This window comes from Neomesorhizobium albiziae, from assembly GCF_900114255.1.
Lineage (GTDB): Bacteria > Pseudomonadota > Alphaproteobacteria > Rhizobiales > Rhizobiaceae > Neomesorhizobium > Neomesorhizobium albiziae.
This window is the reverse complement of the sequence record NZ_FOSL01000001.1, coordinates 335,965-563,872: the sequence shown is the minus strand read 5'-3', so window position 1 is coordinate 563,872 and position 227,908 is coordinate 335,965. Positions and strand designations below refer to the sequence as shown.

Below are 227,908 nucleotides of genomic sequence, written 5' to 3'. Positions count from 1 at the left end.
GGAACCCAGGTACGGAACGGAACATAGGTGCCGAACACTTCGCTTTCGTCGGCGACCAGCACCACGTCGTGATCGGGCAGGTCCTGCATGAAAACCGGCAGCTGACGCTGGATCTGGACAACGCCGGAATCGGTGCGCCGTGCCGTGCCTGTGTCCTTGAACTCCTTTTCGGCGATGATTTGGCCGCCGAAACGGGTTGCCGCGCGCCGCAACGCATCGGCAAAAAGCTGATCCTTCTCGTGCGAGCCGTAGATCAGCACCCAGCGCGGCCACTGCTTCCAGATCAGATATTGCGCCAGCCCGTCCGCCAGCATGGTGCGGGTCGGCATGGTGTGGAACACGTTGGCCCGGCACTCCTCCTCGCGCAGGATGTCGTCGGTGGAGCCGACATTGAAGATCAGGACACCGTTGTCGCGGGCAATGTCGGCGATCGACAGCAACTGCTTGGCCGAAATGTCGGCAAGCACGTAGCGGTCGCCCTTGGCCACCATCTCCCGAAATGTGGCGACGACGTCGGCGTCGGGCTTCACTTCGGTGACGTCGAGCGAGAATTTCTGGCCGAGAAAGCTGCCGGTCGTGTTGTTGTCGGCAATAGCGACATTGCCGCCAGCCACACCTTCATCGCGCGGCGGCACGTCGAGCACCGACAGCGCAAGCTGCGGCGCGTACGCTCTGAGATAGCCGATTTTCACCTCGACGATCTGTTTTTCCGGCTTTGCCGGCTGGTTTTTGGGGGGCTGGGCAGCTTCCTGGGCATATGAGGCGCTGGCGTTGACGCTCGCCAGAAAAAGTCCGATGAAAGCCGCAAGAGTGTTAGGCACCACGCTCTTCATGTCGATTTTTCTAACGCATGCGCCGTCGTCCGGCCGGGGCCGTGACGGTGCAGGATTCAGGTGCCACTATGAAACTAACGCAGCTTCTTTCTGCACGCAAACCTCTAACATTACTTTTTGCGTCAGCTTTGCCTTGGCCTTTAGCATGGGGCCGCGTCGGTGCGGGCTTTGCGCGGAAATCCTCTGCCGATATGATCTCGTCGAGGCTGGAGGGCTGACAAAATGACCAAGATGCTGGCCAGCGTCACGGGCGGGGAGGAGGCGGAGATCGCGATTTCCGCTGGCGCCGACATCATCGACCTGAAGGATCCGAAGGCCGGCGCGCTGGGCGCGGTGGCGACCGAAACGGTGCGGCACACAGTGGCGGCGGTCGCCGGCCGCCGCCTGACCAGCGCTGTCTGCGGCGACCTGCCGATGCAGCCCGAAACGATCCGCGCCAGGGTCGAAGAGATAGCGGCGACCGGCGTAGACTACGTCAAGATAGGCTTCTTCCCTTCGGAAAATGTGGCGGCGTGTTCCGAAATCCTGCAGCCGATCTCGAAGAAGAAAAGGCTGATTGCGGTGCTCTTCGCCGATCTGGCGCCCGATTTCGAACTTCTGTCCAGGTTCGCCGCCGACGGTTTTCACGGCGTCATGGTCGACACCGCCGACAAGGCAAAGGGGCGCTTGCTCGACCATCTGCCGCCGGCGCGCATCCCGGCTTTCGTCGATCGAGCCAGGGGGCTCGGCCTGGCGGTCGGCCTGAGCGGCTCGCTGGAGGCCCCAGACATTCCGCGGCTGTTGCCGTTTGCGCCGGATTTCCTGGGTTTCCGCGGCGCACTGTGCGGCGAGGGTAGCCGCACCCGGTCGATCGACGCCGAGGCCGTGAAGCAGATCCGCGCGCTCATCCCGGAAGAACAGCGGGCCGGTCGCGCTTCGAGCGTCGACTACCGGCTGCTCGCGGCGCGCGGTTATGCGCCGGGAGGTGCGGATTCAGCGCTCGGCACCGACAAGATCTTCGTGCGCGAATTCGTGCTGCCGGTCGAAATCGGCGCCTACAGTTTCGAGCATGGCCACACCCAGAAGGTGCGCTTTGACGTCACCGCCGAGGTTTTGAGGGTTACCAGCCACCCGGAGGACATGCGCCACATCGTCTCCTACGATCTCATCATGGACGGCATCCGCATGATCGTGGCGCGCGGTCATGTGCAATTGAGCGAGGCGCTGGCCGAGCAGGTGGCGGCGCATGTGCTGGAAGACCCGCGCGTGGTGCGGGTCACGGTGCGGGTCGAGAAGCTGGAACTCGGGCCGGCCGGCGTCGGCGTCGAAATCGAACGCAAGCGGGCCAAACAGCAACCTTCCGCGCTGCATGCCAGACACGATCACGGCAAGAAGGGCGTGATCTCGTGAAGCCGGCTGTCGTCAAGCTTGGCGGCAGCACGGCCTTTGACGGCGAAATGGATGTGTGGATCGCGGCGCTTGCCGGTTCGGCGCTGCCGCTGGTCATCGTGCCGGGCGGCGGGCCTTTCGCCGACCAGGTGCGTGAAGCGCAGAAGCGGCTCGGCTTTTCGGAGGCCGCCGCGCACGCCATGGCGATCCTCGCCATGGACCAGTTCGGCCTTGTCATTCTCGACCGCGACGACCGGCTGGCGCCGGCGCGTTCCCTGGAAGACCTCGAACATGTGCTATCCGCCGGAAAGGTCGCGGTCTGGCTGCCCTCGGCGCTGGCCACGGCCGCGCCGGACATCCGCGCCTCCTGGGACATCACGTCGGATTCGCTTGGCGCATGGCTCGCCGGCAAGATCGGCGCCGAAGTGCTGTTGCTGATCAAGCAGAGCTCCGACTTTTCAGCGCAAGACAGCATTGCCGATCTAGTGGCCAGGGGCGTCCTCGACGCCGGCTTTGCCGCGATGCTGCCTGCCGGCGTCGATCCTTATCTTGCCGGTCCGAGCGATGCAGCCACCGCGAGTGCGCTGCTTGCGGCTGGAGCCTTGCCGGGGACGAAAGTGCAGCTTGCGGGTAGGGCGGTGCGCAAAGCAGGATAGGCCATGGCCACACTGCATACCCCGCGCTGGGCTTGGGTCCTTACCGGCTCCGGACACTTCTTCACGGAAAGCTTTGCGCTCATCCACGAGCTTGAACATTGCGATGTCTTTGTCTCCAAGGCCGCGAATGAAGTGCTGCGCATGTACAAGCTGAAGCTCGATTTCCCGGATTCGACGCGCGTGCTGCACGACAAGACGGCGAGCTCTATCCCGGTCGGCGAGTTCTATCATGGCGTCTACCACACGGTGGTGGTGGCGCCGGCCTCGTCCAACACGGTCGCGAAATGCGTGCTGGGCATCTCCGACACCATCGCCACCAATGTCTTCGCACAGGCCGGCAAGTGCCGGGTGCCGGCGATCGTCTTCGCCTGCGACACCGCACCGGAACTCGAAACCATGGCGCCGCACGGTCTGGTCAAGGTCTATCCGCGCCGGATCGATCTTGAAAACACCGAGCGGCTGAAGAGCTTCGAGCGCACCACCGTGGTGGAATCGCTTGCCGAACTCGACGCCGCGATCCGCGCCCGCCGCGACGAACTCGCCGCCGCCCATGGCTGAGCGTCTCGTCTTCCTGACCGGCCATCTGGCGCGGGCGCGGCTGGAAAAGGTGCTTTCGGCGCTCGGGAAGACAGAACTCTCCTGGGAAATCGTCGACGTCGGCGTCAAGGTGGCCGCGCTGATGACAGAAGACATCATCCGGCGGCGGCTGAAGCTTCCCGATGGCGTCGGCCGTGTCGTCCTGCCCGGACGTTACCGAGGCAACCTCGACCAGCTTTCGACGCATTTCGGGGTGCCGTTCGTGCGCGGCCCTGACGAGGTCGCCGACCTGCCGCCCTATCTCGGCCGGGCGGGCGAGCCACCGGACCTTTCCCGTCACGACATCCGCATCTTTGCCGAAATCGTTGATGCGCCGATGCTTTCGGTCGATGCGCTGTTGGCGCGGGCGCGCGTGCTGAAACAGGCAGGGGCCGATATCATCGATCTCGGCTGCCTTCCGGAAACGCCGTTTCCGCTGCTTGCCGAGGCGGTGCGGGCGCTGAAAGCCGAAGGTTTCGCCGTCAGCGTCGATTCCGCCAGTCTGGACGAACTGCGTTGCGGTGTGCGGGCCGGGGCCGACTATGTGCTCAGTCTCACCGAGGAGACATTGCCGTTGGCTTTCGAGCATGCCGTGGCACCGGTGCTCATCCCCTCGCAGCCAGGTGATCTGGATTCGCTTGGTCGCGCCATCGAGGCCGCTCAGAAGGCCGGCATTACCTTCATCGCCGATCCGGTGCTCGACCCCATCCATTTCGGCTTCGCCGCATCGCTAGGGCGTTTTCTCGAGGCGCGCCGCCGCTGGCCCGACATCGAAATCCTGATGGGCACCGGCAATCTCACCGAACTCACCGACGCCGACAGTTCCGGCGTCACGGCCATATTGTCCGGCCTCTGCTCCGAGCTTGCGATCCGCAACGTTCTGGTCGTGCATGTCAGTCCGCACACAGTGCGCACCGTCGAGGAGCACGACATCGCGCGCCGCATCCTGTTTGCCGCCAGAAACGACGGCGCGCTGCCACGTAGCTATCATCCCGGCCTGCTACAAGTGCATGACCGCAAGCCCTATCCGGCCTCGGTCGAGGATATTGCGGCACTTGCGGGCGACATACGAGACGCCAATTTCCGCATCCTCACCGCTGCCGACGGCATCCACATCTTCAACGGCAAAGGGCATCACATCGCCACCGACGCCTTTGAACTCTTCGCCCGGCTGGGCGTTGAGGAGGACGGCGCCCATGCCTTCTATCTCGGTGCCGAGCTAATGAAGGCCGAGATCGCCTGGCGTCTCGGCAAGCGCTACGTGCAGGACGAACCGCTCGCCTGGGGTGTCGCGGCGCCGGAGCCAGAGGCCGACCGGACGCGGCTCGCGGAAGCCGGCCACACGCTCAAAGCCCGAAAAGGCAGGGACTGACAATGCCTTACATCCGCGAATGCATCGTCACCACCGCCGACAAGACAGGCAAGGTGCATATCGCGCCGCTCGGCATCATCGCCGAAAACGATGGCTGGATCATCGCGCCGTTCCGCCCGTCGGCAACGCTCGACAATCTGGCGCAGACGCCGGTAGCGGTCGCCAATTATGTTGACGATGTCCGCATCTTCGCCGGTTGCCTGACCGGCCGCAAGGAATGGCCGCTGGTCCCGGTTGCCGGCTGCCAGGTGCCGCGCCTGAAAGCTGCGCTCGCGCATTCGGTACTGGAGGTGGTGAGCCTCGACGACGATGGCGTCCGGCCGCGACATTTCTGCCGTGTCGCTGCCGAGGCTACCCACGCGCCTTTCACCGGTCTCAACCGTGCAAAGGCGGCGGTGCTGGAACTCGCGATCCTGGTCAGCCGGCTCGGCATGCTGCCGCGTGAGAAGATCGAGATGGAGATCGAATACCTCACTATCTCCATCGAAAAAACCGCAGGCCCGGACGAGAAGGAGGCCTGGGGCTGGCTGATGGAGCGTGTCACAGAGCATTTCGCCGGCAAGGACGCCAGTGGCGAAGAGGTGAGAGCCTAGCCGCCTTTGAGGAACTCAACGATTGTCTTTCGCTGTGCGGCGTCTGTGATACCGCCATAGGGCTTCATGGTGTTGCCGCTTACCACCTGGTCTGGATTGGCGATGAATTGGTCGAGGTTGGATTCGTCCCAGGTAATGCCCGACTGCTTCATCGAATCCGAAAAATTATAGCCCGGCAGCGTCCCCGCCTTGCGGCCGATGATGCCGGCCAGGCTCGGGCCTTGCCGGTTATCGCCTTCCTTCAGCGTATGGCAGGTGCGACAACTGTTGTTGAATGCAGTTTGACCGTCATCCTGGGCAAACACGGGAGCGGAAGTAAGCCCGCCGGCGAGAAGCAATGCGAAAACGCGCCTGTTCATGCCGTCCTCCTTTTGGGTGTCGAAGGAGGAACGTCCGTCGCTTAAAGCTGTTCCCCCATCGTTACCGTGCATTTCCCGCCAGCAGCGCTACGGCGGTCGCCGGCGCGGCACTGCTCGCTTCGCCGCGCGCGGCATCGTCTGCGGGGATGAGATCGGCGAAGTCGACGAAACGCCGCTCCATGCGCTCGGCCAGCCGCCGAAGCTGCCAGCGGCCGGTGCCGGCGCCGACGATCGGGGCGTCGTCCGCGAGGCCGCCGGCGGCGCGGAACGCTGCGTCGTGCACCAGCCGCAACTGCTTTTCGCTGAACCAGCGCGCTATCGTTTGCCACTCCGCCGGTTCCAGGTCAGCCGCATCGCGGCCGACCATGCGGGCGAGCCGCGCCATCGAGCCGGTAACCGTCTTCGCCTGGCCATCGGCGGAGGCATGCTTGTCGTCGCTTTCGTCGAGCACGCCGAGCATGCGGTGGGCATCGGCCATCGAGGCGAAATACTCGTTCATCAGCGGCGTGATCTGGCCCCGCACCGGCGCTGACGACGCCACGCCGAACAGGAAGGTGCGGGTGAAGCCGGTATAGACCAGTTCGCCGGAAAGCAGCCGCTCGGCGTCGCTGTAGCCGCGATTGGCGACGGCGCCTCCACGCACCGGGATCAGGTCGGTGGTCGTCGAGCCCATGTCGACGAACAGCGCTTCGCCCACCAGTCTGGCCACCAGTGCCGCGGTCGCATGCCAGTTGGCGGACGCGATGTCGTTGGCGAGGCCTGCCGCCTCATTCATCCCGACGAAGCCGGAGCGGCCGGCATAGATCAGCTTTTCGCCGCCTGGGAATTGTGCGGAAATGCGCTCCAGAAGCCCTGCGACGCCCGCTTCGCGCGAGGGAAAAACGTCGGCGAGCTCGCCAGTCATGGTGAAGGCGCGGACGTCGGCGCCGGAATAAACGGGTTCTGCTTCGCGCAGCCCTGCGGTCAGCGTGTCGAGACCTTGCCAGAGCGGCGTGGCGATGGTGACCGCATCAACGATGCGGCCGCTTTCGGCCCGTGTCACCTTCAGATGCGCGCCCCCGATGTCGAAGCCGGCGACGATAGTCTTTCTTTTTTCCACGCTTCAAGCTCTCATGACGGTGACGGATAAGTATGGGAAAGACGGTGCGTATCATCCCCGTTCTCGACTTGAAAGGCGGCCAGGTGGTGCGTGCCCAAAGCGGTGATCGCGCCAGCTATAGGCCGATCGTGACGCCGCTCGCGGAAAGCTCCGACCCGGTGGATGTTGCCCGCGGACTGCGCACACTCTACCCATTCCCGGAATTCTATATCGCCGATCTCGATGCCATCGCCGGCGGTGTACCCAACCATGAAGCGTTCTCCCGCCTGCGCGGCATGGAGAGCTCGCCGGAGCTTTGGGTGGATGCAGGATTTGCCGAGGCGAAAGCTCTCGAAACCACGCTGGATGTGCCGGGTGTTTCGCCTGTTCTTGGCTCGGAATCGCAGGACGATGATCGTTTGCTCCGGCGTTTTGGCGCCCATCCCCGTCTCATCCTGTCACTCGATTTTTTTGGCGATGGTTTGTACCGGGGCCCGAAATCGGTGCTCGATCAAACGGATCTCTGGCCGCGGCGGGTCATCGTGATGACTCTGGCCAAGGTCGGCTCGGGTTCAGGCCCGGATTTTGACCGGCTGGCCGAGATCAAGGCGAAAGCCGGCGATCGCGATATCGTTGCCGCCGGCGGCGTGCGCGATGAGGACGATATCCGCGCTTTGACTGCGCTGGGCGTTTCCGCGGCGCTGGTGGCGACGTCATTGCACAATGGAACCCTCACCGCGGCGCATCTGGCGGCGCTATAATGGCTGCGTGCTAAGGCCGTGCATCGCGGCAATTCCCGAAGGGAAAACCCTTCGGGAATTCTCAGAAGCCCAGGAGCTTTTGCAACCGGCGCAACAGACCATCCGGCTCGGCAGAGGGTTTTGCCTGTGCGGGGCTGTTCCTTGTCTAGGAAGCGGCGGCGCTGAACGGATGCTTCACCGAATCCCGCTGCGCGGTCGCCTCGGCGGCACTCGGTTTGCCCTCGACGGCGCGCTGAATGGCTTCCTTGGTCGCCTGGTAGTTGTATTGCTGGATCTTGGCGTCGTCCTCCGCTTCCCAGTGGATGAAGACACCGACGCAGATGAACAGGTCGTCGGCCTCATTGGCCGGAATGATCCCGTCGGCGACGCTGTCCTGTACCGCCTTCGCCACGGCGAACTGCGCCGGTCCAAACATCTGCACGGCCTGCTTAGCGCCCTTGATGGTGACCTTGTTGAACATCACAGTGTTGGGCTTGCAGGGCAGATTGGGCGCGATCACGGCCAGAAGGCTGGTGAAACCGTCCTTGTTGTTGGTGAGCGCATTGCAGAATGCTGTTTCGACCGGGCTCCCCCGCGGTCCAATCAGAAGGTCGATGTGGGCGACTTCGTTGCCATCCCCGACGAGCGATTCACCGACCATAACTTTCGAGATCTTTGCCATGCCAATTTCCTCCAAGACACGAATTATAGCGTGTCCAAAGACGCCGCAACCGAGCGGACGCTCGATGGACGACTATCCTTGTTGGCAGCGCCCGGTTTGCCCGGGCCGGTTGGCTAGATAGCCGCGGAAGGATTTCTTCCGCTGCGGAAATTCAAGCACCATGCTTATCCGCATGCAAGTTCGCTGCGGAGACTATGGACTAAAAGACAAGCCACGGTGAGATCGGCCGAGGTGCCGGGGTTGATGTGACGCGCCTTAAGTTCGGCATCGAACGCCAGCAGTTGGCTGATGCGTGCCTCCTCGCCTGCGGTCTGGTCGAGCCTGGTTTTGACGGCGCTGGCCTGCTGCCGCACCGCGTCGGCTATTGCGATGCCGTGCTTGCGCGCCACATGGCTGTCGGGAAAGGCGGTGAGGAAGGCCATATAGGCTGCCACCACCGGCCACATGTCGGTTTCGCCGCGCGCAACGGCGGCCTCGTACGCATCCAGACCGGTACCGAAAACATCGGCGAAATCAGTGACATATTGGCGGGCAATCATGTCGCGTTGCGAGGCTTCCCGCATTGCCTCCAGCAGCGGTACGGCAGGAGCCTCTCGAACGTCATGGGTCTCGGCCGACCCAAGTCCTCCCGGCGATGCGAGCACGATCGCCGCGAACACCGCCCCGGCGTCGTCCATGGTCATCGCGCGCAGCACCTTGCCCAGGTTTTCGCGAAGGTCACCATCCGCCTCCGCGGCCGCGACCAGCGGAGCCGACAAAAGGAGAATACCGAGATTGGTGTTGACGCCCACGGTTTCGCGGGTTGCCTGCACCGCCTCCAGTATGCGCCGCCCAACCGGCAATGCCGTATCGGTCAGAGGCCTGGAGGAAGCCTGGGCGCTGTCGAGGAATTGTTGCGCAGACATGCGGTGGCCGTCGGCGAAGACATGTACATTGCCGGGTTTGAGAGCCTCGATCTCCGCCCGGCAGGCCGATTGGTAGGCTGCGGCCAATTTCTGGCGTGGAAGTCCCATTCAGCGATTGGCCGGCGCGGCGAAGCGATAGGGTTTGCCCAAGGAAACCGTCGCCCGGCGCTCCGCAAGACAGGCCAGCAAAGCTTCCGCGATGGCGTCGGCGATGTTTACCGCGGCCACCGATTGCAGGCCTGACCAGGCAGGCATGCTGTTGACCTCGAGCACCATAAGGCCTCCGCCCTCCGCCGCCACGATGTCGACGCCGGCGAAATCTGCGCCCACCGCGGCCGCCGCGGCGACGGCAAGTTCTGAGAGTTCGTCCTCGTCATGGCCCGAAACCGGCTCCGGCACGGCGCCACGATTGACATTGGTGATCCAGTCATCGCCGCGGCGGCTCATCATCGCGATCGGGCGTCCCGCGCAGACGAAGACCCGGCAGTCGCGGAATGGTGGGCCAGGCCTCCGCACATAATGCTGGAGATAAAACACGCCGCTCACGTCGTCCTCCGCCGGCAGGTCGTCGAGGCTTTGGATCAGGCGAATTCCGCGACCCTGCGCGCCGAACAGCGGCTTCAGCACCAGGGGTGCGGCCGGAAGTTCCCGCGCGGCGATTTGTCGTGCAGCCTCCATACCCTCGACGGCGAAGGTCGGCGGCGTCGGCAGTCCGGCATTGGCAAGCAGGAACGTCGTCATCGACTTGTCAACGCAACGCTCGATCGCCTGCGCCGAATTCCATACCGGCACGCCGAGCCTGCCCAGCGCATGCAGGACGCCGAGGCGACGGGTGATCGCCTCGAACGAGCCGGCGGCGATGGAGCGCACCAGCACCGCATCGGGCAGCGCGCCGTCGAAACCGGGGATCGAAATTCCCGACGGGCTGCCGGTGTCGAAGGCGAGCGTGGCCAGCGAGGCGTTGATCGCCACCGCGCCGCGCCGCCGGAAACCCGCGGCCAGACCACGCGTGCGCTTCTCGGAATTGTCGTTGAGGACCAGGATGCGGGGGATCACGCGATAATTTTTCCTGCTGTCATAGCCGCTTCAGCCCAGGCTCTCCTCGAGCATCTTCTGGTCGCGGCTGCCGGCACGGAATGTATCGCCGCTTTCGATCGCCGTCACGATCACTTCCGCCGGGCTGAACAGCAATGGATCGATCGCGTAGAAATCGCCCTTGAACTTCTTGAAGATGGCCGCGAACGGCTGCCCATAGTCGCGCGAGGCGCGGCTTGGCAGTCTTTCGGCCAGTTCTTGAGCATCTCTCGGGCTGCCCTTGACGAAAAGCTGTGCGCCGCCGCCATAGATGATGGCGTCGTTGGTGCGGCCCATCGCGGTCAGGAAATCCGGGTGAGGGGCGGGAATGGGTGCGGCCGCGATGCCGTCGACAATGTTTTCCAGCGGGAATTTCAGGTCGTTTGCCTTGTGCAGGGCGACTTCCAGAACCCGCGCCACGATCTGGACGGTGCCGGCGATGCTCTGCGTCGGCGCATAGAGGAAAGTGAGCTTTTCCGCTGGCAGCTTTACTGCCTTGGCGACTTTTTCGACGACGGCAGCCGGCGGTGGATCGGCGGTCTCCAGCACCAGCACCGCCGACTTCGCTTGGTCCTTGTAGGACAAAGTCTCGAACAGCGGTTCGACACGCGCGAGAGCCCGCGCCGGCCCCGAACCCATGGCGAAATAGCTGCCGTTCGAAAGGTTCCAGCCGGCATACTGGCTGCCGAGGCAGGCGAGCACCGGCTGCGAGGAACGCACCTCGATGCAGAAAGGCCACTTTTCCGAAGCGCGGTCCATTCTCAGCGAAACTGTGCCCAGCCCGCCCATCGCCGCTTCGGCGATACGCAGGCCGGCTTCGATGCCACCGGTTACCTTCGCGCCGGCGTCGATGAGGGTCTCGCCGAGGGAACCCTTAGTGACGGAAACACGCAGACGTTCGGCCTCGCCGATCACGCTGTCGGCAATCTTCTGCGCATTGTCGTTGAGGAATGCGGTGCCGTCCTTCATGTCCGGCCTCCTTCCCAGGCCGCCTGAAGCATTCGGGCCTGCGCCTTCACGGCGCGCTGCGTTGTCGCTGCGTTCGGCCCGGTCGCGAACACGGTGCAGACAGGATCCCCAGACGACAATCGTGTGCCGGCCGATTGGTGGTCGGCGGTCCAGTCCGGCCAGGTGATCGCCGGAAACCGCGCCACGGGTTTTGCTGTATAAGCGATCAATTGCGCCATACTGTCGGCAAAATGGGGAAAGCGGTACGTTTCCCTGCGCGATGCCCGGATATGCGCTTCCATCAGCGGCGCGTCGAAGCTGTCGAAAATGTCCAGCGTCGCGCCGGGGCGCGGGTTGATCTCGATCAGACGGTACCCGTCGCCGGTCTTGATGAAGTCGGCGCTGCACAGTCCCTTCAGTCCGGTTCGCGCCGTGAAAGCGGACAGCCAGCCGCCGATCGTGGCGCTATCCTTCCGGTCGAAGCGCCGCAGGCGCACAGCGCCGCCGTAACGGTACGGCTGGCCAGGAGCCGGCGACGCCCATTGTCGGCTGAACCCGACGATACTGGCCTTCCGTCCGTCGCCAGCAAACAGGGCCGACACACTCTGCCCGGAAACGAAACGCTGGAAATACCGGCCCTCGGAGGCGTCTTCGCCGTTGGCGCGCCTGATATGCGCGCCGCCTGCGGCGCCGGCTGTCTTGACCACCCAGTTTTCCACATCTGCCGGACGGTCCCGCCTCAATTCCGGATGTGGAATGCCTAGTGCTGCGCAGTCGGCCGAAAGCTTTTCCGGGTCCTTTACCCGACGGATCGTCGCGCCGCTGCACCCGGCCAGCGGAAATTTGCGCGCGATCGAGTTCACCAACTCCGGCTTGCGCTCAAAGCCAGAGCCCAGCACCACGGCGACCGGCGTCTCGCCGGCGGCAAGTTTTCGCAGCGTTTCGATGGCGCGCGCGCTGTCGATGCCATTCCTCAGGTCGCCGGGCAACGGGATCGCCTTCGACGCCAGAGCCACTGTATCCGTATCGCAGAAAAAATCCGCCACCAGCGGCCGATAACCGGCGCGCCTGGCCGCCGCGGCAAGCGCGCGGCCCGAAATCGCGGCGATCAAAAGCGTCGCGGTGTTATTTGGCGATTTCGCGTGCAAGGGCGAACGCATCCTGGAAATCGAAGGCGACTGTTTTTTCGGCTTCTATCATTTTTTTGAACAGGCCGAATTCAGTCTTGTATTTCACATTGCCGATGGCGAGCGGGCCAATGCCGACAGCCTTTGTCGCTTCGAGCGGGTCGGAATTGGCGTGAACCGTCAGCCCTTCGATGCCTGCGGGCGGCACCGCGTTGACGTCGGCCGCAATCAGCAGGCCGTCGGCGCCGGCGAGTTCAGCCTTGGAGATCACCTGCACGCCGGCCCTGGCGGCGGCGAGAATCACCTCGCTTGCCGCGACGAGCTTTTTCTTGCGCGCGTCGGTCGAGCCGTCGACCGCTTCGACGCTCACGCCGAACCGGTCCTTGATCTCGGAGGCGACCTTCTTGACCCGCTCGGCGCCGTCATGCCCGGCGACGGTGACGGCGGCGCCTTCCTGCGCGGCGATCACAGCCGTGCAGAAACCAACCACGCCCGTCGCACCGAAAATGACGATCCGTGTATCCTTCAGGCCGCGTTCGAACTTTTTCTCCAGCGCCTTTTCCACTTTGGCGACCATTGCAGCGGCTGTGGTGAAGGAGCCCGCGGGGTCGGCGAATACCGACACCTGGAATGGCGGCACCATCGCCTTCTTTGCCAGGTCGAACATGTCGAGCGCCAGTGACACGTCCTTGCCGGCAATGAAGATTCCAGTGTCGACGCCGGCGTCCGGCGGCCGCGAGAAGATCGCGTCCTGCACGAGCCCTGTCAGTTCGCCGAGTTCAACGCCGATATAAGGCACCACCGCGTCGAAACCGGCGTCGAGCGCCATGTTCACGTCGAACGGGCTCATGTGCTTCAGCGGTGTAAGCATGTGGAGGATATGTTTGCGGGGCATGCTTCGCCTTCCTGCTGTCTAGCTGCCGACCAGTCCCAGCCCCGTCGCGCTGATCTCCGCACCGGCGTTCCTACCCCGCACGATCCTGATCTCGGTTCCCGGCCCCGCCGCCTGTTGCGCGGCGGCGACCATCTCCCGCGCCGCTTCTTCCGAGGGCGCGAAGCCGAAACCGGTCGGTCCCCATGAACTTTGTCCGATGCCGGTAGCGCCCGCCTCGGCCAGCCGTTTCGCCAGTCTCTCGACACGTCTGGAGGTGAACAGGCCGCCTTGCGCCGGCGCGAAATAGCTGCCGACCAGGTGCTGGATCGCCGAGATCGCGGCGCCGAAAGCGGCGAGGTCGCGCTCGACGAGCGCCGGCATGGCGCCCATCAGAACATGCCTGCAAATCTCGCCGACGCCGCTTTCGGGGAAAGTCGGCAGATCGCGGAACGCCGCCACCTCGTCCTCTCCATGCAGCCCGTCCAAATCATGATCGAGGATCAGGAGAACCCGCCATGCCTCCGGAAAGGGGAAACGTGCGATGACCGGCGGCGGCCGGCCACTGTCGTCCTTGCCGGCGTCGAGGATGACACCGCCCTTGTCGAAACTTGCAATACCGATGCCGGAACGGTTGCCACGCGCCAGCATGGTTGCGTCGCCGCTGGTGTCAAGCGGCAGTTGGTGCAGCGTGCGCAGCGCTGCCGCGACCGCAAGCGCGATCTGTGTGCCGGAACCCAGCCCGGCATGGCGCGGGATCGCCTCCTCGATGACCAGGCGATGGTGCGAGCGGATGCCGAGATGCCGGCAGAGGTTTGCGAGATGCGCTGCGGCGCGTTCGCTCTCCGGTCCCTCGATCACGGTTTCCTGGCAACGCGACAGCCGGACCGTTGTCTCCGGCTCGCTCAGCGGCAATCCGAGACTGCCGAAACGGCGGCCCGAAACACCGTTCGGGTCGAGAAAGCCGAGATGAAGGCGGGACGGCACCTTGATAGTAACGGAATTCGACATCTGCCCCCGAGTGGGTGCATCATAATGCATCACTGAAGTTTAGGTGCCGTGGTCCATGATAACGGCTTTCAGTGACGGGGCAAGCCGGACAGGCCGAAACTGTACTTCCTACTTTGGTGCCGGACACTGGACGCGAGGAGCAGCGGAGAACCGAGATGAGCGAGAGAGCCAAGGAAAAAACCTATTCGGAAGACGAGATCGCCGAGCGGCTGGCGAAGGATCTGCCGAAATGGCGCTATGAGAACGGCTGGATCCGCCGCAAATACAAGACCAACAGCTGGAAGGGCACGCTGATGGTGATCAATACGGTCGGCCATCTGGCCGAGGCGGCCTGGCATCATCCCGACATCGCCGCCTCCTACGCGTGGGTCGAGGTCAAGCTGATGAACCATGCGGCCAAGGGCGTCACCGACAAGGATTTCGAGCTGGCGAAGAAGATCGAGGATGTCATCCAATGGCAGCCCGGAGCCGAAGGCGGCGCGCTGGAAGGTACCCCGCATGCCGACCAGCGCTTCGCCTACATAAAATATGATTGAGGTAAGCTCGCGCATTTTCAGGTCGTTCATCAGTCATCTCGTCTCGGGTTCGACGGCTCGGGAAGGTGCGGCGCTGACGTCGTGACAGGCATTCGCGATTTTTGACCGCCAGGCGGGTTCACTGCCAAAATAGTTTCGTCTAGAGTTGAGCCGGCACCAGAAAGTTGGACAGTGCATGGCGGTTGCATGGATCGGCAACCGGGAAACGCTGGTTGAACGCGCGGCCGAACATGCCGCGAGGCTTCTGGAATCAAGCCGGTGCCCGGTATTCAGCTTCGACACGGATATTCATGGGACGCGCGCGGCGATCGCGCTCGCCGAAAAAGTCGGCGGCGCCTATGATCATGTGGACGGCGCCGGGTTGGCGCGCGAGACGGAATTCTTCACCGGCAGGGGTGGCATGACAGTGGCTCCCGGCGAGGCTCGCCGGCGTGCCGATGTCGTCGCAATCGTCGGCGAACTGCCCTCCGAGCATCATGATCTGGTTCGGGAGCTCGCCCGGACCGCTCCCGATCTTTCGGCGACCGAAGCGCGTCATCTCTTCCTTATAGGCGACGGCAAGCCCGGCGCCTCAGGTCTTCCGGCTGCCAGCAAGGCCACCCGCCTCAGTTGCGACCAGGCGGGGCTTGCAGCAACGCTCGCCGCCTTGCGGGCCGCAGTAGCGGGTCGGCAAGTGGCGAAGTCGGTGTCGAATTTCCAGCGTTTCGCCAAGGCGCTGGAAATTGCGCGCTTTCCAGTCTTCCTGTTCTCCGGCCACGGTGCGGACGGCCTGGCGCTGGAGATGCTGCAAGGGCTGGTTGCCGACCTCAACCGGAAATCGCGTGCCTCCTCGGTGCATCTGCCTGCAAGCGAAAGCGGCTGGGGCTCCTCGCTCGCTTCCGCCTGGATGACCGGTTTCCCGATGCGCTGCGGCTTTGCGCGGGGCGTTCCCGAATTCGACCCCTGGCGCCTCGATGTTGCCCGCATGTTGGGAGCGGGCGAAGCCGACCTCCATGTGCGGATCGCGGCCTCGGCCGACCGACTGCCGCCCCGGCGCAGCGGCACCAGGCTGGTGGCTCTTGTGAAAACCGCCACGCCGGTCGGCGGTGCGGCAATCACCATCGCGGTCGGCGTTCCGGGCATCGACCATGACAGCGTCGCCTATTGCGCGCGCACGGGAACGCTGAGGGCTGCTGCGGCAACCGCAGCCTCGGAGATGCCTTCGGCCGCCTTGGCGCTTGGCATGATCGCCAGCCATCTCGGCGGGGTACGCACGCCATGCTGACCCGCATAACCGGCGGCGACATCATCGATCCCGCCAGCAGCCGCCGTGGCGTGGGCGATCTGTGGATCGCGGATGGCAGGATCGTCGACCCACCGGCCGGCGGACATGCGGACACCACCGTTGACGCCTCGGGCTGTATCGTCATGGCCGGCGCCATCGACATCCATTCCCATATCGGCGGCGGCAACGTGAACACGGCGCGCCTGCTTTTGCCCGAACAGCATGCAGCCCATGCGCCGCGCCCCACTGCAACCCCGCTCTCCAATGCCGGCTGGTCGACCTTCGAGACCGGCTGCCTCTACGCCAAAATGGGTTTCACCACGGTCGTCGAACCGGCGATGTCGCCGGGAAGCGCGCTGCATACACATCTCGAACTCGCGGATATCCCGATCATCGACAAGGCGACGCTGGCGATTCTTGGCAATGACGACTTTTTGCTCTCGATGATCCGCGACGGTGCCTCAGAAGCGATGATCGACGATTATGTCGGCTGGACCGTCGGCGCGACGCGGGCGCTCGGCGTCAAGGTCATCAATGCCGGGGCGGCCGCGGCGTTCAAGGAAAACGTCCGCACTTTTTCGCTCGACGATGTCGTGCCCTGGTACGGCGTAAGCTCGCGCAAGATCGTCAAGACCTTACAGGCTTCCGTCGAGCGGCTCGGCATCCCGCATCCACTGCATGTTCACTGCAACAATCTCGGCGCAGCCGGGGCGGCCGATACCGCCGCTGCAACGATTGCGGCGGCCGAAGGCGTGCCGCTGCACCTCGCCCATCTGCAATTCTACGGTTATGGCACCGAGGGTAAACGCAAATTCTCCTCTGCCGCCGCCCGTCTCGCCGAGGTCGTCAACTCAACGCCGGAAGTGACCATCGACATCGGCCAGGTGATGTTTGGCCAAACCGTTACCGTTTCTTCCGACGTGATGCGACAATTCACGGCGCGCGGCACCGCAAGCCCGAAAAAATTCGTTATTCACGATGGCGACGGCAATGGTGGCGGCATCGTACCTTACCGCTATCGCGGCGATTTCTACGGCGCTGTGCAATGGGCGGTCGGTCTGGAGCTTTTCCTTTTGATATCAGATCCATGGCGCGTGTTCTTTACAACGGATCATCCGAATGGCGCACCCTTCACCGCCTATCCCCAGCTGTTCCAGCTCTTGATGGATCGTGAAGCGCGCAACGAAGCGGCCGCAAGCCTGCCGAAATCGGCACTGGCGACCTCGGCGCTGATGTCGATCGACCGCGAATACACATTCGAGGAAATCGCTGTGATGACGCGGGCCGCACCGGCCAGGCTGCTCGGCCTTTCCGACCGCGGCCACCTCGGCGCCGGCGCCATCGCCGATGTCGCTGTCTATCGCAAGGACGCCGACGTCGCGAAAATGTTCGGCCGGGCAGCCTATGTGTTCAAGGACGGCGACCTTGTGGTGAAGGACGGCGAGATCACCCATTACCGCTGGGGCAGGGCGCTCAGGCTCAACCCCGCGCCAGACAAGGCGATGGTGCGGCGGCTGGAAGATTATCACCAGCAGCATTATGGCCTGTCGCTCGATTGGTTCACTTTTCCCGACTCCGCGATCCAGCGCGAAAATCCGTTCGGCGAGGTCGCATGCCGGAGTTGAATGTCAACGGCGTGGCGATCGACGACACCTATGCCGAAGCCTTCGGGATGCGCGCCACCGCAATAGTCATCACCGGGCCGAACCGCAAATGGATGCGCCAGGCCGCGGCCTCGATGACCGGCTTTGCCACCTCGGTGATCGGTTGCGGCTGCGAGGCTGCGGTCGATGCCGAGATACCGCCATCGGAAACCCCTGACGGCCGTCCCGGCTGCAGGGTGATGGTTTTTGCCGTGAGTTCCGACGAACTGCAGAAACAGTTGCTGAACCGCGTCGGGCAATGCGTGCTGACCACGCCGGGCAGCGCCTGTTTCGCCGGTCTCGAAGGTCCGACGCAATTGAAGCTCGGTTCGGCGCTGCGCTATTTCGGAGATGGCTGGCAGGTTTCCAAAAAGCTCGGTGGTCGGCATTTCTGGCGCATTCCGGTCATGGACGGCGAATTCGTCTGCGAGGCGACGACGGGCATGACCAAGGAAGCCGTCGGCGGTGGCAATCTTTTGTTGCTCGCCCAATCGAGCGGCAAGGCGATGGCCGCGGCGGAAGCCGCCGTCGCGGCCATCCACCATGTACCCGGCGCCATCATGCCGTTTCCCGGCGGCGTCGTGCGCTCGGGCTCGAAAATTGGCGGCAAGTACAAAGGCGTGATCGCCTCCACCAACGAAGCCTTCGCGCCGACCTTGCGCGGCGTCGCCAAAAGTCAGCTCGGCCCCGACATCAACGCCGTGCTCGAAATCGTCATTGACGGAGAAACAAGCGATGCGGTGGCGGCCGCGATGAAAGCCGGTCTTGAGGCAGTGACCGATCTCGGCCCGGGACGGGGCGCAACGCGCATCAGCGCCGGCAACTACGGCGGCAAGCTTGGCAAGTTCCTCTATCATCTGAAGGACCTCCTGCCGTGAAAGCGCTGACCTTCACGCTCATAGCCGAACCGCCGGAACGGCTCGACCTGTCACCGCTGACGCCCGAGCGCCTTGCCGGCCTGGCGAAGCCGGACATTGCACAAATCCGTATAGGCCTCTCGAAGCGGGCCTCCACTGTCGCCGATGTTTTCCGTTTCGCCGGAAACGACACGCAAGACATTGTTTTCGACGGTGGCAGCACCCGCTTCGATCGCCTCGGCGAAGGCATGACAGGGGGCAAGATCCGTGTCATCGGCGACGTGGGCGCGCAGCTTGGCCGTTTGATGCGCGGCGGAGCTATCGTCGTTGAAGGCAAGGCAGGTCCACATGCCGGTTCCGGCATGCGCGGCGGCCGCATCGAAATCGCCAGCAATGCCGGCGACCATCTTGGCGGACCGCTTGCCGGCGAACTTGCCGGCATGAATGGCGGCGTGCTCATCGTACGCGGCAAGGCCGGCGCCTTTGCCGGCGACCGCATGCGGCGCGGCATGATCGCCGTGCTGCGTGGCGCCGGCGATCATGCGGGTTGCCGGATGATCGCCGGCACCATCGTCATTGCCGGCGAAACCGGCGACATGCCAGGCTATCTGATGCGGCGCGGCTCGATCCTGCTCGACCGCAAGCCGGCGAAGCTTTCTCCGAGCTTTGTCGAATCGGGGGCACCCGACAGCGTGTTCACCGCCGTCCTCGACCGCCACCTGATCGCCGAGGGGATTCTAAAGCGGCCGCTGCTCGGCAAGGCACAACACCGCTTCAGCGGCGACAATGCCGTTTTGGGGCTCGGAGAAATAATCTTTCCACGCTGATTGTCGGTGCAGGGCCCGGAAACAGCAGGCTTGCACGTCAAAAGAGGACAGGTTGTCCCAACGTCAATTTGTCGCAGGCGGCTTGTGGAAAGCGCCCCTGCGGCGGTTTGACAAAGGCGGGTGGCCGATGTGATCATGACGATGCTTTAAGACCTGCTTCCATGATGTTGCAGGCCGGGCTTAATTCCGTGACCGCTCATGGCGGCACAGGAGGCACGGACATGGCGGGTTTCGGACCGGCCGTCGTCGCGAGCATACCGCTGCTCCCCCCGCTCGAATGCGGGCCGAGCCGAAGCGCTTCCTGCGCCTTTGACACAGCAGCAGTGCCTTTCCTGCCAGAAACCGACATGACCAGAACATTTTGCAGCCAGGTCCATTCGCCAGGCGCGCCCGAACATGTTCAGATCCAGAGCTTTGGGGCGTCCTTTGTGCGTCGCAAGGACTCGCGGCGCTCCGGTCTTCTCTGGCATCCGCAGTTTCGTGTGCAAGAGAGATCGTTGGAGTTGGTGAAGCAATAGGACGAATTGCCTTTCAATTCGCGCCTTCCAGGGCAGGGATGAAACGGGAATGGTTGTCGCGCTTTTACTGGTCGCAGTTGTAGTCGGGTCGGTGGTTTTCCACTTCCTCAGTCCATGGTGGTGGACGCCGATCGCCTCGAACTGGGCTTACATCGACAACACCATCATCGTGACGTTCTGGATCACCGGCGTGGTGTTCGCGGCTGTCGTGCTGTTCATGGCCTACTGCGTCTTTCGCTTTCGCCATCGCGAGGGAAATACCGCCCACTACGAACCTGAAAACAAGCGGCTCGAGACATGGCTGACGGTGGCCACCGGCATCGGTGTTGCCGCCATGCTGGCGCCGGGCCTTTTCGTCTGGCATCAATTCGTCACCGTTCCTGCCGATGCTACCGAAGTCGAAGTTGTCGCGCAGCAATGGCAATGGAGCTACCGTCTGCCCGGCCAGGATGGCAAGCTTGGCCTGTCCGACACGCGGCTGGTCACCCCGGAAAATCCCCTCGGCCTCAAGCCCGACGATCCGAACGGCCAGGACGATCTGATCGTCGAGGCCGCCGACCTGCACCTGCCGATCGACAAGCCGGTGAAGATGCTGTTGCGCTCGCTAGACGTGCTGCACGATTTCTACGTGCCGGAATTCCGCGCCAAGATGGACATGGTGCCTGGATCGGTGACCTATTTCTGGTTCACGCCCACCCGGACCGGCAGTTTCGAAGTGCTCTGCGCGGAACTCTGCGGCCAGGGCCATGCGTTCATGCGCGGCATCGTCATGGTCGACACGCCAGAAGATTATCTCGCATGGGTCGGCGAACAGCAGACCTTCGCCCAGCTGACGGGCACCCAACAGACCAGCGCTGCGGAACCAACCGCGCCTTGACAGGGAGATGCGCCGCGAGGCGCGGAGAGACGTGCATGGCGAGGCGCTGACCCGTCAGGCCTCGCCCAGGGAACCAAGGAGGCGTTCCGATGGTCGACGTAACCCCAGGCTCGGTCGAAGCGATCCCGCCCGCCGAAGTGCCGGAGGTCGAGCTTTACCATCCGCACAGCTGGTGGACGACCTATGTCTTTTCGCAGGACGCCAAGGTGATCGCCATCCAGTATTCCTGTACCGCGATCGCCATCGGCATGGTGGCGCTGGTGCTGTCGTGGCTGATGCGCCTGCAACTCGGCTTTCCCGGAACCTTCGATTTCATCACGCCCGAAGCCTATTATCAATTCATCACCATGCACGGCATGATCATGGTGATCTACCTCCTGACCGCGCTGTTCCTGGGTGGTTTCGGCAACTATCTGATCCCGCTGATGGTGGGGGCCCGCGACATGGTGTTCCCCTATGTCAACATGCTCTCCTACTGGATCTACCTCTTGGCGGTGCTGGTGCTGGTGGCGAGTTTCTTCGCGCCGGGCGGCCCGACCGGCGCCGGTTGGACGCTCTATCCGCCGCAGGCGATCATGCAGGGGACGCCGGGCGGCCAGCAGGCCGGCATCATTCTGATGCTGGTTTCGCTGATCCTGTTCATCATCGGCTTCACCATGGGTGGCCTGAATTACGTGGTGACGGTGCTGCAAGGCCGCACCCGCGGCATGACGCTGATGCGCATGCCACTCACCGTGTGGGGCATTTTCACCGCCACGGTGATGGCGCTGCTTGCCTTCCCGGCGCTGTTCGTCGCCTGCGTGATGATGCTGTTCGACCGGCTGCTCGGCACCTCGTTCTTCATGCCGGCCATCGTCGAGATGGGCGAGCAACTGCAACACGCTGGGGGCAGCCCGATCCTGTTCCAACACTTGTTCTGGTTCTTCGGCCATCCGGAGGTCTACATCGTGGCCCTGCCTGCATTCGGCATCGTGTCCGACCTGATCTCGACGCATGCGCGCAAGAACATCTTCGGCTACCGCATGATGGTGTGGGCGATCGTCGGCATCGGCGCTCTCTCCTTCATCGTCTGGGCGCACCATATGTATGTCTCGGGCATGCATCCCTATTTCGGCTTCTTCTTCGCCACCACGACGCTGATCATCGCCATCCCCACAGCCATCAAGGTCTACAACTGGGTCCTCACCTTGTGGCGGGGCGACATCCACCTCACCATCCCGATGTTGTTTGCGCTGGCCTTCATCGTCACCTTCGTCAATGGCGGCCTGACCGGCCTGTTCCTCGGCAATGTGGTGGTCGACGTGCCTCTTTCCGACACCATGTTCGTGGTCGCGCATTTCCACATGGTCATGGGCGTGGCGCCGATCCTTGTCATCTTCGGCGCCATCTACCACTGGTACCCGAAGATCACGGGGCGCATGCTCAACGAGGCGCTCGGCCAGTTCCATTTCTGGGCCACCTTCCTCGGCGCCTACCTCATCTTCTTCCCGATGCACTATCTCGGCCTGATGGGTGTACCGCGCCGCTACAACGAGCTTGGCGACATGGGGCTGATCTCGGATTCGGCGCACCATCTCAACGCCTTCATCTCGGTGATGGCCTTCATTGTCGGCTTCGCCCAGCTTGTGTTCCTGTTCAATCTCATCTGGAGCATCCGCCATGGCCGCGAGGCCGGCGGCAATCCCTGGCGGGCAACCTCGCTCGAATGGCAGACGCCCGAGACGCCGCCGGCGCACGGCAATTTCGGCAAGGAACTGCCGATCGTCTACCGCTGGGCCTACGATTACAACGTGCCCGGCGCCAGCCAGGATTTCCTGCCGCAGAACGACCCTGGCGACTATGCGGGGGCGAAAGGCCACTGATGAGCGTCATCATCGTCTTCTTGGCTGTCATTGCCGGCATTTCCGGCTGGTGGCTGTCGCAGCAGCGGCTGATGTCGAAGCCGTGGCTGGAGCAGGGGGTGATCGACGAGCATGGCGGTTCGCTCGGCCCTGCTATGCCGACTGCCAAGGTTGGGCTTGGCGTCTTCCTCGCCGTCGTCGGCTGCCTGTTTGCGCTGTTCACCTCGGCCTATTTCATGCGCATGGCGCTGTCGGATTGGCAGCCTCTGCCGATGCCGGGCCTGTTGTGGTTCAACACACTGGTGCTGGTGCTTTCCAGCGTGGCGCTGCAGGTGGCGCTCATGGCGGCGCGGCGCGGCCAGCTCGACACGGTGCGGCTGGGACTTGCCACCGGTGGCCTGACGGCGGTCGCCTTCCTTGTCGGCCAGCTCTTCGCCTGGCGCGAACTTGCCGGCGAGGGCTACCTGCTCGCCAGCAACCCGGCCAACAGCTTCTTCTACCTGATCACCGGCCTGCACGGGCTGCACATCGTCGGCGGCCTCATCGGGCTGGCGCGGACGAGCTTCAGGGCGTGGACCGGCACGCCTGCCCGAAAGCTCGCGCTCGGGGTCGAACTGTGCGCCATGTACTGGCATTTCCTGCTGTTCGTCTGGCTGGCGCTGTTCGTGCTGTTTGCCGGCTGGGCTGCCAGCTTCATCGAAATTTGCCGCCAATTGCTGACCTAGGAGGGCCAGGCGGATGACCGAGACGACCATGACCAACACAAGCCCGCCGGCGCGGCCCGAGGGGCTGCAAGGCATCGCCGCCGACTGGGCCTCCGATCAGCGGGCGTTCAAGAACGTCTCCTGGGGGAAGGCCATGATGTGGATCTTCCTCCTGTCCGACACCTTCATCTTCGGCTGCTTCCTGCTCTCCTACATGACGGCGCGCATGTCGACGCGGGTGCCGTGGCCCAATCCGAGCGAGGTCTTCGCGCTGCATATGTTCGGCCGCGACATCCCGCTGATCCTCATCGCCATCATGACCTTCGTCCTGATCTCGTCGTCAGGCACGATGGCGCTGGCGGTCAACTACGGCTACCGGCGCGACCGCAGGAAGACGGTTATCCTGATGCTGCTGACGGCAGCGCTCGGCGCCACCTTCGTCGGCATGCAGGCCTTCGAATGGACCAAGCTGATCAGTGAGGGGGTCAGGCCATGGGGCAATCCCTGGGGCGCGGCGCAGTTCGGCTCAACCTTCTTCATGATCACCGGCTTCCACGGCACCCACGTCACCATAGGCGTGATCTTCCTGGTCATCGTGGCGCGCAAAGTCTGGCGCGGCGACTACGACACTGGCGCGCGCGGCTTCTTCACGAGCCGGCGGGGCAACTACGAAAGCGTCGAGGTGATGGGCCTCTACTGGCACTTCGTCGATCTGGTCTGGGTGTTCATCTTCGCATTCTTCTATCTCTGGTGAGGTCTGACATGACTGAAGCAACCGCAAACGGACACCAGGCGCTGCACGCGGCTAACGATGCGGCCCCGGTCTCCCACGACACCCACCAGGAGCACCCGCTCAAAACCTATTTCATCGTCTGGGGCTGGCTTTTCGTGCTCAGCGCCTGCTCCTACGCGGTCGACTACATCGGCATCCAGGGTTACCCGCGCTGGGCGCTGATCCTCATCTTCATGGTGCTCAAGGCCGGGCTGATCGTGGCCGTTTTCATGCACATGGCCTGGGAAAGACTGGCGCTCGCCTACGCCATCATCGTGCCTCCGGTGTTCATCCTGGTGTTCGTGGCGATGATGGTGCTGGAATCCGAATACACGCTTTGGAGCCGGCTGACTTTCTTCGGCGCCGGGCCGTAAGAAGCGCGCCGTAGCGTCCCGTGGCGCCGCGCGATGCCTGCTTACTCGTTGACATCGACAATGATCGGAGGAGAATGATCTTTTCGTTCCGGGGCAGCCTGACATTGCCTGCTCCAGCGTCGCCACTCCAACAGAAGGGACGCCTACGATGACGATCTCAAATCGACTTCGCGCCTATATCGACGGCGAGGGAATCTCCTACGACACCGTGCCCCACCATCGTACAGCAACCAGCAGCCAGTCCGCGCAGGCGGCGCATATTCCAGGCAGCAGGATGGCCAAGACCGTGGTTGTCCATCACGAGATGGGATACGCGCTCGCCGTGGTTCCGAGCACGCATCGGGTCGAACTCGGTACCTTGCAGGATGTCATGGACAAGCGCCTCGGCCTGGCGTCGGAAGGCGAGGTCGGCGTCCTGTTCGACGATTGCGACATCGGCGCAATCCCGCCGATCGGCGCCGCCTATGAAGTGCCGGTCATTCTCGACGAGAGCCTCGATGATGCCGCTGACGTCTATTTCGAGGGCGGCGACCACAAGACGCTCGTCCATGTCAGCGGCAGCGACTTCCGCAATCTGATGAGAGGCGCGCAGGTCGCACGTTTCAGCCATCCGGCCTGAACCGGACGGATAGAGCCTGTTCCATTCCGGATGCATTGAAATCAGGTTCTATCTGATTGACTTATAATGATCCTTAGCCGAAAGCCGCGACGCTTTCGGGATGGAGGTTCTGTCAGTCCAGCGAGCGCTTCGGTTGGCCTTTATAGGCCCACAGCCATTCGCGCGGCAGCGGTCCCTTGTTGCGGTCGGGCTGCTGTGATTGCTCCCAGGCGTGCGCCAGGATGCCGACCGAACGCGACAGCACGAACAGGCCCCGCGTCAGCGGAGGCGGGAAGCCGAGTTCGCCGTAGATGACCGCGGTGGCGCCATCGATGTTAAGCGGGATCTTTTTGCCTTTGAGCCGCGCGACTTCGGCTTCGACCGCGTCGGCAATCGCCGCGAAACGCCCGTCAATGACTCCGCGCGCCGCGAATTCGCGAACCAGTTCCAGCAGGCGCGGGGCGCGCGGATCGATAGGGTGGAACCGGTGGCCGAGGCCAGGCACATAACCCTTCTCCTCGGCGAAGAATTTTTCCAGCCGCGCGCGCACAGCTTCTTCCAGGGAGCGCCCCCCGTCCATAGCCGCGGCGATGTCGCCGAAGAACGCCAGCGCCTGTTCGCCGGCGCCGCCATGGACATCGCCCAGTACGTTGATTGCCGAGGCCATGGCGCTGTTGATGCCGACGCCGCAGGTGGCGGCCATGCGGGCGATGGCGATGGACGGCGCCTGCGGGCCATGGTCGACGGCGGCGCCCAGCGCGATGCCCAAAAGCTCGGCCTGCTCATCGCTCGGCAGTTCGCCGCGCAGCATCAGCCAGATCGTCGCCGGAAAGGAGATGCGGCCGATCAGGTCCCGGATGTCGTAGCCGCGTAGCCGGATCATGCCGGGACGCATCTCGATGATCTCTGTCGACCACCATTCCTCGCCGCGTTCGCGGCCGGTCTTTTTCTCCTGATCGCTCATGCGTCAGCCCTGGCCTTGGCGCGTGCGGGCAGAGTGGAAAACACATCGTCCATATGTTCGCCGAGTGCGGGCGGCGGCGTTTTGGGCAGCGGTGCGGCGCCGTCGACGAGGAAGCCGCCACGCACCACGGTCAGCGGTTCGTCGCGTCCGGCGATACCATCGAAGCGCGCTGTCACGCGGCGTTCGCGCACCTGCGGTTCCTCCAGCACCTGCGGGATGGTGAGCACGCGGCCTGCCGGCACCCCGGCGCGGTTGAACTTTTCTTCCCATACAGCGGCAGGCGCAGCCGACAGCGCCTGATCGATCAGATGCTTGAGCTCGGCGCGGTTCTTCTTGCGGGTTTCCCGGTCGGCAAAGCGCTCGTCGGTTGCAAGCTCCGGCCTGCCGACCAGGTTACACAACGCCACGAACTGTTCCTGCTTGTTGGCGGCGATGTTGAGCAGGCCGTCGCCGGTACGGAACGTACCGGAGGGGGCGGCGGTCATGTTTTCGTTGCCCATGGGCTTGGGATCGATACCGGCGGTCAAATAGTTCGAGACCGGCCAGCCAAGCGCCGACAGCGTGCATTCGAGCATGGAGACATCGAGGAACGTGCCTTCGCCGCTGGTCTTCTGGCGCACGATGGCGGCCGCCACCGCGAAGGCGCCGACCAGACCGCCGAGCGTGTCGGCAACGGGATAGCCAACGCGCAGGGGCGCCGTTTCCGGTGTGCCCGTGATGCTCATGATGCCGGAAAGGCCCTGGATGATCTGGTCGTAGGCCGGGTTGTCGCGCATCGGGCCGGTCTGGCCGAAGCCCGAGATGGCGCAATAGACGAGATCGGGCCGTACTTCCTTCAGCCGTTCGTAGCCGAGGCCAAGCCGGTCCATGACGCCCGGCCGGAAATTCTCGACCAGCGCGTCGGCGGTGGCGACGAGATCGAGGAATTTTTCACGGTCGGCTTCCTTCTTCAGGTCAAGCACGACCGAACGCTTGCCGGCGTTCTGGGCCAGGAACGACGCTCCCATGCCGGCCTTGTTCAATTCCGCCGAGGCGCCGAGCTGGCGGGCAAGGTCGCCACCTGCCGGCGTCTCCACCTTGATCACGTCGGCGCCAAGCAGCGCCAGCTGGTATGCGCAATAGGGGCCTGCCAGCACGTTGGTCAGGTCGAGGACACGAATGCCCGAAAGGAGTTCAGCCATTTGTGTTCTCCAGGGCATGACACTGAAAAGTTGCGGACTTTTCCGCAAGGGTCATGCGGCAAAAAGAGTTGGAGCGAGACGCCGATTTGACGAAGGCGTCTCGCGTCCAAGGTATCAGGCGTCGCCGGGCACGTGTTCGGGCCCGCGAACGCGGCGATGCTGGATATAGCTGTAGATGCGCGGAGCGAGCAGCCCAAGCAGCGCCAACGACAGCAGCGTCAGCGACAGCGGGTGGGTGTAGAACACCGACCAGTCGCCATTGGAGATGGTCATGGCGCGTCGGAACTGCGTTTCCGCCATCGGCCCGAGGATCATGCCAATGATGATCGGCGCAGTCGGGAAATCGAAACGCCGCATCAGGAAGCCCGCGGCGCCGAGCAGATAGAGGATGACGAGATCCATCGGCGATTGCGAAATGCCGTAAGTGCCGACGGTAGCGAAGACCAGGATGCCGGCATAAAGCTGTGGCGCCGGGATCTTCAGAAGCCGCACCCAGAGCCCGATGAGCGGCAGGTTGAGAATGACCAGGATGACGTTGGCGATGAAAAGGCTGGCGATCAGGCCCCAGACAAGGCTCGCCTGCGTGGTGAGCAACAGCGGGCCGGGGTTGATGCCGTAGCTCTGGAAGGCCGACAGCATGATCGCGGCGGTGGCCGAAGTCGGCAGGCCGAGCGTCAGCATGGGCACCAGAACGCCGGCGGCGGAGGCATTGTTGGCGGCTTCGGGGCCGGCTACGCCTTCGATGGCGCCGGTGGTGCCGAACTCTTCCTTGTGCTTCGAAAGCTTCTTTTCGATCGCGTAGGAAAGGAACGTCGGTATCTCGGCGCCGCCGGCCGGCAATGCGCCGATCGGGAAGCCGATGAAGGCGCCGCGGATCCAGGCCTTCCACGAGCGGCCCCATTCGGCGGCAGTCATGTAGAGCGAGCCTTTCAGCGGCACGATCTCGTCCTTGCCGGCATAACGCCGCGAGGCGACGTAGAGCGTTTCGCCGACTGCGAACAGGCCGACGGCGGCGATGATGACATCGACGCCGTCGAGCAATTCCGGCGTGCCGAAGGTGAAGCGCGGCTGGCCGGTCTGCAGGTCGACGCCAATCATGCCGAGGAAGAAACCGACGAAAAGTGAGGTCAAGCCACGCACCGACGACGAGCCGAGCACGGCCGAGACCATGATGAAGGCCAGAACCATCAGCGAGAAATATTCGGCCGGACCGAAGGCAAGCGCGAAGCCCACCACCACTGGCGCCAGGAAGGCGATGCCCGCCGTGCCGATGATGCCGGCGACGAAGGAGCCGATCGCCGAGGTGGCAAGGGCAGCGCCGCCGCGGCCCGAGCGGGCCATCTTGTTGCCTTCCAGCGCGGTGACGATGGTGGCGCTTTCGCCCGGCGTGTTGAGCAGGATCGAGGTGGTGGAACCGCCATACATGGCGCCGTAGTAGATGCCGGCAAAGAGGATGAACGAAGCTTCCGGCGCGACCTGATAGGTGATCGGCAGCAGGAGCGCGATCGTCAGCGCAGGTCCGAGGCCCGGCAGCACGCCGATAGCGGTGCCGAGCGTGGTGCCGACCAAGCACCACATCAGGTTGATCGGCGTGAAGGCGACAGCGAAACCGTTGCCGAGCTGGCTGAGGGTGTCCATGGCGTCAGGCTCCGAGCATGGTTTCGATGAAGCCGGCACCGATGTTGACGCCGAGCGCCTTGGCGAAGCCGAAATAGGCTGCCAGCGCCAGGACGAGGCCGATCAACGCATCGCGGAGCGGATGCTTGCTGCCGAAGCCGTAGCAGATGAGGACGAACATCACGACGGATGCCGCCGTGAAGCCCAGCGGCTTGATCAGCACGAGGTTGGCGATCAGGCCGGCGACCACGAACGCCATCGACTTCCAGTCGACTGGCGTTTCCTTTTCGTCTTGCGGCTGCCAGCCGCCGCGCAATGCCGCGACGATGAGGAGCAGGGAAAGGACCGCAAGGCCGATCGCGGTCATGTAAGGGAAAACAGTTGGCCCGACCTTCGAGTAAAGCGGCGAAACGGGAATGGCCAGCGTCTGCCAGAGCACCACCGCGGCACACGCCAAAAGGCCGATGCCGATCAAGAACTCGGGCAACGCAAAGCGCGTCGCCGCCTGGTCGTCTCTGGTGTTCATTTTATCCTCCCGAGATAGCCGGCGCCGCTCCACCGGCCTTCGCCGTATTGTGACCGCGCAGGAACTGCCTGTCCATGCGCAGCCACGCTCCCGTCAGGCAACGGGGCGGTCTTGCGGCCGCCCCGCCTTTCAGCCTCAGGCGAGGCCGAGATCCTTCAGGATGCCCTCGATACGGGCGGTGTCCTCGGCCAGGAACTTGGCATAGTCGTCGCCGGTGAGCAGGATCTGCGTCCAGTTGCGGTTCTTGCACTCCGTGGCCCAGGCTTCGCTCTTGGCCATGGTCTCGATGAGGGTGATCATCGCAGCTTTGTCGGCGTCAGAAACCGCCGGCGGAGCGAAGACGCCACGCCAGTTGAACAGTTCGACGTCGATGCCGGCTTCCTTCATGGTCGGGGCATCAATGCCTTCCTGGCGCTTGTCGGCCGAGATGGCCAGCAGGCGCAGCGCGCCCGCTTTCACCTGCTCGGAAAACTCGCCATAGCCCGAAATGCCGGCCGCCACCTGGTTGCCGAGAAGGGCGGCGAGCGCTTCGCCGCCGCCGGCGAACGGCACATAGGAGAGCTTGGTCGCTTCGACGCCGACGGTCTTGGCGATGAGGCCGAAGAGGATGTGGTCGGAACCGCCGGCCGAGCCGCCGGCTACCGGAACCTTGGTCGGATCGGCCTTCAGCGCGGCGACGAAATCGCCCGCCGTCTGGAACGGCGAAGATGCCGGCACCACCAGCGCCTCGAACTCGCCGGTGAGGCGCGCGATCGGGGTTACTTCGGAGAGGTTGTTGGCCGACTTGTTGGCGATGATCGCGCCGACCATGACCATGCCGGCCACCATCAGCGAATTGCCCTTGCCGTTCCACTGGCTGATGAACTGCGGCAGGCCGACAGTGCCGCCGGCGCCGCCGACATTGGTGATCTGCGCACCGCTGATCAGCTTCTCGCTGCGCAGCACCTGGTCGATGGTGCGCGCCGTCTGGTCCCATCCGCCGCCGGGGGCGGCTGGCACGAAAATCTGGATCTGCTCCTGCGCCGAAGCCGCGCCAATCGGCAGGCCGGCCATCGCAACGCCGCCTGCGGCAACGGTGCTCATCAAGAATTCGCGTCTGCTCAGCATGTCATTCCTCCCAAGTCGCGGCGCTCTTGCGCGCCTTCCAGACGAGCCTGGCTCCCAGGCAACGTTCAATCAAACTCATGGCGTCTTGTCGTAATTCTGTCAAGCAAAACGGCATTCCGCTAGACAGAACGTTTCCGTTGCGACAAAATGCCCCTGCTTCGCCAACATTGCAGGGATTTGCCAGCGTGTCACCCGCAATAGACCATTCTGGAACTGCGAGTCAGCCGGCGGACGGCGTGGCTGCACTGGATCGAGCGATCTTAATTCTGAATGCGTTCACGACCGCCGACCGCTCGCTCAGCCTCGCCGAAATCGCCGCCCGCACCGGGCTCTACAAGAGCACGATCCTGCGCCTTGCCGGCTCGCTTATTCGTGGTCAGTTGCTCGAGCGGCTGGACGACGGCCGCTACCGGGTAGGCCCGGCTGCATTCCGGCTGGGCGCTATCTACCAGCGCTCCTTTGCCAGTATCGATGTGTTGCTGCCGGTGATGCGCGATCTCTCCGAACAGAGCAACGAGAGCGTTACCTTCTATGTGCGCGCCGGCGAGATGCGCACCTGCCTTTACCGAATCGAATCGAAGCACCCTATCCGTTACATGGTGCGGGAAGGCGATGTGCTGCCCTTGCGTGTGGGCTCCGGGGGGCGGGTGCTGGCGGCGTTTTCAGGCACCGAAGGCGAGCCGTACGAAACCATTCGACGGACCTATCACTTCGTGTCGATCGGCGACCGCGATCCCGAGACGGCCGGTGTTTCGGCGCCGGTGTTCGGGCCGGGCAGGGCGCTGATCGGGGTGCTGACGCTCGCCGGGCCGCGCCCGCGCGTCGATCTCGCCTTCCTCGATCGCATGAAGCGGCCGCTGCTGGAAGCTGCGGCGCGGGCGACGCGCGGTTTCGGCGAGGATGCTTCCGCAATCGAGGATGCGGCGCGCCTGGCAGCCGGGGCGGACTGACGCCCCGGCTCAACGGTAAAAAGGTCAGGCTGCGGAGCGGGTTGCGCCGCGAGCGTCGGCGACGATGGCGCGGGCCATCGCATCGGCAACGAAGTTGGGGCCTTCGCCGGTCTTTTCAGCGGCGTCGAACACAGCGGCAAGACGTTCGGGAATGCGGCGCACGCGCTCGTCGACGGCAGCCGTGGACTCGTTCATGTGTTCGGCCACGACGTTGATGATGCCGCCAGCGTTCACCAGGTAGTCGGGCGCGTAGAGAATGTCGCGCGCCGCAAGCCTGCGGCCGTCTTCCGGCGTCGCAAGCTGGTTGTTGGCGCCGCCGCAGACCACTTTTGCCTTGATGCCGGCGATCGAACGTTCGTCAAGGACGGCGCCGAGCGCGCAGGGCGCCACGATGTCGACATCGGCCGAAAGCAGTTCGTCGGGAGAGACCACCATCGCGCCGTAGAGATGCGCGGCCTTGGCGGCGCGTTCGGCAGAACCGTCGGCGACGACGAGGTTGGCGCCGTCCTGGTGCAGCAGGTGGCAGAGTTCCATGCCGACATTGCCGACGCCCTGTATGGCGACCGTCTTGCCGGCGAGGCGTCCGCCAAGGCGGCGCTCCGCTGCATGCCGCATCGACAGGAATACGCCGAGCGCGGTCCACGGCGATGGGTCGCCGCCGGCGCTTGGGCCTTCCGTGGGCAGGCCGGCAACATGCCGCGTCACCTTGCGGATCGCCTGCATGTCGGAAACCAGCGTGCCGACGTCCTCGGCGGTGATGTAGCTGCCGCCGAGGCTGTCGACCGCCTTGCCGAAGGCCTCGAACAGCACGGTCCGATCGAAATCTCCGGCGGGGCGCAGGATGACCGCCTTGCCGCCACCAAAGGGCAGGCCGGCGAGCGCGTTCTTGTAGGTCATGCCGGCGGCAAGCCGCATGGCGTCGGTTGTCGCATGGTTGCGGTCGGCGTAGGACCAGAACCGGCAGCCGCCCGCCGCAGGCCCGAGTGCGGTCGAATGCAGCACCACTATGGCTTCGAGCCCGGTGGCCGGATCCTCGAAGAAACTTACCTTCTCAGGTGGGGTGATGCTGGAAACAACGGCCATCGGTAACCTCCCAATGATGAGCGCAATTTTGATGATGGGGATTGTACTTGCTCGATGCGGAAAATTCCTGCCTATTATATTGCCATTGGTGGCCTTCTTCGCATAAATAGACCCGAACGGTGTCTCGTTGGGAATAATCAATGCCGGAGGAGCTTGATCAGTTCGACCGCCGCATCATGGCTTTGATGCAGGAGGATGCTTCACGCTCGACGGCGGAAATCGCCGAGCTGGTCGGCATGTCCCAGTCGCCGTGCTGGCGCCGCATCCAGCGGCTCAAGGACGAGGGCTATATCTGCCGTCAGGTCGCCATCGTCGATCGCCGCAAGGTGGGGCTCAATGCTCAGGTCTTCGCGCTGGTGAAGTTGACGATGCATGGCCGCCAGAACCTCGAAGAATTCGCCGGCACGATCCGCACCTATCCGGAGGTGCTGGAATGCCATGTGCTGATGGGCGCGTTCGACTTCCTGATCCGGGTCGTTGCCGCCGACATCGACGCCTACCACTCGTTTTTCTTCGAAAAGCTCAGCCGATTGCCGGGCGTCCAGGAAGTGAATTCGGTCATCTCTCTGTCGGAAATAAAGTCGACCACGGCGCTGCCTTTGTGAGTGCCAGGTGGCGAACCGGGGAGGTGCTTGACCATGACTTGTGAATGTAATTGGCTCCAGGGGCTGCCCGACAGGCAGCCAAAAAATGATGTCGGGAAGGGAAGCGCATGACCGAGAGCACTTCGTTGCGGTTTCACGTGCCCGAACCTGAAGTTCGCCCGGGTGGCACGCCGGACTTTTCCAAGGTACCGATTCCCAAGGCCGGTTCTGTCGAGCGGCCGCCCGTCGATGTCGATCCGCGCGCCATCCGCGACATGGCCTATTCGATCATCCGCGTGCTCAACAAGGAGGGCGAGGCGGTCGGCCCCTGGGCTGGCACGCTGAGCGACGAGGAACTTGCCGAGGGCCTGCGCCACATGATGACGCTGCGCAGCTTCGACGCGCGCATGCAGATGGCGCAGCGGCAGGGCAAGACCTCGTTCTACATGCAGCACATGGGCGAGGAGGCGGTGAGCTGCGCGTTCCGCCGCGCGCTCGAGCCGGGCGACATGAATTTCCCGACCTACCGCCAGGCTGGCCTGCTGATCGCCGGCGGCTACCCGCTGGTCGAGATGATGAACCAGATCTACTCCAACGAGGCCGATCCGCTGAAGGGTCGCCAGTTGCCCATCATGTATTCGTCGAAAGAACACGGGTTCTTCTCGATCTCGGGTAATCTCGGCACCCAGTTCGTGCAGGCGGTCGGCTGGGCGATGGCCTCGGCGATCAAGAACGACGCCAAGATCGCCGCAGGCTGGATCGGCGACGGCTCGACGGCCGAAAGCGACTTCCACGCGGCCCTGGTCTTCGCCTCGACCTACCGGGCGCCTGTCGTGCTCAACATCGTCAACAACCAGTGGGCGATCTCGACCTTCCAAGGCATTGCGCGTGGCGGCTCCGGCACGTTCGCGGCGCGGGGGCTCGGCTTCGGCATTCCGGCGCTGCGGGTCGACGGCAACGATTACCTGGCGGTGCATGCGGTGGCGAAGTGGGCGGTGGAGCGGGCGCGCAAGAACCTCGGGCCGACGCTGGTTGAATATGTGACCTACCGCGTCGGTGCGCATTCGACGTCCGACGACCCGTCAGCCTACCGGCCCAAGACCGAGTCGGAGGCGTGGCCGCTCGGCGACCCGGTGATCCGGCTGAAGAACCATCTGATCGTCCGCGGCCTTTGGTCGGAGGAACGCCACAAGCAGACGGAGGCCGAAATCCTCGACACCGTGATCTCGGCGCAGAAGGAGGCCGAAAAACACGGCACGCTGCATGCCGGCGGCAAGCCGTCGGCGCGCGACATGTTCGAAGGCGTCTATGCGGAGATGCCGCCGCATCTCAGGCGCCAGCGCCAGCAGGCGGGGGTGTAGACCATGCCACGCATGACCATGATCGAGGCCATTCGCGGCGCCATGGATGTTTCCATGGAGCGCGACGACAACGTCGTCGTCTTCGGCGAGGACGTCGGCTATTTCGGCGGTGTCTTCCGCTGCACGCAAGGCCTGCAGCAGAAATACGGCAAGAGCCGCTGCTTCGATGCGCCGATCAACGAACTCGGCATTGTCGGTACGGCAATCGGCATGGCTGCCTACGGCCTCAAGCCCTGCGTGGAAATCCAGTTCGCCGATTATGTCTATCCCGCTTACGACCAGATCGTCTCGGAAGCCGCGCGGCTGCGCTATCGCTCCAATGGCGGGTTCACCTGCCCGATCGTCATCCGCATGCCGACCGGCGGCGGCATTTTCGGCGGCCAGACCCATAGCCAGAGCCCGGAAGCGTTGTTCACTCACGTATCGGGACTGAAAGTGGTGGTGCCGTCCAATCCGCACGACGCCAAGGGCCTGCTGATTTCGGCGATCGAGGATCCTGACCCAGTGATTTTCCTGGAGCCCAAACGGCTCTACAACGGTCCGTTCGACGGCCATCATGACCGGCCGGTGACGGCGTGGTCGAAACATGAGCTCGGTGAAGTCCCGGAAGGCCATTTCACGGTGCCGCTCGGCAAGGCCGTGGTGCGCAAACCCGGCGCCGACCTTACCATCCTGGCTTACGGAACCATGGTCTACGTCGCGGAAGCGGCGGCCGCGGAAACCGGCATCGATGCGGAGATCATCGACCTCAGGACTTTGCTGCCGCTCGATCTCGACACCATCGTCGCTTCGGTGAAAAAGACCGGCCGCTGCGTGGTCGTCCACGAGGCGACGCTGACCTCGGGTTTTGGCGCCGAACTTGCCGCACTTGTGCAGGAAAACTGCTTCTTCCACCTCGAGGCGCCGGTGGCGCGAGTCGCCGGTTGGGACACGCCCTATCCGCATGCACAGGAATGGGATTATTTCCCGGGGCCGGCCCGCGTCGGTCGCGCCCTCACCGAAACGATGGAGGCCTGATCATGGGCGAACATGTGATCAAGCTTCCCGATGTCGGCGAAGGCGTGGCGGAGGCAGAACTCGTCGAATGGCACGTCAAGGTCGGCGACCTGGTGCGCGAAGACACGGTGCTGGCCGCCGTCATGACCGACAAGGCGACCGTCGAAATCCCGTCGCCGGTGGACGGCGAAATTCTCTGGCTGGGCGCTGAGATCGGCGACACGGTGGCGGTCGGCTCGCCGCTGATCCGGCTGAAGGTCGAAGGCGAGGGCACGGCTCCATCCGCTTCGACGGAGCCCCAGAAGCAGGCCGCCGCCCCTGCTGAAACAGGCGAAAAGGCTACGCCTCCTCCGGCAGCGGCTGCGCCAGCGGCGAAGTCCCCTGCCAAAGCTGCGGTTCCGGCAGCACCCGAATCCGCGCGTGTCGCCAAAACAACGTTCGGTGCGCCGCGCCCCGAGGGCGAAAAACCGCTGGCTTCGCCGGCGGTGCGGCTCAGGGCAAAAGAAGCCGGCATCGACCTTCGCCAGGTCGTCGGCAGCGGTCCTGCCGGGCGCATCGGCCATGAGGATGTCGAGGCCTTCATAGCGCGCGGCCCGCAGGTTGCGCGGCGGGCCGGCCTTGCCGAGAACAATTCCGTCGAGGACATCAAGGTCATCGGCCTGCGCCGCAAGATCGCCGAGAAGATGGCGCTGTCGAAGTCGCGCATCCCGCACATAACCTACGTGGAGGAGATCGACGTCACCGCGCTCGAAGAGCTGCGCGCCGCGCTCAACAAGGAAAAGCGCGCCGACCGGCCCAAGCTGACGATGCTGCCGTTCCTGATGCGGGCAATGGTCAAGGCGATCGGCGAGCAGCCGAATCTCAATTCGCTCCATGACGACGATGCCGGCGTCATCCACCAGCACGGCGGCATCCATATCGGCATAGCCGCGCAGACGCCGACCGGGCTGGTCGTGCCGGTGGTCAAGCATGCCGAGGCGCGCGACCTCTGGGATTGCGGCGCCGAGGTCAACCGGCTGGCCGAGGCCGCCAAGACAGGCACGGCGACGCGCGAGGAACTGTCCGGCTCGACCATCACCATCACGTCGCTCGGTGCGATGGGCGGCATCGCCACGACGCCGGTCATCAACTATCCCGAAGTGGCGATCGTCGGCGTCAACAAGATGGTGGTGCGGCCGGTGTGGGACGGCGTCCAGTTCATCCCGAGGAAGATGATGAACCTCTCCTCCAGCTTCGACCACCGCGTCATCGACGGCTGGGATGCGGCAGTGTTCGTGCAGCGCATCAAGGCGCTGCTTGAAACGCCTGCGCTGATTTTTGTCGAGGGCTGAGCCGATGAAAGAGATCTCCTGCAAGCTTCTCGTCATCGGCGCCGGCCCCGGCGGCTATATCTGCGCGATCCGCGCCGGCCAGCTTGGCGTCGACACTGTGATCGTCGAGAAGGGCAAACCCGGTGGCACCTGCCTCAATGTCGGCTGCATTCCGTCCAAGGCGCTGATCCATGCGGCAGAGGAATATGAGCAGGCCGTGCACATGGCTGCCGGAAAAAGTCCGCTCGGCATTTCAGTTGAGAAGCCGTTGCTCGATCTCGGCAAGACCGTCGCCTGGAAGGATGGCATTGTCGGCCGCCTTAACAGCGGCGTTTCCGGCCTGCTGAAGAAGGCCAAGGTGAAAATCGTTGAGGGCACGGCGAAATTCCGAGACGGCAAGACCGTCGAGGTTGAGACCGAAACCGGCCTGCAGGTCATCCGCGCCGAGACGGTCGTCATCGCCACCGGTTCGGCGCCGGTCGAACTGCCGTTCCTGCCGTTCGGCGGCCCGGTCATTTCGTCGACCGAAGCGCTGGCGCTGCCAAAGGTGCCGGAAAAGCTTACCGTGGTCGGCGGCGGCTACATCGGCCTCGAACTCGGCATCGCGCTGGCGAAGATGGGATCGGCGGTGACGGTGGTCGAGGCCGAAGCCCGCATCCTGCCGCAATACGATGCCGAACTCACCCGCCCGGTCGCCAAACGGCTTGCCGAACTCGGCATCGAGGCGCTGACCGGAGCAAAGGCCAAGGGGCTCGCATCGAAAGGCGGCGCGCTGCTCGTCGAAACGGCCGATGGCGCGGAGAAGAAGATCGCCGCCGACAAGATTTTGGTCACGGTCGGACGAAAGCCCGTCATGGAGGGCTGGGGCCGCGAGGAGATCGGCCTCGACATGGCCGGCAAATTTATCCGCATCGATGACCAGTGTCGCACCTCGATGCGCGGCATCTTTGCCATTGGCGACGTCACCGGCGAGCCGATGCTGGCGCATCGTGCCATGGCGCAGGGTGAGATGGTTGCCGAAATCGTCGCCGGCAACAAACGCAATTGGGACAAGCGCGCCATTCCGGCGGTCTGCTTCACCGATCCCGAAATCGTCACCGCCGGCCTGTCGCCCGACGAGGCGCGGGCGCAGGGGCGCGAGGTCAAGATCGGGATTTTCCCGTTCTCTGCCAATGGACGCGCCATGACCATGCTCGGAGAAGCCGGTTTTGTTCGTGTGGTTGCCCGCGCGGACAACCATCTTGTCCTAGGCATCCAGGCGGTCGGTCGCGGGGTGTCGGAGCTTTCGACCGCGTTCGGCCTGGCGCTGGAGATGGGGGCAAGACTGGAAGATATCGCCGGCACCATCCACGCGCATCCGACGCAGGGCGAAGGGTTCCAGGAAGCGGCGCTCAAAACGCTCGGCCACGCCCTCCATATCTAGATTTCGGCGAGGTCAGATCTCGTCGAAGCGGCTGCCTTCGCGGGAGGGATACCGGCTGATCGCCGCTTCCTCCTCGTCGTCGGGCAGGGCGGCGTCGCTCTCCTGGTAAGGATTGTCGTCGTTGTCGACGTCCTTCTCGGCCTCGTCCTCCTCGATCTCCTCGACATGGGCGAGGACATCCTCGTTGACGATGTCGGTGTCGACGTCGCTGTCGGTCACGCGGTTCCAGTCTTCGCGGTCTTCGCGCTCCGGTGCGGGATCGCGATCGGTTCCATAGGGTCTGCGATTGTCGTTCATGGCTTTGCACCTCCAATTTTCCGTTGGAATAACGGTCGGGCTGGCCGCGGGTTGCAATCTGGAACGGTAGATAAGCCTCTGTGGCGCTGCCGCCGGCGACGGTTTGGGCGAAGGCTGCTGCCAACTGGAACGATCTTGAACAGGACTGCGGCAGATGCCGACCTTGCATCCTTCGAAACGCGTGCCTGCCGCCGCCGACCGCTATATCGACGGCCGGTATTCCTGGATGCGCCTGCTCATCTCCATCGTGCTGGCCACCATCGGCGGCGCTGGCATGTGGGCGGTGGTCGTCGTGCTGCCCGCGGTGCAGGCCGAATACGGCGTCGACCGTGCCGACGCCTCGCTTCCCTACACGATGACCATGCTTGGGTTCGCGCTCGGCAACGTGATCATTGGCCGCATGATCGACCGGATGGGTTTCGTCGTACCTGCGCTCTTCGCGGCAGTCATGCTCGGCGCCGGTTTCATCCTGGCCGCGATGGCGGGCTCGATCACCCAGTTCTCGATCATCCAGGGCTTGTTGATCGGCATAGGATCATCCGCGACGTTCGGCCCGCTGATCGCCGACATCTCGCACTGGTTCGTCAAGCGGCGCGGCATCGCGGTGGCCACCGCCGCCTCAGGCAACTATCTCGCCGGGGCGCTGTGGCCGATGGTGATGCCGCCCTTCATCCTGTCGGAAGGCTGGCGCACCACCTATATCGGAATCGGCGTCTTCTGCCTCGCCACCATGCTGCCGCTGATCCTGATGCTGCAGCGCAAGCTGCCACGCGAACTCATTGGCGGCGGTGCCGCGAAAGCCATCCTGACCCAGCCGATCGGCGTGTCGCCGCGCCTGCTGCAGGCGATGCTGGTGGTGGCTGGCCTTGGCTGCTGCGTCGCCATGTCGATGCCGCAGGTGCACATCGTCGCCTATTGCCTTGATCTCGGCTACGGCGTCGCCCGCGGCGCCGAGATGCTGTCGGTCATGCTTGCCGCCGGCGTCGTAAGCCGGCTAGCCTCCGGCTTTCTGGCCGACCGCATCGGCGGCATCCGCACCGTCCTTATCGGCTCGGTCTTGCAATGCCTGTCGCTGTTTTTCTACATTCCCTTCGACGGCCTGGCGTCGCTCTACATCGTCTCGCTGGTGTTCGGCCTTTCGCAGGGCGGCATCGTGCCATGCTATGCCATCATCGTCCGGGAGTATATGCCGGCCTCCGAGGCCGGCCGGCGCGTCGGCATCGTGGTCATGGCGACCATTCTGGGCATGGCGCTGGGCGGATGGATGTCGGGATGGATCTACGATCTCACGGGTTCTTACGCCATGGCGTTCCTCAACGGCATCGCCTGGAACGTTCTCAACATCGCGGTGATGGCCTACCTGTTGTGGCGGTCGAACCGGGCGCTCGCAGCGCACCGCGGCGGGCTGGCCGTGCAAGGCTGAACCGTCGTGGCATCAGCGATAGGCGTTAACTGCGCCAGAAGCTTGCTACGGTCCGCAAACACACCGGCTTTACAAAATGCCCCGGCAATCACAGTATCGCGGCTTCGCCCGGCAAACCTGCCGGGTAAAAATACGCTGCAACTTGCAGGGGTTATAGGGAGGTTTTCATATGCGTAGCGTCAAACACAAACTCTTTGCCGCATCGGTCGCCGGCATCGCCATGCTGGCGGCATCGGCCGCCGCACAGGCGGCCGATGTCAAGCTCGGCTTCCTCGGCGGTTTCACCGGGCCGATCGAAAGCCTGGTGCCGCCGATCCACGCCGGAGCCGAACTCGCCGTCAAACATGTCAATGAACAGGGCGGCATCCTGGGCGGCGGCAAGCTGACCATGGTACAGGGCGATTCGACCTGCGCCGACGCCACCGCCGCCTCGAACGCCGCTGACCGTATGGTCAACGCGGAAAAGGTGGTGGCGCTGGTCGGCCCGCTCTGCTCGGGCGAAACGATTGCCGCCGCCAACAGCGCGGCGATTCCGGGCGGCGTGGTGATCGTGTCGCCGGCCGCGACCTCGCCGGCGCTGACGTCCATCGAGGACAAGGACCTTCTGTTCCGCACCACCCCGTCCGACGCCTACAGCGGCGACGTGCTGGCCAAGATCCTGAAGGGCAAGGGCGTCAACAGCATCGCCATTACTTATGTCAACAACGACTACGGCAAGGGCTTTGCCGAGGCGCTCGATGCGGCCTTCAAGAAGGAAGGCGGCACTGTCGCGGCCAAGGAAGCGCACGAGGACGGCAAGGCGGATTATCGCGCCGAGCTCGGCTCGCTGGCTTCGGCCGGCGCCGACATGCTGGTGGTGCTGGCCTATGCCGACGGTTCCGGCCAGACGGTCATCCGGCAGGCGCTCGAAGGCGGCGACTTCTCCAAGTTCGCCGGCGGCGACGGCATGATCAGCGATTCGCTGGTCAAGAACATCGGCGAAGGCAAGCTCGACGGTTTCGTCGGCACCAAGATCGGCCGTTCTGAAACCCCGGGCACGGCGAAATACGCCGAACTGGCCAAGGCCGGCGGGCTCGACCCGGCAGCATCGTTCGGCCCGCAGGCCTATGACGCGGCCTTCCTTCTGGCGCTCGCCATCCAGAAGAACGGCAGCGACAGCCGTGAAGGCATCAACAAGGCGCTGCGCGAAGTCTCCTCCGCCCCGGGCGAGGCGATCTATCCCGGCGAATGGGAAAAGGCCGCGAAGCTGATCGCCGAAGGCAAGGACATCAACTATGAAGGCGCTTCCGGCGCCCAGGAGTTCGATGCCGCCGGCGACGTGCCGGGTGTCGTGATCGAAGTCGTCATCGAAGGTGCGGGCTTCAAGGAAGTCGGCCAGGTCAATTAAGCCGATCAAGTCGGTAAGTGAACGAAAGCCCGGCGGGGAACCGTCGGGCTTTTTCGTATCGACGTACTACCCATGGCCAGCGATCTTGACGATGTAATGAATATTCCTTACCTTCTGTAAGGGAGATATTCCGATGACCACCATCCTTGAAGAAATCAGCACCATTACTGCGAAGGGGCAGACTACTGTGCCGAAGGCGGTCCGGCAGGCTCTGGGCGTCGATACGGGAGACCGCATCGCATTCAGGGTCGACGAGCACGGAGTCAGTGTCCATCGCGCAACCGGCGACGATGAGGATCCGGCGATCGAACGCTTTCTTGCGTTCCTGGCAGAGGATATCGAACGCCGCCCCGAAGCGGTGAATGCGTTGACACCGCAATTGGCGGAGCGCATCGCAGCCTTGACGAAGGGCGTCGATGTCAGTGCCGACCAGCCCATTCACGGCGACGTCGATCTCTGACGATGCTGGCGATCAACGGGTGGCAGCTCTTTGCGCATCCTCTCTTTCTGGATCAGTTGGAAAGGCTGATCGCGGCGGTGGAGCGCGCTAAAGCAAAGGATCCCGAAGGCTACCGCAGCACGGCGAACGCCAAGCTGCTTGGTGCGATCGAAAGACTGATTTTCGAACAGATACCCGACGATCCAGCGCTGCCTGAGTATCGGCAGGGCACGACATTGGGCGGCGGCCGAAAGCACTGGTTTCGCGCAAAATTCGGGGGAGGACGGTTCCGCCTGTTCTTCCGCTACAGCAGCGAAGCGAGGATTATCATCATCGCATGGGTCAACGATGAAACTACATTGCGGACATATGGGGCGAAAAACGATGCCTATGCGGTATTCCGCACTATGCTGGACAAAGGCAATCCGCCCGATGACTGGGCTTCGTTGCTTGCCAGCGCCTCAAATAAGGCCGCGACCTCGCGGCTGAAGGCGATCAGCGGGATCTGATCACTCGTACTTCACCACCTTTTCCGGCAGCAGGCCCTGCGGCGCGAAGCGCAGCACCAGCGTGATCACCAGGCCGATGACGAACACGCGCATCTGCAGCGCGCGCGTGGCGAGGTCGGCGGGTGCTTCCCAGCCGAACAGCTGGTTGGCGAGCGTGGCGCCATGGTCGAACAGGAAGAGGGCTGCCGGTTCCGACATGATCCAGACGATGTAGACCAGCAGCGCGCCCAGAATGGTGCCGAGATTGTTGCCGGCGCCGCCAAGGATCACCATCACCCAGATCAGGAAAGTGTGGTTGAGCGGCTGGAAGCTGGCCGGGTCGAAGATCGTCGAGAAGGTGACGAGCGCGGCGCCGCCGATGCCGATGATGAAGTTGCCGAGCACCATCATTTCGAGGCGGCGGCGGTTGACGTCCTTGCCCATAGCGGCGGCCGACAGTTCGTTGTCGCGAATGGCGCGCATCATGCGGCCCCATGGCGAAGCCCAGGCGCGTTCGAGCAGCACGTAGAAGACGACGATGAGGGTCGCGGTCACCGCAAGATAGGAAGCGCGCGACATCACGAAGCCGAGTTCGGTGGGTGTCGGCACCGGCCAAGGCAGTGGAGAAACCGTCAGCGTGCCCTTGGTCAGCCAGTCGGCGTTTTTGAGGAACGCCTTGACGATTTCGGAAATGCCGAGCGTGGCGATCGCCATGTAGTCGGCGCGCAGGCCGAGCGTGATGCGCCCCATCGCCCAGCCGAGGCCGCCGGCCGCGATGCCGCCGAGCAGCCAGCCCAGCCAGACGGGCATGCCGAACCCGCCGACGAAACGGGCTTGCGCCTCGATGAGGGAGGCTGCGGGGTCGAGTGCGCTGGTCACCGCCAGGTAGGTGGCTGCGCCGACGATCAGGGTCAGCAGCGTGCGGTATTTCTTCGGCAGGCCAAGGCGATGCGTCTGGCTCGCCGCAAAGGTGAGGGCGACGCCGATAAGCAGATAGAGGCCGACCCGGCCAAGCATCGCCGGTCCGGCCGAATTCCAGAACAGGCCATTGACGGGGTAGGAAACCAGCATCGACACGAACGCCGCCGTGGCGATGAAGCCCATGACGCCGACATTGAAAAGGCCGGCAAAACCCCACTGGATGGTCAGGCCGAGCGCGATCAGCGCAAAGCAGCTTGCCTCGACCAGCATGCGCACGCCGTAGGCGGCGCCGAGCCAGGCGAATACCAGCGCAACAAGGACGGCGGTGCCCGAAATCATCAGCAGGGCACGGGTGCGATAGGTGATCATTTCACCAGGCTCCCTTTGAAGATGCCGGTCGGTCGCCAGATCAGCACCGCGATAAGGATGAAGAAGGGAACGACGATCTTGTATTCGGTCGGCACGAAGGCGAGCTTTTGCGGCAGTTCGAGCCATTCGGGCATGAAAGGCTGCAGCGGCCTGAGCAGGACGCCCCAGTTGAACACCGCGAGCGTCTCGGTGAAGCCGACCAGCAGGCCACCGGCGATGGCGCCGAAGGGCTTGCCGATGCCGCCGACGATCGCCGCGGCGAAGATCGGCAGCAGCGCGTTGAAGGAAAGATCCGGTTTCAGCGAAACGTCGAGCGCCAGAAGCGTGCCGGCGGCCGCGGCAAGCGCGCCTGCGATGATCCAGGTTGTGCGCACCACGTGATCGGTGCTGATGCCCGAAATGCGGGCGAGATCTGCATTGTCTGCCATCGCCCGCATCGCCTTGCCCATGCGCGAGCGCGTCAGGAAGAAATGCAGCGCCACGACTACCGCCGCGGTGAACAGGATCAGCAGAAGCTGCGGTTCGGTCAGAACGATGTCTCGGCCGCCGAATGGAATTTTGTAGATGTCCTTCGAGCCGGCTTCCATCTGGCGCGCCTCGGTTCCGGCGAACAGCCGGATCAGGCCCTGCATCATCAGCATGACGCCGATCGAGGCCATGACGATGACGATGGGTTTCACATTGGCGGTTCTGAGCGGCTTGTAGAAGACACGGTCGATGCCGATGGCAAACAACGCGGTGATGGCCATGGCGATCGGCATCAGCACGAACGGGGTTGGCAGGCCGATCAATGCGCCGGCAGTCGGGAAGATCGCGGTCAGGATCAGCGCGAAGAAGGCGCCGGCGGTCATCATGTCGCCATGCGGGAAATGCGAAAACCTGAGGATGCCGGCAATCAGCGTCACGCCGACCGCGCCCAGTGCGTAGATCGAGCCGATGATCAGGCCGGCCAGCAGCCCCTTGTTGATGAAGAATACGAATTCGTTCATCGGCAGCGCGGCGAGAATTCCGGTTTCGCCCATGGTTATTCTCCGCCGCCGAGGAAGCTTTTGGCAACGTCCGGGTCGGCCAGGAGTTCGGCGCCGGTTCCGGTGAACCGGTTCCTGCCGGTCGCCAGCACGAAACCGCGATGCGCGATGGCCAGCGCCTGCCTGGCGTTCTGCTCGACCATCAGGATGCCGACGCCGGATTTGTTGATGGCGATGATGCGGTCGAAGATCTCGTCCATGTAGAGCGGCGACAGGCCGGCCGTCGGCTCGTCGAGCAGAAGCAGGCTGGGCTCGGTCATCAGTGCGCGGCCGATCGCCACCATCTGGCGCTGGCCGCCGGAAAGCTCGCCTGCCGGCTGCTTGCGCTTGTCTTTCAGCGGCGGGAAGAAACCGTAGACCTGGTCGAGCAGGTTGCGGAAATCGTCGCGCCTTATGTAGGCGCCCATTTCCAGGTTCTCGTGCACCGACATTGTGGGGAAGACATTGAATTCCTGCGGCACGAAGGACAGTCCCTCGCGCACCAGTTTTTCCGGCGCGAAATTGGTAATCGGCCTGCCGTTGAAAACGATGCTTCCTTGCGAAACGCGCAGCAGGCCGAACAGGGCTTTCAACGTCGTCGACTTGCCGGCGCCGTTCGGCCCGACGATGACGCCGATCTCGTCGGCCTCGATGCTGATGTTGACGCCATTAAGGATATTGGCGCCGCCATAGCCGCCGTGGATATCCGCCATTTCGAGGAGGCTCATGCCCGCTTTTCCACCTTGCCGCCGCCGAAATAGGCTTCGATGACGCCTTCGTGGCGGCGGATTTCCTCCATCGGCCCCTGCATCATCACCGAACCGGCGGCCATCACGATCACCGGGTCGCACAGCCTGGCGATCAGGTCCATGTCATGCTCGATGACGAAGAAGGTGAGGCCTTTTTCCTTGTTGAGGCGCTCGACCGCGGCGGCCAGGTCGTTCAACAAGGTGCGGTTGACGCCGGCGGCGATCTCATCGAGCAGCACGACGCGCGGCTCGGTCATCATCACTCGGCCAAGTTCCAGCAGCTTCTTCTGGCCACCGGAAAGATTGCCGGCGCGCTCGTTCTTCACATGCGTCAGCCGCAGCAACTGCATGACCTCTTCGGCCTGGCCGCGCGTGCCGCGTTCCTCGTGCATCACCCGCCCGCGCCTGAAGAAGGCGTTGATGACGTTTTCGCCCGACTGGTTGGCGGGCACCATCATCAGGTTCTCCAGCGCCGTCATGTTGGAGAATTCCTGGGCGATCTGGAAAGTGCGCAGCAGTCCGCGCGAGAATAGCTCATGCGCCGGCAGGCCGGTCACGTCCTTGCCGTCGAGCAGGATCTTGCCGGATGTCGGCGCAAATGCTCCGGCGACCATGTTGAACATTGTCGTCTTGCCGGCGCCGTTCGGGCCGATCAGCCCGGTGATCGAGCCTTTTTCCACCTTGAGCGAACAGCGGTCCACGGCCAGCAAATTGCCGAAGCGTTTGCTTACATTCTCAACGTCGATGATTGTCGTCATGGTTCCCGCAGCGTGTTCCAGAGGTGCGCACGTGCCGGTCGGAACCTCCGCCCGCATCTCGTCACCTCTCCCCATGCCGGTCATAACCACGCGGCGCGGGGTTTGACAAGCACGGCAGGCTTGTATCCGGAGTTTCAGGCGCCGCGGTTGGAAAGTTTTATGTGGCAGCAACCCGAACCGTGGCCGGGCGTCCACGTGACGTTCTCGAAGCGCACGCCGGTCACTTCGAACAGGCCGCGGTCGAAGGCGCCGGCGATGCGGCACAGCGTTGCGAGCTTTTCCTCGCCGACACCAGCCTCGACCCAGGCGTCCTTCAGCGGGCAGCGCTTCACCTTGAAGCTGATTGCTGTGGCGCTGCGTTCGACATCGGTCGGGTACATGCGTCCGCCGTCGGGACTGATTGCCAGGAATGCCTCGCCGATCTCGCGTGCGTCGGTCGGGCCGAATTGGGAGAAGGCAAGTTCGGCGACTTCCTGGCCGCGCTTCTCCACCACCCTCACCATGATCGCTTCGGCCTTGTCCGGACCGTATTCGCCGGCCAATTCGTCATAGAAGAGCCGGTAGAGATCGGCGCGGTTGCGGAAAGCGAAATCGAGTTCCCGGCTCAGCGTCTCGGCTCTCGAAGCGGCGTCGGTCATTCAGGCATTCTCCGTCGAAATTCCGCAGCGCAATCGCGGCACGGCAGCGACCAGCGCTTTGCCAGTGGCCGATTGGGGATCGGCGATCACCTGCCGCGCTTCACCCATCTCGACAACTCTGCCGGCGTCCATGATCGCCACCCGGTGAGCCACGGCACGCACAACGCCGAGATCGTGCGAAATGAAGAGGTAGGCGATGTTTTCCTCGCGCTGCAGGTCGGCCAGCAGTGTGAGGATGTCGCCGCGCACCGAAACGTCAAGGGCCGAAACCGCTTCGTCAAGCACAACCAGCGACGGTCTGGTGGCGATGGCGCGGGCAATCGCCACGCGCTGGCGCTGGCCGCCGGAGATTTCGTGCACGGCACGCTCGCCGAGGTCCGGCGAAAGGCCGACGCGTTCGAGCAATTTGCGGATCAACCCGGGCCGCTCGCCACGGCTGCCGATGCCGTGAATGCGCAGCGGGTCGTCGATCACCCCGGCCACCGTGGCGCGTGGGTTGAAGGCGGCTTGCGGATCCTGGAAAACCATCTGCAGGCGGGCCCGGGCGGCGCGCAATCGCCCGCCGCTCAAAGCAAGCAGATCCTGCCCTTCGAACGAAATACCGCCGCTGTCGGGCTCGATCAGGCGCAGGATGGCGTGGCCGAGCGTCGATTTGCCAGAACCCGAAGGCCCGACCAGCGCGAGCGTCTCGCAGTGGGCGACGTTGAGGCTCACGCCGTTGAGTGCGGCGACAGGCCTGCCATTGCGCGAAAAACGCTTGCCAAGACCGCGCACTTCGAGCAGCGGCGCACTCACCGGACTGTCTCCTCGAGGCCGAGATGCGCCTGAAGCAACAAGCGGGTGTAGGCTTGTTGCGGCGAGGCGACCAGCGCTTCGGTTGCACCGGCCTCGACCAACTGCCCGTTGCGGAACACCGCGATACGATTGGCGATTTCAGAGGCGAGCGCGATGTCGTGGGTGATGAACAGCAACGACGTGCCGTCCTCATCGACCAGTTGCCGGATCAGCGCCACGATGTCCCGTTGCACGATGGTGTCGAGCGCGCTGGTCGCCTCGTCGGCGATCAGCAGTCCTGGTCTGCCGGCGATTGCCGCGGCGATCGCCACGCGCTGCTTCTGGCCGCCGGAAAGCTGGTGCGGGTAGGCTTTGCGCAATGCCGCCGGCTCCGGCAGCTTGACGCGCGCCAGCAATTCCTCGGCCAGCGCGTAGGCCTGCCGCCAGTTCATGCCGCGATGCGCCCGCGCCACCTCGGCGATCTGCTCCCCGACCGCCATGACGGGATCGAGGCTGGCTGAAGGATCCTGGAATACGAAACCGATATCGCGACCGTTGACTGGTGGGCGGCCGAGCGAGGGCCATTCGATCCTGCCGGCGATCTTCGCCGAAGCCGGAAGCAACCCGGCAATCGCGAGCGCCAGCGTGCTCTTGCCTGAGCCGCTCTCGCCGATGATGGCCAGTTTTTCGCCGGCGCCGACATCGAGATCGACGCCGCTCAACGCTTCGACCTCCTGCCTGTCGCGGCGATAGGTAACGCTGAGCCTGTGGATATTCAGCGCCGGCGTCATGCGAGGCTCCGCCGCTTCGCCGCCGTCTCGACCGCGCCTTCGCCGGCGAGGTAGACGCCGAGCACCGTCAGCACCAGGGCGATGCCGGGGACGATCGACAGGAACGGCGCGGAGCGTAGCACCGTGCGGCCTTCGGCGATCATGCCGCCCCAGGTGACGCGGTTGGGGTCGCCGAGCCCGAGGAAGGAGAGTGCGGCCTCGACCAGGATCGCCTGCGCGACGATCACCGATGCCAGCGCCAGAACCGGCGGCAGAGCGTTGGGCAGAACCTCGCGGAAGGCGATTTCCAACGGGTGCATGCCGGCGACACGCGCCGAGGCGACGTAGTCGCGCTCGCGGATCGACAGCACCTCGGCGCGCGCAATACGCGCCGGTCCGGTCCAGGCGCTGAGCGCGATCGCCGCAACGACGACACCGAGCGAGGGACCGACAACGCTGACGAAAGCCAGCGCCAGCAGGAAGCCCGGCACGGTCTGGAAAGCATCGGTGATGCGCATCAGCACTTCGTCGGTCCAGCCACCGCCGAAGCCTGCCAGCGTGCCGACGATGGCGCCGACGGCGATCGAGGCTGCCGCTGCCGCCAAGCTGACCGCCAGCGAGGTGCGCGCGCCGTGAAAGATGCCGGCCAGCACGTCGCGACCCAGCCGGTCTGTACCGAGCGGCAGCGACCAGTCCTGGAAAGGCCGCAGCAACGCCGGCCCGGCAATCGACAGCGGGTCGCGCGGGAAGAAGAAGGGTGCCGCCAGCGCCACCAGAACGAAAGCGGCGAGCAGCAGGGCGCCTGCCAGCCCTTCCGGCGTTTTCAGGAAGCGGTGGATGATGGTCACGCAGTCGCCTCGCTGGCGCCAACGCGCGGATCGAGGAAGGCGTAGAGGATGTCGACGATCAGGTTGATGGCGATGACCAGCACTGCGCTGACCAGGATGATGCCGAGAAGCAGCGGCGTGTCGCGCGAGGCGACCGCCTCCTGCGCCAGCCGCCCGAGGCCCGGCACGGAAAACACCGTCTCTATCACCACCGAGCCGCCCAGCATCTGCGCCGATTGCAGGCCGAGCATGGTGACAAGCGGCAACAGCGCGTTGCGGGCGACGTGGCGGATGACGATGCGCCGGAGCGAAATGCCACGCGCCTTGGCCGCCAGCACGAAATCCTGTCGCCAGGCTTCCGCCATGCCGGTCCGCATCATGCGCAGATAAAGCGCCAGATAGATGAACCCGAGCGCAGCCACCGGCAGCACCAGATGGCGGCCGATGTCGAGCGCCCGGCCGAGACCGGTTTTTCCCGAGGCGATGGTCTCGATGCCGCTGATCGGAAACCAGCGCAGCTGCACAGAAAACAGCACCGTCAACACAAGCCCCAGCCAGAAGCCCGGCACGGCATAAAGCGCCAGCGAACCGATCGACAGGAAGCGGTCGCGAAAACTGCCGGGCTTCGCACCGGCGACGATGCCGAGGGCGGAGCCGAGGCCGAAGGAGAGGGCGGTGGCGCTGCCCATCAGAAGCAGCGTGTTCGGCAGCCGCTCGAGAATGACGTCGAGGATCGGCCGCGAAAAGGTGACCGAGTGGCCGAGATCGAGATGCGAGAGCGACCACAAATAGGTGGCGAGCCGCGTCATCGGCGATTGGTCGAGCCCCCAACGCTGGCGCAGCGCTTCGATCAGGCCGGCGTCGCCGCCGGTCGACACGATATAGGCATCGACGGCGTCACCGGGTGCGGTTTCGAGCAAGAGAAATGTGCCGACAATGACGATCAGCAGCACCGGAATGGCGCCGATCAGGCGGCGGCGGATGAGGCGAAGCGCGCGGTTCATGGGGTGTGCCGTCGAGTGCTCACCCGAGCGAGTTCAGCATTATCGCAATCGTGCGGCAAGCAACTGATGGTCCGCCGCTACGCCTCCACCCAGGTATCTGCCCAGTTCGACACCGCCCAGCGCGGATTGTTGGAGACGTTCTTCACCGTATCGCGCGCCACGGTGATGAAGCCCCATTCGGCGACGTTGATCAGCGGCAGGTCTTCCGCCACCTTCTCCTGGAAGTCGCGGTAGAGCGCGATGCGCGCATCCGGGTCGAGCGTCTCGGCAGCCTTGGCGATGATGCCGTCGAGTTCGTCGTTCCTGTAGCCGCCCTGGTTGGAGAACGGCACGCCGTCGGGAATGCCGCTCTGCACCAGTATGGTCGTCGAGATCGCCGGGTCGCCACGGAACACCGGCGGCCCCACCGCCAGATCGAAGGCATGGTCGGTGTAGACGGCCTTCTGGTGCGCGGCAGCATCGTTGTTGACCAGTTCGGCATCGATGCCGATTTCGGCCAGCGCTTGGCGAAGATATGAGCCGAACTGCTTGGTTTCGTTGAAATAAGGAGCCGGCAGCAATTTCAGTGCAAAGCGCGTCCCGTTGTCGGCGCGGGGGTAGCCCGCCTCGTCGAGCAGTGCGTTCGCCTTGGCGACGTCGAAGGCATATTGCGGCACGTCGGTGGTGTAGAACTGCTTGTCATTGACAGGCACGATGCCGGTCGAAGGCGTCGCGTAGCCGAGGAAGACCGTCTTCACGACGAATTCCTTGTCGATCGCGTGGGCGATCGCCTGCCGTACTTTCAGGTCGGCCAATTCCTTGCGGCGGTGGTTGATCTCAACCACGAGCTGGTAGGTCAATGCCTCATAGCCCTTCGAGATCACCGAAATGCCCGGCACTTTCGAGATGCGCTCGAGGTCGGCGAGCGGCACCGCCGAGAAAGCGGCGAGGTGGATTTCTTCCGCTTCCAACGCGCCGGCCGCCGCCGCGCGGTCGGGCAGCACGCGATAGACGATCTCGTCGAGATGCGGCAGGTCCTTGCCCCAATAGGAGGCGTTTTTCTCCAGCCGGTAATATTCGCCGGCCTTATGTTCGGCGAACTTGAAGGGCCCGGTGCCGACAGGCGCGTTGTTAGCCGGATTCTCGGCGATGTCGCCGGTTTCGTAGAGATGTTTCGGCACCACGGCGGTCAGCGGCGGCAGTGCGTTGCGGATCAGCTGGAACGGCGTCGGCTTGGAGAATTTGAACACCGCGGTGTGCTCGTCCGGCGTGTCGACGGCTTCAAGGTCCTTGAAGACGACGCGGCCAAGGTTCTGCAGCGGCTTCCAAATCTGCAGCGCCGAGAAGGCGACGTCGGCGGAAGTGAACGGCTTGCCGTCATGCCAGGTCACGCCTTCGCGCAGCTTGAATGTCACCGACAGGCCGTCGGCGGACCCTTCCCAGCTGGTGGCGAGGCGCGGCGCCAGTCCGTCCTTGCCGTCGAACGAGGCTTCGGCCAGCGGTTCGACCACCTTGCTGGAGATGAAGAAAACGCCATTGGATGCGACGATCGCGGGGTTAAGGTTGCGCGGCTCGGAGTCGGCAGCGACGATCAGCCGCCCGCCCTTCTTGGGTTCCTGCGCCTCGGCGATGCGCGGCAGCGCGGTCGATGCCAGCAGCACGGCGGAGCCGGCAAGCACCCCGCGCCGTGAAATCCTGAAATCCAACATCATGTCACCCCTGATTACCGCCCGCGATCATGCGCAGCCGGGCCGATTATGGATAGAGGCGAGCATTATGCCAGAGAAGGATTTTCCCGCCACAGGTCGGATGACGAAAAACTCCGTTTCAATTCCGCAGCGTTTGCGGCGCCACTTCGCGACTGTGATAGCGTTCGGTGAGCAGCGTGACGCTCGCATCTTCGCAACATGAATCCACTGACGGCTCCAACGCGTTGATTTTCGGCCCAAATCAATGCCGCAAGCATTTGGAGCTGCGGCGTGAAAACTACTCGACAAACACTTTGACGCTTGCCGCCCGTCCGGCGGCGTCGACGACGGTCAGCGTCGAATAGCCGGTTCCATCGGGAAGCCAGTTGGCGATGCGTTTGCGCTGGATTTCGGCGAGCGGCTTGCCGTTGGCCAACCAGCGGAAGGGCGGCCGCCCGCCCTGCAGCTTCAGAACCAGCGGCGATCCGCCCTGGCTGGTCAGGTCGATGTGGGCCCCCTGCGGCGGAAAGACGATCTGAGGCGCCGGTTCGGTGGGGGAGGCCGGCGAGGCCGACAGCCCGTCCTCGCCCGGGGCGAAACGCACCAGCGTCACCGGCAGGTCCTCGTTCTTGGGCCGGAACGTACCGGCTGGCGGGCGGGCCAGCGGTACCGCAGCGACGCCGGATCGCGTAAAACCTTCAAACAGGATTGGCGCCGCCGAGACATAACCGGCAAGTCCCGCTACTGCGCCGGCATCCGGCCTGCCGACCCAGACGCCCAGCACATGGCGGCCGTCGAAGCCGACCGACCAGGCGTCGCGATAGCCGTAGCTGGTGCCGGTCTTGTAGGCGATGCCGCGCTCGGCCGAGCCTTCCGGCGGCTTCACGCCGGAAAGCATGTCGGCGATCTGCCATGTCGCCTGCGGCTCGAGGATTTCTATGCCGGCGGTCGCCGGCGGTACCTTCTCCGAGCCGTCCCGTAAAAGGTGCGCCTGGCCGCCATTGGCAAGCCCGGTGTAGAGCTGCACGAGGTCGCGCAGGGTCAGGCCGACGCCGCCGAGGCCGATCGCCAGCCCCGGCGCCTCGCCGGGCGGCAATTCCGGCTGCACGCCGGCGCGGCGGAAACGGGCGATCAGCCGCGTCGGGCCGACCGCGTCGAGCAGCCTTATCGCCGGCACGTTGAGCGACATCTGCAGCGCCTGGCGCACGCTGACGTCGCCCTGGTATCGCATGTCGAAATTACGCGGCCGGTAGCCGGAAAAGTTCGCCGGCCGGTCCTCGATCAGCGTTTCCTGCGCCACCAGCCCTTGTTCGACGGCAAGGCCGTAGATGAAAGGCTTCAGCGTCGAACCGGGCGAGCGCACGATGCGCGTCATGTCGATCCAGCCCGAGCGGCTGGGGTCGAAGAAATCCGCCGAGCCGACCGCGCCGAGGATATCGCCGGTGCGCGCGTCGGCCATGACCATGGCGACTGACAGCCGGGGGCCGAGTTTCACCGCAGCGTCGCGCGCAACCTGTTCCAGGCCGTCCTGCACGCTCTTCTTGATCGTCAGCCTGTGAGCGGGTTCGGATGGCGCGTTGCGCAAAGCCTGGTCGGCAAGATGCGGTGCGTGCGCGGGCAGGGCGCGCCGCGTTTCGGGCACCGCTTCTGCGGCGGCGCGCTGCGCTTCGCTTTCGCCGAGCAGCCCGGCGCTTACCATGCGGTTCAGCACACGGTCGCGGGCAGCTTGCGCGATGGCGAGGTTGCGGTCGGGCCGCCGCCGTTCGGGAAGTTGCGGCAATGCCACGAGCAGCGCTGCCTCGGCGACGGTCAGCCGCCGCGGCTCCTTGCCGAAATAGGCGAGCGAAGCGGCGCGTACGCCTTCCAGATTGCCGCCATAAGGCGCCAGCGTGAGATAGCGCTCGAGAATTTCGCGCTTGGTCAGCCGCCGCTCAATCTGGATGGCGCGGAACGCCTGCCGGACCTTGGCGCCGAGCGAGCGGCTGGTGCGTGGCTCCATCAGCCGGGCAAGCTGCATCGACAGGGTCGAGCCGCCCGAAACGATGCGTCTATTTGTGACCAGCTGCTTCGCGGCCCGCAGGATCGCCAGCGGGTCGACACCGGAGTGGTCGCGGAAACGCTTGTCCTCATAGGCGATCAGCATGTCCACCAGCTTCTGGTCGACCGTGCTGAGGTCGGTCGCCAGCCGCCAGCGGCCGTCGATGGTGGCAAAGGCCCGCAGCAGCGCGCCGTCGCGGTCGAGCACCTCGGTGGATACGGTGAGTTTTTCGGGCAGCGGCGGCGGGAAGTTTTTGTCGGCCCAGAGGAACCCGACGGTGGCGATGCCGGCCAGGGCCGCGACTACCGCGATCGCGGCGGCTGTCTTTCGCAAAAGCGAGGCAATCTGTTCCGGGGTCATGCGTAGGCGGCTAAGTTCTCCTCCCTCCCCTCGATGGGGAGGGTGGCCGCGTAGCGGCCGGGTGGGGTGATACGGCAGATATTTCACCCCCTCCGCCTCGCTTCGCTCGGCACCTCCCCCATCGAGGGGGAGGAGGGAATCGGGTTCTTCCGCCTGGACGCCCATTATTGTGCCGCCTTGACCTCCATCATGCCGGTCGCGGTGCGGGCCGAATATTGCGGCCGGTACATGTCCTCCACCACGGCGGCGGGATGCGTGTAGACGCCGGGCGTCACCGCCCGCACCACATAGGCGACGGTGGCAGATCGGCTGCCGCCCTGCGTGTGGTCGAAGGCGGCGACAAAGCGATCGTTGCGGAATTCGAGGTGGGCGGCTTCCGTCTTCGCCAGCCAGCCGAAGTTCGACAGTTCCGCACTCGACACCAGGCCCGGATTGTCGATCTCGAATCCGGCCGGCAACAAGTCCGTCACCAGCACCCGCGAGGGCCAGTCGTTCACCTCGTCGATCTTAAGCACCACTACATAACGTTCGTTCTGCTTCGCCTCCGTCACATTGGCCTCGGTGCCGTCGAGCGTGTAGTAGGTGCGCTCGATGGTGAAACCGTCGCCGCCCGCCGGCAGGGGCTGCGTCGGTGCGGCAACCGTCGTCACCACAGCGTCGACCGGGTTGGCGCCCGGATTGACGATGGTGATTGGATTGTCGAGCAGTTCCTGCCCGCTTACCCGTGTGGCGTAGCTGCCGGTATGGGCAGCGCCGTTCACCTGCAAGGCGATCGCCGCACTTCCCGCCTGGATGGCGCGGGCGGCGAGCAGCATCCAGGCCTCGTCCTGTGTGCTGGTATAGGTCGCCTTCTTGCGCGCCGCCGAAACGAGCTGCACCATGGCCGGCACCGTCGACGGCATCGGCTTCACCTCGGCCGCGAGCGACAGCATGGCCGCGCCGTCGCGCAGCTGCGAGCCATAGTCGGAGCGGTAGTAGTCATACTCCTTGCTGGTCCGGGCGAGTTGCAGCGCCACCCCGAAGGTCGCCTCGGCGCGCTGGTTGTCGCCGTAAAGCGCCAGCGACGCGGCAAGCTGAGCCACCGCCATGGGGCTGGAGAACGCCTCGATCTGCGTGTCGGCATAATAACGCATATCGCCGACCGAGGCTTTCTTGTTACGGGCCAGCACGTAAAGCGCGTAGGCGATTTCGTTGCCGCGGTCGGTGAGGTCGATGTCGTAGCCCAGCGCGTTCTGCAGATTGTCGAGTGCCTGCAGCATCGCCTGCTGCGGCACGTCGTAACCTTGTTCGCGCGCCCGGGTCAGGAAGTCGCTGACATAAGCGTCCAGCCACAGATCGCCGGAACCCGGCGACCAGAGGCCGAAACTGCCCGACGAAGCCTGATAATTGAGCACCCGGTAGATCGCCTGCTGGACGCGTTCGCGCAATGCGGGGTCTTCCGCCATGCCCGCCGCCTTCGCCAGTTCGCTGACATAGAGCAGCGGCATGGCGCGGCTCGTCGTCTGCTCGGCGCAGCCATAGGGATAGCGGTCGAGCGTCATCAGCAGCGACGGGATGTCGAAGGCAGAAGACGGCGACACGCCGACGCTGACGGTGGCGCCGTCGAGCAGGCTCGCCGCCAAAAGCTCGCGGTCGACCCGCAGGCTGCCGCCATTGGCCGCAAGGCTGACCACATTGCGCGTGGTGACCGGCATTGCGCCAGGCCGCACAGGCACGGACAGCGCCTCTTCGACGACAAGCCCGCTTGCATGCGACAGCGTCACGGTGACCGAGGCGTCGCCAGTGGCGTCCGCCGCGATCGGCACGAACAAGGTGTCGCGCTTGCCCTGGTCGAGCGTCACTTTCTCCGGCACGGGCGCGCCGCCGCCGGCCTGTATCTTGCCGTCGGTTTCGATCATCAGATTGTAGTCGCCGGCGGGGCCGTCGGTGTTGGCGATATCGAGCCGCAACTGCGCGGTGTCGCCCGGCGCCATGAAGCGCGGCAGGCCGGCCGTCACCACCACCGGCTCGCGCACGATCACGTCGGTCGAAGCATGACCGACCGCTTCCTTCGTCCACGCCACGCTCATCACGCGCACGGTGCCGTTGAACTGTGGAATGTCGAAATCGACGGTCGCCTTGCCAGCGGCGTCGAGCTTCACCGGTCCTGAGAAAAAGGCGACCAGCTTTTCGGTCGGCGGGCTGCCTTGCGCCGACATCGCCGCGCCGTCGCCGCCGGTGCGCAGCCTGCCGGTTGCGCCCAGCGAGCCATCGATCAGGCGGCCGTAGAGATCGCGCAGTTCGAGGCCGAGCTGGCGCTGGCCGAAGAACCAGGCCTCCGGATCCGGCGCCTTGTAGCCGGTGAGGTTGAGGATGCCGACATCGACGGCGGCCACCATCACATAGGCGTCGCTCGCCGGCTGCACGCCGGTGACGCTGATGGGAATGGACAGGGTCTGGTGCGGCAGCGTCTTTTCGGGCGGTGTCATCGCCACGCCGAGCTTGCGCGCGCCGGGATCGACCTTCAGCCATTTAACGCCGATGGCGCGGGCCGGCATGCGCGTCTCCTGCGCGTCGCCGGGCCGGTAAAGCGTCGCGGTCACATACGCGCCGGCGCCCCAGTTGGCATCAACGGGAATGTCGATGATGGCGCCGCCTTCCGGCACGCTGGCAGTCTGCGTGGCAAGCAGGCTCTCGGCCCCGATGGTGATCAGCAGTTCGCCGGCGAAACGCGGCGATACTTTCAGCTTGGCCACGTCGCCGGCCGCATAGGTATCCTTGTCGAGCGCGATCTCCAGCCCATCCGGCGTCTCGGTGGACGAGGCCTCGACATACCAGCCGGACTCGAACTCGAAGCTCGATGCCGGTCCAGCCGGGTCGTCGGTCTCGATCTCCAGCCGGTAGCGGCCCCAGTCGGTGGCGACGGTGATTTCGGCTTCCTTGTCGGCGCTCGCGTCGACCTTGCCATTGGCGACGGCCTTGGTGAAGGTCACCGGTTCGTAGTTCCAGGAATTGCCGTTGCGATACCACTGGTAGTTCCGCTCGATCTTGACCAGCGACCAGTTCAGCCCGTTGAGCGACTGGCGCGCGCCGTCCGGGTTGACGGCGATGATCTTGAAGCTTGCATTCGATGCCTGCGGCACCGCATCTCCGGAGAATTGCGGCGCGATGCCGATCAGCGCGCCTCGCGGCTTGATCTCGATGTCGAGCTTGCGCTCGACGGCGCGGCCGCCGCCTTCGCGCATGCGCACCGCCACCTCGGCGTTCAGCATGCGGGTGGTCGATGGCAGCTGGTCGAGCTCAACGGTGAAGGTCGCCTTGCCGTCGTCGCCCACCACCGGCAGGTCGGTCAGTGGCATGCGGGTGTCGTCGCCTTCCTCCTCGTCGGCGAGGCCGAAATGGTAGCCGTTGAAGCGTTCCCATTCCGTCATCGTCGACAGGTTGATCTCGCCTTCGAGCGACAGCCCGGCGGCCGGCGCTCCGTAAAGGAAGCGGCCGTCGACGGTCACCTCCGCCGCTTCACCCTGGGCGATCTCGTCCTTGTCGGCGGTCATGTCGAACTCGATGCGGTCGGGAACGAAATCCTCGACCAGGAACATCGACTGCGCGATCGCCGGCTGCTTGGGATCGGTGTAAATGCCCACCTGCCAGGTGCCGCGCATCGCGTTGACGGCGAGCGGCAGGTCGACGGCGTGGCCGCCGAGGGCGCCGCCATCGCTGACGATGCGGCGTTCCTCGACGCCGTCAGGCCGCGTGAAGATGAAGGTCAGTGGCAGGTTCTCGACCGCCTTGGCCGAAGCGTCGCGGGCCAGCGCCGCCACATGGACGTCCTCGCCGACGCGGTAGATGCCGCGTTCGGTATAGGCATAGACGTCGAGCGCCCCGGGTGCGGCGCGTCCTTCGACGCCACGATCCGTGAGGTCGAAGCCGGCGCGGGTCATGTCGAGGAACACGAAGTCGGCATCGCCCTGGCTTGCCATCACGACCGCCGGCACCTGGCCGCCGACGCCGCGCGTCAGGCCCGGCGTGAAGGTAGCGCGGCCTTCGGCGTCGGTCATAGCTGTGCCCAGGATCTCGTTGTTCCTTGCAAGCAGCGTCAACTCAATGCCGGCCAGCGGCTTGGCGCTGGCGAGCGAGCGGGCAAAGACGTTGAGCCCATCCTGGCCGGTATAGGTGGCCAGCCCGATATCGGAGACGACGAACCACTGGGTGGCCAGCGTCTCGTAGGAATCGCTGTTGTCGCCGACCGGCGCGGCGGTCAGCACATAGACGCCCGGCTTGCGCTGCGGCAACGCCTCGTCGATCGGGAAGCTGGTCGTCACTTCCTTGTTCAGCGCGTTGGCGATCGCCAGTTGGCCCTTCCAGACGGGCGCGCCCATCTGGTCTGAGATCGAGGTGAGGTCGTAAGTGTCGAGCTGGCGCAGGAACTGGTAGCCGGAGAGAAGCTGCGCCAGCGAGCGGTCGCCGATCCGGTAGAGCTTCACCTCGGCGGCGTCCATGTTGACGGTGACCACCGGGATGCCGCGCCGCGCCGTCGACGGCAGCACGAAGCTGTCACCGGTGAAGCGGGCCGACGGCGCCCGGTCGCGGACGTAGACCGAGAGCTGCACCGGCGCTTCCAGCACCTCGCCGATCGCCGCGGGCAGTCCGGCGCGGAACGCGACGCGGTAGCGCTTGCCATGCTCCAGGCCTTCGACGCAGATCTGCTTATCCTTGGCCTCGATGCCTTTCGGGGCCTGGTCGTCGACGGTGACGAAGGGCGCGTAGTCGACGCCAGACTTGACCAGTTCCTCCGAGAACTGTGCGCAGACACGCGGCGCGCTGCTGTCGGCGTCGATCGAATGGTCGACGACGCGGAAGCCCTTGCGCGCCTTCAGGTCCCGGTATTCGGCGGTGACGGCGGCGGAGTTCACCAGAGCGAGGCTCGCCTCATAGGCCGACAGCGCGGGCCGGTTGAGGTCGCGCCGGTCGAGCGTGGCGGCAAGCACGGCCAGTGCCTCGGCGCGTCCCTCGGCGGTGCGCAGGATCTGATAAGCGTTGAGGGCGGCGGACGTAGCGTCGCGCTGCAGCGTGGCGGCCTCATCGCCATTGGCTGGCTGCCCCGCCAGGATGGCGCGCGCCAGCTTGGTCCAGGTCTCGCCATCGTCGGGCGACAGCCGTATCGCTCCGGTAAAATTCTGAATGGCGCTGCGCGGATCGTTGGTCAGCGTGGCGTATTCGCCGGCCTCGATCAGGCCGGTAAGGCCGGTGTCTCCCGCCTCCGCGGAACCGTCGGTGAGCGTGGCGCGATAGGTGCGAGCATCATCTGCGAGGCCAGCGGGCAAGAAGGTCAGCGCCGGTGGGGCGCCGATGTCCGGTGCTCCGGATATCGCGACGATCTTGCCGCCGATGGCGCCGGGGAAGGGGTTGGCGCGGTTGAAGTCGGACTTCAGGAAGCACCATTTCGCCCTGGTGTTGTAGGTGAAGGCGCGGCATTGGGTATCGCCGAGGCAGGCCGACTTGCACTGGTCGAGCGTTACATTCTGTTCCGAGCGCAGGTCGAAGCCGAAATAATCGATATTGTCGCTGGTCACCACGGTGCGCGCCTCGCCGGCGGCGAAGGCGGGATTGAGCAAAGCCAGCAGTGCGACAAGGAAAACGGAGAAAACACTGAGCGCGCGCAGTGACATGTTGTCCTCCAAGACGTTGTCTGCCGGGCTGCAAATCAAAATTCTACAGCGACACTTTGCGCGTCTGAAGAGACGCGCCGCGCTGTAGTGAGCAAGCTTCCCCCGGGCTTGTCAACAACAGGAGCGGGCAGTCGACGGGCTGCCGCGGGTCGATTCGGACAACCTCGCAAGGAGGTCTAGGCCGGACGCGCGACCCCAGTGTGACCGATCGGCGGCCTCTCATGAAAACGGCGTACCCACCCGCCTATTTCTGGCTATTCGATTGTGGCGCCATTGCGGGCGGTTTAGCGGCAGTCAAGAAATTTGCGCGGACGAGGGAAGCGGTCCCACAGCAGTCGTAAAGCATCGTGGCACAGCCCGAAAGACCTGCTGGTGCTAGTCAATTCGGCGTTAAGGTCTCATTGCAATCTACATTAAAAGATTCCGCTGAATCGCTGGCGCACTAGCAATTTTGCGCCAAGTTTGTCGTTATCGCGCGAACTGCTCCAATTTCAAAGATGCACATTCCCTGATGCGTTCCGCATCCCGTCCGCTTTGACATCGCGGACTGGATGCGGAATGTTAAACGGCAGAAAGCCAAAAAAATGGGAGTTGGTGTTATGACCTTCTACAAGAGTAATGGGGATCGTGTTCCAGACCATATCGTCGAGATGGCGGAACAAGCCAAAGCCGGTAACATGGACCGCCGCGAATTTCTGGCTCTCGCGAGTGTGTTCGGTGCCTCGACGGCCATGGCCTACGGCATGCTCGGGCTGGCGGCGCCGACCGAAGCCCTGGCGCAGGAACCCAAGAAAGGCGGCGTGCTCAAGGTCGCCATGTGGGTGAAGGATCCCAAGGATCCGCGGACGGCCGACTGGTCGGAGATCGCCAACGCGCAGCGTCAGACGCTTGAGCCCCTGGTCAAATATACCCGCGAATTCACCTTCCAGCCCTACCTCCTGGAAAGCTGGGACGTGAACGACGATGCCACCGAGTACACGCTGCACATCCGTCCCGGCGTCACCTGGAATAATGGCGATACCTTCAACGCGGACGATGTGATCTTCAATTTCACCCGCTGGTGCGACAAATCAGCGGAAGGCAATTCAATGCCGGGCCGCATGGGCACCTTGGTTGACGAGGCCTCGGGCAAGCTGCGCGAAGGCGCGATCACCAAGGTCGACGACGCGACGGTTAAGCTCACTCTGACCAAGTCCGACATCGGTCTCATTCCCAACCTCTGCGACTATCCGGCGCTGGTGGTTCATCGCTCATTCGACGAGACGGGCAAGGATTTCGTCAAGAACCCGATCGGCACCGGGCCGTTCGAACTGGTCTCCTACGATGTCGGCCAGAAGGTCGTCTACAAGCGCCGCGAGAACGGCAAGTGGTGGGACGGCGAGGCCTATCTCGACGGCGTCGAATTCATCGACTACGGCACCGATCCGTCGGCCATGGTCAGCGCTTTCGAAGCCGGCGAAGTCCACACCAACCACGAGACCTCGGCCGACTATGTGTCGATCCTCGAAGGTGTCGGTGCGGTCACTTCGGAAGTCATCACGGCTGCGACGATCGTGGCGCGCACCAACGTCACCAACAAGCCCTATGACGACCAGAAGGTCCGCCAGGCGCTTCAACTCGCAGTCGACAATGCGGTCGTTCTTCAGCTCGGCTATGGCAATGCCGGTACGACGGCGGAAAACCATCATGTCTGCCCGATCCATCCGGAATATGTGGAATTGCCAAAGATCGCCCGCGATCCGGCCAAGGCAAAGGCGCTGATGGCGGAAGCCGGCCAGGCCGATTTCGAGCACGACCTGATCACCGTCGAAGAGGATTGGCACAAGAACACCGGCGACGCCATCGCCGCGCAGCTTCGCGAAGCGGGCATCAAGGTGAAGCGCACCGTGCTGCCAGGCTCGACCTTCTGGAACGACTGGACGAAATATCCGTACTCGATGACCAACTGGAACATGCGCCCGCTGGGCATCCAGGTGGTGTCGATCGCCTACCGCACTGGCGAGGCGTGGAACGAGGCAGCCTACTCCAACCCGGATCTAGACGCCAAGATCGGTGAGGCGCTCTCTATCTCCGATGCCGAGAAACGCAAGACGATCATGGGCGATATCCAGAAGATCCTCCAGGATTCCGGCATCATTATCCAGCCTTACTGGCGCAAGCTCTACAACAGCTCGGTGCCGGCCGTTAAGAACCACGGCATGCACCCGACCTTCGAACATGACTACGGCAAGGTCTGGCTGGACGAAGCCTGATCATCTGATGAAAACGGGAAGGGGCATCCGTTCCTTCCCGTTCCTTAAAGGGTTGCCGGGCAAGAGGCCTGGACGCTGACCCCAACCCGAATGGCAGGGGGTGCAATGTTCGCATTCATCATCAGACGGCTTGGAACCATGGCATTGACGATGCTGTGCCTGACCCTTGTCGTGTTTTTCATGATCAACCTCGAGCCCAACCTCAAGAAGCTCGCCATCAGTCAGCTAGACATGCGCAGCCCGCCCGAGCAGATCGAGAGCTGGCTGGTCAAGAACGGCTACCGGCAGAACTTCTTCGTCCGTTACGGCCAGTGGCTCGGCGTCGTTCAGAAACAGCCCAACATCGACCCTGCCACCGGCAAGGCGGTGCAGCGTTTCAGCTTCTGCAACGAACCGGCGGAACCTTATTACGGCGGCATCCTGCAGGGTGATTTCGGCTGCTCGACCAAGTTCAAGACCAGGGTCTCGGCCAAGCTGTTCCCGGCGCTGGGCGCCACCGGCAAGCTGATGTTCTGGGTGATGGTCACCATGGTGCCGATCTCGCTTCTGGTCGGCATTCTGGCCGGCATGCGCGAGGGATCGCGGACCGACCGGTCGCTCTCCGTGGCGTCGATCACCACAACGGCCACGCCGGAATATGTTTCGGGCGTCATCTTCACCGTCGTCTTCGCCACCTGGCTGGGCTGGCTCAACGGCTCGGCGGCCAGCGCCACCGGACAGGGCATCACCTTCTACAATTTCACGCTGCCGGTGATGACCATGGCGATCTACGGCATCGGATACATCGCCCGCATGACGCGCGCCTCGATGGTCGAGGTGATGACGCAGCAATATATCCGCACCGCGCGCCTCAAGGGGCTGAGCTTCGGCAATGTCGTCGTCAAGCACGCGCTGCGCAACGCGCTGATCGCGCCGTTCACCGTCATCATGCTGCAGTTCCCGTGGCTTCTCACCGGCGTCGTCATCGTCGAGACGATGTTCCGCTACCAGGGTTTCGGCTTCACGCTGGTCGAGGCCGCCAGCAACAACGACATCGACCTTTTGCTCGGCTGCTCGCTGGTCTCGGTGTTCGTGGTGCTGTCGACGCAGCTCATTTCGGACATCGGCTACGCATATCTCAATCCACGCATCAGGGTTCAGTAGGGGAAATGCCGGATGCAGCTTGAATTCATCGGTCCGTTTCAGATCATCATCGGCGTTCTCGTCCGTTTCTGGCCTGTCTGGCTTGGGTTGGCGATCGTTCTCGGTGCAAGCTTCTTCTACCGCAAGCAACTTGGCCTCTACGGTCACCTGTTCGACAGCGGCGTCGGCATCGCCGGCGTGGCGATCTGTTTTTTCTGGCTGTTCACGGCGATCTTCTCCTCGACGATCGCACCGTTTGACCCACTCGCCCAGATTCCGGTCATGAAGGATGCGCTTCCGGGCGCCGTTGCGCCGGATGGTGCTGGCGTCTATCTGTTCGGCGGAGACAAGCTGTCGCGCGACGTGTTCAGCCGCATGGTGTTCGGCAGCCAGATCGTGCTGATCATCGCACCCGCGGCGACCGCGTTTGCGCTGATGGTCGGCATCACGCTCGGTCTTCCGGCCGGCTACTACGGCGGCCGCGTCGACACCATCCTGTCGTTCCTGGCCAATCTGGTGCTGGCCTTCCCGGTCATCCTTTTGTTCTACCTGCTGGTGACGCCGGGCATCATGGATACCCCAATCCCTTACGGGCTCGCCGGCCTGTTCTTCCTGTTTCCGATCATCTTCTTCGCGACGCTGTTCTACACCCGCTACAAGAACCGGCCGGAACGTCTCTACCCGCTTATGGCGATCACGCTGATCGTCGGCGGCTGGATCTATGCCGGCCTCGTCTTCGATGCCGATCCGCTCGGCATCGTCCACATCGATCCCAACCAGCTCAACATCTTCGTGGCTGTCGTCTTCGCGTCGTCGCCTGGCGTGTTCCGCATCGTGCGGGGCCTCGTCATGGACATCAAGACACGCGACTACGTGGCGGCGGCGCAGACCCGTGGCGAGACGCCGTGGTACATCATGCTGTGGGAAATCCTGCCCAACGCGCGCGGTCCGCTCATCGTCGATGCCTGCCTGCGCATCGGCTACACCACCATCCTGCTCGGCACTCTCGGCTATTTCGGCCTGGGTCTCGCGCCGGAAAGCCCCGATTGGGGCACAGCGATCAAGGACGCCAGCCGCCTGCTGCGTTCCTTCATCCACCCGGCATTGCCGCCGACCATCGCGCTGATGTCTTTCGTGCTCGGCCTCAACCTTCTGGCCGACGCGCTTCGCGAACAATCGATGAAAGACTAGAATAATCCCGGAAGGCGAACCGATGAACGAAGCCGTCAAAGCCACGAACATCAGCACCGGCGCTCAACCGATCCTCGAAATCGAGAACCTGTCGATTTCCTTCTTCACAAGGCGCGGCGAGATCCCGGCGGTGATGGATTTTTCCTGCACCGTCATGCCGGGCGAGGCGATGGGCATCGTCGGTGAAAGCGGCTGCGGCAAGTCGACCGTGTCGCTCGGCATCATGCGCGACCTGTCGAATGTCGGAAAGATCGTCGGTGGCCGGATAAAGTTCCAGGGCAAGGACATGGGCGACATGTCCGAAGAGGAGCTTCGCCAGATCCGCGGCAACAAGATCGCAATGATCTATCAGGAGCCGATGGCCAGCCTCAATCCGGCGCTGAAGATCGGCCAGCAACTGATGGAAGTGCCGCTTATCCACGAAAAGGTCTCCAAGGAAGAGGCCTACAAGCGCTCGCTGGAGATGGTGCGCGCTGTGAAGCTGCCAGACCCCGAGCGCATGATGCGTTCCTATCCGCACCAGCTTTCCGGCGGCCAGCAGCAGCGTATCGTCATTGCCATGGCGCTTCTGTCGAAGCCGGCGCTGCTTCTGCTCGACGAGCCGACCACCGCGCTCGACGTTACCGTCGAGGCCGGTATCGTCGAACTGGTCAAGGGACTGGGGAAACAGTTCGGCACCTCGATGATCTTCGTTTCGCATAATCTCGGCCTGATCCTCGAGACCTGCGACCGCATCACGGTGATGTATTCCGGCGAGGCGGTTGAGACCGGCACCGTCAAGGACGTCTTCGACCGCATGCGCCATCCCTATACGCAAGGGTTGTTTCGCTCGATCCCGCTGCCGGGGGCCGACAAGAACTCGCGGCCGCTGATCTCGATCCCTGGCCAGTTGCCGCTGCCGCACGAGCGGCCGAAGGGCTGCAATTTCGGGCCCCGTTGTCAGCATTTCGTCAAGGGCGTCTGCGATGCCGACGAAATCCCGATGATCCCGGTGGTCGGGCATGACAATCATGCAAGCCGCTGCGTGCGTTTCGATGAGGTCGACTGGGCCGCATTGCCGGAAGGCGCCAAGAAGAAAAAGCCGCCGATCACGCCCGGTGCGCCGGTGCTGAAGATCGACGACCTCAGGAAATACTACAAGGTTTCGGCCAACGAGATTTTCGGCGGCAGCGAAGGCCGCGTCGTCAAGGCCAACGAGACGATCAGTTTCGAGGCCCGCGAATCCGAGACGGTGGCGATCGTCGGCGAATCCGGCTGCGGCAAGTCCACGCTCGCCAAGGTGCTGCTCGGCCTCGAAACGGCGTCCGCCGGCACGGTGACGCTCGGCAATTCCGAGATCCAGTCGACGCCGATCGAAAAGCGCGACGTCGACACCATCTCGTCGATCCAGATGGTGTTCCAGAACCCGTTCGACACCCTCAATCCGAGCCACACCGTCGGCTCGCAGATCATCCGCACGCTGGAGAAATTCAAGGTCGGCAACACGCCGGCGGAACGACAGCAGAAGATGCTGGAACTGCTCGACCTGGTGAAGCTGCCGCGCGCATTTGCGATCCGCAAGCCGCGCCAGCTGTCAGGCGGCCAGAAGCAGCGCATCGGCGTGGCGCGCGCCTTCGCCGGCCACGCCAAGGTGGTGGTGGCCGACGAGCCGGTTTCGGCACTCGACGTTTCGGTTCAGGCGGCGGTGACCGAGCTGCTGATGGATATCCAGCGCGAATCCAAGATGACGATGCTGTTCATCAGCCATGATCTCTCGGTGGTGCGCTACATCGCCGACCGCGTCGTCGTCATGTATCTCGGCTACATCGTCGAGCAGGGCACGACCGACCAGATATTCTCGCCGCCCTATCACCCCTATACCGAGGCGCTTCTGTCGGCGATCCCCATCGCTGATACGTCGGTGGTCAAGAAACACATCGTGCTGGAAGGCGACATTCCTTCGGCGATGAACCCGCCGAGCGGCTGCCCGTTCCAGACCCGCTGCCGTTGGAAGAAGTTTGTGCCCGGCAACAAATGCGAAACCCAGGTGCCGCCGCTGAAGGATCTGGGCAACGGGCACAGGAGCCTGTGCTGGCTGGATGACGAACAGTTGGCGACGATGGAGCCGGTGATTTCCTTCGACAAGGAACACGCAGCCCACGAAGGCATGCCCGAGGATGCACCGCGCGGATCGGGTCCGGGTTTTGTCGGCAAGTCGCCCGAGCGGCCGCACGGCAAGACAGGTTCTGTCGATCTCTCCGACGACGCGGACGAGCCGGAAGAGGCTGACGGCCAGGCGCGTCTCGGCCGCAGCGAGGGCGCTGCCCGCAAGCCGAAGAGCAGGCAGGTTCAGGTGGGCTGGGGCAGCCAGTCCGACGACGCCAAGGCGCCGTCGCCTTTCGGTAAAGGCAAAGGCAAGAAGCCGAAAAGCTGACGCGGGGTCTTGTTTTTATTCATGACGGGCGACAACGAGAAGATGTAAGGGCGCTTGTTGCTGCGCTCGGCGCAGAAATCCCGTGCCCTACGATCCGCATTGCCTGAGCTGCGCGGCATACCTGCGCGCCATCTGGTCGGTGTCGCGCGCATAACCCTGTACGCTGGCGCTCCAGTTGCCGCGCTTGAAACCGGTCCAGCCGAGATAATAGGCCATATAAAGCCGGTAGGTATCGTTCTTCGCCACCCCATAGGTATCGGCGGTCTTGGCGTGGTACCAGCCGACGAAATCCACGGCGTCCGCAAAGTTGCTGCGCCTTGCGCCAAACGCTCCGGCCTCGCGCTGGTATTGCGCCCAGGTTCCGTCCAGCGCCTGCGAATAACCATAGGCGCTCGACTGGCGCTTCCACGGGATGAAACCGAACAGCTTGGTGCGCGGCGGTTTGGCGTGCGCCTTGAAGCCCGATTCCTTGCGCACCGTCGCCATCAGCACCGGAACCGGCACGCCATGGCGCCGCTCGGCCTTTTTCGCAGCACTTTGCCAGTTGTTCAGCCAGCCGTCGTTCTGGTCGAAAACAGCGCAGATATCGTTGATGCGGCTTGGCGGTGTCGCACAGGCAGACAATGCCAGAAGTCCCGCAACCGGTATAATTTTATTAAAACTTGCCCCACGCATCCGGTGAGCATTAGGCGAAAATCATAAAAGGAATCTTGCCTGCACCCTTAACCAATCGGGCGCGATTGAGGCGATGCGGCGAAGTAACAATAATTCGACCCGAGATGTCGTTTTATTGGCATCTACTGCATCGAAAATGCCGCTTCAGCTAAAATCCCGCCCGCAGATGACGGATTTCCGACAGCCTGGCGTGCCGGCGCGGGCTTTGATGCCAACCATGAGCGAGCCAAGAAGAAGACGCGGCGCCGAGCGGACCAGCCACCGAGGCCCGGCCGCCATCCCGCAATTGCCGCTGCGGTGCGTCGAAAATCCCTATCCGCCCATGCAGCTTCTGTCCGCCGACCAGGTGGAGGCGATCCACGAAGCCTCCATGCATATCCTCGAAAACTTCGGCATCGAGGTGATGAGCCCGCGCGCGCTTTCGCTGTTCGAGAAGGCCGGCGCTGAGGTCGACCATGCGACCCAGAACGTCCGCATCGACCGCGGTCTCGTTGCCGAGGCGCTGAAGACCACGCCGTCTTCCTACACGCTGACCCCGCGCAATCCGGCAAGAACAATCCATCTCGGCGGCAACCGGATCAACTTCACCCTGGTCGCCGGACCGCCCAACGTGCACGACATGGAGCGCGGCCGCCGCGCCGGCAATCTGCGGGACTATGCCGATCTCGTGCGCCTGGCGCAGCATTTCAACTGCATCCACATGATCGGCAACCAGGTCTGCGCGCCGATCGAGCTGCCGGCCAACTCGCGTCATCTCGACACCTATTTCGCCAACCTGACACTCACAGACAAGGCATTCCACGTTTCGGCCATCGGCCGGGGCAGGGCGCTCGACGGAATTTCCATGATGGCCATTTCCCGCGGGCTGACGCTCGATCAGCTTGCCGAAGATCCCGGTGTCACCACCATCATCTCGGTCAACTCGCCGCGCCGTTTCGACGACATGATGGCGGAGGGCCTGATGACCATGGCGGAGTTCGGCCAGTCGGTTGCCGTCACGCCGTTCACCCTGATGGGCGCGATGAGCCCGGTGACGCTCGCCGGCGCGCTCGCCCAGCAGAATGCAGAGGCGCTGTTCGGGGTGGTGCTGACGCAGCTGGTGCGGCCGGGCGCGCCGGTGATGTATGGCGCCTTCACCTCCAATGTCGATATGAAGTCGGGCGCGCCCGCCTTCGGCACGCCGGAAAACACCAAGGCCAATGTCGCTTCGGGCCAGTTGGCGCGGCGCTATTCTCTTCCCTACCGCACCACGCCTGGTTCCGCCTCCAACGCCGCCGACGCACAAGGGGCATGGGAGACCATGATGGCTCTGTGGGGCGCCATCCTCGGCCACGGCAATCTCGTCTACCACGCCGCCGGGTGGCAGGAGGGCGGGCTCACCGCCTCGTTCGAAAAATTCATCATCGATGTCGAGATGATCCAGCACATGATGGAGTTTTTGCGCCCCATTGATGTCAACGAAGGGGAACTCGCGCTCGACGCGCTCGGCCGGGTGCCGACAGGCGGTCATTTCTTCGGCGAGCCGCACACGCTGGAGCGTTATGCGACCGCCTTCTACCAGCCGCTGCTCTCCAACTGGCAGAATTACGAAGCTTGGGCTGAAGCCGGCGGTCTCGACGCCACGGCGCGCGCGACGCGCCTCTGGAAGAAGGCGCTGGAGGAATATGTCGAGCCCGCGATGGACCTGGCGGTCCGCGAGGAACTCGAAGCCTACATGGCAAAGCGTCGCGAAGAGATAGGGCAGGGCGAGCCGTGATTTTTTTGCCTGCAGCCGCGATGCCGCGCCTCCACACGGAAGATGTGCTAACGATGGGCGAGCGGGCTGGCTCTTGCCGGTGGGGGGATTTGCCTGATGGAATTGATCGTGCGCTTTTCTGGATGGATCATGATCGCAAGTGGCTTGATCACGGCGTCGATGGTTCAGGCGGTGTTTGCGCCAAGGGCCGCCCTGCAGTCCATGTTCGGAGAGGCCATCGAGGGGCCGTTGGCCGAGATCGTGGTCCGCAATTGGGGTGTGCTGATCACGCTCGTCGGCATCGCGCTGATCTATGGCGGAATTTCTTCCTCGCACACGGTGCCCATCCTGCTGTTTGCCGGCGCCAGCAAACTTGCCTTCATCGCGCTCGTCCTGGCGCAAGGTCGCCGTTACCTTTCGCAAAGAGCCGGCGTGGCCATCGCAATCGACGCAGTCTTTGTCCTGCTCTTCGGCCTGATCCTGTTCTCGATCTGATGCTCGACCAGCAATTCCAGGTTCACAAATTGCGCTTGCTCGCCGGGCAACGGCTGAGGATCTGATTCAACGCCCTCCCGCAAAGATTCCCGAAACCTCTCCAATCCATTGAAACCGTAGAGAAAATCATGAAGTCGCATGCAAAGGTCGTGGTCATCGGTGGCGGTGTGGTCGGCGCCTCTGTGCTGTTTCATCTGGCGCGCGCCGGCTGGAGCGATGTGGTGCTTCTGGAGCGCGACGAGTTGACCTCTGGCTCGACCTGGCATGCAGCCGGCGGTATGCACACCATCAACGGCGACCCCAACGTTGCCAAGCTGCAGAAATACACTATCGAGCTTTACAAGGAGATCGAGGAGCTTTCCGGCCAAGCGACCGGGGTGCATGTCACTGGCGGCGTGCTTCTCGCGGCGACTGAAGCCCGCATGGACTGGCTGCGCGGCGTCGTCGCCAAGGGCCGATATCTCGGCCTGGACCTTGAAGAGATCTCAGCGAAGGAAGCGGCCGAGCTGATGCCGCTCATCGACCCGAAGCAGTTTGTCGGCGCTGTCCGCAATTCCGAGGACGGCCATCTCGATCCTTCCGGCGTCACCCATGCCTATGCCAAGGCGGCGCGTAAACTGGGAGCGCAGGTCGAGCGCTTCACCAAGGTCGAGGACATTGTGCGGCGGCCCGACGGCCTCTGGCGCGTCATCACCAACAAGGGCGACGTGATTGCCGAGCACGTCGTCAACGCCGGTGGCCTGTGGGCGCGCGAGGTCGGCCGCATGGTCGGGCTGGAGCTGCCGGTGCTCGCCATGGAGCATATGTACCTGATCACCGAGGATATGCCGGAGGTCGCCGACTGGAACAGGAAGACCGGCACCGAGATCATCCACGCCGTCGATTTTGATGGCGAGCTCTACTTGCGCCAGGAGCGCGGCGGCATGCTGATGGGCACCTACGAAAAGGCCAACAAGCCGTGGTCCGAATTCGAGACGCCGTGGAACTTCGGCCATGAATTGCTGGAGCCCGACATCGACCGCATCGCACCTTCGCTGGAGGTCGGCTTCCGCCATTTCCCGGCATTCCAGAACACCGGCATCAAGCAGATCATCAATGGCCCCTTCACCTTCGCGCCCGACGGCAATCCGCTGGTCGGGCCGGTGCGCGGCCTTCCCGGCTTCTGGGTGGCCTGCGGTGTCATGGCCGGCTTCAGCCAGGGCGGCGGCGTCGGGCTGGCGCTGTCCAATTGGATGTTGCATGGCGATCCCGGCGCCGACATCTGGGCCATGGACGTGTCGCGTTACGGCGACTGGGCTTCGATGGCCTACACCAACGCCAAGGTCCGCGAAAACTATTCGCGCCGGTTCTCCATCCGCTTCCCCAATGAGGAGTTGCCGGCTGGGCGGCCGCTTAAGACCACGCCGGTCTACGACCTGCTCGCCGCCAAGGGCGCGCAATGGGGCGTTTCCTATGGTTTGGAGGTGCCGCTGTGGTTTGCGCCGGACGGTGTCAAGGACGAGTTCTCCTGGCGCCGTTCCACAGATTTTTCCTCGGTCGCCGCCGAGGTAAAAACCGTGCGCCAGCGCGTCGGCCTGTCGGAAATCTCCAACTTCGCCAAATACAAGGTGACCGGCGCCGGCGCCGAGGCATGGCTGGACCGGATGCTCGCCTGCAAGCTGCCGCAGCCTGGCCGCATGACGCTCGCGCCGATGTTGAAGGAAGATGGAAAACTGATCGGCGATTTTTCACTCGCCAACCTCGGCAGCGAAGGCTGGTTCATCGCCGGATCCGGCGTCGCCGAGCAGTATCACATGCGCTGGTTCGAACAACACCTGCCAGCCGACGGCTCGGTCAAGGTCGAAGCACTCGGCCAGAGGCTGACCGGCCTCTCCATTGCCGGGCCCGAGGCGCGAAAACTGCTGGAAAAAGTTACCCGCACCGATGTCTCGGCCGCCGCTTTCAAATTCATGGACGTCAGGAAACTCGACATCGGCATGGCGCCATGCCTGGTCGGCCGCGTGAGCTATACCGGCGATCTCGGCTACGAAATGTGGATTGCTCCCGAATACCAGCGCTCGGTCTTCCACGCCCTGATGGAGGTAGGCAGGGAATTCGGCATCGGCCTGTTCGGAACACGCGCCCTCAACGCGCTCAGGCTCGAAAAGAACTATGGCTCCTGGGCGCGCGAATACCGGCCGATCTACGGGCCGCTGGAAGCCGGGCTCGACCGCTTCGTCGCCTATGGCAAGCCGGCGGATTTCATCGGCAAGAAAGCCGCGCTAGCGGAGCGCTCATCCGGCGGCAAACTGCGCCTGCGCGCCTTCATCGTCGAGGCAGAGGATGCCGATGTGATCGGCGACGAGCCGATCTGGTTCGATGGCGCAGTCCGCGGCTGGGTCACCTCCGGCGGCTACGCGCATCACGCCAGGGCCTCGGTCGCCATGGGCTACGTGCCAAAAGACATCGCCGACGAGAGCGACGGGTTCGAGATCGAGCTTCTGGGCAAGCGCCACGCCGCGCGCATGCAGCCTGCGCCGCTGTTCGACGGCAACCAGCAGCGCCTGCGGGGGTGAAGCCTCGTCGGCTGGTCAGACGGTAAAAGGCGGCGGGCGGCGCCTTATCGGCTGCGCCTTGACGATCGACGTGTTGGTCTCGGCCTTGTCGGCGATGCGGTCGATGATGACGTCGAGGTCGTCGATCGAGCGCAAGAACAACCGCGCGACATAACAGTCCTCGCCCGTCACCTTGTCGCATTCGCAGAATTCCGGCGTATCCTCCAGCAGCTTCTGCACGATGTGCAGCTTGCCGGGCAGTGGCCTGATGCGGACGATCGCCTGCAGGGTATAGCCGAGCGCTGCCGGATCGATCTCGACAGTGAAGGCGCGGATGACGCCGCGCTCCTCCAGTCGCCGCAGCCGCTCCGAAACTGCTGGCGAGGAGAGGGCCACCTGCTGGCCAAGGTCCTTCAGCGAAATCCGCGAATCCCGGGCAAGGATTCCGAGGATGCTTTGGTCGATTTCGTCCAGCACTTCACTTTCTCCAAAATTCTACGCCAACAACCTTACATAATTAAGTCATTTTCGCAATCTGCCTTCTCGTATCGCTGTAATTTCCCACCGCAATGGTGGATTCTCAGGGCCATCCGCAGCGCAGGGGTTTTTCATGTCCGACATAAATCGCGGTACCGTCGAGATGACCGCTGCAATGGTGATTTCGGGAACCATCGGCTGGTTCGTGGTGATGTCCGGGCAGCCGGTCATGGACGTGGTGTTCTGGCGCTGCGTTTTCGGCGCGGCGACGCTGCTGGTCGTCTGCGCATCGCTCGGGCTGCTGCGCGGTCTCCTGTCGCCGCGGGTTCTCGCCTTTGCCGCGCTTGGCGGTGTGGCAATCGTCGTCAACTGGCTGCTGCTTTTTGGCGCCTACGGCCGTGCATCCATTTCCATCGCCACCGCCGTCTACAACACCCAGCCCTTCATCCTCGTCGGCTTCGGTGCGCTGTTCTTCTCCGAGCGGCTGACGGTGCGAAAGCTGACATGGCTGGCCATCGCGTTTGCCGGCATGCTGCTGATCGTCCAGGGCAAGCCGAGCACGGGGGCGGTCGGCACGGATTATTTCGGCGGCATCTTGATGGCGCTGGGCGCCGCCTTCTTCTGGGCGGTCGCGGCGATTGTCGCCAAGAAACTCGCCGGCACCCCGCCGCACCTCATCGCGCTCATCCAGGTTTCGGTCGGCATCCTGATGCTGGCGCCGTTCGCCAATCTCTCGCACCTGCCGACCGAGGCCCGCACCTGGGCGATGCTTGCCATCATCGGGATCGTCCATACCGGGGTGATGTATATCCTGATGTATGGCGCGATCCACAAACTGCCGACGCACCTGCAAGGCTCGCTGTCGTTCATCTATCCCGTCGTCGCCATCCTGGTCGACTTCGTGGCCTTCGGCCACCGGCTGCAGCCGGCCCAACTGGTCGGCGCGGCAGCCATCCTGATCGCCGCCGCCGGCATGAATCTCGGCTGGTCGTTGTGGCGCACGAAGGCCGTCGCGTAAGTAAGATGGCTCCCTGTCGGTCGCGCTTCAGGCCGGGGCGATGAACGGCTGGCTGATCTCATGGAACACCGGCATCGCCTCCAGCCGTGCGGCATGGTCGCGAAGGGCGGGAAATGCGTCCATCGAAACCAGCCCGGCGTGGACCTCGCCGATGAAGCGCAACGCCGCCGCCACCGCGATGTCGGCATGGCCGATGCGGTCGCCGAACCAATAGTCGCCGGGCCGCCCGGCGCGGTCGGCTTCAAGTGCTGCGAGAACCTCGGAAATCTGCGTCCGGCAGCGCTGGACCCAGAGATCCGACACCGTCTGGTGCAGCCGTTTTTCGTAAAACAGGATCACCGCCTTGTCGGCCAGGCCCGTGGCAAGCGCTGCAACCTTCAGCGCCCGATACCGCGCCGGTTCGTCCTTCGGGAACATGGCGCGCTCGGCCGGCACCAGGCTGTCGAGATAATCGAGAATGGCATGGCTCTCGATCAGCACGTCGCCATTGTCCAGCACCAGGGTCGGCACCCGCGTCAACGGATTATACGCGCGCAGTTTTTCGGCGTCGCCGAATGACGACCATGGCCGCTGTTCAAACGGCAGGCCGTAAAGCGTCAGCGCGACGCCGACGCGGCGCACGAATGGCGAGTCATATTGGCCGATCAGGATCATGAGATGTGCTCCAGCGAGGGGAGATTGTCACGGCGGGTGCAAGCCAGGCAACCTCAAGCCGTTTGTCCAGCCTTGCAGTTGGCCAACCGGCAGGCGGAGGGGCGCCTACAGTTCTTCGAGCGCATCGCCGAACCGCTCTATGCCGCGCAGGCGCGTGCGGCCGGCAGCACCTGCCCGCTCAATAGCGCGGGTCGTGATCAGGTGGCAGATCGCCATCACCGAGACGTGGTTGAACAGCGGGCCGGGCGCCAGCGTCTGGCAGCGGAAGTGCCAGGTCGCCGTCGATCGGTGGGGGACGCCTTCGTCTGTGAGATAAAGAAGTTTCGCGCCGATCTTCTCGATGGCCGAGAGGATCGTTTCCATCTGCGCGACCCGCCGGCGCAGGCCGAAGACGATCGCCACGTCGCGGTCGGTTACGCTCGCCAGATGTTCGCCCAGCGTCTGTCCCGCACCGGGAATGGCGACGATGTTTTCCGTGACCTGCGTCATCTGCCATTGCAGGTAGTCGGCAAGGGGGTGGCTGCTGCGAAAGCCGAGTACCCAGGTCTTGCGCGCTTCGAGGACCGCATCGGCGATCGCGTCCACCTGGGCGTCGGTTATCGTCGCAAAAGTGCCTTCGAGATTGGCGATGCCCTGGGCGACGTGGGCTGCGACCGACTGGGCGCCGGCCGCATCGGTGGAGGTCGCCAGGAACAGGCGGGAACCGGTCTGCCTTTCGTCGCGCGCGTGCCGGCGCGCCTCCTCGTAGCTCTCGTAGCCGAGCCGCCGCACAAACCGAGTGACCGTGGCGTTCGATACCTGGGCGAGCTTGGCCAATTCCGAGGCGGAATAGCTCGCCAGCTCGCCCGGAAAATCGCAGACGAATTCACCAAGCCGCCGCTCGGCAGGGTGCAGGTCGTCGAGGGCATCCCTGACCCGGAACAAGAACGAACGATCCGTAGGCCCCATCTGACCCTCCCTCACGAACCAAGCTTGTAGCGGACTTGCCGGACTTCGCAAGAATGCGGCAAAGCAAAACAACTAAAGCGGAATACCCGTTTCAATCTGAATTGTATTCCGCTGCGGGCTGTTTGAAGTTTCGCTTGAAAACAGCATTTCATGAATGTATCATAAGAAAATTGATTTTCACACTGATGCCAAGAGGAGGAGACTATGGCAGCAGAAGGAATGGTTCAGTCCGGCAGGTCATCTCCGGTCATCAGGCAATTGGAATCTGCGCTCACCCGCATCGGAGTGACCGGGGCGCACAAGCAGATCATCGCGCTCGTGCTGATCGGCTGCCTGTTCGACAGTTTCGAGCAGAACACGATCGGCGTGTCGGGGCCGCTCCTGAAGGAGCATTGGGGCCTGACCGGCACGGATATCGGCTTCTTGAATACGATCACCTTCGGCAGCGCGGCCATCGGCCGGCTGCTTTCGGGCATTCTGGGCGACCGCTACGGCCGCCGCGTCATGCTCAGCGTCAACCTGCTTCTGTTCTCCCTCGGTTCGGCGGCATGTGCGCTTGCACCCGACTTTATGTTCCTGTGCATTGCGCGGGCGATCGTCGGCTTCGGCGTCGGCGGCGAGATTTCCACGGCCGTCACCATGCTGTCGGAATTCTGCTCGCCGAAATTCCGCGGCACGGCCGCGGGCCTCGTCAATGTCGGCGCGGGCGGCTTCGGCAACTTCCTGGCGCCGGTCTACGGCTTGATGATCTTCAGCCTGTTTCCGGGCGAAGATAGCTGGCGCTGGCTGTTCGCCTCGCTGGCCCTGCCGGCCCTTCTCGTTGTCTTCTACCGCCGCTTTGTGCCGGAGACGCCGCGGTTCCTCGCCTCGCAAGGTCGTATCGACGAGGCGAACAAGGTGCTGTCGGTGCTGGAAGCCGGTTCGCTCCGGCCGCGCAACCTCGTGGTGCGCGAGCATCTGACGAAGGACCAGACGACGGACGCGCCGGCCGCCAAGGGCGGCTGGAAGGAACTCTTCCGCGCGCCGTTCCTCGGCCGCATTATCCCGGTGTCGATCGCCATCCTGATGAGCTATGGCGCGCAGCTATCCGTGCTGACCTTGATGCCCATCATCTTCATGTCGATGGGCCATACGTTGCAGGGCAGCCTGCTCTACAGCATGATCATCCAGAGCGGCAGCGTCCTGGGCGCGATTGCGGCCTCCATGTTCGGCTACTACTTCCCGCGCAAGAAGGTGCTGACCGCCGGTGCGATCTGCGCGTGCCTGGCCGCCCTCTCCATCATGTATCTCGGCACCACCATCTACCTGGTGCTGTTCTTCGGCGCGCTCTTCCAATTCTTCGTGCTGTTGCTCAACACCTCGATCTGGATCTACGCGCCCGAACTGTTCCCGACGCGCATCCGCGCCTTCGGCGTGGCCTTCATCCTGGCCACCGGTTCGGCGGCAGGCTCGTTCGTGCCGACCATCTCCGGCGCGCTGTTTGATGCCTATGGCATGACGGGCGTGTTCGGCCTGGCGGCCGCCATGTATGCGGTCTTCGCTGTCTGCATCCGCCTCGGGCCCGAAACCTACGGCATGTCCATGGAAGACCTCACGCAGCCGGCGGATGTCGTCGCAAGCAGCGAGAACCTGGCGATGCAACCCGCAAAAGCAGGAGCTTGAACCGAGCATGACCGCGCACATACTGTTGATCAATCCCAACAGTTCGCAGGCCACGAGCGACATGATGCACGCCATCGCGCTGACGGCGTTGGACGGTAGGCTGGAGTTGGAAACCGTGACCGCGCGTCGTGCCCCGAGCATGATCGTCATGCCCGAGCAGCTGACGGCATCCGCCGCCGAGGTGGTCGAGCTTGGAACCGCGCATGGCCGGGATTGTGCGGGAATTATCGTCAGCGCCTTCGGCGATCCCGGCCTTGCCGAACTTCGCCGCAAGGTGGCCATTCCGGTGGTCGGCATCTGCGAGGCCTCGATGATCGAGGCCTCGGAGGGCGGGCGCAGGTTCGGCGTGGCGACTTCCACGCCGGACCTTATTGAGGCGATCGGCCAGCGAGCGCATGATCTGGGGCTTGCCCATCTCTATACGGGCATCCGCTGCACAGAGGGCGACCCGGTCGCGCTTGCCGCGGATCGGGCGCTTCTTACCGAGGCGCTTGCCGGCGCGGTCGGCGACTGCATCACGCTGGACGGTGCGGAAGCGGTGATCATCGGCGGCGGCCCCCTCGGGCAGGCCGCCGAAGCGCTCCGGTTGCGCTTCTACAAGCCGGTGCTTGGGCCAATCCCCTCGGCGGTCGAGCGGATCATCGGTCTCATCGGCGAAGCTGCGCGCGTGCCTCAGGCAGTGTGAGAATTCTCACTGCCGCGACGTCTGCGGGTTTGGAACGGTGCTGAATATACGCGTCATTCCCGACCTCGTGAGCGAGGAACGAGCGGAGAGTGTCGGGAATCCATGCCGAGACAGGTCGGCAGTACGAAAGCGGTGCAGAACCAACCAGCCCGCCAGTCCAGCCAAGCCCATTGTCAGCATCTGTCAGCAGTCTTTGTTTTTCTTTTATCCACACCCCTTTGCCGCTGCCGCATACTCATCGGCAGTTTCTCCTGCGGGAACGCCGATCATGACGGTGGTTTGCGGGGAGGAACCGGCGCTTCGGGCAAGCGGCTAACGTGGCCGTGGAGACGGAGGGCTGTCCCAGAGTCTCTACGATTTCCCGCGTTGACGGGAACCAGGCGCGGTATGATCTGGCGCTGACACGTAGAAACCACCGGTGCATACCGGAAGGTCCGATGTTGGGAGATGGGATGGCCGAAAATCGCCGGCGGGGCGCTGGGAAGGCGCCAGATTACTTACTTACGAGGTGCTGACCCAGCGCCCCGCTTCCCGACTTCTTCCATGCAATGGCCAGACGGATGAAAATCCGGGCGTGGTGATGGAGACGCTCGTTCCAAATAAACATGACTAAACAACTCATATTATCTTGCCGAAACAACGTCTTATGTCAAAATTTGACCGATTGATAAAAAAATAAACTGTGCTAGCCTTCGTCAAAACCATAAGAATGGGGAACTTCGAAGATGGCCGAAGGTCTGTTCAAGGAAGGCATCGCAGCCGCCCGGCTTTCGCCGGAAAAATACGCCGACAATTTCTCCGATCTGCATCCACCGCTCGATCACCACGAGGCGCTGGTCGAGTCCGACCGCTGCTATTTCTGCTACGATGCGCCGTGCATGCAGGCCTGCCCGACCTCCATCGATATCCCGCTGTTCATCCGCCAGATTTCCACCGGCAATCCGCTGGGGTCGGCCAAGACCATCTTCGACCAGAATATCCTCGGCGGCATGTGCGCCCGCGTCTGCCCGACCGAAACGCTTTGCGAGGAAGTCTGCGTGCGCGAGGTCGCCGAGGGCAAGCCGGTGCAGATCGGCCGCCTGCAGCGCTACGCCACCGATGTCGCCATGGGCCAGAACAAGCAGTTCTACGAGCGCGCGACGCCCACCGGCAGGAAGATCGCCGTAGTCGGCGCCGGTCCGGCCGGCCTTGCAGCGGCGCACCGGCTCGCCCGCTACGGCCATGAGGTGACCGTGCTCGAAGCCAGGCCGAAATCCGGCGGCCTCAACGAATACGGCATCGCCGCCTACAAGAGCGTCGACAACTTCGCCCAGGCCGAAGTCGATTACGTCACCGCGATCGGCGGCATCTCGATTGTCAACGGTAAGGCGCTCGGCCGCGACTATGCGCTTTCCGAACTGACCGCAAGCTATGATGCGGTGTTTCTCGGCCTCGGCCTTGCCGGGGTCAATGCATTGCGTGCCGAAGGCGAGGAAAGCGACGGCGTCGAAAACGCAGTCGAGTTCATCGCCGAGCTTCGCCAGGCGCGCGACCTGTCGGCGCTGGAAGTCGGCCGCCGCGTTGTCGTCATCGGCGGCGGCATGACGGCCATCGACGCCGGCGTGCAGGCCAAGCTACTTGGCGCCGAGGAGGTGACGATCTGCTACCGGCGCGGCAAGGAGCAGATGAACGCTTCCGAATTCGAGCAGGATCTGGCGACCTCGAAGGGCGTCAGCATCCGCCACTGGATGCAGCCGAAAAAGGTCGTCACCGAAGGCGGCAAGGTCGCTGGAATCGAGCTGGAGTACACGGCACTCGACGGCGACAGGCTTGCGGGCACCGGCAAGACCCTGCGGCTGGAGGCCGACCAGGTGTTCAAGGCGATCGGCCAGAGTTTCGAACCCGCCGCGCTCAATGGCAGCGGCGCGTCCATCGCCATGGAAGCCGGCCGCATCAAGGTCGATGCTGAGGGCCGCACGTCGCTGGCGAAAGTCTGGGCCGGCGGCGACTGCGTCGTCGACAGCCGCGAGGACCTGACCGTGGCGGCCGTTGCCGCCGGCCGGGACGCGGCGGAGAGTATCCACCGGGCACTCACCTCGAACGGGAGGGCATGAGCATGGCAGACATCCGCAACAATTTCGTCGGCATCAAATCTCCAAACCCGTTCTGGCTGGCCTCGGCGCCGCCGACCGACAAGGCCTACAATGTCATCCGCGCCTTCAAGGCTGGCTGGGGCGGCGTTGTATGGAAGACTTTGGGGGAGGAGGGGCCGCCGGTCGTCAACGTGAACGGGCCGCGCTACGGCGCGATCTGGGGCGCGGACCGGCGGCTCCTCGGCCTTAACAACATCGAGCTGATCACCGACCGCGACCTGTTCCTAAACCTGCGCGAGATCAAGCAGGTCAAGAAGGACTGGCCCGACCGCGCCATCGTCGTCTCGCTGATGGTGCCTTGTGTCGAAGAAAGCTGGAAGGCGATCCTGCCGTTGGTCGAGGAAACCGAGGCCGATGGCATCGAGCTGAATTTCGGCTGCCCGCATGGCATGTCTGAACGTGGCATGGGCTCGGCGGTCGGCCAGGTGCCCGAATACATCGAGATGGTGGTGCGCTGGTGCAAGCAGAACACCCGCATGCCCGTCATCACCAAGCTCACGCCCAACATCACCGACATCCGCAAGCCGGCGCGTGCGGCCTTCGCTGGCGGCACTGACGCCGTGTCTCTGATCAACACCATCAACTCGATCACAGGCGTTGATCTCGACAGCTTCGCGCCGATGCCGACCATCGATGGCAAGGGTTCGCATGGCGGCTATTGCGGCCCGGCAGTGAAGCCGATCGCCATGAACATGGTGGCCGAGATCGCCCGCGACAGTGAAACCCGCGGCCTGCCGATCTCCGGCATCGGCGGCATCACCACCTGGCGCGACGCCGCCGAATTCATGGCGCTTGGCGCTGGCAATGTGCAGGTCTGCACGGCGGCCATGACCTACGGCTTCAAGATCGTGCAGGAAATGATCGAAGGCCTGAAAAACTGGATGGACGCCAAAGGCCATGCTTCGCTCGACGACATCGTCGGCCGCGCCACGCCCAACGTCACCGACTGGCAGTATCTCAACCTCAACTACGTCGCCAAGGCGCGTATCGACCAGGATGCCTGCATCAAGTGCGGCCGTTGCCACATCGCCTGCGAGGACACGTCGCACCAGGCGATCACCAGCATGGTCGATGGCGTCAGGCATTTCGAGGTGATCGAGGCCGAATGCGTCGGCTGCAATCTCTGCGTCAATGTCTGCCCGGTCGAAAACTGCATCACCATGGAGCCGCTGGCGGCAGGCGTCATGGACCAGCGCACCGGCCAGCCGGTGTCTCCGGTCTATTTCAACTGGACGCAGCACCCCAACAATCCGATGGCCAAGGCGGCGGCGGAATAAGCGCCGCCGCATGGCAGCTATCGCTGGAGGGTTGGGGTCCGGTTCAGATGTCCTTGGTGTCGAAGAAGATCAGTTCGACACCGCCGTCGGCGAACTTGCCGAGATCGGCGGCCGCGGCCTGGCCTTCCGGCGAATTCAATGCCGTCTTGATGGCGTCGAGGCTGTCGAAATAGAGCGTCGCGACCATGTGGAAATTCGACGGCCCTTCCGGGCCAAGCGCGTTGCCGTCGCTGACGTCGTATTTTCGCAGCCCCGGTATCTTCTGGGCAAGCGGCACGTGCGTCGAAAAATAATAGCGCTCGAAAGCCGCCGGGTCCTTGGGCGTTCTGTACAATGCGATCAGTCTGGCCATCGATCTCTCCCTGGCTCATGCGGCGCAGCGCGCGCCGGTCTCTCCCGATGCCCGCGCGACAACATGGCGGATCAGGCATCTCATGAACAGGTGGACCAAAGTCCCTGGGAGCTTAGAAAGCTTGCCGGATCGCGCCGCGACAGATTGGATCAGCCCTTCGGCCGCAATCCTTCGACGAACAATTGTTCGAGGAAGCGGGCAGCATCCTCGAAACGGCCTTCGCCGCCGCGGTCCGGTCCCAGTACGGCGCGAACCTGGACGTCGAAATCGGCATAATGCTGCGTCGTAGCCCAGATCGAAAAGATCAGGTGGTAAGGGTCGGTCCTGGCGATCTTGCCGGCCCGCATCCAGCCATTCATGATCTCGGCCTTTTCGTCGACCAGGCTTTTCAGCTCGCCCTCGATCATGGAAATAATGCGCGGCGCGCCCTGCAGAATCTCGTTGGCAAAGAGCCGGCTCTCGCGCGGAAAGTCGCGTGCCATCTCCAGCTTGCGCCTGATGTAGCTGCGCAGCTCCGTCATGGGGTCGCCGATGTCGTCGAGCTCGCGCAGCGGCGCCAGCCAGGTGTCGAGCAGGCGCTGCATCAGCGTCTCGTGGATGTCTTCCTTGCGGCGAAAATAATAGAGCAGGTTGGGTTTCGACATGCCGGCGGCGTCGGCGATCTGGTCGATGGTCGAGCCGCGGAAACCGTTGGCGGAAAAAACTTCGAGGGCGGCTTCCAGGATGACTTCCCGCTTTTCCTGCTGGATGCGGGTGCGGCGCGGCGAGGTTGCTTCCATGCTCATGATATGCCGCACCAGCCTTCATTGGCGGAAAGCCTCTGGACCAATTGTCTGGACCAGTTTTTGCCGGCCTGTGGAGCGCTCTTCGAATGCCGCATTTCCGCTAGTAGTCCCTTGACCGCCGACATGGCGGTGCTAACGTTTGTCCAACCGGTCAAAAATTTGCGTAGCACGATTACGCTCCAAAGACCAAGCGTTGGCCGCGGCGAAATCAGGGGTTCAAAAAGGAAAGCTTGGTCATGTCCAACAGATTGAAAGTAACGCCGAACGATCTGAGCGCGTTCTGGATGCCGTTTACGGCCAACCGCCAGTTCAAGCAGTCGCCGCGCATGTTTGTTTCCGCCAAGGACATGCATTACACCACGTCCGACGGCCGCAAGGTTCTCGACGGCACGGCGGGCCTCTGGTGCGTCAATGCCGGCCACTGCCGCCCCAAGATCACGGAAGCGATCCAGAACCAGGCCGCCGAGCTTGACTACGCGCCGGCCTTCCAGATGGGCCACCCGATCGTTTTTGAGTTCGCCAACCGGCTGGTCGACATCGCACCGAAGGGCATGGATCATGTGTTCTTCACCAATTCCGGTTCGGAGTCGGTCGACACTGCATTGAAGATCGCGCTTGCCTATCACCGCACCAAGGGCGAAGGCTCGCGCTTCCGGCTGATCGGCCGCGAGCGCGGTTACCACGGCGTCAATTTCGGCGGCATCTCGGTCGGCGGCATTGTCACCAACCGCAAGATGTTCGGCACGCTTTTGACTGGTGTCGACCACATGCCGCACACCCACCTGCCGGCCAAGAATGCGTTTTCGCGTGGCGAACCCGAGCATGGCGGCGATCTGGCGACCGAACTCGAGCGCATCGTCACGCTGCACGACGCCTCGACGGTCGCCGCCGTCATCGTCGAGCCGGTGGCAGGCTCCACTGGCGTCCTGGTGCCGCCGAAGGGTTACCTGCAGAAGCTGCGCGAGATCTGCACCAAGCATGGCATCCTGTTGATCTTCGACGAGGTCATCACCGGCTTCGGCCGCCTCGGAACGCCGTTCGCGGCGGATTATTTCGGCGTCGTCCCCGACATCATGACCACCGCCAAGGGCGTTACCAACGGTGTCGTCCCGATGGGTGCCGTGTTCGTGAAGAAGGAGATCCACGACGCCTTCATGAACGGGCCGGAGCATGTCATCGAGTTCATGCACGGCTACACCTACTCCGGCAATCCGATCGCTTGCGCTGCCGGCCTCGGCACCCTCGACACCTACAAGGAAGAAGGGCTGCTCACCCGCGGCGCTGAACTTGCGCCCTATTGGGAAGACGCGCTTCATTCACTGAAGGGCGAGCCGCATGTCATCGATATCCGCAACATCGGCCTGGTCGGCGCCATCGAACTCGAGCCCATCGCCGGACAGCCGACCAAGCGCGCCTTCTCGGCTTTCGTGAAGGCGTTCGAGCGCGGCGCGCTGATCCGCACCACCGGCGACATCATCGCGCTGTCGCCGCCGTTGATCATTACCAAGGGCCAGATCAACGAGTTGATCGACCATGTGCGCGAGGTCCTGAGGATGGTGGATTGACCTATCAGGCACGGCAGCAAGCGACGAGCGAAGTGCTCGTCGACGACGAAAAGGTCCGCGTCACGCGCTGGGATTTCGATCCCGGCGCGGAGACGCGTTGGCACCGGCACGGCATGGACTATGTCGTGACGACCATCACACCGTGCGCCTTCCTGCTGGAAGAGCCGGGCGGCGGTACCAGGCGTGTCGACACGGCGGCCGGCGCCGCCTACAGACGCGACGAAGGCGTCGAGCACAATGTGGTCAACGCGGGTGACAAGCCGATGTCGTTCGTCGAAGTCGAATTGAAAGCATAAGGGGTCGAACCATGGCCGCTCCGGGCGAAAATCTCCGAATCAATTCAGACCGTTTGTGGGATTCGTTGATGGAGATGGCGAAGATCGGCCCTGGCATTGCCGGCGGCAACAATCGCCAGACACTGACCGACGAAGACGGCGAGGGCCGGCATCTGTTCAAGCGTTGGTGCGAGGCATCCGGACTTGAAATGGGCCTCGACCAGATGGGCACCATGTTCGCGCGGCGTGAAGGCACCGACCCCGAGGCACTGCCGGTCTATGTCGGCTCGCATCTGGACACCCAACCGACCGGCGGCAAGTATGACGGTGTGCTCGGTGTACTCGGCGGGCTGGAGGTGATCCGCTCGCTCAACGATCTCGGCATCAGGACGAAGCACCCCATCGTGGTCACCAACTGGACCAACGAGGAAGGCACGCGCTACGCACCGGCGATGCTGGCCTCCGGCGTCTTCGCCGGCGTCCACAAGCAGGACTGGGCTTACGAGCGGGTCGACGCCAAGGGCAAGAAGTTCGGTGACGAGCTGGAACGCATTGGCTGGAAGGGCGACGAAGAGGTCGGCGCCCGCAAGATGAAGGCCTTCTTCGAATTGCACATCGAGCAGGGGCCGATCCTTGAGGACGAGGACATCGACATTGGCGTGGTTACCCATGGCCAGGGCCTGAAGTGGCTGCAGGTCACGCTGACCGGCAAGGAAAGCCACACCGGTTCTACCCCGATGCCGAAGCGCCGCAATGCCGGGCTCGGCATGGCGCGGATCACCGAACTGGTGCATGAAGTGGCGATGGACTACCAGCCGGACGCCGTCGGCGCGATCGGCCATATGGAGGTCTATCCGAACTCGCGCAACATCATCGCCGGACGTACTGTCTTCACGATCGACATCCGCTCGCCCAACAAGGACGTGCTGGATGAGATGGACGAGCGCATCCGCGCCGGCATCGAACTGATCTGCGAGGCGCTGGACATCAAGTTCGAGGTCGAGCAGGTCGGCCATTTCGATCCGGTCACCTTCGACAAGGATTGCGTGAAGGCGATCCGCGACGCTGCTGTACGCCTCGGCTATTCGCATCGCAACATCGTTTCCGGCGCCGGCCATGACGCTTGCTGGATCAACCGTGTGGCGCCGACCGCGATGGTTATGTGTCCTTGCGTCGACGGTCTGTCGCACAACGAGGCGGAAGAGATCTCCAAGGAATGGGCCGCCGCCGGCTGCGACGTGCTCTTCCATGCAGTGGTCGAGACGGCGGTGATCGTGGAGTAGAACAACGCCAGCAGGATTTTTCTAACGCGATGCCAAAAATCGCGGGAAAACAAAGGGGAACGAAGTGTGGAGAATAGTGAAATCCGGCGAGAGCGCCGGGCCGAGCTGCAATATGCCCGGCCGGCGGTCGCCATGCGCGATCGCTGCGCAGAACATCTGCGAAAAAGCCTGAGGCGCGCGGATGGACGTCGAGCTCTTCCTGCAAGGCGTCATCCGGTTCTCGAACTTCATCACGTCCAGGCTCCTGGTTTCCGGCATCGTGTTCTACGTGCTGTCGGGTTTCGTGCCGCTCGGCAATGCGTCGGAGGGCATCCTGCCGAGCGTCGACCTGCTCAACCAGGTGGTGCAGAACTACCAGAACATATTCGACATTCTCGGCGTGTCGGATTTTGCGCTGCTGCTCATTCTCTTCATCTTCATGACGACCATTCATCTGATCTACGTGGCGTTCGCGAGTGTCGGCTTCTATCTGCCGCCGGCGATCGTTCCGCTGTCGGGCTGGTCAGCCATCGACGACATCACCTGGAAAGGGTTCCAGACGCTGCGGGAAGCGCGGGGCAAACGCCATACGGAAGACGAGAACCAGCGGCTCTACGAATTCTCGAAGAAGCTGAGGCAAATCGAAATCGACAGCGACGAGAAGACACGCGACAAGGTGCAGGGACCGCTTGCGACCTTCAGGATATCCAAGACCTTCGTGCTGTTTTCGTTCGCAGTATGGATTTATGCCCAGGCGAGCGGCAACTATGCCGGCAACAAGAACTATCTATTGATCATCCTGTTTGTGGCGGCCATCACAGCTATCCTTGCCGCGCTGTCGATTTTCCGCATGAACCATCAACGGATCAGCAATCTGCGCGAGGATGTTGTCGCCGAATTGCTCGAATTTTCCCGTATCTGGGTCGGCGAGGAGCATCAGCGGAAGGTAGCCGCCGATTGTGTGCCGACGCGCGAATTGAAGCCTGCGGCACTGACGATCGCCGTGCCCGTGTTCGGCACCCTTGACGCACTGATGAAAGACTTGCGCAAATGGCGCTCGAGACGATCCTGAGAGGCTAGAAGACCATGACCAAAGTCATCAAGAACGGAACCATCGTCACCGCCGATCGCACTTGGAAAGCCGACGTGCTGTTCCAGCATGGCAAGATCGTAGCCATCGGCTCCGACTTGCATGCCGACCACGAGTTCGACGCGACCGGCTGTTATGTGATGCCGGGCGGCATCGACCCGCACACCCATCTCGAAATGCCGTTCATGGGCACCTACTCGGCTGACGATTTTGAAAGCGGCACGCGGGCAGCCCTTTCCGGTGGCACCACGATGGTGGTCGATTTCTGCCTGCCAGCGCCGCAGCAATCGCTGCTCGAAGCGCTGCAGATGTGGCACAACAAGACCTCGAAGGCCTGCTCCGACTATTCGTTCCACATGGCCATCACCTGGTGGGGCGAGCAGGTGTTCAACGAGATGGCTGAGGTCGTCGACAAGGGCATTACCTCCTTCAAGCATTTCATGGCCTACAAGGGCGCGCTGATGGTCGACGACGACGAGATGTATTCGTCGTTCCAGCGCTGCGCCGAACTCGGTGCGCTGCCGCTCGTCCACGCCGAGAATGGCGACGTGGTCGCCCAGCTATCGGCCAAGCTGCTTGCCGCCGGCAACAACGGACCGGAAGCGCATGCGTATTCGCGCCCGCCGGAAGTCGAAGGCGAGGCGACCAACCGCGCCATCATGATCGCCGATATGGCCGGCAGCCCACTCTATGTCGTGCACACCTCCTGCGAGCAGGCGCATGAGGCGATCCGCCGGGCGCGGCAGAAGGGCATGCGCGTCTATGGCGAGCCGCTGATCCAGCATCTGGTGCTCGACGAGACCGAATATTTCAACAAGGATTGGGATCACGCGGCGCGCCGCGTGATGAGCCCACCCTTCCGTAACAAACTCCATCAGGATTCGCTGTGGGCAGGTTTGCAGGCAGGCTCGCTGCAGGTGGTGGCGACCGACCATTGTTCTTTCACAACCAAGCAGAAGCGCAACGGCGTCGGCGACTTCACCAAGATCCCCAACGGAACCGGAGGCCTCGAAGACCGCATGCCGGTTCTGTGGACCAAGGGCGTCAACACCGGCCGCCTGACGATGAATGAGTTCGTCGCGGTCACCTCCACCAACATCGCGAAGATCCTCAACATGTACCCGAAGAAGGGCGCTATCGTCGAAGGCGCCGATGCCGATATCATCGTCTGGGATCCGAAGAAGAAGAAGACCATCTCGGCCGGCAACCAGCAGTCGGTGATCGACTACAACGTCTTCGAGGGCGTCGAGGTGACCGGCTTGCCGCGTTTTGTGTTCACCCGTGGCGAGATCGCGGTGAACGACGGCAAAGTGGAGGCAAAGCCTGGCCATGGCGAGTTCGTGGGGCGCGAACCGCATGCGGCGGTCAACCGCGCGCTGTCGACGTGGAAGGAAATCACCGCGCCGCGCAAGGTCGAGCGGACAGGAATACCGGCGACGGGCGTGTGAGCGACAATTTATGATCGGAGTGCAACGCGAACTTCAGCTGATGCGCAAGTGCGGGGTCACCGCTTCAAGCCGGCACGAGGGTATCGAGGTGGGGCAGCAGCACCACGCTCTCCTGCTCGTTGGGATCGGTGCGGGCGATGACTGCGGAAGCGGGGCTGCCGCTGAGGTTGGCCGGAAGGTGCGGCACACCGGCGGGAATGTAGAACAGATCGCCGGCCCTGGCGACGATGTGCTCTTCAAGCCGGTCGCCATACCATGTATGGACCTCGCCGCTCAGCACATAGATGGCGGTCTCGTGGTTCTCATGCAGATGCGCCTTGGCACGGGCGCCGGGCGGCATGGCGAGAAGATGCATGCAGATGCCAGACGATCCGACCGTTTCGGCGGCGATGCCTGCAAAATAACTCAGCCCCTGCTTGCCTTCATAGGTAGTGCCGGGTCGAATGAGATGACAGGTGGGCTTCGATGACTGAGTCATCCGGGGGCTCCGCATGACGATGGAGTGGGCAAGGCAAGTGGAAATCAACCGAAGAGCAAAAGCAAATGGATTTCGGCCGATTGAGGCCGACACTTTCGGCGGTTGCCGATGAGGGAAGCATCGCCAGCCGTCGTTTCGGCAAGCAAGCTCGGACTTACCTTCCAGACCAATGACGGCCCGGTGCAGGCGCTGTCCGATGTCGACCTGACTATAAGCAAGGGCGAGTTCGTGTCGTTCATCGGCCCGTCCGGCTGCGGCAAGACGACGTTTCTGCGCGTCATCGCCGACCTCGAAAAGGCAACAGCCGGGACAATTTCCGTCAATGGCATGACGCCCGAGCAAGCGCGGATGAAACGCGCGTACGGATATGTCTTTCAAGCCGCGGCGCTGTATCCGTGGCGCACCATCGAACGCAACGTCGCTCTGCCGCTCGAAATCATCGGCATGCCGAACGCGGAACAGGCAGAGCGCATCCGGCGCACCCTCGACCTGGTCAACCTGACCGGCTTCGAGAAGAAATATCCCTGGCAGCTTTCCGGCGGCATGCAGCAGCGCGCGTCGATCGCCCGGGCACTGGCCTTCGACGCCGATCTCCTCTTGATGGACGAGCCGTTCGGGGCGCTCGACGAGATTGTGCGCGATCACCTCAACCAGCAACTTCTCGAGCTTTGGGAGCGCACCAACAAGACGATCTGCTTTGTCACCCACTCCATTCCGGAAGCCGTCTATCTCTCGACGCGCATCATCGTGATGTCGCCACGGCCGGGCCGGGTTACCGACGTGATTGAATCGACACTGCCGAAGGAACGTCCGCTCGACATTCGCGAAACGCCGGAATTTCTGGCGATCGCCGCCCGCGTGCGTGACGGGCTCAGGGCAGGGCACAGCTATGACGACTGAGGCGAAGCAGAATTTGGCAACTTCCGCTCCGGCCGCTCTCTCCCCGGTGGGGAGAGGAGGTCGCCAATCGCAAGGCGCGGCCTGATGGACTCGCTCCGCGCCAAAATCATCCCCGTCACAACCATCCTGCTCGGCATCGTGGTGGCCTGGTATGTTCTGGCGGTCTTCATGAACGCGCCGTTCCAGCGCGATCTCGACCGGCGCGGCAATGTCACCTCGGGCACCATCGAGTTCATCGGCAAGACGCTGTCGCAGCCGAAGCCTATCGTGCCGGCGCCACATCAGGTGGCTGAGAACGTCTTCGAAAACACGTTTCTTAGAAAAATCACCAGCAACCGCAGCCTGGTCTACCATGCAGGCATTACTCTGGCCTCGACCATGATGGGTTTCGCCTTCGGCACTGCGCTCGGCATCCTGATTGCCGTCGGCATCGTGCACGTACTGGCGCTCGACCGCAGCCTGATGCCGTGGATCATCGCCTCGCAGACGATTCCCATCCTTGCCATCGCGCCGATGATCATCGTTGTGCTCGCGGCGATCGGCATCACCGGGCTTCTGCCGAAAGCGCTGATCTCGACCTATCTGTCGTTCTTCCCGGTGGCGGTCGGCATGGTGAAAGGGCTGCGCTCGCCAGAGATCATGCATCTCGACCTGATGCACACCTACAATGCCAGTGCCTGGCAGACCTTCTGGAAACTGCGCGTACCCGCTTCGGTGCCGTTTCTGTTCGCTTCGATGAAGGTGGCGATCGCGGCCAGCCTTGTCGGCGCCATCGTCGGCGAACTGCCGACAGGCGCTGTCGCCGGCATTGGGGCCAAGCTGCTCAACGCGTCTTATTTCTCCAACACCATCGACATGTGGGCGGCCCTTGTGGCGGGGTCCGTGGTGGCGCTTCTGCTGGTCGGACTGGTCGGGTTCGCCGGCCGCATCGTCGACCGCAGCATGGGGGCGCGGCCGGCATGAGCGGGTTCAAATTTTCCTGGCAGGCAATTGCCGCCGCCGTGCTGCTCATCGGTGCGCTGTTCACGCTGCCCATCGTCGAAGCCGGTGCCGATGCCCCGGCGCCGTCGCTCCTCATAGCGGCAACCATCGCCGCCTTGCTGTTTTGTGCCATCGTCTTCGACGGATCGCGTTTGGCCGCCGGCGTGCGTGCGTGCTTCCTCTTCGTGGCGGCGCATCTGGCGGTTTTCATGCTGATGTCGGAAATCGCCGGGAAGAACGGATCGGCCCGCGCGGCGTTCTTCCTTCTGCTCGCCGCCTGCTGGCTGCTTGCCTGGCGCTGCGTGACGCTTCTTTCTTCGCTCAGGCCGGCGAACCGCACTGCCAAAACGGCACTCAGGCTTCTGATCCCGGCGATCTTCGGCGCCTGGATCCTGATCATCTGGGAAGCCGTCACGCGCGGCGCGGGCATTCCCTTCATCCTCTTGCCGCCGCCCAGTGCCATCGGCGCCCGCATCGCCAATTCGCTGCCGGTGCTTGCCGCCGACGTCAACCAGACCATCTTCAAGGCGGTGATCGCCGGCTACGTCCTGGGCTGCGGTGCAGGCTTCGTCACCGCCATCCTCGCCGATCGCATCTCCTTCCTGCGCAAGGGGCTGCTACCGATCGGCAACATGGTTTCCGCGCTTCCGATCATTGGCGTCGCGCCCATCATGGTGATGTGGTTCGGCTTCGGCTGGGAGTCGAAGGCGGCAGTCGTCGTCATCATGACCTTCTTCCCGATGCTGGTGAACACCGTGGCCGGGCTCCAGGCCTCCGGCCACATGGAGCGCGACCTGATGCGCACCTATGCGTCGAACTATTGGCAGACACTGCTGAAGCTCCGGCTTCCGGCAGCTGCCCCCTTCATTTTCAATGCGCTGAAGATCAACTCGACGTTAGCGCTGATCGGCGCCATCGTTGCCGAGTTCTTCGGCACCCCAGTTGTCGGCATGGGCTTCCGCATCTCAACGGAGGTGGGGCGGATGAACATCGACATGGTCTGGGCCGAAATCGCAGTTGCAGCACTTGCGGGTTCGGTCTTCTATGGCGTGATCGCTCTTGTCGAAAGAGCGGCCACGTTTTGGCATCCGTCCGTCCGTGGTGGGCGGGCGTAAAATCCAGAGGGTTAGGCAATGAAAAAAACAATGATTGGAATGCTGGCGGGAGCATTGTCGCTCACCGCCTTTCAAGCTCTCGCGGCGGACGCTGTCGCTTTGCAATTGAAGTGGGTGACGCAGGCGCAGTTCGCCGGCTACTACGTCGCCAAGGACAAGGGCTTCTACACCGAGGAAAACCTCGACGTGACGATCAAGCCGGGCGGCCCGGACATCGCGCCCGAGCAGGTGATCGCCGGCGGCGGCGCCGACGTGATCGTCGACTGGATGGGCGGTGCGCTCGCCGCGCGCGACAAGGGCGTCAACCTCGTCAACATCGCCCAGCCCTTCAAGAAGGCCGGCATGGAACTGGTCTGCCCGAAGGACGGCCCGGTGAAGACCGAAGCCGACTTCAAAGGCAAGACGCTCGGTGTCTGGTTCTTCGGTAACGAATACCCGTTCTACGCCTGGATGAACAAGCTCGGCCTGCCGACCGAAGGCGGGGCAGATGGCGTGACGGTACTGAAGCAGAGCTTCGACGTGCAGCCGCTGATCCAGAAGCAGGCCGACTGCATTTCGGTCATGACCTACAACGAATACTGGCAGCTGATCGATGCCGGCTACAAGCCGGAAGACCTGATCGTCTTCAACTACTCCGCGATGGGCGTCGATCTCCTGGAGGACGGCCTCTATGCGATGGAAGACAAGCTGAAGGACCCGGCCTTCGAGGATAAGATGGTGCGGTTCGTGCGCGCCTCGATGAAGGGCTGGAAGTACGCAACGGAAAACCCGGACGAGGCGGCTGACATCGTCGTCGAGAACGGCGGCCAGGACGAAAACCACCAGAAGCGCATGATGGGCGAGGTGGCCAAGCTGATCGACAATGCCGATGGCAAGCTGATCGAGGCGGCCTATGACCGTACTGCGGCGGCCTTGCTCGCGCAGAAGATCATCACCAAGGAGCCGTCAGGCGCCTGGACTTCGGCGATCACCGACAAGGCGATCAAATAAGCGTTTTGCATTCGGACGTCGAAGAGGGCGGGTGACCGCCCTTTTTCATTTCAAAACCTCAGTCAGACCATGGCCGCCGGCAGCGACGCAAATCCGCGGAAGCGCACGCGCCCGGTACGTTTCGGTTCGCCGGCCAACGCATAGCCGGGAAAGCGATTGAGGAAGCGCGACACAGCGATGCGGCCTTCCATGCGTGCAAGCGAAAAGCCGACGCAAAGATGCGGTCCGCCGGCGAAGGCAAGATGCTTGTTGGGCTTTCGAGCGATGTCGAGGCGGTCGGGATCGTTGAAGTGGCGCGGATCGCGGTTGGCGGCGCCGATGCAGAGATGGATGCGCGTCCCCGCCGGTATTGTCTCGCCATGAAATTCGGCTGGCTCGGCGGTCATGCGGTTGCCGAGCTGATTCGGGCTCTGGAAGCGCAGGAATTCGTCGACGGCTGTATCGATCAATTCTGGCTGTTCCAGCAATCGTCGCCTTTCCCCTGGCCACTCAGCCAGCTCGAACAGCGCATTGCCGATCAGGTTGGTGGTGGTTTCGTGACCCGCATTGAGGATGAAGATGCAGTTCTGCAGCAGCTCCGTCTCGGTCAGCAATTCACCCTCATTGCCGTTGATCAGCCGAGTCAAGACGTCGGTCTGCGGGTCGCCGGGCTTCTTCCGGCGCTTTTGCGCTAGTTCGCCCAGATAGGTCTTGAAGGCGGTGACGGCGCGGTTCCCGCGCTCCTGCTGTTCGGGCGAAAGCACCGGCTCCAAGGCGCCGAGGATCGCCAGTGACCAGTCGCGCAGCGGCCCGCGCTCTTCATGCGGCATGTCGAACAGATTGCCGATCACCTCGACAGGTATCGCCGAAGCGAAATCCTCGATCAGGTCGACGTTCTTCTTCTCCGCCATCTGGTCGAGCAGGCGGTCGACCAGATGGACCAGGCCGGGTTCCATGGCGGCCAGCGCGCGAGGTGTCATTGCGCCGACCATGATCTTGCGCACCCGCGTGTGCAACGGCGGATCATTGAAGACGAGGCTGGTCGTGTGGTGTTCGTAGAGCGGCGAACGGCCGAATTTCGGCAGGAACTCGACCTTCTTGTCCGAAGAGAAGGTTTTTGTGTCCCGATAGACCCGATCGAGGTCAGCCCAGCGCGACAGCATCACCGAACCGTCGGCAAAATGCTTCAGCGGTGCGTGCTCCAGCAGTGCGCGGTAGACTGGAAACGGATCATCGGCAAAACCAACGGGCAGGGCGGTGATTTCGAAATCCCGCGCGCGTTCGGCTGACGCGCTCATCAGGCCTTGGGCCGGTTGTCGACGATGCGCTGCGCCTTGCCCTGGCTGCGCGCAACCTTTTCGGGCTCGGTCACATCGACGATCACTGTCACGCCGACGACCTCCTTGATGCGTTCCTGCAAGGCGCTCGCCGCTGCCTTGCGCTGGTCGCCGGAAGCTTGGCCGGGAGCGGCTTCCACATGAACGGTCATGCAGTCCAGCCTGCCGTCGCGCCACAGCTCGATCTGGAAATGCGGCGCCAGGCTTTTCACCTTCAGGATCTGCTCTTCAATCTGCGTCGGGAAGACGTTGACGCCGCGCAGGATCATCATGTCGTCGGAACGCCCGGTGATCTTTTCCATACGTCGCATGGAGCGCGCCGTGCCGGGCAGCAGCCGGGTCAGGTCGCGGGTGCGGTAGCGAACGATCGGAAACGCTTCCTTGGAAAGCGAGGTGAACACCAGTTCGCCCATCTCGCCGTCGGCCACTGGTTCTCCTGTCTGCGGGTTGATGATCTCGGGATAGAAATGATCCTCCCAGATATGCAGACCGTCCTTTGTCTCTACACATTCGTTGGCGACGCCCGGCCCTATCACCTCCGACAGGCCGTAAATGTCGACGGCGTGCATGTCGAAGGCCTGCTCGATCTCGGCGCGCATGGCGTTAGTCCAGGGCTCCGCGCCGAAAATACCGACCTGCAGCGGGCTTTCGCGCGGGTCGAGCCCCTGAGCGCGGTATTCGTCGAGGATCGACAGCATATAGGACGGCGTCACCATGATGGTGGTCGCCTTGAAGTCCTCGATCAACGTGACTTGCCGAGTGGTCATGCCTCCCGATACCGGCACCACGGTGCAGCCAAGCCGCTCGGCGCCGTAATGGGCGCCAAGCCCGCCGGTGAAGAGGCCGTAGCCGTATGCGACATGGACGATGTCGCCGGGCCGCGTGCCTGCGGCGCGCATCGAACGCGCCATGCAATCGGCCCAGACGTCGAGATCATGCTTGGTGTAGCCAACGACAGTGGGTTTGCCGGTGGTGCCGGACGACGCATGGATGCGGGCGACCTTTTCGCGGGGAACCGCAAACATGCCAAACGGATAGTTGTCGCGCAGGTCGGATTTCACCGTGAACGGGAAGTTTTTCAGATCGGAGAGGCTTTTCAGATCGCCGGGATGGATGTCGGCCTTGTCGAAACTCTTCTTGTAGTGCGGAACGTTCGCATAGGCATGACCGAGCGACCATTTCAGCCGCGACAATTGCAGAGCCGCGATCTCGTCGCGTGAGGCGATCTCGATCGGGTCGAGATCTTTTTTGGCAGGCGCCAGATCCCTCATGTTATCCTCCCGTGGCGGCGTCTTCGAAATGGACGCCCTTGATGACGCGCGAGGCACCTCTGAATTCGGCGATCAGGCGGCCATCCTGGTTGGTCACCCGCACATCATAGAGCCCCGAGCGTCCTGTACGCGAGATTTCGCGCGCATCGGCCGTCAGCCGGTCGCCGAGCGCACCCGGCGCGATGAAACTGATCGTGTTGTGCTGTGCCACCGCGATCTGGTTGTAGGAGTTGCAGGCGAAGGCGAAGGCCGAGTCCGCAAGGGTGAAGATGAACCCGCCATGGCAGATATCGTGGCCATTGGTATGGTGCTTTTCCACCGTCATCGACACCGATGCGGTTCCGGGACCGACGAAATCGAGATTTGCGCCCAACCATTTCGAAGCATCGTCGCGCGCCCACATTGCGTCAGCGCTTCTCCGCGCGATTTCTTCCTCGGTCATCGTTCCCTCTATGTAGTGTCGAAATCCAGCAGCAGTTTTCCGCTGATCGGCCTCTACTGGCAAGCCAACGTGACCCCAGCCTCGATCTCCCCATCAGCGGATTCTTTCCTTGTCGATCCCAGCGATTTCAGCGCGACGGCGATCTCGTCAATCATTTCGCCGGCCACACAGGATATGCCATCAACGTTGCGCGGGTCGACCTGGCTGTATATCCGATCCCTTCCGTGGCTGGATGGCTTGCTTGAGCCGTTTTAATAGGTAACAAAAAAACTTAACATTACAGGTTTTTGTAACGCAAGAGCGAGGGCAGCATGGCGGAATTCGGGGTGAAGGAAGCAGAGGACCTGATCGGTCGGATTTTTGCGCCATGGATCGTCGATCTCGGGCTGAAGCCGGTAGCGTTTGACGCGACGGGTGGCGATTTCCATCTGCCTGAAAACCGAAAACTGGTGCATGTCGGGGGTGTGGTCTGTGGGCAGGCGACCGCTGCGGCTGCCGACACAGCATCGGTGGTGACGCTGTCGGCCCTAAACGGACGCTTCCGTGTCTGCACGACGGTCGACCTGACCACGCATTTCATCCGACCTCTGCCTCCAGGCGAGATACGGATCCGCGTCGATGTGCTATCCAATGGCAAACGCATGGCGTTCACGCGGGCCGAGATGCGCGCCCAGGAGGATCCGCGTGTCGCTGTCTCGGCGACGATGGCGTTCAGCTATCTCGAGGACTGATCCCGGCTTCTCAAGGTCTCACGACGACAGGTGGGTAGATGACCCACGGCTGATCGTAGAACGGGTCGGAATAAAGTGCGGCGCGTCGCGTGGCGCGGCGGTCGAGGTCGAGCTGCAGCAGGCAGGATGCGAAGGCATCGCTGCCTTTCCGGAAACCGTAGGATTTGCAGGTCGCTTCGTCGGCGGCGCGGCGTTCCTGGGGCGTCATCGTCTTGCAGCCGGCGGCGAGCACCAACACCGTCATCGCCACGATGAGTGAAGCGCGCATGGCTTTCTCCTTCTCCTTACCAACGACGCAGCGCCTGCATCGTTGATCGACGGATTCCGGTGTAGAGTACTCAACTTTTAGGCCGAGCAGAAGAGCAAGGCTTTCGTAGCAGGCCTCTCGCGGAGGTCAGTCCAGTTCGTGCTAGGCCCCGAACCGGCCGGCGAACTTTTGTGGATCGAGGAGCGGCGGCAAGCCGGCTTCGTCCAGCCATTGTTCGCTCGGTTCGGCAAGCCTGGTGTATAGGTCACACGCGGTTTGCCGGGCGCTGTCGCCTGGCCAGTCGCTGGGAAGAAGCGCAGCCGGGAGTCCCGGATCGTGCAGCACGATGCGGCGCCAGTCGTGGATGAGCAGGATGCGGGAGACGATCGCTTCAAGCGGCGTGATGTGGCCCTTTTCCATGGCGTTGGCAAGTGGCGCAATAGCTGCGCTGAAGGTTTCGTAGGCGTGTGCGGTTTCTTCCAGCCTCCAGAAACTGGCGGCTGCCGCTGGCGTCTGCAGCGGCTGTTGCCGGAACACCAGCATTCCTGCCAGCGTGGCTCCTGCCTCTGGCGATTGCGCCGTTTCCGGGCGCAGCCAGGTGCCGTCGCCGGCCTCCACGAAACCCGCATTAGCAAGCGCTGCCGCGCGGTCACCTACCTTGCCGTTGCCGGGCGGTGAAACGGCAACAGTCCAAGTGCCGTCCCAAGACGGCGGACCGGCCGCATAGATGCGGCGGGTGGCCAGATCGAAAGCACGGTGGCCGTGAATGTCGAGTGCGTAGAGGCTGTTGCGGCCATCCTTTTCGCGGACCACCCACTGGTCCGCGGCAAGCCGCGATAGCGCGGTGCGCAAAGCACCTGGCTCAACCCGTAGCCGCGCCATTATCTCTTGCAGGACGGTCAGCGGAACCTGGCCACCGCGCGGCACGATCGCGTCGCCAAAAATGGTGATCACAAGGGACCAGACACGCAACCGCCCCCGCTTATGCAGGCGAGAGATGAACTGGTCGAGGGCCGGGGTCATGGACAACTGGGCCAGAAACTCACTTCTTCTCCCTGATATCGGTCAGGGTGCGTGTCGGCGTGATCGCCTCGGGATCAAGCTTGATCTCGATGATCGATGGCTTGCGGCTGGTGCGCGCCCGCTCGAAGGCCGGCGCGAAATCGTCCGTTGTTTCCACGGTCTCACCATGGCCGCCATAGGCGCGGGCGAGGGCGGCGAAGTCCGGATTTTTCAGATCGGTTCCCGAAACACGGCCGGGGTAATCCCGCTCCTGGTGCATGCGGATAGTGCCGTAGATGCCGTTGTTGACGACAATCACAATGATCGGCAGGTCGTACTGCACCGCCGTGGCGAATTCCTGTCCGTTCATCATGAAGCAGCCGTCGCCGGCGAACGCGATCACCTCGCGCTCGGGAAACAGCCCCTTGGCAGCGACTGCGCCCGGCGTGCCGTAGCCCATTGAGCCGGACGTTGGCGCTGCCTGCGTGGCGAAGCGGCGAAAACGATGGAAGCGATGCAGCCATGTGGCGTAATTGCCGGCGCCGTTGGTCATGATGGCGTCGTCAGGCAACACTTTTTCCAGGTGGGCCATGATCGGCCCCATCTGCACCGCGCCGGGGCCGGTCTCCGGCGGCGTCGACCATGCGCGGTAAAAGCCGTGCAGCCGCTCGGTCTCGTCGGCCCATACCGGCGTTGCTGTTGGCTTCAGCCTGGCGAAGGCAGCGGTAAATGCTTCCGGCGAGGCATTGATTGCGAGCGCAGGTCGATACACACGGCCAAGTTCATTGGCGTCGGCATGCACATGCACCAGCGTTTGGTCCGGGTAGGGGCTCTTCAGCAAGGTATAGTCCGAAGACGGCATCTCGCCGAAACGGCCGCCAACCAGCAGCACAAGGTCGGCCTGCTTGATGTAGGCGGCGAGTTTGGGATTGGGACCGATGCCGACATCGCCGGCGTAACAGGGATGCAGGTGATCGAACAGCATCTGGCGGCGGAACGAAACGCCGACAGGTAGCGCCCAGGTCTCCGCGATGCTTTCCAACCGTGACTTCGCCGCAGCGCTCCAGCGCGAGCCGCCGAGAATGACGAAAGGCCGCCTGGCGTTGCCGAGAAGCTCTGCAAGCTTGTGCATTTCCGCTTCGCCCGGAGAGGTTTCGACCGGCGTATAGGGCAGCGCGTCGGGCGCTTCTGCCAGCGAGGTCAGCATGTCTTCAGGCAGCGAGACGACGACCGGGCCGGGGCGGCCGGAGGTGGCGACGGCGAAAGCGCGGGTGACCAGTTCTGGAATGCGCGAGGCGTCATCGATCTCCACCACCCACTTCGCGATATCGCCGAAGAAGCGCTTGTAGTTCACTTCCTGGAAGGCTTCACGCTCGCGCGCATGGCCGGCGATCTGGCCGATAAACATGATCAGGGGCGTGGAATCCTGCATCGCGATGTGGATGCCGGCCGATGCGTTGGTAGCGCCGGGACCACGGGTGACGAAGCAAATGCCGGGCTTGCCAGTCAGGCGGCCGTGGCAATCGGCCATCATCGCCGCGCCGCCTTCCTGGCGGCAGACGACGGTGCTGATACGGTTGGAATCGTGCAGTGCATCGAGAACGGCGAGATAGGATTCCCCCGGCACGCAGTAGATGCGGTCGACGCCATTCGCCTCGAGCGCTTCGACGATCAGTTTTCCACCGGTCTTCATTCGCCCTGTCTCTCCAGTTCCGCTAGAATTTCGTCCGTATGTTCGCCGAGCCGCGGCGAAGGTCGGTTATAGGCTGGCGGCGTCTCAGACATCAGCATCGGCGCTCGCACGGAAGGCAGCTTGTTGCCGTGGCCGTCATCGAGATCGAGGCGCATGCCGCGCGCGATCGCCTGTGGGTCGGCGAACATCTCGCCGATCGTGTTGATGGGGCTGGCCGGCACGCCGGCGGTTTCCAGTTTGGCTAGAAGTGGTGCCTTGTCATAGTTTGCCAGCCGCTCGACGATTGCCGCGCGCAATTTGGCGCGATTGCCGACACGCGCCGCATTGGTGGCGAAATCCGGGTCGCCGGGAAGGTCGTTCAGGTCGATGACATGGCAGAACCGCTGGAACTGGCCGTCATTGCCGACCGCCAGGATGATGTGTCCATCGCGAACCGGCACCACCTCGTAAGGCGCAATGTTCATATGAGCGTTGCCCATCTGCACCGGCGATTTTCCCGAGACGAGATAGTTGAGGTTCTGATTGCCGAGCACCGAGATCTGTGTGTCGAACAGCGCCATGTCGATATACTGGCCCTGGCCGGTCGTCTCCGCATGCCGCAATGCGGCTTGGATGGCGATGACCGAATAGAGCCCGGTGAAAATGTCGGAGATCGCGACGCCGGCCTTCTGCGGTTCGCCACCGGCGGCCCCGGTGATCGACATCATGCCGGCCATGCCCTGAATGATGAAATCGTAGCCGGGCCGCGGCGCATAAGGGCCGTCCTGTCCGAAACCGGTGATCGAACAATAGACGAGGCGCGGATTGATCTTGTGCAGCGTCTCGTAGTCGAGACCGTATTTTTTCAGCCCCCCGAGCTTGAAATTCTCGATCAGCACGTCGGCGGTGGCGACCAGCTTACGCACGGTCGCGGCGCCCTCGGATGTCGAAAAATCGAGCGCCACAGAGCGCTTCCCGCGATTGCAGGAATGATAGTAGGCGGCCGAAAGGTTCTCTCCGTCTCGCCCCTCCACGAAGGGCGGTCCCCATTTGCGAGTGTCGTCGCCGCCGTCGGGGTTCTCGACCTTGATGACGTCGGCGCCAAGGTCGGCGAGCAGTTGGCCAGCCCAGGGGCCAGCCAGAATGCGAGCCAGTTCGATAACGCGGATGCCCTTCAGCGGAGGTTCGGCCATTTCACACCACAGTATTCGAGACAGCGGCCGTGCGTAGCAAATACCGCATGGCGCTGTCACGCGGCTTGAATGAGACCAGCGGTTTGGCGCGGATCATGCGGCAGTAATGCTCTTGGCCCAGGCGATGAAATCGGCAGTGACCGCATCGCGGTTCAACTCGTTGAGGGATTCGTGACGGGTTTGTGGGTAAACCTTTGAAACCAGATTCGAAAAACCCGCACGGTGCATGCGGGCGGCAAGCTCCTCGATCGCTTTGCCGCCGAAGGTCGATGGGTCGTCGGCGCCGCCGGCAAGGTTGACCGGCAGGTCCTTGCGCACCGAAGAGAAATTGCCATCGTCGGCGCCGGCGAAGATGACGCCGAACAGATCGCGCCACAGCGATACCGAGGCGTCCCAGCCGCACAAAGGGTCGGCCACGTATTTGTCGACCTCCGCAGTATCGTGCGACAGCCAGTCGAAGTCGGTGCGGCGGTTCGGGATTTTTTTGGCCCAATCCTGGAAGGTGAGTTTCGGCAGCACGCGTGACGGTACGTCGGAGCCGAGGCGGAATTTCTCCCAGGCGAGGATGCATTGAGCGAGGCGGCCGAGCAGGCCGGCGGAAAAATTGGCGTTCCAGATCGCAGCGCCATGAATGCGCGCGGAATGCTTGAAAACGTAGTTCAAGGTGATGATGCCGCCCATGGAGTGGCCAAAGGCAATGACCGGCAGGCCGGGGTTTTCATGAGCGATCAGATCATGCAGAGCGTCGATGTCGGCGACCACCTTGGCGGCGCCTTCGGTCATGCCGAACATGCCCTGCGGCGCATCCGGCGCTTTGGTGTATCCGTGGCCGCGATGATCGTGGGCGTAGGTATGAAAACCTTCGGCTGCCAGCGCGTCGGCAAAGCGGGCGTAGCGGGCGGCATGTTCGGCAAGGCCGTGATTGATCTGGACGACGCCGCGGGCCGTTCCCTTGGCCCGACGCGTGTAAAGGTTGAGTGACGCTCCGGTTGGCGACGGATGCGCGGGCTGGCTGTCGAATGGCATGATTTTCCCCCTGCGGCGCGCAGTCTTGGCCAGCACGAGCAAAGCGTCAAGTCGGCGTGATATCGCCAGAACCGTGATGCCCGATCCCATGGTTTCCAACGGACAGGGTGTTCCCTTGACCCAAGGTGTTACTCTGGGTTGCATTTCTTGAACAGCCAATTCCCTCAAAATCACACTTGCGTCGTCGCCGGTCCCTAGAAGGCGTCCTAAAAGCGTTGGTCGCGGCACGCCTCCAGTGCGGCAATGATCATGAAATTCCAGTCGCCCGCGCTCTCCCGGGTGCCTGCGCCAGATAATCGGGGACGATCTTGACCATTCACCTCCCAGCAGGGCCGAAACCCAAAGTTTTGGCCGCCGTACCACCAGCAGTTTCCGAGCGCATCAAGATTGCCCGGACGCTGTGCATCGTCTTCATGACCTTCGTGCATATACAGCCAGGCATAGCCGAAAACGTCTATGATCGGGACACCGGCTTCTTCGACATCGTCTATTTCATCCTCACGCGCATTGTGGGCCTGAGCTCGGTTTCGCTGCTCTCCATCGTTTCCGGTTATTTCGTTGTATCCAGCCTGCTTAAGGCTGGCTCGCAACCGCTGGTCGTCTCCAAACTGAAGACGCTGGTGGTGCCGCTGGTCGCCTGGAATCTCCTGATGTTCATGCTGCTCGTCGCTTATGGGTTGTTGAGCGGCAAATGGCAGGACATGCCCGATGCCACTGTGCTTGGCGTCGCCAATGCCTTCTTCGCGCTGACCGCATGGCCGCTAGACGTGCCGCTGTGGTTTCTGCGCGACCTGTTCGTCTGCTGCCTGTTCGCACCGCTGCTTCATGTGAGTCTGAAGCGTTCGGCCATGCTCACCTTTGCCGTACTCGTCCTCTTCGCAGTGTTTGGCGAGGACCTCTATATCCTGCAGCGGCCGTCGCTCATCCTGTTCTTCGCGCTCGGCATGTGGCTGCGCGTCGCCGGCATCGGGGAGCAGGCCGTCGACCGTGCGGCCGGTTGGCTGACGCTCGCGCTGGTCGTCATGGTGGCCATATTCCTCACCATCCGCATCGAGCGCATCCTCCTGGGCGAGATGGACGAGACGCTGAGGCTCACCCTCGATACGTTGCTCCGGGTGACGGTGGCGGCGGGTTTCTGGCGGCTGACCGAATTGATCCGCAAGTCCCCGTTTGCAGGGCCTTTCATCCGGTACGAGCCCTATGCCTTCTTCCTGTTCTGCAGCCACGCCATCCTGTTCAATTTTGGCGGCATTGTCTTCCGGCGCTTCTTCGGCAACTACGGCTCCGACCTGTTTCCGATCACCTTCTTTATGCTGCCGGCACTAGCGGTCGTTGCCGCGATCGTTGGACTACAGATCGTCAACCGGTCGAACCTGCTGCTCTTCCTGTTCAATGCAGGCCACCGCGTGCGGCCGCTGTTTGAGGCTGAAAGGCAGAAGGTGTCGGTGTAGCAAATATTGCTGTTCCCGGCCGTCCGTGCGGGCGAAAATCTGTGATGAAAGCGTGATGCGTTCAGGCCTGGAGCGGTTTCGAGCTTCGACACGGATTGCCGTTGCTCAAAGCATCGCTTACATAGCGCGCAACTCTCCTTCAACGATTGACGGGAAAAGCGCGCGTGGCACGCCAGTTCATCTATCACATGTCGGGCCTCTCCAAGGCCTACGGCACCAAGAAGGTGCTCGATAATGTCCATCTTTCTTTCTACCCCGACGCCAAGATCGGCATCCTTGGTCCCAACGGCTCGGGCAAGTCGACGATCCTGCGCATCATGGCCGGGCTCGACAAGGAATTTCAGGGTGAGGCGTGGCTCGCCGAGGGCGCGACCGTCGGCTACCTGGCACAGGAGCCGCAACTCGATCCGGCCAAGACCGTGTTCGAGAACGTCATGGAAGGGGTCAAGAAGAAGACCGCCATCGTCGAGCGCTACAACGAACTGATGATGAACTACTCCGACGAGACGGCGGACGAGTCGGCCAAGCTGCAGGATGAAATGGACCGGCTGAATCTGTGGGATCTGGAGCAGCAGGTCGAGATGGCCATGGACGCGCTGCAGTGTCCACCGGGCGATTCCGAGGTGACGAAACTTTCCGGCGGCGAGCGCCGGCGCGTGGCGTTGTGCCGCCTGCTGCTGGAACAGCCCGACCTTCTGCTGCTCGACGAACCGACCAACCATCTCGACGCCGAGACGACCCAGTGGCTGGAAAAGCACCTGCGCGATTATCCGGGCTCGGTGCTGATCATTACCCACGATCGCTACTTCCTCGACAACGTGACTGGCTGGATCCTCGAGCTCGATCGCGGCAGGGGCATTCCCTATGAAGGCAACTACACCAAGTATCTCGACGCCAAGGCCAAGCGCCTGATCCAGGAGGGCCGCGAGGACGACGCCCGCCAGAAGGCGATCTGGCGCGAGCGTGAGTGGATTGCATCCTCGCCCAAGGCGCGGCAGACCAAGTCCAAGGCGCGCATCAAGGCTTATGAGGATCTGGTCGAGCAGGCGCAGGGCCGCAAGCCGAGCGACACGCAGATCGTCATTCCGCTGAGCGAGCGGCTGGGCAATGTGGTGATTGAGGTCGAGGGCCTGACCAAGGGCTATGCCGACGAGGTGCTGATCGAGGATCTCGAGTTCAAGCTGCCGCCGGGCGGTATCGTCGGCGTGATCGGCCCGAACGGCGCCGGCAAGACGACGCTATTTCGCATGATTACCGGCCAGGAGACGCCGGATGCCGGGTCGATCCGCAAGGGCGAAACCGTCAAGCTTGGCTATGTCGACCAGAGCCGAGACGCGCTCGACCCCAACAAGACTGTTTGGGAGGAAATCTCCGGCGGCGCTGAGGTGATCAAGCTCGGCAAGCACGAGGTGAATTCTCGCGCTTATTGTTCGTCGTTCAATTTCCGTGGTGGCGACCAGCAGCAGAAGGTCGGCAACCTTTCGGGCGGCCAGCGCAACCGCGTGCATCTGGCAAAAATGCTGAAGAACGGAGGCAATGTGCTTCTCCTCGACGAGCCGACCAACGACCTCGACACCGAGACGCTGGGTGCACTTGAGGATGCGCTGGAGGCTTATGCCGGCTGTGCTGTCATCATAAGCCACGACCGCATGTTCCTCGATCGCATGGCCACCCATATGCTCGCTTTCGAAGGCGACGCCCATGTCGAGTGGTTCGAGGGCAATTTCGAGGAATACGAGAAGGACAAGGCGCGGCGGCTGGGACCGGAAGCGCTCGTGCCGCACCGCATGACGCACAAGAGGCTGACACGGTAGCTTTGCAGCCAAATAAAATGACCTGGCGTCGTACAAATGCGACTTTAACAAAACCGATAGGGCGGAATGTCCGGTTCAACTTGAACGCATTCCGCTCTAGGAGCCAAGGTTGATCGGCTCCAGCCCAAAATCGCTGTGCTGAAGCCGCTCAAACGCGGCGACCGTGAAGCGATTATCTTCTCTGTATATTCAGGGAACCCGGGCGGTCTACAACGTCTTCTTATTCATCGTTGAAGTGTTTGGTCGAACGTTTTTTGCGCGGACGTGACCATATTTATATTTGCCATTGACCAAGTTCTTAATTCTTCGATTACCGGAAGGAGTGTCCTTCCCAAATCGGTAACACTGTACTCTACAGTGATCGGCATCGTCGGGTAAGCGCGACGACACACCAGGCCATTTCTCTCAAGCTTTCGCAAAGTTTGACCCAGCATTTTTTGCGTAATGCCTTCCACTTCCCGCCGAAGTGCATTGAAGCGCATCGTGGCAGGGGCGAGTGCGAGCATGACCAGGATGGCCCACTTGTCAGCTAGTTGATCGATGAGAACGCGAGTTGGACAAGAACCCGAGTTGGGTCCCAGCAGATTTTTTGGCCTCATGCGGTTACCTCAAGGTATCCTACTAACGTCCGGGTATCTAATTGAAATCGCCTTCAAGCGCAATTAATCCAGACCCCGTGAGGAGCCGTTGAGCTGACTATTTCAAGTCGGCATGCGCGAAGCCTTGGGAGAGGCAAACATGCAAAGCAATTAGATAAGAACTTATCTCGTGCCGGCATTGCTGCATGGTTTCGACCTGCAGCCAGGGTCAACCCTTGAGCCTCTATGCTGCCGGCGAAAACAATCCAAAACCGTCCAGACCATTGGCTTCCACGTAGGGAGACCGGGGATGATGTACCTGCAAAACGGGAGAGACACTTTTGAACATGAATATTCGCGTCCCAGAAACCACAGCCAGCAGTATCGGCCGCGACTCACAGCCCACACGGATTGGGTTGATCGTACCGAGCTCAAATACGACGATGGAGACGGAGCTTCCAGAACTGTTTCGCAGGCAGACGGAGGCCACCGGACAGCTTTACACATTCCATTCCGCCCGCGCTGGCATGAAAAACGTCACGCGCGAGGAGTTGGATGCGATGGTCGGCAAAGCAGCCGATTGCGCCAAGGCTGTTTCCGATGCGGATGTTGAAGTCATAGCTTACGCCTGTTTGGTCGCGGTTATGGCCCAGGGGACCGGTGCGCACCGCCATTCGGAGCAGATCATTGCGCAAGCTGCCGAGAACAACGGACATCCCGCCGGCGTAGTGAGCAGTGCCGGTGCACTTGTACGGACGCTGACAGCCCTTAAGGCCAAAAAAGTAACGATGGTCACGCCGTACATGCGTCCCCTCACGCAGATGGTGAGAGATTACATCGCTTCGGAGGGTTTTGATGTTCTGGACGCTGTTGCCTTGGAGGTGCCAGACAACTTGGCTGTGGGGCGTCTCAATCCAGCGAATTTGCCGGAAATAGCGCGCGAGCTGGAGAACAACGGCGCTGATGCCATCATTCTTTCTGCCTGCGTTCAGATGCCTTCGTTGGCTTCGATCCAGAGGGTCGAGGACGAACTGGGCCTGCCGGTCATTTCGGCTGCCACGGCAACGACGTTCGAGATTTTATCGAAGCTTGGACACACGCCCGCGATCAAAGGAGCCGGACGTCTCCTCAGCGGCGACGTCAAGCCGGCGCTTTGAGTTCGAGGTAGATCAATATGTCCATGTCTTTCCTCGCATTCTTGATTCTCGTCGCGGCGTTCACCTGGGGATCCGCGACGGCTGTTAATGCCGGGCTGATTGCGATCGTCGCGTCATATGCCGTGGGGTCCCAACTGGCTGGTTTGTCGGTTTCTTCAGTCGCAGCGCAGTTTCCAGCTGGGCTATTTTTTGTATTGTTTGGCGCGACCCTTTTGTTTGCGATTGTACGAGCGACGGGCACAATCGATTTGCTTGCCTACTGGGCCGAACGCCTGGCTCAAGGGAAACGATTGCGCATTCCCGTCATCATGTTCCTGTTAACAGCGACTTTGTCGACAATGGGCGCTTTCACCCCCGCGGCTATTGCAATCGTTGCTCCCATAGCGATATCGCTTGGCCTTCGCTTCGGCATCAGTGCGCTTGCCATGGGGCTGGTCGTTGTCCAGGGGGCGAATGCGGGCGCGTTTTCGCCCGTTAATCCGTTCGGTGTTGTTTCCAACGCGATGCTGGAGCGTGCCGGTGCAGGCGATCAAGGATCACTGCTCTTCGTCTATTGTTTCGTGTTCAACGCTGTTGTGGGCCTCGTCGCCTTCGCGATCACGCAATGGATGGTTTCCCGTAGCGCTTCGCTTGTGACTGGACCCGTGCAAGCGGAAACGCCAACTGGTTCGAATCTCAACACACCAGTACCGTTTGATGCGCTGAAGGCTCTCAGTCTGCTTGCCATAGCCTCGCTTCTGATCATGAATCTGGGCTTTGGCATAGACGTCGGTGTTGCGGCTCTCAGCGCGTCGCTGGCGCTCGTGGCAGTGCGCCCGAGCCTTCAAAAGGTCGCGCTGCAGAATGTCCCCTGGTCAGCAATTGTTCTCGTCACCGGCATCGTAATGTATGTCGGCGTTCTAGAGGAGATGGGCCTTATCAAGGAACTTGAGGCGATGCTCTCACAACTCGGGGACAACTCGATCGCCGTACTGGTCACAGCCTACATAGTGGGTTTTGTGTCGGCTTTCGCATCAACGACTGGCACCTTGGGTGCGATCACGCCAGTGGTTATTCCGCTCGCTACCGACCCAATGACGACGGCAATCGGCGTCGTAACGGTCATCTCAATCGCTTCTTCTGTGGTCGATGTCAGTCCGATGTCGACAAGCGGCGCCCTGCTAATGGCAAGCGCCCAAGCGAAGGAGGAGACGACGTTTTTCCGGGCTTTGCTTATCTTCGCCGCCTGTATGATTGTGGTCGTTCTGGCAATTGCTTGGGCCGTATTCGTATGGCTGCCAAGTTCTGGAGGTTAGAGTGTTGGAACGGCCGCTTTTTCGGCGGCCGTTCCAACAGCTATTAAGTTGCGCTCGTCACCGCAAGTTCAGGGTTTTAGATGCCTAAAGACTGGTCCGCGTCCCAATATCTCAAGTTTGAGGATGAGCGTACGCGGCCGGCGCGCGATCTCTTGGCTCGGATACCGCTCGACAGCCCGAAGCGTGTCGTCGATATCGGCTGCGGGCCAGGCAATTCGACCGACCTCCTGGTGGAGCGCTGGCCGCAAGCGGAGGTGAGTGGCTTCGACACCTCGCCCGACATGATCGAGAAGGCAAGGGCGCGCCTGCCAAGGGTCGTCTTCGAACTCGTCGACGCCGCGACTTGGAAGCCGGCGCAACCCGTCGACATCATCTTCGCCAACGCGGGGTTTCAATGGTTGCCGGAGCATCCGGCTGTTCTGAAACGGCTATTTGGACTGCTGGCGCCGGGCGGCGTGCTCGCCGTGCAGATGCCCGACAATCTGGCCGAGCCCAGCCATCGGCTGATGCGGGAGGTGGCATTGGCGATGCCATTTGCAGCCAAGATGGTAGGCGCCGCCCGCGCCTCATTGCCGTCGGTCTCCTTCTACTATGATCTGCTGTCGCCAGACGCAGCACTGCTGGATATCTGGCACACCAATTACAACCACCCGCTGGCCGATGCGGCTGCAATCGTTGAATGGGTGAAGTCGACCGGGCTGAAACCGTTTCTCGACCCGCTTGATGCGGCTGAGCAAGCCGAATTCCTGCGCGACTACACCGCACGGATCGCCAAGGCGTATCCGCCGGCGAACAATGGCAGGGTGCTTCTGCGCTTCCCCCGTATCTTCATGCTCGCGCAGCGCAAATAGCGTGGGCCGCCGCGATGCCAAGCCTGCCTGACGAATCCGGAAATCAGTCTGAAAATCCGCGCCAGGCAGCCCGACAGGTGGTTCCGGCCGGCCATCAACCTCAGTTATGCCACGATCCGGCGCTTCAGAAGCCACGCCTTTGCAAGCGGTCCAAACTGGCATACACCGCAGGATGAAAAGGGCGGCAAGGATTCTGCGGCAGCGGGCCGGGGGATCCATACGGCAGCGCCAGCAGGACTTTAAGCAGCATGAATCGCGTTATCATCAGCGGCATTGGCGCTGAAATTCCCGAGGCCTCGATCACCAACGAGGAACTGGTCGAAAGCTTTAACAGCTGGGTGGACAGCGAAAATCCGCGCCGCGCGGCGGCGGGGCTCGACCCTCTGGCGAAATCCGACAATGACTTCATCGTCTATGCGTCGGGCGTCAAGAACCGGCACGTCATCGAACGCGAGGGTATCCTCGATCCCACGCGCATGGCGCCGCGAATTGCGGCGCGCCCCGACGACGCGCTGTCACTGGAAGCCGAGTTCGGCATCGCCTCTGCGAAAAAGGCGCTCGCCCATGCGGAACTGCAGCCAGCCGACATCGATCTGGTGATCTGTTCGGCCTCGCATCACCAGCGTCCATATCCGGCAATCGCCATCGAGATACAGAACGAACTTGGCACCGTTGGTGCGGGCTTTGACATGGGGCTCGGCTGCTCGTCGGCCGCTGCCGGCCTGCATGTCGCATCCAATCTGGTGCGCGCAGGCGCCCACAAGCGCGTGCTTGTGGTTACGCCCGAAATCATCACCGGACATCTGAATTTCCGCGACCGCCAGACTCACTTCATCTTCGGGGATGCTTCGACCGCGATGGTCGTCGAGGCGATCGGCAAGGACGAGAGCCGACCCGGCCGTTTCGAGGTGCTCGACACGCGTAGCTGGACGCAGTTCTCCAACAACATCCGCACCAATCTCGGCTACCTCACCCGCACCGCAGCTGCCGATCCCTACATGATCAACATGGAGGGGAACATGATCAAGCAGGTTGGCAACAAGGTATTTAAGGAAGTCACCGTTGCCGGCCACAAATTCATCGTCGGCTTTCTCGCCGAGCACGGGCTGACGCCCGATGGCATCCGCCGCTTTTGGCTGCACCAGGCCAATGCTCGCATGAACGCGATGATCCTGAAGCTATCCTTCGGCCATGAGGTCGGCCACGATCGCGCACCGATGGTACTGGAGCGGCTGGGCAACACGGCCGCTGCCGGCGCGATCATCGCGCTCAGCGAAAACCATGCCGACATGAAGCAGGGCGATTACGGCCTGATCTGCGCCTTCGGCGCCGGATATTCGATCGGCGGCGCGCTGCTCAAGATGATGTAGCGTCGCCCTTTCGACACGCACGCAATATCGCTATCGGTTATAGAAAGATCAGCCGATTTGGCTGGATTTTCGCATGATTCGTCCGCATTTTCCCGGAAGTCGAAACCATGGACAAAAAAATGCTCGATCTTTTGACGCGCGACGGTGATCCAGAAATTCTGCCAGGCATGAAGCTGGCGGCCAGGGTTGCCGGCGTGTTCGTTGCACCGTTCGACCATTTCGTTACTCGCGCTGCCGATGAACTGCGGCTCGGCTTCGAGGGCATTGAGGGCGATTTCCATGCCGGCCACACCCGCAAGTCTGGTGGGCGCGAGCCATGGTATCCGCGCGGCACCGAGATGCGCAACGAGCGGCAATTGTCGATCGTGGCGCCCGACGAGCTTCGGATTGTCGCCGAGCGCATGAGCATACCCGAGGTGAAGCCCGAATGGATCGGCGCCAATCTCGTCATCGATGGCCTTTCCAGGCTGTCGATGCTGCCTGCCGGCACGATGCTGTTCTTCAAGGACGGGGTAACGTTGAAGGTGGACGCCCAGAACGGCCCCTGCCGCGTTGCCGGGCGCTCGATTGCCGAACATGCGGGGATGGCTGACCATGAGGCGACCTCATTGCTGTTCCCGAGGGTCGCCAAGCGGCTTCGCGGCCTCGTCGCCTGGGTGGAAAAGCCGGGCGTCGTCAAGGCGGGCGAGGAGGTCTCGGTGCGCGTGCCGGAGCAGTGGATCTACCGAGCGTAGTGTCCAGCTGCAGCCCTATTCGTCCTCATCGTCCGGGTCGAGCAATCGCGTGGCGCGCCAGGTGGTCAGCGTTTCGTTGATCTCGCCGACGACAAAAAAGCGTGCCGCGTCGCGGTCGTAGCCCTCGGAAAGCAGATTTTCGTAGGCGGTATGTTCGTGGCGGACATGAGCAATGGTCGCCAGCCACACCGCAATCGTCGGCGGCAGCGCCTTCATGTGTTTTGCGTTGGCGTCGGCGCGGATTTTCTCCGTATCGGCATAAGGCGCCAGCGGCAAAAGGGCGGTGAGCGCCTTGGCAATGGCGCGCTGGCGGCCGGTGTTCGCTATCATTTGACGGCGCGTCCCGGCGTGGCGTCGGGTATAGAATCGGTCGACGCAAAATAGGGTTTCAGGTCGATCACCGGCGTGCCGTCGAGGAGATCAATGCCGTCGAGCGTGATCAGTCCGGCAGCAGCGTCCATGGCGATAACTTTTGCGATGTGTAACCCGACAGGGTTTGGCCGTGCCGGTGAGCGAAGGGCAAAAACACCTTTCGCGACAGTGGCATGGCGGGGTTTCTGCACAATCAGATTCCGCGGCGCACGGTCGAGCCAGGAAATGATCGCGACGTGACTGTAGGCCTCCAGTCCCTGGAGGCCGGGCCGGTAAGGTTTGTCGATTTCAAGTGTCGCCTGCTGGCCGCGCTCGCGGGCCGTCGCCATGTTTTTGGGACAATCCTCGCGGTTCTTCCAGGGCGAACGGATAAGGCCGATGAAAACCACATGCCCGTTTCCAGTGGTCGTCGCAGGGTCTAGCGGTAATTCGCGCTCGCCCTCACGTTTGCTGAACTCGTTCACGGGAATCACCATAGCGTCATTTTCTTGTCGAATAACGACATGGCGGGTTGCACATCATTGCGATATGACATAAAGATATGTTTATATCTGCTGGAGCCATAGATGTCTCTCCATTCGCATGCAACCCTGGACACGATGGTTGATACATTGAAGGCGGCCGCCGAATCCAGCCGCCTGCGCATTCTGGCGCTGCTGTCGCGGGGCGACCTCACCGTTTCCGACCTGACCGAAATCCTCAACCAGTCGCAGCCCCGCGTTTCCCGGCACCTGAAGCTGCTGTTGGAGGCCGGGCTGATCGGCCGCTACCAAGAAGGTTCATGGGCCTATTTCCGGCTGTCCGATTCCGACACCGAGCGCGACTTCGTCAACGGCCTGGTTTCGCGGGTACATCTCAGCGACCCGCAGGTGGAACGCGACCTCGAACGGCTGGCTGCGGTCAAGCGCAAGCGACAGGAACGCGCCAAGGAATATTTCAGCGAGAATGCCACGAGCTGGGACCACATCCGTTCCCTGCATGCCCCGGACGCCGCCGTCGAGGTCGCGCTTAAGCGGCTTGTCGGCAAGAAGCCGTTCCAGACCATGCTCGACCTTGGCACCGGCACCGGCCGGCTGCTCGAAATCTTCGCGCCGCTCTATCGCCGTGGCGTCGGCATCGACCTGTCGCGCGAGATGCTGACGGTGGCGCGCGCCAACCTCGACAGGGCAGGGGTCGCCAACGCGCAGGTGCGCCAGGGCGACATCTACGCGCCCCCGGTCGAGCGCGACGCCTACGATCTGGTGACGATGCATCAGGTGCTGCATTATCTCGACGACCCGCAACTGGCGATCCGCGAGGCGGCACGGCTGCTGCGCCCGGCCGGACGGCTGGTGATCGTCGATTTCGCGCCGCACGCGCTGGAGTTCCTGCGCAACGAGCATGCCCATATGCGGCTTGGCTTCTCTGACCGGCAGATCGCCGAATGGTTCGCGGAAGCCGGCCTCGATTTGGAAGAGACCGAAAATTTCGAACCGCGCGCCGGCAGCGGGGCCAAGCTCACCGTCAAGCTCTGGCTCGGCCGCGATCGCCGCCTCCTGATTGCAGACCCCACGCAGACCGCCGTTTCGGAAAGGGAAACAGCCTGATGAACCAGTTCCGCTTTTCCCGCCGGCCCGATATCGGCGACAAGATACGCGTTTCTTTCGAATTCTTTCCGCCCAAGACCGACGAGATGGAGGCAAGGCTCTGGGAGACGGTGACGCGCCTGGAGCCGCTCAAGCCGAAATTCGTTTCGGTGACCTACGGCGCCGGCGGCTCGACGCGCGAGCGCACGGGACGCACGATCAAGCGCATCCTCACCGAAACGGGCATTCCTGCCGCCGCGCATCTCACCTGTGTCGGCGCAACGCGTGAGGAAGTGGATGCCGTCATCCGCGAATTCCAGAACATCGGCATCGAGCGTTTCGTTGCGCTGCGTGGCGACCCGGCTTCAGGTGTCGGCAACACCTATCGTCCGCATCCCGGTGGCTACCAGAACGGTGCGGATCTCGTTGCCGGCCTGAAGGCGATTGCCGATTTCGACATTTCGGTCGCCGCCTATCCGGAAAAGCACCCGGAAAGCCCGGACTTCGCAACCGATATCGAAATGCTTAAGCGCAAGGTCGACAATGGCGCCACTCGGGCCATAACCCAGTTCTTCTTCGACAACGATCTCTACGAGCGTTACGTCGAACGAGTGCGCCGCGCCGGCATTTATGTGCCTATCGTGCCGGGCATCCAGCCGGTGCATAGTTTCCGGCAGGTCGCGAACTTTTCGCGCAAGGCTGGCGCCCATGTGCCAGCGTGGCTGGCGGAACGCTTCGAGGGGCTGGAGAACGACCCGCAGACCCATGCGCTGGTAGCGTCCGCGGTCGCTGCCGAGCAGGTCATGGATCTGGTCGAGCGCGGCGTCAGCGACTTCCATTTTTACACGATGAACCGTTCCGATCTTGTTTTCGCCATCTGCCACATGATCGGGATTCGCGCAGAGGGCGCTGCGACAGCCCAGGCGGCTCCGGCAGCGGCCTGACTATGCAAAAAGGCCGGGTCTGGACCCGGCCTTTTTAATCCTTAGTCACCCGAGGTTCTGGACTCCCGCCGTCTAGCGGCTCAAGGGAGTACTCCCATGATGAGGGCACCGATAAATGCGAAAGCAGCGCAGATCATCAGAGCGTTTATTGGCCGTGTCAAACCCATGGCAAGACCTCCTCTATGGCGTACGAAGACGGAATCTAGGGGCATTTCTGCCACAGGCAAGCGAAAAATGTGCTGCAATGCGACAGGATTGTGAGAAAATCGACCCCTGAAATTGGGTAAGTCTAGGGATTCGCTCGACAATCCCGCAGATTAGGACTTGTGGAAAAAATGTGGCGAAAGGCGGACGGTCGATGCCGTTTTTCGCAGTGCCGAAGACAACCGAATTTGCCCGAAAATATCCAGCCGGGTTCGAACTTTTGAACACCGGGCAGGGGGCCGCTGATCCTATTGCTTTTGAGCCCCGATTCTGGCGTCGCCAAGCAGCGCCTGCAGCCACCAAGCGACCGAAAGAGCCATGCGGTCGCGACCAAAACGGGCGAGCACCTGCACGCCCAGCGGCATGCCTGAGGCATCGGTTATGCCGGGCACGTTGATGCAAGGGTTGCCGGTCAGCGTCCAAAGCTTGTTGAAGACCGGGGAGCCAGTTGAAGATAGCCCCTCGGGCGCGGCGCCCGTCGCCGCGGGCGTCAGCAGGACATCGACGGTTTCGAACAGAGCGCCAGTCTCGCGCCTGGCGCGTCGCGCGATACGGCGCTTCTCGTCATAGGCTTCCGGCGTCGTTTGGCGGCCCTGTTCGAGATTTTGGCGCAGCACGTCGCTAAGCCTGTCGCGGTGGTTGTCGTATTCGAAGGCGAGCGCCATCGCCGCTTCGAAATTCTGCAACTCCAGATGCGCCGCGCGCGCCGCGCTCAATGCGGATGGCTCGTCAACCTCGACGATCGTGGCGCCGGCCCGGCCTGCTCTGTCCGTCGCCAGTTCCACTGCGGCCTGCATATCGGGCGCTGCTTCTTCCCACAACGAGGTGCGGTAGAGGCCGATACGAAGGGATGACGGGTCGACAGGCTCGACGGCGAGCGCCCGCCCGGTCAGCCGGGCGACGAATGCAGCGACATCGGCCACGCCTGCCGCGAAGAAGCCGGCAGTGTCCAGCGACCATGAGAAGGTTTTGGCGCCAACCATCGGAAGCAGCCGGAAGCTGGGTTTATAACCTGCGACACCGCAATAGGCGGCCGGCCGTATCACGGAGCCGCCGGTCTGCGTGCCAATCGCGATCGGCACCATGCCTGCGGCGACAGCAGCTGCCGAGCCGGACGAGGATCCGCCCGGCGTGTGGGCCGGGTTGCGCGGATTGCGCGTGTCTGCCGGCTGCAGGAACGCGAATTCCGTGGTTACCGTCTTGCCGGCCACAACAGCTCCCTTGGCGCGCAGCATCGCCACGATTGCCGCGTCGGCGGCCGGGCGATTGCCCGCATGGATTGCCGAACCGAATTCGGTCGGCATGTCGTGCGTGTCGAAAATGTCCTTGACGCCAACGGCGATGCCGGCGAGCGGGCCGCTGGCCTGCTCCGCCGCGGCCAGCGTGGTTTCGCGGTCCGCCATGGTGCGGAACGCGCCGATCTCTGCATCCTTCGCTGCGGTCGCGTCGAAACACTTTGCCACCGCCTGCCGGGGAGTAACCTCGCCGCGTTCGATGGCGCTCAGGATGGACAGAAACGACTGCATGCTTCCCCCGGAAAATTCTCCCGGGCGAGCTATCGCCGCTTGATGAGCCTTCCGTCAATGGTGACGAGGCCGAGCCCGATCAGCATCATGCCGCCGACCTCGAAGAGTTCCAGCCGTTCGCCGAGAAACATGGCGCCGAGCACGATAGCGCTGACCGGCACGACCAGTGTCACCAGCGAGGCGTTTGTGGCCCCGGCCGAGGCGACGATGCTGAAAAACAGGATGTAGGCGAAGGCGGTGGACAACAGGGCGAGCGCGACGACAGCGAGCCAGACTGGCGGGCTCGCCACAAAAAGATTGCCCGCCCCGCTCGTCATCAATACAACCGGGATCATGATGAGCGTCGACGCCGTCAGCTGACTGGTGGCGACGATCGTCGGCGGAACCTGCCGGAAACGTTTGGCGAAGACGCCAGCGAAACCATAAGAAAGCGCCGCTCCGATGAGCGCCAGCTTCGCCCAAACCGGACCGCCGATACCCGCCAGCAGGCCGGGACCGATCATCACCGCAGTACCGGCAATGCCGAGCAGGATGCCGGCGATCTTGTTCCAAGAGAGTTTTTCATCGCTGGTCGCCGCGTTGGCAATGATCACTGTCCAGAATGGCGTCGTGGCGTTGAGCACCGAGGCAATGCCGGCGCCGAGCTCGGTCTGGCCCGCAAAAATCAGCGAGAACGGGATGATGTTGTTGAGCAGCGCCAGCGCGACGAAACTCGCCGCGTAGGGCAGCGCCAGGCGGAACGATGGGCCGCGGGCGGCCAGGTAGATGTGCAGCGCGGCCGCCGCGATGGCGACGCGAAACAGCACCAACGTCAGTGGGGGGATTTCGGCGACGGCAATGCGGGCAAAGAAGAACGAGCCGCCCCAGATGGCGCCGAGAAAAAGCACCATTGCCCAGTCGCGGGCAGTCATGGACTGGCGAACCGCCGGAGTGGAAATTGCCGTCACGAGAACCTCGCCTGCACGGTGTCGATGAATCGCGGTGAACCTAGTGCCAGCGTAGCAATTGCGCCACCCGTTTCATGGCTGTTCGTTGACCAGCGCCAGGAATTCGCGCTGCGCGCTGGTCAGGTGCCTTTCCCTGTGCCGCACGGTGAGGAACTGTCGCTTGCGCAGCGCTGCGGGAATTTGCACCAGTGTGCCGGCGGTTACCGAAGCGGAGGTAACGAGGCGCGACAGAACGGTGGCGCCGGCGCCGGCCTCGACCGCCGACCGCACCGCCTCGTTGGAAGAGAGTTCGAGCGCGATGTCGAGATCGCCAATGGCTATGCCGAGGCCAAGCAGCGCCTCCTCGAACATGGCGCGGGTGCCGGAGCCTTGCTCCCTCAGCACCCAGCGGGTCGACCGGAAATCGGTGGCACCTGCCGGCCAGGTTTTGGCCCAGGGATGATCCGCCGCCACGACAAGGGCGAGTTCGTCTTCGGCGGCCGGCGTTGCGGCAAGTGTGGGATCATCGATTGCGCCTTCGACAAAGCCGAGATCGGCTATGCCTTCGCGCACAGCGGCCGCAACCTGTTCGGTGTTGCCGATAGAAAGCCGCATGGCGATATCGGGAAAGCGCGTGCGGTATCGGTGCATGAGCGGCGGCAGCCAGTAGCTGGAAACCGTCTGGCTGGCGGCCAGCAGCAGCGTGCCGCGCTTGAGGCCGGCAAGATCGGCAAGCACGGTTTCGGCCGATGCGGCGCGCGCCAGCACGGCACGCGCCTCGGCAAGAAACAGCTGCCCCGCCTCGGTCAGTTCGATACGGCGGCCGACGCGGTTGAACAGGGTGACTGCATGACGGGCTTCCAGTGCGGCGACAGCCGCACTGGTGGCGGATTGTGTCAGGTTCAGGTCGGCTGCGGCACGTGTCACGTGCTCGCGTTCGGCTACGGCGACGAAAATGCGGAGCTGTTCCAGCGTCATTGCCGCTGCCCCGTTGCAGTGCGAACTGCTAGATCAGCTTGATCAGCAGGAGGCTGAAGCTTGCGATGAAGAGAGAGGCGACAAGCCCGAGCAGGAGAGGACGCAAGCCCTTCGCGCGCAATCTGCTGACGCTCGTCTCCAGGCCCATCGCCGCCAGCGCGACGCTCAGCATGAAGGTTGCGGCCGTGGCGATGACCGCTTTCGCGCCCGGCGGAATGGCCACCACGCTGTTGAGGCCGACCAGGGCGATGAAGCCGAGCACGAACCACGGCCGCGGCGCCATTCCGGTGGCCGTACCGCCGTTTTGCCGGCTGCAGGCCAGGCCAAGCCCCAGCACCACTGGCGCCAAAAGCATGACCCTGCTGAGTTTTGCCACGGTGCCGAATTCGCCCGCCGCTTGCCCGCCCTGGAAGGCCGCCGCGACCACTTGCGCCACCTCGTGGATCGATGCGCCGGCCCAAAGCCCGTATTGTTGCGGGCCAAGCTCCAGGAACCCGGCAAGCAGCGGGTAGGTGAACATGGCGATGGAGCCGAACAGCGTGACACAGGCCACCGCATAGGCGACGTCCTCGTCGCTGGCGCGGGTGACGGTGTTCGCGGCGATGACCGCCGATGCGCCGCAGATCGAGGTTCCCGCCGCGATCAGCTCGGAAAGTCCGCGTTCCACACCCATCAGTCGTCCCAGCCACACGGTGGATGCGAAGGTGGTGGCAAGCGTCAGTACGATAATCGCGATGCCTGATACGCCTACCTCTGCAATCTGCGCGGCTGTCAGTTGCAGGCCGAGCAGTATGATGGCGAAACGAAGCACCGGGCGCATGGCGAATGCGGCTCCGGGCTTGGCCCATGCCGGCATTCCGAAGACGTTGCGGACGCTTACACCAAGCACGATGGCCATGATCATGGGGCTGAACAGAGACAGGCCTGGCGTGAAGCGCAATGCGTAAGCGGCTGCCGCGATGGTGGCTGCGAAAGCAAGGCCGGGCAATATCCTGCCGATCCATGCAGTCGGCCTCGGCCTGGACGCGACGCAGGGAATTCCAGCCGGCGCGACCGCTTCGGCCTGGTGCTGGAGGTCTATTTTCGCAATCGCATTCATGGCCGCCGGTCCGGTTCGTTTCAGCCATGGTTTTGCGTATCCCAATTAATCTATCCAACGAATTATATCGTATGGAACGTTCGATTAAAATGGTTGAATGAAGTGAGAGAGCCGATTCCCATCGGCGCGCTGTTGCTCTAAGTTCCCAGCGCCCGGTCCAGGAGTTTAGCATGCAACGATTCGACACCGCGCACGAGGCGGCGCTTGCGCTTCGCCCCGACGATCCGATCTACTGCTTCCGACCGGAGGTGCTGAAGGCGGACTGCCGGCAATTCATGGGCATGTTTCCGGGCAAGACCGCGTACGCGGTGAAGACCAATGGCGAGCAGATTGTGCTGAAGGCGCTGGTGGAGGCAGGCGTCACCGCCTTCGACGTTGCCTCGCCCGGTGAATTCGCGGCGGTGCGCGCCGTCTCGCCCGATGCCGAAATGCTGTACATGCATCCGGTCAAGGCGCAGTCCGACATCCGGCTGGCGCTGGAAAAATATGGCATCCGCGTTATCTCGGTCGACCACGAGGATGAGGTCACCAAGCTGACGCGTGTGGTGCGTGCGCTCGACATCGATCCAGGCCAGATCACCGTCTTCGTGCGTATCCAAACCAAGGGTTCGGCTGCTTACGAACTGTCGAAAAAATTTGGGGCAGCGCCGGCCTATGCCGTAGAACTTGCCGAACGCCTGCATCGAACCGGCTACAAGGTCGGCATCGCCTTCCATGTCGGCAGCCAGATCGAAGATCCCGATACCTACGAGCGGGCGCTGGCGACTGCCGACTGGATCCGCAACCGCATGGACGCGCCGCTTGCCGGCCTCGATGTCGGCGGCGGCTTCCCTGCCGAATACGGCCATGATCCCAACCGCAAGAAGCCGGAAATGCCGTCGCTCGGTCAGATCATGTCGAGGCTGCGGAACGACATCGAGGAATACCAGTTCGACGAGGTGCCGTTGGTCGCCGAGCCCGGCCGTGTCATCGTCGCCAAAGCGTTTTCGCTGATCGTGCGTGTGCTTCTGCGCAAGGGCCGCCGGCTCTACATCAATGACGGCATCTGGGCATCGCTATCGGATTCGTGGACCGGCAAGATCACGCTGCCAGCGCGTTTCATCCCCGATCCGGCGATCCGTGCTCGTAACGGTGAGGCGAAAAACATCGTGCCGTTCAAGGTGTGCGGCGCCACCTGTGACTCGGTTGACATCCTGTCGCGGCCGTTCTGGCTGCCGGAAACCGTCGACACCGGCGACTGGATCGAGATCGGCCACATCGGCGCTTATTCGCTGTCGCTCAGGACCCGTTTCAACGGGTTTTATCCCGACACCTTCGTCGAGGTGGCGACGCCCTTCGATGAAGGCAAGGCGCCTGAAGGCTTCGCAAGTCTGGAAACGATGGCAGATTGAATAAGCATTTGGGGATTGGGCAGTAGCCCCAAGGATCGGACTTGCCGACACGAGGCCGCCTCGCAGTTTCTACTGCCTACTGCCTACAGCCTACTGCTCTATAAATTAGCCAGCAACGCCGGGGTTGGCCAGCCATCCACCGGCAGGCCGAGACGAGCCTGTTCCTTGCGCACCGCCTCGCGGGTACCGACGCCTAGAATACCGTCGACCTTGCCGACGTCGTGACCCAGCGCCTGCAGCTTGGTCTGCAGGAGCTTCATTGTGTCGCCGACCAGGCCTTCCTCCGGGCTGCGCCGCTCGAAGGCAGGGTCGCCAGCGAGCCGCGAGGCGAAGTGGGCCGCGGTCAGCGTGTAGGTGATCGACTGGTTCCACTCGAGATAGACATCGTAGTTGTCGTAGCTCAGGAAGGCCGGGCCCTTGTGACCCATCGGCAGAACAAGACCGGCATTCAGGCCGTTGTTCTGTAGCGGTGAGCCGTCGCGCTGGGTAACGCCCCATTCAGCCCATTTCGACAGCGGCAGCTTGTTGGTCCGGCCGGTTTCCTGCCATGGCAATTCGTCGGGTATGCGCACTTCCTGCAGCCACGGCTGATCGCGTTTCCAGCCGCGCGACTGGATCTTGCTGGCGGTGGTCAGGATGACGTCGGGTGCGCTCTTGCGCACGTCGACGAGGCCATCCCCGTCGCCGTCGACGCCACGGTTCTTGATGTCGCTCGGCAGCATCTGGGTCTGGCCGATTTCTCCGGCCCAGGCGCCGGTCACGTCAGCCGGCAGATCGCCATGGTTTATGAGGGTGAGGAGCGGCACGATCTGCGGCCGGAACAACTCCGGGCGGCGGCAATCGTGAGCAAGCGTCACCAATGCGTTGAGGGTACGAAAATCGCCCTGAACAGCGCCGAAATCGGTCTCCAGGCCCCAGAAGGCGGCAATGACCGGTCCCGGCACGCCGAATTCCTGATCGGCGCGCGCGAAGACATCGGCGTATTTCTTCAGGTTGGCCGCGCCTTGCTTCAGCCGGTAATCGTTGATCATCCGGTTGGAAAATTCGGCGAAGGTCTGGGTGAAAACGCCCTGTGCACGGTCGCGCTTCAGCACGTTTTCGTCAATCTGGGCATCTGCCAAGGCCGCGAGGCCGGCTTCGCCGACACCCGCCTGCCGTGCCTCGTCGGTAAGTTGCTGTTTCCACGCAGCGAAGTCGCCGCCGCATTCCTGCGCCCACGCAGGCAACACCGTGGTGGCCGTACATAGCGCTGCAAGCGCCGTCATCCGCAAAGTCATCGGCCCGGTCTCCGGTCATTTCTTGATTGCCTGCCGGTGCTTTGCCCAACACCTGTGGCGAAAAGCGGGCAGACAGTCAATTGTGGCAGCCGCCGAAAATCATCATCGATTTCCGGAAGCCCCGATCCAATGAATTCAAAGTTCCGGCGTGTCCAGCGCGTCCAAAAGACGCGCCAGGATTAATGCGTGTTTGCCTTCAGGAACTTCCGCCAGGAGGCTTCGGTGCCGTTGAACACATTGATGTCAGCGTTGCCGTTGATGCCGGGCACAACGCCCGTGCCGGTGTACTGCCAGAAGGTGAAGGGGTGGCTGCCGTACTTTTCCTGCGGATGGCCGGCGACCGACCGCAGCCAGTAGGGGTAGCCGCGGAAGCTCGCGAGCTCATTGTCATCGAAAAAGTCGACCGAGGTGTAAATGATCGGCTTCTTGCCGTAGTGCTTCTCGACGATATCGAGAAAGATGCTCATTTCGCGGCGCACGGTTTCCTTCGGGGGGCGCAGCTTGCAGGTTGGCGACTGCGGGTTCCATTCCATGTCGAGAACCGGCGGCAGGGCGGCCTTGTCGCGCGGCACGTTGCGGATGAACCATGCCGCCTGCTCGGAGGCCGGGCGGCAGAAATAGTAGAAATGATAGGCGCTGCGCGGCACGCCAGCGAGGCGGGTGGCGTTCCAGTGCTCGACGAAATAGTCGTCGACGCGGTCTCCGCCTTCCGTCGCCTTGATAAATGCGAAGGAAATGCCGCTGGCTTTCGCTTTCGGCCAGTCGATCGAGGTCTGATATTTCGAGACGTCGGTGCCGTGCACCGCATACTTCCAGGGTGTGCTGCCGGTCCAGTCATGCGGGTCGCTGTCGTTGAAACGCGGATAGGCGCGCGTTACCTTGCTGGTGACGGAAACGTCGGTTCTGCTCGCGACAGGGGCAAGGTCTTCAATCGTCGTGCACGCCGTGAGCAGCCCCATCAATGCCAAAGCCAACACACGGCGCATAATATTCCCCTCAGACCGCGCCTGCCCCACCGAGCACAGCATATCATCCATTGACCGGGGCCGCTAAGGCCTCATGCCGGGGACGGTCACCCCTCGAGCGAAGCCGCCATCCTCATGTCTTCGCCGATCATGGTTGATTTTCAGTTGACTGCGCTCGACACGACACAAAAATTGCGTGAGGAATGGCGGCAATTCCATGGCGGGGAGCGGGGAACCATGCGGATATTGCTGAAAATTGTGAAATGGGTGCTCGGCCTGACGGTGCTGGCGATCGCTGGCGTCGCTCTCTGGCTCTATGTGGCGCCGCCGGCGCTGATCCGTGTTGCCTCCGGTTATTCGGCGAAAATCGTCTGCTCCAACGTTTTTCTTGCCGCACGCGATCCCGACAATGTGCTGCGGATCGATGTGCAGGCGCCCGGCCACTGGCTGCTCGGCTACATGAAGGTCGATGTGAACCGGAATGAGAAGACCGTCACGGCGGCTTTGCTCGGCATTTTCGGCAAGGGGGTTGCGGTGGCGCGCGACGGCCTCGGCTGTACCTCGGCGCCCGATGGCGACGTTGCCAGGGTGAAAGCCGTCACTGTTGTCCCAGCGCCCGCTATCGCCGCACGCGATGCATTGTGGCCGGAGGGCAACCGGGTCGAGCCGTCGCAATCCCCCGACCTTATGGCGATCCTCAACGACGCCACGCTGACGGGGCAGGGCATGCGGGCTGTCGTCGTGGTGCAGAACGGTCGCGTCATCGCCGAGCGTTACGCCAATGGCTTTTCGGCCGATACACCGCTGCTTGGCTGGTCGATGACCAAGACGGTGACGGCTGCAATCATCGGCACGTTGGTCAAGGACGGCAAGCTCGCCATCGATGGCAAGGCGGCATTGTTCGAGCCGTGGAAGGCCGACCGCCGGGCGAACATCAGCCTCGCCGACCTGATGGCGATGTCATCGGGGCTGGAGTTCAATGAAGATTATGGCGACGTTACCGACGTCACCCGCATGCTCTACCTTGAGCCCGACATGGCGGGCTTTGCCGCCTCCAAGCCTTTGACCGGGGAAGTCGGCAAGGTGTGGAGCTATTCCAGCGGCACGACCGCTATGCTGTCGCGCATCTGGCAGGCGGCCCTCGGCGATTCCACCATGGCGCTGACCTGGCCGCGTACAGCCCTCTTTGCCCCCATCGGCATGAGCAGCGCAGTGCTCGAAACCGACGAGCAGGGCACCTTCGTCGGCTCGTCTTATCTCTACGCGACCGCCCGCGATTGGGCGCGCTTTGGCCAGTTCCTGTTGCAGGATGGCGCCTGGAATGGCACGCAGATCCTGCCCGCGGGTTTCGTCACCTGGATGCGCGAGGAAGTGCCTGCGTCGAGGGGCGAATACGGCCGGGGACAACTCTGGCTGCACGGATCGGATTCGGGCGCTGCGCCCGGTACCGACCCGGATGCCGGCTTCGATCTCCCCGACGATGCGTTCTGGATGCTCGGTCATGACGGGCAATCGGTGGCGATCGTCCCGTCCAAGAAGCTGGTGGTGGTGCGGCTCGGTCTCACCCCCTCGAAACTCGCTTACCGGGCGCAAGGCCTGCTGGAGGCGCTGACCAAGGCATTGGAGTAGTAACCGTCAGCCGTGCCTGCGGATCACAGCCAGCACGGCATACCCACGATAAAGCCTTTCGAAAGAAAGGCTTGCCGCTTCCTGCTGGCAGATTGAATCAAGCACGTCGCGCATGTCGTCGCGTGGGGCGACGTGAAATTTCGCCAGCCACATGCGCAACGCCCTGCGGAACCAGCGCGGTAGGCGCTCCTGGCCGCCGAAGTCGACGATGTGCAGCGAGCCGCCCGGTTTCAGCGTGGTGAGCGCGGCTGTGACGGCCTTCTCCCAGCCGGGAATCATCGACAGCGAATAGGAGATGAAGACGCGGTCGAAACTCTCGTGCGCAAACAGCCGTCCGGCGTCGAACGCGGTCGCGTCGCCTTGCGCCAGCCGGACCTTGTGCTGCAGTTCTTCATGGGCAATCGCAGTTTCCGCCGTCTCCAGCATCTCGGCCGAGATATCGAGCCCGAAGAAGCGCCCTTGCGGATGAAGCCGCGCCGCCAACACCAGATTGCGGCCGGTACCGCAGCCGAGTTCCAGCACCGTGCCGCCCTGCGGCACGTCGAGGCCGGCTATCATGCGGTCGCGACCGAGAAGGTAATATTTGCGGGTCAGGTCGTAGAAATGGCGCTGGCGCCGGTAGACGCCGTCCATGAGCGCACGATGAGTTTTCGTCGCGTCCTCATCGTGCTCAAATTCTTTGTTTTGGCGCATGATCTTTGTCCGAAAAGTCTGCAACTTTTCGGGATCATGCTTTGGCGCGGCTTGGCCGCTTGCATGCTCCACGGTGCTCATCAGGCTTTCTTCACATAGAGGTGGAAACCGCCATAGATCGCCGAGCGGTCGCGTGCGGAAAAGTCGAGCGACTGTTCCTGCTCATAGCTCCACTGGTCGAGCAGCGTGGCCGAAACCCGGCCGGGCAACAGGCTTGGTTCTGCGGCGGTGCGGAAGATGACGCGCGCGCCGGGAGCGGCAGTGCGGGTAATCTCGGCCCACAAGGCGTTCAACTGGTCGTCGGTCATCCAGTCCTGCGCATCGAGAAGGATGAAGCGGTCGACGCTGGCAGCGCCCTTGGCTGCGAGCAATTCTGTGAAGTTGGCGTGGTGGACGGTGACGCGGTCGGCATTGCGGCGGATCGTGTCATAGTTTTCCGGCTCGAGATAGGCAGGCAGCCTCGCTTCGCCGGGTTGTGGATAACGCCGGGCAAATGCCTGCCAGGCGAAATAGTTGTCCTTCAGCGGAAAATGGCAGGCGAGCTTTTCCAGCCGCACCGAAAGCACATCGGCCATGGTGCCGTTGCCGGAAGTGATCAGTGAATCGTATTGCGCCGGCGGGATCCCGAGGCCGAACAGCGAAGCCTTGCGCGCCGTTGCAAAGCGCAGCAGCGTTCGGTCGAACAGCGGCGCCATGTACTCTTCGAAGAAGCGACGCTGGTCGCGCAGCGTGCGCGCTTCCATGATGCGCGAAGGATCGATGCCGTAGAGTTTTGCCACGCGGTGGCCGGTGGCGATGAAAAAGCCGAGCAGGCCCGTCTGGTAGAAATTCTTTTCGAACACCGAAATGCGGCGCCTGCCGCGCCAGTCGCGGCGCTCCCAGTAGGCGCGTGTCACCCGGTCCAGGTGCGGCGCGATGAAGCGGTCATAGGCGGCGGGGTTGTGAACATGACCGAAGCCGCCGAAGAAACGGAACAGGTCGGCCTGCGCCGGCAGGTGTTTTACCGCCGCGAGTTTCATCCTGTTCAGCGCGACGTGCGCGGTGTTGAGATCGACCGCGTCGATCCTTGCAGGCGAGCGCGTCAAATAGGCCAAGGCATTGCAGCCGCCCGATGCGATGGTAACGACGCGATGGCCTTCGGTCAGTTGCATCGCCTCGATGTCGATCTCAGGGTCTTCCCATATTTGCGGATAGACGAGGCCGGAAAACAAAAGCGTGAAGAGCCGCTCGGAAAAGCCCGCCTTGGAAAGAGCCCGGTTCTGGTAAACCGCCTTTCGAAGACGCCGGTTGCGGACGAAACCGATTTCCGAGGAGACGTCGGTCATGGCAGCGATTCCCCCATTGCGATTAATGCGGGGGGGTAGCGCACGGCGATGACAGGCCGGTGACAGGGCAATGACAGTTTGACGGCGAAGGTTCATCTTCTAATGTCGCGCTGCCCCTCACCCCAGCCCTCTCCCGTGAAGGACGGGGAGAGGGGGGTCGACGTTGCGGCCAGCCTCCTTCACCCCGCTTGCGGGGAGAAGGTGGAGCGGGGTTCTGCCCAGCTCTTGTCAAAAACAGTCCTGTTATATAACATATGTTTTATATAAAGGACTTGTGATAATGCAGAGCCTGGATGCGGCATTTCTGGCCCTGGCCGATCCGACGCGGCGCGCCATACTGGCGCGGCTGGCGCTCGGGGAGGCGACGGTCATGGAACTGGCCGAGCCGTTCGACATGACGCAGCCCGCCGTTTCGCGCCACCTGAAGGTGCTCGAAGGCGCCGGACTGATCACACGCCGCGTAGATGGGACAAAGCGTCCCTGCCGTTTGGCGCCCCAGGCGATCGTCGAAATCGATCGATGGCTGGATTGGCTCCGGCAAGCGATGGCCCGCAATTACGATCGTTTGGATGACGTTCTGGCCGAAATGCAAACCGAGGAAGGAAGGGAAAAGCCATGAGCAAACTGACGCTCACCACCGAGGGCGACCGCCATGTCGTCGTCACCCGCCGTTTTGCCGCTTCGCCGCAGGCTGTGTTCCGCGCCCACACGGAGCCGAAGCTGATACAGAAATGGCTGCTCGGGCCGGATGGCTGGTCGATGCCGGTCTGCATCAGCGAGGCCAAGCCGGGCGGAAAGATCCGTTACGAGTGGTCCGACGGCAAGGGCGCCGGTTTCCATCTGACCGGCGAGTATGTCGAAGTCGAGCCCTACAGCCGCATCGTTCATATCGAGCGCATGCACCTGCCCGATACGACCCCCGACAACCACGTCGAGACGCGGTTCGAGAAGGACGGCGCCGGCACGCTGATGACCATGCGCATGACGCTGCCTGATGCCGACACGCGCGCCGCCATGCTCGCGACGGGCATGGACGAGGGGATGGAGACAAGCTACGCCCGCATGGAGGGTATGCTTCAGCGGGGCGAACTCATCGCGTAGATAATTTTCGACTTGCACGGAATGGCCCCTCACCCCGGCCCTCCCCCCGTAAGGACGGGGAGAGGGGGGACTGAGACGTTGGAATTGCTCTAAGGAAGCTCCATGACTCGACGCGACTTCGATCCAGCGACCGTCACTCCGGACGGTCGCCCCGCAATCAAGGCCGGCCTGTTCGACGCCACGCTTGGCGGTCCCTACCGCGGCTCGGTCAATGGAGAGGTGCTGGGCACGCAGATCACAGTGCTCACCTACGGCAATGACGAACCGGGGAAGGGCCCGGTGCTGCACGTCCATCCCTATGACGAGGTGTTCATTGTCCAGGAGGGCCACGCGCGGTTCTTCGTCGGCGACCAGGTGATCGATGCCCAAGCGGGCGAAACCGTGCTCGGCCCAGCCGGTCTGCCGCACCGCTTCGTCAATCTCGGCCCGGGGCGGCTCCAGACACTCGATATCCACCTGTCGCCACGCTGGATCCAGACCAATCTCGAATAATGATGGCCAATAGAGCGGAATGCATTCAAATGAACCTGCATTCAGCTCTATCGTTTGGTTTAGCCGCATTTTTGCGACGCCAGGTGATTCCACCTGGCTGCAAAATGCTTTAGCCGGCGCCGTAGCCGCCCGGTGTCGGTGTCGTGACGACTACCGCTTCGCCGGCATCGAGCACGGTCTGATCGCAAGCCTTCAGCGTTTCGACCGTGCCGTTTTTCCGCCGCACCTCGGTCTTGCCTGCCTCGCCATCGCCGCCGCCATTGCTGCCTTGCGGCGGGCGGTTGCGATGCGACGACAGGATGGCGCATTCCATCCTTTCGAGGAACCGGATGGTTCGCCTTGTGCCGTCGCCGGCGTTCCATTTTCCTTTGCCGCCCGAGCCTTCTCGGATATGGAAATCCTCAAGCAGGACAGGGAAGCGCAGTTCGAGGATTTCCGGGTCGGTGAGACGCGAATTGGTCATGTGGGTGTGCACGCCGGAGATTCCTGCAAAACCTCGGCCATCGTTCATGCGGCCGGCCGGCGAACCCGAGCAGATCGTCTCGTAATACTGGTATCTGTCGTTGCCGAAGGTGAGGTTGTTCATGGTGCCCTGCGCATTGGCCAGCGCGCCCATGGCGGCAAACAGCGCGTTGGTCACATGCTGCGAGGTCTCGACATTGCCGGCGACGACCGCTGCGGGATAGGTTGGTTTCAGCATGCAGCCGTCGGGGATGACGATGTTGATGGGACGCAGGCAGCCGGCATTCATCGGGATCATGTCCTCGACCATGACGCGGAAGGCATAGAGGACGGCGGCGCGCGCCACCGGCTCAGGCGCGTTGAAATTGTTCTTCATCACCGGCGAAGTGCCGGTGAAATCGACCGTTGCTTCGCGCTTCTGCCGATCGACGGTTATCTTCACCTTGATCGTCTGGCCGGTGTCGGTCGGGTATTCGCATTCCAGCGTGTCGGGCAGGCGCTCCAGCACGCGGCGCACGCTCTCGGCTGCGTTGTCCTGCACGTGGCCCATATAGGCCTCGACCACGGGCAGGCCGAAATGCGCAACCATCTTCCTGAGTTCGGCCGCACCTTTCTCGTTGGCGGCGATCTGGGCCTTGAGATCGGCGATGTTCTGGGTCGGGTTGCGCGCCGGGTAGGGGTGGTCCGACAGCAGCGCGCGCAACTCCTTCTCGCGAAAACGTCCGCGCTCGACGACGCGGAAATTGTCGAACAGGACGCCTTCCTCGTCGACGGTCGTCGCCAGCGGCGTCATCGAGCCCGGGGCGGTGCCGCCGACATCGGCATGATGGCCGCGCGCTGCGACCCAAAAGAGGATGCGGGGTGAGGAGTCCACGTCCTCGAACACCGGGGTCACAACGGTGATGTCCGGCAGATGCGTGCCGCCATTGTAAGGCGCGTTAAGCGCAAACACGTCTCCGGGATGAACGTCGCCTTCGTTGAGACGAATGATGGTTTCCACCGAGCGGTCCATGGATCCCAGGTGCACCGGCATGTGCGGTGCATTGGCGACCAGCGCGCCGGTGCGGTCGAAGACGGCACAGGAAAAATCCAGCCGCTCCTTGATGTTCACCGAATAGGCGGTGTTCTGCAGCGTCACGCCCATCTGCTCGGCAATCGACATGAACAGATTGTTGAAGACCTCCAGCATCACCGGATCGGCTTCGGTGCCGAGTGCCGCCTTCCGCTGCTTCTTCTCCGCGCGGCGCAACAGAACATGGTCCCTGGCGGTGATCTCGGCCTGCCAGCCCGGCTCGACGACGATGGTTTGATGGCTTTCGACGATCAAAGCAGGGCCGGCGACCTTGTAACCCGCCTTCATTGTCTCGCGGCGGAAGACGCCGGCGTCGCGCCAGCCGCCCTCGCAAAAGATTTTCCGGGTTCCGGAAGCGTTTGCGCTGATTTGCTCGAGCGTCGACTCAGCCTCTCTCAAGCCTTTCTGGCGACTGTCCGTGCCTTCCACGCCGATTGCCTCGACGATCATCGGCTTGTCATCGTAGATGAAGCCGAACTGCGCCTTGTGCGCAGCCTCGAAATCGCGACGCGCAGCGGCGATCGAACCGCCGTCGAAATTGACCGGCAAGGCGGTGTCGGTGCCGTCGTAGCGGATCTGCAGCACCGGCCGCCAGGCAACGTCATTTTCGCCGACCCCCTGATCGGCGAGTTCCTCGAGAACCGCGGCGCGCAGCTCCGCGATCAATGCCTCCATGGCGCCCAGCGACTCGTCGCCAAGCGGTCGCAGCAGCGCCTGGCTGCGCGAGGCGAAGATGGATGACAGGCCGATGCCGTAGGCAGAAAGCAGGCCGGAGAAGGGGTGGATCAACACCGCCTCCATGCCGAGCGCATCGGCCACGAGGCAAGCATGCTGGCCGCCGGCGCCGCCGAAGCAATTGAGCAGATATTCAGTCACGTCGTAGCCGCGCTGGACGGAGATCTTCTTGATGGCGTTGGCCATGTTTTCCACGGCGATGGTGACGAAGCCCTCGGCGACGGCTTCCGGGTTCTTGCCGTCGCCGATTTCCTTTGCCAGTGCGGCAAACTTTTCGCGCACGATTTCGGCGTCGAGCGGCTGATCCTGCGTGGCACCGAAAATCGCCGGGAAAAAGTCCGGCTGCAGCTTGCCGAGCATCACATTGGCGTCGGTGACGGCGAGCGGGCCGCCGCGGCGATAGCAGGCCGGACCAGGGTTTGCGCCGGCCGAATCCGGGCCGGCGCGGAAACGCCCGGCTTCGAAATGCAGGATGGAGCCGCCGCCGGCCGCGACCGTGTGGATACGCATCATCGGCGCCCGCACGCGCACGCCCGCCACTTCGGTGTCGAAGGCGCGTTCATAGTCGCCGTCATAGTGGGCGACGTCCGTCGAGGTGCCGCCCATGTCGAAACCGATCACCTTGCCGAAGCCAGCGAGTTTTGCCGTTTCCACCATGCCGACCACGCCGCCGGCCGGGCCTGACAACAACGCATCCTTGCCCTGGAATTTCTCCGCCGCCGTCAGCCCGCCCGACGACATCATGAACATCAGGCGGGGGGACGAAGCGCCAATCTCCCTCCTTGAGGGGGAGATGCCCGGTAGGGCAAAGGGGGGCAACGTGGAGCGGTACTCGTCAGTGCCGGCATTTCCAGCATGCGGAGATGCTGAAGGGACAGCGCCCCCCTCTGTCGGTTCCGCCGACATCTCAAGGGGGGAGATTGGCGTCTGCACTATCCCCAATTCCCGCGCCACCCCTTGCACATAACGCGCCAGAATCGGCGTGAGATAAGCATCGACCACCGTCGTGTCGCCACGCCCGACCAGTTTCACCAATGGCGAAACCTCGTGGCTCACCGAAACCTGCGCGAAGCCGAGCTTGCGGCAGACCCTGGCGACGACCTGCTCATACTCAGGAAATTTCCACGCGTGCATGAAGACGATCGCCACGGCGTCGATGCCGTCGGCTTTCGCCTTTTCGATTGCCGGAATGACTGTCGCGATATCGAGAAGCGTTTCCACGCCGCCGTCGGCGCGGACCCGTTCGTCAACCTCGATCACCCGCTCGTAGAGCTGTTCGGGAAGGATGATCTCCTTGGCGAAGATGTCGGGCCGGGCCTGGTAGGCGATGCGCAGCGCATCACGGAAACCCTTGGTGATGAGCAACAACACCCGGTCGCCCTTGCGTTCCAGAAGGGCGTTTGTGGCGACGGTGGTGCCCATCTTGATATCGCCGACGACGCCAGCCGGAATCGGCGCGCCGGGCTGTAGCGCGAGCAGGTCGCGAATGCCCTGGATGGCGGCGTCGCGGTATGCTTCCGGGTTTTCCGAAAGAAGCTTCCTCGGATGCAGGGCGCCTTGCGGGTCGCGACCAATGATGTCGGTGAAAGTGCCGCCGCGATCGATCCAGAAATCCCATTTCTTGGCAGGCATGAGCGTTTTCCCGGGCGGCGACATGGATTTCTTCAATACAGCGTATCGTCGGTATTTCGTCACAGCGTCAAGGCGCTGAACTTCGAAGAGGCGGAACTTTCGGGCATCGCGGCACTCATGCAGGCGCTCTTAGGCCTGTATGACCAGGCTGCGCGCAGTGCCGCCAGCCTCTGATTGCGGCAGCAAAAAATGCTGCAAACACAAATTGTTAAGTTGAGATAGTCGATGTGACGCAACTCCGCGCGGCGCAATGGTATTGTTACCGCGACTGGCCGACTCAAACGGCACTGTCGTCTCGCAATCCATTTGAGGAGAAGAGAAATGAGGAAGCTTGTTCTCGCGGTCGCTGGTACCGCGCTGCTGGGCATCGCCGCTTGCAGCGACAACAAGACGGAGGGCACCACCGCTCCCGCTACGACCGAAACGACGCCGCCAGCAACGGCGCCGGCGACACCGCCTGCAACCGAACCGGCAACGCCGCCTGCTACGGATCCGGCAAAGCCGCCGCAATAGCGCAATCCCGTTCCCGCATTCGCAGCGAATTGCGAAAGGCCGGATTCCCGATCCGGCCTTTTGTTCGCCAGATCGCTTAAATGCCTGTGATTTTGGCAGTTTTCCTGCGGAAAACGCCAGAGGCCAGACCCAACTTCGCCTCAATTGGAGTATCAAGGCATGGCGGTGGGCTCATTTGAGCTGCGACATGAGGGAATATTCAGATGAAAAGATTGCTTTTAGCTTCGCTGGCCGGAGTTTCGATGCTGGCACTCGCTGCGTGCGGAGAAAGCGAGAACAAAGCCGAGACACCTCCGGCAACCACCGAAGCGCCGGCCAAGCCGGCCGAGGCAATGAAGCCGGCTGAAACCGCGCCCGCCGCACCGGCTACGCCTGCCGCGCCAGCCGACCCGGCAAAGGCCGCCCAAGATGCCATGAAAGCGCTGCAAGAGCAGGCGGCGTCGATGACTGCCGAGCAGAAGACGCAAGCCGTTACTGCTGCCCGCACCAGCGCCGAGGCAGCCGCCAAGGCCGCTGGCCAAACCGAAGACCAGGCCAAGCAGGCCGGCGACATGGCCGAATCGGCCGCCAAGCAGGCGCTCGGCGTCCAATAGGCCCAATGCAGGCATGTTTGCCTCGCGGCCAGCCTTCGGGCTGGCCGTTTGCTTTTCGGCCGTAGTCAAATTAGCGGCGATACGTGCCTTGCGGTCGCGCGTTCGACAGTCATCATCGCAAGCGCCGCCATCCGAGTGGTGAAAATTCGATTGGTCCAGCTCACTAAAAGGCGCGACGCTGTGGGCTTTCGCACAACAAATAGCAATTTTTCCAACTAAAAAGCCCGCTTTCGCCAGGAAAACGGAGCGGTTTGTCACGCCCTACGCGTCATCAAACCGCCTCGCCATCTCGGCGGTTTGCCTCTAAGAAGCGCGCATGTCGATTTGGGAACGGATAGGCTATTTTGTATCGCGGGTTTCGGCCTCGGCGTATTCGGGCGCGCTCGACGTCGCCGAAGCGGTGCGCACGGTTTTTGCCGGCGATCCCGAGTTGCGCCGGCGTGTCGCCTTCTCGGTGGCGATGATCGCTCTGTCCGCAAAAATGGCGAAAGCGGATGGAATCGTGACCCAGGACGAAGTCCGAGCGTTCCAGGAGATATTCCATATCCCCGCCAAGGAAACGCGCCACGTTGCCCGCCTCTACGATCTGGCGCAGGGCGATACCGCAGGTTTCGAAGCCTATGCGCAGCGCATGGCCGGGCTTTGCGGCTCCGGCCATGCCAATTGCGGCATGCTGGAAGACATTCTCGACGGGCTTTTCCATATCGCCAAGGCCGACGGGGTGATGCATGAACGGGAAGGCCGGTTCCTCAGGCGGATCGCCGAAATCTTCAAAATCGACGAGGCACATTACCAGCGCATCCTCGCGCGCCACCTCGATCTGGGTGATGCGGATCCCTATGCAATCCTCGGCGTCGATCGGGGCACGCCCTTCGACGAAGTGCGCAAACACTACCGCAAGCTTGTCGCCAGCAACCATCCCGACCGGCTGATAGCACGTGGATTGCCGCAGGAATTCATCGCCATAGCCACAACCCGGCTTGCCGCCATCAACGCCGCCTATGAGCTGATCGAAAAGGGCCTCAGGGCGGTATGAGCGGTTTCCTGCCGGACCAAGAGGGCGCCGACGTTCGGGTTTCCCCGAATTTCGGTCCGCGCCGTGAAGGGGCAAGACCGGAACTCGTCATTCTTCACTACACCGGCATGGAAACGAGTGCGGCTGCCGAAGCCTGGCTCTGCGATCCGGTCAGCGAGGTTTCCTCCCATTATCTCGTCCACGAGGACGGATGCGTCACGCAGATGGTGCGTGAAAGCGACCGCGCGTGGCATGCCGGGAAAAGCTCCTGGCGGGGCGAGGCCGACGTCAATTCGTCGTCGATCGGCATCGAAATCGCCAATCCGGGGCATGCTTTGGGCTATCGTGATTTCCCTGCCGTCCAGATCGAGGCGGTAATCGGGCTTTGCGGCGGCATCATTGCGAGACATGGCATCAAACCCGAGAACGTTCTTGCCCATTCCGATGTGGCACCGGGTCGCAAGGTCGACCCCGGAGAAAAATTTCCGTGGCAGCTTCTGGCCGATGCGGGCGTCGGCCATTTTGTCAAACCGTCGCCGATCGGCGGCGGCCGGTTTCTTTCGGCCGGCGATCGCGGAGAGCCGGTCGAGGCGCTTCAGTCGATGCTGGCGCTTTACGGCTATGGGGTTGAGATCAATGGTGTTTTCGATCCACGGACCAAAATCGTGGTCGAAGCATTTCAGCGCCATTTCCGAGCAGAACAGATAGACGGAATAGCAGACCGTTCGACCATCGAGACGTTGCATCGGTTGCTTTCAACGCTGCCGGGAAGTCTCGGCTAAGTATTTCCGCAAAAAGCCTGTCGGTTACAGCCTGTCACTTAATGTGACTTGGCGCGCCCTCTTTGACGCAAATTCCCTCGCCACATGGCGTCTTGTGCAGATGCAGGGTCACCTTCCGCGTTACCCGCAAAATCAAGAAAACCGCCCGCGAGAAATTCGCGGCCAATAAAGAGAATAAGACTTCATGATGAAATCCATAGTTGCGGCGGCAGCCATCGCTGCCGGCATGATGACTTTTGCCGCCGGTGCCCAGGAGAGGGCGGAGAATCCGAAGATTCTGGCACAGAGCGCCGCCAAAAAGACCGCAAAGAACGAAACGCGGAAAGCCGCACCGGATGCCGATGCGTGCCCTTATCTGTTCGGTTGCGGCTCGGCCAAGAAGGCGGCCGAAAAGGCCGGCGAGCCAAACGTGGGCAAAATGCAGACGGCATCGATCGCGGCCAAGAAGACGGCCGAGAAGGCCGACGAACCAAACGTTGACAAAATGAAGACGGCATCAATCGCGCCGCGCGTCAGCCCCAAGCTGAACGCCAAGGCACGCAAGAAAGTCATCCGCAAGGACGTCAAGGCAGTAGACATCCGCAAGGACGACAAGGCAGAAGTCATCCGCAAGGACGTCAAGGCAGAAGAAATGCCGGCCGCCACGGCGAGCACCTCCGGCGTGCAATACGGCTCGATCGTTGCCCGCTATGCGGAGTCTTACGGCGTCCCCGCGTCGCTCGCCCATGCGGTGATCCGCATCGAGAGCAATTATCGCGTCAATGCCTTGGGGCGCGCTGGCGAAATCGGCCTCATGCAGATCAAGCCGGCAACGGCGCGCATGATGGGCTACAGCGGCTCGGCCCAGGGCCTCTACAATCCCGAAACCAATATCAAGTTCGGTATCAAATATCTTTCGATGGCGCACAAGCTTGGCGGCGGTACGACCTGCGGCACCATCCTCAAGTACAATGCCGGCCATGCCGCCAAGCGGATGAACCCGATTTCGGCGCGTTACTGCTCGAAGGTGAAGCAGCACCTGGCAGGCGCCTGAGCCATTCGCCACATGCAAAACCGGAGAAGCCCGTCAATCTGACGGGCTTTTTCGTTTGCAATTTCCGGACTTAACACCTTTATACGCCTCGTCAGCTGGCCGGGCGGCCGCACCAGCAGGAGCCGAAAGGCTGCGGGTGAGGAAAGTCCGGGCTCCATGGAAACACGGTGCCGGTTAATTGCCGGCGGGGGCGACCCCAGGGAAAGTGCCACAGAAAGCAAACCGCCCGCCGGCGCCCTCGGGTTCCGGCGCGGCAAGGGTGAAAGGGTGGGGTAAGAGCCCACCGCGCGACTGGCAACAGAAGCGGCACGGTAAACCCCACCGGGAGCAAAACCGAATAGGGATGGTGCGAAGGGAAACCTTCAGGGCTGTTTCCGGCCCCTCCATCCGGGTTGGTTGCGTGAGGCGGATGGCAACATCCGCCCAAGAAGAATGGTCGCCACGTCATGGCGCCTAACGGCGTCAGGGCCATACAGAACCCGGCTTACAGGCCAGCTGACAATTTCTCTCTTTCAAATTTGATTCAATGGGTTGGCTGCTTCGGCCGACGCATTGAATCAAGTTTCGGTTGTCGATTGGGAACATACCAGGCATGCCCACGGCCAGCCGACGCGGGTAAGCTGTCGGCTCGCCGGTATTTCCGGCTATCCGGCAGCGCCCGCCAGAGAAGCCTTCATCGCCTCCCATAGCTCTTCGACGGGCTCGCAGCCGACCGAAAGCCGGACGAAGCCTGGCGCCACGGCATCGCCCCAGCGGGCACGGCGCTCGGCCGATGTGTGCACGCCGCCGAACGACGTTGCAGGCTGGATGTAGGCGCAGCCATCGATGAATGCTTCGGCCTCAGCCTCCGAGCCGAGCGTCAGTGCGATCAGGAAACCGAAACGCTGCATCTGGATACGCGCCAGATTGTGGGCCGGATCGTTTTCAAGGCCGGGGAAGCGCACGGACCGCACTGTTCGATGCTCCAGGAACCGTCGCGCCAGGATTTCCGCTGACGAACACATGCGGTCGAAGCGAACGTCAAGCGTTTCGAGGCCGCGATGCACCAGCCACGCCTCGAACGGGCCAGGGATGCCGCCGGCGAGTCTGCGCCATTCGGCAAGCGCCGCCATCACTTCCGCATTGCGGCTGGCAGCGTGGCCGAACAGCACGTCCGAGTGACCGTTGGGCGCCTTGGTGTCGGCTGCGACCAAGATGTCGGCGCCGAGATCAAGCGGGCGCTGGCCATACGGCGTCATCGTCGTGTTGTCGGCGACGACCAGCGCACCAGCCGCGTGGGCGGCCTTGCTCACCGCCGTGATGTCGCAAATGTCGAGGCCCGGATTGGAAGGCGTCTCGACAAACACCAGTCGATAGCCGTCGAAGCCGCCGTCGAGAAAGGAAGCGGTGGGCCTGGTGTCGGCGGCAACACCTATCGGCTTGAGGAAACGCTCGGCAAGTAGACGTGTCGTGTAATAACCGTCGGAGGGCAGCAAGATGCGGTCGCCCGCTTTCAACAGGCTGAAGAAGACGGCCGAAATCGCCGCCATGCCGGAAGGAAACCCTAGCGCCGGTGCTTCCTCGAGATGCGACAGCATCGCCTCGACGGCGTCCCATGTCGGATTGTCGAAGCGTCCATACTGCTTGAAGCCTGCCGGGCTGCCGGGAAGGTGGTACATCGAAGCCATGGTCAGCGGCAGCGGTACTGGATCACCTTTTGCCAGTTCCTGGCGCCGCAAATGGGCAAGATGTGCGGCGCGTGAATTGTTCTGATCGGGCATCATTGACTTTCGTGGTTGGAGTTTGGCGAGAATCCGGGTCAAAGGTATTCGCGGCGCGGATTGGCGGCAAGCTGAAGCGGTCGATCGCTAACGGTTCGTTAGGATGAGCCTTGCAAGCTTGCGAAGCCGGTCCAGCCGGGGTTGTACTAGGCTGGCAAGGCCGGGTTGCTGTTTGAGGCTGTGCCGGGTATCGGGTGTTAGAGCATTCCATTCAGATGAATCGGAATTGGGCCCTATCTCTTTGTTGGAGCATGATCTTTTCCGAAAACCGGTTTCCACTTTTCGGGATTGTGCTCTAGGAACGGTGTCAGCAGGAGCGGACAATGCGGCGATTTCCCGTTTGGACAATGATCATTGCACTGACGGCGGTTGCGGGCTGCCAGACCAATATGCCTGCGCCGACCCAGCCCGGTGGGGGCTGTTCCTATCGGCAGGCCGATGCCGGGGTTTGTGAGCCGCCATCGAATTTCAGGTTGTTCGACTACTTGGTGGGTGACCGCTGAGTTCGGACGTTCGCCAACCTTCCAATTCACATAGGCCTTAGCAGGCTTCCTAGAGCGGTTCCGGTTCTTTCGGAACCGATAACTCGCTCTAAGCATCTGTTTTGCCGCATTTGTGCGGACGCCAAATGATTTCATTTGGCTGCAAATGCTCTGGCCGAGGACCGTGCATCCCCGCGCCGGTTTCGCTTGGGGGCGGCTATGACCGTGGGCCTGTCAGCCACAGGCGCCTCCCTTACGGGCTAACGTTTCGTTTGTTTGAACGGTCCCATTAAGCGATTGATCCTGTTCTGGAATTTGATCGATCAAATGTTGCGAATAGGGGCGTAATAGGAACGGTCGATGGCCGTTGTAGACGGCGGTGCAAAAACGAATTTTCTTGACTGCGGCGAGCGATTCCCGTCTCATTCGCCTTGCCTGGCATCACGCTACGCCGGCCAAAACAAGCGCGCTGGGCGATTCTCTGAGCCATTCTGACTGAGCCAGTAGATCGTCGATCCCCACCATGAAAAATGAACACTGGTGCAACATGGTTGCGCCTCGCACCCGGGCTTTGTCCGGAGAGGAGAATCTACGATGACGATCACAAAGGCCGATGAGCAATATCGGCTCACTACAAGGTTCATGACGGCTGAGGAGCTTCCAACTTATCGGCAGGCACTAGACAAGCTCGGCCTCCCCTTTGAGCTCGAAATCAAGAGCGATGTTGAACGCCGAAAAGCTAACGGCGGCGACGGTCACTCGACACGGGCGAGGAGGACGGACGAAACGAGGCAATGGGTCTTGTCATCTTTGCGGCAGCAAAATGTCGCGACGGCAGAGGATTTGTCCAAATCTCGCCGCGCCGAGGGTTTCGAAGTGTCGGAGCCGGTCATTAACAGGCACCTGACGGAACTAGCACTGGACGGTTACGTGCGGCGCGAGAGGCCTACTCGGTCGGGGAATACTCCGCTGTGGGCGATAACGGCTTTAGGCCGCAATGCAGTTGAACCCGGTTCCGAGGATGGCGATCTGTTGAGCGATGGAGGGACGAATGAGTAACTTCCCGAGCGAAAGCCCTGAGGCACGGTTTGACCATTTGTCGCAACAGAGGCTCACTTCTGCGCTGAATGCAATGCGCCAAATAGGCACCCTGTCCAGCCGTGCCGATTGCAGGCCGACCGCAGACATTGCGGGGGCAATGATTTCCACTTTGAGAGACGCCGTAGACAATTTGGAGGTTGTTCTCGGGGTTAACGTAAGTGGGTCTTACGGGCAGGCTATTCTCAAAAGGCTGTCCGAACGAGTGGCCCGTGAACAGGCGGAGGAAGCTGGCGAAGCTCGCGTCGTTCTGCTTACGCCTCCCGCAGAGCGTTGAGGGATCAGTCATGACCCACGAATATTTGCGCCCTTGCATTGCGGCATTAGCAAATGAACTTGATGAAACGTACATCACCCTGTCCGAGGACATAGACCGGGATGCAAGCGGATATCTCATTCTTGATGATGTAGATCCCGCATTGGCCCAAGCACTCGAAATTATCGGAAACGCGGAAATCGACCTATCGCGGCTCGTATTCAAGATAAAGGAAGGCATCATCTGAGCTCAGCTGCCTGCCATGCGCTAAATCAGGCTAACAACTAGCGCGTCACCCTCATTTAATGCGGGTGCTACGCAAATGACCCCTCGCTACCTCTGCACCAAGGCTGCCGCTCGATACCTCGGCTTGTCCTACCAGTGGCTTGAAATTGCCCGCCACAGAGGAGGCGGCCCGCTCTTCGTCAAATTGGGCCGCGCCGTCCGTTACGACACCCAAGATTTGGATTCATTCATGCAAGCGCAGAAGCGCCAGCATACGGCTCAAGCTATTCCGGCAAGGCCGCCGGATAACATGCGGACGTCCAAAACGACGCCCGCCAAGAGTGGAGGAGTACGCAATGGCTGATACGAGACGAAGTGGACTTGAAATGACACATGCCTTCAACGATGCGATGGATGTACTCGATGCCTTAATAGAAGAAGATGAAACATGGCGCGATGATATTCTTTCAGAGCTGGTTGAAAGAGAAATCTTGCCTGACGAATATCGCGACCTAAGGATAATGGATCGGGATATTCGGATGGTAAATAGAATGAAGCAGAGTTAATTTTGTCAGACGGCCCCCACGGTGTTGTTGGCCGTGGGGGTGCGGTATAAGTATATAAAGAATAGATTAGATCTTTCATAGGCTTCGTCTAAGTTTTCATATTGACATTTTCTAAATAATGTCCTACAATACTTATATCGTTACCAAGTACATTATAAGGATTTATTTCAGATGGGCGAGCCAATTACTTTCAGTGTACGACTAACCCACGAGGAGGATGAGAAGCTCCGCGTCGCCGCTTTTCTTAGTCGACTGTCAAAGGGCGCTCTGCTTCGTGACCTGCTTATAAAGCACCATGAGCAGTTGAGGGCTGAAGGGAAACTTCCGCTAGAGCCCAGCGCCGCGGGGCAGACTGAGGCAGCTTGAAATGCTGGTCGCCGAATTAGCGGGCGAACGTGTATACGCTCAAGAAGCTGTTCGAAGCCAGCAATACACTTGCCCGGGCTGTCTTACTGGCGTCATCCTGCACAAGGGGCGGATCAGAATTCACCATTTTGCACACCGACCAGAGGCAAGTTGCAATTATGGAACGTGCGAGACTGCCGGTCATCTAGAAGCAAAGAGCATTCTCCACCAAGCGTTTACCTTGAAAGGGTTGTACACAGAAGTCGAATGCCATGTGCCCAATTTGCCTGGAGGTGATCGTCGAGCAGATGTTATGGTTTGGACTGAAAAGAAGAACCGAATAGCAATCGAAGTCCAACATTCATCTATTGGGCTGGATGAAATAGAAAGACGGTCATTCAGTTATGCTGAGGCAGGTATCGCTCAGATTTGGATACCCTTCTTGCCTAAAGATTGGGTCGAAAGAAAGTCTTATTCTGAGACCGAAGAGCGTTTTAATCTCAACCTTAAACAAAAGCCATTTGAGATTTGGATACACGGTTTAAACAAGGGTTATGGTGCATGGTATTATGATGCCGAAGATAAGAAATTTTACTTCGGTATGCGGCTTGATGGACTAACAATAGTTGGGCCATACGACGCTACAGAACTTGAACTATTCGTCACCAAAAGACATAAATTCGTCACACCTACATATACTTGGCCGGCGGCGTATGTTGCGCACTTTCGCCCACTATTCGGTCTTCGCTTTTGGCACAAGACTATAGGCGATATCAGAAACCAAATACGCGAAGAGCGAACAAGAATGCAGTTGTCTATACTGCAGGCGCGACGCGAGCGGGTAAGTGCGGTAAAGAGTATGGCACAGCGGCGTGAGGAAGCGTTTGAGCATAGGCCCAAATTTATTAGCGCATACTTTCAGGACAAGGAAAGACCTGAAGATAAAGACGTTGGTTTGTACTGGTTCGACAGATAGCTAAGGCGCGACTCTGGTGGTCGTAGGGAATGGAAGAGAAGGCTGTTGCCAACCCTGGACGGTCGGCAACAGCGATACACCAATGCCTGTCATGGGGATAACCAGATTGGTGTATTAGTTCAACTTACTGCCCCATTTAAGCACAATTCGAGTGGCATCTGCAAGCGAAATACTTGGTGGTGTCTCTCAGCTCAATGGGGATTTACTTATGCCTGTAGAGTTAGACAATGTTCACGTCCAGCAATTCTTGGAGTTGTACAATGGGCGTACAGATTGTGTTCTTGTTCAGCGCCTTAAGTGTGCCAAGAAACATCGTTCACGTAGTATCAAGATTGAAGGTCCCGCAAAGATTCAGGACGGGCTTAGGCTGACTACGGATGTCTTGCTCAAACATTTCAATGGCGGTCCCAGCCTAGGCTACACGCCGTTGATGTCAGATGGACGTGTGTGGTCCGCCTCAATCGACATAGACATAGAGCTCAACATTTTCGAGCTTGAGGAATTGATCCGTACGATCCCGTCAGGCGGCGGGACACCCTTCAAGGAAGGTACCGGCCTCCCTCTCTCAGTCCTGCGTTCAAAGTCCGATGGCGCACATCTGACAGTGTTCTTTTCCGAGACTGTCGCCCGGGACAACGCGGTTAGCTATCTTCAAACCGTGGCCAAGACGTTACACCTCCCACTCACCGAAAAGGTGCAAACACCGAATGGCAGTACCACCGCTGTTAAGACGGTAGAGTACAGGCCGACTGCGACGGGGGACGATGCAGTTGCAAACGGCGGACAGCTTTACCTTCCCTATTGGGGGTGCACTGTTGATCCCAAACAGTTACCGACAAAGGACGACGAGAGCGTGAAGCTTCCCGTTCCTGCTCGGGTATGCGTGAAGGAGGGAAGAGAACTTAGCCTAACCGAATTCCTGGATAGCATTCAACGAGTGGCCGAAGCGGATCTTGTGTGGCCCTTCGTCCAAGCTCCTCGTTATGAATGGCAAGTGCAACCGGAGAAAGAGGAAGAGAAGAAGGAAAAGAAAAAGCCCGGGCGGCCTAAAGCGGAGTACATCGTACCCGACATCAAAGGCCCATCTCCCGCACACATACGAGCTGCCGAAAAGACATATAGAAGACGCCTTGAAACTGTCGAACAGATGGTAGAGGGAATGCGGGATGACACCTTCAACAAGGCATGTTGGTGGACTGGAAGACACCTAGGCTCTGGCGCTTTGCAACTGCCTGTGGAGACGGTGCGAGAGGAGTTAGCCGCTGCTGCCCGGGTGAGTGGGCTGGATGAGAGCCGCATCCGTTACAAGGTGTACCACGTTCTTAAACGTGGAATGTCGAAGCCTGAATTGCCCAAAATCTATGCAGTGCCTACGGACTATACCGGCCTTGCGGAGCAATTCCTTTTCGAATGCCATACCCACGAATCTGGCGTCACTACTCTGTGTCTTCACAAAGAAGACTATTACATCTGGACTGGTCTACGTTATGTCATGCAGTCGCGTCACATCGTAAAGCACCAGTTATGGAACTATTTAAAAGGATTGATTACTTGTAGAAAAACTGGCGAGGATGAGTTCGAAGAGCAGCCGTTCAAAGTAAACCCGGGGATTGTTAGCGCTGTAAACGATGCAATCAACTCAACGATTTCTATTGACGTCGAAACAGACACAGAAACAACCGAATATCCCTTCTGGATTAGAAAACCCTCAGGCTATCCAGACTCGGACCTGCTGCTGCCCAACGAAAGCGGTCTGACGATTATCGAGAAAGAGCAGACATTCGACCACACGCCGCTGTTCTTTAATAGAGGATACTCAAAGTTCGCCGCCCCACGAAATGAGATCGAGCGTCCTAATATCGGAGGATGGCAGGAAGCTCTCCTCAACCCCGACAGCGCCCGGGCTTCTTGCCTGAAGGAGTGGCTCAAATTCCTTCGTGGCATTTTCTACGAAGAGGCAAACGACTACCACGAGGGCGATATAGACCTCGACATGATTATGCGCCTCCAGGAAATGATGGGTCTAGTGCTGATGCCGAAGAAGAACAGGGAACGAAAGTTGCTCTTTGTCATAGGACCGCCAGACTCCGGGAAAGGAACTCTTGAACAAATAGTTCGTGTCTTAATCGGCGCTGAATCTATCGCTGCTCTTAACATGGGAGATTTTGCCGATACGCATGGGCTGGAGAATATCGTCGGTCGCCGTATGGCGCTCGTGACTGATGCTCGCCTCTCGGACAAAGCAGAAATGTCGAAATTGATAAGCGCCTGTCTGAACCTAACCGAAAGCAACCCTTACAGCATAAATCCTAAAGGCAAGCAGAAGATAGCCTTGATACCCGAAATGGACGTTATGGTGTATGGCAACGAGGCACTCGAGCTTCTCGACCGAACCGGAGCTATCAAGGCAAGAATAGTGGTTTTAGAAACACACCAGTCTTTTACCGGCAGAGAGGATGGAGAACTCTTCCACCGGCTGATGACTGAGATACAGGCCATATATGTCTGGGCGATTGAGGGTGCCAAAAGATTAAAAGAAAATGGTTACAGATTTTGGGCATCTCCAAGTAGAACTGAGGAGGTTATGTTCGATGCCTTCCGATCTCCTCTGCTCGAATTCCTCAAAGAGTTCGGCTATACCCGGGAGCAAAATGGGTTTGTTTGGAAGAAAATGATATATGGAGATTATGTGGCTTACGCTGAAGAGGCACATATGAAAGTTCTTGAACGATCACGTTTCTTTAAAGAGCTCTACAAGATACAGGGATTGAAAGATGACCGGAGGAGATATGGAGGTGGACGAGAGTTTCCCGCCGAACCTGCTGTCTGTGGTTTGTCTCATCCAAAACATGATAAATATACTGAAATGCTCAAAAAGTGGCGCGAATCCGGGGAGAAATTCGAGGGAACATTTTGAGGATTACTGTGTACAAGGCAAAATTTAGTCCACTAGTTGCTGTATTTTCCATGGCAGGGGCTGTGTACAGAGTGTGTACGGGGGAGTGTACAGGGAGATTTGAGTGGCGAGTCTCGCCTCCCGCCCGGGTTAAGTTATTGTAATCGTTAAGCTTTCCAAAGTCTGTGTACAGTATGTACAGGGTGTACAGGGTAAAACACTAGAGGAGATTTAAAAGGAAATTAAAACGAGTAAAAGTCTTAAATCTGGAGAGAAATAGGGGGAAAAACGCTAAATACAGATAGGGGAAAGCGTATTTAATTAACTTGTAGAGCCGGAGTGTAAGCTCCCCTGTACGCAGCGTACACACTGTATAGATAAGTCTAGATCAGAGCGGGCTGATGCCTCATGAAGGTAAATTATTCGTTTGAAATGTTTGTGATCTCGTTTGCACTTCACCGCGAGGGTCGCTATACTGTAAACAGCCAACATTATCAAGTATAGGACGTGATCGATGGCCGGCGGAAATGGAGATATTGTCTTCACCCCAGAAGTACAAAGGGAGTTTATTCAAGAGTACGCCAAAACGGGCAGCATCTCCCGGGCTGCCGAAAATATAGGTATCGATCCACAGATCGTATACTATTGGAAAAATCACACATCCTGGGGCGAAGTATTTGAGAACGCTCGGCAGATGTTGGTTGGCGAACTCGAAGCAGAAGCCTATCGCCGTGGAGTGTTTGGCGTCACCAAGAACGTCTATTATCAAGGCGAGGTAGTAGGCGAGGAAAAGCTTTTCTCGGACAAACTGCTAGTCACCCTGCTCAGAGCAAACGATCCATCGAAATATCGCTATAGAGATACGTTGGAAGACGACGATCCTCGTTTGGACCAGCGGCAAGTGACTGTAAACATTCGCGCCGTCCCACATGGAAAGATGCTTGATATAGAGAAGGTGATAGACGGCAGCGTGCAGAGGCCAGCGAGAGGCGAGGGAGATTCGATTCTGGATGCCAAGCTGAATATCGATCCTTCGATCACGTTCGCAGAGCCGCAACCGCCTTCGGAGCCAAACCCGGGTAATGCCGAAGAGCCGGAGGATGACGGGGTTATTAGATAGGCCGGCGGAGGGCTGTAGCGAGGCGTCCAAGCACAGATGCGGCCTTACATCTGCGGCCTGTCTGTCGCGGCGAGAGGAGGATGCCGATCAGCACCTCTCGGACGATAGATGCATCCATCCCTACGGTAAAAGACGGCAGGCACAAACACACAGTTAATGCCAATGGTGTGCTAAGCGTTTGAAAGCATTCCCTGTTATGGCGGCCGACGGTGATTAATAGGGAGATTAGTAGGGCGGAAGGGGCGATGCACTGTGGCAGATTGCGAGGTCCAGCCACGGTATCATCCCACGAGGGTGCAGACTGTGTTTAGGCAGGAAACAGGCGCGAGCCGCGAGAGGCAGAGAACGAGCGGCGGATTGCCTATCGGCGGTCAACGGTAGGTGAGGGGGCAGGCGCGGCTCACCGGGATGGGGCGTCCCACATTTGTAGGGTCCCTCAGGCGGCGAATGATGGCCATATGTCCGGCGACCGGCACCTCGCGGTTCGCAATTCAGATATGCCATCCATAATATGCCATTCATAACGTGCCATTCGCGGTCTGCAATCTTGACAAAAATCTAAACGCCCAAATCTCAATTCGTGCCACCTAGCAAATTTCAGGTCAAAATCTAGACGAACAGATATAAAACTATACTTGAAGTAAACAGAAGAAATCCTTGCATTTCGCTTTTGAATACTCTATAATGCAAAGTATGGGTAAAGATCAAAAACAGCAACTATCCCTATACATCAAAAAGAATACTCTCGGTGAGATTAGGACGCTTGCCGACCGCGATGGGCGCAGTTTGAGCAACTTCGTGGCACATGTGCTTGATGAATATATTGAGCAGAAGAAAAACTCCTACTTCAAGCTTGTCGAGGTACCAAGGCCGCGAAGTGAGGTAGCCTAATGCATGGCACTGGCACATTGCTCGAATGGGGGCAGGACTTGTTCATGTCGCAGCAACCCCGGGTAACGCTGGTGGCGGCAAAAACCTCTCTAGTTCTCGTTGATTATTATACCACTGAGGGAATCTTCATCGCTCGACTAGGCTCCTCCAATATAGACCCGGGTGCTGTGGTGGAGGAGGGGGATCGGATGATCTTCAATGGGAACAAGCTCAACCTCTCTGCCCTTCCGCCTAGTACCCCCATCGGTCAGATACTTGCCGAGCAGCGGTTAATGGATGACGTGGCCTACGCTGCGGTGACGCTAGTCGATGAGAAGTGGGGCATAGTTCTCAAGGGCACTCTTTATTTCCATGACGGGCAAGGTCGCTATCGTCCTCACTTTAAGTTTGAGGGCCTAGGCCAACCCGCGATTGATGAGGAGGCATAGCGTTGGTGAATTTCGTAGAGCAAGCCACCCTCCTGCTGAATGATCGCGCCAGCAAAGACATTAGGCAGGTCAACCGTGCGCTGAAGGACTTGTTCAAAACGGCGAGCCAGCTTCAGCGGCTTGGGCGTGGAACGAATGCATTCGCATCGATGTCGAGGGATATTGGGAATGCGGAGCGCAAAGCAAAGTCTTTGCAGGCGACTCTTTCCCGCCTCGGTGCCACAAGGGCAGGACGTGGACCGTCACTCACGCCGCTTGTCTCTACACAATCGATTCAAACTTTGAACGCCATTCAGCGCGAGGCGAGGGAGGCGGCACAGACCGTTCAGCATGTAGGAGCCCGGGTAGACAATTCAGGCCTGCGGCAAACCTTGTCGATCGTTCAGCAGATCGACAGGGAGGCGAAGTCTGCCCGCTCAGCTATGTCGGGTTTTGGTCGAGGAGCCGCGCCAGGTCGAACACGAATGCCCCCGCAAGCACCAACCCCCGGCCTTGGCGGTGCGGCTCTCGGTCGGCAAATGGCGGCTGGCTTCAGGCCCACTGCAATCGGTGCGGCAATGGCGCGCGGCTTTATTGGTGGCAGTCTTCTCACGCAAGCAGGCCGAGCAGGTCGATCAGCAGGACGAGGTATTCTAACGGCGGATGATGTGAGGGCATTGGCGCGAGCGTCGGGGGCGACCGAAGGGCAACAGCAGGCGCTGTTCGACGCGGCAGGAAAGGCGGCGGACAAGTATAAGGGTACGCCGATAGCTTTGATCGCTGAGGCATCGTTGGAGCAGTTCGGTTTCCTGACCGAGCAGTTCAAAGAAGGGTCGATTTCTGCGACTGAGTATGCCACGCGGCTAGAAGCCCTCACTACCCGGGTTGCCAAGAATACTCAGATTCTGACCACAGGTTTGAAGGATGCGAATCGGGGAGCGGAGAACGCTCGGCAGATTGAAAAAGCACTTGCCATCATGGGTGAGCAGATCGACCCGGCGCAGGCAGAGAAGTTCTCGCAAGGCATCATCAGAGCAGTGATTGCGTCCGGATACGACATTTCGCCAGAGGAGGTGAAACGGTCGCTGCAACAGATGAAAGGCCCGCTGGCCACCATGGTCTCGGAGATTGGCATCGGTCGCCTGTCCCTCATTCGGGACGAGGGTGGACGGGCCGCGACCGCTGCTGTTCGAATGTTCTACGAAGGGATGACCAGTCCGGACATCGCTAAGAAATCACTGAAGTTGCAGAAGCTTGAGGGCTTCCGAACGAAAACCGGAGCATCAACTCTCACGTCTGAAATGTGGGAAGACCCGGTTAAACTGGTGCAGGACCACATCATACCAAAGCTTGAAAAATGGGGCGTCGATCTCAACGATCAAAACAAGGTCATCGAAGCACTGACAGGCCGATTGGGTATGACCATGGAACGGGCCGAGTTCCCGGCAATGGTCATAGCTCAACGCGAGCAGTTGGAACTTGAGCGAAAGAGGATCAGTGCCGTTCGTCCGGAGGAGTTAGCGAAGCAGGCTACGCTTCGAATCGACCTAGCCAATGTCGAAGCTCAATTTCAGAACGCAGCCGCCTCACTGACGCAACAGTTTCTGCCGCAAGTCCAAGAGGGTTTGTCGGGCCTTGCTGATGTTCTTGGGCGATTTGCCAAAAGCGAACAAACTCCCGCCGATTGGGCGAAGCTGGCAGCGGCAACCGCAACCACGGGAGTGGCGGCAGGTGTTATTGGGATGATGGATCCCGCCACCCGACCATTGGCAGCGGCTGGTCTATCCCTACAGGCGGCGGCGGCATCCTTGACAGCCTCCGCGGCTGCATTGACAGCCAGTGCCGTGACAGGTGTTGGTGGTAAAGGTGGGATTGGTGGCTTCTTAGGAGTATTGGGCAAGAAGCTTTTGCCGATTGCAGGACTTCTCGGCCTTACAAGCTTGATCGCCTCTCAAAAGGGTAAGCCTAATGCTGAATTCCAGCCCGGGAAAAGCTGGATCGCAGATTGGCTAATGGCATTTCGCAAAGCGAATATCGAGGATCGAGAACGTCGAACAACGGCAGCAGAAACAGCCTTACCCGTTGGCCAGCCGCCTGATCAGATTGTCGAGTATCAGAAGAGGATGACTCAAGAATGGCTCGACCAGATGGACAAGGTTTTCAGGTTTGAGCGTGAGGAAGAGCGTCGTACGTCGAGAGTGGTCGAAGAAGGAAAACAAGGTCGTGCAACGTCTGCTGATGTTGCGACGGCTATGGCAGACCCAGCTCGCTTTGGCGAGGAAGCAGCTAGACCAATTGACTTAGCCTTTGTGCAAGGTGCTGGAACATTGGCGACATTCAACAACACCTTTGCAACGACGTTCAATCTAGGAGCAGCCGCTATCACGCAGGCTGGCACCTCGGCTGCTGATGCTATTGCCGCTCGCGCTCCGTCTATCGGTTCGATCATTGGCACTACGGCTGCTGACTCCATCCTAGCCCGAGTCAACAACCTGAACATTAACGTCAACGCCAGTGTTAAGACGACCACAGCCACGGATACCGGCGCACAGACGGCTGTGGAGTAGGACCCGGGCCATGGAGAAGGTGATCGACAGAGATATTGTTGAGAGCGAGGCCATCCTTGCGGCGCTCGACGAGCAGAGGAAGTTGTCGCTTCAATTCCTGGTCCAGCTAGCCAGTTTGATGCTCAAGCTGACGCCGACCGAACGTATGGGAATGATGACTGCGGTTGCCAGCCTGCTTCAAGCCTTGGAGACGTTTCCGCAGGAATGGGGCGCAGATGTAACTCTAGCAGAAAGCGGTGATCGACTTGTGGTCACGTTTGAGGACCCCGCCCGCGATCCGCTTATTATCAATCTGGAGGAGGTTCATGAAAAAGGACCAAATTAAGCGAGGGATGACCTTAACCACAAGCGGATGCCCGGCCTATGTGCATGGTGCCGATCAAGAGGCAACGCCCCTACCAGTTAGCTCCCGAGCATATGGGGAAGCCTTGGATCGCATGAAACAAAGCCTGATTGTTCTGAAGTCGTGCACCAAGAAAACGAAACACTGATTGCGGTTGTGAACGCCTGTTCCATCATAACCGCAAAGGGGGACGAGTAACTTGCTCACCCGGGATGGCTCGTCCCCGCTATTCGCGTCGCGGATTTAGCTTCCTTCCTGCCGACGCTGAGCCACCGGTCCGTGTCTAGCCCCGCCTGGTGCGGGAGGGCACGGACCGGACGGGTCTTAGAGGAGTTGTTAGATGCCGATTATTGAGGGCTTCTGCAGTACGCCGCATTTGGACAATCAGCGCCACGTTGTTGAGCTAGGTGCACTCGCCCCATTGCCCGGGCACGTCCCGCTCTTGTATAGGCACGACGCTTCTAAGGTTGCTGGAACAATCGAGCTTCTTGAGTACCGTGATGGAGGCTTGTGGTGCCAAGCGCGGATTGACGATGAGCAGTATCTCAAGGGCATGACTCATCTCTCTGCCTGCTTCACGGTGTTCGAACATAAATTTGTCGATCAATATACCGAGAAGCAGCGTCGAGTTATCAGCAAAGCTCGCCTCGACGAAATCTCTCTTACCAACAACCCGGGCAATTCTGCCTGTACGATTATCATCAAACAGGCAGATGGGATCGGGCCGTTTCACGAAGCACTGATTGCGAAGGTCAATAAGATGCGGGAGCTAACGCAATGTTTGGCATCAATCCAACGGTAGACGACCTCCGCGCCTATGTTCGCATTGCACAGGCGAAAGGCAACACAGCAATGCTTGCTCAAGATGTGAAGGTAGCTTCGGACGTGCTCGACCGCTTTGCATTTGGAGCAGGAAGCCTCCCGCCAGCCATCCTCCAGAATCTGACCGAGTACGTCTATGCCGGAAGCTTTACCTATGACGAGGACTCTGGCGAGATAGTTAGAGTCCCCCGCGCCCCGCCTGTGCCCCTAGGAAAGACCCTTGGGCGTCCTGCTCGAAGTACGATTTGGGAAGGACGCGAGGGAATGCCTGTTATCCCGCTCTGGCCGATGGGGCCGGAAGAGCGCGTGAACGGCGGTTGGTTCTCCGAGCCGATGCCTTTAGGAATAAAGCGTCAGGACTGATGCCAGACGGTTGTTATGTCATCCGATGTAGGTCCGGCTGCGAAACTATTGCCCGGGGTTACCTACTTGACCACGGTGGGGCTTCTTGGTGTTGGACGCCTCATTGCAAGGTGATGCGGCGCACCGTCCCTCACACAAGATCCCGTAGACATGTGGAGATTATTGAACAACCCTATTTTAGCGGCTTCGAATTCGTTCAGTTTGAGCAAACACCGAACTGGGCCCGGGTGTTGGATCATTCCGTTATCTTCAATGTACTGAAGTCATACAAAGATGGGCAGGCGCGGCCTTATGTCTTCCCAGAGCATGAGCTTGAGCGCCTGCGCCAGATGGAGGAGGCAGGCACCTTCACAGGGCAGGTGAACTATGCTCAGGTACTTGAAAGGCTGCGGGGGACAGAGGTTGAAGTTCCCTCCGGCGTCCTTGAGGGCTACACAGCCCAAATCTCTCGGGTCCAGCGCAACGGCACGGTTTACCTTTGGGCGGGCCGTATCGCTCTGACATTCCAATTCGCTGAATTGTTCGGGATGGATTTGGAAGCCTTTGCGCTATCCGAAACGTTGAAGGACGTTACGGCAAAGGCGCTTGGAGTAGGTCCGCCGAAGTACCAGCGCACAGCGCCTCCCAGCGGTGTATGGCAACCCCCCGGAGCTACCCCGGGTCTAAGACGGGTCTAGGTTGTTTCAATCCGTGCCAAACGTAACGGCAATCGGCGGAGCAGAATTTTTGCTCATGTTTCCCTGTCAAGAAATGTTCTTTGCATTGAAGGCACCACCTATCGTTTAATTGATTACGCCCACCAAGCCCGTGATATTTTAGAAAGCATTGTCGTTTGCAAAACTTCTTATTTCGTGGAAGTTCTGTCTTTCTACCAGAAGCATAAGTATAGACGTGAACGCCGAATGTCGTATCGCATTGCAAGCAATGCCGCCATTCAGTGTCAAAATTTGATTCCTTTTTCTTTCGCTTCTTGCCGTAATCATCCTCAAGTATACCTTTTCTTTTAACCTCGTTATTCATGATAAACTCCTAGTATCACCCTCGCAAATACGCTTAAGCACATACTATAAAGCATTTTGTACATGTAGTATATATGATCTCGCGTAGTAAGTATGCTAGCTCTCGCGTGTAGCGCATTTAAAGCAGCAAGTTGCATGTGCTTTGCAGCGCTGTGCATGTTGCATATTGCGGCTCGTATCTATTGCTTTTTGGATGAACTAAGTTGAACGGGACACGACGCCCATACGTAGGTGAGTTCTCTACGTCGTGCCTACCTCGTCAAGTCATCTCCCCCGAATTTCAGAAGTCGGTTAAGGTCCTGAAATGGGAGGGCTTTCAGCCATGGCAGCTAGGATTGAGGCAGGCGACGAAGTTTTACTTCGGCTCGAAGTGGTGCGTGTCGATCCATCCGAGTCCACGATCACTGTCGTCTTTGGCAATGGCATCCGCGTCACGATGAGGGACGATAGCAAGCACCTCGTCGAGGTCATCAAGCAGGCAAAGCCGCGTGGTCGCAAGGCGATATTCGATAAGCTAGATTGAGAAGCTAGGAGATTTTTTGTTATCATTCCCTCCGTCCGAATCGGGACTAGGGGGCAAATTTGGTTGGCATTAAAGAGATTATAGACGGTCTGATTGAAACCGTTAAATCGGTGCGCACAGCAGCAGTTCTTTTCTTTGGTGGCGCGGCGTTATTGCTTCTCAATCTTTTTCTAATTTGGCCGTTTAGCCTTGTCTCCCCACTGTATATCACCTTGGCGGCGGTTGCTGCACTTTATGGACTGGTCGTCATGCTTGTCGATACTGCCCGATTTGGCAGTCGTAAGACACAAGATTGGTATGGGAATCGCAGGACGGAAACAGCGAGAAAAGTCGAGGCCAAAAGATTCGATGATGAAGCAGTTGCGAACTTAGCGACGCTTGATGACATACAAAAGCGTCAACTCCTTTGGATTCTCAGAAGAGGTAGTCAGCGTGTCGATCAACCGGTGACTGAGCTTCGCCAAAAGCACATTATGCGATCGGTAGAAGCATCGTGGAAAAACGTCGACGTTGTTGCTGAACCGATCTGGGCAATGCGTGAAGAGCTTCTTGAGAAGTACAAACGAGTACCCGACGAGTCGAAGTTTCCAACCTACCGCTATTTCTAGGATAACGGTTAAAGCCGCCGTCCTGGGGCGTGATAAGCACGATGCCCGAGCATGTACCCGGGCAGCGGCAAGAACGGCTGTAGCCGGCCCTATCGGTCAGGTGAACGGGAATTCTTTCTCCGTCTCTCCCGTTCTGCCGCCTCTCTAGCTTCCTCTTGTTCAATCGACTTAATTGCCGCAGCCGCCATTTCGGCTTTGAATGGTTCTAGCCAATCATCGGCTGCCCTATACAAGGCGTCTAGCTTGTCCTCTATATTGCCGGGCACCGTTGCCCCTTGCTCTTTGGATTCCTCCAGCCACATGCAAATCTGAAAGACCCTGTGAAACAAACCACGGGCCATGTCCTTTTGCGTCATCGGTTCTTCGCACATTGGTTGGCCGTCCTTACCGTTCACTTGAGCGCCGAAAGGCTTTAGACCGAGCATTGAACTTGAGCCCTTGAAGACGGATTATTTCACCATAGCGACGTAGGTGGGCGGGGCTCATCGCCTGTTCCAGTTGGCTAACTTTCAGCCCATTGAGTAGGCGCAATAGATGAAGGCCTGCGAACATGTCTGACAGAGGGCGCTCTGTGGCCATCATGTCGTAGTGCTTGTCGACTGCTCTGTAGGCGATTTCTATGCGTTCGAGCAGCGTTTGCGGCTGGTGATAATCGCCCTGCAATATAGCCTCGGTGTGGCGCTCAATATCATTCCATAGGTTGGTAGCATTATGCTTTAGATGCTCTACCCATTCCTCTGGTGAGGAGTAATGGATGTCGCAGCCCTCGCGATCACAATCACACGTAATTTCAGCTTCGCTATCGGCACAGCTATACAGCCCCGTCGAGAATGTTCTGTTGTCTAAAAGGTCACGTAGTGCATCCTCAACATCATCCAGAACGTTGACCACATACAATGGTTCAATCGACCATTTGCCTGTTCTCGGTTCACAGACAATCAAATCGGTATAAGTATTTGGTTTGTCTGAGACCTTTATATCTGGATGCTCCCTCGCCAGCCAATCACGCTCGTCCTTGGTGATGGCTAGGAGTTCCCTCTGCGACAAATCTACCATAGTATTACTCCACCTATTACTGTAATGTTCTACAAATTATAACATATAAGTGAGGGTGATACAAGTAAGCCACTGCGTTTATTTTGGATGGTACCCAAAATACCGCTTGCGTTACTTATATAATTTTGCTAGTATACTAAGAAAGACAATAAATTACTGGTGGGGGATGGATGTTGGCCTATGTCAGACGTTATAGCGCGCGACGTTTGCCCGCGTGTGGGGTCCGCCTCACATGTGGTCGCGCCCACCAAAACTGCATTGCGATGCAGGGCAAACAGCATGGGTTTAAAGACGGACTAAGTAACCATGGTGCCTGACCCACACATATCCATCCTTCGCCATCCGCAATTGAAACCGTTTACGGCACCTGCTCGTAGGCGGTTTTGCTTTTAACCCTGGAGTGACAAATCCAATGTGGAAACGACGCAAATCAACGGTACCAAGAAACCAGTACGGGATGCTGATTGAGCGAGAACTATTCCAAACGATTAAGCAATGGGCGGGAGATGAGGATCTTACGATCAATCAGTACATTCACAGGTTACTCGAACAGCACGCCGAGCGCCGGAGGCGTTCTAAGGGTAAGCTCCCTGCACCAAAGCCCGGGCATACAGAGGCGGCATGAGTGACGAGACCAATAAGAGGCTCGACGCCATTGCCAAGAGCATCATTCGCGTCAACGACAATCAGGAGCTTCTACTAGCGCGAGTGGTTGGAATGCAGGGTCAGATGGATGGAATGCAGTTGGAACTCGAAAACCTTCGTTCCGACTTTTCCGCCTTTCGTGCTGAGGTCAACGGCCAATTCCAACGACTTCGAACCGAGGTTCGCGGTTATCGCGATGAGATGCGTAAGACGAATGGAGCAATCATCAAACGGATTGAGACGTTGGAGTAGTGATGGTCAACAAAAAGGGGCGCCCTTTCGAGACGCCCCTGTTTGATTCGCGTACCCGGGCTTATGCAGCGGTGAACGTGGTCGGCTTTCCTCCTTCGTCTACACGCGCAACGGCAACTCCCATGCGCCGCACGTCTCCGATCAGCGAACGAGCAGCGATGTTACTGACGCTGAGCTTGGCAACGATTGCTTCGATCGTCGTGCCTCCCTCGGCCTTGAGCATCTCAAGCACGGTGCCTTTCTTGGTGGGACCTGCTTCCTTCTTGGCGGCGGCAGGCTTGTTGGCGGCAGGCTTCTTGGTCTTAGTGGTGGTCTTCTTCGTGGTCTTATCAGTCATGTGCGGTTGCTCCTTTGCTGTGCATCTATAGGTTGTTAACTAAGACACTTGGCGAAGAGATGCAACCTGAAGTAGATAACATTTGACCGCAGGAGCAAAGGTCATTCTTGGGACGTTCGGGCGGAAATGAGGCTTTGAATTTAAAGTAGCTTTAAATTCAACTATCTAATCGCACAGCGGCCGGAGCCGCCGGGCTGTGCGGGGCGGAAGTGAAAGAATTATACGGGCAGTATAATTCTTTCCGTCGCTCGCGCTTCGGCCAATACCGCCGCGTACAGCCGCGAACCGCTTCCGGCCCGAGTGCTAGTTCGGAGCGTAACGATCGGCCCATACAATTGATTACGAAGTTCTTTGGTATCCATGTCGCGGTCTAGGCAGCGATGCCGCAGGCAGACTTCAACGCGTCAGTGACCGCCTGTTGCGACTGTCGCAGATTGCCAAGCGAGGCGTGGTTGTAGCGATTGTGGACATCACCCTTGAGGCTGGCGTGGTTTACCAGCAATCGCGCATGATGGGACGGGATGGTGGCGTAGTTCTCTGAGATCGTTACGTAGGTGTGGCGTAGCACATGAGGCGTCCAACGCAGCGGGTGGCGCTTCAACTCGTCGCCATGCAAGAGAGGAACGGCTGCATATCCCGTTTCTGTGTGCCCGGGGAACACATATTCGCTGTCGCCGAAGTGCACGCGGGTAACGTTGCAGGCTCGTCTCCTTTCCAAAATCTCGATCAGGTAATCGGATAATGGTAGCGTGAAGGGCTTGGTCTTGGTGACCGGGAAATGAACCGTCGCATCTTTCAAATCCACCTGCTTCCATTTGAGCGAACGACACTCTTCGGAGCGTGTTCCGGTAAAGAGTAGAAACAGAAAGAGGTCCCGTCTGATCGGATTATCCGTTTGCATCACGGCTTGGTACCATTTCGGAAGCAATTCGTACGGGATGATGGGAGCCTGCCCATCCAGCAGGCGAGGGCCTTCGAAATGAAAATCCACATTTGCGGTCGGTGCTTCGGGGAGGCTGGGGTATTGACGCCTTGACCTGTTCCATATGGCTCGAAGAATCTTCATAGCCATGTTGGCGGCAAATGAACCGTTTTCCTTTGTGAGCTTCACATGCCTCTCGTGGGCCTTGGTTCGCGTGATCGATACAAGCGGCTTGTCCATCCAGTCGTTCAACCAATACCGAAGAGATTCCTCGTACTGGCTGATCGTCCTCGGCGCTCTGTTTTTCGCTTGTAGGTAAGATCGGTAGAGTTCCCACGCCTCTTTGAGCGTCATCCCGTCTGCGGTCGCTTGTCGCCGTTCCGCCGTGAGGTCAATTCCTCGACCCCTCATATCGCCTAGCATCGCGCTCGCCCGGGTGCGTGCTTGGACGACTGTCAGATCCCCATACCGGCCGACGGTCGCTCGGCGTGAGCTCCCATGGATCGAGCATTCGACCACAAACGTTTTCGTCCGTTTTCCGACTAGCAGGCCGAAGCCGCGTAGATTGGCGTCCCAGAACAATTGTTGGCCGGATGGCGGGTGGGGAATGGCATCGATTGCAGTTTTGGTTAGCGGAATCCTAGGCATTGGCGAGACCCATTTGGTGGGAATAGGGCGCCTAATAGGTTTCGTCCCTAGTAGGCAGTAGCTATTTGCCTAGGACAGGTTTCCTCGCCGTACAAGCTATGCCGTTGATTTGATTGGCTTATTAAAAGACAATAGTACTCGGTAAAACATCGGGAGTTTTACGTTTCGTTAGGCTTAATAGACGATAAATGTCCGAATGCCGATAGCTCGGGTTTGGAACGGGCGTTCGGCTGGTTTGTGTAGCCAGTTCCCGTTGACGCCCATACTGCCCCATGATATCCCATAAACTCAATCAAGACTTCGTTCCAGTTTCGGGTGAAGCGTTCGCCAAACCGGCAGCCGCGGCGGCTTCCGGGGGCGAAAGCCTTGGCTGCTGCTGCGAAGAAAAGGTCTGGAATGGGCGGCGCCTCGGCGCGTGGGAAATGATGGAAAGGGGCGCGGCGGCGGCTGTATCGAGTGATGGACCGGTTTCTGTCAAATGCAGTGAACAGGATAGACGCCAAGGGGCGGGTTTCCGTGCCGGCGCATTTCCGTTCCGTGGTGCAGAAGCGCGGTTACTCGGAACTCTATGCCCTGCGGGCACTGGACATCCCGGCGCTGGATGTCGGCGGGCTCGATCTGCTCGACCGGTACGAGGAGCGGATCGCGCGGGAAGATCCCTTCCTGCAGGCGGCGGACGACATGTCGTTCTTCATCCATGGCGACGGAGCGTTCCTGAAACTCGACCAGGACGGCCGCATCACGGTCAACGACTTCATCCGCGAGCATACGGGGATTTCGACGGATGTGGCGTTCGTCGGGCGCGGCAATTTTTTCCAGATATGGGAGCCGGAGCGGTTGAAGGCCTATGGCGCCGAGGCGCGGGCGCGGTTGCTCAAGCTTCGCCAGGCGGCCGCGTCGCGGATCGCCGGAGAAACGGGATGATGACGGGTCACGGCGAAGATCTTCACGCCGATGGCGGACCGGCCCGCCACATCCCGGTTCTCCTCGACGAGGTGCTGGCGGCGCTGGCGCCGCTCGACGGCCAGACGATCGTCGACGGCACTTTTGGCGCTGGCGGTTATACGAAGGCGCTGCTTGCCGACGGCGCTACGGTCGTCGCGATCGATCGCGACCCGGATGCCGTTGCCGCGGGGCGGGAGCTCGAAGCGCAGTCGCAAGGGAGGCTGCGCCTTGTCTACGGCCCGTTCTCGCGGCTGGACGAGCATGTGGAGAGCGCCGACGGCGTGGTTCTCGATATCGGCGTGTCGTCGATGCAGCTTGACCAGGCCGAGCGTGGTTTCTCGTTCCGCGCAGACGGCCCCCTCGACATGCGCATGGCGCAGGCCGGGATGAGTGCGGCCGACGTCGTCAACCGTTTCAAGGCGGGCGATCTCGCCCGTATCTTTGGCTTTCTTGGCGAGGAACGTCATGCCGGCCGCATCGCGCGGATGATCGAGAAGCGTGCGGCGGAGCGGCCGTTCGCCCGAACGCGCGATCTTGCCGAGGCGATCGAAACGCTGGTTGGCCGCAATCCCAAGGACAAGATCCACCCGGCAACGCGCGTCTTCCAGGCGCTGCGGATTTTCGTCAACGACGAGCTTGGGGAACTGGCGCGTGCGCTGTTCGCCGCCGAACGGGCGCTGAAGCCCGGCGGAAGGCTGGTCGTGGTGACTTTCCATTCGCTCGAAGACCGCATCGTGAAGCGCTTCTTCGCCGACCGTTCCGGAACTGGCGGCGGATCGAGGCACATGCCGGAAGTCGCCATCCAGCCGGCGACGTTCGAAAAGGCGAGCAAGGCGCAGCCTGCCTCGGACGAGGAAGCGGCGCGAAACCCGCGCGCGCGCTCGGCAAAACTGCGAAGCGGCGTGCGCACGGAAGCAGACGCGCGTGCGGCCGACCACTCGATCTTCGGATTCCCGAAACTGCCGGACGTCCAGTCGCCGGGGGAAAGGTAACAACGTGTTTCGTACCAGCGATATCGTCCTGATTGCCGTGATGGTTTCGGCCGCAGCCTTTACCTACAAGACCAAGCACGAAGCCGAGACCCGTCGTGACGAGGTCCGCAAGATCGAGGCGCAGATCAAGCTCGAGGAAGACACGATAACGCTTTTGCGGGCGGATTGGAGCCTGCTGACGCAGCCATCGCGGCTACAGAAGCTGGCCGAGACCTATCGCAACGAACTCGCGCTGCAGCCTGTCGAAGCGAACCAGATCGTCGGGCTCGATCAGTTGCCGGTGCGTCCGGTCGAAATCCAGGACCTCTCCAACCAGCGGCTCGGCGGCATGGCCGACAGCGGGCAGGACCCGACAGTTACGGGAGGGATCGTGCAATGATCGGCAGGTGGCGCAAGAAGAAGGCCGAGCGCGACAGTTCGATCGTTGTCGAGGGCGCCCGCAAAGCGACCGGAGGAAGGGCGAAGAACCGCGTCCTGATGACGATGGCGGCGTTCTTCGGCATCTATTCGATCATCGGCGGCCGGCTGGTCTATCTCGGCATGCAGAATCCCGACGATTCCGGTGGTCCGGCAAGCCGCGTGACGGCATCGCGGCCCGACATTGTCGACCGCAATGGCGAGGTGCTGGCGACCGACATCAAGACCGCCTCGCTGTTTGCCGAACCGCGCCGCATTGTCGATGCAGACGAGGCGCTGGAGAAGATATCGTCGGTATTGCCCGATCTCGACTATGAGCAGACCTACAACAAGCTGAAGAGCGGCACTGGTTTCGTCTGGCTGAAACGCCAGCTGTCGCCAAAGCAGCAGAACGACATCATGCAGCTCGGCATCCCGGGCATCGGTTTCCGCACCGAGAAGCGGCGCTTCTATCCGGGCGGGCCGACGGCTTCGCAGATTCTGGGTCTCGTCAACATCGACAACCAGGGCATTGCCGGCATCGAGAAATACATCGATAGCCAGGGCCTGGCTGATCTGCAGGCCTCGGGCCTGGCCACCGAGCGGGACCTGCAGCCGGTAAAGCTGTCGATCGATCTGCGAGTCCAGCACATCGTGCGCGACGAGATCAGCGCGGCCCTTACCCGTTATCACGCTATCGCAGCGGGCGCCGTGGTGCTCAACGTCAAGACCGGCGAAGTACTGGCCATGGCGTCGGTGCCGGATTTCGATCCGAACAATCCCTACAACGCGCAGGACAAAGACCGCCTTAACCGGATGACCGGTGGCCTCTACGAAATGGGTTCGACCATCAAGAGCTTCACGACCGCGATGGCGCTCGATTCAGGCAAGGTGACCTTGGACAGCAAGTTCGACGCCAGCCGGCCGATCACCATAGGGCGCCAGACTATCCGCGACTTCCACGGCAAGGGCCGTGTGCTGACGGTGCCGGAGGTATTCATCTATTCGTCGAATATCGGCTCGGCGCGCGAGGCGGATGTCGTCGGTGTCGAGGGGCATCGTGAGTTTCTGAAGCGCCTGGGCTTGCTCGACCGCATGTCGACGGAACTGCCGGAGGTCGCCAGGCCGACCGAGCCGAAGGTCTGGAAAAAGGTGCACTCGATCACCGCCGCATTCGGCCACGGGTTCTCTACAACACCGATGCAGACCGCGGTGGGCGCGGCCGCCTTGATGAATGGCGGCTACCTGATGAGCCCGACGTTCCTGCCAAGGACGGCCGAAGAGGCGTTGGCCGGCGCGACCAAGGTGGTGGAGAACAAGACGTCGGCGGATATGCGGTATCTCTACCTGCTGAACGCGACAGCCCCTGGCGGCTCCGGCAAGCGGGCGACCGTGCCGGGCTATAGGGTCGGGGGCAAGACCGGTACCGCTGAAAAAGTCGTCAATGGCCGCTATTCTTCAACGGTTCGCTTCAATGCCTTCGTCGCATCGTTTCCGATGGACGATCCACAATATATCGTGCTGTCGATCGTCGACGAACCGAAGCCAGAGAAACCCGGATTGCCGGCAACGGCGGGTATGAATGCTGCGCCGATTGTTGCCAATATTATTCGCCGTTCGGCCTCTCTGCTTGGCGTGAAGCCTGAATTCAGTCAAGAAAATGAGGCAACGCTCGTTTCCTATCAGTGATTCTCAAGCGTTCCGGGGACAACAAAAGGAACGCTACTGCGCTAAATGACTGGAATTAAATGAAACTCAGTGACTTTTCCGGGATCCTGCCTGTCGACGGGGCGCAACTCGGCGGCATCGCTGTTTCCGGAATTTCCTCGGATTCGCGGAAAACCGAGGCGGGTGCGCTCTTTTTTGCTCTGCCCGGAAGCAAAATCGACGGTGCTGTTTTTGCAGCCGACGCCATCAAGCGCGGCGCCGCCGCGATTGTCGCTGCAAGAGGAGCCGTTGCCGGCAATTTGCCCGTTCCGCTGATCGAGATCGAAGACCCGCGCCGGGCTCTGGCGCTCGCGGCGGCGCGCTTCTTCGTCAACCAGCCCGAAACCATGGTCGCGGTGACCGGCACCAGCGGCAAGACGTCGGTTGCCTCCTTCGTGCGGCAGATCTGGGAGCAGGCGGGTTTCGCCGCCGCCAGCATCGGAACCACCGGGGTCATCGCGCCGGGCCGCAACGAATACGGTTCACTGACAACGCCCGACCCAGTTGCCCTGCATGGCCTGCTGGCCGACTTGGCCAAATCGGGCGTCACCCATGCCGCGATGGAGGCATCCAGCCACGGTCTCGACCAGCGTCGGCTCGACGGCGTGAGGCTAGCGGCGGGCGCCTTCACCAATCTCGGCCGCGATCACATGGATTACCATCCGACGGTCGAGCACTATCATCATTCGAAGCTGCGCCTGTTCGACATGCTTCTCGCCAAAGGTGCGCCTGCGATTGTTTTCGCGGACGATGCATGGTCGGAGCCGACCGTCGAGGCTGCCAAGGCAGCTGGATTGAATGTGCTGACCGTTGGCCGGCACGGCTCTTTCCTGCAATTGAAGCGCGTCGAGCATGAACGCTTCCGGCAGCGCGCCGAAATCATCGCCGATGGCATCATCCACGAGATCGACCTGCCGCTCGCCGGCGATTTCCAGATTTATAACGCGCTCGTCGCAGCAGGCCTCGCCATTGCCACAGGCACGCCTGCGGCAACCGCACTCAGGGCGCTGGAAAAGTTGAAGGGTGCATCCGGGCGGCTGGAACTGGTCGGCACAACGGCCAATGGAGCTCCGGTCTATGTCGACTATGCGCACAAGCCCGACGCGCTTGAAAACGTGCTCGCCTCGGTGCGTCCCTTCACCACCGGTCGCGTCGTCGTGGTGTTCGGCTGCGGCGGTGATCGCGACCGCGGCAAACGGCCTATCATGGGCGAGATCGCTACCCGGCTGGCCGATATCGCAATCGTCACCGACGACAATCCTCGCTCGGAAGTGCCGGCCGAAATTAGGGCCGCGATCATGGCGGCTGCACCGGGCGCCATCGAAATCGGCGACCGCCGCACGGCGATCCATCACGCGGTGTCGATGTTGCAGCCGGGCGATACGCTGATTGTGGCCGGCAAGGGCCATGAGGAAGGCCAGACAATCGGAGCCGAGACATTCCCGTTCTCGGATCATGACGAGGTGCGCAATGCGCTCAAGGAGCGTGCCGCATGAATCTATTGTGGACGTTCAACGATCTTGTCGAGGCCACTGGCGGCCGCCCCTTCGGACAGACCGTTGCCGGCGTTTCGGGAATTTCCATAGACAGCCGCACGCTGCGTCCCGGCGATGCTTTCTTCGCGATCAGGGGCGATCAGTTCGACGGCCATGATTTCGCGACCGCCGCGATCAAGGCAGGGGCGGCCCTGCTGGTCGTCGCGGAAGGCAAGCTGCCAGCGCTGGGCCGGCTGACGGTGCCGATGATCGTCGTGCCGGACGTTCTGGCGGCGCTCGAAAAGGCGGGCGCCGCGGCACGGGCGCGGACCCGGGCCAAGATCATCGCGGTGACCGGTTCGGCCGGCAAGACCAGCACGAAGGAGGCGCTGCGGCACGTGCTTTCGGCGGTCGGCAAGGTGCACGCCGCGGACAAATCATTCAACAATCACTGGGGAGTGCCGCTGACTTTGGCGCGTACCCCGGAAGACTGCGACTATGCCGTGTTCGAGATCGGCATGAACCACCCCGGCGAAATCCGCCCGCTGGCCAAGCTGGTGCGGCCGCACATAGCCATCATCACCGTGATCGCCGAGGCGCATCTCGGCTTTTTCAAGAACATGGACGAGATCGCCCGGGCAAAAGCCGAGATCTTCGAAGGTATAGAGCCGGGCGGCTATGCGATCCTCAACCGAGACGATCCGCGTTCCAAGCTGCTGGGCAAGCTGGCGCGCGACGCCGGCGTCGCGCATGTCGTCGGCTTCGGCGAGAATCCGCGCGCCCATTTCCGGCTGCTCGCCTGCACCTTGCATGGCGACAACTCCGCTATCGTCGCCAAGATCGGCGGCAACGAGATCAGCGCCAGGATCGGCGCTCCAGGCCGCCACGTCGTGCAGAACACGCTTGCGGTGCTGGGTGCGGCTTACATCGCGGGCGCCAATCTCGACAAGGTCACGCCGGCACTTGCCACGTTGACGGCAGAGCGGGGCCGCGGCAAGCGCCACTTGCTGCCGCACCCGGAAGGCGTCATCGCGCTTATCGATGAAAGCTATAACGCCAACCCGACCTCGATGCGCGCGGCGCTCGAACTTCTGGGCGCCACGCCCATCAACGGATCGGGCCGGCGCATCGCCGTTCTCGGCGACATGCTGGAACTCGGCGAACATTCGGCCGAGTTTCACGCCGGGCTGGCGGAAGTCGTCATTCGCACCGGAACCGACATGATTTTTCTGGCCGGGCCGGAAATGTCGGCGCTTGCCGACGCGCTGCCGGCTGGCTTTCCGGTGGAACACCGCGCAACGACCGAGGAACTTTCCGGTCTGCTGACTGATGCGGTGCGGCCGGGCGACGCCATCATGATCAAATCGTCCATGCGCATGGGTTTTTCACGGCTCGTCGACGCACTCGTCAATCATTTTCCGGCGCAAGCCAGAACGAAGCGCGTCTGACCGCGCCAGGGGACCCATCGCATGCTCATGCTGCTCGTTGATTTCGCCGACGAACTCTCGGTGTTCAACGTTTTCCGCTACATCACCTTCCGCACCGGCGGCGCTTTGATAACCTCGGCGCTGATCGTCTTTCTGTTCGGACCGATGATCATCGACTCCCTGCGGATCAGGCAGGGGCGCGGCCAGCCGATCCGGGCCGACGGCCCGCAGACGCACTTCAAGAAAGCCGGCACCCCGACAATGGGCGGACTGATGATGCTGTGCGGCATCATCGGCGCGACGCTTCTTTGGGCAAACCTGTCGAGCGTCTATGTCTGGGTCCTGATGCTGGTGACCTTGAGCTTCGGCGCGATCGGCTTCTATGACGACTACCTCAAGGTGACGAAGCAATCGCATCTGGGCGTTTCCGGCAAGGCGCGGCTTGCTCTCGAGTTCCTCGTCGCGGCTATCGCCTCCTGGATCATCATGCACAATGGCCAGGCACCGTTCTCGTCCTCGCTGACGTTTCCTTTCATCAAGGACTTTCTGCTCAATCTGGGCTGGTTCTTCGTGCCCTTCGCAGCCTTCGTCATCGTGGGGGCTGGCAATGCGGTGAATCTTACCGACGGCCTCGACGGCCTCGCCATCGTTCCGATCATGGTCGCCGCGGCCTCCTTCGGCGTCATCGCATATCTCTCCGGTAACGCGGTCTTTGCCGAATATCTGCAGATCCATTTCGTACCCGGCACGGGCGAATTGTCCGTGGTGCTGGGCGCCGTGATCGGCGCCGGCCTCGGCTTCCTCTGGTTCAATGCGCCGCCGGCGGCGATCTTCATGGGTGATACCGGCTCATTGGCGCTCGGTGGTCTCATCGGCGCGGTCGCTGTGGCGACCAAGCACGAGATCGTCATGGCGATCATCGGCGGCCTGTTCGTCGTCGAAGCGCTTTCGGTCATCATCCAGGTGGGCGTGTTCAAGATGACCGGGCGGCGCGTGTTTCTCATGGCGCCGATCCACCACCATTTCGAAAAACTGGGCTGGACCGAAAGTCAGGTGGTGATCCGCTTCTGGATCATCGCGGTGATCCTGGCGCTGATCGGCCTTTCCAGCCTGAAGCTGCGCTGAGGAGCGTTGATGATCCCGGCACAGACATTCGCCAACAAGAAAGTAGCGCTTTTCGGCCTAGGCGGTTCGGGGCGGGCGACGGCGCTCGCCTTGAAGGAAGGCGGCGCCGAGGTTCTGGCTTGGGACGACAATCCCGACAGCATCACAAAGGCTGCCGAAAGCGGCATTCCGGTGGGCGACCTGCGGGCCGCGGACTGGAGCGGGTTTGCTTCGTTCGTGCTGTCGCCCGGCGTGCCGTTGACGCATCCGAAACCGCACTGGACCGTCGAACTGGCGCGCGGCGCCGGCGTCGAGATCATCGGCGACATCGAGCTTTTCGCGCGCGAGCGCACGGCGCGCGCGCCGGACGCGCCGTTCGTCGCCATCACTGGCACCAACGGCAAGTCGACCACCACGGCGCTGACCTCGCATGTGCTGGCCGACGCCGGCCGCGACACCCAGATGGGCGGCAATATCGGCCGCGCCGTGATGACGCTCGATCCGCCGCGGGCGGATAAGCACTATGTGGTGGAGTGCTCGTCCTACCAGATTGAGCTTGCCCCGTCGGTCAATCCGAGCGCCGGCATCCTGCTCAACCTGACGCCCGATCATCTCGACCGCCATGGCACCATCCAGCACTATGCCTCCATCAAGGAACGCCTGGTGGCTGGCAGCGAGACGGCAATCATCGGCGTCGACGATGTGTTCTGCGTGCAGATCGCCGACCGCCTGGAACGGGCGGGCAAGGAAGTGGTCCGCATCTCGAAGCGGTTGCCGCTGACCGACGGGCTGTTCGCCGACGGCGCCAACCTGATGCAGGCCGAGAATGGTCGCTTCAGCCGTATCGCGACGCTCGAGGACATCGGCTCGCTGCGCGGCCAGCACAATGCGCAGAACGCGCTCGCGGCAATCGCCGCCTGCATGAAAGTCGGCTTGAGCCCGCGCGAGATACAGTCGGGCCTCGACAGCTTTCCAGGGCTCGCGCACCGGATGGAGCAGGTCGGCCACAAGGACCATGTGCTCTTCGTCAACGATTCCAAGGCGACCAACGCAGATGCGGCAGCACCCGCGCTGTCGAGTTTCGGTCGCATCTACTGGATCGCCGGCGGTCTGGCCAAGGAAGGCGGCATCGAGCCGCTGCGGAGCTTCTTCCCACGCATCGCCAAGGCCTATCTGATCGGTGAGGCGGCTCCCGCCTTTTCTGCGACGCTCGGTGAAACGGTTCCTTACGAAATCTCGGGCACGCTGGATGCGGCGGTGGAACACGCAGCGGCCGACGCGGCGCGCGATGGAAGCGGCGAGGCGGTGGTTCTGCTGTCGCCGGCGTGCGCGAGTTTCGACCAGTTCAAGAATTTCGAGGTGCGCGGCGATGCCTTCCGCACTGCGGTGAATGCGATCAAGGGCATGCAGGCGATCGGAGGAATACGCTGATGGTGAGCCGGGTTGATACGAGTCCTGTTGCCAACTGGTGGTGGACGATCGACCGCTGGTTCCTGGCCGCGTTCCTGTCGCTGATGGGGCTGGGTATCGTGCTGTCGTTTGCTGCCAGCCCGGCGGTCGCCGAACGCATCGGCCTCGACAGTTTCCATTTCGCGACGCGCCAGATCGTCTACACAGTCCCGGCGCTGATCGCCATGCTGTCGGTATCGTTCCTTGACCAGCGGCAGATCAGGCGAATGGCGCTGGTGATCCTGTGCATCTCGCTAGTGCTGATGGTTGCCGCGCTTTATGTCGGCGTCGAGGTCAAGGGAGCGCGGCGCTGGGTGTCGATGGCGGGTCTGTCGATCCAGCCCTCGGAGTTCCTGAAGCCGGCGTTCGTCATTGTATGCGCCTGGCTGTTTGCCGAACATGCCCGCCAGCCTGACATTCCGGGCAACCTGTTCGCCATGATCCTGCTTGGCCTGGTGGTGGCGCTGCTGGTCGCGCAGCCCGACCTTGGCCAGACTATGCTGGTGCTCGGCACCTGGGGCGTCATGTTCTTCATGGCCGGCATGCCGTGGCTGTGGATCATGGTGCTCGGCGCGCTCGGCGCCGGCGGCGCGGTCGCGGCCTATACGATCTTTCCGCACGTCGCCGGGCGCATCGACCGCTTCATGACCGGCGAGGGCGATACGTTCCAGGTCGACATGGGCCGCGAGGCGGTGGTCAATGGCGGCTGGTTCGGCGTCGGCCCGGGTGAGGGTACCGTGAAGCGGGTGATCCCCGACAGCCATGCGGACTTCGTCTTCGCCGTCGCCGGCGAGGAGTTCGGCATCGTTCTGTGCTTCGCCATCATGCTCCTGTTCGCCTTCATTGTGCTTCGCGGACTGAACATTGCGCTGAAGGAGCAGGACGATTTCACCCGCTACAGCGTCGCCGGCCTGGTCATCGTTTTCGGCTTCCAGTCGATCATCAACATGGGCGTGAACCTGCAGCTGATGCCCGCCAAGGGCATGACGCTGCCATTCATCTCCTACGGCGGCTCGTCGTTGATCGCCATCGCCATATCGATGGGCATGGTGCTGGCGCTGACGCGAAAGCGGCCGGAAAAGCGCAAGCAGCCGGGCGTCATGAATTTCGCCCGGCGAACGGTCGCCGCCGAATAAGATGGCTGATCGAACGATCCTGCTTGCCGCCGGCGGTACCGGCGGCCACTTGTTTCCTGCCGAGGCGCTGGCGCACGAACTGATTGCGCGTGGCTGGAACGTGCAGCTTGCCACCGACAGCCGCGCCGAACGTTTCGCCGTGAATTTCCCGGGTGCGAAGGTGCATCCGATTTCGGCCGCGACCATCGGCTCACGCAACCCGTTCGCGCTGCTCAAATCGTTCTGGACGATCTGGAAGGGTGTTCGCGAAGCATCCGTCGTGATCGGCAGGGAGAAGCCCGCCGCCGTTGTCGGCTTCGGTGGCTACCCGACGCTGCCGCCGCTGTTCGCAGCGACGAGGCGCAGCGTGCCGTCGCTGATCCACGAGCAGAACGCGGTGATGGGACGCGCCAATAAGGCGCTCGCCAACCGGGTGATTGCAATCGCCGGCGGGTTCCTCAGCGAAAAGACTGGCCGATATCAGGCAAAAACCGTGGTCACCGGCAATCCGGTGCGCCCGGCGGTGATCGAGGCGGCGAAGCGGCCGTTTGCTGCACCCTCGAGTGGCGAGCCGTTCCGACTGCTGGTGTTTGGCGGCAGCCAGGGTGCACAGTTCTTTTCCGATGCGATACCGCAGGCGGTCGCCACTTTGCCGGAAGCTGAACGGGTTCGGCTGAAGGTCACGCAGCAGGCGCGCTCCGACGATGAAGAGAAGGTGCGCGCGGCTTATGAAGCGCTCGGCGTCGAGGCGGAAGTATCGCCGTTTTTTAGCGACATGGCGGATCGCATAGCGGCAGCCCATCTTGTCATTTCGCGCTCGGGCGCTTCCACTGTCTCGGAGATCGCGGTGATCGGCCGGCCGGCGTTGCTGGTGCCCTATCCGCATGCGCTGGATCACGATCAGGCCGCGAACGCCGCAAAACTGGCGGAAGCCGGCGGTGCGGAACTGCATGCGCAGCCGACGCTGTCGCCTGCGCGGTTGACGGAACTGATCGGTGGCCTGATGAACGATCCGAAACGGCTGGCCAGCATGGCCGCCGCCGCAAGGTCGGCCGGCAAACCCGACGCCACGCGGTTGCTCGCGGACCTCACAGAGGCTATTGCGTCGGGCCAATCGGTGGCGGAATTCAAGAAGGGACAGCGCGCATGAAGATGCCGCAGACGATCGGCCTGGTGCATTTCATCGGTATCGGTGGCATCGGCATGAGCGGCATTGCCGAAGTGCTGCACAATCTCGGCTACCGGGTGCAGGGCTCCGACCAGGCAGACGGCGCCAATGTGCAGCGCCTGCGCGACAAGGGCATCGCATGCTTTGTCGGGCACAAGGCCGAAAACCTCGGTGATGCCGAAGTCGTCGTCGTCTCGACCGCGATCAAGAAAGGCAATCCGGAGCTGATGGCCGCGCGCGAGAAGCTTCTGCCGATCGTGCGGCGCGCCGAGATGCTGGCCGAATTGATGCGCTTCCGTCAGGCGGTCGCCATCGGCGGAACGCATGGCAAGACCACCACCACCTCGATGGTGGCGACGCTGCTGGAAGCCGGCGGGCTTGACCCGACGGTGATCAACGGCGGCATCATCAACGCCTATGGCACCAACGCGCGCATGGGCGAGGGCGAGTGGATGGTGGTGGAAGCCGACGAAAGCGACGGCACCTTCCTCAAACTGCCGGCCGATATTGCCGTGGTGACCAACATCGATCCCGAACATCTCGACCATTATGGCAGCTTCGAGAAGGTGCGCGAGGCGTTCCGGCAGTTCGTCGAGAATGTGCCGTTCTACGGTTTCGGCGTCATGTGTACCGATCATCCGGAAGTGCAGGCGCTGGTGTCGCGCATCGAGGACCGCCGTGTCATCACCTATGGCGAGAATGCGCAGGCGGACGTGCGGTTCGCCAGGCACCGTGTCGACGGCGCAAGCTCGCTGTTCGACGTGCTGATCCGCGACCGCAAGACCGGCAAGGAAACGACGATCAGCGATCTTCGCCTGCCGATGCCCGGCCGCCACAACGTCTCCAACGCAACGGCGGCAATCGCGGTCGCGCATGAGCTAGGGCTTTCTAACGAGGCGATCAAGAAAGGCCTTGGAGCGTTCGGCGGCGTCAAGCGACGCTTCACCCACACGGGTTCATGGAATGGCGTCGAGATATTCGACGATTACGGCCATCATCCCGTCGAGATCAAGGCCGTGCTCAAGGCCGCGCGCGACTCGACCACGGGACGCGTCATCGCCATCGCGCAGCCGCACCGCTTCACCCGCCTGCATGACCTGTTCGACGATTTTTCCGCCTGCTTCAACGACGCCGACACCGTGATGGTGACGCCGGTCTATTCAGCCGGCGAAGAGCCGATCGAAGGCGCGAATTCGCAAGCCCTGGCGGCGCGCATCCGGGCCGGCGGCCACCGCGACGCGCGTTACATCGAGGGTCAGCAGGCGATCGCTCCGGCGGTGCGCGAGCTCGCCAGGGCCGGCGACTTCGTTGTGTTTCTCGGCGCCGGCAACATCACCCAATGGGCATATGCTCTGCCGAAGGAGCTTGCCGAGGAAGCAGCATGATCCGCGGCGAAGCCCTGCTTGCGAGACTCGGCGACCGGCTTGGCGGATTGCGCGGGCGCATCACGCCCGGCGCCGAAATGGAAAAGATCACCTGGTTCCGCGCCGGCGGTGCCGCCGAGGCGCTGTTCCAGCCAGCCGACGAGGAAGACCTTGCGGCATTTCTGAAAGCCGTGCCGGAAGATGTCCCGCTGACGGTCGTCGGTATCGGTTCCAATCTTCTGGTGCGCGAGGGTGGCATCCCCGGCTTCGTTATTCGTCTGTCGGCAAAAGGCTTCGGCGAGGCCGAGGCGATCTCCGAGATACAGATACGCGCCGGCGCCGCGACGCCCGACAAACGGATTGCCGCCGTGGCGCTGGAGGCGGGCATTGGCGGCTTCCATTTCTATCACGGCATTCCGGGTGGTATCGGCGGCGCATTGAGGATGAATGCGGGCGCCAACGGTGTCGAAACCCGCGAGCGTGTTGTCGAAGTTCGGGCGCTGGATCGGCAGGGCAATGTTCACACACTTTCCAACGCCGACATGGGATATGCCTACAGGCATTCGTCGGCGCGGGCCGAGTTGATCTTCACGTCGGCCCTGTTCGAAGGCTATCCGGAAGACAAGGCGGCGATCAAGGCGGCGATGGACGCGGTGCAGCACCATCGCGAAACCGTGCAGCCGATCCGCGAAAAGACGGGCGGGTCGACCTTCAAGAATCCGCTGGGCACATCTGCCTGGAAGGAGATCGACAAGGCCGGCTGCCGCGGCCTGATGATCGGCGGCGCGCAGATGTCGCCGATGCACTGCAATTTCATGATAAACACCGGCACTGCGACCGGCTACGATCTCGAATATCTTGGCGAGACAGTGCGGGCACGTGTGCTGGAAAATTCCGGCATCCGGCTGCATTGGGAGATCAAGCGGATCGGCAATTTCAAGCCGGGCCACGAGGTGCAGGAATTCCTCGGGCAACTGCTCTGAACAGAAAAACGGAAAAAACAAAAAAAGTGATTCAACCTGAATCGTCAGGACTTGTCAGGGAATCAACTCTCTGATTCTTTGAGGTCAGTTGTTTCCTGATTTGAGTCGTTAAGACGCGTCTGCGGCATTCGGTCCGGTGGTCAGTCTGCCGCCGGAATGGTCGAACTCAACTCGTGGGGAATCAGGTACTTGAGCCCTGTTCGGAGGGGATGACAGGGAATGCATAAGAAGCACGTGGCCGTTTTGTTGGGAGGATTTTCGTCCGAGCGGCCAGTGTCACTTTCTTCGGGGAATGCCTGTGCCAATGCGCTTGAACAGGAAGGTTACCAGGTCACCCGCGTCGATGTCGGTCGCGATGTCGGTCGGGTGCTCGCCGAGCTCAAGCCGGATGTTGCGTTCAACGCCCTGCATGGGCCTTTCGGAGAGGATGGCACGATCCAGGGCATCCTCGAGTATCTTGCCATTCCCTACACGCATTCGGGCGTACTCGCCTCGGCGCTCGCCATGAACAAGGAACAGGCGAAGCGGGTCGCGAAAGCTGTCGGCATTCCGGTCGCCGAGGCCAAGGTGGTGAACCGCTTCACCATCCGCAACGAGCATCCGATGAAGCCGCCCTATGTGGTGAAGCCCGTCAATGAGGGTTCAAGCTTCGGCGTGGTCATCGTCAAGGAGGATCAGTCGCACCCGCCACAAATCATTTCGTCGACGGAGTGGAGGTATGGCGAGGTCGTGATGGTGGAGCGCTTCATTCATGGGCGCGAATTGACCTGCGCCGTGATGGGCGATGTGGCGCTCGGAGTGTGTGAGATTATCCCTGTTGGCCATTCGTTCTACGATTACGATTCAAAATATGTTGCCGGCGGATCAAAACACGAATGCCCGGCAAAAGTTTCACCGAATATTTACCAAAAAATACAGACACTGGCGCTTAAGGCACATCAGGCAATCGGCTGCCGGGGCGTCTCCCGGTCTGACTTTCGCTACGACGATCGCTACTCCGAGAACGGGGAGCTCGTGTGGCTTGAAGTCAACACGCAACCGGGCATGACGCCGACGTCGCTAGTGCCGGAAATCGCTGCCGAGGCTGGGCACTCTTTCGGCGATCTATTGAGTTGGATGGTGGAGGACGCTTCGTGTTTGCGTTGAGGTCGGGGCAGGGCGGAAGAGCCGGAGCGACGAAAGGCGGTCTGCGTGGCCTGTCTTTTTCCGTCGACGGGTTCGTTTTGCCACGGCTGCTTCGGCGGCCGGCGCGGTTGCTGGCGCGCGCGCAGGACGGCGAGTTTACGCCGCCACCGTTCGCTGCGGCCATGCTGACGGCGGCCTTCCTCGGTTCGTTCAGCCTCTACGGCGCCTATGTTGGCGGCCATTTCCCGGCCATGATCCAGAGCATCACGGCGCGGACCGGTTTTGCGGTCGACCAGATCCGGGTCGCGGGCCACAAGGAAACGTCGGAAATCGATATTCTCGGCCAGCTCGAACTCGACGGCTGGACCTCGCTGATCGGCTTCGACGCCGAAAAGGCCAGGGAGCGCATTGCGCAACTGCCGTGGGTGGAATCGGCCGCAGTGCGCAAGGTCTATCCGGACGAGATCGAGGTGCGCATCGAGGAGCGCAAGCCCTTCGCAATCTGGCAGCACGGGCGCGAGCTCGCCATCGTCGAGGAGAACGGCAATGTGATCGCGCCATTCTCCGGCGCGCGCCACGCGATGTTGCCGCTGGTCATCGGTCTTGGCGCGCCCGAAAAGGCTGCCGCCTTCATCAACACGGTGAAGAATTATCCACAGCTTGCCTCGCGGGTGAAGGGCTATATCCGCATCGGTGAGCGCCGCTGGGATCTGCGCCTTGAAAACGGCGTGACAATAAAGCTGCCGGAACACGGCGAAGTCCAGGCGATAGAAGACATTCTGGCCATGGACAAGGATAGCGGTGTGCTGTCGCGCGACATCGCCGCGGTCGACATGCGGCTCAGCGACCGGCTGGTAATCCAGTTGACGCCGGAAGCCGCGCTTCGCCGCAACGCGGCGCTCAACGAAAAGCCGAAGTCCGGCAAGAAGGCGGAGCGCAGGATATGAGCTGGCTCGGCGGCAACGGAGATACCGCATCTCGCCGTACCGGCGTCGTCACCGTGCTCGACGTCGGTTCGAGCAAGGTCTGCTGCATCGTGGCGCGGCTAAAGCCGGCTGAGCCCAGCCAGCTGTTGCGTGGCCGCACCCACAAGGCCCAGGTGATCGGCATCGGCCACCAGAAGTCGCATGGCGTGAAGTCTGGCGTGGTCGTCGAACTCGATCGCGCCGAGCAGGCGATCCGGCTGGCGGTGGATGCCGCGGAACGCATGGCCGGACTGACCGTGGATTCGCTGATCGTCAATGTCAGCGCCGGGCGGCTGAAGAGCGAGAATTTTTCGGCGACCATCAATCTGGGCGGTCACGAGGCCGACGAGGCGGATATCAAGCGCGTGCTCGGCGCCGGCGCCAAGCAGGCTTTGAAGGTCGAGCGCGAAGTCGTGCATTCGCTGCCAACCGGCTATTCGCTCGATGCCGAGCGCGGCGTGCGCGATCCGCGCGGCATGGTGGGCGACACGCTCGGCGTCGACATGCATGTCCTGACCGGAGATGCGGCGCCGCTGCGCAATCTCGAACTCTGCATCAACCGCTCGCATCTTTCGGTCGAGCGCATGGTGGCGACGCCCTATGCCAGCGGGCTGGCGGCGCTTGTCGACGACGAACTCGAAATGGGTGCGGCCTGCATCGACATGGGCGGCGGCACCACGACGATCTCGGTGTTTGCCGACGGCAAGTTCGTGCATGCCGACGCGATGCCTATAGGCGGCAGCCATGTGACGCTGGATATGGCCAAGGGCCTGTCGACGCGCCTGGAAGACGCCGAGCGGCTGAAGGTGATGCATGGCTCGGCGCTGCCCGGCAGCGCGGATGACCGGGACGTTGTGTCGATCCAGCCGATCGGCAACGACGACGGCGAGGTGCCGGTTCAGGTGCCGCGCTCGGTGATGACGCGCATCATCCGCGCCCGCATCGAAGAGACATTGGAAATCCTGCGCGACCGGCTGAACCAGTCCGGCTACGGCAACGCGGTCGGAAAGCGGGTCGTTCTGACCGGTGGAGCCAGCCAGCTGGCCGGCCTGCCGGAAGCGGCGCGGCGTATCCTTGGCCGCAATGTGCGGATCGGGCGCCCGCTGGGCGTAGCCGGCCTGCCGGAAGCGGCGAAGGGCCCGGCCTTTGCGACATCGGTCGGACTGTTGATCTATCCGCAGGTTGCCGGCCTGGAGAATATTCAGACGCGTGGGGGAATGCGGCTGAAGATGACTGGCACCGGGGGCACGTTCCACCGGATGGGCCAGTGGTTGAGGGACAGTTTTTAGTATTCGAGTTTGACGGGGACAGCCCCAAAGGCGGCCGCGCGGCGAGGCGGCAGGAAAGGCGAAAAGGACGACCAAGATGACCATCAATCTGCAAAAGCCGGACATTACCGAGCTCAAGCCCCGCATCACCGTGTTCGGTGTCGGCGGCGGCGGAGGCAATGCTGTCAACAACATGATCACGGCGGGACTGCGAGGGGTCGAGTTCGTCGTGGCCAACACCGATGCGCAGGCGCTGACCATGTCGAAGGCCGAGCGCATCATCCAGCTCGGCGCCCACGTCACCGAGGGTCTCGGCGCCGGCTCGCAGCCCGAGGTTGGGCGTGCCGCTGCCGAAGAGTGCATCGACGAGATCATCGACCACCTGTCGAACACGCATATGTGCTTCGTTACCGCCGGCATGGGCGGCGGCACAGGCACCGGTGCCGCGCCGGTGGTTGCCCGAGCCGCGCGCGAGAAGGGCATCCTGACCGTCGGTGTCGTGACCAAGCCGTTCCACTTCGAAGGCCAGCGCCGCATGAAGACGGCTGATGCCGGCATCGAGGAATTGATGAAAAGCGTCGACACGCTGATCGTCATCCCGAACCAGAACCTGTTCCGCATCGCCAACGACAAGACCACGTTCGCCGACGCCTTCGCGATGGCCGACCAGGTGCTTTACTCCGGTGTTGCCTGCATCACCGACCTGATGGTCAAGGAAGGCCTGATCAATCTCGACTTCGCCGACGTGCGTTCGGTGATGCGCGAGATGGGCAAGGCGATGATGGGCACCGGCGAAGCGTCGGGCGAGGGCCGCGCAATGGCTGCCGCCGAAGCGGCAATCGCCAATCCGCTGCTCGACGAGACCTCGATGAAGGGCGCCAAGGGCCTGCTGATCTCGATCACCGGCGGCCGCGATCTGACGCTGTTCGAAGTGGACGAAGCCGCGACCCGCATCCGCGAGGAGGTCGATCAGGAAGCCAATATCATCCTTGGCGCGACTTTTGACGAAAGTCTCGAAGGCGTCATTCGCGTGTCGGTCGTGGCGACCGGCATCGACAAGTCGGCCGAGATGTCGGCGCCGCCGCTCGCCATCCGCCAGCCAGCAAAGCCGCAGCCCCAGCAGCGCCCGGCCGCCGAGTTCCGCCCGGCTCCGGAGCCGGTACGCGCCGATCCGGTCGCCGATGCGATCCGCGCGGCCGAAGCGCACGCCGCCGAAGTGGCGCATGCCCGTCAAGCCCACGCACAGCCGGCGGAAGAGTTCCGGCCGGCAAGCAAGCTGTTCCAGCCGGCGCCGGGCACCCAGCCTGTTCAGCAGGCGCCGCAGTTCCAGCAGCCCGCTCAGCAGTTCCAGCAGCCGGCCCCGCAATTCCAGCAGCCGGCTCCACAGCCGGTCGCACAGGTGCAGCAGCGCGAGCCGCAGCCGGTGACGCAGGCGCCTCGCATGCCGCGGGTGGAGGATTTTCCGCCAGTGGTGAAGGCTGAAGTGGCTGCTGCCCGCCGGGCTCCCGAGCAGCAGGAGGACCGCGGTCCGCTTGGCCTCCTGAAGCGCCTGACCAACGGCCTGTCGTCGCGTCGCGAGGAAGAGCCTGCCCGTCTGCAGCCGGCACAGCCGCGCGAGCCGAAGCTGCGCCAGCCGGCGCCGGAGGCCCGCAGGCTGGCCAGCCAGGACCCGCAGGTCTATGCGCCGCGCCGTGGCCAGCTCGACGATCACGGCCGCCTGACGCCGCAGCCGCGCGCCACGCAGGAAGACGATCAGCTGGAGATTCCGGCGTTCCTTCGCCGGCAAGCCAACTGATCCGTTAACGGATCGTAACATTTGTTAACAGGCAGGAGTCCCAACTCCTGCCTGTTGTGTTTTTAAGTAAAGGAGAATCAGGACCTTACAGCGATATCCTCGCCTCTTTGAGCGGTTACACGGGGTAAAAAACCGTGATTTGGAGACTCGTCCACGCATGCTTATCTTCGCCGCTTATCGACAAATGCGTCCCGGACCCTGGGGAGGTGAGCCCGGACACCACGAGAAAAGAGCCGTGCGCCGAGGGTAGGCGAAGCGGTCGGAATCGGGCTTCAAGGGGATCGAATTGCAGGACTATCAGACGACGCTCAAATCACGAGTGACCTTGTCCGGCGTTGGCGTTCATAGCGGCAAACCGGTCACTGTCCAGTTTGGACCAGCGGACGCAGACACCGGCATCGTCTTCCATTGTCTCGGCGCTGAAACGGCCGACAATGAGATCAGGGCGCTGGTTTCGGAGGTCGGCGGCACGGATCTCAGCACCATTCTCGGCGATCCGACCAAGCACCATGTCGCAACCGTCGAACACCTGATGGCGACCGTTTTTGCGCTCGGCATCGACAATCTTTCCATTGACATCGACGGTAGCGAAGTGCCGATCCTGGATGGCAGCTCGGCGATGTTCGTCGAGGCATTTGACCAGGCCGGCATCGAGGTGTTGCAGGCGAAGCGGCGCTATATCCGTATCCTGAAGCCGGTGCGCATCGAAAGCGGCGCCTCTTGGGCCGAGTTCCGCCCCTATGAGGGCACACGTTTCGAGGTCGAGATCGATTTCGAAAGCCCGGCGATCGGCCGCCAGTTCTTCGCGGCCGACCTCAGCGCGGAAATGTTCCGCAGCGAGGTTTCGCGGGCGCGCACCTTCGGTTTCATGAAGGATGTCGAACGGCTTTGGGCGGCCGGCTATGCGCTCGGCTCCTCACTGGAGAACTCCGTGGTGATCGGCGATGACCACCGCATCATCAACATGGAAGGTCTGCGCTATCCTGACGAATTCGTGCGCCACAAGGTACTCGACGCGATGGGCGACCTGGCGTTGGCCGGGGCGCGCTTCATCGGCTGCTTCCGTTCCTATCGCGGCGGCCACAGGTTGAATGCAACGGCGCTGCGCAGCCTTCTCTCCGACCCTTCGGCGTTCGAGATTGTCGAGGCAAGGCGTCGCGAGCGGGGCCGGTCGGCCGAATTGACCGCCGTCAACGCGCCGGTCCACGCACCCTGGATGCTTTGATTCGCTGCATCCGCCGGATTTCTCAATTCGCCGACCGCGCGTGGCTTTCCCGCCGAAAAGCCTGTCGAAAGATCGGCTTGGCGGCGGCTTTGCCACAAAAATGCGCCATTGCCCGGCGATAGCGTTGCCGATGGGGGGCAGTTGTGATTAATGGCTCGCCCATGCCTTCTTTTACGTCGACGCCAGAGGGGCGGAATTGATCATGTTTTTTGAACGAGCAGCGCAGTCGGCGCGACGGATTCGGGTCGCAGCGGCGATGCTTCCGGTGCTGGCGGCGCCATTTTTCGTCTCTGCCTGCGCGTCGGACCAGGATATCGACCTCGCCACCTATGTCGAGCAGACCGACCCTGCGGACGTGCTCTACAACCAGGGTCTTGCCAACATGAACGCCGGCCGCCTCGGCGAGGCGAGCAAGAAATTCTCGGCGATCGACCGCCAGCATCCCTATTCCGAATATGGCCGCAAGGCGCTGGTGATGGGCGCTTTCGCCGACTATCGGCAAGGCAAATACGAAGAAGCCATCAACGACGGCAAGCGCTACGTCCAACTTTATCCCACCGATCCCGACGCGGCGTACGCGCAGTATATCGTCGGCCTCAGCTATTTCCGCCAGATCCGCGACGTGACGCAGGACCAGAAGGAATCGCGCCGCGCCATCGAGGCGATGGAAGAGGTGGTCCAGCGCTGGCCCGATTCTCAGTATGTTGAAGACGCCAAGGCAAAGATTCGTTTCGCTCGCGATCAGCTCGCCGGCAAGGAAATGCAGGTCGGGCGCTACTATCTCGAGCGCCGCGAATACATCGCCGGCATCAAGAGGTTCCGCTATGTGGTGGAGAACTACTCCAATACCCGCCACGTCGAAGAGGCGCTGGCGCGCCTGACCGAAAGCTACTACGCGATGGGGCTGACTTCGGAAGCGCAGACGGCCGCCGCCGTGCTCGGCCACAATTACCCGGACAGCCAGTGGTACAAGGATTCCTTCGCCCTGCTGCAGAAGGGCGGGCTTGAGCCGCGCGAGACCGGAACCTCCTGGATATCCAAGGCCGGGAAGCTGATCACCGGCGCCTGACAATAGCGGGCGTCGATGCTCTCCCAACTGTCGATCCGCGATATTGTTCTGATCGAGCGGCTGGATATCGATTTTTCCTCTGGCCTTTCGGTGCTGACCGGCGAAACCGGCGCCGGCAAGTCCATTCTGCTTGACGCATTGTCGCTGGCGCTCGGCGCCCGCGGTGACGCTTCCCTGGTGCGCCATGGCGCGACGCAAGGCCAGGTGACGGCGGTCTTCGACGTGCCGGTCAACCACGCCGCTCGCGCGCTGCTGGCCGAAAACGCCATCGACGACGATGGCGACGTCATCCTGCGCCGCGTCCAGACGGCTGACGGGCGCACCCGCGTCTTCGTCAACGACCAGCCGGCAAGCGTTTCGCTGATGCGCGATGTCGGTCGGGCGCTGGTGGAAATCCATGGCCAGCACGACGACCGTGCGCTGGTGGACGCTGCGGCGCATCGCGACGTGCTCGATGCGTTCGGCGGCCACGGCAGCGATGTCCGGGCCGTAGCCGAGGCATGGCGCCTTTGGCGCAACGCCGAGCAGGAGCTATCGCGGCATCGTGCCAAGGTGGAGGCTGCGGCGCGCGAGGCCGATTATCTGAGGGCTTCGGTTGCCGAACTGTCGCGGCTCGACCCGCAGCCCGGCGATGAAACCGACCTGTCCGAGCTTCGCGCGACAATGATGCGGGCGGAAAAGATCGCCAGCGATATTCATGACGCGCAAGAAGTGCTCTCCGGCTCCAACGCGCCGTCGCCGCAACTGGCCAGCCTGCTTAGGCGCCTGCAGCGAAAGGCAGCCGAAGTACCTGGGCTGTTGGACGACGTGGTGAAATCGCTGGATGAAGCGCTGCTGTCGCTCGATGCAGCGCAGTCCGGAGTGGAGGCAGCCCTGCGGGCGACAGAATACGATCCGCAAAAACTCGAGCGCACCGAAGAACGGCTTTTCGCCTTGCGGGCGGCGGGCCGCAAACATTCCGTCGCAGTCGACGACCTGGCGGAACTGCGCGACCGCATGGCGGCAGACCTTGCCGATCTCGATGCCGGCGAAGAACGCCTGCATGGACTGGAGAAACAGGCTGTTTCGACACGCGATCTTTACGATACCGCTGCTGCGCAGCTTTCGGAGATGCGCAAATCATCGGCGCTCAATCTCGCCCGGGTGGTTATGGCGGAACTGCCGGCTCTGAAGCTTGAACGCGCCGAATTCATCGTCGAGATGTCGAGCGAGCCGCAAAACCGCTTGCAGGAAGGCATCGACCAGATTGAATTCTGGGTAAGGACAAACCCCGGCACGCGCGCCGGCCCGATGATGAAGGTCGCGTCGGGCGGCGAACTGTCGCGTTTTCTGCTGGCGCTGAAGGTCGCGCTGGCGGACCGAGGTTCCGCACCGACCCTGGTCTTCGACGAGATCGACACCGGCGTCGGCGGCGCGGTCGCCGATGCGATCGGACAGCGGCTGTCGCGGCTCTCCCAGAGGGTGCAGGTTCTGTCGGTCACCCATGCACCGCAGGTCGCAGCGCGTGCCCACACCCACTACCTGATTTCCAAATCCGGCGGCGCCGACAGGGTTTCCACCGGCATCGCCTCGATGGACCGCAAGGCGAGGCAGGAAGAGATCGCCCGCATGCTGGCCGGCGCCACAATCACCGAAGAGGCCCGCGCGGCTGCCGAGCGGCTGCTCAGCGAGAACACCGCCGCCGCTGCGTCGTGAACTGTCGGGAGTGATCCGGCGGGCGATTGTCGGCGGTTTACTTTTTCGGCGAATTTGCCAATGACTCTGGCAATTCCACATTCAGCCGAAAAGCCTCGTCATGTCCGAAAGCCAAAAACCCGTCGACACCCTCACCGTCGAAGAGGCCACGCGGGAGCTTGCCCTGCTCGCGACCGAAATTGCCGAGCACGACCGCCGTTATCACATGGAGGATGCGCCGACGATAACGGACGCCGAGTATGATGCGCTCAGGATACGCAACGCAGAGATAGAAGCGCAGTTTCCGGAACTGGTGCGGCAGGACAGCCCGACCGGCTCGGTTGGTGCTCCGCCCGCGGAAGGTTTTGCCAAGGTGCGGCATGCGGTGCCGATGCTCAGCCTCGCCAAGGCCTACACCGACCAGGATGTGGTCGACTTCCTGGAGCGTGCGAAACGCTTCTTCGAGCGAGACAAGGAGCTCGACATCGCCTTCACCGCCGAGCCCAAGATCGACGGTCTGTCGGCGTCGCTCCGCTATGAGAACGGGATTTTCGTGCAGGGCGCCACGCGCGGCGACGGCACTGTGGGCGAGGATATCACGACGAACCTGAAGACGATCGCCGACATTCCCCACAAGCTGAAGGGCTCAGGCTGGCCGGAGGTGATCGAGATCCGCGGCGAAGTTTACATGACCTACGCCGAGTTCCAGGCATTGAAGGAACGCTCGGCTGCGATGGGCGGGCAGGACTACGTCAATCCACGCAACACCGCGGCCGGCTCGCTGCGCCAGAAGGACGCCTCGGTCACCGCCAGCCGCAACCTCAAATTCTTCGCCTATGCCTGGGGCTACACGACCGAGGACCCGGCGCCAACGCAGTTCGATTCGGTGCAGAAATTCGCCGAATGGGGCTTCAAGATCAGCCCGTTGATGGTGCGTGCGAAATCGGTCGACGACCTGATCGCGCAGTATAAACTGATCGAGGCGCAGCGCTCCTTGCTCGGCTACGACATTGACGGTGTCGTCTACAAGGTCGACCAGCTCGACCTGCAGCGCCGCTGGGGTTTCGTCACCGGCGAGCCGCGCTGGGCAGTCGCCCACAAGTTCCCGGCTGAACAGGCGACGACAACGGTGCGGCAGATCGATATCCAGGTCGGGCGGACCGGCACGCTGGCGCCGGTCGCACGCCTCGACCCCGTCAGTGTTGGCGGCGTCACCGTGGTCAACGTCACGCTACACAACGAGGATTACATCGCCGGCAAGGACAGCAACGGTTTGCCGATCCGCGACGGCAAGGATATCCGCATCGGCGACACAGTCATCATCCAGCGGGCGGGCGACGTCATTCCGCAGATCGTCGATGTCATCCTCGAAAAGCGGCCGGCCGACGCAAAACCGTATGAGATGCGGCACACCTGCCCAATCTGCGGTTCGCCTGCGACGCGCGAAATCAACGAGAAGACTGGCAAGGAAGATTCGCGGCGGCGCTGCACGGGAGAGCTGATCTGCCCGGCGCAGGCGGTCGAAGCGTTGCGTCACTTTGTGTCGCGGGGCGCGATGGACATCGAGGGCCTCGGCGCCGAGAACATCGACCTGTTCTTCAACGCAGGTCTTCTCAAGACGGCCGCCGATATCTTTACGCTGAGGGATCGGCGCGCCGAGGTGCAGCAGACGCTGTTCGAGAAACGAGAGGCGCAGGCGCAGGCGCGCGAGGCTGCCAAGGGCACGACGCGCAAGAAGGTGCTCTCCGCGGAGGAGCGGACTTACGAAGGTCTCGACAAGCTCTTCGCCGCGATCGACGCACGGCGCGAACCGGAACTCGACCGGTTCATCTTCGCCCTCGGCATCCGCCACATCGGCGAAACCACCGCCGCGGTGCTCGCCAAGACCTTCTCGACCGTCGAGGAGTTCATTCGCGTCGGCAATGAGACTGCTGCTGCGGACGATCCGCATACAGTCTTCCCCTCGATCAACGGCATCGGCGATACCGTGATCGGCGCGCTGCGCGATTTCTTCGGCAACGAGCGGAACGATGATGTGCTGGATGCGCTTCTCCAGCAGGTCAGCCCAAAGCCCTACATCGTCAGCGTGTCGGCCGACAGCCAGGTCGCAGGCAAGACCATCGTATTCACCGGATCGCTTGAGAAGATGTCGCGCGGTGAGGCTAAGGCGATGGCCGAACGGCTGGGCGCCAAGGTCGCGGGCTCGGTGTCTGCGAAGACTGACCTTGTCGTCGCCGGCCCCGGCGCGGGCTCGAAACTGAAGCTGGCGTCTGAACTCGGGATCGAGGTGATCGACGAGGATCAATGGTTCGAGAGGGTCGCCGGGTCGTCCTGATGAACAGCGAATTCAAGGGGTTCGGCAAGGATGCCCTCCCTTTCCTCAAAGCGCTTGGATTCCACCAGAGCCGGGAGTGGTTCCAGGAGAATCGTGGCCTTTTCGAGCGGGAGTTGCGGGAGCCGTTCGGCGATCTCGTGGAAACACTTGCCGAGCGTTTCAGTGCGCTTGGGCTCGGCCTCAAGGGGGACCGCAAGAAGTCGATGTTCCGGATCACACGGGACGTCCGCTTCGCCAAGGACAAGCGACCCTATAACCAGCACCTCTCGGCGATCCTTTCGCCCGATGGCACAAAGACGTCCGAAGGCGTTTTGTTCGTCTACATCGGCATCGACCGGTGTTTCGCGGGCCTCGCCTGGTGGCAGTCGCGACCGGAGCTCCTGCAGGCGATGCGCAATGCCGTCGTGGCGCGGCCCGAGGAATTCCGGGCGATGGTCGATGCGTTGCGGCGAAACGGTCTCGAGCTCGGGGACGACGAGCGCTTGAAGCGACTGCCGCGCGGTTTCGAGCGGGTGGCGGACGCAGACCTCGGCGAGGCTGTTCGCAACCGGCATTTCCTCGTTCGGCATGCGATCGATCCGGCAGACATACACAGCGCTGAACTTGTCGACGAGCTCGTCAATTTCACGCTGCGGGCAAAACCGCTGCTCGACTGGGGCAGGGCGATAGAAGGCCGGATTTAGGAGCCACCGCGACGAGGAGTTTTGCGGATAGGTTCACGATCTTTCATGGTCTGCTCAAGCGAATTCATGTGACAGATTGGCAGCGGCTCCCTACATAACCCTGCATTTCCCGGGAGATAAGATGTCTGTCAATGCCAACGTCGAAGCCGCCAGGGCCACTGGCGCGAGCGAATTCTGGGCTGGAGCGCGCGCCTGCGTACCGGTGCTCGTCGCTGTGCTTCCGTTCGGCCTTCTGTTCGGCGCGCTGGCGGTCGACAACGGGTTCACCGTCGCGGAAGCGGTGCTGATGAGTGCAACAGTCTATGGCGGCGCCAGCCAGATGGTCGGCATCGAACTGTTCGGCCAGAAGATCGCGCCCTGGCTGATCGTCGTTTCCATTTTTGCGGTGAACTTCCGCCACGTGCTTTATTCGGCAGCCTTCGGGCGCCGTATCGGCCATTGGTCCGGCTTGCAGCAGGCGCTCGGCTTCTTCCTGCTCAGCGATCCGCAATTCGCTGAGACCGAGCGCAAGGCGGAGGACGGGCGCCGCTTGAGTTTTGCCTGGTATATCGGCTTCGGCGCTCCGGTCTGGCTGGCATGGGTCGTCGAGACCGCCATTGGCGGCTATTTCGGCGGCCTGATTTCCGATCCGCATGCGATAGGCCTCGACTTCCTTCTGCCGATCTATTTCCTCGGCCTGGTCATGGGGTTCCGAAAACGGCCGTTCTGGCTGCCGGTGGTGCTGGCAAGTGCCGTCGCTTCGATGCTTGCCTACAAATTCGTCGGATCGCCGTGGCACGTCTCGATCGGCGCCGTGGCGGGCATCCTGCTCGCAGCGGTCGCGGCTCCTGTCGATGGCGAGAAGAGGAAAGCCTGATGAGCACCACCGTTTGGATCGTGCTTGCCGGCGCGGTCGTTACCTATCTGACGCGTGTCGGCGGCCATCTGGTGCTGTCGCGCTTCGAACGCATCCATCCGCGCGTCGAGGCGGGCCTCAATGCGGTTCCGGCGGCCGTCCTGACCACCCTGGTGGCTCCGGCAGTGCTTTCGGCCGGGCCGTCCGAACTGATCGCGTTGGCTGTCGCCGGCATCGTAGCGTTGCGCGGCGGCATGATGTCGATGTTCCTGTCGGGCGCCGCCGTGCTGATCGCTCTGCGCTACTTCATCGGATAGGCCCGTTGAGATTCAGGTGATGCCGGCCTGACCTGAACCTCAACCAACTGCTGAAAGATCAACCGATTGGCGCCGTCGCCGCCTCCAGCCATTTCAGTTCCTCGCCGCCGACCATCGGGGCGATTTCGTCCATGACGCGGGCGTGATAGGCGTTCAGCCATGCCAGTTCCTCGGGGCTGAGCAGATCCGACCTTACCAGCCGCCGGTCGATCGGCACCAGCGTCAGCGTCTCGAAGCCATGCATGGCGATGTCGCCGCCGGATATCTGCTGGGCGGGGGTAACGAGGATCAGGTTTTCGATACGGATGCCGTAGTGGCCTTCCTTGTAGTAGCCGGGCTCGTTGGAAAGCATCATGCCTTCGAGCAGCTTTTCGGTGCCGGTCTTGGCGATACGCTGCGGTCCTTCATGCACCGAAAGGTAGGAGCCGACGCCGTGGCCGGTGCCGTGGGCGAAGTCGAGGCCTGCCTTCCAGTGGGCGATACGGGCGAAGGCATCGATGTCCTGCCCGCGCGTACCGGCGGGAAACCGCAGGATGGAAATGGCGATCATGCCCTTGAGCACGATGGTGAAGCGTTCGCGCATTTCGTCGGTTGGCGTGCCGATCGCCATGGTGCGGGTGATGTCGGTGGTGCCGTCCTGATATTGCGCGCCTGAATCGAGCAGGAACAGCTCTCCTGCATTGATCTTGCGGTTGGACTGGCGCGACACCCGGTAGTGCATGATGGCGCCGTTCGGCCCGGCCCCGGAGATGGTGTCGAAAGAAACGTCGCGAAGCGGCATTTGGGTTTCCCGCCCGACCGTGGCGCGGCTTTCCTCCAGTTTCGTCACCACCGTGATCTCGTCCAGCGAGCCGGCCGGCTGGCGGTCGAGCCAGCATAGCAGCTTGATCACAGCCGCGGCGTCGCGCCGGTGCGCTGCGCGCGCGCCGGCGATCTCAGCCTGGTTCTTGGTGGCGCGGGGCAGGCGGGCCGGATCCGTCGCCGCGACGACGCTGCCGCCATTGTCTTCGATCAGCATGCGCAGGCGGTCGGCAGCGAGTGCAGAATCCAGCGCGATCCTGGCGCCGGACTTGGCCAGCCGCGTCAGTTCGGCCTCGAGCGCACCTGGCTGATAAAGGTCGGTCAACTGGGTGAGGTAGGCTTCGGTCTCGCGCGGCAGCTTGCGCTTGTCCATGAACAACAGATGCGGGCCTTCGGCTGCGAGGATGGCGAAGCCGAGGGCCAGCGGCGTGTGCGGCACGTCGTTGCCGCGGATGTTGAAGGTCCAGGCGACGGATGAGGGGTCGGTAAGCACGGCATGGGTCGCGCCTTCCTTCGATAGTCCGGCCGCGAGGCGAGCGAGCTTGTCCTTGGCGATTTCGCCCGCCAGCGCATTCGGGTGGATTTCGACTGGCGCCAGCGGCGGTTTCGGCTGATCGGTCCAAAGGATGTCGATGGGGTTGCGCTGAAGCGGCACCAGTGCGGCTCCGACCTTTTCAGCGGAAGCCTTCAAAGCCTTGACGTCGCCCACCGTGTGCAGCCAGGGGTCGAATCCGATCCGCGCGCCCTTGCCGAGATTGTCCCGCATCCAGACCGGCGGCGGCGTTTCAATCAGGTTTTCGACGGTGAAGATCGACATGTCGACCTCGCCGCGCACCTGCAATTGATAGCGGCCATCGACGAAGATGTAGGCGCGATCGCGCATGATCAGCGCGACGCCGGCCGAGCCGGTGAAGCCGGTCAGCCAGCGCAGCCGTTCGGAACGCGCGGCGACATATTCGCCCTGATGTTCGTCGGCGCGCGGCACCAGGAAGCCGTCGAGATTGTTTGCAGCCAGCCATTCGCGCAGCGCCGCGATACGCGGCGGGTTCAGCGTCGGATCGCTTTTGGCGTCAAAGGTCTGGAACATCGGTGTCGCGTCCTTCGGGATTCTTCTCAGGGCGCCGCGACGCTAAACGCCGCGCGGGCGGCTTGCAACGTCCCGCTGCTGGTCCAGTTGCAGCCATCCGCAAAAAGCGATGGGTGCCATGCAGCTTCGGGCCTGCTCATACGGGTCGGGCATACCTACCTATATTTGCGTGGAGGACATGCTGATTCCGAAAGGAGACAGACAATGGCTACCAGGACCAAAGGTTTTTTTGCCGGCGCGCTCAACAACCTCATTGCCTCGCGTGACCACCAGGCCCAGCGTTATGTCAACGGCGCACTGCTGATGCTCGACGACGCAACACTGAGAGTTCATGGCTACAAGCGTGATGAATTGAAGAAGTGGTCGAGCGCTTACATCATCTGATTGCCCGAAAGGCGGCTCCGGCTAGTGCCCCAATTCTGAAATTCGCTTGAGTTCGATATCAAGCACCGAGCGAATTTCAGAATCAAAGGGCACTAGCAACTTATTGATTCTAGTGTCGTTCCGATTTCGAAGTTCGCCTGGGAGATTGATATCGACAATGAAGCGAACTTCGAAATCACGACACTAGCCGCCTTTTGCAACCGGTCAGCGCTTCAGATGGAGCGTAACCCAGTCTTCGCGCGGCAGGGTGCGGACATGGCGGAATTTCTGCCCGGCATAGGCTGCGATCACTGCGTTACGCTGGCGGCCGAGAATTCCGGAGAGAATGAGTGAACCGCCGGGCGCGACGTGCCTGGCCATCTCCGGCGCCAGCTTCATCAGCGGCCTGGCGAGGATGTTGGCGACGATCAGATCGAACGGCGCCCATCTGGCGAACACCGGATGATGGAAGCCGGTGGCCGTCTCGGTCTCAACATAGGCGCTTACCTCGTTCAACCTGACATTTTGTGCGGCCACAGCCGTTGCCACCGGGTCGATATCGGTGGCAAGCACCGGGATATGCGCCATCTTGGCCAGTCCGATAGCCAGCACGGCGCTGCCGGTGCCGAGATCGAGCGCGTTGGTCGGGCGCTCCCGCCTGGCGACTTCCCAGATCATGTCGAGGCAACCGGATGTGGTGCCGTGATGCCCGGTGCCGAAGGCAAGCCCGGCCTCGATCTCGATCGACAGGTCGCCGATGCGGCGCTTGTCGCGGTCATGCGCGCCATGAACGAAGAAGCGGCCGGCGCGTACTGGTTTTAATCCTTCGAGCGACAGCGCCACCCAGTCGGTGTCGGGCAGCACCTCGCGTCCGAGCGCGATGCCCGGAGCGATGTCGCCGAGGACATCACGAATGCGCTCTTCGACAGCGTCGATATGGCCATCGGCATAAAGCGAGACTTCGTGGATATCCCTAGCCTCGTCGAGTTCCACCACGGCCAGCGGAAAACCATCTTCCTCGAAGGCGGTTTCGAGCGCGGCATAGATGCGGTTTGCCTCGGTACGCGACGCGACGAGGTGGAGACGGGTCTGGGTGGGCTGCTTTTCGGACATTAAAACCCCGGCATTTTCTAGTGTCCCGATTCTGAAATTCGCCATCGTTCGATATCAGAGGCAGTGCGAATTTCAGGATCGAAAGGACACTAGCAACTTATTGATTTCTAGTGTCGTTTTGATTTCGAAGTTCGCTCGGAGCGCTATATCGAAGTGATCCGAACTTCGAAATCACGACACTAGCCGCATCAACACGTTTCCGGACCGGAGCGCAACCCAGCCTCCGGTCCGGTGCGGCTTGGGGCTCAGCCTTCGGTGGCGAGGCGCTTCAGTTTGGCGAGCGCGGTGTCCGGATTTTCCTCGTAGGCAATGGTGCCGGCGAAATCGCCACCATTCGACAGGAGAAGCACAGATGCCGTGTGGTCCATCGTGTAATCGCCGCCATCGAGCGGCACTTTCTTCGAATAAATGCCGAAAGACTTGGTCATCGCGGCGATCTTTTCGGGGCTGCCGGTGATGCCAGTAATGCGGTCGGAAACATTGGAGACATAAGCGTCCAGGACTTCCGGCGTGTCGCGCTCGGGATCGACCGTGACGAAGTAAACCCTGATGTTCTTGCCTTCGTCGCCGAGCTTCTTCAGCAGGCCGTCGAGTTCGAAAAGCGTGGTCGGGCAGATTTCGGGGCAGTGCGTGAAGCCGAAGAACACTGCCGTGGGCTGGTCGCGGAAAGCTGCTTCGGTGATTTCCGCTCCCTTCTGGTCAACCAGGCTGAAGGCTGCGCCATAAGGCTCGCCGCCATTCATGGTGCGATACCACTGGAAGGTGATGAAGCCGACCCCGGCCGCCATGAGGACCAGTATGCCGATAAGGATGGAGCGCATCATAGGAATTGTCCGGGTTTGGGAATTGGGAAGGGGAAAGGCTCAGAAACACCAGGAAAGGCCGGTTTCGGCCATCGTCATCAGGATGGCGGCGCCGTTTTCGACCCACGCCGCGAAGGCAACGCCGGTCGCGGCGGCAACCGCGAGAACGGCCAGGCCGATCTTGACGGCCGGGGACAGCAACTTTCGAGGCGAAATTTTCATCGCCGAATAATAGCGCGTTTCGCCGATACGCGAAAAGGCGGTTTGTTGCCGCGGATGGGACGTCCGATTGAGCCAGTAGCGGGAGGATTTTCTTGCAACCGGCGACGCGCGGACCCATTTTCGCGATCCTGGAGCCTGTTCCATTCCGATCGAATCGGAATGGGCTCCAGTTTTATTGTTGGAGCATGATCTTTCCGAAAACTGGTTTCCACTTTTCGGGATCATGCTCTAGCGTCGAGCAGGGAGAACCGAAATGACCCGCACCTTTGCCGGAATCGCAGTGGCAGCCATCGTTGCCGGCATCCTGCCTGCGTCAGCCCAGCAGGTTGGCGAGGTCGGCGTCGACTGGCTCGGCAACGACATCATCATCGAGGCGGTAAAAGATCCGGGCGTCGAGGGCGTGACCTGCCACGTCTCCTATTTCGAGCGTGGTGTCGTCGATCGGCTGCAGAAGGGCAACTGGTTCGAAGACCCTTCGGATTCCGCCATCTCCTGTCAGCAGACGGGGCCGATCAAGATCGGCGACATCAACCTGGGCGAGGGGGGAGAAGAGGTCTTCAAGCAGGGCATCAGCCTGATCTGGAAGAAGCAGGTGGTGAACCGCATCTACGACAAGGCGAACGACACGCTCGTCTATCTCTCGCATTCGCGGCAGGTGCAGGACGGCTCCGCCAAGATGGCGATCTCGACAGTGCCCCTTTATGGCCAGCAGGTGGTCTGGGAAAAGGGCAAGCCCCAGTAGGCATTCCCGCCCTACATTTAAGCCACTTCGCGGCCTTCGCTGGCCTCGAGAATGGCGAACCATTGCTGGCGGTCGAGCACGATGTCGAGCGCTCTCACCATGCCGGCCATGCGGTCGGGTTTGAGGCTGCCCAGCACCGGCACCAACCTTGCCGGATGGCGTAACAGCCAGGCCAGCGCGATGGCTGAAATATCCTTCTCGCCGATTTCATCTCCCACGGTTGACAGTGCGGTGCGGACCGCCTGTTCGCGGCTGCCGGAACCGGTGAACAGCCCGCCGCCGCCCAAGGGCGACCAGATCATGGGGGCGTAGCCAAGGCGTTGCGAATGGTCGAGGCTGCCATCGGCAAGCGGATCCGTATGGAGGACGGACATCTCGATTTGGTTGGTGACAATGGGAAAAGGCAGCCGGGAAGCGAGTAGATCGATCTGCGACGGCGTGAAATTCGATACGCCGACGGCGCGGATTTTCCCGGACTTGACGAGACGGGCAAGCGCTTCGGCGGTCTCGCCGGCATCCATCAACGGGTCAGGCCGGTGCAGCAGAAGGATGTCGATATAGTCGATGTTGAGGTTGAGTAGGGAGCGATCCACCGAAGCGGCGATATGGGCTGCGCTGGTGTCGTAGTGCTTCACCCGGTTTGCCGGGCGGTTCGCCGATTTCAACATGATATCGCATTTGGTGATCAGCTCGACCGATTCCCGCCGTCCGGCCCAGCGCCTGAACCCGGCGCCGAAGGCGGCCTCGACCTCGTAATTGCCGTAGATATCGGCATGGTCGAAGCTCGTCATCCCGAGGTCGAGCGCGGCGGCGATGAGGCGTGCGACGCTGTCGGCATCGGGTTTATCGTCGCCATCCAGAAGCCGCCAGATGCCGAGGACCAGCCTGGACAGTGACGGTCCGTCCTTGGCCAATGCGATGCGCCGGTCATATGCCATTTCTCATGCCTCATTTTCATTGCCTGGCGACCCTGCGCGATCGTTTTTGGCTTGGCAAGGTTCTCCGATCAGGCCGGTCATGGCCTTGCCGGTTTAGGCGGCGCGGCGTAAAGCCCGCGCATGGACGAGATGGCCGATCTTCGCTTCAAGGACCCCGAACCACGCATCCACCCCACGGCGGAGCTGAAATCCTGCCGTCTCGGGCGTTATGCGGCGATCGGCGAACGCGTGGTGCTGCGCGAGGTGAGCGTCGGCGATTTTTCCTATTTCGAGCGCCACGCCGAAGCGATCTACACGGTGATCGGCAAGTTCTGCTCCATTGCGGCGAACACCCGCATCAATGCGCTGGAACACCCGATCGAGCGGGTGACGGCGCACAAGCTCACCTACCGCCCGAACGAATATTTCCGCTATCTCGGCGTCGACAACGCGTTTCGCGACAGGCGGCGCGCCAAGCAGGTGAATATCGGCCACGATGTCTGGATCGGCCACGGCGCCGTCATCATGCCTGGTATTTCCATCGGCAATGGCGCGGTGATCGGCGCCAACGCTGTGGTGACGCGCGATGTCGGAGCTTATGAGATCGCTGCGGGCGCGCCTTCGCGCAAAATCAGGATGCGTTTCCCGCCCGAAATCGCCGAGCGCCTGCAGAGGCTGGCATGGTGGGACTGGCCGGTCGAGCGGCTGTTCGATGCCATACCGGACATGCAGACCTTGCCTGTCGAAGAGTTTCTCGACCGCTGGGAGAAACCGGCTTCCTGAGGCTCTCCCGCGAGGTGCCCCTTCCGCCGGCTGGGGGTGACAGGGGCGGAAGGGGTGAGGCCGCGTCTAAGCGGAAGCACGGGACGGAAGCCCGTAAGAACAGGATTTACAACATATCCGGAAAAGGAAGGATATCATGCAACTCTAGGTTTGGTTGTGTTGGGTTGCAGATAGGCCGATCACTTTTTCAGGAACGACGCAAACGCCTCCTTGTGGTCGGGATGCCAGCGTGAGAGCGCCGGGCGGTTTTCGATGATATCGCCGATCGCCCAGGCCATGCGGCGCTCGTCCATCTCGCGGGTCGCTTCGTTGTCTGGGCAGAGAATGTAGAAATCGCCGCGGGCCATGCTTTCCAGCATGAATTCGGCGACCTGGTCGCCAGTCCAGGCGCTGGCCGGCTTTTCGGTGGCGCCGGTGGTCAGCCCGGTGAAGGTGAAACCAGGGATCAGGAGATGCACCGCAATGTTGGCGTCTGGCGTGTTGCGCAACTCGTGCGCCAGGCCCTCGGTGTAGGTCTTCAGCGCCGCCTTCGAGACATTGTAGGCGAGGTTACCGGGGGGCGTGGTGATGCCCTGCTTGGAGCCGGTGTTGACAATAATGCCGGCCGAACCCTGCGCCAGCATTCTCGGCGCAAACGCCTCGACGCCATGGACAGCGCCCCAGAAGTTGGTGTCGATGAGCTTGCGCCAGGCGTCGCGATCCTCCCATGGCTTGCCGGGATTGTTGCCGACGCCGGCATTGTTCATCAGAAACGACACTTCGCCGAAGCGCGCATAGGCCGCTTCGGCAAGTCGGGCGAGATCCTCCGGTTCCGAGACATCGCAGACGACGGCCATGGCATCGCCATCCTCGCCGGAGTTGGCAAGCGCGATCGCCGCGACTTCGCCGGCGGCCAGGTCGAGCTGCGCCTTGTCGCGGTCGGCCAGCACAACTTTCATGTGCAGGGCAGCGAGTTGCCGGGCGACCGCGAGGCCGATGCCGCTGGCCGCACCAGTGATGACGGCGACATGGCCTGGGGCGAGTGCTGGCAGGGCATATCTTTCGGCTGTCATGGCAGGCTCCATTCCGCGAGTGAGGTTCCCAACAATCTAGCGGCACGACGCGAATTTGGCACGCGCCGATGACGGCTGGGAACCCAAAGTTCTCCTGGCGATTATCCCTGACGCGTCGACAGGACGATTGCCCACCATGATCCTGGAAAAACCGTTCACAAAGATCGCCAACCGGGTCGCCTATGCGACCGGCACCCCGATTGCCTTTGTAATCTGCTGTCTTGTGGTTGTGGTTTGGGCCGTGACCGGCCCGATCTTCGACTATTCCGACACCTGGCAACTGATCATCAACACCGGCACCACAATCGTCACCTTCCTGATGGTGTTTCTTATCCAGAACACCCAGAACCGCGACGGCGCCGCAATCCAGGCCAAGCTCGAACGAACTCATCCGGGTGAGCGAGGGGCACAATTACTTCATCGGCATCGAACATCTCACGGAGACCGAGGTCGAGGAATTCCGAGACAAATGCGAGAGGGCGGCACTGGAACATGACCGCAAGGGGCGGGCGACCGGCCGCAAGCAGGAGAAAGCCCGGGAGAGACGCGGGTGAAACGTTGCAACGCGCTGTAGCGCGGCTCTACGGGAGAAGTAAGCTATGAAATCGGGGGCTTGCTAGCTGCGTTTGCAGCGTTGCGCGTTCGCGTTGCTTATAGCGGATCGTGTCAATTACTTGGAATAATGAATAGAAATGGTTGCGGCGTCCAGAGCGATGGCGCTTCCACCAAGGGCCAGTTACCTCATCCAGTCATATCGCCCCAATTTCACAAGTGAGCCACTGGCTTCATTATAAGAGGAAGCCATCCTAATCTCAGTTTATGCTTCACCGGACCAGCGGTGTGAGAACAAACTTGCTGTTAAATCTTATTCGCCGTAATATTCACGCCGATGGCGAAGGTGATCAACCATGACTGACGAGCCAAAGCCTCAAGTCTGGTGGCAAAGCTTTCCCGTGATTTTGGGGGCAGTGACTGGCTTGATCACGGCAGTCGCAGGTCTCCTGGCTGCTTACACCGAGTTCCGCCGCCCAGACCCCCTAGATCCCCCTCCTTCAAAGCATGAAGATAGTAAGTCCGATCGATCAGAGACTGATCCGCCACCTTCGCCTCCTCCACCTCCACCTCCACCTCCACCTCCACCTCCTCCCCCACCTCCACCGCCGGAAATTGATCTGAGCGGGCATTGGCGGGATACCCGTGGGAATGAATATTTTGTGCAGCAACAGGGGAATTCACTCACTTTCACCGTGAGAGGAGTGTCATGTTTGCTTACGCACGTGACAGCTTCTGGAAGCGGCACAATTACAGGGACATCGATCGTAACCGAATTTACGACTAGTCTTCCATCAGAGGGGTACTGCAACGGCGCTATATACGGGAGTGGAACACGCACTGAATCTGATTGTTCCGATACTGTGTGTGGAAGCTACCATATCTCCTCAACTCGCCAGTAAGGGACCGCTAACGCTGGTCTACTCGGCCAGGGATGAGGCGCGAAACGAGGCGGTGGTGAGCAAAGCCGTCCTTGATGGGTGAGGGTGGTCGCCGGGCTCACAGCAAAGGTCGGTCTGGCGATGCAAGCCGGTTGGCACCGCCCTAGGATCACGGCGTCGCGTTTGCGGGGGAACCACGCCGCGGCGGCATCATCGATTTTCCGGATTTTTATATACGCATGCGCAAATCCCTGACGATCCTGCCCGGCAAGGCGGCTCTGTTGCTGGTCGACCTGCAGGAGGAGCATCGCCACGACAGGCGCTTCCTGGTCGACAATTTCAGCGCGGTGATCGCCAATGCTGTGCTGCTGCTCGAAGCGGCGCGCAAGGCCGCGCTGCCGACCTATCATTGCGCCTACATCGTCGACGTCGCGGCGGCGCGACCGTTTCACCCTGTCACGCCGGACGGGTTGTCTGCGTTCAGCGACAGAAACGATCCGCTGACGGCCATATGCCCTGAAGTGGCGCCAGCGGGTGCGGAGTGCACGTTGATCAAGGCCGAGGCCAGCGCCTTCGGCGACGGGGTGCTGGGGCCGGAACTGAAGGCGCGCGGCGTCGAATGGCTGTTCGTCGCCGGCGTGTGGACCGAGGCCTGCGTCGACGCTAGCGTCAAGGACGCGCAGAAGGCGGGCTTGCGCGTCGTGCTGGTGAAGGACGCCTGCGGCAGCGGGACAGCGGCGATGCATCGCATCGGCGTCCTCAACCTCGCCAACCGGCTCTACGGCGGCGCTGTGGCTGATACCGCCAACGCCTGCCGGCTGATCGAGGGGCAGGCGGGCGAAGCGTGGGTGACGCCGGGCGCGGTGCCGCTGCGCTATTCGCTGGCAAATGCGACGGAGATGTATGACGGGTTGTGACCCTTCGACAAGCTCAGGGTGGCTCCTAGTGCAGAGGCTGTTCAGCCGCGACCTTTCAAATCCGCTCTCTTGCAATTTCTAGCACTTCGCTTCGCGAAGATGGGCTTCGTCCGGCTCCGCCAAGGTGCTGAGATCGCTTTCTCCCCGCAAGGCGGGATATAGGGGGCCGCGCCTTACGCCCCTTCGCGCGGATCGCCGGTCCACCACGCCTGTTCGCTGTTATAAGGATACTGTACTTCTTTTGGCCGCGTGACTTTGAGCAGTCGGGGGTGCCGGCCCGGTTTCGTGCAGCCGTGGATAGTGTCATCCGGTGCTGATCTTGATGGAGATGTCAATGAGGTGGCGCCTGCTTGTAGGCCTCTTGGCCATCCTGGGCTTGCTGGTAGGTGGAGCGTTGTTTGCACGTCCGCCTTCGGTGCCCGAGGAAGCAATCCGCACCGCTGTGACGCGAACGCCGCTGCTGATGGAACAAGCCTTCGCGCTGCCTGTCGCCGCATCATTCGGTCCGGAGCTGACATGGCAATCGAACGCGTCGCGCTGCGGTCCGGCAAGTGTGGCCAATGTCTACCGCTCGCTCGGCGAGGAGGAGACTACCGAGGCCTCTGTGCTTGACGGCACCGGGCTTTGCTGGACGGGCTGGTGCATCATCGGCCTGACACTGGATGAATTGGCTGGCGTGGCGCAGTCTCACACCGAGCGGAAAGTGACAGTGCTGCGGGACCTAACGGAGGACGAGTTTCTCGATCATTTACGCCGCGCGAACGACCCATCGCGCCGCTATATAATCAATTTCAGACGGAAGGAAATCTTCGGGACCGGCGCCGGGCACCATTCACCCATCGGCGGATATCTCGAAAAGGAAGACCTGGTGCTGGTGCTTGACACCAGCGAGGCATTCAAACCTTGGCTGGTGCAGCGAAAGCGACTCTATGACGCCATGAACACACTGGACGGAGAGAAGAAGAGGGGGATGCTGGCGATTGAGTGAGCCCTCGTTGTCGCCAAGACATGGGTCAGCGAGACGAAGGATGGCTGTGCTATGGAACTTACGCCGAAACGGCAGTGATCAGAGATAAAAGACCGCAAACGTGCAGTGGAGCGGCAACTGCATGCTCTAAAGAGAATAACCTATGGCAGTTCAGATGAAATGAAATTGCCTCAAACCCCCGTCACGAACCCGTCCAGCACCTTCTTCTGCCCCGCCTTGTCGAAGTCGATGGTGAGCTTGTTGCCGTCGATCGCGGCGATGTTGCCGTTGCCAAATTTCTGGTGGAACACCCGGTCGCCGACATTGAACGGCGAGGGCTCGGTGGAGACGGATTTGGCGACCAGTTCGCCGTCGATGGTGCGGGCCTTGATCGAGCCGCGGCCTGCGCCATAGCCGGAGTCGGTCTCGCCGTAGCCGATGCGCTCGACCGCGTGGCCGGAGCGGGTGCCCCAGTTGCGGTCTGTCGCCTCGGTGCGATTCGCTTGAGCGCGCTGCCAGCCGGGCGTCGCGTAGGTGTTGGAGAACGAGCCGCCGCCTGATTTGTCGGCGCCGAGATTGTCGAAACGCGAGGCGCCGTAGGGATTCTGGCGGCCGCCCCGGCCTGAGGCGAATGAGCCGCCGCCGTAAGAATTGCCGTAGCCGCCGTATGAATTGCCGCCTTCCTGCACCTCGACGTGGGCCTCCGGCAACTCGTCGAGAAAGCGCGACGGGATGGTCGATTGCCAGAGACCGTGGATGCGGCGGTTGGAGACGAACCAGATGTGCAGGTTCTTCTTGGCGCGGGTGACGCCGACATAGGCCAGCCGGCGTTCCTCCTCCAGGCCGGAGCGGCCGCCCTCGTCGAGCGAGCGCTGGTGCGGGAACAGGCCTTCCTCCCAGCCGGGCAGGAAGACGGTCTGGAATTCGAGGCCCTTTGCCGAATGAAGCGTCATGATGTTGACAGCGTCGAGCTCGGCGTTCTGCTCGGCATCCATGACCAGCGCCACATGTTCGAGGAAGGAGCGCAGCGACTCGTATTCCTCCATGGAGCGAATGAGCTCCTTGAGGTTCTCCAGCCGACCCGGGGCTTCGGCCGAGCGGTCGTTCTTCCACATCTCCGTGTAGCCGCTTTCCTCGAGGATCATCTCGGCGAGTTCGGTGTGGGGCGTGTGGTCCAGCGCCTTCTGCCAGCGCTCGAAATTGGCGGCGACCTCGCGCAGCGCCGCACGCGGCTTTGGCTTCAGCTCGTCGCTCTCGGCAAGGGTGGCTGCGGCAGCAAGCATGGGGATGCGCAAGGCGCGCGCCGTGTCGTGGATCTGGCGGATGGTGGCTTCGCCGAGGCCGCGCTTGGGCACGTTGACGATGCGCTCGAAGGCGAGGTCGTCCGCGCCCTGCGCGACGACACGGAAGAAGGCCAGCGCATCGCGGATCTCCAGCCGCTCGTAGAAGCGCGGTCCGCCGATGACGCGGTAGTTGAGACCCAGCGTCACGAAGCGGTCTTCGAATTCTCGCATCTGGAAGGAGGCGCGCACCAGGATGGCCATGTCGTTGAGCAGGTGGCCGTTGCGCTGGTAGCGCTCGATCTCCTCGCCAACGGCGCGGGCTTCTTCCTCGGAATCCCAGGCAGCGTGGACGTTGACCTTGCCGTCGTCCTCGGCGACCTGTTCGGTGAACAGCGTCTTGCCGAAGCGACCCTCATTGTGAGCGATGAGATGCGAGGCGGCGCCCAGGATATGGGCGGTGGAGCGGTAATTGCGCTCGAGCCGGATAATGGTGGCGCCGGGAAAATCCTTGTCGAAACGCAGGATGTTGTCGACCTCAGCACCCCGCCAGCCGTAGATCGACTGGTCGTCGTCGCCGACGCAGCAAATATTGATGGCGCTTCCACTCTCCCCCCTTGAGGGGGAGATGTCGCCGGAGGCGACAGAGGGGGGTGAATGAGGTTGGCGCGAGGCACCCCCCTCTGCCCTGCCGGGCATCTCCCCCTCAAGGGGGGAGATCGGCTTGCCGCCCGGCCGCTGCGCCAGGAGCCGCAGCCACATGTATTGTGCGGTGTTGGTGTCCTGGTACTCGTCGACGAGGATGTATTTGAACTTGCGGTGGTATTCGGCGAGCACGTCGTGGTGCTGGCGGAAGATGCGGATGGGGTGCAGCAGTAGGTCGCCGAAGTCGCAGGCGTTGAGCGTCAGCAGGCGGTCCTGATAGGCCTGATAGAGCTGGCGGCCGCGGCCGTTGGCGAAGGAGCGGGCGTCGCCCTCGGGAATTTCGGAGGGGCCGAAGCCCTTGTTCTTCCACCCGTCGATCATCATGGCGAAGGTGCGCGGCGCCCAGCGCTTGTCGTCTAGTCCTTCCGCCTGGATGATCTGCTTGATGAGGCGGACGACGTCGTCGGTGTCAAGGATGGTGAAGCCGGATTTCAGGCCGGCGAGCTCGGCATGGCGGCGAAGCAGTTTGACGCCGATCGAGTGGAAGGTGCCGAGCCACGGCATGCCCTCGACCGCCTCGCCGACCAGCACGCCGACGCGCTCCTTCATCTCGCGCGCCGCCTTGTTGGTGAAGGTGACGGCGAGGATCTGGCTGGGGAAAGCCCTTCCGGTAGCGAGAATATGGGCGATGCGGGTGGTGAGCACGCGCGTCTTGCCGGTGCCGGCGCCGGCAAGCACAAGCACTGGTCCCTCGGTGGTCTCGACGGCCAGACGCTGCTCGGGGTTGAGGCCCTTGAGATAGTCCGGCGCCTGAGCCTGGCGGGCTGCCATAGCGCGCGCAGCAATTCCTCCGCCATGCGCGTGCATGGCCCCGCCGCCCTGCGGAGGAGGCGCGTGCTGGCGCGACGGGGGCGGAGCGTCCTCGTCGAAAAACGGCATGTCGTCCGGAAAACCTGACATCAGACCCCGAATGTAGTGATTCGGGGCAGAAAGGCCAGAAGTGTCTACGTTTTGTTCTTTTTATCCCTGTGTCTCTGTCTTCTATTGAAGGGTGCGGGACACGGGCTCGGCACGGCTCCGCGCTTCCTTGACCCTTCAGCCAAGCTCGACTAGCTTTTCCACGCGGCAGCGACGCAGCCGGCAGCCCGCGCCCGAAAGGGCATGGCGAATGCGTCGGATATTCTTCCCCTGGTCCTCTTCCGGCCGGCGAAGGCATCAGCAATGCGGGCACTGATCAGCATTCTTCGCCGTACCAGAAGGATCGGAAATCCATGCGTACATTCAGGGATGCCAAGGCGATGACGAAAGCCATGCGCGAGGCGCTTGCCGCAAGAAATGTCGAGATTTCGCACAGCGAGGCGCTCGAAATCGTGGCGAAGCAGTTCGGGCTCGCCACGTGGAACATCCTGTCCGCGAAAATCGAAGCGGCGGACGGCGAGGTCGCCAAAACCGGCGCGGGCGAGGGCGGCATCGCCTTCGAGCAGGCGGTGCCGATGGTGCGCATCTTCGATGTCGCCAAGGCGCATGAGTTCTATCTCGGGTTCCTCGGCTTCAAGGTGGACTGGGAACACCGCTACGGCGAGAACTTCCCGCTCTACACCCAGATATCGCGCGGCGGCCTGCGGCTGCATCTCACCGAACATGCCGGCGACGCCAGCCCCGGCGGCAACATGGTGGTCTATATGTCCGGCGTGCGGGCCTTCCAGCAGGAACTCGCCGACAAGCACTATCGCTACATGAAGCCTGGCATCGAGGTTGAGGACGGCCGCATCGAGACGGCGGTCGTCGATCCATTCGGCAACCGCATTCGCTTCATGGAACTTGAAAAGCCGCGCTGAAAATTCGCCGGCTTTTTTGCGGCGCCTACATATCACTGTCATTTGCAGCGGCTAACAACGGTCCGAGGCGCGGAGAACCCCTTCGCGCTCGGCCTTCCTTTCGACCGTCGGGGATGAACCATGAAGAGATTTACCAAGCTATTCTTGAGCGGCGCGTCGGTGGCGCTGATGGCACAGGCCGCAAATGCCCAGCAGGCACTGCCGCAGCAGACCGACAGCTATTTCGTTTCGGCACAGCAGGAGCTGTTTTCCAAGCTCGCAGAGCAGCCCAACACAGGCCGGGCGAAGAACGTCATCCTGTTCGTGCTCGACGGCTTCAGCATTCCGACGCTGACGGCGGCCCGCATCTACGAGGGCCAGAGCCGCGGGGTCGACGGCGAATCCAATGTGCTCTCCTTCGAGAAGCTGCTGCCTTACGTGGCGCTGTCGAAGACCTACACGCATGACTCGCAGGTGGCCGATTCCGCGCCGACCGCGACCGCGATGACCACCGGCGTCAAATCGCTGAACGGCACGATCGGCGTGACCCAGAAGGTTACACTGGAGAACTGCGCCAGCCAGAAGGGCGCCGAGGCCGAGTCTATCTTCGAACTGGCCGAGAAGGCCGGCCTTTCCACCGGCATCATCTCGACGGCCCGCATAACCCACGCCACGCCCGCCGCTGCATACGCGCACACCGCGTTCCGCGATTGGGAAAGCGACGCTACCCTTTCCGAAGAGGCCAAGCAGAACGGCTGCAAGGACATCGCCGCGCAACTTATCGACTGGAGCGCCGGCAACGGCTTCGAGGTGGTGCTCGGCGGCGGCCGCTCCAACTTCCTGCCCGAGAGCGCTGCCGATCCGGAAGCTGCCGACAAGACGGGTGCGCGCAAGGATGGCCGCAACCTCGTCGACGAGTGGAAGGCGAAGTACAATGACGGCGCCTATGTCTGGAACAAGACCGAATTCGATGCCGTCGATGCGGAAAAGACCGAGCACCTTTTCGGCCTGTTCGAGCGTTCGCACATGCAATACGAGGCCGACCGCGCCAAGGACAAGGGCGGCGAGCCGTCGCTTGCCGAAATGACCGGCAAGGCGATCGACGTCCTGTCGAAGAACAAGGAAGGCTTCGTGCTGATGGTCGAAGCCGGCCGCATCGACCACGCCCACCATGCCGGCAATGCCGCCCGCGCGCTGGCCGATACGGTGGCCGCCGCGCAGGCGTTGCAGGTGGCCTATGACAAGGTCAATCCGCAAGAGACGCTGATCGTGCTCACTGCCGATCACAGCCACACGATGACCATCAATGGCTATCCCAAGCGCAACAACCCGATCCTCGGCATCGCCGGCACCGGCGACGACAAGAAGCCCTACACCACGCTTTCCTACGCCAATGGCCCCGGCGCCAAGCTCGACGAGCCGCGCCCGGACCTGACCAATGTTGACACCACAGACCTCGACTTCCTGCAGCCGGCGCTGGTGCCGCTCGGCGAGAGCGAAACGCATGGCGGCGACGACGTTGCGATCTTCGCGGCCGGACCGTGGGCGCACCTGTTCCGCGGCGTGGTCGAGCAGAACCTTATCTACCACGTCATGGCCTATGCCTCGCAGCTGCCGTCGCGGGTGAAGGCCGAGACGACAGGAGCAGTGAAATAACACCGGCGCATGCCTCCCACCGGCCGCCGGGGAACCGGCGGCCGCTTTTTTTAGCAGTGGAATGCAGATGCCTCTTTTCAGGGCGATGATTTTGGCCGTGGCCGCCTCGGCAGTGCTTGTGCCGCCGCTCGTTGCGGCGGAGCACCAGCACGTCGCGACAACGGGCGATATCCGCATCGTGCATGCCTGGGCGCGTGCGGCGGCGGCAGGCAGCGATACGCTGGTGTTCATGGACATCGAGAACAAGGGCGCGGCCGACCGGCTGCTTGCGGCCGAGAGTGAAAAGGCCAGCCGGGCGGAGATCGTCGGCATCACGATGCAGGACGGCAACAGCGGCGCCATGCCGCTTGGCCCGGTCGACATCGCGGCAGGCGAGACCCTGCTCGATCCCGGCGGTATGGCGATCGCACTGCGCGGCTTGACCGGGGACCTGATGAAGGGCGAAGATTTTGGCCTGACGCTGCAATTCGAAAAGGCCGGCGCGGTCGAACTCGACGTGGAAATCGAAGCGTCCGATGCGATGCAGCACTCGCATGCCGGCCATGCACACTGAACGGTTTGGGGCGCACGGAGGCTGGCATGCAACGGCGCGATCTTCTGAAGTTGCTGTCATTTGGAACGGGTGCGTTGATGTTTCCCGGCACTTCGGCCAATGCCGCGGTGCCGGTGCTGAAATTCCGCGAACTCTACGTCAGGGGCGACGAGCTTTCCGACCTGACCAAATCGCTCGACGGCAAGATCGTGCAGATGACCGGCTACATGGCGCCGCCGCTGAAGCCTGAGGTGCGTTTCTTCGTGCTGACCAAGCTGCCGATGTCGGTGTGCCCGTTCTGCGAAAGCGAGGCACAGTGGCCGGATGATCTGGTTGTTGCCTATTGCGACGACCCTATCGACGTGGTGCGCTACACCGATCTGATCGATGTCGAGGGGAAGCTGGAACTCGGCTTCTGGAAAGACCCGGAAACCCAGTTCGTCAGCCTGATCCGTATCACTGGCGCGACCTACGTGAAGCGCTAGCCTGTGACCGGCCAGACCCTCGCCGCCTCCGGCCTTGTCCTGACCTACTCGGAAGCGGGCAGGGGCCGGATGACAGCTGTGAACGGCGCGGCGCTGGATGCGCGGCCCGGCTCCATGACTGCCTTGGCGGGGCCATCCGGCTCCGGAAAGTCGACGCTGCTTTATCTGCTGTCGGGGCTGCTGCGTCCCGACGCCGGCTCGATACGCTGGAACGATACGGACCTTGCCAATCTCAGCGAAGCGCGGCGCGACGCCTGGCGGCGGGAGAATGCCGGCTTCGTGTTCCAGAATTTCCACCTGATCGAAGAAATGAGCCCGGAAGACAATGTGCTGGTCGGAGGCTGGTTTGCGCAATGGTCGGTGCGCGGGCTGAGGCGCCGCGCCGGTGAATTGCTGGAGCAACTGGAAGTGCCGCGCGAACGCACGAAGGTGGCGCTGCTGTCGCGCGGCGAGCAGCAGCGGGTGGCGATCGCGCGTGCGCTTCTGTTCGACCCGCCGGTGATCTTCGCCGACGAGCCGACCGCAAGCCTGGATGTGGCCGCGGGGGGAAATGTCGTGTCGGTGCTGCGGCGGCTGGCCGGCGAGGCCGGCAAGACGGTCATCTGCGCCTCGCATGACGTCGATCTTCTCGACGTTTGCGATCATGTCGTGCGGATCGAGCATGGCAAAATCGTCGCGCCGCAGGTCGTGCAGAAAGCGGCAGCGGAGCGGGTGTCATGAATCCGCTGCCGCTGGTCGCCGCCATGCTCGCCCGCAACCGGCTGACCAGCCTTTTGTTCGTGGCGCTGATCGCGCTGGCGGTGGGGCTGGGCATCGCCATCTCGGCACAGGAGCGAGCGCTCAGGCAAGGCAGCGCGCGCGCCGCCGACCGCTTCGACCTCGTGGTGGCCGCGCCCGGCAGCCTGACCGACGTGCTGTTCAGCGTCGTTTATCTCCGGCCAAGCGCGGTAGAGCTTCTGCCGCCGACGGTCTTCACCAAGCTGCTCGGCGAGCCGAAGGCCGAATTCGTGGCGCCGGTCGGTTTCGGCGACAGTCTCGACGGTGACCCGGTGGTTGGCACCACCGCGACGTTTGCGCAACATCTGTCGGGCGGGTCGCTCGCCGAGGGCCGTGTTTTCGAGCGTTTCGACGAAGCGGTGCTGGGGGCGTTGTCGTCACATAAGGTCGGCGACGACCTGCAAGTGAGCCATGGCCATGGCGAGGCCTCGCCCGAGGCCGACGCTGGCGGACTACATGGGCAGAAGCTGCATGTGGTCGGGCGCCTCAAACCCACGGGCACGCCGTGGGACCGGGCGGTCGTGACGCCGATCGAGTTCAACTGGTATGTGCATGGGCTGGGCACCGGCCATGCCGAGGGCGACGCGCATATCGGGCCACCTTTTGCAGCGGATAAGCTTCCGGGGGTTCCTGCGGTCATCGTCAAGCCGGGCACCGTGCCCGCCGCCTACGGCCTGCGCAATGCCTATCGGACGACGGGTTCGACGGCATTTTTCCCGGCCGAAGTGCTGGTCGAACTCTATGCGCTGATGGGCGATGTCGGTCGCATCATGGGCGCGCTGACGCTGGCTACGCAGGTGCTGGTGGTGGCGGCGATCCTGGCCGGCATGCTGGCGCTGCTCGATTTGCAGCGGCAGCGTTTTGCGGTGCTGAGGGCGCTCGGCGCCTCTCGGCTGTTCATCTTCCTGACGGTGTGGAGCTACGTGACCTTGCTGATTGCGGCCGGCGCACTCGGCGGGCTGCTGCTCGGCTGGGGTGTCGCCGGCATCATCTCGCATTTTCTCACGCAGGCGAGCGGGGTGGCGATGCGTGCAACGGTCGGCGGGGCGGAATTCCGGCTGGTAGGGGCGCTGCTTTTCGTCGGCGCGTTGCTGGCTGCCGTTCCGGCGATACTGATCTACCGCCGCCCGGTGATCGACGCGCTGCGGCAGTGACAATCTTCAGATAGCGATTTTTTATCGGGGCCGGGCCGCAAGATAGCGACTCCGGCCACGGGTTACCGCAACCGGTCGCCGCTCAGGGTGCGTCGGGGGTGGTTCGCAGGTTGGAGACGACGCGACGGTTCTGCACCTTGCACGACCTTTCCTTGCAGTCGCGTACCTCACGGTCCTTGCCATAACCCTTGGCCCACATGCGGGTCTGATCGACGCCCTTGGAGGCGAGATAGGCCATCGTGGTATCAGCGCGTTTCTGGGAAAGCGCTTCCATGCTCGAGGCGGATCCTGAATCGTCGGCAAAGCCCTGCAGCTTGAGCAACCAGCTCGGATTCTTGTTCAGCCATACAGCCTGGTTGTCGAGCGTGGTCATGGCGACGGAATCGAGGGTTGCCGAATCCTGCGTGAAGTAGATGCGACGGCCGACATTGAGGATGAAGTCCTCCTCGCTGCCGGGCTTCACATTCTCGAAGCCGGGCGCGGGATCGTCGGTCTGGCCGGTCATCGGCGGCGGCGCCGGTTCCTCCAGCGATGCCATTTCGGGAGTGTTGCAGGCGGCGAGCGCCAGGAGCATGGCGGCAGCGATCAGGGGCCGCGCGTATCCGGTCACAGCAGGCATCAGGCGATATTCCTCACTCGACCGGGACGGTTTCGCTGACCTGCGTGGCCTGCTGGGCCCGGTCGGCGATATGCGGCAGCACCTGCACCGCGGTGCCGATCGGGCAACGCTGGTAGAGGTCGATGGCGTCCTCGTTGAACATGCGGATGCAACCGCTGGACACATCCTTGCCGATGCTCCACGGCTCCAGAGTGCCGTGGAAGCGGTAACCGGTGTCGACGCCGTCGCGATGGAGATACATGGCGCGGGGGCCGAGCGGGTTCTTCGGCGACCCGCCCGCAACAAACTCCGGCAGTTCGGGATGGCGCTTGCGCATTTCGGGGGGAGGGGTCCAGCGCGGCCATAGCGACTTGCGGTCGACGGTGGCGCGGCCAAACCACTGGAAGCCTTCGCGGCCGACGCCGACGCCGTAGCGGATGGCCGTCTTATTCTCCAGGATCAGGTAGAGAAAGTGGTGCCTGGTGTCGACGACGACCGTGCCCACCGGCTCGCTCGAGAAATACTTGACGACCTGGCGCTGCCACTTCTTGTCGATCTTGGCGAAATTGGTCTTGCGGTAGGTGACGTTGTTATCGACGGCCGTGCCGGCGAAATAGGAGGCGGCCTGGGCAAAGGCCGGCTTGTGCAGCGCGCCGGCGCCGAACAACGCCAGACCGCCGACCACGACATCCCTGCGGGTCAATACCATTGGCAACATCCCCTACAGCCAAACAGCATGCGGACCATAGATCAGAATTTTCGTTCGCCACAACAGAAAAGATCGTTGTCCGGCCTGTCGGCGAAGAAGTTGGCAAATCAAAAAACGTTGAGTGGACGGCGAAACCTGGCCGCATACTCTTGGCCAACAGCAGTATGGACATGGGAGCGAGAGATGACAGGACCAGCCATCACGCAGGCGATGATCGACGCCTATGACGAATATACCCATTTGACGCTCGACAGACGCGGTTTCATGGAGAAGCTATCGAAGCTTGCGGGTTCCGGCGCCGCGGCTGCCGCGATTGCGCCACTGCTCGCAGCGAATTCGGCGCGCGCGGCGATCGTTGCTGAGGATGATGCGCGCCTCAAGGCCGAGGACATCGCCTGGCCGGGCGATGGCGGCGACATGATGAAAGGCTATCTGGTGCGGCCCGCCGACCAGACCGGCAAGCTTAGCACCGTCATGGTGATCCACGAGAATCGTGGCCTCAACCCGCATATCAAGGACGTGGCGCGACGCATGGCGCTGGAAGGTTTCGTGGCGCTCGCTGTCGACTACCTGTCGCCGCTCGGCGGCACGCCGGCCGACGAGGAGAAGGCGCGCGAAATGTTCGGCAAGCTCGATCCGGCAAAGACGGTCGCCAATGGCGTCGCCACGGTGGCCTACCTCAAGGGATATGAGGGCGGCAACGGCAAGGTTGGCGCGGTCGGCTTCTGCTGGGGCGGCGGCACGGTGAACAATCTTGCCGCCAACGCACCCGACCTTGCCGCGGGCGTCGCCTATTATGGCGCGCAGCCGAAGGATCCGGCCGACATTGCCAGGATCAAGGCGGCGCTTCTGTTGCACTATGCCGGGCAGGATGAACGCATTAACGCTGGCATCGACGCCTACAAGGCCGCGCTCGAGGCGGCGGGCAAGGAGTTCACCGTCTATGTTTATGACGGCGCCCAGCATGCCTTCAACAACGACACCTCGGAGGCACGCTACAACAAGGCGGCGGCAGATCTCGCCTGGGGCCGGACGATCGCCTTCTTCAAGGAGAAACTGGCCTGAGCCGACGGCGCTGGAGTGGCGTGCGCCCGGTCATTTTCTAAGGAGGGGCGCGCATTTCAGTGCGCGGTCTCGGGCGCCGGCTTGTGGATGGCGACGCCTGAAACCACCAGCATGATGCCGAGGATGTCGGTCGGGCTGGGGAACTGCGCCAGAACGATGACGCCGATGACAGTCGCGGTGACCGGCAGCAGCGAGAGCAGCAGCGCGAAGCTGGCGCGGGGCAGCCGCGACATCGCCAGCTGATCGCAGATGTAGGGAATGACGGAGGAGCAGATGCCGACGCCGACGGCCGCCGCAAGAAGCAGCGGCGAGGAAAATGCGGCGATTGCCTCGCCAAAGCCGAACGGAAGCACGAACAGGAAGGCGATCGCCATGGCCGCGCCGAGATTGGTCACCCCGTCGGAGGCGCCGGCGCGGGCAAGGCGGTGGCCGAGCACGATATAGGTGACGAACAGCGCACCGTTGAGGAACGCCCAGCCAAGGCCGGCTGGATCGCTCGACCATTTGACGTCGATGAGCAGGAAGGTGCCGGCGACCGCGACGGCAAGGGCCGCGACATTGCGGCGGCTGCGCAAGCCGTACAGGGCGACGCCGATAGTGCCGACGAATTCGATGGCCGCTACCAGCGAAATCGGCAGCCTGTCGAGCGCCAAATAAAACGAGCAGTTCATCGCCGCCAGGCAGACGCCGAAGGCCAATAGCAGCCGGCGTGTATGGCGGTCGGCGCGGGCGAGGGTACGCCAGGGTCTGGTGACCGGCGCGAAGATTGCCGCGGCCGATGCGATGCGCAGCCAGGCGACGCCGAGCACGCCGACATGCGGGAAAAGCAACACCGCGAAGGCGGGGCCGAGATAATGAAAGACGGCACTGACCGCGAACCAGGCGTGCGGCGGAACCTTGTCGGCAATCCTTGAGAACGTCAGCGCTTGCGCCATCATCGCTTCCTCCCTACGGTGCATGATTGCAAGGAGAACGGACGTTTTATATGATCATGTGTTATACTTCAAATCTGAATGCCTTCAGAAAGAAGGGAAAAAATGATAAAACGCCTTCGATATGAAAATGGTGACCTCGATGCGGTCGACTTGCGTATTCTGCGCATGCTTGTCGACGATGCGCGGGCGAGCGTTGCCGAGATCGCGCGGTCGGTCGGCATGTCGGCGCCCAGCGTTTCCGAGCGCATCAGGCGGTTGCAGGAGGGCGGCATCATTGAGGGCTATACGATCCGCATCAATCCGGCGGCATTCGGACTGCCGTTGGCGGCGTGGCTGCGGATCAGGCCGGTGCCGGGCCAACTTGGAACGGTGAGCGAAATCCTCAGGGATATTCCCGAAATCGCGACCTGCGACCGGGTGACGGGTGAGGATTGTTTCATTGCCCGGGTGCATGTGGGCTCGGTGCCCGACCTGGAACGGGTGATCGACCGCATCATCCCCTATGCGATGACCAACACGTCGATCATCCAGTCGTCGCCCGTGACGGAGCGTCTGCCGATGCCGGCGGGAGCGAACGATTGAAGGAAGCAGGGATGGGCGGTGACGCGATCCTTCATGTTTTCCAGCCCAATGGTGGCATTCCGAACAGTGTTCTGCCGCTGGCGTTCTGGAAAGGCCGGCTGCCGATACAGGCGCGCAGCGGTGAAGCGGCGACGACGCTTTACCGCCAGAACGGCTGGCAAGGCACCTGGATCTACACGGTTTTTCCCTACTGGCATTTCCACACGCTCGGCCATGAGGCGCTGGCCTGCGTTTCCGGAAGCGCTCGGATCGGCTTCGGCGGTGACGACGGCATCGAGGCGGATATAGCTGTGGGTGATGTCTGCATCATCCCGGCTGGTGTAGGGCACAAACGGCTCGAAGCGTCACATGACTTCCTGATGGCCGGCGGCTATCCGCCGGGGCAGCAGGGCAACATCGTGCGTCCGGGCGATCTCGATGGAGCGCGGATTCTTCGCGAGATCAGCAACGTGACGCTGCCGGAGACCGACCCGGTCAGCGGCAGGCAAGACGGGATAGTAGCCATCTGGCGCGGCGTGAAGGCGCGTTGAGCGCCTGGAGAGGTTCCGGTTCTTTCAGAACCGATAATGCGCTCTAAGTATTTGTTTTGCCGCATTTATGCGGACGCCAAATGATTCCATTTGGCTGCAAAATGCTCTAGCCCCCCAGCGTCAGCCGCGCCCGCGTTTCGACTGTGCCCTGTCGAGCACGGCGCGCCAGCGGATCAGTTCCATCGGGATCGGGTCGTTGTTGTTTGCGATATGGAAAATTTCGTTGTTCAGGTTCTTCAAGGTTCTCCATACGTCGTAGTCGCTGATGGTCGGGTCTCGTGCCAGTTTTTCTGACATCTCGTTTATGTCGATTTTCATTTTTCTCGGTCCGGCCTTTTGCCTTGCCGCCACGATTCGCGTTCCGCCAGTGTGAAGGCGTTTAGGATGCCCGATTCCTCCAATCGACGCGGTATCGTTAATGGTCCACTAACGATTGGAGTTAAGGTTAACAGATTGCTAATGCGCGCTGTCCTCGATTTGCCGGAAGTGCGTCAGGCCGTCTTGCGCCGGATACCGATCGAGCGGCCGGCGCGTTCGGGCATCGGCAGGTGATTGTGCGCGTCGGCAAAGGCCTCGACCTTCTGCATGATGTCGGCCGGGAAGGGCGCAACCCTTGGTCCGGCCATGTCGACATGCAGCGACAGCAATTCCGATGTGGCCGCCAGCCAGCCGTCGACATGGCGGATTTCCTGATAGGCGCGAATGCGCTTGTCGTCGTGGTCGACGAGGTGGAAGGTGACGGTCACGCTGTGGCCGAGATGCAGCTCCTGCACGTAGCAGACATGGACTTCGGCAGTGTAGATGGTGAGCTTGCGCTCCTTGGCATAATTGGGCCCGAGGCCCATCAGTTCGCAGGCTTCGTCGGCGCAGCGGTCGAACAGGACGTTGTAATAGGCCATGTTGAGATGGCCGTTGTAGTCGATCCACTCCTTCTCGATCTCCATGACGCGGGAAACGAAGGGGGCGGGAATGGTCATGGCGTGTTCCTCATACGATTTGGGGATCGAATCCTGCGTCGAACTGTCCGGTAGGACAAAGCCGGTGGACCGGCAGATTACGCAAGCTTAGAAGGTTCACAAGAACACCGATGGTCCATTCGCGGAGGAAAACATGGCCCTGAGCGACCTGAAGCGGGTGGTACGCAACGAAGGCGGCATCGAAACGGCGCTCGGCATCCTGAAGCAGCGCTTCGGCGAACGCTTCCAGACGGGCCAGGCGATCCGCGAACAGCATGCCCACACCACCACCTATATCCCGACCCAGGCGCCGGACGGCGTGGTGTTTCCGCAGTCGGCCGGAGAAGTGCAGGAGATTGTCAAGGTTTGCGCCGAGCACCGGGTGCCGGTGATCGCCTTCGGCACGGGCACCTCGCTCGAAGGCCATGTGAATGCGCCGGGCGGCGGCATCTCGGTCGACCTGATGCAGATGAACCGCATCCTCGCGGTCAACCCGGAGGATCTGGACTGCACCATCGAGCCTGGCGTGACGCGCGAGGACCTGAACACATATCTGCGCGATACCGGGCTGTTTTTTCCTATAGATCCCGGCGCCAACGCGAGCCTCGGCGGCATGGCGGCAACGCGCGCTTCGGGCACCAATGCCGTGCGCTACGGCACGATGCGCGAGAACGTCCTGTCGCTGTCGGCGGTGATGGCGGACGGACGGCTTATAACCACCGCGCGCCGGGCCAAAAAATCGTCTGCCGGATACGACCTGACGCGGCTGTTGATCGGCTCGGAAGGCACGCTCGGCGTCATCACGTCGCTGACGTTGAAGCTCTACGGCATACCGCAGGCGATTTCGGGCGGGGTCTGCGCGTTTCCCAGCGTCGAGGCTGCCTGCAACGCGGTCATCGCGACCATCCAGGTGGGCATCCCTGTGGCTCGCATCGAACTGGTCAACGCGCTGCAGATGCGGGCGATGAAGAATTATTCGAAGCTCGACTATCCCGAAAGCCCGTGCCTTTTCGTCGAGTTCCACGGCAGCGATGCAGGCGTGAAGGAGCAGGCGGAAAGTTTTGGTGAAATCGCCGAGGAGTTCGGCGGCGGGCCGTTCCTGTGGACCAGCGTGGCGGAGGAGCGGGCGAAACTCTGGAAGGCGAGGCACGAGGCCTACTGGGCGTCGCTGACGCTGCGGCCCGGCGCCAAGGCGCTATCGACGGATGTCTGCGTGCCGATTTCGCGGCTTGCCGAGTGCATTGCCGAAACGGAGGCCGACATCGCCGAAATGGGCCTGATCGCGCCGATCGTCGGGCATGTCGGTGACGGCAATTTCCACGTACTGGTGCTGATGGACATCAACGATCCAGCGGAAATCGAGCGCGCCGAGGAGTTCGTGGCGCGGCTCAACCTGCGGGCCATAGGCATGGAAGGCACATGCACGGGCGAGCACGGCATCGGCCAGGGCAAGGTCGCATTTCTCGACCGCGAACTCGGGGACAGCGTCGATTTCATGCGCACCATCAAGAAGGCGCTCGATCCGCAGGATATCCTCAATCCCGGCAAGATTTTCAGCGCCGGCGCACGGCCGACTTAGGCGCGCAGTAGGCGCGGGCCTGGCCGCGTCGCTTTCGGGGAAAATCGCCGTTCCATCCGCAACCCGGCCCATGCAGCCCATGGGCGAGCGACATGGCAGTTTCGCGCAAGCGAGCAGCGCCATTTTATCGACACGCCGATTGGACTAAACTAGGTATTCATAAGACTCAGGGGTAAGCGTGAGGCGCTGGCGCGGCTTTTCGTCATTGTCGGTGGACTGATTGTTCTGGTGCTGACCGCAGCCCTGGTCGGCCCGTATTTCGTCAACTGGACCTCATACCGCGCCGATTTCGAGCGCGAGGCGACCGCCATCCTCGGGCGCCGGGTGACAGTCGAAGGCGGAGTCACGGCAAGGCTCCTGCCGTTCCCCTCGCTGACATTTTCCGACGTGGTGGTGGCCGGTACGACGCCCGACAAACCGGCAGTGACCGCCGAGACCTTTTCGATGGACGGCGAACTGGCACCGTTCCTGCGCGGCGAGGTGCTGATCTTCGATATGCGGCTGGTAAGGCCGAAGGTGACGATCGACGTGGCCGAGGACGGCACCGTCGACTGGGCGGTGCGTCCGAGCTCGCCGTTCAGCGCCTCGAACATTTCGCTGGAAAAGCTGACGGTCACGGAAGGGCAGGTCAGCATCAATCACGCAGCCGGTGGCCGCACGCACGCGTTGAGCGAAATCAACGCCCAGATTTCGGCGCGGTCGCTCGCCGGGCCGTGGCGCGCCGACGGAACGCTGCGTATCGACGACATGCCGACGGCGCTTTCGGTTTCCACCGGCAAGGCAGACGAGACCGGAGCCATGCGGCTGCGGATCAAGGCCAATCCGGAAAGCTATCCGCTGGCGATCGAGGCTGATGGCGACGCCCGTCTCGACAAGGGCAGGGTGCTTTATGCCGGCACTTTCAGGCTGGGCGCCGGAGCACCCGAACAAGCAGAATTGCGCAGCAGCGACGGTGGCACGTTCAACGTGGCGACGGAGAAGCCGGCGCGGGAGGCTTTGCGCCCCAACCGGATTGGCGGCAAGTTCAGTTTCGATCATCGCCGGCTTGGCATCGACGAATTCCGCTTCGAGACCGGGCCGGTGGACGACCCTTACACAGCAGACGGCAAGGCGTTCATCGAGCTCGGTGCCAATCCGCGGTTTTCGATCGAGGCGAGCGGCGCGCAAGTGCGTTTCGACGAAGCTGCCGGTGGTGAAAAGACGGCCGGCTTCACACTCAAGGAACGATTGGCAGCCGTGCAACGGGCTCTCGTCGACCTGCCGAAGCCAACCATTCCGGGCACTGTGGACGTGAATCTGCCTGCGGTGGTGGCCGGCGATACGACGATCCGCGACGTCCGGCTCTCGGCCGAGCCGGCTGAGGCGGGCTGGGACGTGAAATCGCTGGCGGCGACGCTGCCCGGCCGCACCAAGCTCGAAGGTTCAGGCCTGTTGCGGACGAGCGGCGAATTCGGCTTCGCCGGCTCGCTGCTGCTGGCCGTCGCGCAACCGTCAGGCTTTGCGGCCTGGGTAGCGAAGGACGTCGACGACGCGATTCGCCGGATGCCGGCCGCCGGCTTCCGCGCCGATGTCGACATGACGACGCAGCTGCAGCGCTTCAGCAATCTCGAGCTGATCCTTGGCGCAGCCAAATTCCGTGGCGAGGTCGTCAACCGGCAGCCGGACGATGCGCTGCCTTCGATGCAGGTGAAGCTCGCCGGCGAGGCGCTCGATGTCGACGGCATGGCGGCCTTTGCGTCACTGTTCGTCAGCGAAAAGGGCGCCAGCCGGCTGGCCGACCGCGACCTCGACCTCGATATCAAAGCCGGACCGGTGAGTGCTGCCGGACTGACTGCGGAAACGGTGGATACTGCGCTCAGGCTGCGCGGTGGCACGCTGGAAATCGACCGGCTGTCGATCGGCGGGCTGGAAGGCGCGACGATCAGCGCCACGGGCACAGTGAAGGAATTTCCCAACAAGCCGTCTGGAAAGCTCGACGCTTCGGTGATCGCGGTCGACCTGGAGCCGCTGATTTCGGCGCTTGCCGAAAATTATCCGGCCAACCCGCTGGTGCGGGAACTTCGGAAGCGCACCGCGGAATATCCGGGCCTGTTTGCCGACACGCAGATCGATGTGGTGGCAAGTGCCGCGTCGAACGGCGACGGCACCAGCAGCGTCGATGTGAGCGCCAGCGGCAACGCCGGCGGCAGCGATCTTTCGCTGCAGGTTTCCGCCAACGGCAACCCGACAACGCCGGAGGCGGCTGAGGTGACGCTGTCTTACACCGCGAAAAACGACAATGCGGAACCGCTGCTTGCGCTTTACGGATTGCCGACTTTGCCGCTCGGGGTAGCCGGAAACGGCGACACGACAGTGCGGGCGAAAGGCACGCTGGCCGGCGGGCTCGACACCACGGCCAGTTTCAGCGGCGCCGATGCGAAGGCCGAATTCGAGGGCCGGATTACCGCCTGGAACGACGCGCTGACCGTGAAGGGGAAGATCCAGGTCGACGCTTCCGATATCGAGCCGTGGCTGATGACGGCTGGCATTGGCCTGCCAGGCTTGGGTTTCGGCCTGCCATTGGCGCTGGCCGCCGACGCCGACTACAGCAACGGTGTGCTGTCGCTGGCCGGACTCACTGGTACGGTAGAGGAGGGAGCGGTCAGCGGCGATATCAAGGCCGAACTTAAGGATGGCTTGCCGCACATCAGTGGCGCGCTGGCGCTCGACGAGATCGACCTCGGCATCCCGACGGCGATGGTGGTCGGCGAAACCGCCCTGGACAGCGACGGCGAGGGTGGCTGGCCGCAGGCGGCGTTCCAGGAAAGGATCTCCGCGCCGTTCACAGCCGACCTCAACATTTCGGCGGGCACGCTTTCAGCCGGACCGGCGGGCAACGCCGGCGACGTGCGCATGACGGCACGGCTCGACCGCGAGGGTCTGCGGCTCGCCGACGTTTCGGGCAAAGCTTATGACGGCCAGGTGAGCGGGCTGTTCGAACTGAAGAACACCGACGGGACTGGGCTATTTTCCGCGCAGCTGAAATTTACCGGCGCCGACCTGGGCATGATGCTTGCCGACACCGGCCTCGCTGGCCGCGCCGATGTAACGGCAACCGTATCGACAACCGGCAAATCGGTCGACGCCATGGTGTCGGCACTTTCGGGTTCCGGCACGGCGGCGCTGCACGGGTTGACGATTGCCGGTGTCAACCCGGATGCGTTCAGCGCGATCATCGCGCAAGCCGATGCAGTCGGGCGCGATATCGATGCGGCGAAGACGGCTGAATTCGCTCCGCAGATTGCCGGCGCCGGCAGTTTTGCCGCGAAGGACAGCGAACTGGCATTCTCCATTGCCGGGGGCGTGTTGCGGGCGCCGCCTATGACGCTGGAAGCGTCGGCTTCCAGCCTGACGGCGGAGGTACGCGCCGACCTCAATTCCGGCACGATGGCGGCGGAAGGAACGATCGTCTACCAGCCGGGTGACGAGAAGCTGGTCGGGTCGGAGCCGGTGGTGCGTTTCACTGTCGAGGGGCCGTTCGGAGCGCTCGCGAAGCAATTCGACACCGACCCGCTGGCGCAATTCCTGACGCAGCGTGCGCTGGAGCTGGAACAAGCGCGTGTCGAGGCTATGCAGGCCGCGCTTCTCGAAAAGCAGCGGCTGCGCCGCGAGGTGCGCTATTACGCATCGCTGCAGGAAGAGCGCGACCGCGTCGCGGAAGAACTTCGCCGCGCCGACGAGGCATTGCGCCTGAAGGCCGAGGAAGAGGCGAAGCGCAAAGCAGAAGAAGCAGCAAGGGCGGCGGCAGAGGCTGAAGAAGCCGAGCGGCAGAAGGCGGCGGAAGAGGCGCTGGGCGCTGCGCAACGCCAGGCAGAAGAGGAGGCTGCGCAGCGCGCGGCCGAAGCGATAAGGCTTGTGGAAAGGGAGCGGGCGCGGCAGGAGGCCGAACGCAACGCAGCGAAGCCAGCGCGCGAGGTAGAGCAGGCGCCATTGCCTCCGATCGAGCCGCGCGACCTGCCGCAGCCGAATACCGGCAGCCCGAAACCGACGCGGCCGTTCATCTTCGAAAACATCCTGAGGTCGCTCGGCCAGTAGAGGCCCGGGCGTTAAAGAGACCCTCAAGCCTGAACGCGCAGGCTTGCCAATTTCCTGCGCTCGGGTACCGAACGTCGATCAAGGCGCCCGCCGCACCGTCGCTTCTATTGAGATATGGACCGAAAATGAGCCGTTTCTGGAGCAGCCTGACGCACGATCTGAGGCCTTACGTACCGGGCGAACAGCCGCGCATGGCGGAACTGGTCAAGCTCAACACCAATGAAAGTCCGTTTGGCCCTTCGCCCCGCGTGCTGGAAGCGATCCGCGGCGAGGCGGCCGACACGCTGCGTCTCTATCCGGACCCGCAGGCCACCGCGCTGCGGGCCGCCTTGGCCACCTATCACCAGGTGCTGCCAGAACAGGTGTTCGTCGGCAATGGCTCGGATGAGGTGCTGGCCCACGCATTCGCCGCTCTGCTCAAGCATGAGGCGCCGTTGCTTTTCCCGGACATCACCTACAGTTTCTACCCGGTCTATTGCCGCCTGTTCGGGATCGCCTGGGAAGCCGTGCCACTGGATGAGGCCATGCAAATCCGCATCGCCGACTATCGCCGGCGGGCCGGGCCGATCATCATAGCCAATCCGAATGCGCCAACGGGGATTGCGCTGTCACGCGCCGAGATCGTCACCCTGCTGGAGGCACATCCCGACGCTCCTGTGGTGATCGACGAGGCCTATGTCGATTTCGGCGCCGAGACCGCGATTCCGCTCGTTGCCTCACACTCGAACCTTCTGGTCGTCCAAACGATGTCCAAGTCCCGGGCCCTGGCCGGGTTGCGGGTTGGCTACGCAATCGGCGACGCCGATCTGATCGAGGCGATTACCAGGGTGAAGGACAGCTTCAACTCCTATCCGCTTGGCCGGCCCGTCCAGGCAGGCGCCATCGCCTCCCTGCAGGATGAAGCATATTTTCAGCAGGGCCGGGCTCGCGTGATCGCGGGCCGGGAGCGGCTGAACCGCGGGCTGATCCGGATTGGCTTCGATGTGCTGCCGTCCTTTGCCAACTTCGTCTTTGCGCGTCATCCGGCGCATGCGGGCGCTGCAATCACCGCCGCGCTGCGCCAGCGGGCGGTGATCGTCCGCCATTTTCAGGCTCCCCGCATCAGCGACTATCTGCGGATCACCGTGGGCACGGACGAGCAAATCGGCCGGCTGTTGTCGGCCCTGTCGGACATCTTGGGCAGCCGCTCCTGAAGCTGCCTGATCGCCTCGTTGTGCGCGAACGGTGGTCGGCGGTCGATTGCCTCCCGGAAGGGTATCAAGGCTGCTGGCCGGCCTGCCGCTTCGCCCATGCCAGAACATGAACTCTGATCGCCGAGGAAAGATTGGCTTCGCGCGGCCGCGCCGCATCGATCTCGGCAACAAGTGCTGCAAGCGCAATGCCACGCGCGGCGGCTATGGCGAGAAGATCCTCGAAAAAAGGCTGCTCGAGCGAGAAGCTGGTGCGGTGGCCGCGAATGGATACGGAATGCTTGGCGACGAGGCTCAAGTCCGGTCCTTGTCGAGGCGATGTCCATCAAGGAAGGTATTGGCGCTTTCGGCGGCGTGGCGGTCGCGCTGCTTTTCGGCCTTGGAGCGGCCATGCAGGACCCGATTCCGGTCAGCCGCCTGTTCCTTCGCTGCGCGCGCCTTTTGCTTGCGCACCTGACGAAGGTTGACGATCTCGGCCATAGCTATTTCTTGCGGAAGGCGTCGAGCGAAACGACCTCGGCGCCCTTGGCCGGCGCTTCTTCCGCGCCTGCGGTCTCCGGCGTCTTGGCCTCTGCCTTCTTGCGCGGTTCGGACTTTTTCGCAGCCGGGGCTTTTACCACGCGTTCAGGTTTTTCGGCTGGCGCCTCGGCCGGCAGTTCGATCACGTCCTGCTTGACCTCGAATTCCAGCTCGAAATTGACCGACGGGTCGTAGAAGCCGCGCACCGCCGAAAACGGGATCTCGAGCTTTTCCGGCACGTCCGAAAAGGAGAGGCCGACCTCGAAGCCGGTGTCGGTGACCTTCAGGTCCCAATACTGGAACTGCAGGACGATGGTCATCTGCTCCGGGTAACGCTCGCGAAGGCGGCTCGAAATGCGCACGCCGGGAGCTCCGGTGAGAAAGGTGATGAAGAAATGATGGTTGCCGGGAAGGCCGGTGCGCGCGACTTCGGCCAGAACCTTGCGCATGACGCCGCGCAATGCCTCCTGGGCCAGAATGTCGTAGCGGATATGGTCTTCAGCCATCAGGCGGGGGCCTCGTGAATCGACGCCCTACCTGTAATCAAGCTTTGGGCCGCCGTAAACCGGATATAGCGCGCTCAGCGCTTGGGCCAATGCCTTTGGGTAAGCTTCAGGCCGATACCTTGGCGGTCTCCGGCGCGGAGGTGTCAGCGCGGCGACCGAAGGCGCGCAGGAAGGTACGCACCGCGTTGGTCGCGGAAGCGTTGAGCTGCTCTTCGCTCAACTGTTCGCCGAGCATCATCGGCAGTTGCAGGTCGGCGTTGATCAGCGCCAGGAACTGGCGTGCCGCCGCGTCGGGGTCGTCGATATCGAGATGGCCGGAAAAGGCGAGGCGGGCAAAGCGGGCTGCCAGCGCCGACCAGATCTTGCCTGGCCCATCCTTGCGCCAGCCGGCGAAAAGCTGCGGGTTGCGTTCGCCTTCGGTCTGGATCAGCTTGCGCAGGAACTTGCCGTCGCGATCGCAGATGCAGCTCTTGTTGAGGCGGATGGCGAAGGCGACGAGATCGGCTTCGAGATTTTCCGGGTGGTCGGGAAAGGTGCCGAGCACGGCGAAGGAGCGGGCATTGCAACGCTCGGTAATTTCGGCGACGACCGCCGAAAGCAGGTTTTCCTTGTCGCCGTGGTGGTTGTAGACGGTCTGCCGCGAAACGCCCGCCTCGGCGGCGATCAGATCGATGTTGGCGCCACTGAAACCCTCGCGGCAGAAGACATTGGCTGCAGCGTCGATGATCGACTCGCGCTTGGCGGTATGTGTCCGCAAGGACTGGTCGAACTGTGGCCTCAGAATCTCTCTCATCTAAAAAAGAAGATAATGCTGCTTGACGAATTAGACAAGTGTGTCTAATTTTTTTGACCATACCGCTGCGGGAATCGACCGGGAGAGTCGGATTCCCAGGGGATGAAGCGTCCTTGGACCGAATGCCGCCACGCGGCCGAAACCGTTCCGAAAGAAATACATCATGACCACCAATTTCCTCCGCATCGCGGTCGTGCTCGGGCTGTTGTCCGCCATCGGCCCGTTCGCCATCGACATGTACCTTCCCGCGCTTCCCTCGATCGGCGCGGATCTGCAGGCCAGCACAGTGGCGGTGCAGATGAGCCTGCTGGTCTTTTTCCTTTCCATGGGATTCGGCCAAATCGTCATCGGCCCGCTTTCGGACATGTATGGCCGCAAGGCGCTGCTCTATGCCGGCCTTGTGCTGTTCGTCGCCGGCAGCATCGGTTCCGCACTTGCCCCCACCGTTGAGTGGCTGATCGCTTTCCGCGTGCTGCAGGGCTTCGGCGCCAGCCCCGGCATGGTGGTGCCGCGCGCCGTGGTGCGCGATCTGCACACCGGCAACGAGGCCGCCAAGCTGATGTCTATGCTCATGCTGGTGTTTTCGGTTTCGCCGATCCTGGCGCCGCTGGCTGGCAGCTTCATCATCGACGGCTTTGGCTGGCGGGCGGTGTTCTGGGCCGTCACCATCGCGGCGGTGCTGGCGGTTCTGCTTCTGGCGACCTCGTTGAAGGAAACTCGGCCGGCTGAACACCGCACCGGCAGTTCGCTCGGCGGCGCCATGGCCGGCTATCGCTATCTGATGAAGGACCGGAATTTCCTTGGCCTGACCTTCATCGGCGGTTTCGGTATCTCCAGCTTCTTCGTCTACCTGTCGAGTTCGTCCTTCGTGCTGATCGACCACTACGGCCTATCCCCGTCGGTCTATAGCGTGTTCTTCTCGATCAACGCGGTCGCTTTTTTCGCGATGTCGCAGATGACCGGCATGCTGGCCGAACGCTTCGGCCTGCGGCGCGTGGTGCGGGTTGCGGTCGTCAGCTACGCAACGGTGATGGTTGCGCTGCTGGCGGTGATGGCGTCCGGCATGCAGTCGCTGGCAGTGCTGGCCTCGCTTCTGTTCGTCGGCTACGGTTTCCTCGGCCTGGTCATTCCCACCACTTCGGTGTTGGCGATGGAAGAGCATGGCGAGATCGCCGGCACCGCTTCGGCCCTGATGGGCACGCTGCACTTTGCTACCGGCGCCGTGGCGATGGCCGTCTCCGGCATCTTCTTCGACGGCAAGCCGTTGCCGATGGTGGTCTCAATCGCGGCCTGCGCGGTGCTCGCCTTCGCCCTGACCCAGCTGACGCTCGGTCGTGGGCGCGAAGTGGCGGAAGCGCCTGCCGAATAAGGTCGACCTCCTCCAAAACAAAACCGGCCGCGAGTTCTCGCGGCCGGCTTTTTTGTTGGCATTGCCCGTCGGGATCATCTGGCGGGCAAGGGCACATCGCCGGCTATCGCCAGTACGAACCGCATTCTCACCTCGACGGGTGCGCGGGGAACCTCGACCAGTTCGTAACCGAGATCACGATAAACCGAAGTGACTGCCTCGAAGGTGCGCACGGCCTCGGCGAAATTCTGCTTTCGCTCGGCGTCTTGACCAAAAATCTCTGACCACGGCGGCAGCACGAGCACGCGGCGGTTGTAGCGAAGTTCGTCGGCGGCAGCGAACATGTGCGCCGGCACGGGCAGGCCGCTCAAGCGGAGATAGCCGACCGTGTCGGGCACGCCGCGGTCGAAGAATACCGGGCCGTTGCTGTCTGCGGCGAGGCGATGCGAATTCATGTCGAAGCCAATCATCAGCTCGGCGAAAGCCGGCGGATCGAGCCAGGGCAGGGCGCTGCCACCCACTGCCTGCTGCTGCCTGATTATTGCGCGGCCAGCTTCCGGCGTCGTCGAAAAGCCGGCTTCGACAAGGGCTGAGATTAGACTGGTTTTGCCGGCGCCCGGACCTCCGGTCAGCACGAAAAAGCGTTCGGAATCGACGGACATTACTGTCTGCTCCCTGAAATTGAACGGGTGATGGGAATTGGCGCTGAATTTTCGCGTGCAGACAAACGCGTGGCGTCTGAAACGCGACGATCGGCAAAACTGATGAGGGGAGAAGTGGAGGTTTCTGTTGCCAGGTACCTCCGAACCCCGCCTAGAAGTGCGAACCCCTAGGACTTGAATTGAAGCTATCGCACCGCATTAAGCGGCGAGACGTGCTTCCGCATAGTTGTCGTTTGCAACTACTAGGTTAGCCCGATAACGGTGGTACAATGCCGGGCAAAAGTCCGATCTTTACACCCTCGTCGATCCTATTTCGCCCCCATCAAAAACCGCCCTAAAAAGGAAGCGGCGATTTTTGGTGGAGGCGCCGGGTACCGCCCCCGGGTCCGAATGGCTTATTACATCGGCAGTTTATCGCCATAGTCAGTCGAGCTGACCCTCCGAATATAGGGAGGGGCGAGGCAAATTGGAAGGCCGAATTGTTTCGCCGGCGCGATGTCAAAAAGACGTTGCCGGGGTTGACTCGGCTTCCCACACCAATGAAGGTTTCCGCCCGGCGAGAAGACCGCAAACGTCAGGGTTGTGTCGATGTGGGACCTCACCGATTGAAATTAATGTTGTTTCGACGAGGGGAATTATCATGGCCGACTATCTTGCAGACGTGAAGAAGTATGACGCCAGCGCCAATGCGGACGTGGTCAACAAGATCGTGAAGCATCTTGGCATCGCGCTGCGCAACCGCGATTCCTCGCTGGTGTCCTGCCAGGATGCCAAGGAACTTGGCCGGGTGCGCGACAACTGGGCTGCCAAGAAACTCGGCGTCGAGGGCGCCAAGGCGGATTCGGCTATCGAGAAGGTCTGCCAGACGATGTCGGCCGACAACACCAAGAGCCGCGTGACCTTCTATTACCTGGTGGCGAAGCAGCTCGACAAGCTCGGCGCTCTCTGAAGCGTTTTCACGCGGCCGTCGGGTCGCGATTCCCCGGCGGGGAACGGGCGGCCGGATGGTTCCCGTTTCCCGATTCGGCTATGATTGGCGAAACTCCCGAATCGGCCGGACCACATGCGCCAGTATCTCGACCTTCTCAGCCACGTTCTTGAAAACGGCTCGGATCGCCCCGACCGCACCGGCACCGGAACGCGCGGCGTGTTCGGCTACCAGATGCGGTTCGATCTGGCCCGCGGCTTCCCGGTGACAACCACCAAGAAGCTGCACCTGAAGTCGATCATCCACGAGCTTCTGTGGTTTCTGGCTGGCGACACCAACATCAGATACCTGAACGACAATGGCGTCTCGATCTGGGACGAATGGGCCGACGAGAATGGCGATCTCGGTCCGGTCTATGGCAAGCAGTGGCGGTCGTGGCCGACGCAGGACGGCGGCGAGATCGACCAGATTGCAAACCTTCTCATCCAGTTGCGGAAGAATCCTCATTCAAGACGTTTGATCGTTTCAGCCTGGAATCCGGCCGAGGTCGACGCGATGGCGCTGCCACCCTGCCATTGCCTGTTCCAGTTCTACGTGGCCGACGGCAAACTGTCCTGCCAGCTCTACCAGCGCTCGGCCGACATTTTTCTCGGTGTGCCGTTCAACATCGCCTCCTATGCGCTGCTGACCATGATGGTGGCGCAGGTGGCCGGCCTGAAAGTCGGCGATTTCGTCCACACGCTGGGCGATGCGCATATCTATTCCAACCATTTCGAGCAGGCGCGCGAGCAGTTGCGGCGTACGCCCAAGCCGCTGCCCACTATGTGGATCAACCCCGAGGTCAAGGACCTGTTCGCCTTCCGCTATGAGGATTTCCGGCTGGAAAACTACGTGGCCGACGCGACGATCCGGGCGCCGATCGCGGTATAGAAATGGAAAGAGCTGTTCTCCAAGCGCTCGCTAAAGCAAAGTTGCGTGATGCTGAGCTGCTTTTTCAGAACGAACGATATTCGAATGCCTATTATCTGTTCGGGTACGCGGTTGAGATCGCAATCAAGTCGCGTATTTCCAGCGTTTTTCGTCCCGACACCATACCTGACCGGAAATTTGTTCAAGACATCTATAGTCACGATCTGAACAAACTAATCGCGTTGGCCGGGCTGTCTGCCGAACTGACCGAAAGTCGAGCAGCTTCGCCTGTGTTCGATGGGCACTGGTCAGCAGTCTCTGATTGGAATGAATCTTCGCGTTACGATATGATAGATGTGTTTGCTGCCACTGCGATGAGAAACGCGATGGTCGATGCAGATCAGGGAATATTCAGATGGCTTCAGGAGCGTTGGTAAGAGCAGATGTGGATGCAGGGATAAACCTCATTCAGGCTCTTGATAGCAAGAAATTTGAGGTCGCGGCCGCATTGTGGCTATACAACAGTGATATCGAAAGTTGGAGGATGGTGATTGCTTATCGGGGTGCCAGAAAAGATTTGGAAAAGAAATACCTGGATGCTGCTGTTATAGTATCGGAATGGCGTAAGTCACACCCTGATCGTCCGATACTTGATCTTAGCAAGGTGAGAATAACGTCAGCGGATGATCGCCTAATTGCCGGCCTAAAAGTGGCATTGCGTGTCGACGGCGTTGGTGAAGTTCGTTTCTCTCATAACACCGTGAATGGCATCTACGTTGAGGATGCTCTCATTCATAGGCTGGCGGCCTGATACCGACAAGAGTCTGCGGAAGTAGTTTCGCGTCGAAAGGCTTGTGGTGATCCGCTGTGGCGGCTAGCGTCCGCACCGCATTCATACGTTTGGTGACAGATGTTTCATTTCTTCCCGGCCACGAGATCGGCTGCCGGCGCATTTTGTTCCCCTCTGGCCTTCGCCGGCAAAAACAGAGCGGAGATACGCAAAGCTCCGGGAGCATCGGCCCGATGAAGATTGCGATCTATGTCGCCATTGCCGAAAACGGCATAATCGGACGCGACAACGGGCTGCCGTGGCGGCTGTCGACCGACATGCAGCGCTTCAAGGCCACGACGATGGGCAAGCCGATCATCATGGGCCGCAAGACCTGGGAGAGCTTTCCCAGAAAGCCGCTGCCGGGCCGGCTGAACATCGTGGTCACCCGCGACCTGGGTTTCCGAGCCGAGGGTGCGGAAGTTGTGCATTCGCTCAATGACGGCATCACGCTGGCCAATGTGCGCGGCCGCTGCACCGTGGGGGCCGATGAAATCTGCGTGATCGGCGGTGGCGAAATCTACCGGCAGGCGATGCCTATGGCGGACCGGCTCCACGTCACGCATGTGCTGGCCGAAGTCGATGGCGATACTCGTTTTCCGGCCATCGATCCGCAGATATGGAAGACGGTGAAAAGCGAGGCGTTTCCGGCCGGCGAGAAGGATACGCATGCGACACGCTATACCGTTTACGAGCGGCGGGTAGCTGTGCATTGAAAAAGCGGCCGCAGTTCCGGCTGTAAACCGGGCAATGGGACGGCTTTGCGTTGAAAGCAAAGGCCTGCATCCCTATAGATGGCAACAGGAGAATGTCCGCAGCGCCGCGAAGGCAGCCCGGATGTCCAGACCGAAAGGAATTTCATGCCTTGGAATAATCAGAGCGGCGGAGGCGGCGGTGGCGGCCCATGGGGTGGTGGCGGCGGCGGTGGCGGCGGCCCCTGGGGACAAGGCCCGCGTGGCCCCGGCGGCCCACAGGGATCGCCTCCCGACCTCGAGGACATCATCCGCCGCGGCCAGGATCGCCTGAAGCGGGCCCTGCCGAGCGGTGGCGGCGCCAGCCCGGCGTTGTTCGCTCTGATCGGCATCGCCCTGTTCATCGCCTGGATTTTCCAGGCAATCTATACGGTGCAGCCGGACGAACTGGCGGTGGAATTGCGCTTCGGCAAGCCAAAGCAGGAACTCGCCGAACCAGGCCTGCACTTCCACTGGTGGCCGATCGAGACGGTGGAGAAGGCAAATACCGCCGAAAAGCTGGTCAATATCGGCGAAACCCGGTCCGGCACCTCGTCCGGCCTGATGCTTTCGGGCGATCAGAACATCGTCGACGTGAAATTCTCCGTCGCCTATCAGGTTTCCGACCCGGAAGCCTATCTCTTCAACGTCTCTGGGCCTGACGAAATGGTACGGCAGGTCGCCGAAAGCGCGATGCGCGAAGCGGTCGGCCGCCGTCCCGCACAGGACATTTTCCGCGACGACCGCCAGGGCATTGCAGACGCCGTGCGCGGCATCATCCAGACGACGCTGGACCAGTATGGCGCCGGCCTGACCGTCAACGCGATCTCGATCGAGGATGCGGCGCCGCCGCGCGAAGTGGCCGATGCGTTCGACGAAGTGCAGCGTGCCGAGCAGGACGAAGACCGTTTCGTGGAAGAATCCAACCAGTACTCCAACCAGAAGCTCGGCCAGGCGCGCGGTGAAGCAGCGCAGATCCGCGAAGAGGCGGCCGCCTACAAGAACCGCGTCGTGCAGGAGGCGGAAGGTGAGGCGCAGCGCTTCATCTCCGTCTACGACGAATACGCCAAAGCTCCGGACGTGACGCGCAAGCGGCTCTTCATCGAAACCATGGAGAAGGTGCTGAAGGATTCCAACAAGGTGATCATGGAACAAGGCAGCGGGCCGGGTGTCGTGCCTTACCTGCCGCTGCCTGAATTGCAGAAGCGTGCCCCGGCGACGGAAGGAAACAAGTAATGGCCAACCGTCTCCCCGTCATCGGCGTCATCGCCGCCGTCATCCTGTTCCTGATCTATTCGTCGGTTTTCGTCGTTAACGAACGCGAGCAGGCGATCGTGCTGCGCTTCGGCGAGATCGTCGACGTGAAGACCGAGCCCGGCATCTACTTCAAAGCGCCGTTCGCCTTCTTCGAAGCCGACAATGTGCAGATCATCGAAGACCGCGTGATGCGCTTCGACCTCGACAACATCCGCGTCCAGGTTTCGGGCGGCAAGTTCTATGAGGTCGACGCGTTCGTTGCCTATCGCATCAACGATGCACGCCGCTTCCGCGCAGCGGTTTCCGGTCAGGTCGAACTGGCCGAACAGCGGCTGCGCACCCGTCTCGATGCGGCTTTGCGCCGTGTCTACGGTCTGCGCGGCTTCGAGGCGGCGCTTTCGGAAGAACGCGCTTCGATGATGCGCGAAGTCGCCGACCAACTGCGTCCTGATGCGACGTCGCTCGGCCTGGAAATCCAGGACGTGCGCATTCGCCGGACCGATCTCACCGCGGAAGTCTCGCAGCAAACCTACGACCGCATGAAGGCGGAACGCCTGGCCGAGGCCGAAAGGCTGAGGGCGCGCGGCCGCGAAGCCGCGCAGCGCATCCGCGCCCGCGCCGACCGCGAAGTGGTCGAGATTGTCGCCGAAGCGCAGAAGGAATCGGAAATCCTGCGTGGTGAAGGCGAAGCCCAGCGCAACGCCACCTTCGCAAACGCATTCCAGCGGGATCCGGAGTTCTTCGAATTTTACCGGTCGATGTCGGCTTACGGGCAGGCGCTGGAAGGTACGGGAACGACCATGGTGTTGACGCCCGATTCGGAATTCCTGCGTTTCTTCCGCGATTCGAGCGGTGCAGCGCCGGGCGCACCCGCGCCGGCTGCACCCGCGGCGCCGGCGGCAAGCACCGCCGGCCAATAGAAGGTGACTGACTTTCTGGCCGCAATGGGTCTGGTCCTCGTCATTGAGGGCCTGATCTATTGCGGCTTTCCCAATCTTGCCCGGAAGCTGGCGACCGAAGTTCTGGCGACGCCGGAAAACATGCTGAGGATGGGTGGCCTCGTGGCCGTGGCCGTCGGCGTTGGCGTGGTTTGGCTGGCACGCGGGTAACGGAGGGTTTATCCTCCGACGGTATGCAAGGCCGCAAACACGCCGTATTTGTTGCCAACATGACACTGCGCCCGACGCGGGCAGTGCGCCGACTTTCTCACAACGCCGGGAGGCACCGACAATGAAACCGACCCACACCCTGCCGGCAGTCCGAAAGACCTTGCTTGCCGCGACGGCGGCGCTGGTGACCGGCGCCATGGTCGTCCCAGCCTTCGTGTCACCGGCGTTCGCGCAGGCTGCAGCGCCGATTGCTCCGGCACCGGCAACTCCGGCACCGGCTGCTCCAAAGTCAGCGCAGCCGCTCTCCGAAGGGCCGGCCTCCGTCGCTGATCTCGCCGAAGGCCTACTCGATTCCGTCGTCAACATCTCGACCTCGCAGACCGTCAAGGGAACCGAAGGCCCGGGCGCTGTGCCGATGCCGCAACTGCCGGAAGGCTCGCCGTTCCAGGATTTCTTCGATGATTTCTTCAAGGACCGTGGCGGCCAGGGCGGACCCGGCGGCGGCGGCTCGCAGAAAGTTCAGTCGCTGGGCTCGGGTTTCGTGGTCGACGCCGAACAGGGCATCGTGGTCACCAACAACCACGTGATCGCCGACGCCGACGAGATCGAGGTCAATTTCGCCGACGGTTCGAAGTTGAAAGCGGAATTGGTCGGCAAGGACACCAAGACCGATATCGCGGTGCTGAAGGTCGACCCGAAGCTGAAAAAACTGAAGGCGGTGAAGTTCGGCGATTCCAATTCCATGCGCATCGGCGACTGGGTGATGGCGATCGGCAACCCGTTCGGCCTCGGCGGCACGGTGACCGTCGGCATCATCTCGGCGCGCAACCGCGACATCAATTCCGGCCCGTATGACGACTTCATCCAGACCGACGCCGCGATCAACCGCGGCAACTCCGGCGGACCGCTGTTCAACATGCATGGCGAGGTGGTTGGCATCAACACCGCTATCATCTCGCCGTCTGGGGGGTCGATCGGCATCGGCTTCTCCATACCCTCGCAGCTTGCCGCAGGGGTCGTCGACCAGTTGCGTCAGTTCGGCGAAACCCGCCGCGGCTGGCTCGGCGTGCGCATCCAGCCGGTGACCGATGAAATCGCGGAAAGCCTGGGCATGGCGACTGCCAAGGGCGCGCTGGTGGCCGGCGTCATCAAGGGCGGGCCGGTCGACAACGGTACGGTTCTGCCCGGCGATGTGATCATCAAGTTCGACGGCAAGGACGTGAAGGACATGCGCGACCTGCCCCGCGTCGTGGCGGAAAGCCCGGTCGGCAAGGCGGTCGACGTGGTCATCGTGCGCAAAGGTGTCGAGCAGACCGTGAAGGTGACGCTCGGTCGGCTGGAAGACGGCGAAAAGCTCGCCGAGACCGAGGAAGGCAAGCCGGATGCCGGCTCGCCGGACCAGAACGAGGCGGTGTCCACGGCCAGCGTGCTCGGGATGACGATCGCCGAGCTCAACGAGGAGGCGCGCAAGAAGTTCGAGATCGCCGCCGATGTCTCCGGCGTGGTGGTCACCGAAGTCGGCGACAATTCGGCTGCTGCCGAGCGCGGCATCCAGGCCGGCGAGGTGATTACCGAGATCGCCCAGGAATCGGTATCGTCACCGAAAGATGTGATGGATCGCATCGCGGCGCTGAAGGAGCAGGGTCGCAAGAATGCGCTTCTGATGCTGGCGTCGAAGACCGGCGAACTGCGCTTCGTGACGATCCGGATGGAGTGATCTCATCGCGTTTGAAACATCCTATGGGATGTATTATGCTGCCGCATGAAGCGCGTTGTGCTCGACACCAATGTTCTTGCGGCCGGCTTGCGAAGCAGTAGCGGAGCGTCTTTCGCCATCCTACGTCTCGTCGCGGAACGGCGGCTACGTCCGCTGGTTACCACAGCACTGTTTCTTGAGTACGAGGACGTGCTGAGCAGACCGGAACAACGGGAAGCCAACGGGCTTTCCGTCCAGCAAGTCGCCGAGTTGATGGCAGAGTTTGCCGCGCTGGCCGAACCTGTCGAAGTTCATTTTCTTTGGAGGCCTCAAGTGGCTGATCCAAAAGATGAAATGGTGCTTGAAGCGGCCGTTAATGGTCGGGCGGATGCTCTGGTGACGCACAATGTGCGCGATTTCTTGGGAGTCGCGGAGCGATTCGACATCAAAGCGCTCCGCCCTCGGGATTTCCTGAAAGGAATGAGATTATGAGCAAGGCAACATATCCGTTGAAACTGCCTGCATCGATCAAGGAGGCGGCCGCGCGGCTGGCAAAGGCCGATGGCGTCTCGCTCAATCAGTGGATTGCTTCGGCAGTTGCCCAGAAGGTCGGTACGATGGAAACTGCGGCGGATTTTCTCAAACGTCGTGCGGGCTCCGCAACGGGAGACGGTTTTTCCGCGTTTCTCGATCGCGTGCCCTCTGTCCCGGCGGAGAGTGACGACGAAACTGCATCGCATTGATCGCAGGGCGGCGGTCAGGTGGCCGCCCGTTTTCGTTGCTGCCAGGCTGTTCGGGACAGTCGATAAAGAGCGTGTCGCTTGAGCGCCGGATGGGTGTCGGGAACGTTCGGGTGGTCAAAATCGCCCGCTGGATCGGCGATCATGCCGATACGCTCCATGACCGCCGAGGAGCGGCGGTTGGCGACGACAGCGAAAGAAACGATCTCGTCGAGGCCGAGCCTTTCGAACCGAATTCGAGCCAGGCTTCAGCCGCTTCCGTCACATAGCCATGCCCCCAGAATTGCGGAGCCAGCCGCCAGCCTATCTCGACGGTTCCCTCTGGGAGGAAAGGTTCCAGGCTGGTATCGGCGAGGCCGACGAAACCGATGCATTCGCCGGTGGCGGTGATCTCGACCGGCGCAAATCCGTAACCGCGTTCGGCAATGCCGGCCTTGAGCCGGTCGAACATGGCGTCGGACTGAGCGCGGTCACGGCGGAACGGAAAGAACTCCATGACCTGGTCGTCGGAGTTGATGAGGAAGAAGAGATCGCGGTCGCGGTCTTCCCAGTCGCGGATGATCAGCCGTTTCGTGTGCAGCGGTGTCAACTGGCGAAGTCCTCCTGGCGATAGCCCTGTATGTAGAGGAGGGCGGTCAGGTCGCCGTGATCGATGCGGAACTGCGCTTCGGCAGCGACCGCTGGCTTGGCATGCAAGGCAACGCCGGTGCCGGCGAGGCGGATCATGTCGAGATCGTTGGCGCCGTCGCCGACCGCGATGGCGTCGGCAGGGGTGAGGCCGCGGCGCGCGGCAATTTCGTTCAGCGCATCGGCCTTGGCGGCGCGTCCGAGGATCGGCTCGGCGACAGCGCCCGCGAGCTTGCCGCCTGTTTCGACGAGGCGGTTGGCGCGGTTTTCGTCGAAGCCGAGCTTTGCGCCA

Annotated in this window: 214 protein-coding genes, 2 other RNA genes and 3 pseudogenes (2 of these 219 running past the window's edge); 137 read left to right on the top strand and 82 right to left on the bottom strand. The window is 62.0% G+C overall.

Annotation, left to right across the window (positions count from 1 at the left end; genetic code table 11):
• On the bottom strand, positions 1-833 hold the 5' portion of the coding sequence (locus F3H98_RS02690) for an ABC transporter substrate-binding protein (protein WP_149757979.1). 418 nt of this gene lie to the left of the window's left edge; 833 of the gene's 1,251 nt are visible here — the first part of the coding sequence; it begins with the start codon at positions 831-833; its stop codon lies beyond the left edge, outside the window.
• Positions 834-1,055: 222 nt separating this feature from the next.
• Here F3H98_RS02690 and F3H98_RS02685 point away from each other — a divergent pair, with 222 nt between their 5' ends.
• Genes F3H98_RS02685 through F3H98_RS02665 form a run of 5 tightly spaced genes read left to right on the top strand, consistent with a single transcriptional unit; the run spans position 1,056 to position 5,398 of the window.
• On the top strand, positions 1,056-2,222 hold the full coding sequence (locus F3H98_RS02685) for a (5-formylfuran-3-yl)methyl phosphate synthase (protein ID WP_149757977.1): 1,167 nt from the start codon (positions 1,056-1,058) through the stop codon (positions 2,220-2,222).
• The gene (locus tag F3H98_RS02680) at positions 2,219-2,857 is read left to right on the top strand and encodes an amino acid kinase family protein (RefSeq protein WP_149757975.1); all 639 of its coding nucleotides are present in this window, start codon (positions 2,219-2,221) and stop codon (positions 2,855-2,857) included. Before F3H98_RS02685 ends, F3H98_RS02680 begins: the two co-directional genes overlap by 4 nt.
• Before the next feature lie 3 nt (positions 2,858-2,860).
• Complete coding sequence (locus tag F3H98_RS02675) at positions 2,861-3,415, top strand: flavoprotein (RefSeq protein WP_149757973.1); 555 nt, start codon at positions 2,861-2,863, stop codon at positions 3,413-3,415.
• On the top strand, positions 3,408-4,805 hold the full coding sequence (locus tag F3H98_RS02670; RefSeq protein ID WP_149757971.1) for a DUF6513 domain-containing protein: 1,398 nt from the start codon (positions 3,408-3,410) through the stop codon (positions 4,803-4,805). Before F3H98_RS02675 ends, F3H98_RS02670 begins: the two co-directional genes overlap by 8 nt.
• Positions 4,806-4,807: 2 nt before the next feature.
• Positions 4,808-5,398, top strand: a complete 591-nt coding sequence (locus tag F3H98_RS02665; RefSeq protein ID WP_149757969.1) for a DUF447 domain-containing protein — start codon at positions 4,808-4,810, stop codon at positions 5,396-5,398.
• On the opposite strand, the gene F3H98_RS02660 is transcribed toward F3H98_RS02665, so the two are convergent.
• Both F3H98_RS02660 and F3H98_RS02655 read right to left on the bottom strand, forming a co-directional pair.
• The gene (locus F3H98_RS02660) at positions 5,395-5,757 is read right to left on the bottom strand and encodes a c-type cytochrome (protein WP_149757967.1); all 363 of its coding nucleotides are present in this window, start codon (positions 5,755-5,757) and stop codon (positions 5,395-5,397) included. The genes F3H98_RS02665 and F3H98_RS02660 overlap by 4 nt on opposite strands.
• A 61-nt stretch (positions 5,758-5,818) precedes the next feature.
• On the bottom strand, positions 5,819-6,856 hold the full coding sequence (locus F3H98_RS02655) for a hydantoinase/oxoprolinase family protein (protein ID WP_149757965.1): 1,038 nt from the start codon (positions 6,854-6,856) through the stop codon (positions 5,819-5,821).
• A 32-nt stretch (positions 6,857-6,888) separates the two neighbouring features.
• On the opposite strand from F3H98_RS02655, the gene F3H98_RS02650 reads away from it, so the two are divergent.
• A complete protein-coding gene (locus F3H98_RS02650; RefSeq protein ID WP_149757963.1) occupies positions 6,889-7,596 on the top strand; it encodes a HisA/HisF-related TIM barrel protein in 708 nt (235 codons plus the stop codon).
• A gap of 145 nt (positions 7,597-7,741) precedes the next feature.
• On the opposite strand, the gene fae is transcribed toward F3H98_RS02650, so the two are convergent.
• From fae to F3H98_RS02615, 7 genes are all read right to left on the bottom strand, one after another.
• Positions 7,742-8,257 carry a formaldehyde-activating enzyme gene (fae, locus tag F3H98_RS02645; RefSeq protein WP_149757961.1) on the bottom strand — a complete coding sequence of 172 codons (516 nt, stop codon included), beginning with the start codon at positions 8,255-8,257 and terminating at the stop codon, positions 7,742-7,744.
• 164 nt (positions 8,258-8,421) lie between these two features.
• Positions 8,422-9,270 carry a triphosphoribosyl-dephospho-CoA synthase gene (locus F3H98_RS02640; protein ID WP_149757959.1) on the bottom strand — a complete coding sequence of 283 codons (849 nt, stop codon included), beginning with the start codon at positions 9,268-9,270 and terminating at the stop codon, positions 8,422-8,424.
• Positions 9,271-10,218 carry an ATP-grasp domain-containing protein gene (locus F3H98_RS02635; protein WP_149757957.1) on the bottom strand — a complete coding sequence of 316 codons (948 nt, stop codon included), beginning with the start codon at positions 10,216-10,218 and terminating at the stop codon, positions 9,271-9,273. It lies immediately after the preceding gene.
• 30 nt (positions 10,219-10,248) lie between these two features.
• Positions 10,249-11,205 carry a methenyltetrahydromethanopterin cyclohydrolase gene (mch, locus tag F3H98_RS02630; RefSeq protein WP_149757955.1) on the bottom strand — a complete coding sequence of 319 codons (957 nt, stop codon included), beginning with the start codon at positions 11,203-11,205 and terminating at the stop codon, positions 10,249-10,251.
• Entirely contained in the window at positions 11,202-12,332 is a 1,131-nt protein-coding gene (locus tag F3H98_RS02625) for an ATP-grasp domain-containing protein (protein WP_244621570.1), read from the bottom strand. The genes mch and F3H98_RS02625 overlap by 4 nt, the downstream gene beginning before the upstream one ends.
• Positions 12,310-13,206, bottom strand: a complete 897-nt coding sequence (locus F3H98_RS02620; protein WP_149757953.1) for an NAD(P)-dependent methylenetetrahydromethanopterin dehydrogenase — start codon at positions 13,204-13,206, stop codon at positions 12,310-12,312. Before F3H98_RS02620 ends, F3H98_RS02625 begins: the two co-directional genes overlap by 23 nt.
• An 18-nt stretch (positions 13,207-13,224) precedes the next feature.
• The gene (locus tag F3H98_RS02615) at positions 13,225-14,193 is read right to left on the bottom strand and encodes a beta-ribofuranosylaminobenzene 5'-phosphate synthase family protein (RefSeq protein ID WP_149757951.1); all 969 of its coding nucleotides are present in this window, start codon (positions 14,191-14,193) and stop codon (positions 13,225-13,227) included.
• A 155-nt stretch (positions 14,194-14,348) separates the two neighbouring features.
• Between F3H98_RS02615 and F3H98_RS02610 the strand changes: the two genes are divergently transcribed.
• The 11 genes from F3H98_RS02610 to F3H98_RS02560 all read left to right on the top strand — a co-directional run bounded on the left by F3H98_RS02610 (position 14,349) and on the right by F3H98_RS02560 (position 25,025).
• The gene (locus F3H98_RS02610; RefSeq protein ID WP_149757949.1) at positions 14,349-14,729 is read left to right on the top strand and encodes a 4a-hydroxytetrahydrobiopterin dehydratase; all 381 of its coding nucleotides are present in this window, start codon (positions 14,349-14,351) and stop codon (positions 14,727-14,729) included.
• Positions 14,730-14,904: 175 nt separating this feature from the next.
• Entirely contained in the window at positions 14,905-15,993 is a 1,089-nt protein-coding gene (locus tag F3H98_RS02605) for a molybdopterin-binding domain-containing protein (protein ID WP_149757947.1), read from the top strand.
• The gene (locus tag F3H98_RS02600) at positions 15,987-17,618 is read left to right on the top strand and encodes a formylmethanofuran dehydrogenase subunit A (RefSeq protein WP_149757945.1); all 1,632 of its coding nucleotides are present in this window, start codon (positions 15,987-15,989) and stop codon (positions 17,616-17,618) included. Before F3H98_RS02605 ends, F3H98_RS02600 begins: the two co-directional genes overlap by 7 nt.
• Positions 17,606-18,514, top strand: coding sequence for a formylmethanofuran--tetrahydromethanopterin N-formyltransferase (gene fhcD, locus F3H98_RS02595; RefSeq protein ID WP_149757943.1), 909 nt, complete (start codon positions 17,606-17,608; stop codon positions 18,512-18,514). The genes F3H98_RS02600 and fhcD overlap by 13 nt, the downstream gene beginning before the upstream one ends.
• Entirely contained in the window at positions 18,511-19,320 is an 810-nt protein-coding gene (locus tag F3H98_RS02590; protein ID WP_149757941.1) for a formylmethanofuran dehydrogenase subunit C, read from the top strand. Before fhcD ends, F3H98_RS02590 begins: the two co-directional genes overlap by 4 nt.
• A 567-nt stretch (positions 19,321-19,887) precedes the next feature.
• Positions 19,888-20,715, top strand: a complete 828-nt coding sequence (locus F3H98_RS02585; protein ID WP_149757939.1) for a cytochrome c oxidase subunit II — start codon at positions 19,888-19,890, stop codon at positions 20,713-20,715.
• Positions 20,716-20,804: 89 nt separating this feature from the next.
• Complete coding sequence (gene ctaD / locus F3H98_RS02580) at positions 20,805-22,577, top strand: cytochrome c oxidase subunit I (RefSeq protein ID WP_149757937.1); 1,773 nt, start codon at positions 20,805-20,807, stop codon at positions 22,575-22,577.
• Positions 22,577-23,281 (top strand): cytochrome c oxidase subunit 3, encoded by a 705-nt coding sequence (locus F3H98_RS02575; protein ID WP_149757935.1) that lies wholly within the window; start codon positions 22,577-22,579, stop codon positions 23,279-23,281. Before ctaD ends, F3H98_RS02575 begins: the two co-directional genes overlap by 1 nt.
• A 13-nt stretch (positions 23,282-23,294) precedes the next feature.
• Complete coding sequence (locus tag F3H98_RS02570; protein ID WP_149757933.1) at positions 23,295-24,014, top strand: heme-copper oxidase subunit III family protein; 720 nt, start codon at positions 23,295-23,297, stop codon at positions 24,012-24,014.
• Positions 24,015-24,022: 8 nt separating this feature from the next.
• Entirely contained in the window at positions 24,023-24,406 is a 384-nt protein-coding gene (locus F3H98_RS02565; protein ID WP_149757931.1) for a cytochrome C oxidase subunit IV family protein, read from the top strand.
• Positions 24,407-24,554: 148 nt separating this feature from the next.
• Complete coding sequence (locus tag F3H98_RS02560) at positions 24,555-25,025, top strand: aminoacyl-tRNA deacylase (RefSeq protein ID WP_149757929.1); 471 nt, start codon at positions 24,555-24,557, stop codon at positions 25,023-25,025.
• Between the two features lie 112 nt (positions 25,026-25,137).
• On the opposite strand, the gene F3H98_RS02555 is transcribed toward F3H98_RS02560, so the two are convergent.
• The 5 genes from F3H98_RS02555 to F3H98_RS02535 form a co-directional block, all read right to left on the bottom strand.
• Positions 25,138-25,968 (bottom strand): citryl-CoA lyase, encoded by an 831-nt coding sequence (locus tag F3H98_RS02555; RefSeq protein WP_149757927.1) that lies wholly within the window; start codon positions 25,966-25,968, stop codon positions 25,138-25,140.
• Positions 25,965-27,149 carry a CaiB/BaiF CoA transferase family protein gene (locus tag F3H98_RS02550; RefSeq protein WP_149757925.1) on the bottom strand — a complete coding sequence of 395 codons (1,185 nt, stop codon included), beginning with the start codon at positions 27,147-27,149 and terminating at the stop codon, positions 25,965-25,967. Before F3H98_RS02550 ends, F3H98_RS02555 begins: the two co-directional genes overlap by 4 nt.
• Before the next feature lie 114 nt (positions 27,150-27,263).
• Positions 27,264-28,787, bottom strand: a complete 1,524-nt coding sequence (locus F3H98_RS02545) for a tripartite tricarboxylate transporter permease (RefSeq protein WP_149757923.1) — start codon at positions 28,785-28,787, stop codon at positions 27,264-27,266.
• 4 nt (positions 28,788-28,791) lie between these two features.
• The gene (locus F3H98_RS02540) at positions 28,792-29,292 is read right to left on the bottom strand and encodes a tripartite tricarboxylate transporter TctB family protein (RefSeq protein ID WP_149757921.1); all 501 of its coding nucleotides are present in this window, start codon (positions 29,290-29,292) and stop codon (positions 28,792-28,794) included.
• Positions 29,293-29,427: 135 nt separating this feature from the next.
• Positions 29,428-30,399 (bottom strand): Bug family tripartite tricarboxylate transporter substrate binding protein, encoded by a 972-nt coding sequence (locus F3H98_RS02535; protein ID WP_149757919.1) that lies wholly within the window; start codon positions 30,397-30,399, stop codon positions 29,428-29,430.
• 236 nt (positions 30,400-30,635) lie between these two features.
• On the opposite strand from F3H98_RS02535, the gene F3H98_RS02530 reads away from it, so the two are divergent.
• Positions 30,636-31,349, top strand: a complete 714-nt coding sequence (locus F3H98_RS02530) for an IclR family transcriptional regulator (RefSeq protein WP_244621569.1) — start codon at positions 30,636-30,638, stop codon at positions 31,347-31,349.
• A gap of 24 nt (positions 31,350-31,373) precedes the next feature.
• Here F3H98_RS02530 and F3H98_RS02525 read toward each other — a convergent pair whose 3' ends face one another.
• A complete protein-coding gene (locus F3H98_RS02525) occupies positions 31,374-32,432 on the bottom strand; it encodes a Glu/Leu/Phe/Val family dehydrogenase (RefSeq protein WP_149757917.1) in 1,059 nt (352 codons plus the stop codon).
• A 140-nt stretch (positions 32,433-32,572) separates the two neighbouring features.
• On the opposite strand from F3H98_RS02525, the gene F3H98_RS02520 reads away from it, so the two are divergent.
• The 5 genes from F3H98_RS02520 (at position 32,573) to lpdA (ending at position 38,106) form a co-directional block, all read left to right on the top strand.
• Complete coding sequence (locus F3H98_RS02520; RefSeq protein WP_149757915.1) at positions 32,573-33,037, top strand: Lrp/AsnC family transcriptional regulator; 465 nt, start codon at positions 32,573-32,575, stop codon at positions 33,035-33,037.
• Positions 33,038-33,144: 107 nt separating this feature from the next.
• On the top strand, positions 33,145-34,377 hold the full coding sequence (locus F3H98_RS02515) for a 3-methyl-2-oxobutanoate dehydrogenase (2-methylpropanoyl-transferring) subunit alpha (RefSeq protein ID WP_149757913.1): 1,233 nt from the start codon (positions 33,145-33,147) through the stop codon (positions 34,375-34,377).
• Positions 34,378-34,380: 3 nt separating this feature from the next.
• A complete protein-coding gene (locus F3H98_RS02510; protein WP_149757911.1) occupies positions 34,381-35,394 on the top strand; it encodes an alpha-ketoacid dehydrogenase subunit beta in 1,014 nt (337 codons plus the stop codon).
• A 2-nt stretch (positions 35,395-35,396) separates the two neighbouring features.
• Positions 35,397-36,704 (top strand): dihydrolipoamide acetyltransferase family protein, encoded by a 1,308-nt coding sequence (locus F3H98_RS02505; RefSeq protein WP_149757909.1) that lies wholly within the window; start codon positions 35,397-35,399, stop codon positions 36,702-36,704.
• Positions 36,705-36,708: 4 nt separating this feature from the next.
• On the top strand, positions 36,709-38,106 hold the full coding sequence (gene lpdA / locus F3H98_RS02500; protein ID WP_149757907.1) for a dihydrolipoyl dehydrogenase: 1,398 nt from the start codon (positions 36,709-36,711) through the stop codon (positions 38,104-38,106).
• Positions 38,107-38,118: 12 nt separating this feature from the next.
• Here lpdA and F3H98_RS02495 read toward each other — a convergent pair whose 3' ends face one another.
• Positions 38,119-38,403, bottom strand: a complete 285-nt coding sequence (locus tag F3H98_RS02495; protein ID WP_149757905.1) for a hypothetical protein — start codon at positions 38,401-38,403, stop codon at positions 38,119-38,121.
• 154 nt (positions 38,404-38,557) lie between these two features.
• On the opposite strand from F3H98_RS02495, the gene F3H98_RS02490 reads away from it, so the two are divergent.
• From F3H98_RS02490 to F3H98_RS02475, 4 genes are all read left to right on the top strand, one after another.
• Positions 38,558-39,826, top strand: a complete 1,269-nt coding sequence (locus F3H98_RS02490) for an MFS transporter (protein WP_149757903.1) — start codon at positions 38,558-38,560, stop codon at positions 39,824-39,826.
• A 169-nt stretch (positions 39,827-39,995) separates the two neighbouring features.
• Positions 39,996-41,213, top strand: coding sequence for an ABC transporter substrate-binding protein (locus F3H98_RS02485; protein ID WP_149757901.1), 1,218 nt, complete (start codon positions 39,996-39,998; stop codon positions 41,211-41,213).
• 133 nt (positions 41,214-41,346) lie between these two features.
• The gene (locus F3H98_RS02480; RefSeq protein ID WP_149757899.1) at positions 41,347-41,673 is read left to right on the top strand and encodes a type II toxin-antitoxin system PrlF family antitoxin; all 327 of its coding nucleotides are present in this window, start codon (positions 41,347-41,349) and stop codon (positions 41,671-41,673) included.
• A gap of 2 nt (positions 41,674-41,675) precedes the next feature.
• Entirely contained in the window at positions 41,676-42,161 is a 486-nt protein-coding gene (locus F3H98_RS02475; RefSeq protein WP_149757897.1) for a type II toxin-antitoxin system YhaV family toxin, read from the top strand.
• Here the strand turns inward: F3H98_RS02475 and F3H98_RS02470 are convergent, their stop codons facing one another.
• The 12 genes from F3H98_RS02470 to F3H98_RS02415 all read right to left on the bottom strand — a co-directional run bounded on the left by F3H98_RS02470 (position 42,162) and on the right by F3H98_RS02415 (position 59,670).
• Complete coding sequence (locus tag F3H98_RS02470; RefSeq protein WP_149757895.1) at positions 42,162-43,430, bottom strand: branched-chain amino acid ABC transporter permease; 1,269 nt, start codon at positions 43,428-43,430, stop codon at positions 42,162-42,164.
• Positions 43,427-44,452, bottom strand: a complete 1,026-nt coding sequence (locus F3H98_RS02465; RefSeq protein ID WP_244621568.1) for a branched-chain amino acid ABC transporter permease — start codon at positions 44,450-44,452, stop codon at positions 43,427-43,429. Before F3H98_RS02465 ends, F3H98_RS02470 begins: the two co-directional genes overlap by 4 nt.
• Before the next feature lie 2 nt (positions 44,453-44,454).
• Positions 44,455-45,165 (bottom strand): ABC transporter ATP-binding protein, encoded by a 711-nt coding sequence (locus tag F3H98_RS02460; protein ID WP_149757893.1) that lies wholly within the window; start codon positions 45,163-45,165, stop codon positions 44,455-44,457.
• Positions 45,162-45,944 (bottom strand): ABC transporter ATP-binding protein, encoded by a 783-nt coding sequence (locus F3H98_RS02455; protein ID WP_149757891.1) that lies wholly within the window; start codon positions 45,942-45,944, stop codon positions 45,162-45,164. The genes F3H98_RS02460 and F3H98_RS02455 overlap by 4 nt, the downstream gene beginning before the upstream one ends.
• 134 nt (positions 45,945-46,078) lie before the next feature.
• Positions 46,079-46,582 carry an L-2-amino-thiazoline-4-carboxylic acid hydrolase gene (locus F3H98_RS02450; protein WP_149757889.1) on the bottom strand — a complete coding sequence of 168 codons (504 nt, stop codon included), beginning with the start codon at positions 46,580-46,582 and terminating at the stop codon, positions 46,079-46,081.
• Positions 46,583-47,377, bottom strand: coding sequence for an ATP-binding cassette domain-containing protein (locus F3H98_RS02445; RefSeq protein WP_149757887.1), 795 nt, complete (start codon positions 47,375-47,377; stop codon positions 46,583-46,585).
• Complete coding sequence (locus F3H98_RS02440; protein ID WP_149757885.1) at positions 47,374-48,147, bottom strand: ABC transporter ATP-binding protein; 774 nt, start codon at positions 48,145-48,147, stop codon at positions 47,374-47,376. The genes F3H98_RS02445 and F3H98_RS02440 overlap by 4 nt, the downstream gene beginning before the upstream one ends.
• Positions 48,144-48,974, bottom strand: coding sequence for an ABC transporter permease (locus tag F3H98_RS02435; protein WP_149757883.1), 831 nt, complete (start codon positions 48,972-48,974; stop codon positions 48,144-48,146). Before F3H98_RS02435 ends, F3H98_RS02440 begins: the two co-directional genes overlap by 4 nt.
• On the bottom strand, positions 48,971-49,957 hold the full coding sequence (locus tag F3H98_RS02430) for an ABC transporter permease (protein ID WP_149757881.1): 987 nt from the start codon (positions 49,955-49,957) through the stop codon (positions 48,971-48,973). The genes F3H98_RS02435 and F3H98_RS02430 overlap by 4 nt, the downstream gene beginning before the upstream one ends.
• A gap of 77 nt (positions 49,958-50,034) precedes the next feature.
• Entirely contained in the window at positions 50,035-51,645 is a 1,611-nt protein-coding gene (locus tag F3H98_RS02425; protein WP_149758371.1) for an ABC transporter substrate-binding protein, read from the bottom strand.
• Between the two features lie 277 nt (positions 51,646-51,922).
• Positions 51,923-54,022, bottom strand: coding sequence for a penicillin-binding protein 1C (gene pbpC, locus F3H98_RS02420; RefSeq protein ID WP_149757879.1), 2,100 nt, complete (start codon positions 54,020-54,022; stop codon positions 51,923-51,925).
• A 164-nt stretch (positions 54,023-54,186) separates the two neighbouring features.
• Entirely contained in the window at positions 54,187-59,670 is a 5,484-nt protein-coding gene (locus F3H98_RS02415) for an alpha-2-macroglobulin family protein (RefSeq protein WP_149757877.1), read from the bottom strand.
• Between the two features lie 599 nt (positions 59,671-60,269).
• Here F3H98_RS02415 and F3H98_RS02410 point away from each other — a divergent pair.
• The 4 genes from F3H98_RS02410 to F3H98_RS02395 all read left to right on the top strand — a co-directional run bounded on the left by F3H98_RS02410 (position 60,270) and on the right by F3H98_RS02395 (position 66,648).
• Positions 60,270-61,922 carry an ABC transporter substrate-binding protein gene (locus F3H98_RS02410; protein WP_149757875.1) on the top strand — a complete coding sequence of 551 codons (1,653 nt, stop codon included), beginning with the start codon at positions 60,270-60,272 and terminating at the stop codon, positions 61,920-61,922.
• A 105-nt stretch (positions 61,923-62,027) separates the two neighbouring features.
• The gene (locus F3H98_RS02405; protein WP_149757873.1) at positions 62,028-63,065 is read left to right on the top strand and encodes an ABC transporter permease; all 1,038 of its coding nucleotides are present in this window, start codon (positions 62,028-62,030) and stop codon (positions 63,063-63,065) included.
• A 12-nt stretch (positions 63,066-63,077) separates the two neighbouring features.
• Positions 63,078-64,235: an ABC transporter permease gene (locus tag F3H98_RS02400; RefSeq protein ID WP_149757871.1), complete on the top strand. Its 1,158-nt coding sequence runs from the start codon at positions 63,078-63,080 to the stop codon at positions 64,233-64,235.
• A gap of 22 nt (positions 64,236-64,257) precedes the next feature.
• Positions 64,258-66,648, top strand: a complete 2,391-nt coding sequence (locus F3H98_RS02395; RefSeq protein WP_149757869.1) for a dipeptide ABC transporter ATP-binding protein — start codon at positions 64,258-64,260, stop codon at positions 66,646-66,648.
• An 87-nt stretch (positions 66,649-66,735) separates the two neighbouring features.
• Here F3H98_RS02395 and F3H98_RS02390 read toward each other — a convergent pair whose 3' ends face one another.
• Entirely contained in the window at positions 66,736-67,323 is a 588-nt protein-coding gene (locus tag F3H98_RS02390) for a transglycosylase SLT domain-containing protein (RefSeq protein ID WP_149757867.1), read from the bottom strand.
• A gap of 217 nt (positions 67,324-67,540) precedes the next feature.
• Here F3H98_RS02390 and F3H98_RS02385 point away from each other — a divergent pair, with 217 nt between their 5' ends.
• The 3 genes from F3H98_RS02385 to F3H98_RS02375 all read left to right on the top strand — a co-directional run bounded on the left by F3H98_RS02385 (position 67,541) and on the right by F3H98_RS02375 (position 72,108).
• Positions 67,541-69,079 carry a trimethylamine methyltransferase family protein gene (locus F3H98_RS02385; protein ID WP_149757865.1) on the top strand — a complete coding sequence of 513 codons (1,539 nt, stop codon included), beginning with the start codon at positions 67,541-67,543 and terminating at the stop codon, positions 69,077-69,079.
• Between the two features lie 129 nt (positions 69,080-69,208).
• Positions 69,209-69,553: a hypothetical protein gene (locus F3H98_RS02380; protein WP_210249651.1), complete on the top strand. Its 345-nt coding sequence runs from the start codon at positions 69,209-69,211 to the stop codon at positions 69,551-69,553.
• 128 nt (positions 69,554-69,681) lie between these two features.
• A complete protein-coding gene (locus tag F3H98_RS02375; protein ID WP_149757861.1) occupies positions 69,682-72,108 on the top strand; it encodes a GcvT family protein in 2,427 nt (808 codons plus the stop codon).
• Between the two features lie 15 nt (positions 72,109-72,123).
• Here the strand turns inward: F3H98_RS02375 and F3H98_RS02370 are convergent, their stop codons facing one another.
• Positions 72,124-72,564 (bottom strand): Lrp/AsnC family transcriptional regulator, encoded by a 441-nt coding sequence (locus F3H98_RS02370; protein WP_149757859.1) that lies wholly within the window; start codon positions 72,562-72,564, stop codon positions 72,124-72,126.
• Positions 72,565-72,697: 133 nt separating this feature from the next.
• Here F3H98_RS02370 and F3H98_RS02365 point away from each other — a divergent pair, with 133 nt between their 5' ends.
• Positions 72,698-73,582, top strand: a complete 885-nt coding sequence (locus tag F3H98_RS02365; RefSeq protein WP_149757857.1) for a DMT family transporter — start codon at positions 72,698-72,700, stop codon at positions 73,580-73,582.
• 27 nt (positions 73,583-73,609) lie between these two features.
• On the opposite strand, the gene F3H98_RS02360 is transcribed toward F3H98_RS02365, so the two are convergent.
• Complete coding sequence (locus F3H98_RS02360) at positions 73,610-74,236, bottom strand: glutathione S-transferase family protein (protein WP_149757855.1); 627 nt, start codon at positions 74,234-74,236, stop codon at positions 73,610-73,612.
• 105 nt (positions 74,237-74,341) lie between these two features.
• A complete protein-coding gene (locus tag F3H98_RS02355) occupies positions 74,342-75,184 on the bottom strand; it encodes a MurR/RpiR family transcriptional regulator (protein ID WP_149757853.1) in 843 nt (280 codons plus the stop codon).
• Positions 75,185-75,388: 204 nt separating this feature from the next.
• On the opposite strand from F3H98_RS02355, the gene F3H98_RS02350 reads away from it, so the two are divergent.
• The 4 genes from F3H98_RS02350 (at position 75,389) to preA (ending at position 80,940) form a co-directional block, all read left to right on the top strand.
• Positions 75,389-76,846: an MFS transporter gene (locus F3H98_RS02350; protein WP_188130304.1), complete on the top strand. Its 1,458-nt coding sequence runs from the start codon at positions 75,389-75,391 to the stop codon at positions 76,844-76,846.
• A gap of 7 nt (positions 76,847-76,853) precedes the next feature.
• Positions 76,854-77,531 carry an aspartate/glutamate racemase family protein gene (locus F3H98_RS02345; protein WP_149757851.1) on the top strand — a complete coding sequence of 226 codons (678 nt, stop codon included), beginning with the start codon at positions 76,854-76,856 and terminating at the stop codon, positions 77,529-77,531.
• Between the two features lie 725 nt (positions 77,532-78,256).
• Positions 78,257-79,624, top strand: coding sequence for an NAD(P)-dependent oxidoreductase (locus F3H98_RS02340; RefSeq protein ID WP_149757849.1), 1,368 nt, complete (start codon positions 78,257-78,259; stop codon positions 79,622-79,624).
• 2 nt (positions 79,625-79,626) lie between these two features.
• Positions 79,627-80,940, top strand: a complete 1,314-nt coding sequence (gene preA / locus F3H98_RS02335) for an NAD-dependent dihydropyrimidine dehydrogenase subunit PreA (RefSeq protein ID WP_149757847.1) — start codon at positions 79,627-79,629, stop codon at positions 80,938-80,940.
• A gap of 43 nt (positions 80,941-80,983) precedes the next feature.
• Here preA and F3H98_RS02330 read toward each other — a convergent pair whose 3' ends face one another.
• A complete protein-coding gene (locus tag F3H98_RS02330; protein WP_149757845.1) occupies positions 80,984-81,292 on the bottom strand; it encodes an EthD family reductase in 309 nt (102 codons plus the stop codon).
• 149 nt (positions 81,293-81,441) lie between these two features.
• Entirely contained in the window at positions 81,442-82,071 is a 630-nt protein-coding gene (locus F3H98_RS02325) for a TetR family transcriptional regulator C-terminal domain-containing protein (RefSeq protein ID WP_188130312.1), read from the bottom strand.
• Positions 82,072-82,313: 242 nt separating this feature from the next.
• On the opposite strand from F3H98_RS02325, the gene aptA reads away from it, so the two are divergent.
• From aptA to hydA, 5 genes are all read left to right on the top strand, one after another.
• Positions 82,314-83,642: an omega-aminotransferase AptA gene (gene aptA / locus F3H98_RS02320; RefSeq protein WP_149757841.1), complete on the top strand. Its 1,329-nt coding sequence runs from the start codon at positions 82,314-82,316 to the stop codon at positions 83,640-83,642.
• A complete protein-coding gene (locus F3H98_RS02315; protein WP_149757839.1) occupies positions 83,639-83,938 on the top strand; it encodes a cupin domain-containing protein in 300 nt (99 codons plus the stop codon). Before aptA ends, F3H98_RS02315 begins: the two co-directional genes overlap by 4 nt.
• Before the next feature lie 11 nt (positions 83,939-83,949).
• The gene (locus F3H98_RS02310) at positions 83,950-85,200 is read left to right on the top strand and encodes a Zn-dependent hydrolase (RefSeq protein WP_149757837.1); all 1,251 of its coding nucleotides are present in this window, start codon (positions 83,950-83,952) and stop codon (positions 85,198-85,200) included.
• A 181-nt stretch (positions 85,201-85,381) separates the two neighbouring features.
• Positions 85,382-86,251 (top strand): hypothetical protein, encoded by an 870-nt coding sequence (locus F3H98_RS02305; RefSeq protein WP_149757835.1) that lies wholly within the window; start codon positions 85,382-85,384, stop codon positions 86,249-86,251.
• A 14-nt stretch (positions 86,252-86,265) separates the two neighbouring features.
• The gene (hydA, locus tag F3H98_RS02300) at positions 86,266-87,717 is read left to right on the top strand and encodes a dihydropyrimidinase (RefSeq protein WP_149757833.1); all 1,452 of its coding nucleotides are present in this window, start codon (positions 86,266-86,268) and stop codon (positions 87,715-87,717) included.
• A gap of 64 nt (positions 87,718-87,781) precedes the next feature.
• Here hydA and F3H98_RS02295 read toward each other — a convergent pair whose 3' ends face one another.
• Entirely contained in the window at positions 87,782-88,195 is a 414-nt protein-coding gene (locus F3H98_RS02295) for a cupin domain-containing protein (RefSeq protein ID WP_149757831.1), read from the bottom strand.
• 108 nt (positions 88,196-88,303) lie between these two features.
• Here F3H98_RS02295 and F3H98_RS02290 point away from each other — a divergent pair, with 108 nt between their 5' ends.
• The 4 genes from F3H98_RS02290 to F3H98_RS02275 all read left to right on the top strand — a co-directional run bounded on the left by F3H98_RS02290 (position 88,304) and on the right by F3H98_RS02275 (position 92,181).
• On the top strand, positions 88,304-89,095 hold the full coding sequence (locus F3H98_RS02290; RefSeq protein ID WP_149757829.1) for an ABC transporter ATP-binding protein: 792 nt from the start codon (positions 88,304-88,306) through the stop codon (positions 89,093-89,095).
• A gap of 84 nt (positions 89,096-89,179) precedes the next feature.
• Positions 89,180-90,058: an ABC transporter permease gene (locus tag F3H98_RS02285; protein ID WP_149757827.1), complete on the top strand. Its 879-nt coding sequence runs from the start codon at positions 89,180-89,182 to the stop codon at positions 90,056-90,058.
• On the top strand, positions 90,055-91,191 hold the full coding sequence (locus F3H98_RS02280) for an ABC transporter permease (protein ID WP_149757825.1): 1,137 nt from the start codon (positions 90,055-90,057) through the stop codon (positions 91,189-91,191). Before F3H98_RS02285 ends, F3H98_RS02280 begins: the two co-directional genes overlap by 4 nt.
• Before the next feature lie 18 nt (positions 91,192-91,209).
• Positions 91,210-92,181, top strand: coding sequence for an ABC transporter substrate-binding protein (locus tag F3H98_RS02275; protein ID WP_149757823.1), 972 nt, complete (start codon positions 91,210-91,212; stop codon positions 92,179-92,181).
• Between the two features lie 62 nt (positions 92,182-92,243).
• On the opposite strand, the gene F3H98_RS02270 is transcribed toward F3H98_RS02275, so the two are convergent.
• The 3 genes from F3H98_RS02270 to paaI are packed head-to-tail and all read right to left on the bottom strand — an operon-like array spanning position 92,244 to position 95,210.
• A complete protein-coding gene (locus F3H98_RS02270; RefSeq protein ID WP_149757821.1) occupies positions 92,244-93,458 on the bottom strand; it encodes a cytochrome P450 in 1,215 nt (404 codons plus the stop codon).
• Positions 93,458-94,768, bottom strand: coding sequence for a phenylacetate--CoA ligase PaaK (gene paaK / locus F3H98_RS02265; protein ID WP_149757819.1), 1,311 nt, complete (start codon positions 94,766-94,768; stop codon positions 93,458-93,460). The genes F3H98_RS02270 and paaK overlap by 1 nt, the downstream gene beginning before the upstream one ends.
• Before the next feature lies 1 nt (position 94,769).
• Positions 94,770-95,210, bottom strand: a complete 441-nt coding sequence (gene paaI / locus F3H98_RS02260) for a hydroxyphenylacetyl-CoA thioesterase PaaI (protein WP_149757817.1) — start codon at positions 95,208-95,210, stop codon at positions 94,770-94,772.
• Between the two features lie 311 nt (positions 95,211-95,521).
• Here paaI and F3H98_RS02255 point away from each other — a divergent pair, with 311 nt between their 5' ends.
• Complete coding sequence (locus tag F3H98_RS02255) at positions 95,522-95,941, top strand: PaaI family thioesterase (RefSeq protein ID WP_149757815.1); 420 nt, start codon at positions 95,522-95,524, stop codon at positions 95,939-95,941.
• A 10-nt stretch (positions 95,942-95,951) separates the two neighbouring features.
• Here the strand turns inward: F3H98_RS02255 and F3H98_RS02250 are convergent, their stop codons facing one another.
• From F3H98_RS02250 to F3H98_RS02230, 5 genes are all read right to left on the bottom strand, one after another.
• The gene (locus F3H98_RS02250; RefSeq protein ID WP_149757813.1) at positions 95,952-96,209 is read right to left on the bottom strand and encodes a hypothetical protein; all 258 of its coding nucleotides are present in this window, start codon (positions 96,207-96,209) and stop codon (positions 95,952-95,954) included.
• Between the two features lie 141 nt (positions 96,210-96,350).
• Complete coding sequence (locus F3H98_RS02245) at positions 96,351-97,211, bottom strand: PaaX family transcriptional regulator (protein WP_149757811.1); 861 nt, start codon at positions 97,209-97,211, stop codon at positions 96,351-96,353.
• A 19-nt stretch (positions 97,212-97,230) separates the two neighbouring features.
• The gene (locus tag F3H98_RS02240) at positions 97,231-98,883 is read right to left on the bottom strand and encodes a thiamine pyrophosphate-binding protein (RefSeq protein WP_149757808.1); all 1,653 of its coding nucleotides are present in this window, start codon (positions 98,881-98,883) and stop codon (positions 97,231-97,233) included.
• Entirely contained in the window at positions 98,880-100,055 is a 1,176-nt protein-coding gene (locus tag F3H98_RS02235) for a CaiB/BaiF CoA transferase family protein (protein ID WP_149757806.1), read from the bottom strand. Before F3H98_RS02235 ends, F3H98_RS02240 begins: the two co-directional genes overlap by 4 nt.
• Positions 100,056-100,148: 93 nt before the next feature.
• On the bottom strand, positions 100,149-101,081 hold the full coding sequence (locus F3H98_RS02230) for an alpha/beta fold hydrolase (protein WP_149757804.1): 933 nt from the start codon (positions 101,079-101,081) through the stop codon (positions 100,149-100,151).
• A 308-nt stretch (positions 101,082-101,389) separates the two neighbouring features.
• Here F3H98_RS02230 and F3H98_RS02225 point away from each other — a divergent pair, with 308 nt between their 5' ends.
• Complete coding sequence (locus F3H98_RS02225; RefSeq protein WP_244621567.1) at positions 101,390-102,532, top strand: acyltransferase family protein; 1,143 nt, start codon at positions 101,390-101,392, stop codon at positions 102,530-102,532.
• Between the two features lie 164 nt (positions 102,533-102,696).
• Entirely contained in the window at positions 102,697-104,346 is a 1,650-nt protein-coding gene (gene ettA, locus F3H98_RS02220; RefSeq protein ID WP_149757802.1) for an energy-dependent translational throttle protein EttA, read from the top strand.
• A 224-nt stretch (positions 104,347-104,570) separates the two neighbouring features.
• Here ettA and F3H98_RS02215 read toward each other — a convergent pair whose 3' ends face one another.
• Entirely contained in the window at positions 104,571-104,945 is a 375-nt protein-coding gene (locus F3H98_RS02215) for a winged helix-turn-helix transcriptional regulator (protein ID WP_149757799.1), read from the bottom strand.
• A gap of 326 nt (positions 104,946-105,271) precedes the next feature.
• Here F3H98_RS02215 and F3H98_RS02210 point away from each other — a divergent pair, with 326 nt between their 5' ends.
• The 5 genes from F3H98_RS02210 to F3H98_RS02190 all read left to right on the top strand — a co-directional run bounded on the left by F3H98_RS02210 (position 105,272) and on the right by F3H98_RS02190 (position 110,331).
• Positions 105,272-106,081 (top strand): maleate cis-trans isomerase family protein, encoded by an 810-nt coding sequence (locus tag F3H98_RS02210; RefSeq protein ID WP_149758365.1) that lies wholly within the window; start codon positions 105,272-105,274, stop codon positions 106,079-106,081.
• A gap of 23 nt (positions 106,082-106,104) precedes the next feature.
• Positions 106,105-107,376: an SLC13 family permease gene (locus tag F3H98_RS02205; RefSeq protein ID WP_210249650.1), complete on the top strand. Its 1,272-nt coding sequence runs from the start codon at positions 106,105-106,107 to the stop codon at positions 107,374-107,376.
• A gap of 80 nt (positions 107,377-107,456) precedes the next feature.
• Entirely contained in the window at positions 107,457-108,227 is a 771-nt protein-coding gene (tam, locus tag F3H98_RS02200) for a trans-aconitate 2-methyltransferase (protein ID WP_149757795.1), read from the top strand.
• A gap of 248 nt (positions 108,228-108,475) precedes the next feature.
• Complete coding sequence (locus F3H98_RS02195) at positions 108,476-109,597, top strand: beta-ketoacyl-ACP synthase III (protein ID WP_149757793.1); 1,122 nt, start codon at positions 108,476-108,478, stop codon at positions 109,595-109,597.
• Between the two features lie 107 nt (positions 109,598-109,704).
• Positions 109,705-110,331, top strand: a complete 627-nt coding sequence (locus F3H98_RS02190; protein WP_425294797.1) for an MOSC domain-containing protein — start codon at positions 109,705-109,707, stop codon at positions 110,329-110,331.
• Between the two features lie 15 nt (positions 110,332-110,346).
• Here the strand turns inward: F3H98_RS02190 and F3H98_RS02185 are convergent, their stop codons facing one another.
• Positions 110,347-110,661 (bottom strand): DUF2293 domain-containing protein, encoded by a 315-nt coding sequence (locus F3H98_RS02185; protein WP_149757791.1) that lies wholly within the window; start codon positions 110,659-110,661, stop codon positions 110,347-110,349.
• Entirely contained in the window at positions 110,658-111,179 is a 522-nt protein-coding gene (gene tsaA, locus F3H98_RS02180) for a tRNA (N6-threonylcarbamoyladenosine(37)-N6)-methyltransferase TrmO (RefSeq protein WP_149757789.1), read from the bottom strand. The genes F3H98_RS02185 and tsaA overlap by 4 nt, the downstream gene beginning before the upstream one ends.
• A gap of 90 nt (positions 111,180-111,269) precedes the next feature.
• Between tsaA and F3H98_RS02175 the strand changes: the two genes are divergently transcribed.
• Both F3H98_RS02175 and metF read left to right on the top strand, forming a co-directional pair.
• Positions 111,270-112,289 (top strand): ArsR/SmtB family transcription factor, encoded by a 1,020-nt coding sequence (locus F3H98_RS02175; protein ID WP_149757786.1) that lies wholly within the window; start codon positions 111,270-111,272, stop codon positions 112,287-112,289.
• The gene (gene metF / locus F3H98_RS02170) at positions 112,289-113,212 is read left to right on the top strand and encodes a methylenetetrahydrofolate reductase [NAD(P)H] (protein ID WP_149757784.1); all 924 of its coding nucleotides are present in this window, start codon (positions 112,289-112,291) and stop codon (positions 113,210-113,212) included. The genes F3H98_RS02175 and metF overlap by 1 nt, the downstream gene beginning before the upstream one ends.
• Before the next feature lie 452 nt (positions 113,213-113,664).
• Here the strand turns inward: metF and F3H98_RS02165 are convergent, their stop codons facing one another.
• From F3H98_RS02165 to F3H98_RS02150, 4 genes are all read right to left on the bottom strand, one after another.
• A complete protein-coding gene (locus F3H98_RS02165) occupies positions 113,665-114,942 on the bottom strand; it encodes an amidase (RefSeq protein ID WP_149757782.1) in 1,278 nt (425 codons plus the stop codon).
• Positions 114,943-114,971: 29 nt separating this feature from the next.
• Positions 114,972-115,853, bottom strand: a complete 882-nt coding sequence (locus tag F3H98_RS02160) for a DMT family transporter (protein ID WP_149758362.1) — start codon at positions 115,851-115,853, stop codon at positions 114,972-114,974.
• A gap of 108 nt (positions 115,854-115,961) precedes the next feature.
• The gene (locus F3H98_RS02155; protein WP_149757780.1) at positions 115,962-116,846 is read right to left on the bottom strand and encodes a LysR family transcriptional regulator; all 885 of its coding nucleotides are present in this window, start codon (positions 116,844-116,846) and stop codon (positions 115,962-115,964) included.
• Positions 116,847-116,874: 28 nt separating this feature from the next.
• Positions 116,875-117,945, bottom strand: a complete 1,071-nt coding sequence (locus F3H98_RS02150; RefSeq protein WP_149758361.1) for a YeiH family protein — start codon at positions 117,943-117,945, stop codon at positions 116,875-116,877.
• 170 nt (positions 117,946-118,115) lie between these two features.
• Here F3H98_RS02150 and F3H98_RS02145 point away from each other — a divergent pair, with 170 nt between their 5' ends.
• Entirely contained in the window at positions 118,116-119,336 is a 1,221-nt protein-coding gene (locus F3H98_RS02145; RefSeq protein WP_149757778.1) for an alanine racemase, read from the top strand.
• Positions 119,337-119,434: 98 nt separating this feature from the next.
• Here F3H98_RS02145 and F3H98_RS02140 read toward each other — a convergent pair whose 3' ends face one another.
• Positions 119,435-120,613: a lytic murein transglycosylase gene (locus tag F3H98_RS02140; RefSeq protein ID WP_149757776.1), complete on the bottom strand. Its 1,179-nt coding sequence runs from the start codon at positions 120,611-120,613 to the stop codon at positions 119,435-119,437.
• Positions 120,614-120,792: 179 nt separating this feature from the next.
• Positions 120,793-121,599, bottom strand: a complete 807-nt coding sequence (locus tag F3H98_RS02135) for a glycoside hydrolase family 25 protein (RefSeq protein ID WP_149757774.1) — start codon at positions 121,597-121,599, stop codon at positions 120,793-120,795.
• Between the two features lie 216 nt (positions 121,600-121,815).
• On the opposite strand from F3H98_RS02135, the gene F3H98_RS02130 reads away from it, so the two are divergent.
• Positions 121,816-123,207: a serine hydrolase domain-containing protein gene (locus tag F3H98_RS02130; RefSeq protein WP_149758360.1), complete on the top strand. Its 1,392-nt coding sequence runs from the start codon at positions 121,816-121,818 to the stop codon at positions 123,205-123,207.
• A gap of 6 nt (positions 123,208-123,213) precedes the next feature.
• Here the strand turns inward: F3H98_RS02130 and F3H98_RS02125 are convergent, their stop codons facing one another.
• Together F3H98_RS02125 and F3H98_RS02120 are read right to left on the bottom strand one after the other, a co-directional pair.
• Positions 123,214-123,900, bottom strand: a complete 687-nt coding sequence (locus F3H98_RS02125) for a class I SAM-dependent methyltransferase (protein WP_149757772.1) — start codon at positions 123,898-123,900, stop codon at positions 123,214-123,216.
• An 80-nt stretch (positions 123,901-123,980) separates the two neighbouring features.
• The gene (locus F3H98_RS02120; protein WP_149757770.1) at positions 123,981-125,225 is read right to left on the bottom strand and encodes a BtaA family protein; all 1,245 of its coding nucleotides are present in this window, start codon (positions 125,223-125,225) and stop codon (positions 123,981-123,983) included.
• A 280-nt stretch (positions 125,226-125,505) separates the two neighbouring features.
• On the opposite strand from F3H98_RS02120, the gene F3H98_RS02115 reads away from it, so the two are divergent.
• The 3 genes from F3H98_RS02115 to F3H98_RS02105 all read left to right on the top strand — a co-directional run bounded on the left by F3H98_RS02115 (position 125,506) and on the right by F3H98_RS02105 (position 126,818).
• The gene (locus tag F3H98_RS02115; protein WP_149757768.1) at positions 125,506-125,844 is read left to right on the top strand and encodes an ArsR/SmtB family transcription factor; all 339 of its coding nucleotides are present in this window, start codon (positions 125,506-125,508) and stop codon (positions 125,842-125,844) included.
• Positions 125,841-126,326, top strand: coding sequence for an SRPBCC domain-containing protein (locus tag F3H98_RS02110; RefSeq protein ID WP_149757766.1), 486 nt, complete (start codon positions 125,841-125,843; stop codon positions 126,324-126,326). The genes F3H98_RS02115 and F3H98_RS02110 overlap by 4 nt, the downstream gene beginning before the upstream one ends.
• 102 nt (positions 126,327-126,428) lie before the next feature.
• Complete coding sequence (locus F3H98_RS02105; protein WP_149757764.1) at positions 126,429-126,818, top strand: cupin domain-containing protein; 390 nt, start codon at positions 126,429-126,431, stop codon at positions 126,816-126,818.
• Between the two features lie 109 nt (positions 126,819-126,927).
• On the opposite strand, the gene F3H98_RS02100 is transcribed toward F3H98_RS02105, so the two are convergent.
• A complete protein-coding gene (locus F3H98_RS02100; protein ID WP_149757762.1) occupies positions 126,928-130,719 on the bottom strand; it encodes a hydantoinase B/oxoprolinase family protein in 3,792 nt (1,263 codons plus the stop codon).
• A 321-nt stretch (positions 130,720-131,040) separates the two neighbouring features.
• Here F3H98_RS02100 and F3H98_RS02090 point away from each other — a divergent pair, with 321 nt between their 5' ends.
• From F3H98_RS02090 to rnpB, 6 genes are all read left to right on the top strand, one after another.
• A complete protein-coding gene (locus F3H98_RS02090) occupies positions 131,041-131,232 on the top strand; it encodes a hypothetical protein (RefSeq protein WP_149757759.1) in 192 nt (63 codons plus the stop codon).
• A 203-nt stretch (positions 131,233-131,435) separates the two neighbouring features.
• Entirely contained in the window at positions 131,436-131,825 is a 390-nt protein-coding gene (locus F3H98_RS02085; RefSeq protein WP_149757757.1) for a hypothetical protein, read from the top strand.
• 316 nt (positions 131,826-132,141) lie between these two features.
• Positions 132,142-132,861: a J domain-containing protein gene (locus tag F3H98_RS02080; RefSeq protein ID WP_149757755.1), complete on the top strand. Its 720-nt coding sequence runs from the start codon at positions 132,142-132,144 to the stop codon at positions 132,859-132,861.
• Complete coding sequence (locus tag F3H98_RS02075) at positions 132,858-133,622, top strand: peptidoglycan recognition protein family protein (protein WP_149757753.1); 765 nt, start codon at positions 132,858-132,860, stop codon at positions 133,620-133,622. Before F3H98_RS02080 ends, F3H98_RS02075 begins: the two co-directional genes overlap by 4 nt.
• 184 nt (positions 133,623-133,806) lie before the next feature.
• Complete coding sequence (locus F3H98_RS02070) at positions 133,807-134,655, top strand: lytic transglycosylase domain-containing protein (protein WP_149757751.1); 849 nt, start codon at positions 133,807-133,809, stop codon at positions 134,653-134,655.
• A 91-nt stretch (positions 134,656-134,746) separates the two neighbouring features.
• Positions 134,747-135,158: RNase P RNA component class A (rnpB, locus tag F3H98_RS02065), an RNA gene on the top strand.
• A gap of 141 nt (positions 135,159-135,299) precedes the next feature.
• Here the strand turns inward: rnpB and F3H98_RS02060 are convergent.
• Complete coding sequence (locus F3H98_RS02060) at positions 135,300-136,415, bottom strand: cystathionine gamma-lyase (protein ID WP_149758359.1); 1,116 nt, start codon at positions 136,413-136,415, stop codon at positions 135,300-135,302.
• A gap of 1,076 nt (positions 136,416-137,491) precedes the next feature.
• Between F3H98_RS02060 and F3H98_RS02055 the strand changes: the two genes are divergently transcribed.
• From F3H98_RS02055 to F3H98_RS01985, 14 genes are all read left to right on the top strand, one after another.
• On the top strand, positions 137,492-137,956 hold the full coding sequence (locus F3H98_RS02055) for a helix-turn-helix domain-containing protein (protein WP_149757749.1): 465 nt from the start codon (positions 137,492-137,494) through the stop codon (positions 137,954-137,956).
• Between the two features lie 326 nt (positions 137,957-138,282).
• Entirely contained in the window at positions 138,283-138,498 is a 216-nt protein-coding gene (locus F3H98_RS02050; RefSeq protein ID WP_149757747.1) for a hypothetical protein, read from the top strand.
• A gap of 334 nt (positions 138,499-138,832) precedes the next feature.
• A complete protein-coding gene (locus F3H98_RS02040) occupies positions 138,833-139,042 on the top strand; it encodes a hypothetical protein (protein ID WP_149757743.1) in 210 nt (69 codons plus the stop codon).
• Positions 139,043-139,409: 367 nt separating this feature from the next.
• The gene (locus F3H98_RS02035) at positions 139,410-140,363 is read left to right on the top strand and encodes a competence protein CoiA (protein WP_149757741.1); all 954 of its coding nucleotides are present in this window, start codon (positions 139,410-139,412) and stop codon (positions 140,361-140,363) included.
• Between the two features lie 151 nt (positions 140,364-140,514).
• Positions 140,515-143,280: a DUF5906 domain-containing protein gene (locus F3H98_RS02030; RefSeq protein WP_149757739.1), complete on the top strand. Its 2,766-nt coding sequence runs from the start codon at positions 140,515-140,517 to the stop codon at positions 143,278-143,280.
• A gap of 493 nt (positions 143,281-143,773) precedes the next feature.
• Positions 143,774-144,379 (top strand): helix-turn-helix domain-containing protein, encoded by a 606-nt coding sequence (locus F3H98_RS02025; protein ID WP_149757737.1) that lies wholly within the window; start codon positions 143,774-143,776, stop codon positions 144,377-144,379.
• 935 nt (positions 144,380-145,314) lie between these two features.
• Positions 145,315-145,698: a hypothetical protein gene (locus F3H98_RS02020; RefSeq protein ID WP_149757735.1), complete on the top strand. Its 384-nt coding sequence runs from the start codon at positions 145,315-145,317 to the stop codon at positions 145,696-145,698.
• A 2-nt stretch (positions 145,699-145,700) separates the two neighbouring features.
• A complete protein-coding gene (locus F3H98_RS02015; RefSeq protein ID WP_149757733.1) occupies positions 145,701-148,244 on the top strand; it encodes a hypothetical protein in 2,544 nt (847 codons plus the stop codon).
• 10 nt (positions 148,245-148,254) lie between these two features.
• Entirely contained in the window at positions 148,255-148,569 is a 315-nt protein-coding gene (locus tag F3H98_RS02010) for a hypothetical protein (protein WP_149757731.1), read from the top strand.
• 358 nt (positions 148,570-148,927) lie between these two features.
• Positions 148,928-149,389, top strand: a complete 462-nt coding sequence (locus F3H98_RS02005) for an HK97 family phage prohead protease (RefSeq protein ID WP_149757729.1) — start codon at positions 148,928-148,930, stop codon at positions 149,387-149,389.
• On the top strand, positions 149,365-149,772 hold the full coding sequence (locus F3H98_RS02000; RefSeq protein WP_149757727.1) for a hypothetical protein: 408 nt from the start codon (positions 149,365-149,367) through the stop codon (positions 149,770-149,772). The genes F3H98_RS02005 and F3H98_RS02000 overlap by 25 nt, the downstream gene beginning before the upstream one ends.
• A gap of 152 nt (positions 149,773-149,924) precedes the next feature.
• Positions 149,925-150,449, top strand: coding sequence for a hypothetical protein (locus F3H98_RS01995; protein WP_149757725.1), 525 nt, complete (start codon positions 149,925-149,927; stop codon positions 150,447-150,449).
• A gap of 664 nt (positions 150,450-151,113) precedes the next feature.
• Positions 151,114-151,314, top strand: coding sequence for a hypothetical protein (locus tag F3H98_RS01990; protein ID WP_149757723.1), 201 nt, complete (start codon positions 151,114-151,116; stop codon positions 151,312-151,314).
• Between the two features lie 59 nt (positions 151,315-151,373).
• Positions 151,374-151,922 (top strand): hypothetical protein, encoded by a 549-nt coding sequence (locus tag F3H98_RS01985; RefSeq protein ID WP_149757722.1) that lies wholly within the window; start codon positions 151,374-151,376, stop codon positions 151,920-151,922.
• A gap of 89 nt (positions 151,923-152,011) precedes the next feature.
• Here the strand turns inward: F3H98_RS01985 and F3H98_RS01980 are convergent, their stop codons facing one another.
• Positions 152,012-152,293 carry a hypothetical protein gene (locus tag F3H98_RS01980; protein WP_149757721.1) on the bottom strand — a complete coding sequence of 94 codons (282 nt, stop codon included), beginning with the start codon at positions 152,291-152,293 and terminating at the stop codon, positions 152,012-152,014.
• A gap of 13 nt (positions 152,294-152,306) precedes the next feature.
• Entirely contained in the window at positions 152,307-152,978 is a 672-nt protein-coding gene (locus tag F3H98_RS01975; protein ID WP_149757720.1) for a hypothetical protein, read from the bottom strand.
• Between the two features lie 621 nt (positions 152,979-153,599).
• Here F3H98_RS01975 and F3H98_RS01970 point away from each other — a divergent pair.
• On the top strand, positions 153,600-153,875 hold the full coding sequence (locus F3H98_RS01970; protein WP_149757719.1) for a hypothetical protein: 276 nt from the start codon (positions 153,600-153,602) through the stop codon (positions 153,873-153,875).
• A 61-nt stretch (positions 153,876-153,936) separates the two neighbouring features.
• Here F3H98_RS01970 and F3H98_RS01965 read toward each other — a convergent pair whose 3' ends face one another.
• The 3 genes and pseudogenes from F3H98_RS01965 to F3H98_RS32495 all read right to left on the bottom strand — a co-directional run.
• The gene (locus F3H98_RS01965) at positions 153,937-154,212 is read right to left on the bottom strand and encodes a hypothetical protein (protein WP_149757717.1); all 276 of its coding nucleotides are present in this window, start codon (positions 154,210-154,212) and stop codon (positions 153,937-153,939) included.
• Positions 154,213-154,582: 370 nt separating this feature from the next.
• A complete protein-coding gene (locus F3H98_RS01960; RefSeq protein ID WP_244621564.1) occupies positions 154,583-155,488 on the bottom strand; it encodes a tyrosine-type recombinase/integrase in 906 nt (301 codons plus the stop codon).
• A 24-nt stretch (positions 155,489-155,512) separates the two neighbouring features.
• Positions 155,513-155,782: pseudogene (locus F3H98_RS32495) on the bottom strand (Arm DNA-binding domain-containing protein); the annotation flags it as partial.
• Between the two features lie 459 nt (positions 155,783-156,241).
• Here F3H98_RS32495 and mraZ point away from each other — a divergent pair.
• The 23 genes from mraZ to F3H98_RS01845 all read left to right on the top strand — a co-directional run bounded on the left by mraZ (position 156,242) and on the right by F3H98_RS01845 (position 183,198).
• A complete protein-coding gene (mraZ, locus tag F3H98_RS01955) occupies positions 156,242-156,706 on the top strand; it encodes a division/cell wall cluster transcriptional repressor MraZ (protein ID WP_149757713.1) in 465 nt (154 codons plus the stop codon).
• Entirely contained in the window at positions 156,703-157,719 is a 1,017-nt protein-coding gene (gene rsmH, locus F3H98_RS01950; protein ID WP_149757710.1) for a 16S rRNA (cytosine(1402)-N(4))-methyltransferase RsmH, read from the top strand. The genes mraZ and rsmH overlap by 4 nt, the downstream gene beginning before the upstream one ends.
• A 4-nt stretch (positions 157,720-157,723) precedes the next feature.
• A complete protein-coding gene (gene ftsL, locus F3H98_RS01945; RefSeq protein ID WP_149757708.1) occupies positions 157,724-158,098 on the top strand; it encodes a cell division protein FtsL in 375 nt (124 codons plus the stop codon).
• Positions 158,095-159,804 carry a peptidoglycan D,D-transpeptidase FtsI family protein gene (locus F3H98_RS01940; RefSeq protein ID WP_149757706.1) on the top strand — a complete coding sequence of 570 codons (1,710 nt, stop codon included), beginning with the start codon at positions 158,095-158,097 and terminating at the stop codon, positions 159,802-159,804. Before ftsL ends, F3H98_RS01940 begins: the two co-directional genes overlap by 4 nt.
• Before the next feature lie 59 nt (positions 159,805-159,863).
• Entirely contained in the window at positions 159,864-161,318 is a 1,455-nt protein-coding gene (locus F3H98_RS01935) for a UDP-N-acetylmuramoyl-L-alanyl-D-glutamate--2,6-diaminopimelate ligase (protein WP_149757704.1), read from the top strand.
• Positions 161,315-162,745: a UDP-N-acetylmuramoylalanyl-D-glutamyl-2,6-diaminopimelate--D-alanyl-D-alanine ligase gene (locus F3H98_RS01930; RefSeq protein WP_149757702.1), complete on the top strand. Its 1,431-nt coding sequence runs from the start codon at positions 161,315-161,317 to the stop codon at positions 162,743-162,745. The genes F3H98_RS01935 and F3H98_RS01930 overlap by 4 nt, the downstream gene beginning before the upstream one ends.
• Before the next feature lie 21 nt (positions 162,746-162,766).
• Positions 162,767-163,849: a phospho-N-acetylmuramoyl-pentapeptide-transferase gene (mraY, locus tag F3H98_RS01925; RefSeq protein WP_149757700.1), complete on the top strand. Its 1,083-nt coding sequence runs from the start codon at positions 162,767-162,769 to the stop codon at positions 163,847-163,849.
• A 9-nt stretch (positions 163,850-163,858) separates the two neighbouring features.
• Positions 163,859-165,259 (top strand): UDP-N-acetylmuramoyl-L-alanine--D-glutamate ligase, encoded by a 1,401-nt coding sequence (gene murD, locus F3H98_RS01920; RefSeq protein ID WP_149757698.1) that lies wholly within the window; start codon positions 163,859-163,861, stop codon positions 165,257-165,259.
• Positions 165,259-166,413, top strand: coding sequence for a putative lipid II flippase FtsW (gene ftsW, locus F3H98_RS01915; protein ID WP_149757696.1), 1,155 nt, complete (start codon positions 165,259-165,261; stop codon positions 166,411-166,413). The genes murD and ftsW overlap by 1 nt, the downstream gene beginning before the upstream one ends.
• 1 nt (position 166,414) lies before the next feature.
• Positions 166,415-167,542 (top strand): undecaprenyldiphospho-muramoylpentapeptide beta-N-acetylglucosaminyltransferase, encoded by a 1,128-nt coding sequence (gene murG / locus F3H98_RS01910; protein WP_149757694.1) that lies wholly within the window; start codon positions 166,415-166,417, stop codon positions 167,540-167,542.
• Positions 167,539-168,945, top strand: coding sequence for a UDP-N-acetylmuramate--L-alanine ligase (gene murC / locus F3H98_RS01905; protein ID WP_149757692.1), 1,407 nt, complete (start codon positions 167,539-167,541; stop codon positions 168,943-168,945). Before murG ends, murC begins: the two co-directional genes overlap by 4 nt.
• Positions 168,942-169,907, top strand: a complete 966-nt coding sequence (murB, locus tag F3H98_RS01900) for a UDP-N-acetylmuramate dehydrogenase (RefSeq protein WP_149757690.1) — start codon at positions 168,942-168,944, stop codon at positions 169,905-169,907. The genes murC and murB overlap by 4 nt, the downstream gene beginning before the upstream one ends.
• A gap of 219 nt (positions 169,908-170,126) precedes the next feature.
• Positions 170,127-171,053 carry a D-alanine--D-alanine ligase gene (locus tag F3H98_RS01895; protein WP_149757688.1) on the top strand — a complete coding sequence of 309 codons (927 nt, stop codon included), beginning with the start codon at positions 170,127-170,129 and terminating at the stop codon, positions 171,051-171,053.
• Entirely contained in the window at positions 171,041-171,979 is a 939-nt protein-coding gene (locus F3H98_RS01890) for a cell division protein FtsQ/DivIB (RefSeq protein ID WP_149757686.1), read from the top strand. Before F3H98_RS01895 ends, F3H98_RS01890 begins: the two co-directional genes overlap by 13 nt.
• Positions 171,976-173,286 (top strand): cell division protein FtsA, encoded by a 1,311-nt coding sequence (gene ftsA / locus F3H98_RS01885; RefSeq protein ID WP_149757684.1) that lies wholly within the window; start codon positions 171,976-171,978, stop codon positions 173,284-173,286. Before F3H98_RS01890 ends, ftsA begins: the two co-directional genes overlap by 4 nt.
• Positions 173,287-173,362: 76 nt before the next feature.
• Positions 173,363-175,060, top strand: a complete 1,698-nt coding sequence (gene ftsZ, locus F3H98_RS01880) for a cell division protein FtsZ (protein ID WP_149757682.1) — start codon at positions 173,363-173,365, stop codon at positions 175,058-175,060.
• Positions 175,061-175,346: 286 nt separating this feature from the next.
• Positions 175,347-176,285 carry a UDP-3-O-acyl-N-acetylglucosamine deacetylase gene (lpxC, locus tag F3H98_RS01875; RefSeq protein WP_149757680.1) on the top strand — a complete coding sequence of 313 codons (939 nt, stop codon included), beginning with the start codon at positions 175,347-175,349 and terminating at the stop codon, positions 176,283-176,285.
• 202 nt (positions 176,286-176,487) lie between these two features.
• Positions 176,488-177,354 carry an outer membrane protein assembly factor BamD gene (locus F3H98_RS01870; protein ID WP_149757678.1) on the top strand — a complete coding sequence of 289 codons (867 nt, stop codon included), beginning with the start codon at positions 176,488-176,490 and terminating at the stop codon, positions 177,352-177,354.
• Positions 177,355-177,369: 15 nt separating this feature from the next.
• On the top strand, positions 177,370-179,049 hold the full coding sequence (gene recN, locus F3H98_RS01865; protein WP_149757676.1) for a DNA repair protein RecN: 1,680 nt from the start codon (positions 177,370-177,372) through the stop codon (positions 179,047-179,049).
• A 100-nt stretch (positions 179,050-179,149) separates the two neighbouring features.
• Positions 179,150-181,363, top strand: a complete 2,214-nt coding sequence (gene ligA, locus F3H98_RS01860) for an NAD-dependent DNA ligase LigA (RefSeq protein ID WP_149757674.1) — start codon at positions 179,150-179,152, stop codon at positions 181,361-181,363.
• Complete coding sequence (locus F3H98_RS01855) at positions 181,363-182,046, top strand: TIGR02453 family protein (RefSeq protein WP_149757672.1); 684 nt, start codon at positions 181,363-181,365, stop codon at positions 182,044-182,046. The genes ligA and F3H98_RS01855 overlap by 1 nt, the downstream gene beginning before the upstream one ends.
• Before the next feature lie 121 nt (positions 182,047-182,167).
• Positions 182,168-182,902 carry an AzlC family ABC transporter permease gene (locus tag F3H98_RS01850; RefSeq protein ID WP_149757670.1) on the top strand — a complete coding sequence of 245 codons (735 nt, stop codon included), beginning with the start codon at positions 182,168-182,170 and terminating at the stop codon, positions 182,900-182,902.
• A complete protein-coding gene (locus tag F3H98_RS01845) occupies positions 182,902-183,198 on the top strand; it encodes an AzlD family protein (RefSeq protein WP_149757668.1) in 297 nt (98 codons plus the stop codon). The genes F3H98_RS01850 and F3H98_RS01845 overlap by 1 nt, the downstream gene beginning before the upstream one ends.
• A gap of 58 nt (positions 183,199-183,256) precedes the next feature.
• On the opposite strand, the gene F3H98_RS01840 is transcribed toward F3H98_RS01845, so the two are convergent.
• Positions 183,257-185,086: an aminopeptidase P family protein gene (locus F3H98_RS01840; protein WP_149757666.1), complete on the bottom strand. Its 1,830-nt coding sequence runs from the start codon at positions 185,084-185,086 to the stop codon at positions 183,257-183,259.
• A gap of 204 nt (positions 185,087-185,290) precedes the next feature.
• On the opposite strand from F3H98_RS01840, the gene F3H98_RS01835 reads away from it, so the two are divergent.
• Positions 185,291-185,470 carry a hypothetical protein gene (locus F3H98_RS01835; RefSeq protein ID WP_149757664.1) on the top strand — a complete coding sequence of 60 codons (180 nt, stop codon included), beginning with the start codon at positions 185,291-185,293 and terminating at the stop codon, positions 185,468-185,470.
• Between the two features lie 204 nt (positions 185,471-185,674).
• On the opposite strand, the gene F3H98_RS01830 is transcribed toward F3H98_RS01835, so the two are convergent.
• From F3H98_RS01830 to F3H98_RS30960, 3 genes are all read right to left on the bottom strand, one after another.
• Positions 185,675-186,562, bottom strand: a complete 888-nt coding sequence (locus F3H98_RS01830; protein WP_149757662.1) for a 50S ribosomal protein L11 methyltransferase — start codon at positions 186,560-186,562, stop codon at positions 185,675-185,677.
• Between the two features lie 245 nt (positions 186,563-186,807).
• On the bottom strand, positions 186,808-187,386 hold the full coding sequence (locus F3H98_RS01825) for an SCO family protein (RefSeq protein WP_149757660.1): 579 nt from the start codon (positions 187,384-187,386) through the stop codon (positions 186,808-186,810).
• Positions 187,387-187,425: 39 nt separating this feature from the next.
• Positions 187,426-187,587, bottom strand: coding sequence for a hypothetical protein (locus F3H98_RS30960; RefSeq protein ID WP_188130316.1), 162 nt, complete (start codon positions 187,585-187,587; stop codon positions 187,426-187,428).
• A 253-nt stretch (positions 187,588-187,840) separates the two neighbouring features.
• Between F3H98_RS30960 and F3H98_RS01820 the strand changes: the two genes are divergently transcribed.
• Positions 187,841-188,329 carry a CreA family protein gene (locus tag F3H98_RS01820; protein WP_149757658.1) on the top strand — a complete coding sequence of 163 codons (489 nt, stop codon included), beginning with the start codon at positions 187,841-187,843 and terminating at the stop codon, positions 188,327-188,329.
• Positions 188,330-188,346: 17 nt separating this feature from the next.
• On the opposite strand, the gene F3H98_RS01815 is transcribed toward F3H98_RS01820, so the two are convergent.
• Positions 188,347-189,267, bottom strand: coding sequence for an aldo/keto reductase (locus F3H98_RS01815; RefSeq protein ID WP_149757656.1), 921 nt, complete (start codon positions 189,265-189,267; stop codon positions 188,347-188,349).
• A 120-nt stretch (positions 189,268-189,387) separates the two neighbouring features.
• On the opposite strand from F3H98_RS01815, the gene F3H98_RS01810 reads away from it, so the two are divergent.
• On the top strand, positions 189,388-190,029 hold the full coding sequence (locus F3H98_RS01810; protein WP_149757654.1) for a DapH/DapD/GlmU-related protein: 642 nt from the start codon (positions 189,388-189,390) through the stop codon (positions 190,027-190,029).
• Between the two features lie 179 nt (positions 190,030-190,208).
• Here F3H98_RS01810 and F3H98_RS01805 read toward each other — a convergent pair whose 3' ends face one another.
• Entirely contained in the window at positions 190,209-191,081 is an 873-nt protein-coding gene (locus F3H98_RS01805; RefSeq protein ID WP_149757652.1) for an SDR family NAD(P)-dependent oxidoreductase, read from the bottom strand.
• Positions 191,082-191,217: 136 nt separating this feature from the next.
• Here F3H98_RS01805 and F3H98_RS01800 point away from each other — a divergent pair.
• The 3 genes and pseudogenes from F3H98_RS01800 (at position 191,218) to F3H98_RS01785 (ending at position 194,419) form a co-directional block, all read left to right on the top strand.
• A pseudogene (locus F3H98_RS01800) lies at positions 191,218-191,635 on the top strand (low affinity iron permease family protein).
• Positions 191,636-192,753: 1,118 nt separating this feature from the next.
• Positions 192,754-193,431: an isochorismatase family protein gene (locus F3H98_RS01790; protein WP_149757648.1), complete on the top strand. Its 678-nt coding sequence runs from the start codon at positions 192,754-192,756 to the stop codon at positions 193,429-193,431.
• Between the two features lie 334 nt (positions 193,432-193,765).
• The gene (locus F3H98_RS01785; protein WP_149758358.1) at positions 193,766-194,419 is read left to right on the top strand and encodes a phytochelatin synthase family protein; all 654 of its coding nucleotides are present in this window, start codon (positions 193,766-193,768) and stop codon (positions 194,417-194,419) included.
• A 170-nt stretch (positions 194,420-194,589) separates the two neighbouring features.
• Here the strand turns inward: F3H98_RS01785 and F3H98_RS01780 are convergent, their stop codons facing one another.
• Entirely contained in the window at positions 194,590-197,283 is a 2,694-nt protein-coding gene (locus F3H98_RS01780) for an ATP-dependent helicase (protein ID WP_149757646.1), read from the bottom strand.
• Between the two features lie 311 nt (positions 197,284-197,594).
• Between F3H98_RS01780 and F3H98_RS01775 the strand changes: the two genes are divergently transcribed.
• The 6 genes from F3H98_RS01775 (at position 197,595) to F3H98_RS01750 (ending at position 202,744) form a co-directional block, all read left to right on the top strand.
• Positions 197,595-198,161, top strand: coding sequence for a glyoxalase superfamily protein (locus F3H98_RS01775; RefSeq protein ID WP_149757644.1), 567 nt, complete (start codon positions 197,595-197,597; stop codon positions 198,159-198,161).
• Positions 198,162-198,281: 120 nt separating this feature from the next.
• The gene (locus tag F3H98_RS01770; RefSeq protein WP_149757642.1) at positions 198,282-199,796 is read left to right on the top strand and encodes an alkaline phosphatase family protein; all 1,515 of its coding nucleotides are present in this window, start codon (positions 198,282-198,284) and stop codon (positions 199,794-199,796) included.
• A 67-nt stretch (positions 199,797-199,863) separates the two neighbouring features.
• Positions 199,864-200,349 carry a copper chaperone PCu(A)C gene (locus tag F3H98_RS01765; protein WP_188130303.1) on the top strand — a complete coding sequence of 162 codons (486 nt, stop codon included), beginning with the start codon at positions 199,864-199,866 and terminating at the stop codon, positions 200,347-200,349.
• A 26-nt stretch (positions 200,350-200,375) separates the two neighbouring features.
• A complete protein-coding gene (locus tag F3H98_RS01760) occupies positions 200,376-200,813 on the top strand; it encodes a hypothetical protein (protein ID WP_149757638.1) in 438 nt (145 codons plus the stop codon).
• Between the two features lie 3 nt (positions 200,814-200,816).
• The gene (locus F3H98_RS01755) at positions 200,817-201,533 is read left to right on the top strand and encodes an ABC transporter ATP-binding protein (RefSeq protein WP_210249649.1); all 717 of its coding nucleotides are present in this window, start codon (positions 200,817-200,819) and stop codon (positions 201,531-201,533) included.
• Complete coding sequence (locus tag F3H98_RS01750) at positions 201,530-202,744, top strand: FtsX-like permease family protein (protein WP_149757636.1); 1,215 nt, start codon at positions 201,530-201,532, stop codon at positions 202,742-202,744. Before F3H98_RS01755 ends, F3H98_RS01750 begins: the two co-directional genes overlap by 4 nt.
• A gap of 82 nt (positions 202,745-202,826) precedes the next feature.
• On the opposite strand, the gene F3H98_RS01745 is transcribed toward F3H98_RS01750, so the two are convergent.
• Together F3H98_RS01745 and F3H98_RS01740 are read right to left on the bottom strand one after the other, a co-directional pair.
• Positions 202,827-203,363 (bottom strand): OmpA family protein, encoded by a 537-nt coding sequence (locus tag F3H98_RS01745; protein ID WP_149757634.1) that lies wholly within the window; start codon positions 203,361-203,363, stop codon positions 202,827-202,829.
• Between the two features lie 13 nt (positions 203,364-203,376).
• Positions 203,377-204,051: a L,D-transpeptidase gene (locus tag F3H98_RS01740; RefSeq protein ID WP_149757632.1), complete on the bottom strand. Its 675-nt coding sequence runs from the start codon at positions 204,049-204,051 to the stop codon at positions 203,377-203,379.
• A gap of 183 nt (positions 204,052-204,234) precedes the next feature.
• On the opposite strand from F3H98_RS01740, the gene F3H98_RS01735 reads away from it, so the two are divergent.
• On the top strand, positions 204,235-205,116 hold the full coding sequence (locus F3H98_RS01735; RefSeq protein ID WP_149757630.1) for a dienelactone hydrolase family protein: 882 nt from the start codon (positions 204,235-204,237) through the stop codon (positions 205,114-205,116).
• 56 nt (positions 205,117-205,172) lie between these two features.
• On the opposite strand, the gene F3H98_RS01730 is transcribed toward F3H98_RS01735, so the two are convergent.
• Positions 205,173-206,054: an EamA family transporter gene (locus F3H98_RS01730; protein ID WP_244621563.1), complete on the bottom strand. Its 882-nt coding sequence runs from the start codon at positions 206,052-206,054 to the stop codon at positions 205,173-205,175.
• A 102-nt stretch (positions 206,055-206,156) separates the two neighbouring features.
• Between F3H98_RS01730 and F3H98_RS01725 the strand changes: the two genes are divergently transcribed.
• A complete protein-coding gene (locus F3H98_RS01725) occupies positions 206,157-206,633 on the top strand; it encodes an Lrp/AsnC family transcriptional regulator (protein WP_149758356.1) in 477 nt (158 codons plus the stop codon).
• A gap of 11 nt (positions 206,634-206,644) precedes the next feature.
• Positions 206,645-207,163: a hypothetical protein gene (locus F3H98_RS01720; RefSeq protein WP_149757626.1), complete on the top strand. Its 519-nt coding sequence runs from the start codon at positions 206,645-206,647 to the stop codon at positions 207,161-207,163.
• A gap of 120 nt (positions 207,164-207,283) precedes the next feature.
• On the opposite strand, the gene F3H98_RS01715 is transcribed toward F3H98_RS01720, so the two are convergent.
• Both F3H98_RS01715 and F3H98_RS01710 read right to left on the bottom strand, forming a co-directional pair.
• Entirely contained in the window at positions 207,284-207,514 is a 231-nt protein-coding gene (locus tag F3H98_RS01715) for a hypothetical protein (protein WP_244621562.1), read from the bottom strand.
• 140 nt (positions 207,515-207,654) lie between these two features.
• Positions 207,655-208,140 (bottom strand): thioesterase family protein, encoded by a 486-nt coding sequence (locus tag F3H98_RS01710; RefSeq protein WP_149757624.1) that lies wholly within the window; start codon positions 208,138-208,140, stop codon positions 207,655-207,657.
• A 133-nt stretch (positions 208,141-208,273) separates the two neighbouring features.
• Between F3H98_RS01710 and F3H98_RS01705 the strand changes: the two genes are divergently transcribed.
• The 3 genes from F3H98_RS01705 (at position 208,274) to hisC (ending at position 214,965) form a co-directional block, all read left to right on the top strand.
• Positions 208,274-209,698 (top strand): FAD-binding oxidoreductase, encoded by a 1,425-nt coding sequence (locus F3H98_RS01705; RefSeq protein WP_149757622.1) that lies wholly within the window; start codon positions 208,274-208,276, stop codon positions 209,696-209,698.
• 159 nt (positions 209,699-209,857) lie between these two features.
• Complete coding sequence (locus F3H98_RS01700) at positions 209,858-213,772, top strand: AsmA family protein (protein WP_342211598.1); 3,915 nt, start codon at positions 209,858-209,860, stop codon at positions 213,770-213,772.
• Between the two features lie 125 nt (positions 213,773-213,897).
• Positions 213,898-214,965 carry a histidinol-phosphate transaminase gene (gene hisC / locus F3H98_RS01695; RefSeq protein WP_149757618.1) on the top strand — a complete coding sequence of 356 codons (1,068 nt, stop codon included), beginning with the start codon at positions 213,898-213,900 and terminating at the stop codon, positions 214,963-214,965.
• Between the two features lie 64 nt (positions 214,966-215,029).
• On the opposite strand, the gene F3H98_RS01690 is transcribed toward hisC, so the two are convergent.
• The 4 genes from F3H98_RS01690 to F3H98_RS01675 form a co-directional block, all read right to left on the bottom strand.
• Complete coding sequence (locus F3H98_RS01690; protein WP_149757616.1) at positions 215,030-215,260, bottom strand: ribbon-helix-helix domain-containing protein; 231 nt, start codon at positions 215,258-215,260, stop codon at positions 215,030-215,032.
• On the bottom strand, positions 215,257-215,442 hold the full coding sequence (locus F3H98_RS01685) for a DUF4169 family protein (RefSeq protein WP_149757614.1): 186 nt from the start codon (positions 215,440-215,442) through the stop codon (positions 215,257-215,259). The genes F3H98_RS01690 and F3H98_RS01685 overlap by 4 nt, the downstream gene beginning before the upstream one ends.
• 2 nt (positions 215,443-215,444) lie before the next feature.
• A complete protein-coding gene (locus F3H98_RS01680; RefSeq protein WP_149757612.1) occupies positions 215,445-215,987 on the bottom strand; it encodes an SspB family protein in 543 nt (180 codons plus the stop codon).
• Between the two features lie 106 nt (positions 215,988-216,093).
• Positions 216,094-216,744, bottom strand: coding sequence for a TetR/AcrR family transcriptional regulator (locus tag F3H98_RS01675; RefSeq protein ID WP_244621560.1), 651 nt, complete (start codon positions 216,742-216,744; stop codon positions 216,094-216,096).
• Positions 216,745-216,943: 199 nt separating this feature from the next.
• Between F3H98_RS01675 and F3H98_RS01670 the strand changes: the two genes are divergently transcribed.
• Entirely contained in the window at positions 216,944-218,149 is a 1,206-nt protein-coding gene (locus F3H98_RS01670) for a multidrug effflux MFS transporter (protein WP_149757608.1), read from the top strand.
• A 74-nt stretch (positions 218,150-218,223) separates the two neighbouring features.
• On the opposite strand, the gene F3H98_RS01665 is transcribed toward F3H98_RS01670, so the two are convergent.
• A complete protein-coding gene (locus F3H98_RS01665; protein WP_149757606.1) occupies positions 218,224-218,790 on the bottom strand; it encodes an AAA family ATPase in 567 nt (188 codons plus the stop codon).
• A 113-nt stretch (positions 218,791-218,903) separates the two neighbouring features.
• Positions 218,904-219,266: a transfer-messenger RNA gene (ssrA, locus tag F3H98_RS01660) on the bottom strand.
• Between the two features lie 164 nt (positions 219,267-219,430).
• Between ssrA and F3H98_RS01655 the strand changes: the two genes are divergently transcribed.
• From F3H98_RS01655 to F3H98_RS01605, 11 genes are all read left to right on the top strand, one after another.
• The gene (locus F3H98_RS01655) at positions 219,431-219,739 is read left to right on the top strand and encodes a DUF2853 family protein (RefSeq protein ID WP_149757604.1); all 309 of its coding nucleotides are present in this window, start codon (positions 219,431-219,433) and stop codon (positions 219,737-219,739) included.
• Positions 219,740-219,853: 114 nt separating this feature from the next.
• Complete coding sequence (locus tag F3H98_RS01650; protein WP_149757602.1) at positions 219,854-220,648, top strand: thymidylate synthase; 795 nt, start codon at positions 219,854-219,856, stop codon at positions 220,646-220,648.
• A 2-nt stretch (positions 220,649-220,650) separates the two neighbouring features.
• The gene (locus tag F3H98_RS01645) at positions 220,651-221,064 is read left to right on the top strand and encodes a HEPN domain-containing protein (RefSeq protein ID WP_149757600.1); all 414 of its coding nucleotides are present in this window, start codon (positions 220,651-220,653) and stop codon (positions 221,062-221,064) included.
• Positions 221,043-221,438, top strand: a complete 396-nt coding sequence (locus F3H98_RS01640; RefSeq protein WP_149757598.1) for a hypothetical protein — start codon at positions 221,043-221,045, stop codon at positions 221,436-221,438. Before F3H98_RS01645 ends, F3H98_RS01640 begins: the two co-directional genes overlap by 22 nt.
• A gap of 212 nt (positions 221,439-221,650) precedes the next feature.
• Entirely contained in the window at positions 221,651-222,172 is a 522-nt protein-coding gene (locus F3H98_RS01635) for a dihydrofolate reductase (RefSeq protein WP_149757596.1), read from the top strand.
• Between the two features lie 144 nt (positions 222,173-222,316).
• A complete protein-coding gene (gene hflK / locus F3H98_RS01630; RefSeq protein WP_149757594.1) occupies positions 222,317-223,423 on the top strand; it encodes an FtsH protease activity modulator HflK in 1,107 nt (368 codons plus the stop codon).
• Positions 223,423-224,364, top strand: a complete 942-nt coding sequence (gene hflC, locus F3H98_RS01625; RefSeq protein WP_149757592.1) for a protease modulator HflC — start codon at positions 223,423-223,425, stop codon at positions 224,362-224,364. Before hflK ends, hflC begins: the two co-directional genes overlap by 1 nt.
• 3 nt (positions 224,365-224,367) lie before the next feature.
• Positions 224,368-224,553, top strand: a complete 186-nt coding sequence (locus tag F3H98_RS01620; protein WP_149757590.1) for a DUF2065 domain-containing protein — start codon at positions 224,368-224,370, stop codon at positions 224,551-224,553.
• A 121-nt stretch (positions 224,554-224,674) separates the two neighbouring features.
• Positions 224,675-226,270, top strand: a complete 1,596-nt coding sequence (locus tag F3H98_RS01615; RefSeq protein WP_149757588.1) for a DegQ family serine endoprotease — start codon at positions 224,675-224,677, stop codon at positions 226,268-226,270.
• Between the two features lie 45 nt (positions 226,271-226,315).
• Positions 226,316-226,741, top strand: coding sequence for a putative toxin-antitoxin system toxin component, PIN family (locus F3H98_RS01610; protein ID WP_149757586.1), 426 nt, complete (start codon positions 226,316-226,318; stop codon positions 226,739-226,741).
• Complete coding sequence (locus F3H98_RS01605; RefSeq protein WP_149757584.1) at positions 226,738-226,992, top strand: type II toxin-antitoxin system HicB family antitoxin; 255 nt, start codon at positions 226,738-226,740, stop codon at positions 226,990-226,992. Before F3H98_RS01610 ends, F3H98_RS01605 begins: the two co-directional genes overlap by 4 nt.
• Before the next feature lie 14 nt (positions 226,993-227,006).
• Here the strand turns inward: F3H98_RS01605 and F3H98_RS01600 are convergent.
• Together F3H98_RS01600 and serB are read right to left on the bottom strand one after the other, a co-directional pair.
• Positions 227,007-227,578: pseudogene (locus tag F3H98_RS01600) on the bottom strand (GNAT family N-acetyltransferase).
• Positions 227,575-227,908, bottom strand: partial view of a phosphoserine phosphatase SerB gene (gene serB, locus F3H98_RS01595; RefSeq protein WP_149757582.1) — the 3' portion only. The gene runs 554 nt beyond the window's last position; the window shows 334 of its 888 coding nt (coding positions 555-888); its start codon lies beyond the right edge, outside the window; it ends in the stop codon at positions 227,575-227,577. The pseudogene F3H98_RS01600 and the gene serB overlap by 4 nt, the downstream one beginning before the upstream one ends.

Bases quoted from the DNA above. Each gene is read 5' to 3' on its own strand.
- F3H98_RS02685 (WP_149757977.1), top strand. From the start codon at position 1,056: ATGACCAAGATGCTGGCCAGCGTCACGGGCGGGGAGGAGGCGGAGATC.
- F3H98_RS02675 (WP_149757973.1), top strand. From the start codon at position 2,861: ATGGCCACACTGCATACCCCGCGCTGGGCTTGGGTCCTTACCGGCTCC.
- F3H98_RS02670 (WP_149757971.1), top strand. From the start codon at position 3,408: ATGGCTGAGCGTCTCGTCTTCCTGACCGGCCATCTGGCGCGGGCGCGG.
- F3H98_RS02665 (WP_149757969.1), top strand. From the start codon at position 4,808: ATGCCTTACATCCGCGAATGCATCGTCACCACCGCCGACAAGACAGGC.
- F3H98_RS02660 (WP_149757967.1), bottom strand. From the start codon at position 5,757: ATGAACAGGCGCGTTTTCGCATTGCTTCTCGCCGGCGGGCTTACTTCC.
- F3H98_RS02650 (WP_149757963.1), top strand. From the start codon at position 6,889: ATGGGAAAGACGGTGCGTATCATCCCCGTTCTCGACTTGAAAGGCGGC.
- fae (WP_149757961.1), bottom strand. From the start codon at position 8,257: ATGGCAAAGATCTCGAAAGTTATGGTCGGTGAATCGCTCGTCGGGGAT.
- F3H98_RS02640 (WP_149757959.1), bottom strand. From the start codon at position 9,270: ATGGGACTTCCACGCCAGAAATTGGCCGCAGCCTACCAATCGGCCTGC.
- mch (WP_149757955.1), bottom strand. From the start codon at position 11,205: ATGAAGGACGGCACCGCATTCCTCAACGACAATGCGCAGAAGATTGCC.
- F3H98_RS02620 (WP_149757953.1), bottom strand. From the start codon at position 13,206: ATGCCCCGCAAACATATCCTCCACATGCTTACACCGCTGAAGCACATG.
- F3H98_RS02615 (WP_149757951.1), bottom strand. From the start codon at position 14,193: ATGTCGAATTCCGTTACTATCAAGGTGCCGTCCCGCCTTCATCTCGGC.
- F3H98_RS02610 (WP_149757949.1), top strand. From the start codon at position 14,349: ATGAGCGAGAGAGCCAAGGAAAAAACCTATTCGGAAGACGAGATCGCC.
- F3H98_RS02605 (WP_149757947.1), top strand. From the start codon at position 14,905: ATGGCGGTTGCATGGATCGGCAACCGGGAAACGCTGGTTGAACGCGCG.
- F3H98_RS02600 (WP_149757945.1), top strand. From the start codon at position 15,987: ATGCTGACCCGCATAACCGGCGGCGACATCATCGATCCCGCCAGCAGC.
- fhcD (WP_149757943.1), top strand. From the start codon at position 17,606: ATGCCGGAGTTGAATGTCAACGGCGTGGCGATCGACGACACCTATGCC.
- F3H98_RS02585 (WP_149757939.1), top strand. From the start codon at position 19,888: ATGGTTGTCGCGCTTTTACTGGTCGCAGTTGTAGTCGGGTCGGTGGTT.
- ctaD (WP_149757937.1), top strand. From the start codon at position 20,805: ATGGTCGACGTAACCCCAGGCTCGGTCGAAGCGATCCCGCCCGCCGAA.
- F3H98_RS02575 (WP_149757935.1), top strand. From the start codon at position 22,577: ATGAGCGTCATCATCGTCTTCTTGGCTGTCATTGCCGGCATTTCCGGC.
- F3H98_RS02570 (WP_149757933.1), top strand. From the start codon at position 23,295: ATGACCGAGACGACCATGACCAACACAAGCCCGCCGGCGCGGCCCGAG.
- F3H98_RS02565 (WP_149757931.1), top strand. From the start codon at position 24,023: ATGACTGAAGCAACCGCAAACGGACACCAGGCGCTGCACGCGGCTAAC.
- F3H98_RS02560 (WP_149757929.1), top strand. From the start codon at position 24,555: ATGACGATCTCAAATCGACTTCGCGCCTATATCGACGGCGAGGGAATC.
- F3H98_RS02555 (WP_149757927.1), bottom strand. From the start codon at position 25,968: ATGAGCGATCAGGAGAAAAAGACCGGCCGCGAACGCGGCGAGGAATGG.
- F3H98_RS02550 (WP_149757925.1), bottom strand. From the start codon at position 27,149: ATGGCTGAACTCCTTTCGGGCATTCGTGTCCTCGACCTGACCAACGTG.
- F3H98_RS02545 (WP_149757923.1), bottom strand. From the start codon at position 28,787: ATGGACACCCTCAGCCAGCTCGGCAACGGTTTCGCTGTCGCCTTCACG.
- F3H98_RS02540 (WP_149757921.1), bottom strand. From the start codon at position 29,292: ATGAACACCAGAGACGACCAGGCGGCGACGCGCTTTGCGTTGCCCGAG.
- F3H98_RS02535 (WP_149757919.1), bottom strand. From the start codon at position 30,399: ATGCTGAGCAGACGCGAATTCTTGATGAGCACCGTTGCCGCAGGCGGC.
- F3H98_RS02525 (WP_149757917.1), bottom strand. From the start codon at position 32,432: ATGGCCGTTGTTTCCAGCATCACCCCACCTGAGAAGGTAAGTTTCTTC.
- F3H98_RS02520 (WP_149757915.1), top strand. From the start codon at position 32,573: ATGCCGGAGGAGCTTGATCAGTTCGACCGCCGCATCATGGCTTTGATG.
- F3H98_RS02515 (WP_149757913.1), top strand. From the start codon at position 33,145: ATGACCGAGAGCACTTCGTTGCGGTTTCACGTGCCCGAACCTGAAGTT.
- F3H98_RS02510 (WP_149757911.1), top strand. From the start codon at position 34,381: ATGCCACGCATGACCATGATCGAGGCCATTCGCGGCGCCATGGATGTT.
- F3H98_RS02505 (WP_149757909.1), top strand. From the start codon at position 35,397: ATGGGCGAACATGTGATCAAGCTTCCCGATGTCGGCGAAGGCGTGGCG.
- lpdA (WP_149757907.1), top strand. From the start codon at position 36,709: ATGAAAGAGATCTCCTGCAAGCTTCTCGTCATCGGCGCCGGCCCCGGC.
- F3H98_RS02495 (WP_149757905.1), bottom strand. From the start codon at position 38,403: ATGAACGACAATCGCAGACCCTATGGAACCGATCGCGATCCCGCACCG.
- F3H98_RS02490 (WP_149757903.1), top strand. From the start codon at position 38,558: ATGCCGACCTTGCATCCTTCGAAACGCGTGCCTGCCGCCGCCGACCGC.
- F3H98_RS02485 (WP_149757901.1), top strand. From the start codon at position 39,996: ATGCGTAGCGTCAAACACAAACTCTTTGCCGCATCGGTCGCCGGCATC.
- F3H98_RS02480 (WP_149757899.1), top strand. From the start codon at position 41,347: ATGACCACCATCCTTGAAGAAATCAGCACCATTACTGCGAAGGGGCAG.
- F3H98_RS02475 (WP_149757897.1), top strand. From the start codon at position 41,676: ATGCTGGCGATCAACGGGTGGCAGCTCTTTGCGCATCCTCTCTTTCTG.
- F3H98_RS02470 (WP_149757895.1), bottom strand. From the start codon at position 43,430: ATGATCACCTATCGCACCCGTGCCCTGCTGATGATTTCGGGCACCGCC.
- F3H98_RS02465 (WP_244621568.1), bottom strand. From the start codon at position 44,452: ATGGGCGAAACCGGAATTCTCGCCGCGCTGCCGATGAACGAATTCGTA.
- F3H98_RS02460 (WP_149757893.1), bottom strand. From the start codon at position 45,165: ATGAGCCTCCTCGAAATGGCGGATATCCACGGCGGCTATGGCGGCGCC.
- F3H98_RS02455 (WP_149757891.1), bottom strand. From the start codon at position 45,944: ATGACGACAATCATCGACGTTGAGAATGTAAGCAAACGCTTCGGCAAT.
- F3H98_RS02450 (WP_149757889.1), bottom strand. From the start codon at position 46,582: ATGACCGACGCCGCTTCGAGAGCCGAGACGCTGAGCCGGGAACTCGAT.
- F3H98_RS02440 (WP_149757885.1), bottom strand. From the start codon at position 48,147: ATGACGCCGGCGCTGAATATCCACAGGCTCAGCGTTACCTATCGCCGC.
- F3H98_RS02430 (WP_149757881.1), bottom strand. From the start codon at position 49,957: ATGAACCGCGCGCTTCGCCTCATCCGCCGCCGCCTGATCGGCGCCATT.
- F3H98_RS02425 (WP_149758371.1), bottom strand. From the start codon at position 51,645: ATGTTGGATTTCAGGATTTCACGGCGCGGGGTGCTTGCCGGCTCCGCC.
- pbpC (WP_149757879.1), bottom strand. From the start codon at position 54,022: ATGACCCCGGAACAGATTGCCTCGCTTTTGCGAAAGACAGCCGCCGCG.
- F3H98_RS02415 (WP_149757877.1), bottom strand. From the start codon at position 59,670: ATGTCACTGCGCGCGCTCAGTGTTTTCTCCGTTTTCCTTGTCGCACTG.
- F3H98_RS02410 (WP_149757875.1), top strand. From the start codon at position 60,270: ATGACCTTCTACAAGAGTAATGGGGATCGTGTTCCAGACCATATCGTC.
- F3H98_RS02405 (WP_149757873.1), top strand. From the start codon at position 62,028: ATGTTCGCATTCATCATCAGACGGCTTGGAACCATGGCATTGACGATG.
- F3H98_RS02400 (WP_149757871.1), top strand. From the start codon at position 63,078: ATGCAGCTTGAATTCATCGGTCCGTTTCAGATCATCATCGGCGTTCTC.
- F3H98_RS02395 (WP_149757869.1), top strand. From the start codon at position 64,258: ATGAACGAAGCCGTCAAAGCCACGAACATCAGCACCGGCGCTCAACCG.
- F3H98_RS02390 (WP_149757867.1), bottom strand. From the start codon at position 67,323: ATGCGTGGGGCAAGTTTTAATAAAATTATACCGGTTGCGGGACTTCTG.
- F3H98_RS02385 (WP_149757865.1), top strand. From the start codon at position 67,541: ATGAGCGAGCCAAGAAGAAGACGCGGCGCCGAGCGGACCAGCCACCGA.
- F3H98_RS02380 (WP_210249651.1), top strand. From the start codon at position 69,209: ATGATCGCAAGTGGCTTGATCACGGCGTCGATGGTTCAGGCGGTGTTT.
- F3H98_RS02375 (WP_149757861.1), top strand. From the start codon at position 69,682: ATGAAGTCGCATGCAAAGGTCGTGGTCATCGGTGGCGGTGTGGTCGGC.
- F3H98_RS02365 (WP_149757857.1), top strand. From the start codon at position 72,698: ATGTCCGACATAAATCGCGGTACCGTCGAGATGACCGCTGCAATGGTG.
- F3H98_RS02360 (WP_149757855.1), bottom strand. From the start codon at position 74,236: ATGATCCTGATCGGCCAATATGACTCGCCATTCGTGCGCCGCGTCGGC.
- F3H98_RS02355 (WP_149757853.1), bottom strand. From the start codon at position 75,184: ATGGGGCCTACGGATCGTTCGTTCTTGTTCCGGGTCAGGGATGCCCTC.
- F3H98_RS02350 (WP_188130304.1), top strand. From the start codon at position 75,389: ATGGCAGCAGAAGGAATGGTTCAGTCCGGCAGGTCATCTCCGGTCATC.
- F3H98_RS02345 (WP_149757851.1), top strand. From the start codon at position 76,854: ATGACCGCGCACATACTGTTGATCAATCCCAACAGTTCGCAGGCCACG.
- F3H98_RS02340 (WP_149757849.1), top strand. From the start codon at position 78,257: ATGGCCGAAGGTCTGTTCAAGGAAGGCATCGCAGCCGCCCGGCTTTCG.
- preA (WP_149757847.1), top strand. From the start codon at position 79,627: ATGGCAGACATCCGCAACAATTTCGTCGGCATCAAATCTCCAAACCCG.
- F3H98_RS02330 (WP_149757845.1), bottom strand. From the start codon at position 81,292: ATGGCCAGACTGATCGCATTGTACAGAACGCCCAAGGACCCGGCGGCT.
- F3H98_RS02325 (WP_188130312.1), bottom strand. From the start codon at position 82,071: ATGGAAGCAACCTCGCCGCGCCGCACCCGCATCCAGCAGGAAAAGCGG.
- aptA (WP_149757841.1), top strand. From the start codon at position 82,314: ATGTCCAACAGATTGAAAGTAACGCCGAACGATCTGAGCGCGTTCTGG.
- F3H98_RS02310 (WP_149757837.1), top strand. From the start codon at position 83,950: ATGGCCGCTCCGGGCGAAAATCTCCGAATCAATTCAGACCGTTTGTGG.
- F3H98_RS02305 (WP_149757835.1), top strand. From the start codon at position 85,382: ATGGACGTCGAGCTCTTCCTGCAAGGCGTCATCCGGTTCTCGAACTTC.
- hydA (WP_149757833.1), top strand. From the start codon at position 86,266: ATGACCAAAGTCATCAAGAACGGAACCATCGTCACCGCCGATCGCACT.
- F3H98_RS02295 (WP_149757831.1), bottom strand. From the start codon at position 88,195: ATGACTCAGTCATCGAAGCCCACCTGTCATCTCATTCGACCCGGCACT.
- F3H98_RS02290 (WP_149757829.1), top strand. From the start codon at position 88,304: ATGAGGGAAGCATCGCCAGCCGTCGTTTCGGCAAGCAAGCTCGGACTT.
- F3H98_RS02285 (WP_149757827.1), top strand. From the start codon at position 89,180: ATGGACTCGCTCCGCGCCAAAATCATCCCCGTCACAACCATCCTGCTC.
- F3H98_RS02280 (WP_149757825.1), top strand. From the start codon at position 90,055: ATGAGCGGGTTCAAATTTTCCTGGCAGGCAATTGCCGCCGCCGTGCTG.
- F3H98_RS02275 (WP_149757823.1), top strand. From the start codon at position 91,210: ATGAAAAAAACAATGATTGGAATGCTGGCGGGAGCATTGTCGCTCACC.
- F3H98_RS02270 (WP_149757821.1), bottom strand. From the start codon at position 93,458: ATGAGCGCGTCAGCCGAACGCGCGCGGGATTTCGAAATCACCGCCCTG.
- paaK (WP_149757819.1), bottom strand. From the start codon at position 94,768: ATGAGGGATCTGGCGCCTGCCAAAAAAGATCTCGACCCGATCGAGATC.
- paaI (WP_149757817.1), bottom strand. From the start codon at position 95,210: ATGACCGAGGAAGAAATCGCGCGGAGAAGCGCTGACGCAATGTGGGCG.
- F3H98_RS02255 (WP_149757815.1), top strand. From the start codon at position 95,522: ATGGCGGAATTCGGGGTGAAGGAAGCAGAGGACCTGATCGGTCGGATT.
- F3H98_RS02250 (WP_149757813.1), bottom strand. From the start codon at position 96,209: ATGCGCGCTTCACTCATCGTGGCGATGACGGTGTTGGTGCTCGCCGCC.
- F3H98_RS02245 (WP_149757811.1), bottom strand. From the start codon at position 97,211: ATGACCCCGGCCCTCGACCAGTTCATCTCTCGCCTGCATAAGCGGGGG.
- F3H98_RS02240 (WP_149757808.1), bottom strand. From the start codon at position 98,883: ATGAAGACCGGTGGAAAACTGATCGTCGAAGCGCTCGAGGCGAATGGC.
- F3H98_RS02235 (WP_149757806.1), bottom strand. From the start codon at position 100,055: ATGGCCGAACCTCCGCTGAAGGGCATCCGCGTTATCGAACTGGCTCGC.
- F3H98_RS02230 (WP_149757804.1), bottom strand. From the start codon at position 101,081: ATGCCATTCGACAGCCAGCCCGCGCATCCGTCGCCAACCGGAGCGTCA.
- F3H98_RS02215 (WP_149757799.1), bottom strand. From the start codon at position 104,945: ATGAGGCCAAAAAATCTGCTGGGACCCAACTCGGGTTCTTGTCCAACT.
- F3H98_RS02210 (WP_149758365.1), top strand. From the start codon at position 105,272: ATGAATATTCGCGTCCCAGAAACCACAGCCAGCAGTATCGGCCGCGAC.
- F3H98_RS02205 (WP_210249650.1), top strand. From the start codon at position 106,105: ATGTCTTTCCTCGCATTCTTGATTCTCGTCGCGGCGTTCACCTGGGGA.
- tam (WP_149757795.1), top strand. From the start codon at position 107,457: ATGCCTAAAGACTGGTCCGCGTCCCAATATCTCAAGTTTGAGGATGAG.
- F3H98_RS02195 (WP_149757793.1), top strand. From the start codon at position 108,476: ATGAATCGCGTTATCATCAGCGGCATTGGCGCTGAAATTCCCGAGGCC.
- F3H98_RS02190 (WP_425294797.1), top strand. From the start codon at position 109,705: ATGGACAAAAAAATGCTCGATCTTTTGACGCGCGACGGTGATCCAGAA.
- F3H98_RS02185 (WP_149757791.1), bottom strand. From the start codon at position 110,661: ATGATAGCGAACACCGGCCGCCAGCGCGCCATTGCCAAGGCGCTCACC.
- tsaA (WP_149757789.1), bottom strand. From the start codon at position 111,179: ATGGTGATTCCCGTGAACGAGTTCAGCAAACGTGAGGGCGAGCGCGAA.
- F3H98_RS02175 (WP_149757786.1), top strand. From the start codon at position 111,270: ATGTCTCTCCATTCGCATGCAACCCTGGACACGATGGTTGATACATTG.
- metF (WP_149757784.1), top strand. From the start codon at position 112,289: ATGAACCAGTTCCGCTTTTCCCGCCGGCCCGATATCGGCGACAAGATA.
- F3H98_RS02165 (WP_149757782.1), bottom strand. From the start codon at position 114,942: ATGCAGTCGTTTCTGTCCATCCTGAGCGCCATCGAACGCGGCGAGGTT.
- F3H98_RS02160 (WP_149758362.1), bottom strand. From the start codon at position 115,853: ATGACTGCCCGCGACTGGGCAATGGTGCTTTTTCTCGGCGCCATCTGG.
- F3H98_RS02155 (WP_149757780.1), bottom strand. From the start codon at position 116,846: ATGACGCTGGAACAGCTCCGCATTTTCGTCGCCGTAGCCGAACGCGAG.
- F3H98_RS02150 (WP_149758361.1), bottom strand. From the start codon at position 117,945: ATGAATGCGATTGCGAAAATAGACCTCCAGCACCAGGCCGAAGCGGTC.
- F3H98_RS02145 (WP_149757778.1), top strand. From the start codon at position 118,116: ATGCAACGATTCGACACCGCGCACGAGGCGGCGCTTGCGCTTCGCCCC.
- F3H98_RS02140 (WP_149757776.1), bottom strand. From the start codon at position 120,613: ATGACTTTGCGGATGACGGCGCTTGCAGCGCTATGTACGGCCACCACG.
- F3H98_RS02135 (WP_149757774.1), bottom strand. From the start codon at position 121,599: ATGCGCCGTGTGTTGGCTTTGGCATTGATGGGGCTGCTCACGGCGTGC.
- F3H98_RS02130 (WP_149758360.1), top strand. From the start codon at position 121,816: ATGCGGATATTGCTGAAAATTGTGAAATGGGTGCTCGGCCTGACGGTG.
- F3H98_RS02125 (WP_149757772.1), bottom strand. From the start codon at position 123,900: ATGCGCCAAAACAAAGAATTTGAGCACGATGAGGACGCGACGAAAACT.
- F3H98_RS02120 (WP_149757770.1), bottom strand. From the start codon at position 125,225: ATGACCGACGTCTCCTCGGAAATCGGTTTCGTCCGCAACCGGCGTCTT.
- F3H98_RS02115 (WP_149757768.1), top strand. From the start codon at position 125,506: ATGCAGAGCCTGGATGCGGCATTTCTGGCCCTGGCCGATCCGACGCGG.
- F3H98_RS02110 (WP_149757766.1), top strand. From the start codon at position 125,841: ATGAGCAAACTGACGCTCACCACCGAGGGCGACCGCCATGTCGTCGTC.
- F3H98_RS02105 (WP_149757764.1), top strand. From the start codon at position 126,429: ATGACTCGACGCGACTTCGATCCAGCGACCGTCACTCCGGACGGTCGC.
- F3H98_RS02100 (WP_149757762.1), bottom strand. From the start codon at position 130,719: ATGCCTGCCAAGAAATGGGATTTCTGGATCGATCGCGGCGGCACTTTC.
- F3H98_RS02090 (WP_149757759.1), top strand. From the start codon at position 131,041: ATGAGGAAGCTTGTTCTCGCGGTCGCTGGTACCGCGCTGCTGGGCATC.
- F3H98_RS02085 (WP_149757757.1), top strand. From the start codon at position 131,436: ATGAAAAGATTGCTTTTAGCTTCGCTGGCCGGAGTTTCGATGCTGGCA.
- F3H98_RS02080 (WP_149757755.1), top strand. From the start codon at position 132,142: ATGTCGATTTGGGAACGGATAGGCTATTTTGTATCGCGGGTTTCGGCC.
- F3H98_RS02075 (WP_149757753.1), top strand. From the start codon at position 132,858: ATGAGCGGTTTCCTGCCGGACCAAGAGGGCGCCGACGTTCGGGTTTCC.
- F3H98_RS02070 (WP_149757751.1), top strand. From the start codon at position 133,807: ATGATGAAATCCATAGTTGCGGCGGCAGCCATCGCTGCCGGCATGATG.
- F3H98_RS02060 (WP_149758359.1), bottom strand. From the start codon at position 136,415: ATGCCCGATCAGAACAATTCACGCGCCGCACATCTTGCCCATTTGCGG.
- F3H98_RS02055 (WP_149757749.1), top strand. From the start codon at position 137,492: ATGACGATCACAAAGGCCGATGAGCAATATCGGCTCACTACAAGGTTC.
- F3H98_RS02050 (WP_149757747.1), top strand. From the start codon at position 138,283: ATGACCCACGAATATTTGCGCCCTTGCATTGCGGCATTAGCAAATGAA.
- F3H98_RS02040 (WP_149757743.1), top strand. From the start codon at position 138,833: ATGGCTGATACGAGACGAAGTGGACTTGAAATGACACATGCCTTCAAC.
- F3H98_RS02035 (WP_149757741.1), top strand. From the start codon at position 139,410: ATGCTGGTCGCCGAATTAGCGGGCGAACGTGTATACGCTCAAGAAGCT.
- F3H98_RS02025 (WP_149757737.1), top strand. From the start codon at position 143,774: ATGGCCGGCGGAAATGGAGATATTGTCTTCACCCCAGAAGTACAAAGG.
- F3H98_RS02020 (WP_149757735.1), top strand. From the start codon at position 145,315: ATGTCGCAGCAACCCCGGGTAACGCTGGTGGCGGCAAAAACCTCTCTA.
- F3H98_RS02010 (WP_149757731.1), top strand. From the start codon at position 148,255: ATGGAGAAGGTGATCGACAGAGATATTGTTGAGAGCGAGGCCATCCTT.
- F3H98_RS02005 (WP_149757729.1), top strand. From the start codon at position 148,928: ATGCCGATTATTGAGGGCTTCTGCAGTACGCCGCATTTGGACAATCAG.
- F3H98_RS02000 (WP_149757727.1), top strand. From the start codon at position 149,365: ATGTTTGGCATCAATCCAACGGTAGACGACCTCCGCGCCTATGTTCGC.
- F3H98_RS01990 (WP_149757723.1), top strand. From the start codon at position 151,114: ATGGCAGCTAGGATTGAGGCAGGCGACGAAGTTTTACTTCGGCTCGAA.
- F3H98_RS01980 (WP_149757721.1), bottom strand. From the start codon at position 152,293: ATGTGCGAAGAACCGATGACGCAAAAGGACATGGCCCGTGGTTTGTTT.
- F3H98_RS01975 (WP_149757720.1), bottom strand. From the start codon at position 152,978: ATGGTAGATTTGTCGCAGAGGGAACTCCTAGCCATCACCAAGGACGAG.
- F3H98_RS01970 (WP_149757719.1), top strand. From the start codon at position 153,600: ATGAGTGACGAGACCAATAAGAGGCTCGACGCCATTGCCAAGAGCATC.
- F3H98_RS01965 (WP_149757717.1), bottom strand. From the start codon at position 154,212: ATGACTGATAAGACCACGAAGAAGACCACCACTAAGACCAAGAAGCCT.
- F3H98_RS01960 (WP_244621564.1), bottom strand. From the start codon at position 155,488: ATGACGCTCAAAGAGGCGTGGGAACTCTACCGATCTTACCTACAAGCG.
- mraZ (WP_149757713.1), top strand. From the start codon at position 156,242: ATGGACCGGTTTCTGTCAAATGCAGTGAACAGGATAGACGCCAAGGGG.
- rsmH (WP_149757710.1), top strand. From the start codon at position 156,703: ATGATGACGGGTCACGGCGAAGATCTTCACGCCGATGGCGGACCGGCC.
- F3H98_RS01940 (WP_149757706.1), top strand. From the start codon at position 158,095: ATGATCGGCAGGTGGCGCAAGAAGAAGGCCGAGCGCGACAGTTCGATC.
- F3H98_RS01935 (WP_149757704.1), top strand. From the start codon at position 159,864: ATGAAACTCAGTGACTTTTCCGGGATCCTGCCTGTCGACGGGGCGCAA.
- F3H98_RS01930 (WP_149757702.1), top strand. From the start codon at position 161,315: ATGAATCTATTGTGGACGTTCAACGATCTTGTCGAGGCCACTGGCGGC.
- mraY (WP_149757700.1), top strand. From the start codon at position 162,767: ATGCTCATGCTGCTCGTTGATTTCGCCGACGAACTCTCGGTGTTCAAC.
- murD (WP_149757698.1), top strand. From the start codon at position 163,859: ATGATCCCGGCACAGACATTCGCCAACAAGAAAGTAGCGCTTTTCGGC.
- ftsW (WP_149757696.1), top strand. From the start codon at position 165,259: ATGGTGAGCCGGGTTGATACGAGTCCTGTTGCCAACTGGTGGTGGACG.
- murG (WP_149757694.1), top strand. From the start codon at position 166,415: ATGGCTGATCGAACGATCCTGCTTGCCGCCGGCGGTACCGGCGGCCAC.
- murC (WP_149757692.1), top strand. From the start codon at position 167,539: ATGAAGATGCCGCAGACGATCGGCCTGGTGCATTTCATCGGTATCGGT.
- murB (WP_149757690.1), top strand. From the start codon at position 168,942: ATGATCCGCGGCGAAGCCCTGCTTGCGAGACTCGGCGACCGGCTTGGC.
- F3H98_RS01895 (WP_149757688.1), top strand. From the start codon at position 170,127: ATGCATAAGAAGCACGTGGCCGTTTTGTTGGGAGGATTTTCGTCCGAG.
- ftsA (WP_149757684.1), top strand. From the start codon at position 171,976: ATGAGCTGGCTCGGCGGCAACGGAGATACCGCATCTCGCCGTACCGGC.
- ftsZ (WP_149757682.1), top strand. From the start codon at position 173,363: ATGACCATCAATCTGCAAAAGCCGGACATTACCGAGCTCAAGCCCCGC.
- F3H98_RS01870 (WP_149757678.1), top strand. From the start codon at position 176,488: ATGTTTTTTGAACGAGCAGCGCAGTCGGCGCGACGGATTCGGGTCGCA.
- recN (WP_149757676.1), top strand. From the start codon at position 177,370: ATGCTCTCCCAACTGTCGATCCGCGATATTGTTCTGATCGAGCGGCTG.
- ligA (WP_149757674.1), top strand. From the start codon at position 179,150: ATGTCCGAAAGCCAAAAACCCGTCGACACCCTCACCGTCGAAGAGGCC.
- F3H98_RS01855 (WP_149757672.1), top strand. From the start codon at position 181,363: ATGAACAGCGAATTCAAGGGGTTCGGCAAGGATGCCCTCCCTTTCCTC.
- F3H98_RS01850 (WP_149757670.1), top strand. From the start codon at position 182,168: ATGTCTGTCAATGCCAACGTCGAAGCCGCCAGGGCCACTGGCGCGAGC.
- F3H98_RS01845 (WP_149757668.1), top strand. From the start codon at position 182,902: ATGAGCACCACCGTTTGGATCGTGCTTGCCGGCGCGGTCGTTACCTAT.
- F3H98_RS01840 (WP_149757666.1), bottom strand. From the start codon at position 185,086: ATGTTCCAGACCTTTGACGCCAAAAGCGATCCGACGCTGAACCCGCCG.
- F3H98_RS01835 (WP_149757664.1), top strand. From the start codon at position 185,291: ATGGCTACCAGGACCAAAGGTTTTTTTGCCGGCGCGCTCAACAACCTC.
- F3H98_RS01830 (WP_149757662.1), bottom strand. From the start codon at position 186,562: ATGTCCGAAAAGCAGCCCACCCAGACCCGTCTCCACCTCGTCGCGTCG.
- F3H98_RS01825 (WP_149757660.1), bottom strand. From the start codon at position 187,386: ATGATGCGCTCCATCCTTATCGGCATACTGGTCCTCATGGCGGCCGGG.
- F3H98_RS30960 (WP_188130316.1), bottom strand. From the start codon at position 187,587: ATGAAAATTTCGCCTCGAAAGTTGCTGTCCCCGGCCGTCAAGATCGGC.
- F3H98_RS01820 (WP_149757658.1), top strand. From the start codon at position 187,841: ATGACCCGCACCTTTGCCGGAATCGCAGTGGCAGCCATCGTTGCCGGC.
- F3H98_RS01815 (WP_149757656.1), bottom strand. From the start codon at position 189,267: ATGGCATATGACCGGCGCATCGCATTGGCCAAGGACGGACCGTCACTG.
- F3H98_RS01810 (WP_149757654.1), top strand. From the start codon at position 189,388: ATGGACGAGATGGCCGATCTTCGCTTCAAGGACCCCGAACCACGCATC.
- F3H98_RS01805 (WP_149757652.1), bottom strand. From the start codon at position 191,081: ATGACAGCCGAAAGATATGCCCTGCCAGCACTCGCCCCAGGCCATGTC.
- F3H98_RS01790 (WP_149757648.1), top strand. From the start codon at position 192,754: ATGCGCAAATCCCTGACGATCCTGCCCGGCAAGGCGGCTCTGTTGCTG.
- F3H98_RS01785 (WP_149758358.1), top strand. From the start codon at position 193,766: ATGAGGTGGCGCCTGCTTGTAGGCCTCTTGGCCATCCTGGGCTTGCTG.
- F3H98_RS01780 (WP_149757646.1), bottom strand. From the start codon at position 197,283: ATGTCAGGTTTTCCGGACGACATGCCGTTTTTCGACGAGGACGCTCCG.
- F3H98_RS01775 (WP_149757644.1), top strand. From the start codon at position 197,595: ATGCGTACATTCAGGGATGCCAAGGCGATGACGAAAGCCATGCGCGAG.
- F3H98_RS01770 (WP_149757642.1), top strand. From the start codon at position 198,282: ATGAAGAGATTTACCAAGCTATTCTTGAGCGGCGCGTCGGTGGCGCTG.
- F3H98_RS01765 (WP_188130303.1), top strand. From the start codon at position 199,864: ATGCCTCTTTTCAGGGCGATGATTTTGGCCGTGGCCGCCTCGGCAGTG.
- F3H98_RS01760 (WP_149757638.1), top strand. From the start codon at position 200,376: ATGCAACGGCGCGATCTTCTGAAGTTGCTGTCATTTGGAACGGGTGCG.
- F3H98_RS01750 (WP_149757636.1), top strand. From the start codon at position 201,530: ATGAATCCGCTGCCGCTGGTCGCCGCCATGCTCGCCCGCAACCGGCTG.
- F3H98_RS01745 (WP_149757634.1), bottom strand. From the start codon at position 203,363: ATGCCTGCTGTGACCGGATACGCGCGGCCCCTGATCGCTGCCGCCATG.
- F3H98_RS01740 (WP_149757632.1), bottom strand. From the start codon at position 204,051: ATGGTATTGACCCGCAGGGATGTCGTGGTCGGCGGTCTGGCGTTGTTC.
- F3H98_RS01735 (WP_149757630.1), top strand. From the start codon at position 204,235: ATGACAGGACCAGCCATCACGCAGGCGATGATCGACGCCTATGACGAA.
- F3H98_RS01730 (WP_244621563.1), bottom strand. From the start codon at position 206,054: ATGATGGCGCAAGCGCTGACGTTCTCAAGGATTGCCGACAAGGTTCCG.
- F3H98_RS01720 (WP_149757626.1), top strand. From the start codon at position 206,645: ATGGGCGGTGACGCGATCCTTCATGTTTTCCAGCCCAATGGTGGCATT.
- F3H98_RS01710 (WP_149757624.1), bottom strand. From the start codon at position 208,140: ATGACCATTCCCGCCCCCTTCGTTTCCCGCGTCATGGAGATCGAGAAG.
- F3H98_RS01705 (WP_149757622.1), top strand. From the start codon at position 208,274: ATGGCCCTGAGCGACCTGAAGCGGGTGGTACGCAACGAAGGCGGCATC.
- hisC (WP_149757618.1), top strand. From the start codon at position 213,898: ATGAGCCGTTTCTGGAGCAGCCTGACGCACGATCTGAGGCCTTACGTA.
- F3H98_RS01685 (WP_149757614.1), bottom strand. From the start codon at position 215,442: ATGGCCGAGATCGTCAACCTTCGTCAGGTGCGCAAGCAAAAGGCGCGC.
- F3H98_RS01680 (WP_149757612.1), bottom strand. From the start codon at position 215,987: ATGGCTGAAGACCATATCCGCTACGACATTCTGGCCCAGGAGGCATTG.
- F3H98_RS01670 (WP_149757608.1), top strand. From the start codon at position 216,944: ATGACCACCAATTTCCTCCGCATCGCGGTCGTGCTCGGGCTGTTGTCC.
- F3H98_RS01665 (WP_149757606.1), bottom strand. From the start codon at position 218,790: ATGTCCGTCGATTCCGAACGCTTTTTCGTGCTGACCGGAGGTCCGGGC.
- F3H98_RS01655 (WP_149757604.1), top strand. From the start codon at position 219,431: ATGGCCGACTATCTTGCAGACGTGAAGAAGTATGACGCCAGCGCCAAT.
- F3H98_RS01650 (WP_149757602.1), top strand. From the start codon at position 219,854: ATGCGCCAGTATCTCGACCTTCTCAGCCACGTTCTTGAAAACGGCTCG.
- F3H98_RS01645 (WP_149757600.1), top strand. From the start codon at position 220,651: ATGGAAAGAGCTGTTCTCCAAGCGCTCGCTAAAGCAAAGTTGCGTGAT.
- F3H98_RS01640 (WP_149757598.1), top strand. From the start codon at position 221,043: ATGGCTTCAGGAGCGTTGGTAAGAGCAGATGTGGATGCAGGGATAAAC.
- F3H98_RS01635 (WP_149757596.1), top strand. From the start codon at position 221,651: ATGAAGATTGCGATCTATGTCGCCATTGCCGAAAACGGCATAATCGGA.
- hflK (WP_149757594.1), top strand. From the start codon at position 222,317: ATGCCTTGGAATAATCAGAGCGGCGGAGGCGGCGGTGGCGGCCCATGG.
- hflC (WP_149757592.1), top strand. From the start codon at position 223,423: ATGGCCAACCGTCTCCCCGTCATCGGCGTCATCGCCGCCGTCATCCTG.
- F3H98_RS01615 (WP_149757588.1), top strand. From the start codon at position 224,675: ATGAAACCGACCCACACCCTGCCGGCAGTCCGAAAGACCTTGCTTGCC.
- F3H98_RS01610 (WP_149757586.1), top strand. From the start codon at position 226,316: ATGAAGCGCGTTGTGCTCGACACCAATGTTCTTGCGGCCGGCTTGCGA.
- F3H98_RS01605 (WP_149757584.1), top strand. From the start codon at position 226,738: ATGAGCAAGGCAACATATCCGTTGAAACTGCCTGCATCGATCAAGGAG.